Annotated in this window: 205 protein-coding genes, 1 pseudogene and 1 riboswitch (2 of these 207 running past the window's edge); of the genes and pseudogenes, 66 read left to right on the plus strand and 140 right to left on the minus strand. The window is 69.9% G+C overall.

Features of this window, described 5'->3' with window-relative positions:
- Positions 1–581: the 3' portion of an NAD(P)-dependent alcohol dehydrogenase gene (locus OHA61_RS01705; protein ID WP_406301326.1), read on the plus strand. 415 nt of this gene lie to the left of the window's left edge; only the last 581 of its 996 coding nucleotides appear in the window; its start codon lies beyond the left edge, outside the window; the stop codon is at positions 579–581.
- 61 nt (positions 582–642) lie between these two features.
- On the opposite strand, the gene OHA61_RS01710 is transcribed toward OHA61_RS01705, so the two are convergent.
- Together OHA61_RS01710 and OHA61_RS01715 are read right to left on the minus strand one after the other, a co-directional pair.
- Positions 643–1200 carry a hypothetical protein gene (locus OHA61_RS01710; RefSeq protein WP_406301327.1) on the minus strand — a complete coding sequence of 186 codons (558 nt, stop codon included), beginning with the start codon at positions 1198–1200 and terminating at the stop codon, positions 643–645.
- Positions 1201–1318: 118 nt separating this feature from the next.
- Complete coding sequence (locus OHA61_RS01715) at positions 1319–2851, minus strand: S8 family peptidase (RefSeq protein WP_406301328.1); 1533 nt, start codon at positions 2849–2851, stop codon at positions 1319–1321.
- A 614-nt stretch (positions 2852–3465) separates the two neighbouring features.
- Here OHA61_RS01715 and OHA61_RS01720 point away from each other — a divergent pair.
- The 6 genes from OHA61_RS01720 to OHA61_RS01745 all read left to right on the plus strand — a co-directional run bounded on the left by OHA61_RS01720 (position 3466) and on the right by OHA61_RS01745 (position 9652).
- Complete coding sequence (locus OHA61_RS01720) at positions 3466–3645, plus strand: hypothetical protein (protein ID WP_406301329.1); 180 nt, start codon at positions 3466–3468, stop codon at positions 3643–3645.
- Between the two features lie 231 nt (positions 3646–3876).
- Positions 3877–4821 carry a ribose-phosphate pyrophosphokinase gene (locus tag OHA61_RS01725; protein WP_361909832.1) on the plus strand — a complete coding sequence of 315 codons (945 nt, stop codon included), beginning with the start codon at positions 3877–3879 and terminating at the stop codon, positions 4819–4821.
- A gap of 135 nt (positions 4822–4956) precedes the next feature.
- A complete protein-coding gene (locus OHA61_RS01730; protein WP_406301330.1) occupies positions 4957–5580 on the plus strand; it encodes a histidine phosphatase family protein in 624 nt (207 codons plus the stop codon).
- Positions 5581–5743: 163 nt separating this feature from the next.
- On the plus strand, positions 5744–7114 hold the full coding sequence (locus tag OHA61_RS01735; RefSeq protein WP_406301331.1) for an NAD-binding protein: 1371 nt from the start codon (positions 5744–5746) through the stop codon (positions 7112–7114).
- Positions 7115–7501: 387 nt separating this feature from the next.
- Positions 7502–8947, plus strand: a complete 1446-nt coding sequence (locus OHA61_RS01740; protein ID WP_406301332.1) for an amino acid permease — start codon at positions 7502–7504, stop codon at positions 8945–8947.
- 87 nt (positions 8948–9034) lie between these two features.
- Positions 9035–9652, plus strand: coding sequence for an MBL fold metallo-hydrolase (locus OHA61_RS01745; protein WP_406301333.1), 618 nt, complete (start codon positions 9035–9037; stop codon positions 9650–9652).
- A gap of 45 nt (positions 9653–9697) precedes the next feature.
- On the opposite strand, the gene OHA61_RS01750 is transcribed toward OHA61_RS01745, so the two are convergent.
- On the minus strand, positions 9698–10153 hold the full coding sequence (locus tag OHA61_RS01750; protein ID WP_324984166.1) for an Lrp/AsnC family transcriptional regulator: 456 nt from the start codon (positions 10151–10153) through the stop codon (positions 9698–9700).
- 205 nt (positions 10154–10358) lie between these two features.
- Here OHA61_RS01750 and OHA61_RS01755 point away from each other — a divergent pair, with 205 nt between their 5' ends.
- Positions 10359–11381, plus strand: a complete 1023-nt coding sequence (locus OHA61_RS01755) for an asparaginase (protein ID WP_406301334.1) — start codon at positions 10359–10361, stop codon at positions 11379–11381.
- 111 nt (positions 11382–11492) lie between these two features.
- A complete protein-coding gene (aspA, locus tag OHA61_RS01760) occupies positions 11493–12941 on the plus strand; it encodes an aspartate ammonia-lyase (RefSeq protein WP_406301335.1) in 1449 nt (482 codons plus the stop codon).
- A 3-nt stretch (positions 12942–12944) separates the two neighbouring features.
- Here the strand turns inward: aspA and OHA61_RS01765 are convergent, their stop codons facing one another.
- From OHA61_RS01765 to OHA61_RS01810, 10 genes are all read right to left on the minus strand, one after another.
- Positions 12945–13535, minus strand: a complete 591-nt coding sequence (locus tag OHA61_RS01765; protein WP_406301336.1) for a sarcosine oxidase subunit gamma — start codon at positions 13533–13535, stop codon at positions 12945–12947.
- Positions 13528–16740: a sarcosine oxidase subunit delta family protein gene (locus OHA61_RS01770; RefSeq protein ID WP_406301337.1), complete on the minus strand. Its 3213-nt coding sequence runs from the start codon at positions 16738–16740 to the stop codon at positions 13528–13530. The genes OHA61_RS01765 and OHA61_RS01770 overlap by 8 nt, the downstream gene beginning before the upstream one ends.
- Before the next feature lie 12 nt (positions 16741–16752).
- Positions 16753–17985: a sarcosine oxidase subunit beta family protein gene (locus OHA61_RS01775; protein ID WP_324984181.1), complete on the minus strand. Its 1233-nt coding sequence runs from the start codon at positions 17983–17985 to the stop codon at positions 16753–16755.
- Entirely contained in the window at positions 17982–19259 is a 1278-nt protein-coding gene (gene glyA / locus OHA61_RS01780) for a serine hydroxymethyltransferase (protein ID WP_406301338.1), read from the minus strand. The genes OHA61_RS01775 and glyA overlap by 4 nt, the downstream gene beginning before the upstream one ends.
- Entirely contained in the window at positions 19256–20107 is an 852-nt protein-coding gene (locus tag OHA61_RS01785; protein ID WP_361916255.1) for a bifunctional methylenetetrahydrofolate dehydrogenase/methenyltetrahydrofolate cyclohydrolase, read from the minus strand. Before OHA61_RS01785 ends, glyA begins: the two co-directional genes overlap by 4 nt.
- 27 nt (positions 20108–20134) lie before the next feature.
- Positions 20135–22573: an FAD-dependent oxidoreductase gene (locus OHA61_RS01790; protein ID WP_406301339.1), complete on the minus strand. Its 2439-nt coding sequence runs from the start codon at positions 22571–22573 to the stop codon at positions 20135–20137.
- Between the two features lie 198 nt (positions 22574–22771).
- Positions 22772–23773, minus strand: coding sequence for an ABC transporter substrate-binding protein (locus OHA61_RS01795; RefSeq protein ID WP_406301340.1), 1002 nt, complete (start codon positions 23771–23773; stop codon positions 22772–22774).
- A gap of 47 nt (positions 23774–23820) precedes the next feature.
- Positions 23821–25812, minus strand: coding sequence for an ABC transporter permease subunit (locus OHA61_RS01800; RefSeq protein WP_406301341.1), 1992 nt, complete (start codon positions 25810–25812; stop codon positions 23821–23823).
- Complete coding sequence (locus OHA61_RS01805) at positions 25812–26900, minus strand: glycine betaine/L-proline ABC transporter ATP-binding protein (RefSeq protein WP_406301342.1); 1089 nt, start codon at positions 26898–26900, stop codon at positions 25812–25814. The genes OHA61_RS01800 and OHA61_RS01805 overlap by 1 nt, the downstream gene beginning before the upstream one ends.
- A 20-nt stretch (positions 26901–26920) precedes the next feature.
- Positions 26921–28390, minus strand: a complete 1470-nt coding sequence (locus tag OHA61_RS01810; protein WP_406301343.1) for an aldehyde dehydrogenase family protein — start codon at positions 28388–28390, stop codon at positions 26921–26923.
- A 219-nt stretch (positions 28391–28609) separates the two neighbouring features.
- Between OHA61_RS01810 and purU the strand changes: the two genes are divergently transcribed.
- The gene (gene purU, locus OHA61_RS01815) at positions 28610–29482 is read left to right on the plus strand and encodes a formyltetrahydrofolate deformylase (RefSeq protein ID WP_324984205.1); all 873 of its coding nucleotides are present in this window, start codon (positions 28610–28612) and stop codon (positions 29480–29482) included.
- A 200-nt stretch (positions 29483–29682) separates the two neighbouring features.
- Here purU and OHA61_RS01820 read toward each other — a convergent pair whose 3' ends face one another.
- Together OHA61_RS01820 and betA are read right to left on the minus strand one after the other, a co-directional pair.
- Complete coding sequence (locus OHA61_RS01820) at positions 29683–30516, minus strand: methylenetetrahydrofolate reductase (RefSeq protein ID WP_406301345.1); 834 nt, start codon at positions 30514–30516, stop codon at positions 29683–29685.
- Complete coding sequence (gene betA / locus OHA61_RS01825) at positions 30513–32174, minus strand: choline dehydrogenase (RefSeq protein ID WP_406301346.1); 1662 nt, start codon at positions 32172–32174, stop codon at positions 30513–30515. Before betA ends, OHA61_RS01820 begins: the two co-directional genes overlap by 4 nt.
- A gap of 143 nt (positions 32175–32317) precedes the next feature.
- Here betA and OHA61_RS01830 point away from each other — a divergent pair, with 143 nt between their 5' ends.
- Positions 32318–33115, plus strand: coding sequence for an IclR family transcriptional regulator (locus OHA61_RS01830; protein ID WP_406301347.1), 798 nt, complete (start codon positions 32318–32320; stop codon positions 33113–33115).
- Here OHA61_RS01830 and OHA61_RS01835 read toward each other — a convergent pair.
- The 5 genes from OHA61_RS01835 to OHA61_RS01855 all read right to left on the minus strand — a co-directional run bounded on the left by OHA61_RS01835 (position 33103) and on the right by OHA61_RS01855 (position 37957).
- On the minus strand, positions 33103–34248 hold the full coding sequence (locus tag OHA61_RS01835) for an aromatic ring-hydroxylating dioxygenase subunit alpha (protein WP_406301348.1): 1146 nt from the start codon (positions 34246–34248) through the stop codon (positions 33103–33105). The two genes, OHA61_RS01830 and OHA61_RS01835, sit on opposite strands and share 13 nt — an antisense overlap.
- Positions 34249–34374: 126 nt before the next feature.
- Positions 34375–35538 (minus strand): NAD(P)/FAD-dependent oxidoreductase, encoded by a 1164-nt coding sequence (locus tag OHA61_RS01840; RefSeq protein WP_406301349.1) that lies wholly within the window; start codon positions 35536–35538, stop codon positions 34375–34377.
- Entirely contained in the window at positions 35535–35897 is a 363-nt protein-coding gene (locus tag OHA61_RS01845; RefSeq protein WP_324984223.1) for a bifunctional 3-phenylpropionate/cinnamic acid dioxygenase ferredoxin subunit, read from the minus strand. Before OHA61_RS01845 ends, OHA61_RS01840 begins: the two co-directional genes overlap by 4 nt.
- Positions 35898–36242: 345 nt before the next feature.
- Positions 36243–36875: an MBL fold metallo-hydrolase gene (locus tag OHA61_RS01850; RefSeq protein WP_406301350.1), complete on the minus strand. Its 633-nt coding sequence runs from the start codon at positions 36873–36875 to the stop codon at positions 36243–36245.
- Positions 36872–37957 carry an S-(hydroxymethyl)mycothiol dehydrogenase gene (locus OHA61_RS01855; RefSeq protein ID WP_406301351.1) on the minus strand — a complete coding sequence of 362 codons (1086 nt, stop codon included), beginning with the start codon at positions 37955–37957 and terminating at the stop codon, positions 36872–36874. Before OHA61_RS01855 ends, OHA61_RS01850 begins: the two co-directional genes overlap by 4 nt.
- Positions 37958–38309: 352 nt before the next feature.
- Here OHA61_RS01855 and OHA61_RS01860 point away from each other — a divergent pair, with 352 nt between their 5' ends.
- On the plus strand, positions 38310–38999 hold the full coding sequence (locus tag OHA61_RS01860) for a pyridoxamine 5'-phosphate oxidase family protein (RefSeq protein ID WP_406301352.1): 690 nt from the start codon (positions 38310–38312) through the stop codon (positions 38997–38999).
- Here OHA61_RS01860 and OHA61_RS01865 read toward each other — a convergent pair.
- Entirely contained in the window at positions 38996–39586 is a 591-nt protein-coding gene (locus OHA61_RS01865) for a TetR/AcrR family transcriptional regulator (RefSeq protein WP_406301353.1), read from the minus strand. The two genes, OHA61_RS01860 and OHA61_RS01865, sit on opposite strands and share 4 nt — an antisense overlap.
- 154 nt (positions 39587–39740) lie before the next feature.
- Between OHA61_RS01865 and OHA61_RS01870 the strand changes: the two genes are divergently transcribed.
- On the plus strand, positions 39741–40760 hold the full coding sequence (locus OHA61_RS01870; RefSeq protein WP_406301354.1) for an aldo/keto reductase: 1020 nt from the start codon (positions 39741–39743) through the stop codon (positions 40758–40760).
- Positions 40761–40786: 26 nt separating this feature from the next.
- On the opposite strand, the gene OHA61_RS01875 is transcribed toward OHA61_RS01870, so the two are convergent.
- Together OHA61_RS01875 and OHA61_RS01880 are read right to left on the minus strand one after the other, a co-directional pair.
- A complete protein-coding gene (locus OHA61_RS01875) occupies positions 40787–41287 on the minus strand; it encodes a pyridoxamine 5'-phosphate oxidase family protein (protein WP_406301355.1) in 501 nt (166 codons plus the stop codon).
- Positions 41288–41403: 116 nt separating this feature from the next.
- Positions 41404–42504 carry a hypothetical protein gene (locus tag OHA61_RS01880; protein ID WP_406307257.1) on the minus strand — a complete coding sequence of 367 codons (1101 nt, stop codon included), beginning with the start codon at positions 42502–42504 and terminating at the stop codon, positions 41404–41406.
- Positions 42505–42918: 414 nt separating this feature from the next.
- Here OHA61_RS01880 and OHA61_RS01885 point away from each other — a divergent pair, with 414 nt between their 5' ends.
- The 7 genes from OHA61_RS01885 to OHA61_RS01915 are packed head-to-tail and all read left to right on the plus strand — an operon-like array spanning position 42919 to position 51843.
- Positions 42919–43944, plus strand: a complete 1026-nt coding sequence (locus OHA61_RS01885) for a 3-oxoacyl-ACP synthase III family protein (protein WP_406301356.1) — start codon at positions 42919–42921, stop codon at positions 43942–43944.
- Between the two features lie 2 nt (positions 43945–43946).
- Positions 43947–44894, plus strand: coding sequence for a hypothetical protein (locus OHA61_RS01890; protein ID WP_406301357.1), 948 nt, complete (start codon positions 43947–43949; stop codon positions 44892–44894).
- The gene (locus OHA61_RS01895; RefSeq protein ID WP_406301358.1) at positions 44894–46861 is read left to right on the plus strand and encodes a fatty acid CoA ligase family protein; all 1968 of its coding nucleotides are present in this window, start codon (positions 44894–44896) and stop codon (positions 46859–46861) included. The genes OHA61_RS01890 and OHA61_RS01895 overlap by 1 nt, the downstream gene beginning before the upstream one ends.
- A complete protein-coding gene (locus OHA61_RS01900) occupies positions 46858–47892 on the plus strand; it encodes an NAD-dependent epimerase/dehydratase family protein (protein ID WP_406301359.1) in 1035 nt (344 codons plus the stop codon). Before OHA61_RS01895 ends, OHA61_RS01900 begins: the two co-directional genes overlap by 4 nt.
- A gap of 2 nt (positions 47893–47894) precedes the next feature.
- Complete coding sequence (locus OHA61_RS01905) at positions 47895–50990, plus strand: non-ribosomal peptide synthetase (RefSeq protein ID WP_406301360.1); 3096 nt, start codon at positions 47895–47897, stop codon at positions 50988–50990.
- A complete protein-coding gene (locus OHA61_RS01910; RefSeq protein WP_406301361.1) occupies positions 50987–51667 on the plus strand; it encodes a formyltransferase family protein in 681 nt (226 codons plus the stop codon). Before OHA61_RS01905 ends, OHA61_RS01910 begins: the two co-directional genes overlap by 4 nt.
- A 56-nt stretch (positions 51668–51723) precedes the next feature.
- Positions 51724–51843: a hypothetical protein gene (locus OHA61_RS01915; protein WP_406301362.1), complete on the plus strand. Its 120-nt coding sequence runs from the start codon at positions 51724–51726 to the stop codon at positions 51841–51843.
- 63 nt (positions 51844–51906) lie between these two features.
- Here the strand turns inward: OHA61_RS01915 and OHA61_RS01920 are convergent, their stop codons facing one another.
- Positions 51907–52698 (minus strand): SDR family NAD(P)-dependent oxidoreductase, encoded by a 792-nt coding sequence (locus OHA61_RS01920; RefSeq protein WP_406301363.1) that lies wholly within the window; start codon positions 52696–52698, stop codon positions 51907–51909.
- Between the two features lie 195 nt (positions 52699–52893).
- Here OHA61_RS01920 and OHA61_RS01925 point away from each other — a divergent pair, with 195 nt between their 5' ends.
- Positions 52894–53901 (plus strand): sigma-70 family RNA polymerase sigma factor, encoded by a 1008-nt coding sequence (locus OHA61_RS01925; RefSeq protein WP_406301364.1) that lies wholly within the window; start codon positions 52894–52896, stop codon positions 53899–53901.
- A gap of 53 nt (positions 53902–53954) precedes the next feature.
- Here the strand turns inward: OHA61_RS01925 and OHA61_RS01930 are convergent, their stop codons facing one another.
- Positions 53955–54155, minus strand: a complete 201-nt coding sequence (locus OHA61_RS01930) for a hypothetical protein (RefSeq protein WP_406301365.1) — start codon at positions 54153–54155, stop codon at positions 53955–53957.
- A 347-nt stretch (positions 54156–54502) separates the two neighbouring features.
- Here OHA61_RS01930 and OHA61_RS01935 point away from each other — a divergent pair, with 347 nt between their 5' ends.
- Positions 54503–54970: a formylglycine-generating enzyme family protein gene (locus OHA61_RS01935; RefSeq protein WP_406301366.1), complete on the plus strand. Its 468-nt coding sequence runs from the start codon at positions 54503–54505 to the stop codon at positions 54968–54970.
- A gap of 132 nt (positions 54971–55102) precedes the next feature.
- Positions 55103–56746: a GMC oxidoreductase gene (locus tag OHA61_RS01940; protein WP_406301367.1), complete on the plus strand. Its 1644-nt coding sequence runs from the start codon at positions 55103–55105 to the stop codon at positions 56744–56746.
- Positions 56747–56776: 30 nt separating this feature from the next.
- Here the strand turns inward: OHA61_RS01940 and OHA61_RS01945 are convergent, their stop codons facing one another.
- Together OHA61_RS01945 and OHA61_RS01950 are read right to left on the minus strand one after the other, a co-directional pair.
- Positions 56777–57256 carry a carboxymuconolactone decarboxylase family protein gene (locus OHA61_RS01945; RefSeq protein WP_406301368.1) on the minus strand — a complete coding sequence of 160 codons (480 nt, stop codon included), beginning with the start codon at positions 57254–57256 and terminating at the stop codon, positions 56777–56779.
- Positions 57253–58332: a dihydrodipicolinate reductase gene (locus tag OHA61_RS01950; RefSeq protein ID WP_406301369.1), complete on the minus strand. Its 1080-nt coding sequence runs from the start codon at positions 58330–58332 to the stop codon at positions 57253–57255. Before OHA61_RS01950 ends, OHA61_RS01945 begins: the two co-directional genes overlap by 4 nt.
- Positions 58333–58663: 331 nt before the next feature.
- Between OHA61_RS01950 and OHA61_RS01955 the strand changes: the two genes are divergently transcribed.
- Complete coding sequence (locus OHA61_RS01955) at positions 58664–60547, plus strand: amino acid transporter (protein WP_406301370.1); 1884 nt, start codon at positions 58664–58666, stop codon at positions 60545–60547.
- A 63-nt stretch (positions 60548–60610) separates the two neighbouring features.
- Here OHA61_RS01955 and OHA61_RS01960 read toward each other — a convergent pair whose 3' ends face one another.
- The 9 genes from OHA61_RS01960 to OHA61_RS02000 all read right to left on the minus strand — a co-directional run bounded on the left by OHA61_RS01960 (position 60611) and on the right by OHA61_RS02000 (position 72223).
- Positions 60611–63157 (minus strand): ATP-binding protein, encoded by a 2547-nt coding sequence (locus tag OHA61_RS01960; protein ID WP_406301371.1) that lies wholly within the window; start codon positions 63155–63157, stop codon positions 60611–60613.
- Positions 63158–63231: 74 nt separating this feature from the next.
- The gene (locus tag OHA61_RS01965; RefSeq protein ID WP_406301372.1) at positions 63232–63915 is read right to left on the minus strand and encodes a response regulator; all 684 of its coding nucleotides are present in this window, start codon (positions 63913–63915) and stop codon (positions 63232–63234) included.
- Positions 63916–64032: 117 nt separating this feature from the next.
- Complete coding sequence (locus tag OHA61_RS01970) at positions 64033–64758, minus strand: potassium-transporting ATPase subunit C (protein WP_406301373.1); 726 nt, start codon at positions 64756–64758, stop codon at positions 64033–64035.
- A gap of 4 nt (positions 64759–64762) precedes the next feature.
- Positions 64763–66907 carry a potassium-transporting ATPase subunit KdpB gene (kdpB, locus tag OHA61_RS01975; protein WP_406301374.1) on the minus strand — a complete coding sequence of 715 codons (2145 nt, stop codon included), beginning with the start codon at positions 66905–66907 and terminating at the stop codon, positions 64763–64765.
- On the minus strand, positions 66904–68568 hold the full coding sequence (gene kdpA, locus OHA61_RS01980) for a potassium-transporting ATPase subunit KdpA (protein WP_406301375.1): 1665 nt from the start codon (positions 68566–68568) through the stop codon (positions 66904–66906). The genes kdpB (OHA61_RS01975) and kdpA overlap by 4 nt, the downstream gene beginning before the upstream one ends.
- Before the next feature lie 8 nt (positions 68569–68576).
- Positions 68577–68666: a K(+)-transporting ATPase subunit F gene (kdpF, locus tag OHA61_RS01985; RefSeq protein WP_328666081.1), complete on the minus strand. Its 90-nt coding sequence runs from the start codon at positions 68664–68666 to the stop codon at positions 68577–68579.
- Positions 68667–68904: 238 nt separating this feature from the next.
- Positions 68905–69651, minus strand: a complete 747-nt coding sequence (locus OHA61_RS01990; protein WP_406301376.1) for a DUF4118 domain-containing protein — start codon at positions 69649–69651, stop codon at positions 68905–68907.
- Positions 69652–70062: 411 nt separating this feature from the next.
- Positions 70063–70641 (minus strand): hypothetical protein, encoded by a 579-nt coding sequence (locus OHA61_RS01995; RefSeq protein WP_406301377.1) that lies wholly within the window; start codon positions 70639–70641, stop codon positions 70063–70065.
- Positions 70642–70666: 25 nt separating this feature from the next.
- Positions 70667–72223 carry a hypothetical protein gene (locus tag OHA61_RS02000; RefSeq protein WP_406301378.1) on the minus strand — a complete coding sequence of 519 codons (1557 nt, stop codon included), beginning with the start codon at positions 72221–72223 and terminating at the stop codon, positions 70667–70669.
- A 445-nt stretch (positions 72224–72668) separates the two neighbouring features.
- On the opposite strand from OHA61_RS02000, the gene kdpB (OHA61_RS02005) reads away from it, so the two are divergent.
- Positions 72669–74828: a potassium-transporting ATPase subunit KdpB gene (gene kdpB / locus OHA61_RS02005; RefSeq protein WP_406301379.1), complete on the plus strand. Its 2160-nt coding sequence runs from the start codon at positions 72669–72671 to the stop codon at positions 74826–74828.
- Between the two features lie 306 nt (positions 74829–75134).
- A complete protein-coding gene (locus OHA61_RS02010; RefSeq protein ID WP_406301380.1) occupies positions 75135–75944 on the plus strand; it encodes an SDR family NAD(P)-dependent oxidoreductase in 810 nt (269 codons plus the stop codon).
- A gap of 148 nt (positions 75945–76092) precedes the next feature.
- Here OHA61_RS02010 and OHA61_RS02015 read toward each other — a convergent pair whose 3' ends face one another.
- The gene (locus tag OHA61_RS02015) at positions 76093–77943 is read right to left on the minus strand and encodes an APC family permease (RefSeq protein WP_406301381.1); all 1851 of its coding nucleotides are present in this window, start codon (positions 77941–77943) and stop codon (positions 76093–76095) included.
- Positions 77944–78153: 210 nt separating this feature from the next.
- On the opposite strand from OHA61_RS02015, the gene OHA61_RS02020 reads away from it, so the two are divergent.
- Positions 78154–78711: a hypothetical protein gene (locus OHA61_RS02020; protein WP_406301382.1), complete on the plus strand. Its 558-nt coding sequence runs from the start codon at positions 78154–78156 to the stop codon at positions 78709–78711.
- Positions 78712–78805: 94 nt separating this feature from the next.
- On the opposite strand, the gene OHA61_RS02025 is transcribed toward OHA61_RS02020, so the two are convergent.
- Positions 78806–79162 (minus strand): hypothetical protein, encoded by a 357-nt coding sequence (locus OHA61_RS02025; protein ID WP_406301383.1) that lies wholly within the window; start codon positions 79160–79162, stop codon positions 78806–78808.
- Between the two features lie 21 nt (positions 79163–79183).
- Here OHA61_RS02025 and OHA61_RS02030 point away from each other — a divergent pair, with 21 nt between their 5' ends.
- A complete protein-coding gene (locus OHA61_RS02030; protein WP_406301384.1) occupies positions 79184–79912 on the plus strand; it encodes an SDR family oxidoreductase in 729 nt (242 codons plus the stop codon).
- A 27-nt stretch (positions 79913–79939) separates the two neighbouring features.
- Here OHA61_RS02030 and OHA61_RS02035 read toward each other — a convergent pair whose 3' ends face one another.
- The 19 genes from OHA61_RS02035 to OHA61_RS02125 form a co-directional block, all read right to left on the minus strand.
- Positions 79940–80446, minus strand: a complete 507-nt coding sequence (locus tag OHA61_RS02035; protein WP_406301385.1) for a flavin reductase family protein — start codon at positions 80444–80446, stop codon at positions 79940–79942.
- A gap of 5 nt (positions 80447–80451) precedes the next feature.
- Positions 80452–82020, minus strand: coding sequence for an MFS transporter (locus OHA61_RS02040; RefSeq protein WP_406301386.1), 1569 nt, complete (start codon positions 82018–82020; stop codon positions 80452–80454).
- Positions 82017–83567, minus strand: coding sequence for an alpha/beta hydrolase (locus OHA61_RS02045; RefSeq protein ID WP_406301387.1), 1551 nt, complete (start codon positions 83565–83567; stop codon positions 82017–82019). The genes OHA61_RS02040 and OHA61_RS02045 overlap by 4 nt, the downstream gene beginning before the upstream one ends.
- A 33-nt stretch (positions 83568–83600) precedes the next feature.
- Positions 83601–84401, minus strand: a complete 801-nt coding sequence (locus tag OHA61_RS02050) for a class I SAM-dependent methyltransferase (protein WP_406301388.1) — start codon at positions 84399–84401, stop codon at positions 83601–83603.
- Positions 84402–84406: 5 nt separating this feature from the next.
- The gene (locus tag OHA61_RS02055; protein WP_406301389.1) at positions 84407–85309 is read right to left on the minus strand and encodes a hypothetical protein; all 903 of its coding nucleotides are present in this window, start codon (positions 85307–85309) and stop codon (positions 84407–84409) included.
- A 46-nt stretch (positions 85310–85355) separates the two neighbouring features.
- A complete protein-coding gene (locus OHA61_RS02060) occupies positions 85356–86525 on the minus strand; it encodes a hypothetical protein (RefSeq protein WP_406301390.1) in 1170 nt (389 codons plus the stop codon).
- Positions 86525–87604, minus strand: coding sequence for an LLM class flavin-dependent oxidoreductase (locus OHA61_RS02065; RefSeq protein ID WP_406301391.1), 1080 nt, complete (start codon positions 87602–87604; stop codon positions 86525–86527). Before OHA61_RS02065 ends, OHA61_RS02060 begins: the two co-directional genes overlap by 1 nt.
- Positions 87605–87675: 71 nt before the next feature.
- Positions 87676–89130, minus strand: a complete 1455-nt coding sequence (locus OHA61_RS02070) for an aldehyde dehydrogenase family protein (protein WP_406301392.1) — start codon at positions 89128–89130, stop codon at positions 87676–87678.
- 6 nt (positions 89131–89136) lie between these two features.
- Complete coding sequence (locus OHA61_RS02075; protein ID WP_389371048.1) at positions 89137–89838, minus strand: PIG-L deacetylase family protein; 702 nt, start codon at positions 89836–89838, stop codon at positions 89137–89139.
- Entirely contained in the window at positions 89835–90521 is a 687-nt protein-coding gene (locus OHA61_RS02080; protein WP_406301393.1) for a WbqC family protein, read from the minus strand. Before OHA61_RS02080 ends, OHA61_RS02075 begins: the two co-directional genes overlap by 4 nt.
- Positions 90518–91453 (minus strand): GNAT family N-acetyltransferase, encoded by a 936-nt coding sequence (locus tag OHA61_RS02085; protein ID WP_406301394.1) that lies wholly within the window; start codon positions 91451–91453, stop codon positions 90518–90520. Before OHA61_RS02085 ends, OHA61_RS02080 begins: the two co-directional genes overlap by 4 nt.
- On the minus strand, positions 91446–92696 hold the full coding sequence (locus OHA61_RS02090; RefSeq protein ID WP_406301395.1) for a DegT/DnrJ/EryC1/StrS family aminotransferase: 1251 nt from the start codon (positions 92694–92696) through the stop codon (positions 91446–91448). The genes OHA61_RS02085 and OHA61_RS02090 overlap by 8 nt, the downstream gene beginning before the upstream one ends.
- Before the next feature lie 2 nt (positions 92697–92698).
- On the minus strand, positions 92699–93733 hold the full coding sequence (locus OHA61_RS02095; protein WP_406301396.1) for an NAD-dependent epimerase/dehydratase family protein: 1035 nt from the start codon (positions 93731–93733) through the stop codon (positions 92699–92701).
- Entirely contained in the window at positions 93730–94929 is a 1200-nt protein-coding gene (locus tag OHA61_RS02100) for a DegT/DnrJ/EryC1/StrS family aminotransferase (RefSeq protein WP_406301397.1), read from the minus strand. The genes OHA61_RS02095 and OHA61_RS02100 overlap by 4 nt, the downstream gene beginning before the upstream one ends.
- Positions 94916–95869 (minus strand): sugar phosphate isomerase/epimerase family protein, encoded by a 954-nt coding sequence (locus OHA61_RS02105; protein ID WP_406301398.1) that lies wholly within the window; start codon positions 95867–95869, stop codon positions 94916–94918. The genes OHA61_RS02100 and OHA61_RS02105 overlap by 14 nt, the downstream gene beginning before the upstream one ends.
- Positions 95866–97116 carry a nucleotide sugar dehydrogenase gene (locus OHA61_RS02110; protein WP_406301399.1) on the minus strand — a complete coding sequence of 417 codons (1251 nt, stop codon included), beginning with the start codon at positions 97114–97116 and terminating at the stop codon, positions 95866–95868. The genes OHA61_RS02105 and OHA61_RS02110 overlap by 4 nt, the downstream gene beginning before the upstream one ends.
- Positions 97117–97228: 112 nt before the next feature.
- Positions 97229–98167 (minus strand): glycosyltransferase, encoded by a 939-nt coding sequence (locus OHA61_RS02115; RefSeq protein ID WP_406301400.1) that lies wholly within the window; start codon positions 98165–98167, stop codon positions 97229–97231.
- Between the two features lie 50 nt (positions 98168–98217).
- Positions 98218–99153, minus strand: a complete 936-nt coding sequence (locus tag OHA61_RS02120; protein WP_406301401.1) for a class I SAM-dependent methyltransferase — start codon at positions 99151–99153, stop codon at positions 98218–98220.
- Positions 99146–100081, minus strand: coding sequence for a fatty acid desaturase family protein (locus OHA61_RS02125; protein ID WP_406301402.1), 936 nt, complete (start codon positions 100079–100081; stop codon positions 99146–99148). Before OHA61_RS02125 ends, OHA61_RS02120 begins: the two co-directional genes overlap by 8 nt.
- A gap of 602 nt (positions 100082–100683) precedes the next feature.
- Here OHA61_RS02125 and OHA61_RS02130 point away from each other — a divergent pair.
- Complete coding sequence (locus OHA61_RS02130) at positions 100684–101187, plus strand: GNAT family N-acetyltransferase (RefSeq protein ID WP_324984351.1); 504 nt, start codon at positions 100684–100686, stop codon at positions 101185–101187.
- A gap of 160 nt (positions 101188–101347) precedes the next feature.
- On the opposite strand, the gene OHA61_RS02135 is transcribed toward OHA61_RS02130, so the two are convergent.
- The 3 genes from OHA61_RS02135 to OHA61_RS02145 form a co-directional block, all read right to left on the minus strand.
- Positions 101348–102070 (minus strand): hypothetical protein, encoded by a 723-nt coding sequence (locus OHA61_RS02135; protein ID WP_406301403.1) that lies wholly within the window; start codon positions 102068–102070, stop codon positions 101348–101350.
- A 233-nt stretch (positions 102071–102303) separates the two neighbouring features.
- Positions 102304–102867 (minus strand): GNAT family N-acetyltransferase, encoded by a 564-nt coding sequence (locus OHA61_RS02140; RefSeq protein WP_406301404.1) that lies wholly within the window; start codon positions 102865–102867, stop codon positions 102304–102306.
- A gap of 118 nt (positions 102868–102985) precedes the next feature.
- Positions 102986–104146, minus strand: coding sequence for a selina-4(15),7(11)-diene synthase (locus OHA61_RS02145; RefSeq protein ID WP_406301405.1), 1161 nt, complete (start codon positions 104144–104146; stop codon positions 102986–102988).
- 543 nt (positions 104147–104689) lie between these two features.
- Here OHA61_RS02145 and OHA61_RS02150 point away from each other — a divergent pair.
- Both OHA61_RS02150 and OHA61_RS02155 read left to right on the plus strand, forming a co-directional pair.
- A complete protein-coding gene (locus OHA61_RS02150) occupies positions 104690–105217 on the plus strand; it encodes a hypothetical protein (protein WP_406301406.1) in 528 nt (175 codons plus the stop codon).
- Positions 105218–105240: 23 nt separating this feature from the next.
- Positions 105241–105705 (plus strand): GNAT family N-acetyltransferase, encoded by a 465-nt coding sequence (locus OHA61_RS02155; protein WP_406307258.1) that lies wholly within the window; start codon positions 105241–105243, stop codon positions 105703–105705.
- Positions 105706–105774: 69 nt separating this feature from the next.
- On the opposite strand, the gene OHA61_RS02160 is transcribed toward OHA61_RS02155, so the two are convergent.
- The 3 genes from OHA61_RS02160 to OHA61_RS02170 all read right to left on the minus strand — a co-directional run bounded on the left by OHA61_RS02160 (position 105775) and on the right by OHA61_RS02170 (position 107560).
- Positions 105775–106584, minus strand: a complete 810-nt coding sequence (locus tag OHA61_RS02160; RefSeq protein ID WP_324984366.1) for a serine protease — start codon at positions 106582–106584, stop codon at positions 105775–105777.
- A gap of 378 nt (positions 106585–106962) precedes the next feature.
- Entirely contained in the window at positions 106963–107352 is a 390-nt protein-coding gene (locus tag OHA61_RS02165; RefSeq protein WP_406301407.1) for a DUF4267 domain-containing protein, read from the minus strand.
- 67 nt (positions 107353–107419) lie between these two features.
- On the minus strand, positions 107420–107560 hold the full coding sequence (locus tag OHA61_RS02170) for a hypothetical protein (RefSeq protein ID WP_406301408.1): 141 nt from the start codon (positions 107558–107560) through the stop codon (positions 107420–107422).
- 65 nt (positions 107561–107625) lie between these two features.
- Between OHA61_RS02170 and OHA61_RS02175 the strand changes: the two genes are divergently transcribed.
- Complete coding sequence (locus tag OHA61_RS02175) at positions 107626–107994, plus strand: hypothetical protein (RefSeq protein WP_406301409.1); 369 nt, start codon at positions 107626–107628, stop codon at positions 107992–107994.
- Positions 107995–108062: 68 nt separating this feature from the next.
- Entirely contained in the window at positions 108063–109253 is a 1191-nt protein-coding gene (locus OHA61_RS02180; RefSeq protein WP_406301410.1) for an aminotransferase class V-fold PLP-dependent enzyme, read from the plus strand.
- 7 nt (positions 109254–109260) lie between these two features.
- Here the strand turns inward: OHA61_RS02180 and OHA61_RS02185 are convergent, their stop codons facing one another.
- Entirely contained in the window at positions 109261–110037 is a 777-nt protein-coding gene (locus tag OHA61_RS02185; protein WP_406301411.1) for a LysR substrate-binding domain-containing protein, read from the minus strand.
- 58 nt (positions 110038–110095) lie between these two features.
- On the opposite strand from OHA61_RS02185, the gene OHA61_RS02190 reads away from it, so the two are divergent.
- The 4 genes from OHA61_RS02190 to OHA61_RS02205 all read left to right on the plus strand — a co-directional run bounded on the left by OHA61_RS02190 (position 110096) and on the right by OHA61_RS02205 (position 112424).
- Positions 110096–110488: a DUF5997 family protein gene (locus tag OHA61_RS02190; RefSeq protein WP_324984377.1), complete on the plus strand. Its 393-nt coding sequence runs from the start codon at positions 110096–110098 to the stop codon at positions 110486–110488.
- A 258-nt stretch (positions 110489–110746) separates the two neighbouring features.
- Positions 110747–111175 (plus strand): hypothetical protein, encoded by a 429-nt coding sequence (locus tag OHA61_RS02195; protein ID WP_406301412.1) that lies wholly within the window; start codon positions 110747–110749, stop codon positions 111173–111175.
- Entirely contained in the window at positions 111172–111402 is a 231-nt protein-coding gene (locus tag OHA61_RS02200) for a helix-turn-helix transcriptional regulator (RefSeq protein ID WP_406307259.1), read from the plus strand. The genes OHA61_RS02195 and OHA61_RS02200 overlap by 4 nt, the downstream gene beginning before the upstream one ends.
- Positions 111399–112424, plus strand: a complete 1026-nt coding sequence (locus OHA61_RS02205; RefSeq protein ID WP_406301413.1) for an NAD(P)-dependent alcohol dehydrogenase — start codon at positions 111399–111401, stop codon at positions 112422–112424. Before OHA61_RS02200 ends, OHA61_RS02205 begins: the two co-directional genes overlap by 4 nt.
- Positions 112425–112436: 12 nt before the next feature.
- Here OHA61_RS02205 and OHA61_RS02210 read toward each other — a convergent pair whose 3' ends face one another.
- The 3 genes from OHA61_RS02210 to OHA61_RS02220 all read right to left on the minus strand — a co-directional run bounded on the left by OHA61_RS02210 (position 112437) and on the right by OHA61_RS02220 (position 115005).
- Positions 112437–113309, minus strand: a complete 873-nt coding sequence (locus tag OHA61_RS02210; RefSeq protein ID WP_406301414.1) for a hypothetical protein — start codon at positions 113307–113309, stop codon at positions 112437–112439.
- Between the two features lie 257 nt (positions 113310–113566).
- Positions 113567–114304, minus strand: a complete 738-nt coding sequence (locus OHA61_RS02215) for a class I SAM-dependent methyltransferase (RefSeq protein WP_406301415.1) — start codon at positions 114302–114304, stop codon at positions 113567–113569.
- A 191-nt stretch (positions 114305–114495) separates the two neighbouring features.
- Positions 114496–115005, minus strand: a complete 510-nt coding sequence (locus tag OHA61_RS02220; protein WP_406301416.1) for a hypothetical protein — start codon at positions 115003–115005, stop codon at positions 114496–114498.
- 457 nt (positions 115006–115462) lie between these two features.
- On the opposite strand from OHA61_RS02220, the gene OHA61_RS02225 reads away from it, so the two are divergent.
- The 3 genes from OHA61_RS02225 (at position 115463) to OHA61_RS02235 (ending at position 121479) form a co-directional block, all read left to right on the plus strand.
- Positions 115463–116881: an APC family permease gene (locus tag OHA61_RS02225; protein ID WP_406301417.1), complete on the plus strand. Its 1419-nt coding sequence runs from the start codon at positions 115463–115465 to the stop codon at positions 116879–116881.
- Between the two features lie 254 nt (positions 116882–117135).
- Positions 117136–120936 carry a helix-turn-helix domain-containing protein gene (locus OHA61_RS02230; protein ID WP_406307260.1) on the plus strand — a complete coding sequence of 1267 codons (3801 nt, stop codon included), beginning with the start codon at positions 117136–117138 and terminating at the stop codon, positions 120934–120936.
- Between the two features lie 84 nt (positions 120937–121020).
- On the plus strand, positions 121021–121479 hold the full coding sequence (locus OHA61_RS02235; protein WP_406301418.1) for a DUF5709 domain-containing protein: 459 nt from the start codon (positions 121021–121023) through the stop codon (positions 121477–121479).
- A 57-nt stretch (positions 121480–121536) separates the two neighbouring features.
- On the opposite strand, the gene OHA61_RS02240 is transcribed toward OHA61_RS02235, so the two are convergent.
- From OHA61_RS02240 to OHA61_RS02255, 4 genes are all read right to left on the minus strand, one after another.
- Positions 121537–121794 (minus strand): type B 50S ribosomal protein L31, encoded by a 258-nt coding sequence (locus OHA61_RS02240; protein ID WP_406301419.1) that lies wholly within the window; start codon positions 121792–121794, stop codon positions 121537–121539.
- 55 nt (positions 121795–121849) lie between these two features.
- A complete protein-coding gene (rpmG, locus tag OHA61_RS02245) occupies positions 121850–122014 on the minus strand; it encodes a 50S ribosomal protein L33 (RefSeq protein ID WP_361905833.1) in 165 nt (54 codons plus the stop codon).
- 104 nt (positions 122015–122118) lie between these two features.
- Complete coding sequence (locus OHA61_RS02250) at positions 122119–122646, minus strand: SixA phosphatase family protein (RefSeq protein ID WP_406301420.1); 528 nt, start codon at positions 122644–122646, stop codon at positions 122119–122121.
- Positions 122643–123428, minus strand: coding sequence for a hypothetical protein (locus OHA61_RS02255; RefSeq protein ID WP_406301421.1), 786 nt, complete (start codon positions 123426–123428; stop codon positions 122643–122645). Before OHA61_RS02255 ends, OHA61_RS02250 begins: the two co-directional genes overlap by 4 nt.
- Positions 123429–123544: 116 nt before the next feature.
- Between OHA61_RS02255 and OHA61_RS02260 the strand changes: the two genes are divergently transcribed.
- Positions 123545–124126 (plus strand): dihydrofolate reductase family protein, encoded by a 582-nt coding sequence (locus OHA61_RS02260; protein WP_406301422.1) that lies wholly within the window; start codon positions 123545–123547, stop codon positions 124124–124126.
- Positions 124127–124263: 137 nt separating this feature from the next.
- Positions 124264–124809 (plus strand): hypothetical protein, encoded by a 546-nt coding sequence (locus OHA61_RS02265; protein ID WP_406301423.1) that lies wholly within the window; start codon positions 124264–124266, stop codon positions 124807–124809.
- A gap of 44 nt (positions 124810–124853) precedes the next feature.
- Here the strand turns inward: OHA61_RS02265 and OHA61_RS02270 are convergent, their stop codons facing one another.
- Complete coding sequence (locus OHA61_RS02270; protein ID WP_406301424.1) at positions 124854–125402, minus strand: CchlQ; 549 nt, start codon at positions 125400–125402, stop codon at positions 124854–124856.
- 224 nt (positions 125403–125626) lie between these two features.
- On the opposite strand from OHA61_RS02270, the gene OHA61_RS02275 reads away from it, so the two are divergent.
- From OHA61_RS02275 to OHA61_RS02285, 3 genes are all read left to right on the plus strand, one after another.
- Positions 125627–127183: a M4 family metallopeptidase gene (locus tag OHA61_RS02275; RefSeq protein WP_406301425.1), complete on the plus strand. Its 1557-nt coding sequence runs from the start codon at positions 125627–125629 to the stop codon at positions 127181–127183.
- A 194-nt stretch (positions 127184–127377) separates the two neighbouring features.
- The gene (gene nhaA / locus OHA61_RS02280; RefSeq protein WP_406307261.1) at positions 127378–129240 is read left to right on the plus strand and encodes a Na+/H+ antiporter NhaA; all 1863 of its coding nucleotides are present in this window, start codon (positions 127378–127380) and stop codon (positions 129238–129240) included.
- A 68-nt stretch (positions 129241–129308) separates the two neighbouring features.
- Positions 129309–130676 carry a pyridoxal phosphate-dependent decarboxylase family protein gene (locus OHA61_RS02285; protein ID WP_406301427.1) on the plus strand — a complete coding sequence of 456 codons (1368 nt, stop codon included), beginning with the start codon at positions 129309–129311 and terminating at the stop codon, positions 130674–130676.
- Positions 130677–130737: 61 nt separating this feature from the next.
- Here the strand turns inward: OHA61_RS02285 and OHA61_RS02290 are convergent, their stop codons facing one another.
- On the minus strand, positions 130738–132186 hold the full coding sequence (locus OHA61_RS02290) for an FAD-dependent oxidoreductase (RefSeq protein WP_406301428.1): 1449 nt from the start codon (positions 132184–132186) through the stop codon (positions 130738–130740).
- 379 nt (positions 132187–132565) lie between these two features.
- Here OHA61_RS02290 and OHA61_RS02295 point away from each other — a divergent pair, with 379 nt between their 5' ends.
- Entirely contained in the window at positions 132566–134458 is a 1893-nt protein-coding gene (locus OHA61_RS02295) for an ATP-binding cassette domain-containing protein (RefSeq protein ID WP_406301429.1), read from the plus strand.
- 83 nt (positions 134459–134541) lie between these two features.
- Here the strand turns inward: OHA61_RS02295 and OHA61_RS02300 are convergent, their stop codons facing one another.
- The 8 genes from OHA61_RS02300 to dhbC all read right to left on the minus strand — a co-directional run bounded on the left by OHA61_RS02300 (position 134542) and on the right by dhbC (position 145112).
- Positions 134542–135330 (minus strand): transglycosylase SLT domain-containing protein, encoded by a 789-nt coding sequence (locus tag OHA61_RS02300; RefSeq protein ID WP_406301430.1) that lies wholly within the window; start codon positions 135328–135330, stop codon positions 134542–134544.
- Positions 135331–135334: 4 nt separating this feature from the next.
- Positions 135335–135497: riboswitch (cyclic di-AMP (ydaO/yuaA leader) on the minus strand.
- A gap of 453 nt (positions 135498–135950) precedes the next feature.
- Positions 135951–137021, minus strand: coding sequence for a YncE family protein (locus tag OHA61_RS02305; RefSeq protein WP_406301431.1), 1071 nt, complete (start codon positions 137019–137021; stop codon positions 135951–135953).
- A gap of 237 nt (positions 137022–137258) precedes the next feature.
- Entirely contained in the window at positions 137259–137459 is a 201-nt protein-coding gene (locus tag OHA61_RS02310; RefSeq protein WP_406301432.1) for an MbtH family protein, read from the minus strand.
- Positions 137456–141409 carry an amino acid adenylation domain-containing protein gene (locus OHA61_RS02315; RefSeq protein ID WP_406301433.1) on the minus strand — a complete coding sequence of 1318 codons (3954 nt, stop codon included), beginning with the start codon at positions 141407–141409 and terminating at the stop codon, positions 137456–137458. The genes OHA61_RS02310 and OHA61_RS02315 overlap by 4 nt, the downstream gene beginning before the upstream one ends.
- On the minus strand, positions 141406–141636 hold the full coding sequence (locus OHA61_RS02320; RefSeq protein WP_142212278.1) for a phosphopantetheine-binding protein: 231 nt from the start codon (positions 141634–141636) through the stop codon (positions 141406–141408). The genes OHA61_RS02315 and OHA61_RS02320 overlap by 4 nt, the downstream gene beginning before the upstream one ends.
- Before the next feature lie 3 nt (positions 141637–141639).
- The gene (locus tag OHA61_RS02325; protein ID WP_406301434.1) at positions 141640–142272 is read right to left on the minus strand and encodes an isochorismatase family protein; all 633 of its coding nucleotides are present in this window, start codon (positions 142270–142272) and stop codon (positions 141640–141642) included.
- 15 nt (positions 142273–142287) lie between these two features.
- Positions 142288–143916, minus strand: coding sequence for a (2,3-dihydroxybenzoyl)adenylate synthase (locus OHA61_RS02330; protein ID WP_406301436.1), 1629 nt, complete (start codon positions 143914–143916; stop codon positions 142288–142290).
- Positions 143913–145112: an isochorismate synthase DhbC gene (gene dhbC / locus OHA61_RS02335; protein ID WP_406301437.1), complete on the minus strand. Its 1200-nt coding sequence runs from the start codon at positions 145110–145112 to the stop codon at positions 143913–143915. Before dhbC ends, OHA61_RS02330 begins: the two co-directional genes overlap by 4 nt.
- 1213 nt (positions 145113–146325) lie before the next feature.
- Between dhbC and OHA61_RS02340 the strand changes: the two genes are divergently transcribed.
- Entirely contained in the window at positions 146326–148461 is a 2136-nt protein-coding gene (locus tag OHA61_RS02340; protein WP_406301438.1) for a SpoIIE family protein phosphatase, read from the plus strand.
- On the opposite strand, the gene OHA61_RS02345 is transcribed toward OHA61_RS02340, so the two are convergent.
- Genes OHA61_RS02345 through OHA61_RS02355 form a run of 3 tightly spaced genes read right to left on the minus strand, consistent with a single transcriptional unit; the run spans position 148409 to position 151514 of the window.
- Positions 148409–149656, minus strand: coding sequence for an MFS transporter (locus tag OHA61_RS02345; protein WP_406301439.1), 1248 nt, complete (start codon positions 149654–149656; stop codon positions 148409–148411). The genes OHA61_RS02340 and OHA61_RS02345 overlap by 53 nt on opposite strands.
- 7 nt (positions 149657–149663) lie before the next feature.
- Positions 149664–150107: an ArsI/CadI family heavy metal resistance metalloenzyme gene (locus tag OHA61_RS02350; RefSeq protein ID WP_406301440.1), complete on the minus strand. Its 444-nt coding sequence runs from the start codon at positions 150105–150107 to the stop codon at positions 149664–149666.
- A gap of 33 nt (positions 150108–150140) precedes the next feature.
- Positions 150141–151514, minus strand: a complete 1374-nt coding sequence (locus tag OHA61_RS02355) for an NAD(P)-binding domain-containing protein (protein WP_406301441.1) — start codon at positions 151512–151514, stop codon at positions 150141–150143.
- 200 nt (positions 151515–151714) lie between these two features.
- Here OHA61_RS02355 and pstS point away from each other — a divergent pair, with 200 nt between their 5' ends.
- The gene (pstS, locus tag OHA61_RS02360; RefSeq protein WP_406301442.1) at positions 151715–152833 is read left to right on the plus strand and encodes a phosphate ABC transporter substrate-binding protein PstS; all 1119 of its coding nucleotides are present in this window, start codon (positions 151715–151717) and stop codon (positions 152831–152833) included.
- An 18-nt stretch (positions 152834–152851) separates the two neighbouring features.
- Here the strand turns inward: pstS and OHA61_RS02365 are convergent, their stop codons facing one another.
- On the minus strand, positions 152852–153646 hold the full coding sequence (locus OHA61_RS02365; RefSeq protein ID WP_406301443.1) for an aquaporin: 795 nt from the start codon (positions 153644–153646) through the stop codon (positions 152852–152854).
- 47 nt (positions 153647–153693) lie between these two features.
- Positions 153694–154008 (minus strand): metalloregulator ArsR/SmtB family transcription factor, encoded by a 315-nt coding sequence (locus OHA61_RS02370; protein WP_361916747.1) that lies wholly within the window; start codon positions 154006–154008, stop codon positions 153694–153696.
- A gap of 66 nt (positions 154009–154074) precedes the next feature.
- Between OHA61_RS02370 and OHA61_RS02375 the strand changes: the two genes are divergently transcribed.
- Entirely contained in the window at positions 154075–154491 is a 417-nt protein-coding gene (locus OHA61_RS02375) for an arsenate reductase ArsC (RefSeq protein ID WP_406301444.1), read from the plus strand.
- Between the two features lie 42 nt (positions 154492–154533).
- Here OHA61_RS02375 and OHA61_RS02380 read toward each other — a convergent pair whose 3' ends face one another.
- The gene (locus OHA61_RS02380; protein ID WP_406301445.1) at positions 154534–155418 is read right to left on the minus strand and encodes a sigma-70 family RNA polymerase sigma factor; all 885 of its coding nucleotides are present in this window, start codon (positions 155416–155418) and stop codon (positions 154534–154536) included.
- A gap of 105 nt (positions 155419–155523) precedes the next feature.
- On the opposite strand from OHA61_RS02380, the gene OHA61_RS02385 reads away from it, so the two are divergent.
- Complete coding sequence (locus tag OHA61_RS02385; RefSeq protein WP_406301446.1) at positions 155524–156285, plus strand: SDR family oxidoreductase; 762 nt, start codon at positions 155524–155526, stop codon at positions 156283–156285.
- A 213-nt stretch (positions 156286–156498) separates the two neighbouring features.
- Here the strand turns inward: OHA61_RS02385 and OHA61_RS02390 are convergent, their stop codons facing one another.
- From OHA61_RS02390 to OHA61_RS02400, 3 genes are all read right to left on the minus strand, one after another.
- Positions 156499–156828, minus strand: a complete 330-nt coding sequence (locus OHA61_RS02390; RefSeq protein WP_406301447.1) for a TfoX/Sxy family protein — start codon at positions 156826–156828, stop codon at positions 156499–156501.
- Between the two features lie 45 nt (positions 156829–156873).
- Entirely contained in the window at positions 156874–157710 is an 837-nt protein-coding gene (locus OHA61_RS02395; protein WP_406301448.1) for an undecaprenyl-diphosphate phosphatase, read from the minus strand.
- Positions 157711–157865: 155 nt separating this feature from the next.
- Entirely contained in the window at positions 157866–159821 is a 1956-nt protein-coding gene (locus OHA61_RS02400) for a nitrate- and nitrite sensing domain-containing protein (protein WP_406301449.1), read from the minus strand.
- Between the two features lie 213 nt (positions 159822–160034).
- On the opposite strand from OHA61_RS02400, the gene OHA61_RS02405 reads away from it, so the two are divergent.
- Positions 160035–160817, plus strand: a complete 783-nt coding sequence (locus OHA61_RS02405; protein ID WP_406301450.1) for an oxidoreductase — start codon at positions 160035–160037, stop codon at positions 160815–160817.
- Between the two features lie 114 nt (positions 160818–160931).
- Positions 160932–161504, plus strand: coding sequence for a dihydrofolate reductase family protein (locus OHA61_RS02410; RefSeq protein ID WP_406301451.1), 573 nt, complete (start codon positions 160932–160934; stop codon positions 161502–161504).
- 30 nt (positions 161505–161534) lie between these two features.
- Here OHA61_RS02410 and OHA61_RS02415 read toward each other — a convergent pair whose 3' ends face one another.
- From OHA61_RS02415 to OHA61_RS02425, 3 genes are read right to left on the minus strand one after another with little or no spacing between them, the layout of a single operon-like run.
- Entirely contained in the window at positions 161535–162107 is a 573-nt protein-coding gene (locus OHA61_RS02415) for a transcriptional regulator (protein WP_406301453.1), read from the minus strand.
- A 3-nt stretch (positions 162108–162110) separates the two neighbouring features.
- Positions 162111–163643 carry a helix-turn-helix domain-containing protein gene (locus tag OHA61_RS02420; RefSeq protein WP_406301454.1) on the minus strand — a complete coding sequence of 511 codons (1533 nt, stop codon included), beginning with the start codon at positions 163641–163643 and terminating at the stop codon, positions 162111–162113.
- Positions 163640–163963 carry a helix-turn-helix domain-containing protein gene (locus OHA61_RS02425; RefSeq protein WP_406301455.1) on the minus strand — a complete coding sequence of 108 codons (324 nt, stop codon included), beginning with the start codon at positions 163961–163963 and terminating at the stop codon, positions 163640–163642. Before OHA61_RS02425 ends, OHA61_RS02420 begins: the two co-directional genes overlap by 4 nt.
- Before the next feature lie 159 nt (positions 163964–164122).
- On the opposite strand from OHA61_RS02425, the gene OHA61_RS02430 reads away from it, so the two are divergent.
- A complete protein-coding gene (locus tag OHA61_RS02430; protein ID WP_406301456.1) occupies positions 164123–164563 on the plus strand; it encodes a YdeI/OmpD-associated family protein in 441 nt (146 codons plus the stop codon).
- Positions 164564–164588: 25 nt separating this feature from the next.
- On the opposite strand, the gene OHA61_RS02435 is transcribed toward OHA61_RS02430, so the two are convergent.
- Complete coding sequence (locus OHA61_RS02435) at positions 164589–164891, minus strand: hypothetical protein (protein WP_406301457.1); 303 nt, start codon at positions 164889–164891, stop codon at positions 164589–164591.
- Positions 164892–165084: 193 nt separating this feature from the next.
- Here OHA61_RS02435 and OHA61_RS02440 point away from each other — a divergent pair, with 193 nt between their 5' ends.
- Positions 165085–166485 carry an MFS transporter gene (locus OHA61_RS02440; RefSeq protein WP_406301458.1) on the plus strand — a complete coding sequence of 467 codons (1401 nt, stop codon included), beginning with the start codon at positions 165085–165087 and terminating at the stop codon, positions 166483–166485.
- A gap of 50 nt (positions 166486–166535) precedes the next feature.
- On the opposite strand, the gene OHA61_RS02445 is transcribed toward OHA61_RS02440, so the two are convergent.
- The 4 genes from OHA61_RS02445 to OHA61_RS02460 all read right to left on the minus strand — a co-directional run bounded on the left by OHA61_RS02445 (position 166536) and on the right by OHA61_RS02460 (position 170358).
- Positions 166536–168098 (minus strand): MDR family MFS transporter, encoded by a 1563-nt coding sequence (locus OHA61_RS02445; protein ID WP_406301459.1) that lies wholly within the window; start codon positions 168096–168098, stop codon positions 166536–166538.
- Between the two features lie 13 nt (positions 168099–168111).
- Entirely contained in the window at positions 168112–169581 is a 1470-nt protein-coding gene (locus OHA61_RS02450) for a multicopper oxidase family protein (protein ID WP_406301460.1), read from the minus strand.
- Between the two features lie 115 nt (positions 169582–169696).
- Complete coding sequence (locus OHA61_RS02455) at positions 169697–169987, minus strand: hypothetical protein (protein ID WP_406301461.1); 291 nt, start codon at positions 169985–169987, stop codon at positions 169697–169699.
- Positions 169930–170358 carry an SAM-dependent methyltransferase gene (locus OHA61_RS02460; protein ID WP_406301462.1) on the minus strand — a complete coding sequence of 143 codons (429 nt, stop codon included), beginning with the start codon at positions 170356–170358 and terminating at the stop codon, positions 169930–169932. The genes OHA61_RS02455 and OHA61_RS02460 overlap by 58 nt, the downstream gene beginning before the upstream one ends.
- Positions 170359–170530: 172 nt before the next feature.
- Between OHA61_RS02460 and OHA61_RS02465 the strand changes: the two genes are divergently transcribed.
- On the plus strand, positions 170531–171574 hold the full coding sequence (locus OHA61_RS02465; protein WP_406301463.1) for a ParB N-terminal domain-containing protein: 1044 nt from the start codon (positions 170531–170533) through the stop codon (positions 171572–171574).
- Between the two features lie 99 nt (positions 171575–171673).
- On the opposite strand, the gene OHA61_RS02470 is transcribed toward OHA61_RS02465, so the two are convergent.
- The 7 genes from OHA61_RS02470 to OHA61_RS02500 form a co-directional block, all read right to left on the minus strand.
- Positions 171674–172396 carry a response regulator transcription factor gene (locus OHA61_RS02470; RefSeq protein ID WP_406301464.1) on the minus strand — a complete coding sequence of 241 codons (723 nt, stop codon included), beginning with the start codon at positions 172394–172396 and terminating at the stop codon, positions 171674–171676.
- A gap of 13 nt (positions 172397–172409) precedes the next feature.
- Complete coding sequence (locus OHA61_RS02475; RefSeq protein ID WP_406301465.1) at positions 172410–172820, minus strand: GNAT family N-acetyltransferase; 411 nt, start codon at positions 172818–172820, stop codon at positions 172410–172412.
- A complete protein-coding gene (gene purB / locus OHA61_RS02480) occupies positions 172817–174094 on the minus strand; it encodes an adenylosuccinate lyase (RefSeq protein WP_406301466.1) in 1278 nt (425 codons plus the stop codon). Before purB ends, OHA61_RS02475 begins: the two co-directional genes overlap by 4 nt.
- 71 nt (positions 174095–174165) lie before the next feature.
- Positions 174166–175683, minus strand: a complete 1518-nt coding sequence (locus tag OHA61_RS02485; RefSeq protein WP_406301467.1) for a glutamine synthetase family protein — start codon at positions 175681–175683, stop codon at positions 174166–174168.
- Between the two features lie 3 nt (positions 175684–175686).
- Complete coding sequence (locus OHA61_RS02490) at positions 175687–177072, minus strand: amidase (protein ID WP_406301468.1); 1386 nt, start codon at positions 177070–177072, stop codon at positions 175687–175689.
- 10 nt (positions 177073–177082) lie between these two features.
- Positions 177083–179002: a hypothetical protein gene (locus tag OHA61_RS02495; protein WP_406301469.1), complete on the minus strand. Its 1920-nt coding sequence runs from the start codon at positions 179000–179002 to the stop codon at positions 177083–177085.
- Complete coding sequence (locus tag OHA61_RS02500) at positions 178999–179328, minus strand: 4Fe-4S dicluster-binding protein (protein WP_324986661.1); 330 nt, start codon at positions 179326–179328, stop codon at positions 178999–179001. Before OHA61_RS02500 ends, OHA61_RS02495 begins: the two co-directional genes overlap by 4 nt.
- A 233-nt stretch (positions 179329–179561) precedes the next feature.
- Between OHA61_RS02500 and OHA61_RS02505 the strand changes: the two genes are divergently transcribed.
- Both OHA61_RS02505 and OHA61_RS02510 read left to right on the plus strand, forming a co-directional pair.
- The gene (locus tag OHA61_RS02505; protein WP_406301470.1) at positions 179562–180347 is read left to right on the plus strand and encodes a DUF3050 domain-containing protein; all 786 of its coding nucleotides are present in this window, start codon (positions 179562–179564) and stop codon (positions 180345–180347) included.
- A gap of 246 nt (positions 180348–180593) precedes the next feature.
- Positions 180594–181202, plus strand: a pseudogene (locus OHA61_RS02510) (sigma-70 family RNA polymerase sigma factor); the annotation flags it as partial.
- Between the two features lie 104 nt (positions 181203–181306).
- Here the strand turns inward: OHA61_RS02510 and OHA61_RS02515 are convergent.
- On the minus strand, positions 181307–182821 hold the full coding sequence (locus tag OHA61_RS02515) for an FAD-dependent monooxygenase (protein ID WP_406301471.1): 1515 nt from the start codon (positions 182819–182821) through the stop codon (positions 181307–181309).
- Between the two features lie 241 nt (positions 182822–183062).
- On the opposite strand from OHA61_RS02515, the gene OHA61_RS02520 reads away from it, so the two are divergent.
- Genes OHA61_RS02520 through OHA61_RS02530 form a run of 3 tightly spaced genes read left to right on the plus strand, consistent with a single transcriptional unit; the run spans position 183063 to position 185168 of the window.
- Complete coding sequence (locus OHA61_RS02520) at positions 183063–183527, plus strand: VOC family protein (protein WP_324986652.1); 465 nt, start codon at positions 183063–183065, stop codon at positions 183525–183527.
- A 2-nt stretch (positions 183528–183529) separates the two neighbouring features.
- Positions 183530–184369: an NAD(P)H-binding protein gene (locus tag OHA61_RS02525; protein ID WP_406301472.1), complete on the plus strand. Its 840-nt coding sequence runs from the start codon at positions 183530–183532 to the stop codon at positions 184367–184369.
- A gap of 34 nt (positions 184370–184403) precedes the next feature.
- Entirely contained in the window at positions 184404–185168 is a 765-nt protein-coding gene (locus OHA61_RS02530) for a gamma-glutamyl-gamma-aminobutyrate hydrolase family protein (RefSeq protein ID WP_406301473.1), read from the plus strand.
- A gap of 74 nt (positions 185169–185242) precedes the next feature.
- Here OHA61_RS02530 and OHA61_RS02535 read toward each other — a convergent pair whose 3' ends face one another.
- The 3 genes from OHA61_RS02535 to OHA61_RS02545 form a co-directional block, all read right to left on the minus strand.
- On the minus strand, positions 185243–185695 hold the full coding sequence (locus tag OHA61_RS02535; protein ID WP_324986644.1) for a carboxymuconolactone decarboxylase family protein: 453 nt from the start codon (positions 185693–185695) through the stop codon (positions 185243–185245).
- 128 nt (positions 185696–185823) lie between these two features.
- The gene (locus tag OHA61_RS02540) at positions 185824–186585 is read right to left on the minus strand and encodes an NAD(P)H-binding protein (protein ID WP_324986641.1); all 762 of its coding nucleotides are present in this window, start codon (positions 186583–186585) and stop codon (positions 185824–185826) included.
- Between the two features lie 80 nt (positions 186586–186665).
- Positions 186666–188843, minus strand: a complete 2178-nt coding sequence (locus tag OHA61_RS02545; protein WP_406301474.1) for an MMPL family transporter — start codon at positions 188841–188843, stop codon at positions 186666–186668.
- A gap of 308 nt (positions 188844–189151) precedes the next feature.
- On the opposite strand from OHA61_RS02545, the gene OHA61_RS02550 reads away from it, so the two are divergent.
- Positions 189152–190027 (plus strand): sigma-70 family RNA polymerase sigma factor, encoded by an 876-nt coding sequence (locus OHA61_RS02550; RefSeq protein ID WP_406301475.1) that lies wholly within the window; start codon positions 189152–189154, stop codon positions 190025–190027.
- 9 nt (positions 190028–190036) lie between these two features.
- On the opposite strand, the gene OHA61_RS02555 is transcribed toward OHA61_RS02550, so the two are convergent.
- From OHA61_RS02555 to OHA61_RS02565, 3 genes are all read right to left on the minus strand, one after another.
- Positions 190037–190690 carry an EboA domain-containing protein gene (locus OHA61_RS02555; RefSeq protein ID WP_406301476.1) on the minus strand — a complete coding sequence of 218 codons (654 nt, stop codon included), beginning with the start codon at positions 190688–190690 and terminating at the stop codon, positions 190037–190039.
- A 42-nt stretch (positions 190691–190732) separates the two neighbouring features.
- The gene (locus OHA61_RS02560; protein WP_406301477.1) at positions 190733–191896 is read right to left on the minus strand and encodes an inositol-3-phosphate synthase; all 1164 of its coding nucleotides are present in this window, start codon (positions 191894–191896) and stop codon (positions 190733–190735) included.
- 68 nt (positions 191897–191964) lie between these two features.
- Positions 191965–193095, minus strand: coding sequence for a ScyD/ScyE family protein (locus OHA61_RS02565; protein ID WP_406301478.1), 1131 nt, complete (start codon positions 193093–193095; stop codon positions 191965–191967).
- Positions 193096–193516: 421 nt separating this feature from the next.
- Between OHA61_RS02565 and OHA61_RS02570 the strand changes: the two genes are divergently transcribed.
- Positions 193517–194602 (plus strand): methyltransferase, encoded by a 1086-nt coding sequence (locus OHA61_RS02570; RefSeq protein ID WP_406301479.1) that lies wholly within the window; start codon positions 193517–193519, stop codon positions 194600–194602.
- A 78-nt stretch (positions 194603–194680) separates the two neighbouring features.
- Here the strand turns inward: OHA61_RS02570 and OHA61_RS02575 are convergent, their stop codons facing one another.
- From OHA61_RS02575 to OHA61_RS02625, 11 genes are all read right to left on the minus strand, one after another.
- Positions 194681–195502, minus strand: a complete 822-nt coding sequence (locus tag OHA61_RS02575; RefSeq protein ID WP_406307262.1) for an alpha/beta hydrolase — start codon at positions 195500–195502, stop codon at positions 194681–194683.
- A 281-nt stretch (positions 195503–195783) separates the two neighbouring features.
- Positions 195784–197304, minus strand: a complete 1521-nt coding sequence (locus OHA61_RS02580; RefSeq protein ID WP_406301480.1) for an FAD-dependent monooxygenase — start codon at positions 197302–197304, stop codon at positions 195784–195786.
- Positions 197305–197370: 66 nt separating this feature from the next.
- Complete coding sequence (locus OHA61_RS02585; RefSeq protein ID WP_324986620.1) at positions 197371–198852, minus strand: FAD-dependent monooxygenase; 1482 nt, start codon at positions 198850–198852, stop codon at positions 197371–197373.
- Between the two features lie 2 nt (positions 198853–198854).
- Complete coding sequence (locus OHA61_RS02590) at positions 198855–199799, minus strand: aromatase/cyclase (RefSeq protein ID WP_406301481.1); 945 nt, start codon at positions 199797–199799, stop codon at positions 198855–198857.
- Between the two features lie 32 nt (positions 199800–199831).
- Entirely contained in the window at positions 199832–200617 is a 786-nt protein-coding gene (gene fabG / locus OHA61_RS02595) for a 3-oxoacyl-ACP reductase FabG (protein ID WP_328666192.1), read from the minus strand.
- A 12-nt stretch (positions 200618–200629) separates the two neighbouring features.
- Positions 200630–200899: an acyl carrier protein gene (locus tag OHA61_RS02600; protein ID WP_405604677.1), complete on the minus strand. Its 270-nt coding sequence runs from the start codon at positions 200897–200899 to the stop codon at positions 200630–200632.
- A gap of 73 nt (positions 200900–200972) precedes the next feature.
- Entirely contained in the window at positions 200973–202223 is a 1251-nt protein-coding gene (locus OHA61_RS02605; protein WP_324986609.1) for a ketosynthase chain-length factor, read from the minus strand.
- Positions 202220–203491: a beta-ketoacyl-[acyl-carrier-protein] synthase family protein gene (locus OHA61_RS02610; protein ID WP_361914853.1), complete on the minus strand. Its 1272-nt coding sequence runs from the start codon at positions 203489–203491 to the stop codon at positions 202220–202222. Before OHA61_RS02610 ends, OHA61_RS02605 begins: the two co-directional genes overlap by 4 nt.
- A complete protein-coding gene (locus OHA61_RS02615) occupies positions 203488–203817 on the minus strand; it encodes a TcmI family type II polyketide cyclase (protein WP_324986602.1) in 330 nt (109 codons plus the stop codon). The genes OHA61_RS02610 and OHA61_RS02615 overlap by 4 nt, the downstream gene beginning before the upstream one ends.
- A 231-nt stretch (positions 203818–204048) precedes the next feature.
- Positions 204049–204744 carry an antibiotic biosynthesis monooxygenase gene (locus tag OHA61_RS02620; protein ID WP_406301482.1) on the minus strand — a complete coding sequence of 232 codons (696 nt, stop codon included), beginning with the start codon at positions 204742–204744 and terminating at the stop codon, positions 204049–204051.
- A 52-nt stretch (positions 204745–204796) separates the two neighbouring features.
- Positions 204797–206266: an FAD-dependent monooxygenase gene (locus OHA61_RS02625; RefSeq protein WP_389371147.1), complete on the minus strand. Its 1470-nt coding sequence runs from the start codon at positions 206264–206266 to the stop codon at positions 204797–204799.
- Positions 206267–206431: 165 nt separating this feature from the next.
- Between OHA61_RS02625 and OHA61_RS02630 the strand changes: the two genes are divergently transcribed.
- Positions 206432–206881, plus strand: a complete 450-nt coding sequence (locus OHA61_RS02630) for a nuclear transport factor 2 family protein (RefSeq protein ID WP_406301484.1) — start codon at positions 206432–206434, stop codon at positions 206879–206881.
- A gap of 10 nt (positions 206882–206891) precedes the next feature.
- Here the strand turns inward: OHA61_RS02630 and OHA61_RS02635 are convergent, their stop codons facing one another.
- The 9 genes from OHA61_RS02635 to OHA61_RS02675 all read right to left on the minus strand — a co-directional run bounded on the left by OHA61_RS02635 (position 206892) and on the right by OHA61_RS02675 (position 216626).
- Positions 206892–207308, minus strand: a complete 417-nt coding sequence (locus OHA61_RS02635) for a pyridoxamine 5'-phosphate oxidase family protein (protein ID WP_406301485.1) — start codon at positions 207306–207308, stop codon at positions 206892–206894.
- 77 nt (positions 207309–207385) lie between these two features.
- Positions 207386–207514, minus strand: coding sequence for a hypothetical protein (locus OHA61_RS02640; RefSeq protein WP_361914841.1), 129 nt, complete (start codon positions 207512–207514; stop codon positions 207386–207388).
- A gap of 92 nt (positions 207515–207606) precedes the next feature.
- Positions 207607–209037: a condensation domain-containing protein gene (locus OHA61_RS02645; protein WP_406301486.1), complete on the minus strand. Its 1431-nt coding sequence runs from the start codon at positions 209035–209037 to the stop codon at positions 207607–207609.
- Between the two features lie 101 nt (positions 209038–209138).
- Entirely contained in the window at positions 209139–209969 is an 831-nt protein-coding gene (locus OHA61_RS02650) for a 4'-phosphopantetheinyl transferase family protein (RefSeq protein WP_406301487.1), read from the minus strand.
- A 59-nt stretch (positions 209970–210028) separates the two neighbouring features.
- Positions 210029–211795, minus strand: coding sequence for an acyl-CoA dehydrogenase (locus tag OHA61_RS02655; protein ID WP_406301488.1), 1767 nt, complete (start codon positions 211793–211795; stop codon positions 210029–210031).
- A complete protein-coding gene (locus tag OHA61_RS02660; RefSeq protein ID WP_406301489.1) occupies positions 211792–212745 on the minus strand; it encodes an aromatase/cyclase in 954 nt (317 codons plus the stop codon). The genes OHA61_RS02655 and OHA61_RS02660 overlap by 4 nt, the downstream gene beginning before the upstream one ends.
- A 151-nt stretch (positions 212746–212896) precedes the next feature.
- The gene (locus tag OHA61_RS02665; protein ID WP_406301490.1) at positions 212897–214648 is read right to left on the minus strand and encodes an FAD-dependent oxidoreductase; all 1752 of its coding nucleotides are present in this window, start codon (positions 214646–214648) and stop codon (positions 212897–212899) included.
- On the minus strand, positions 214638–214955 hold the full coding sequence (locus OHA61_RS02670) for an antibiotic biosynthesis monooxygenase family protein (RefSeq protein ID WP_361914823.1): 318 nt from the start codon (positions 214953–214955) through the stop codon (positions 214638–214640). Before OHA61_RS02670 ends, OHA61_RS02665 begins: the two co-directional genes overlap by 11 nt.
- A 66-nt stretch (positions 214956–215021) precedes the next feature.
- On the minus strand, positions 215022–216626 hold the full coding sequence (locus OHA61_RS02675) for a class I adenylate-forming enzyme family protein (protein ID WP_406301492.1): 1605 nt from the start codon (positions 216624–216626) through the stop codon (positions 215022–215024).
- A 118-nt stretch (positions 216627–216744) separates the two neighbouring features.
- Between OHA61_RS02675 and OHA61_RS02680 the strand changes: the two genes are divergently transcribed.
- Positions 216745–217200, plus strand: coding sequence for a nuclear transport factor 2 family protein (locus tag OHA61_RS02680; protein ID WP_406301493.1), 456 nt, complete (start codon positions 216745–216747; stop codon positions 217198–217200).
- 57 nt (positions 217201–217257) lie between these two features.
- On the opposite strand, the gene OHA61_RS02685 is transcribed toward OHA61_RS02680, so the two are convergent.
- Together OHA61_RS02685 and OHA61_RS02690 are read right to left on the minus strand one after the other, a co-directional pair.
- A complete protein-coding gene (locus OHA61_RS02685; protein ID WP_406301494.1) occupies positions 217258–218178 on the minus strand; it encodes an MBL fold metallo-hydrolase in 921 nt (306 codons plus the stop codon).
- 447 nt (positions 218179–218625) lie between these two features.
- Complete coding sequence (locus OHA61_RS02690) at positions 218626–220107, minus strand: hypothetical protein (RefSeq protein ID WP_406301495.1); 1482 nt, start codon at positions 220105–220107, stop codon at positions 218626–218628.
- Between the two features lie 151 nt (positions 220108–220258).
- Here OHA61_RS02690 and OHA61_RS02695 point away from each other — a divergent pair, with 151 nt between their 5' ends.
- On the plus strand, positions 220259–220495 hold the full coding sequence (locus OHA61_RS02695) for a DUF6059 family protein (protein ID WP_324976312.1): 237 nt from the start codon (positions 220259–220261) through the stop codon (positions 220493–220495).
- On the opposite strand, the gene OHA61_RS02700 is transcribed toward OHA61_RS02695, so the two are convergent.
- Genes OHA61_RS02700 through OHA61_RS02725 form a run of 6 tightly spaced genes read right to left on the minus strand, consistent with a single transcriptional unit; the run spans position 220471 to position 229745 of the window.
- Positions 220471–221568, minus strand: a complete 1098-nt coding sequence (locus OHA61_RS02700) for a GntG family PLP-dependent aldolase (protein ID WP_406301496.1) — start codon at positions 221566–221568, stop codon at positions 220471–220473. The genes OHA61_RS02695 and OHA61_RS02700 overlap by 25 nt on opposite strands.
- A complete protein-coding gene (locus OHA61_RS02705; RefSeq protein ID WP_406301497.1) occupies positions 221565–223037 on the minus strand; it encodes an aldehyde dehydrogenase family protein in 1473 nt (490 codons plus the stop codon). The genes OHA61_RS02700 and OHA61_RS02705 overlap by 4 nt, the downstream gene beginning before the upstream one ends.
- Entirely contained in the window at positions 223034–225928 is a 2895-nt protein-coding gene (locus OHA61_RS02710; protein ID WP_406301498.1) for an asparagine synthase-related protein, read from the minus strand. Before OHA61_RS02710 ends, OHA61_RS02705 begins: the two co-directional genes overlap by 4 nt.
- Position 225929: 1 nt before the next feature.
- Positions 225930–226946, minus strand: a complete 1017-nt coding sequence (locus tag OHA61_RS02715; RefSeq protein WP_406301499.1) for an alpha/beta hydrolase-fold protein — start codon at positions 226944–226946, stop codon at positions 225930–225932.
- Positions 226939–228378 carry an MBL fold metallo-hydrolase gene (locus OHA61_RS02720; RefSeq protein WP_406301500.1) on the minus strand — a complete coding sequence of 480 codons (1440 nt, stop codon included), beginning with the start codon at positions 228376–228378 and terminating at the stop codon, positions 226939–226941. The genes OHA61_RS02715 and OHA61_RS02720 overlap by 8 nt, the downstream gene beginning before the upstream one ends.
- Positions 228375–229745, minus strand: a complete 1371-nt coding sequence (locus OHA61_RS02725; RefSeq protein ID WP_406301501.1) for a formylglycine-generating enzyme family protein — start codon at positions 229743–229745, stop codon at positions 228375–228377. The genes OHA61_RS02720 and OHA61_RS02725 overlap by 4 nt, the downstream gene beginning before the upstream one ends.
- A gap of 574 nt (positions 229746–230319) precedes the next feature.
- Here OHA61_RS02725 and OHA61_RS02730 point away from each other — a divergent pair.
- Positions 230320–230686: the 5' end (the start) of an acetyl-CoA carboxylase biotin carboxylase subunit family protein gene (locus OHA61_RS02730; protein WP_406301502.1), read on the plus strand. The gene runs 866 nt beyond the window's last position; the window shows 367 of its 1233 coding nt (coding positions 1–367); it begins with the start codon at positions 230320–230322; the stop codon falls past the right edge of the window.

A 230686-nucleotide genomic window follows, 5' to 3' on the forward strand; every position in this document is an offset into this window, starting at 1 on the left:
CGGCCCTCATGGGCCTGCGCGACGTCGGGCGAGTACAACCGGGACAGCACGTCCTGATCAACGGCGCGTCTGGCGGCGTCGGAACGTTCGCCGTACAAATCGCCAAGTCGTTCGGCGCGGAGGTGACCGCCGTGTGCAGCACCAGAAACGTGGACCTTGTCCGGTCGCTGGGCGCGGACCAGGTCATCGACTACACACGGGAGGACTTCGCCCGGGGCGGACGGCGGTACGACGTCGTGTTCGACCTGGTGGGCAACCGTTCACTGAGCGAATTCCGGCGCGCGCTGACACCCACGGGGACGCTCGTCATGTCCGGCGGAGGCGTGTCCGGCGGCGGCAGTCCCGTCGGGCCGATGGGTCTCCTCATCAGGGGGCAGGCACTGTCACCCTTTGTCCGCCACCGGCTGCTCGCACTCACGGAGTCGCCGGGCAAGGAGAACCTGGCGGTACTGAGGGAGCTCGCCGAGTCCGGAAAGGTCACCCCGGTCATCGACCGGACGTACCAGCTGAGCCAGGTACCCGAGGCCATCCGGTACCTCGAAGTGGAGCACGCGCGCGCGAAGGTGGTCATCACCGTGTGAGGCAATGGAGGGGGCTGACCGGCGGATCAAGCCGACGTCACAGCCGGCATCCTCACGGGGCTCAGTGCCTCGCCGCGTGGCGCCCGTACCGGTGCAGGCGCCGATCCAGTATCTCGCGCAGCCGGTCGACTCCGACCGGCGCCGACAGCGCCCGCTTCGGCAGATAGAGCACCACCAGTCTGAGCGGGGCTGGGTTCAGCAGCACGAACCCTGCCGCCGTCTCCACGTACCCGCCGAGGCTGCCCCAGCCCCGGCGGACTTCCATGTCGGTGCCCGCGAACCGTATCCCCTCGCCGGAGTCGACGACGGTCGCGGTCCACGGCCCGAGCGGGGCGCCCGCCCTGGCCTGCCGAGCGGCCATGACGCCTCGCCTGAGCGGCATGCCCAGCAACATGCCGCAGAACACGGCACCTGCGGCCAGGCCGTTGCCGGTGAGGATGAACACCGCCGCCACCAGGATCAGCGGGCCAACGAGCCCGAGCAGCCGGGCTTTCGCTCCTTGCGGCACCTGCGCCCGCCCACGGAACGCGTCCTGCCAGTCCGGCTGCCGCAGCTCGAATCTCAGCTCGACGACGTCGTTGGCATCGATATCGTGCACCACGCCCGAACTCTCGGTCATGGCCCCTCCCAGTCCTCGGTGACAAGCCGTGATCGTAACGGCGGGCGCCCGACGAGGGTGTCTTCAGGCCGGCGCCCCGAGGCCTGCCAGTGCAGCAGGCCCCAGGGCGCGCGGTGGGTCAGTGCTGTGTGACGGCGTCGAGCGCGTTGACGATGCCGTAACCGTAGAAGCCGTTGACCCGCTTGGAGCCCTTGCAGGTCGAGTCCTCGATGCCGTTGCCGTCGGGGTCGTACAGGCCTGTCGGGCAACCCGGGTTGTCCGCCTGGGCCTTGAGCAGTGTCTGCAGAGCCAGCGGGCCGGCCCACGGGTGGGTGCTCTTGAGGAGCGCCGCGACACCGGCCACGTGCGGGCTTGCCATCGAGGTGCCCTGCAGGAAGGCGTACCCGTTGTTGGGCATGGTCGCCAGGATCCGCCCGTTCTTCGACGGGGTGTCCGGAATCTGGTACTTGTCGCCGCCCGGTGCCGCGACGTCGACGACGCCCTGTCCGTAGCTGGAGTAGTACGACTTCAGGTTCTGCACGCCGGTCGCGGAGACCGTGACGACACCCGGCAGCTGGGTCGGGATGTCGAAGCACTCGTGCGGGTCGACGGTCCGCGGCACGGGGGTGGTGTCGTCGGGGCTGGAGTCGTCGACGATCGCGTCGGAGTCCAGGTCGTCGTTGGAGTTGCCCGCGGACGCGACGTGCAGCGTGCCCTTGCTCTGCGCGTACAGGGAGGCCCGGTTCACCGCGTCGACGATGGCTTTCTGGTCCGGGTCGTCCATGCAGTTGTAGAGCCACGGGTCGATGTAATAGCTGTTGTTGGTTATCTCGACACCGTGGTCGGCGGCGAAGACGAACGCGCAGACCACGCTCTCCGGGAAGAAAAGGCTGGTCGTCGGGTCGCTCACCTTGATCGAGGCGACCTTGACGCCCGGGGCGACGCCGGCCACGCCGATGCCGTTACGGGCGGCGGCTATCTCACCCGCGACGTGCGTGCCGTGGTAGTCGTTCGCGGGGTCGTACGGACGCCAGGCGCCCTCGCTCGTGTCCGCGACGCCGCCCACGCAGTTGGCGGACTGGCTCTTGGAGAAGTTCGCGGCGAGGTCGGGGTGGGTGTCGTCGACGCCGGTGTCGATCACGGCGACGGTGACCTTCGCGCTGCCCGGGTTGATCTTGGCGGCCTTGTCCGCGCCGATGGCGCGCAGGTCCCACTGGTCGGCCTCGAGCGGCTCGGCACCATCGGTGGAGGCCGCAGCGGCCTGCGCCTTGGCGCTGTCCACGTACTCCGGGGCGCCGATCTCGGTGGTGCTCGCAGGGGCGAGTGCCGCGGTACGGGTGGCACCCGCGCTCTGTACGCCCTTGACCGTGCGCATCTGCTTGGCGAAGTCGGGGTTCGTCGAGTGGACGACGATGACGCCGATCTTCTCGTGGGTGATGACAATGGTGCCGCCGGCTGCGGCTATGGCCTTCTCAACGGCCTTGATGGTGCCGAGGTTCGCCTTGGTGTTGACCACGTACGAGAGCTTGGGACCCTCCGTGGCCGCCGTGGCAGGGGTGTCCTGAACGGCGGCCTGGGCAGTGCCCGGCAGAAAGCCGAGCGACGCGGTCAGCGCCAGACCGGCCGGCACCGCGAGGGCGGCGCGCAGGCGTCTGGAGCGCAGCTGAGCCATGAAGTACTCCACATCATGAGTGGGACCGCCCGAAGCGTGTACGCAGGGGCGGGGGTACGTGACGAAGAAAGCTAGCGTCGATCAAGTGTGCGTATCAATGGCCAGCGACAACAGGTTTCTTCGTTTACTCCCGTCTCACCCGTAGACATTGCGCCCACGGCCTGATGCCGGAGCCCCCCAACTCTCGTCGGCCCGTGTCACCCCCTCGCCGGACGGGTCAATTTCAACGCATATGACCGGACTTGGGGCAGACTCAACGCCCGTACTGGGCAAATGAGGTGGTGATCACCCAGCCCAACTGCCATGCACGGGAGTCCCGTCCGGCGCGGGGTCGACGCCTGGCGCCGTGTGCTCGCCCGCGAACCACCGCGTGCGGAGTCGGGCGACCCTCCGCCCCGGCGCCGACCGGCTCGCCGAGCCATGCCGGCAGTGCCCTCCCGGCGGGTGCCCGCGCTGCCTGCCGGGTAGTGCGCAGGGGTGGCCACACTCCCCCGGAACCTCTGTCGCGGTCGGCGCCTGGACGGGGGCGAGCCCGGCGCCTGTCCGAAATGCACGCTTCGTGCCCGCGTGAAAGCCTGATAGCGGCCCATCGTCCGACATCCGCGCCAGGAGGCATGATCATGGGCAAGAAACAGAGTCGGCAGAATCGCGGCGCCCGCAGCGGCGGCCATGAGCGCACCACCGTCGTGCAGGCGAAGGAGCAGCAACCGAAAACCTCGGCTCCCCGTGATCCGGAGCACCGGATCTCGGAACCGGTCACCCGTAAGCATGAGCGGAAGTTCGGCCACAACTGATCCTTCGCGCAGCGTCGGACCGCCGACCGTCCATTCGGCGATCGTCCCCGGTGAAGGCCCTGGAAATACGGTCCGGGCCGGCCGGGGATCAGATCTGCCCCGGCGCGGACCGACGGGCGCCGACAGGGTGGTCGGTATCTCGGCGGATGCTCTGATTCGGCGATAATCCCCGGGGGTGAGGGCCAGTAGCCTGTCGGTGGCATCCCGACTCGATCACGCCAGGAGCAGTTCGTGCGAGACATCGCCGTATTCAGCGGTAGCGCCCATCCCGAGCTGGCAGCCGAGGTCTGTGCCCATCTGGGTGTACCGCTCAGTCCCGCACGGGTCAGCCGGTTCGCGAATGACTGCCTTGGGGTCCAGCTGCAGGCCAACTGCCGTGAGCGGGACGTCTTTCTGGTCCAGCCGCTGGTCACTCCCGTACAGGAGAACCTCGTTGAGCTGCTGCTGATGTGCGACGCGGCCCGCGGGGCTTCAGCGAGTCGCGTCACCGTGGTGATGTCGCACTACGCCTATGCGCGTTCGGACAAGAAGGATGCGCCGAGAATCTCGATCGGCGGGCGGCTGGTGGCTGATCTGCTGGTGGCTTCGGGCGCCGACCGTGTCCTGGCGCTGACGTTGCATTCGCCGCAGGTGCACGGCTTCTTCTCGGTGCCCGTGGATCACCTCCACGCACTGCGTGAACTGGCCGAGCACTTTCGCGGCTACGACCTGTCGAACACGACGGTCGTGTCTCCGGATCTGGGTAACGCCAAGGAGGCGGCTGCCTTCGCGCGGCTGCTGGGGGCGAGGGTGGCGGCCGGGGCCAAGCAGCGCTTCGCGGACGACCGGGTGAGCATCAGCTCGGTCATCGGGGACGTCGCCGGCCGTGATGTGATCGTGCTCGACGACGAGATCGCGAAAGGCAGCACCGTCCTCGAACTCCTCGACCGGCTCAGGGAGTTGGGAGCCCGGTCGATCCGGGTCGCCTGCACCCATGGTCTGTTCGCCGCCGGCGCGCTGAAGCGTCTGTCGGAACAGCCCGACGTGCTGGAGATCGTCTGTACGAACACCGTGCCCATCCCTGCCGAGCAGCGCACGGACAAGCTGACGGTCCTGTCGATCGCCCCGGCGCTGGCCGAGGCCATGCGGCGTATCCACAACGGCGAGTCGGTCAGCGCGCTGTTCGACGCCCCGTGACCGGCTGGAGGCCAGTGCCGTCGAAGGAGGCGGTGCCTCTGCGTCCTGCGTTCGTCTGACCGCGGAACCACCCGGCGCTCGTCGACGTCCATCCCAGCGTTCGCAAGATCATGAACGCTGACGGAGGACTCGCCCATGGCTGGAACAGCCGACCGCTACCTCTACCTCGCCCGGCACGGTGAGGCTTCACCGGATGAGAGCAAGCTGACGGACAACGGCCGCCGACAAGCCGTACTGCTTGGGGAGCGGCTTCGCGGCAGCCCTCTCAAGGCCGTCCACCACGGCCCGCTCCCCCGAGCCGAGCAGACTGCCCGGCTGGTCTGCGACCAGCTCGACGGCGTTCCCTCGCAGGTGTCGGAACCGGCCGGGGACTACATCCCCTACCTGCCGCAGCGAGGTGAGCTGCCTCCGGAATCGGCCGACGCCATGCTTGCCCGCCTGTCCGAGTTCCCGGCCGAAGAGCGCGAACAGGGCCCGGAGTTGGCTCAGGCAGCACTCGCGCAGTTCACTGGACCGGTCGACGGTGACGAGCCTCGCCACGAACTGATCGTCACCCACAACTTCCTCATCGGCTGGCTCGTCCGAGCCGCCCTCGACGCTCCGAAGTGGCGCTGGATGGGCCTGCTCCACGCCAACGCCGCGCTGACCGTTATCCGATACGCGCCCAGCCGGCCCGCTTCCGTGCTCTTCTACAACGACACGGGACACCTGCCCACAGAGCTTCGCTGGACCGGCTTCCCGCCCGACCTCTGCATCTGAGGGCGAACGCGAATCGTGGACACGAGGCGACAGAAGTGGGCCGCTTCGGGCTTGTGCAGTCGTACAGGCAATGGCTCCGCCATCTCAGACACAGGGACGAGCACATACGCGGACCACGCCCCTAACGTTCTCACCACCTGAGAGGCGAGGGAGTGCATACGCGATGCCCGAGAACGCAGCGCCACAGCAGTACTTCGTGGTGATCGGCAGCGACATGGCGCGCAGAGTCTGCGGTCTGCTGCTGTCGGCCGGGCACGTCGTGCGCCACCTCGACCGTCCCACGGACGAGGATCTGCGCCGGGCGCTGCGCCGGGAGGTGGCGGGCGTCGCGGTGCTGCTCGACGACGACGTCGAGTCGCTGCGCTACGCGCTCGCCGTCGAGCACATCCGTCCCGGCCTCAAGCTGGTCGTGACGGTCTTCGACCGGACGGTCGGCGAGCAACTCCTGCGCGTACTCCCGAACTGCCAGGTCACCTCGCCGGCCGATGTCGCCGCACCCGTGCTCCTGGCCGCCTGCCTCCAGCCGGGTCTGCTGAGCCTCAACCGGACACCCGCGGGCCACACAGGCGCCCGCTGGCAGGACGACACCGTGCACGAGGAGCCCTGGCAGCCACCTCGCTCGCTGCGGTGCCGAGCCTTGCTGGGCAGGGTCCGCGGGCAGCTGCGGCCGCACGACGGCAGTTCACGGATCATGCTGACGGGTCTGGCCGGGCTGGCCACGGTGCTGCTGGCCGACTGGGCCTGGGCCGTGGCCTTCCACCACCGCCCGCCGGTCCAGGCGCTGTTCGAAGCGGCGCGCACCGTGTCCGCCGTCGGCCCGGCAGCCGCCCATGGTTCGGACACCTATCTGGCTTTCTCCGCCGTCGCGATGCTCGTCACCATTGTCTTCACCGCGGTCTTCACCGCGGGCATGGTCGATCGTCTGCTGGGACCGCGCGCGGTCGGCATCGTGGGGTCCCGGGCCCTGCCGCGGGCGGGGCATGTGGTGGTCGTCGGGCTCGGACAGGTCGGCCTGCGTCTGTGCACCCAGCTGCAGGCTCTGGGCATCGGCGTGATCGCTGTCGAGCGGAATCCGGCGGCGCCGAACCTGCGGCTGGCCAGGGCACTTGGAGTGCCCGTGGTCGTAGCCGATGCGACCGACCGGTTCGTGCTCAGCACGCTCGGTCTGCGACAGGCGCAGGCGCTGGCCGCCGTGGCCTCCGACGACCTGGACAACATCGCCGTATCGGTGACGGCCCTGGCGGTCGCGCCCGAGTTGCGTGTGGTCATGCGCGCGGGCGAGCACGAGGCCATCGCGGAGACCCGCTCCCTGTTCCGGATCGGCGACGTCCACGACCTCAACAGCCTGACCGCCGCATATACGACCGCGAGTCTGAGCGGGCTGCGGCCGCGGGGCGTCGTGGCACACGGCAAGCGGCTGCTGGTGCAGTGCGGGGACGGGGCTTTCGTACCGTGGCCCGTGGCGGACCGCTGCGATCACCCGCAGGCAGGCGACGCCCGCGCGGAGAGCGCCGCCGCGCATCTCCCGGGCTGACTCCGCTGCACCCCTACGACCGCGTTTGAGCATTTGTACGAACAGGGCTGCGGCACGCGTGACATCTGTCCATGGTGGCCCGGTCGCGTTCGCTCCTACCTTCTGCGTACCCCGATTCCGTGCGCCGGGTCACCCCCCGGCGTTCCATACCGTCACGTGTCCTTGCCCCCGGCGGCTCGCAGTACGCGAGCCCGATGCGCCGAGAGGCCCCTCACCGGCACGTGGGCACCGGCAACGGCGAGCAGGCCGCGAACAGGCAGACCTGCTCCGGCGGATCGGCATTCCGGCCTCCCCCCTGTGGTCGTACACACCGTCGTCCCACCCGTGCTCGGCATGTGGACGACCCACAGGCCGGTCTGACCCCCATTCCCCCTGTAAGGACTGAGCATGAGCGCGCAACCCTCGAACACCGACGTGGCTTCGCCACCCCGTGAGAGCGGGCAGACGCCTTCCGCGGACGGCCTGCAGGCCGGGCTCAAGAACCGTCATCTGTCGATGATCGCGATCGGAGGTGTGATCGGTGCCGGCCTGTTCGTCGGCTCCGCCTCCGGTATCGCCGCCGCCGGCCCCGGCATCCTGGTCTCGTACGCCCTGGTCGGCGCGATGGTCGTCTTCGTCATGCGGATGCTCGGCGAGATGGCCGCGGCCCACCCCACCTCCGGCTCCTTCTCCGCCTACGCCGACCGGGCACTCGGCCGCTGGGCCGGCTTCTCCATCGGCTGGCTGTACTGGTTCTTCTGGGTCGTGGTCCTGGCCGTCGAGGCCACCGCCGGCGCGAAGATCCTCGAGGGATGGGTCCCGGCAGTCCCGCAGTGGGGCTGGGCCCTCATCGTCATGGTGGTGCTCACGGCGACCAACCTGGTCTCGGTCGGCTCGTACGGCGAGTTCGAGTTCTGGTTCGCCGGGATCAAGGTCGTCGCCATCGCCGCGTTCATCGTGATCGGCGGACTCGCGGTGTTCGGCGTACTGCCCGGCTCCGGCCATGAGGCCGTGGGCCTGGCCAATCTCACCGGCCACGGTGGGTTCCTGCCCAACGGGCCCGGAGCGATCCTTACCGGCATCCTGATGGTCGTCTTCTCCTTCATGGGAAGCGAGATCGTCACTCTCGCCGCCGGCGAGTCCGAGGACCCGCGACGTGCCGTCACCAAGGCCACCAACAGCGTGATCTGGCGGATCGGTGTCTTCTATCTCGGCTCGATCCTGGTCGTGGTGTCCCTGCTCGAGTGGGACGATCCGGCGATCCAGGAGAGTGGTTCGTACGTGGCGGCGCTGGAGGCGATCGGTATCCCGCACGCCGGCCAGATCATGAACGTCATCGTCCTCACCGCGGTGCTCTCCTGCCTCAACTCCGGCCTGTACACCGCCTCTCGTATGGCCTTCTCGCTCGGCGAGCGGGGCGACGCGCCCAAGGCATTCGCCCGCACGAACAGCCGCGGCGTGCCTCAGGCCGCCATTCTGGGGTCGGTCGTCTTCGGCTTCGTCGCGGTCTTCTTCAACTACCAGTGGCCCGACACGGTGTTCCTCTTCCTGCTGAACTCCTCCGGTGCGGTTGCCCTGTTCGTCTGGCTGGTCATCTGCTTCACCCAGCTGAAGATGCGCGCCATCCTGCTGCGCGAGTCGCCGGACAAGCTCGTCGTACGGATGTGGCTCTTCCCGTACTTGACATGGGCGACGATCGCGATGATCTCGTTCGTCCTGGTCTACATGCTGACCGATGACGCCGGACGGGATCAGGTGATCCTCTCCGTACTCGTGGCAGCGCTCGTCGTGGCGATCTCGGTGGTCCGGGACCGACTGCGCGCGGACACCGGGGACGCGTTCACGAGGCGGTAGTTCGCCCTCTGCACCGCTCGGGCTGGTGCAAACCGGACCGGCCCGAGCGGTATGCGGACTGCGGTCGCCTGCCGGTAAGTTGATCAGATGCGTTTGACAAAGTACGGCCACGCCTGTGTGCGTCTCGAAGACGGCGACCGAGTGCTCGTGATCGACCCGGGCACCTATTCCGAGATGGAATCACTGTCCGGCGCCACCGCCGTGCTCATCAGCCATGAGCACGAGGATCACATCGACCTCGACAAACTCAAAGCGGCCCGCGAAAGCAACCCCGCGCTGACCGTCCACACCCATCCCGCGCTGGCCGCAGCCCTCGGCGAGGGCGTGACCGCCGTGGAACCGGGTGACACCTTCACCGCCGCCGGCTTCACCGTGCGCGCCGTCGGAGGCGAGCACGCCGAGATCATCGACGGCCTGCCCGGCTGCCCCAACATCGGCTTCATCGTCGACGGCATCTACCACCCGGGGGATTCGCTGTTCGTCCCCGCCGAGGCGGTCGACACACTGCTTGTCCCGGCAGCCGGCCCGTGGCTGAAACTCCGTGAGGTCATCGAGTTCGTGCGAACGGTTGGCCCCGCTCGCGCGTTCCCCATCCACGACGTCCAACTCAGCGATGTCGGACTGGACCACTTCGACCAGTGGCTCGACGGGCAGGGCGGGGCCGACTACTCCCGTATCCCGCTGGGCGAGTTTGTCGATCTCTAGGTCGGCTGTCGCCCGGCGGGCGCTGCGAGGGCGGATCAGTCGGGCTCAGCCGTCCACCGGCAGACCGCGAGGCTCCTTGATCCGCTTCATGATGATCTGAGAGTTGACCTCGGTGACGCCGGACAGCGAGGTCAGCTTCTCGATCCACAGCCGCTCGTACGCACGCAGGTCCTCGACCGCGATACGCAGCAGGCATCCCGGGCTGCCGAAGAGCCGGTACGCCTCGATGACGTCGGGGATGTCCTGAAGACCGGCCTCAAAGGCCTCGACCACCTCGCGGTCCCGCTTCACCTCGATGGAGACGAGGACTTCGAAGCTCCTGCCGACCGCCTCCGGGTCGATCACCGCGCGATAGCCCTGGATCACCCCGTCCTGCTCCAGTTGCCGGACGCGGCGCATGCACGGTGAGGGGGTCAGGCCCACTCGCTGTGCCAGGTCCTGATTGCTCAGCCGCCCGTCATTCTGAAGCTCACGCAAGATATCCCGGTCGATCTCATCCATGGCGCAATTATTCACCAAGCAGAAGCCGAATGTTAGCCAGAATTGGCGATCAAATTGCGAGCCCAAGACTCTATCATTGCGTCCGACTGGTCCGGCATCCCCGGGTCAGCCATGGGGCGCAGCCCGGCCGGGGCCACGAGCCAAGCCGGGCCGCGTGCCCCGTCGGATTCGCCGCAACCGGCGACACGAGCGAGGAGTGGGCACTGTGGGACGCGTCGTCGTCATCAGTACCGGCGGGACGATAGCCAGCCGCTGGCAGGGTTCGGGATTCGCCGCCGACGCACACGGCGAGGAGGTGATGGCCACCGCGGCCGTGCCCGACGGTGTCACCGTCGAGGTCGTCGATCTGTTCAGCGTGAACAGCCCCCGGCTCACCACCGCCCACCAGCTCACCCTGCTCCGCACGGTGCACGAGGTGCTCGCCGACCCCGGCGTCGACGGCATCGTCGTCACCCACGGGACCGACACCCTGGAGGAGTCTGCGTTCCTGGTCGACCTCCACCACGACGACCCCCGCCCGGTCGTCTTCACCGGCGCCCAGCTTCCGCTCGACGCGGCGGACGGCGACGGACCCGACAACCTCCACGACGCGCTGCTGACCGCCGCGACGACGCGTGGCCTTGGGGTCCTGGTCGCGTTCCACGGCAAGGTGCACTCCGCCCGGGGCACCGTCAAGACGCAGACGCTCGCCGCCGACGCCTTCGCCGACCCGTCCGGTGCCCGCATAGGGAACATCGGCTTCGGCCGCGTCTCCGTACTGCGCCACCCTCCGCGCCCTGCGGCGCTGGCCCTGCCCGGCATGCCGGACGCCCTGCCCCGCGTCGACATGGTGATGCACCACTGCGACGCCGACCCGCTCCTGCTGGACGCGGCCGTGAACGCAGGGGCCCAGGGAATCGTCCTCGTGGCCACCGGCGCCGGCAACGCCACACCCGACTTCGTCGAAGCCGTCGCCTCAGCGACCTCCCGCGGCGTGCTCGTCGCCCTGACCACCCGCGTCCAGGCCGGTCCTGTCACCGAGATCTACACCCACGGCGGCGCTGTCGACCTCGTGGCCGCGGGCGCCGTCAAGACCGGCACGCTGCGGGCCGGCCAGGCCCGGATCGCCGTGCTCACCGCACTGCTCGCCGCCACCGACCCGCGGGAGCGGGAACGGGTGCTGCGCCACGCGCTCGGTGAGGCCATGTCCGCCGACGCCGACCCACCGTCCGAGCTCGTCCCCGCATAGACCGGGGCCGCTCGGTCTACTTCCCCCCTCCCCCGGACCGAGCGGCTCCCACCACTTCGAGCCTCGTCCCACTCCTCCCCGTACGCACCCGACAGGAGAGTCCGCACCTCTATGGCCACGCACGACCACGTCCACCCCGAGGTCCGCGCCGAGCACGATCTGCTCGGTGACCGGGACGTCCCCGCCGACGCCTACTACGGCATCCACACCCTGCGGGCGGTGGAGAACTTCCCCATCACCGGCATCCCCGTCTCGGCCTACCCGGACCTGGTGACCGCCCTGGCCTGCGTCAAGCAGGCAGCGGCCCTCGCCAACCGCGACCTCGGTCTGCTGGACGGACGCAAGGCGGACGCGATCGTGAGCGCCTGCGAAGAAATCCGTGCCGGGAAGCTCCACGGCGAGTTCGTCGTCGACGTGATCCAGGGCGGCGCGGGCACCTCGACGAACATGAACGCCAACGAGGTCGTCGCCAACCGGGCCCTTGAACTCCTCGGCCACCGCAAGGGCGCGTACGGCAACCTGCACCCGCTGGAGGACGTCAACGCGGGACAGAGCACCAACGACGTCTACCCGACCGCCGTCAAGATCGCCCTCGACTTCACCGCTCAGCGTCTGCTGGACGCCATGGAGGTCCTCCGCTGTGCCTTCGCCGCGAAGGCGGAGGAGTTCGCGGACGTCCTGAAGATGGGCCGTACGCAGTTGCAGGACGCGGTGCCCATGACCCTGGGCCAGGAGTTCGCGACGTACGCCGTGATGCTGGGAGAGGACCACAAGCGCCTCACCGAGGCATGCGAGTTGATCCGGGAGATCAACCTGGGCGGCACCGCCATCGGCACCGGACTCAACGCCCACCCCGAGTACGCGGCACTGGCTTCGGCGCATCTGCGTACCATCACCGGACTTCCGCTGACGGTCGCACACGACCTCGTCGAAGCCACCCAGGACGCCGGCGCGTTCGTCCAGCTGTCGGGAGTGCTGAAGCGGATCGCCGTCAAGCTCTCCAAGACGTGCAACGACCTGCGGCTGCTTTCCTGCGGGCCGCGGGCAGGCTTCGCCGAGATCAATCTGCCGCCGGTGCAGGCCGGTTCCAGCATCATGCCGGGCAAGGTGAATCCTGTCGTCCCCGAGGTGGTCAACCAGATCGCCTTCGAGGTCATCGGCAACGACATGACGGTGACCATGGCCGCCGAGGCGGGCCAGCTCCAGCTGAACGCCTTCGAACCGGTCATCGCCCACAGCCTGCTGAAGAGTCTGACGCATCTGCGGGCCGGCTGTCTGACCCTCGCCGAGCGCTGTGTCACCGGCATCACCGCCAACCGGGAGCACCTCGCCGGCATCGTCGCCCAGTCCATCGGCCTGGCGACCGCGCTGAACCCGCACATCGGCTACGAGCAGGCCACCGCGGTCGCCCAGGAAGCGCTGCAGACCGGCCGCAGCGTTCATGAACTCGTCCTCGACAAGGGCCTGTTGACCAAGGAAGAGCTTCAGTTCATCCTGCGCCCGGACAATCTCGCCCGTCCGCACGTCCAGACCGCGGCGGCGGGCGCGATCGGCGGCTGAGCGTCAGTACTCCGACGCCGCGTCCAGCAGCCAGTCCGCCAGATACCCGGCGAAGGACGAACGGACCAGCAGCCAGAACCCCGCCCTCGGCTCGTCCCGTGCCACGAGCACGACCTGTGCGCGGGCCAGGGTGGTCTGGGCGCAGCGGCCGGGGCCGAGGGCACGCGGGTGCAGGTCCAGTGGGCAGCCGTGGGCCAACAGGTCGCGGGCACGGGAGCCGCTGACGAGCAGGGTGGTGCGCTGGGCGGAGACGTCCGTAACCGCCGCCGGCTCGTCGCCCGCTGCCGCCCGGATCCGGTTCTCCAGACCCGGCCCGCTGCCGGGCGGGGCGACGACGAGCCATTCGTCGGGGCCGAGCCACAGTGCATGCAGGTCACCGGCGCGTACGACGGAGTTGGGTTCGATGGGCAGTTGAAGGCCCAGGGCGAGCCCCACGGCGTCGGCTGCCGGGCCCTTGGCGTCGAGCCGGACGGTGAGCTGGGTGAGGAAGGGAAGTTCGTCCAGGCGCAGGTCGCCGCCCGAGGCGCGGGTGACGGCGGCGAGGCGGCCGGCGGCGTGTGCCAGGGGGCTGTGGCGGATTGCGGTGTCAGCCATCGCGGCGGGCTCCCTCGGAGTCGTAAAGGACGGGACTTGCGACGGTCACCGGGACCAGACGGTCGCCGACCGGCGCGTACAGCCGCTCGCCGATGCGGTCCCGGCCGCCCTTGATCAGGGCGAGCGCGAAGGTACGGCCGAGCGCAGCGCTGTGGTAGCTGGAAGTGACGTGGCCGAGCATGGGCACGGGAGGCGCGGGCAGCACGCTGTCGGCGACCAGATGGGTGCCTTCGGGGAGGAAGGAGTCCGGGTCTTCGGGGAGCAGGCCGACGAGGTGCTTGCGGTCGGGCCGTGTGGTGTCGGCGCGTGCGTGGGAGCGCTTGCCGATGAAGTCGGGCTTCTTCTTGGACACCACCCAGCTCATGCCGAGGTCCTGCGGGGTGACCGTGCCGTCGCTGTCCTGACCGATGATCGGGTAGCCCTTCTCGGCGCGCAGGACGTGCATGGTCTCGGTGCCGTACGGGGTGATGCCGTACGGGCTCCCGGCTGCGTACAGCGCCTCCCACAGCGCGCGGGCGTCCCACGGCGACACGTTGATCTCGTAGGCCAGTTCGCCGGAGAAGCTGATCCGGCAGACCCGGGCCGGGATGTCCGCGACCGAGGACTCGCGCCACGCCATGAACGGGAAGTCGTCGTTCGCGACGGCCAGTTCGGGGGCGAGGGCGCCCAGTACGTCGCGGGAGCGGGGGCCGACGAGGGCGACGGTGGCCCACTGTTCGGTGACGGAGGTGCAGTGGACCCGCAGCTCGGGCCACTCGGTCTGCAGCCATTCCTCCATCCAGTCCAGGACGGCGGCCGCGTTGCCGGTCGTGGTGGTGACGAGGAAACGGTCCTGGGCGAGGCGGATGACGGTGCCGTCGTCGAAGATCATGCCGTCGAGGCGGCACATGACGCCGTAGCGGATCATGCCGACTTTGAGGGTGCTCATCATGTTGGTGTAGAGCCGGTCGAGAAAGACGGCGGCGTCAGGACCCTGCACGTCGATCTTGCCGAGTGTGGAGGCATCCATGAAGGCGACGCCCTCACGGGCGGCGCGGCACTCACGGAGCACGGCGGCCTTCATGTCCTCGCCGTCCTGGGGGTAGTACCAGGGCCGCTTCCACTGACCGACGTTCTCGAAGAGCGCGCCCTGGCCGACATGCCAGTCGTGCAGGGCGGTCACGCGCACGGGGTCGTGGAGCGCGCCGCGGTCGCGGCCCGCGAGGGTGGCGAAGGAGACGGGAGTGTACGGAGGGCGGAACGTCGTCGTGCCCAGGGCTGAAACGTCCACGCCCAGGAGTTGGGCCACGGTGCCGCTGGCCAGGACGCCTGACGTCTTGCCCTGGTCGTTGGCGGTGCCGGCGGTGGTGTACCGCTTGGTGTGCTCGACCGAGCGCATACCGGCGCCGGTCGCGCGGGCGAGGTCGTCGACGGTGACATCACGCTGGAGGTCTACGAAGCGGGGCGCACCGGCGGGACCGGGGACGACGAAGACCTGCATGGGCGGGGACTGCGGTTCGTCCGCCACCACGGGGAGCTCTGGCGCACCGGCCACATAGCCCTCGGCCTCGATCGCACGGGCGCCCGCCGCGGCGCCCTGAGCGAGTACGGCCGACAGATCGAATTCGCCGGCCGCGGAGCCTGCGACCTCGACCGCCTGACGGCAGGTGTCGGGGACGAAGGTGCCGAGCGTGTCGTCGTACCGGAGCTTTCCGCCCGCCTGGCTGAACAGATGCGCGACGGGGTTCCAGCCGCCGGAGACCAGCAGCAGGTCGGCGCTGAACTCGCGCTGCCTCGCCGGCTCTGAGTAAGGAGCGACGGTAACCGCCGACAGCCGCTGGTCGCCCTCGGTACCGACCACGGCATGCCCGGCCAATACCTCGATCCCGGCGTCCTGGGCGCGGCGCGCCCACTGGCCCGGTTCGGGGCGGGTGTCGACGACGGCCGCGATCTCCACGCCCGCCGCCGCCAGGTCGAGCGCGGCCGCGTAGGCGCTGTCGTTGGTGGTGAAGACGACGGCGCGGCGGCCGGGCAGGACGCCGTAGCGGTTGGCATACGTGCGGGCCGAGGCCGCCAGCATGACGCCGGGGCGGTCGTTGTCGGCGAAAGCCAGCGAGCGCTCGTGGGCTCCGGTGGCCAGGACGACCCGGCGGGCGCGGATGCGCCAGACACGCTCGCGGGAGACGTTCTCGGGGGCTGCGCCGCCGAGGTGGTTGGTCCGGCGTTCGACGGCGAGGAGGTGGTTGTCGTCGTAGTAGCCGAAGACGGTGGTGCGCCGTAGGACGCGGGTTTCCGGTGCGGCTTCGAGCAGCGCCTCGATCTCGGCTGCCCAGGTGAGGAGTTGGCCCGTGCCGAGGAGACTGCCGCCCGGCTCGGGCTGGTCGTCGGCGAGGATGACGCGCGCGCCGCTGCGGGCGGCGGCGGACGCGGCCGCGAGTCCGGCCGGGCCTGCGCCGACGACCAGCAGGTCGCAGTGGGCGTGGACGGCGTCGTAGCGTGCGGGGTCGGGCTCGGTGGCGAGCCGTCCCTGCCCGGGGAGGCTGCTCGCGACGAGGCCGTCGTACAACTCCACGGCCGTCGCGGGCAGCATGGGCTCGGGGAACGGCTCCTCGATCTGGACGACGGCGTTGGGCTCCTCGACTCCGGCGGAGAAGATGCCGCGGGGGCGGCCGAGTTTGATGCTGGTGCCGGTCTGGATGATGCCGTTGGCGAGGAGGGCGGAGGCGAGGGTGTCGCCGCCGAAGCCCTCGTAGGTTGTGCCGTCGAAGGTGAAGGTGAGGCGGTCGGCGCGGGATACGCGGCCGGTGGTGGGGAGCCGGAACGGTTGGGTCGAGCCGTGGGGCGCGGGGGCGGGGGTTTCCTGCCCCACCCCGCCCCTTCCCAGAACCGGGGCTCCGCCCCGGACCCCGCTCCTCAAACGCCGGAGGGGCTGGAGTTCCGCCGGAGGGGCTGGATGCTCCGGGCGCGGCTCGCCCGCCCGGTACACCGAAAGGATCTCGTTCGTCGCCGTGTCACGTACGGCGTTGAACCAGCGGCGGCATCCCGACGCGTGGGTCCAGCGCTCCGCGAACGGGCCCTTGGGGTTGTCGCGGAAGAACAGGTAGCGGGCCCACTCCTGGTCGGTCAGGGCGGCGGGGTCATCGGGATACGGCACGTGTGCCTGGCCGCCGTAGTGGAATTCGGCCTCGTCACGGGGCCCGCACCAGGGGCATGGGATGAGCAGCATCGATTCGGCTCCCTAGTGGGCCACCGCGGCCGCGCCGTGCTCGTCCACGAGCGCGCCGGTGGTGAATCGGTCGAGCGAGAAGGGGGCGTTGAGGTGGTGAGGGGTGTCGTGGGCGATGGTGTGGGCGTAGACCCAGCCGACGCCCGGGGTGGCCTTGAAGCCGCCCGTGCCCCAGCCGCAGTTGAGGTAGAGGTTGTCCACCGGGCTGAGCCCCACGATGGGCGAGGCGTCGGGGCTGACGTCGACGATGCCGCCCCAGGTCCGCAGCACATGGGCGCGGGCGAAGACCGGGAAGAGCTCCAGTGCCGCTGACATCTGATGCTCGATGATGTGGAAGGCGCCGCGCTGTGTGTAGGCGTTGTACGCGTCGATGCCGGCGCCCATCACCAGTTCGCCCTTGTGGGCCTGGCTGACGTACACATGCACCGCGTTGGACATCACGACCGTGGGGTGCACCGGCTCGAGGAGCTCGGAGACCAGCGCCTGCAGCGGATGGCTCTGCAGCGGCAGCTCGAAGCCCGCCATGGCGGCGAGCACCGAGGTGTGACCGGCCGAGCAGAGCGCCACCTTGCCCGCGGCGATCGGGCCGAGTGTCGTCTGTACTCCGGTGACCCGGCCGCCCTGGATGTCGATGCCGGTGACTTCGCAGTTCTGGATGATGTCGATACCGGCGGCGTCGGCGGAGCGTGCGAGCCCCCAGGCGACATGGTCGTGCTTGGCGATGCCGGCCCTCGGCTGGTAGGTGCCGCCCATCACCGGATAACGCACGTCGGGCGAGATGTTGACGATGGGGCAGACGTCCTTGACCTGCTGCGGGTCGAGCCATTCGGCATCGACGCCGTTGAGCCGGTTGGCCTCGACGCGGCGGACGCTGTCGCGGACGTCCTGCAGGCTGTGGGCGAGGTTCAGCACACCGCGCTGGGAGAAGAGGATCGGGTAGTCGAGTTCGTCGGCCAGCCCTTCCCACAGTTTGAGAGCGTGCTCGTAGATTCCGGCGCTCTCGTCCCACAGGTAGTTGGAGCGGATGATGGTGGTGTTGCGGGCCATGTTGCCGCCCGCGAGCCAGCCCTTCTCCAGCACGGCCACCTTGGTGATGCCGTGGTTCTTCGCCAGATAGTGGGCGGTCGCGAGACCGTGTCCGCCGCCCCCCACGATCACCACGTCGTACGACCGCTTCGGCTCGGGCGTGCGCCACAGCCAGTCGGGGTGCTCGGGGAGGTCGGCGCCCGGGGTGCGGGGGCTCATCGGGCGTCTCCGATCAGGTGCGGGTACAGCGGGTGCTTGGCTGCCAGCGCTTCGGTGCGGGCGCGCAGCGCCGCGACATCGGGGGCGGGCTGGAGGGCGAGCGCGATCACGTCGGCGACCTCGGCGAAGTCCTCTTCGGTGAAGCCGCGGGTGGCCAGTGCGGGGGTGCCGATACGCAGGCCCGAGGTGACCATGGGCGGGCGGGGGTCGAAGGGGACGGCGTTGCGGTTGACCGTGATGCCGATCTCGTGAAGCCGGTCTTCGGCCTGTTGTCCGTCCAGCTCCGATTCCCTGAGGTCGACCAGGACCAGATGGACGTCCGTGCCGCCGGTCAGCACGCTGACTCCGGCCGCGGCCGCGTCCGGCCTGGTGAGCCGCTCGGCAAGGATGTGGGCGCCGGCGAGGGTGCGGGCCTGCCGTTCGGCGAACTCTGGCGATGCGGCGAGCTTGAACGACACCGCCTTGGCTGCGATGACATGCTCCAGCGGTCCGCCCTGCATACCGGGGAACACCGCCGAGTTGATCTTCTTGGCGAGGTCGGCCTCATTGGTCAGAATGACGCCGCCGCGCGGGCCTCCGAGTGTCTTGTGGGTGGTCGTGGTGGTGACATGGGCGTGCGGTACCGGATTGGGGTGCAGCCCGGCGGCCACGAGGCCCGCGAAGTGGGCCATGTCGACCATCAGATACGCGCCCACCTCGTCGGCGATCCGCCTGAAGGCCGCGAAGTCCAGCTGCCGGGGATACGCCGACCAGCCCGCGATGATCATCTTGGGATTGTGTTCCTTGGCGAGGCGCTCCACCTCGTCCATGTCGACCAGGTTGTCGGTCTGGTCCACGTGGTAGGGCACGACATTGAGCATCTTGCCGCTGTAGTTGATCCGCATGCCGTGGGTGAGGTGCCCGCCGTGCGCGAGGTCGAGACCGAGGACGGTGTCACCGGGCTTCAGCAGGCCGAAGAAGACGGCGGTGTTGGCCTGGGCTCCCGAGTGCGGCTGCACATTGGCGAATCCGGCGCCGAAGAGGGACTTGACGCGTTCGACGGCCAGGCGCTCGGTCACGTCGACGTGTTCACAGCCGCCGTAGTAGCGGCGGCCGGGGTAGCCCTCGGCGTACTTGTTCGTCAGGACCGAACCCTGTGCCTCCATGACCGCCGAGGGGGCGAAGTTCTCCGATGCGATCATTTCGAGGGTGGACTGCTGGCGGTTCAGCTCCGCGGAGACTGCGGCATGGACCTCGGGGTCCAGCTCGGCGAGCGGCGCGTTGAGCGGGTTCATGCGGCGTTCCTCTCGGCGGCTTCAACGACATTGGCGAGCAGCATCGCCCGCGTCATGGGACCTACGCCGCCGGGCATGGGCGCGACCCATCCGGCGACCCTGGCGGCATCGGGGTGAACGTCGCCGACCAGCCCCTCGTCGGTGCGGGTGATGCCGACGTCGAGGACGACGGCGCCGGGCCGGAGCATGTCGGGGGTGATCAGTCCGGGCGACCCGGCAGCGGCGATGACGATGTCCGCCTCCCGTACATGCCAGGCGAGTCCTTTGGTCCCGGTGTGGCACAGGGTCACGGTGGCGTTCTCGGACCTGCGCGTGAGCAGCAGTCCGATGGGCCGCCCGACGGTGATGCCCCGCCCGATGACGCACACCCGCGCTCCGGCGAGGGGCACGTCGTGGCGGCGCAGTAGTTCCACGATGCCGCGCGGGGTGCAGGGCAGCGGGGCTTCGACGCCGAGCGCGAGGCGGCCGAGGCTGACGGGGTGCAGGCCGTCGGCGTCCTTGGCCGGGTCCATGCGCTCCAGTACGGCGTGGGCGTCGAGGCCGCGCGGCAGCGGCAGTTGGACGATGTAGCCGGTGCAGCCGGGGTCGGCGTTGAGCTCGTCGATGACGGCCTCGACCTGTGCCTGCGTTGCGTCGGCGGGCAGTTCGCGCCGGATGGAGGCGACGCCGATCTGCGCGCAGTCGCGGTGCTTGCCGGCGACGTACGCGTTGCTGCCGGGGTCGTCGCCGACCAGTACGGTTCCGAGGCCGGGTGTGATTCCCCGCGCGGCCAGCTTGGCGACGCGCTCGGCGAGTTCGGTGCGGATCGCGGCGGCTGTACGGCGTCCGTCGAGGACCTGTGCGCTCACGGTGCTCCTCTTCCTACAGCTGGGGGCTCAGCCGCGAAGGCGGGACATGGACGGGTCGAACAGCGGCTCGTCGGCGACGACCGCCTCCACGCGCCGGTCGAAGTAGCCGATCTGCAGGGCGGTGCCGGTCGTGGCGAGTTCGGCGGGCAGCCACGCGTAGGCGATGCCCTTGCCGATCGTGTAGCCGTACGCGGCACTGGTGACGTAGCCGACGGCGCGCTCGCCGTCGTACACCGGCTCCTTGCCCATGACCACGGCCCGCGGGTCGTCGATGGTCAGACAGGTCAGGCGGCGCCGTACCTCCGCCTTGCGCCGCTCCAGCGCGGCCTTGCCGATGAAGTCGCCCTTGTCGAGCTTGACGGCGAAGCCGACCCCCGCCTCGTACGGGTCGTGCTCATAGGTCATGTCGGTGCCGAAGGAGCGGTAACCCTTCTCCAGCCTCAGGCTGTTGAAGGCGCCGCGGCCGGCGGCGATGCCGCCGAGGGGCTGTGCGGCCTGCCACAGCGTGTCCCACAGCTTCTGGCCCATGTCGGCGGTGGTGTACAGCTCCCAGCCGCGTTCGCCGACGTACGAAAGGCGCATCGCCGTGACCGGGACGGAGCCGATGTGGGCGCGCTTGGCGCGGAAGTACTTCAGACCGTCGTTGGAGAAGTCCGAGTCGGCGAGCGGCTGGAGGACCTCGCGAGCCAGCGGGCCCCACAGGCCGATGCAGCAGGTGCCTGCGGTGATGTCGCGCACCTGGACCGAGCCGTCCGCCGGCAGGTGACGGGCAAACCAGTCGAGGTCCAGGTTGCCGTTGGCGCCGACCTGGAAGTGGTCGCGGCCGAGGCGGGCGACCGTGATGTCGCTGCGGATGCCGCCGTCTTCGTCCAGGAGCAGGGTGTACGTCACCGACCCGACCGACTTGTCGACGTTGCCGGTGGACAGCCGCTGGAGGAAGGCGGCCGCGCCGCGGCCGGTGACGTCCAGGCGCTTGAGCGCCGTCATGTCGTACATCGCGACCGTCTCGCGGGTGGTCTGGGCCTCCGCGCCGACGATGGGCGACCAGTAGCGCGCCGCCCAGTCGTTGGGGGTCGGGATGGACCGGCCCGCGACGAGCGGGGCGTTGGCTTCGTACCACTGGGGCCGCTCCCAGCCGGTGGCCTCCAGGAAGAAGGCCCCGAGTTCCTGCTGGCGGGCGTAGAAGGGGCTGGTGCGCAGGGGCCGTGGGGCGCCTGCGGGCTGGAGGGGGTGGAGGATGTCGTAGACCTCGACGAAGTTCTGGCAGTCGCGGGCCAGGACGTACTCCGGGGAGAGCTGGTGCGGCTCGAAGCGGTTGACGTCGCACTCGTGCAGATCGAAGGACGAGCAGTGGCCGCCCACGAGCCATTCGGCCACCGCGCGGGCGACTCCGGCGGAGTGGGTGACCCACACGGCCTCGGCGACCCAGAAGCCCTTGACGTCGGGTGATTCGCCGAGCAGCGGCAGTCCGTCGGTGGTGAAGGAGAAGAGGCCGTTGATGCCCTCTTCGATCTTGGCTTCGCGCGTCGCGGGCAGCAGGGCCTGAGTCTCGGCCCAGGCGTCCGCGAAGTCGTCCTCGGTGAACTTCAGGACGGAGGGCATCTGCTCGGCCTCGTCGACCGAGGCGATGTCTTCCGGATCGATGGGCATGGGCCGGTGGCCGTAGTAGCCGATGCCGATGCGGTCGAAGCGGTCGCGGTAGTACAGGTCCGCGTCCTGGTGGCGCAGGATCGGCCGGACGGCTTCCTCGGCCTGCCCCTCCAGCGCGGGAACGGGGCCGGTCCAGGCGAGTTGGTGGGCGAGCGGGGTCAGCGGCAGGTTCATGCCGACCATGCGGGCGATCTTCGGGCCCCAGATGCCGGCGCAGCACACGACGATGTCGGCGGGGATCTCTCCCTGGTCGGTGACGACCGCGCTGACCTTGCCCTCGCCGTGCACGACGTCGAGGACTTCGTGGCGGGCGAGGAAGCGTACGCCGCGCTCGGTGGCCCGCAGGATCTGGGCCTCGACGGCGAGCACCGCCTTGGCCAGGCCGTCGGTGGGCACCAGGAGCCCGCCGAGGACGCGCTCGGGGTCCACCAGCGGGTGCAGTTCGATGCAGGCCTCGGGGCTCAGCAGCCGGGACTCGATGCCCCAGGCGGTGACCCAGCCGTGGCGGCGGTGCAGTTCGGTCAGCCGCTCGGGGGTCGTGGCCACCTCGAGTCCCCCGACCTGGAGGAAGCAGGGCTGCCCGTCGACGTCCAGGCTGCAGAACTTCTCGACGGTGTAGCGGGCGAGCTCGGTCATGGTCTTCGAGGAGTTCGTCTGGAAGACCAGCCCCGGCGCGTGGGACGAGGACCCGCCGGTGGCGGGCAGGGGCCCCTGGTCGACGACCGTGATGTCGGTCCAGCCCGCGAAGGACAGTTCGTCGGCGAGCGCCGCTCCCACGACGCCCGCTCCGATGATGACCACTCGGGGTCCCGCCATCGCCGCACCTCCGCCTTTAAGCGTTTGAGTTGCTGTCAGCGCAACATGCTTCAGGTTGCGCAACTCACGATGCCGGTCGCCGAGGAGGGTGTCAAGGGGCGTTCACGGCCGTAACCGGGGCAAAAAAACAGCCGTGCCCGGCGGGCTGTCACGGCAGCCCGCCGGGCACGGTCAGCACTTCCCGGACCCTCTTGTGGATCAGCCCTTCTTGAGCCAGAAATCGACCTTGTCGCGGTTGGCGTCAACCCACTTCTTGGCCGCCGCCTCCGGCGTCAACTTGTCCTCGGCGATGTATTTGGCCACGAGGTTCTGGTCGGAGTTGGTCCAGGTGAAGTTCTTGACGAGGTCATAGGCGGGACTGCCCGAGTCGGCGAACTTCTTGCTGACGATCTTGTCCAGCTCGTACTCGGGATAGTCGCAGGCGACCTTGGCCGCGTCCGCGTCACAGCCCGCCTTGTACGGCGGCAGATTCACCTTCGCGAGCTCGACCTCCGACAGGAACCACTGCGGCGCGTAGAAGTAGCCGATCACCCAGCTCTTCTTGGCCTCGGCCTGCCTGAACGCCTGGATCAGCGCGGCCTCGCTGCCGCCGTAGACGACCTTGTAGTCAAGTTTCAGATTCTTCACCAGTGCGGCGTCGTTCGTGACGAACGACGGATCGCCGTCGAGGAACTGGCCCTTGGCACCCGACTCGGAGGTCTTGAAATTGGCGGCGTACTTATTGAGGTTCTTCCAGTCGGTGATGTCCGGGTGCTCCTTGGCCAGCCACGGCGGCACGAACCAGCCGATGACTCCCTTGTTGCCGGTCGCCCCGGCCGCCACGGCGGTCTTCTGGTCGGTGATGTACTTCTTCTTCAGGTCGTCGTGGCCCCAGTTCTCGACAACGGCGTCCACCTCGCCGGTGCCGAAGCCCTGCCAGGCGACCTCTTCCTTGAGGTCCTTCTTGGTCACCTGACACTTGAGGTCGTTCTCGGCGACATACGCGATGACCGCCGCATTGGCCTCGTAGCCGACCCAGGGGTTGACCGCGAGGTTGAACGTGCCGCACTTGCCGGCGCCGCCCCCCGCCTTGTCCGACCCCGACTCGCCGACCTTGGCGCCGCCGCAGGCGGCGAGCGTGGTCAGGCTCAGCGCCGCCAGCCCGGCCACCGCTGCCCTGCGTCTCGCGGGCCGCGACTGGGTAATGAAGTTCCCGATCATGTACTGCCTCCTGTGCTGTTTCCAGTGGCCGCTGAGGTGTGGCCCACCTAGCGAGCGCCGGGCGCTCTCGTAGTGCGCCGTGCCGCTGCCTGGGATATCCGGTCGAACATGACCCCGAGCAGAACGATGGCCAGGCCCGCCGCGAGGCCCTTGCCGTACAACTGGCCCTGGGAGAAACCGGCTACGACGTCGTAGCCCAGGGCGCCCGCACCGACGAGACCGCCCACGACCACCATGGACAGGACATAGATCAGTCCCTGGTTGGTCGCGAGAGTCAGAGCGCTGCGTGACATGGGGAGCTGGACCTTGGTGATGATCTGCCAGGTGCTGGAACCCGCCGCCGTGGCGGCCTCCACCGTGGTTTCCGGCACCGCGCGCACACCGTCCGCGATGATCTTGATCGTCACGGGGGCGGCGAAGACCACCGCGGCGATGATCGCCGTGAAACGCGTGGCCCCGAACAGCGCCAGGAACGGCACCAGATACACGAACGAGGGCATGGTCTGGCCCGCGTCGAGACTGGGTCTGATCAGCCGGTCGACCAGCTGACTGCGGCCCATCCAGACACCGACCACGACGCCCAGCAGCATCACGATCAACGTCGCCACCGCCGTGGAGGCCAGCGTCGTCATGCTGTCCGACCACACCCCGGTTCCGACGAGCAGGGCCACGCAGACCACCGCCGTCGCACCCGCGCGCCACCCGCCGAGCACGACACCGACGGCGACGATCACCACGCCCACCAGCCACCAGGGCGACTCGGTGAGCAGCGTCTCGAAGGGGTTGAGCAACGCGGTGGTGATCAGGTCCCTGAATCCGTTGGTCAGTCCGCCGAAGGTGTCCTGCGTCCACAGCGTGACCTCGTCCGCCGAGCGGGCGATCGCGCTCCCGACCCCGGCGTCGCCGGGGAACTGGGCTGCCCACACGTAGGTGTGGGACAGCCACACGCACACCGCGGCCACTGCGCCGCCGGCCAGCAGCAGGGGACGGCGCCACTTCGTGAAGCGGCCGGCGCCGCGCCTCCTGGCGGTCTCTACGCGGTCACCTGCCGCGGTCGTGACCCGGTCCAGCACGATGGCCATGACGACGATGGCGAGCCCCGCGTTGAAGGCGACGCCGACGTCGAGGGTCTGCAGTGCCTTGACGACGGTCTTGCCGAGGCCGGGCGCGTCGATCAGGGCGGCGATCGTGACCATGGACAGCGCGGCCATGATGGTCTGGTTCACGCCCATGACGACGGTCCGCTTGGACATGGGCAGCAGCACCTTGGTGAGTGTCTGCCGCCGGGTGGATCCCAGCGACTCGGCGGCCTCGACCGTGGTGGCGGGCACCGAGCGGATGGCATGCGCGGTGATGCGGATGGCGGGGGGCGCCGCGTAGATGAGCGTGGCGATCGTCGCGGACGCCGGGCCGATGAGGAAGAACAGCGTCAGCGGAGCCAGATAGACGAACGTGGGCATCGTCTGCATGAAGTCCAGGAACGGCGTGATGGCACGGTTCACCCGGTCCGAGAGCCCGGCCCAGATGCCGAGCGGGATCCCGATGAGCAGGGAGACGAACACCGCCGACAGGGTCAGGGCGAGGGTGTCCATGCTCTCCTGCCACAGCCCCTGCAGCCCGAGGAAGACGAACCCGGCCACGGCCAGGGCCGCGACACGGATGTTGCCGAAGGCCCACGAGACGTAACCGGCGAGGGCGACGACACCCAGCCAGCCGATGACGGGTACCGGACGCCCGGCCCCCGGCTGGGAGATCAGCGACTGGACGAAGGTCACGAGATTGTCGATGACCAGCCGGATCTCGTTGAAGAAGTAGAGGAAGAGCGGGTTGCTGTTGCGGTTGGCACCGATGCTGTCGTTGACCGAGTTGAACCAGCGGTGCAGGTCGGTCAGATCGGCCGCCGCAAGGCCCAGTGTCTGCCGCCCGCGCAGGGCGGCGAAGAGCACCAGCCAGGCGATCAGGATCGCGGCCACCACCGTGCGGCGGCTGACCCTGCGTACGGATGCGACCGGCGCGGCCGTTTTGGCGATGACGGCCATCACGCGCCGCCTTCCTGCCCCGCCACGACCGCGAGGATCTCCTCGTCGCCGACGATGCCCAGAAGCTTGCCGTCCTGGACGACCTTGACCGGCCTGTCGGCGGCGAGCACCGCACGCGTCGCCTCGCGCACCACGACGTCCGGGCCCAACTCCGGCCCGTCGAGGGCGTCGTGGGGCCCGGGGGCCCGCATGATCCAGCGCAGGGTGAGGACTTCGGCGCGGGACACGTCCTTGACGAACTCGCGCACATAGTCGTCGGCGGGCGCGCCGACCAGTTCATCACCCGTGCCGCACTGGACCATCTTGCCGTCGCGCATGATGAGGATGCGGTCGCCGAGCTTGAGCGCCTCGGACAGGTCGTGGGTGATGAAGACCATCGTCTTGCCGACCTCGTGGTGCAGACGGATGACCTCGTTCTGCATGTCCCGGCGGATCAGCGGATCGAGTGCGGAGAACGGCTCGTCGAAGAAGAGCACATCCGGGTCGCCGGCGAGCGCCCGGGCGAGACCGACGCGCTGCTGCATGCCGCCGGACAGCTGGTCGGGGTAGGAGTGCTCGTACCCGGACAGGCCGACCAGTTCGACGACCTCCAGGGCACGCTTGTTGCGCTCGGCCCTGCCCATGCCGCGGATCTCCAGGCCGTACGACACGTTGTCGACGACCCGGCGGTGCGGCAGCAGCCCGAAGTGCTGGAAGACCATGGAGAACTTGCGGCGCCGGAGCTCACGCAGCCGCCGGCTGTCCGCGCCGCGGATGTCCTCGCCCTCGAAGTTGACTTCGCCGGCGGTGGGTTCGATCAGCCGGGTGAGACATCGCACCAGTGTGGACTTGCCGGAGCCGGACAGACCCATCACGACGAAGACCTCGCCGGGCGACACGTCGAAGTTCACGTCCCGTACGGCGGCGGTGCATCCGGTGCGGTCCATGAGCTCGCGGCGCGTGAGCCCGCACAGCTCATCGGAATCCGGCACCTGGTCGGCCTTGGGCCCGAACACCTTCCACAGCCCGCGCACGGAGATGACCGGGGCTGCGTCCTGGTCCTGGGACGTGCCGCGCCGCTGCGGCACTTCAGTCTGCGTTGGGGTCACGATCGACCTCTCTTCGGCGTTCAGCCGCGGAACCAGTGCTGCGGCCGGGGTTGGATGTTCTGCCAGATGTGCTTGGGCTCGCGGTATTCCTCCAGGCCTGTCGGGCCCAGTTCGCGGCCCACGCCCGAGTGCCCGAAGCCACCCCACTCCGCCTGCGGCACATAGGGGTGGTAGTCGTTGATCCAGACGGTGCCGTGGCGCAGCCGCCGCGCGACCCGCTGGGCCTTGCCGGCGTCCTGCGTCCACACGGCCCCGGCGAGTCCGTACTCGGTGTCATTGGCGATGCGTACGGCGTCGTCCTCGTCGCTGAAGCGCTCGACGGTCAGTACGGGTCCGAATGACTCCTCGTGCACCACGCGCATGTCCTGACGGCACTCGTCGAGCACGGTCGGCGGGTAGTAGTGGCCGCCTTTGAGCGCGGGGTCCACCGGACGGCTGCCGCCGCAGCGCAGTACGGCGCCCTCGGCGATGCCCGCGGTGACATAGGCCTCGACCTTCTCGCGGTGCTGCGCGGAGATCAGCGGCCCCGTGTCGGCCTGGGGATCGAAGGGGCCGCCCAGCCGGATGCCTCCGGCGCGGCGCACGACCTCGTCGACGAAGGCGTCGTGGATGCGGTCCTCGACGATGAGCCGGGCGCCGGCCGAGCAGACCTGCCCCGAATGCAGGAAGACGGCCGTGAGAGCGAAGTCCACCGCGGTCTCGAAGTCGGCGTCGGCGAAGACGACATTGGGGTTCTTGCCGCCCAGTTCGAGAGCGACCTTCTTCACGGTCGCGGCGGCCGTGGCCATGATCCTCCGGCCGGTGTCCAGGCCCCCGGTGAAGGAGATCATGTCGACGGCCGGGTCTTCTGCCAGCGGTGCGCCCACCTCGGGGCCGGAGCCGAGCACGAGGTTGGCCGCGCCGGGCGGCAGTCCGGCCTCCTCAAGTGCCCGCATCAGCAGGATGGTTGTGGAGGGGGTGAGCTCACTCGGCTTCACCACGATCGTGTTGCCTGCCAGCAGGGCTGGGGCGACCTTCCACGACGCCTGGAGCAGTGGGTAGTTCCAGGGGGTGATGAGCCCGCACACACCGACCGGCTCGTACGTGACGCGGCTGACGGCGTCGTCCCGTCCGGTGTCGATCACCCGGCCTGCGCTGGTGCCCGCGATCCCGCCGTAGTAGCGGAAGCAGGCGACCACATCGGCGATGTCGTACTCGCTCTCCACGAGCCGCTTGCCGGTGTCGAGCGATTCGGCCCGGGCGAAGTCCTTGACGTCGCGTTCGATCAGATCGGCGGTCCGCAGCAGCAGCGCGCCGCGCTCGCGTTCGGGGGTCCGCGGCCAGGGGCCCTGGTCGAAAGCCCGGCGGGCCGTTGCGATCGCTGCCTCGCTGTCGGCTCGCGTCCCTTCGGACACGACCGCCGCAAGCGTGCCGTCTGCGGGGCAGAGAATCTCCCGGCGGCCACCGGCCACCGCGTCGCGCCATTCTCCGTCCAGATACAGGTCTGCCACGAGCGGAGCCCTTCGACCGAAGTTCGTTGCGCATCATGCACTGCATTGCTTGTGGTGGAACACCCTGGCCGAACGTGTGACCCACGTCAAGGGGGCGAGACAGGCCGATTCCTCCCCGAGACCCAGTTGCCCCGACTCTCTTGACCGCGGTCGACGAGAGGCTGACCATGTTGCGTATCACTCACCGCGTTGTGCAATACGCACCAACGGAGGCCGCGTATGTCCCCTCGACCGCAACCAGGCCGCGAATACGTCCTCACCCTCTCGTGCCCGGACCAGGCCGGACTGGTGCATGCCGTGAGCGGCTACCTGGTCAGGAACTCCGGCAACATCCTGGAGAGCCAGCAGTTCGACGACCGGCTCCAGGACCGCTTCTTCATGAGGGTCCACTTCGCTGTGTCGGACCCCGACACCGACGTGAAACATCTGCGTGACCGATTCGGCCCCGTGGCCGAGGCGTACCGGATCTCGTGGACCCTGCGGGACGCCTCGACCCCGACGCGCACCCTGATCATGGTGTCGAAGTTCGGCCACTGCCTCAACGACCTGCTCTTCCGCCGGCGCACCGGCGCGCTCAACATCGAGATCCCGGCCATCGTCTCCAACCACGAGGAGTTCGAGGAGCTGGCCGGGACCTACGGCATCCCCTTCCACCACATCCCGGTGACCAAGGAAACCAAGGCCGATGCCGAGGCACGCCTTCTGGAACTCGTGCGCGAGCTGGACATCGACCTGGTGGTGCTCGCCCGCTACATGCAGATCCTCTCGGACGACCTGTGCAAGCAGCTCGAGGGCCGCGCCATCAACATCCACCACTCCTTCCTGCCCAGTTTCAAGGGCGCACGCCCGTACGGGCAGGCGTACGACCGGGGCGTGAAGCTGGTCGGCGCCACGGCGCACTATGTGACGCCCGACCTGGACGAGGGACAGATCATCGAACAGGACGTGGTCCGTGTGGATCACTCCCTCGATCCGGACGAACTGGTAACGGTGGGACGGGACGTGGAGGCGCAGGTGCTGGCGCACGCGGTGAAGTGGCACAGCGAAAGCCGGGTCATGGTGGACGGAAGCCGGACGGTGGTCTTCCGCTGAGCGGTACGGGGTGCGCCGACAGGGCTGGATGTGCGGCAGGGCCGCGCATCCAGCCCGTTGGGGGTCCCCCCGGACGAAGTCTGGGGGAGTTTGAGGACATGCGGCCGAAGGTCGCATACGGGGTCTGGGGGCTTGCCCCCAGTTCGGGATGGGGGTACCTCCCACGGCCGCCAGGCCGTAGGGGGAGGGCGGGGTCGGGGCTAACCCCCCTCCACGCGCTCCAGCATCGCCCGCCGCCAGCGCTCCGTCTCGGCGATCTGGTTGAACGTGAACACGTGCAGCCCCGCCACCGCCGCCGAGGGCGCCGTCAGCGCCGGCGCACTGCGCCGCAGCAGCCGTTCCGGCGCATAGCCGCCCGGCGCCACGAAGCGCACGAACCAGGAGGCATGCCGGGCCAGGAAGCGCGTCGACTCCCCCACACCGATCTTCGCCGCCATCGCCAGCAGCTTCGTACGTTCCACGGGCCCTGCCACGCCCACATGCACCGGCAGCGTGACATCGCGCCGCCGCACCCGCGCCACCCACTCCCCCAGCACCCGCGAGTCGAAGCACAAGTTGCTGACGATGTACGTCGCATGGGCGTGCTTGTCCCACATCGCCTGGATGGTGATGTCGTCGTCGATGAGCGGATGGCTCTCCGGGTAGCCGGTGATGCCGACCCTGGCGAAGGGGCTGCCCAGCTCCGCGAGGTGCCGTAGCAGGGGCAGCGCGCCCTCGTACGGGCCGGCGGGCGGATCGGCGTCCCCGGCAGGTACGAAGACATCGTCCACGCCCGCCTCGCGCAGCCGGTGGACGACCTCCGCCACATGCGCGCCGTCCCGCAGCAGCCGCGCGGGCACATGCGGCACGGTGCGGTAGCCGTGCGCCGCCAGCCGGGTGGCAAGGTCGAGCGTCGGCTCAAGACCCTTGACCGGCGAGGCGGTGACCGTGACCACCACGTCGCGCGGCACATGGGCGAGCACCTTGTCCTGCGTCGTCTTTGCGGGGATCACCTCGTAGCGGACGCGGTGCAGCAGCGGGCGGAGCGCGATCATCTCGCGGCGTCGCGGTGCCGGTAGTAGGCGGCCTTGGAGGGCGGCAGGGGGTCCTTGCCGAGAATGAGGTCGGCGGCCTTCTCGGCGATCATCATCACCGGCGCGTAGATGTTGCCGTTGGTGACGTAGGGCATCACCGAGGCATCCACGACGCGCAGTCCCTCAAGGCCGTGCACACGCAGGCTGGCGGGGTCGACGACGGCCATCTCGTCGGTGCCCATCTTGCAGGTGCAGGACGGGTGCAGGGCCGTCTCGCCCTCCTTCGCGACCCAGGCGAGGATCTCCTCCTCGCTCTCGACCGACGGTCCCGGTGAGATCTCCCCGCCGTTGTACGGGGCGAGCGCGGGCTGGTTGAGGAGCTTGCGGGCCACCCGGATCGCCTCGACCCACTCGCGGCGGTCCTGTTCGGTGGACAGGTAGTTGAAGCGCAGGGCCGGGTGCTCCCGCGGGTCCTTGCTCTTGATCTTCACGGAGCCGAGGGCGTCGGAGTACATGGGGCCGACGTGCACCTGGTATCCGTGGCCGCCCGACGGTGAGGAGCCGTCGTAGCGGACCGCGACGGGCAGGAAGTGGAACATCAGGTTCGGGTATTCGACGTCCTCATTGCTGCGGGCGAAGCCGCCGGCCTCGAAGTGGTTGGTCGCGGCCGGGCCCTTGCGGAAGAGCCACTGCAGTCCGATGAACGGGGCGCGCCACTTGGCCATGTACGGCTGCATGGAGACCGGCTGCTTGCAGGCGTACTGGATGTAGACCTCCAGGTGGTCCTGCAGGTTCTCGCCGACCCCGGGCAGATCGTGTACGACGTCGATGCCGAGCGCGCTCAGTTCGCCGGCGTTCCCGACGCCGGAGAGTTGCAGCAGCTGCGGGGAGTTGATCGCGCCGCCGCAGAGGATGACCTCGCGGGCGCGGACCTGCTGGGGCTTGCCCCGGCCGCGCCGGTACTCGACGCCGACGGCGCGCTTCCCCTCGAAGAGAACGCGAGTGACCAGCGCACGGGTCTTGATGTCAAGGTTCGGCCGCCTGCGCACGGGCTTGAGGTACGCCTTCGAGGCCGACAGACGGCGCCCGCGGTGGACGTTGCGGTCGAAGGGGGCGAAACCTTCCTGCCGGTATCCGTTGACGTCGTCGGTGCGGGGGTAGCCGGCTTCCTGGGTGGCCTCGAGGAAGGCGGGGAAGAGGGGACTGGAGGCCGGGCCGCGTTCCAGGACGAGCGGGCCGTCGTGGCCGCGGAACTCGTCGTCGGGGTCGGCCGCCAGGCAGTTCTCCATGCGCTGGAAGTACGGCAGACAGTGCGCGTAGTCCCAGGTCTCCATGCCCGGGTCGGCCGCCCACCGCTCGTAGTCCATGGGGTTGCCGCGCTGGAAGATCATGCCGTTGATGCTGCTGGAACCGCCGAGCACCTTGCCGCGGGCATGGTAGACGCGTCGGCCGCCCATGTGGGGCTCGGGCTCGGACTCGTACTTCCAGTCGTAGAAGCGGCTGCCGATCGGGTAGGTCAGCGCCGCGGGCATGTGGATGAACACGTCCCAGGGGTAGTCGGGCCGGCCGGCCTCCAGCACCAGCACGCGGTTGCCCGGGTCGGCGGAGAGCCGGTTCGCCAGTGCGCTGCCGGCCGATCCGCCGCCGACGATGACGAAGTCGTACTGCTGGGGAGCCATGGCTGCCTCGTCTCGGTCGCGCCGTTCGATACGCCGGGCATGCTAGTACGAGTAGCGCGATACGCACCAGGTTGCGAGCAACGCAACTTAATTGTCGTGCACCCCTTCACACGATCGTTGTTTACTGCGCGTATAGTTTCGCTGTGAGCAACTACAGTCCAGATACCGAAACGTCCGGTTCGCAGCCCGGCGGGGTCCAGTCCGTCGACCGCGCCATCAGCGTGCTGGAAATCCTTGCCCAACAAGGTGAAGCGGGCGTCAGTGACGTGGCGGCCGAGATCGACGTCCACAAATCAACGGCATTCCGCCTGCTCGGGGCGCTGGAGTCGCGCGGTCTGGTGGAGCAGGCGGGCGAGCGCGGCAAATACCGCCTCGGCTTCGGCATCGTGCGCCTGGCCGGTGCGGTCACCGGCCGCATCGACATCACACAGCAGGGCCGACCGGTCTGCGAGCGCCTCGCGGAGGAGATCGGCGAGACCGTCAATATCGCGGTCATGCAGGAGCACTATGCGATCAACCTCTTCCAGGTGCGCGGTCCCGCGGCCGTCGCGGCGCACAACTGGGTCGGCCAGCTGACCCCGCTGCACGCCACCTCCAGCGGCAAGATTCTGCTGGCCCACATGCCCGCCAAGGAGCGCACCGAGCTGCTGGCGCAGACGGGTCTGAAGAAGGTGACCCCGCGCACCCTCACGGCGAAGACGAAGCTCGAGAAGAACCTCGCCGATGCCCGCGAACACGGCTACTCCTGGACGCTTGAGGAGCTTGAGCTCGGGCTGCACGCCATGGCCGCGCCGATCCGCTCCCGTGACGGAGAGGTCATCGCGGCGCTGAGCGCGTCCGGGCCCTCGTACCGGTTCACCGAAGAGCGCATGCGCGAGCTCTCCCCGATGCTCATCCAGGGCGCGGACGAGATCAGTCACCGCATGGGCTACCTGGGCTGACCCTGGGGCTGCCCGCTGCCGAGGCGCTCGTGGATCCAGTCGTGGAAGGCACCGATGTGGTGCTCACTGGGCACGAGAACGCCGCCCTTGGCGTACAGGCGTGAGCTCATCGCGGGCTGGCAGCGCTCACAGGCGTCGAAGTCCTGCCGGTTGACCCGGTCGAAGAGCTCCACGGACCGGCTCACGTCCCTGCCGCTGTCCACGACGTCCTTGAGGTAGAGCCAGTCGCACTCGACGATCGTGCGGTCGACGGCGACCGGGTACATCCGGTGGAAGATCACATGGTCGGGGACGAGGTTGATGAACACCTGCGGTCTGACGGTGATCGCGTAGTAGCGGCGGTCCTGGTCCTCTGAGACACCGGGGATACGGTCCAGGCCTTCGGAGCCGTCCACGGTGAAGCCCTTGATCTCGGCGCCGAATTCGGCGCCGTGGCCGACGTAGTACTGCGCGGCATAGCCGTCGGCGAACTCCGGCAGCACCTCGGTGAGTTCGGGGTGGATCGTGGCGCAGTGGTAGCACTCCATGAAGTTCTCGATGATGAGCTTCCAGTTGGCCTTCACGTCATAGACGATCCGCCTGCCGACCTCGAGGCTGTCCATGTCGTAGCGCTCGATCGATTCCACGTCGCCGAGCCGTGCCACGACCTCTCCGACGACCTGTTCCTCGAAGGAGGGCGGAGTCTCCGCCAGACAGACCCACACATAGCCCAGCCACTCGCGAGTGGCCACACTCGCCAGGCCGAATTCGGTGCGGCCGACGTCGGGCATCTTCGTGAGGTTGGGCGCGGCGACGAGCTTGCCCGTCAGGTCGTACGTCCACGCGTGATACGGGCACTGGAAGGCACGCTTGACCTCGCCGGACTCCTCCGTGCAGAGCTTGGCGCCGCGGTGCCGGCAGACATTGAAGAAGGCGCGGACGGAGTTGTCGCGGGCCCGGGTGAGGAGGATGCTCTCGCGGCCGACGTCGACGGTCCGGAAGGCGCCGGGCGCGGCCAGGTCTGAGGAGCGCGCGGCGCAGAACCACATCGCCTCGAAGATGTGCTCCTGCTCCTGGGCGAAGATCCCGGGATCGGTGTAGTAGGAGCCGGGGAGGGTGGCGATCAGGCTGTCCGGCAGGCTGGTCGAGGTCACTGGGCACTCCTCGCGGGTGACATCGTCGATGGGTCGTCGCGCCGGGACGGGGAGGTCCGGGCGCCGCTGTGCGGTGGGCAATGAACGGCGTGCTGAGCAGGAGCGCGTGACGCCGCACGTGTGGCGTCAGAGCGTGGCGGCGGCGAGCTGCTTGCGCCAGCGGGTGAACAGCCGCGGCTGGTTCATCCCGAGGACCGCCACCGGATGCCCCGACCGCCGGTACACGGCCAGGAAGCTGCGGTCGTCGGGGAGTCCCTCCTCGACCGTCACACTGTCGGCGCCGGCGGAATGTCCGGCGAACTGGATCTTTACGCCGTACTGGTCCGACCAGAAGTAGGGCGGCTTGGGCACCCCCGTTGTTGCCGCACCTCCGGAGAGCAGCGCGGCCACGGCCGCCTCGGGCCTCTCCCGCGCCCCGGTCCAGTGCTCGACGCGACGGTGGATCCCGGCGGCGGGGTCGTACCAGGAGGCACAGTCCCCGACCGCGACCACACCGGCCACGCTGGTGCGGCCGTCCGTCCCGCACTTGACGCCGTCCTCCAGGACGACACCGCTGCCGGCCAGCCACTCGACGCAGGGACGGGCACCGACGCCGACGACGACGGTGTCGGCCGGGATGCTGCGGCCGTCCTCGAGCAGGACCGCCTCGACGCGGGCCCGCCCGCTCAGCCCCTTGACCCCGACGCCGCACAGCAGGCGTACGCCGTGGTCCGCGTGGAGCGTGGAGACGATGCCTCCCATGACCTCGCCGAGCGGTCCGGCCAACGGAGTCGGCGCGGCCTCGACGACCGTCACGTCAAGTCCCAGTCCGTACGCGGTCGAGGCGACCTCGGCGCCGATGAACCCGCCGCCGATCACCACCAGCCGCCCGCCGAGGGCCAGATCGGCCCGCAGAGCCCTGGCGTCGTCCAGGGTCCGCAGCGTGTGCACCCCTTCGAGGCCGTCACTGCCCGGCAGCAGGCGCGCGGTCGCACCCGTGGCGACGACGATCCCGTCGGCCCGGACGGACCGGCCGTCGGCCAGCCGCACGGCGTGGTCACCGGGGTCGAATCCCGCGGCCCGCACGCCGAGCAGCCACTCCGCCTGCAGGTCCTCGCCGTCCGTCTCCAGAGCGAGATCCGTTTCGCCGACCGTGCCGGCGAGGAACTCCTTGGACAACGGCGGCCTGTCGTACGGACGGTGCGGCTCGTCACCGATCACGACGAGCCGTCCGTCGTAGCCCTGCTTCCGCAGGGAGCGTGCGGCCGAGAGTCCGGCGAGCGAGGCGCCGACCACGGCCACGGTCCTCACGCGGGACCTCCGGCGAGCCTCGCTGCGATGCACGGCGGCAGGTTCGGGGCAGCCGTGGAGGGCTGGACGTAGACCATGCCGTCGACGATCAGGACCTCGTGCGTACGGACGGGGAGCTTGGCCGGCGGTGAGTCGACGGCCCCCGTCCTGAGGTCGAACTTCGAGGCATGCAGCGGGCATTCGACCTCACAGCCCTCCAGCCAGCCGTCGGCGAGCGACGCATCCTGGTGGGTGCATGTGTCGTCGATGGCGAAGACCTCGCCGTCGTCGGTGTGGAACACCGACACGGGCGGGTCCATGTCGAGCCGTATGGCCTCGCCTCGCGGCAGATCCGCGAGACGGCACGCGGGAATCATCATGACACCTCGGGTGCTCGGGTGCATATAACGAAACAGATTGCGGTAAGCGCAACGCCAGTTTGAAGTCCCCCAAAGCCGGTGTCAAGGCATCCTCCGGACAGGCCGACCCCTTGTTCCATGTTTCTTTTCACGCAACGCTGTGCGTAGTACACAACTTGCGATCCAGAGTGAACGCGGCGGCCATCAGCATCTTCGGCCTGTTCAAAGGGGGTATATGGCCGCCAGGAGACAGACCGCGGCGGCCTCGCGGTCAGCGTCATCGACGTGTTGACCGGAGGCCGCCGCGAGGCACCCTCAAAACGCGCGGCCGGGGGCCGCGGTCAGAACCTGCTTCCAGAACCGCTGTCAGAACCCGCGGTCGATCCACTCCTGCAGATGCGGGGCTTCCGCCGCGATGGTGGTCGTGTCCCCGTGACCGGTGTGCACGACCGTGTCGTCGGGCAGCGCCAGAAGCCGGTTCCTGATCGACTCGATGATGGTGCCGAAGTGGCTGTACGAACGCCCCGTCGCCCCGGGCCCGCCCGCGAAGAGCGTGTCACCGCTGAAAAGGGCGTTCAGGGCCGGCGCGTACAGGCAGACCGCGCCGGGGGCGTGGCCGGGGGTGTGCAGCACCGTCAGATCGGCACCGGCCACCGTGACGATCTGGCCGTGGGCCAGTTCGGCGTCGGGCAGCCGCTCGGGATGGGTCTGCTTCCACAGCGGCAGGTCGTCCGGGTGCAGCAGAATCGGAGCGCCGGTCCGGTCGGCGAGCGCCGGGGCGGCGTCGATGTGGTCGTTGTGGGCGTGCGTGCACAGGATCGCGCGCAGCGTCCGACCGCCGAGCGCGGCCGTGATGGCCTCCACGTCGTGCGCGGCGTCGATGACGACCGCTTCGGTGTCGTCGCCGACGATCCACACGTTGTTGTCGACCTCCCAGGTGCCGCCGTCCAGGGAGAAGGTGCCGGAGGTGACAAGTCGGTCGATTTTCGCGGATGTCACAGGACCACCACCGAGCGCAGTACGTCACCGTGGTGCATCCGCTCGAAGGCCTTCTCGACATCGTCGAGCGCGATCGTCTCGGTCACGAACGCGTCCAGATCCAGGCGCCCCTGCAGATGGAGGTCGATCAGCATCGGGAAGTCGCGGCTCGGCAGGCAGTCCCCGTACCAGGACGACTTGAGCGCTCCGCCGCGGCCGAACACGTCCAGCAGCGGCAGCTCCAGCTTCATCTGCGGGGTCGGCACCCCGACCAGGACGACAGTCCCGGCCAGGTCGCGGGCGTAGAAGGCCTGCTTGTACGTCTCGGGGCGGCCGACGGCCTCGATGACGACGTCCGCGCCGAAGCCGCCGGTCAGTTCGCGGATCGCCTCGACCGGGTCGGTCTCCTTGGAGTTGACGGTGTGGGTGGCACCGATCTTCTTCGCGGTGGCCAGCTTCCGCTCGTCGATGTCCACCGCGATGATCTTCGCCGCCCCTGCGAGCCGGGACCCTGCGATCGCGGCGTCGCCCACGCCGCCGCAGCCGATGACGGCCACGGAATCGCCGCGTCCGACGGCACCGGTGTTGATCGCCGCACCGATGCCCGCCATCACACCGCAGCCCAGGAGCCCGGCGACCGCGGCCGACGCCCGCTCGTCGACCTTCGTGCACTGCCCGGCCGCCACCAGCGTCTTCTCGGCGAAGGCGCCGATGCCCAGGGCCGGCGACAGCTCGGTGCCGTCGGTGAGGGTCATCTTCTGCTTGGCGTTGTGAGTGTTGAAGCAGTACCAGGGCCGCCCCCGCAGACAGGCGCGGCACTGGCCGCAGACCGCACGCCAGTTGAGGATGACGAAGTCGCCCGGTGCGATCTCCGTGACGCCCTCGCCGACCGCCTCGACCCGGCCCGCCGCCTCATGGCCGAGCAGGAAGGGGAAGTCGTCGTTGATGCCACCCTCGCGATAGTGCAGGTCGGTGTGGCAGACCCCGCAGGCCTCGATGTTCACCAGCGCCTCACCCGGGCCGGGGTCAGGGACGATGATCGTTTCCAGGCTGACCGGGGCGCCCTTCCCCCTCGCGACAACAGCACGGACCTGGTGAGTCATGGCCACTCCTCGACTGATGCGAACCCATGGGATGCGTTGCTTATTACGGCACACATCGCAAGTGCCGCAACAACAGCATCACGGAGGCCCGACCTGCGGTCAAGGATCCCGCGCGCAGCAGCCGCGGCTGGATTGCGCGGCTCGTCAGGGCGTTCGGTCAGCTGGGGAACATCCCTGCGGTCGCGTTTACCTCACAGGCTAGGGCGGTGATCAAGACAGCGAGGGATTCAGCGACCTTCTCACCCTAGGACAACTGATTTCGTCGATCCACGGCCGGTCAAGTGTCGATATCGTTAGTCTACGGGTCGCCCCCGTGACTACCTCGGCAACAGCAAACAGTTGAGAGACCGACGTGAACAACAGCCCGCTTCCGGCCGCCCTGCCACAGACAGAACTCACTCGCCACCGGCGCCTGCGCGAGCAGGGAAGCCCCGATCGCGCGGTCCTCGACGCCATCCTGAAGGCGGGCTTCATGTGCCACCTCGGTGTGGTCGTCGACGGACAGACCATGGTCGTTCCGACCGTCTATGGGGCCGACGGGCGGAACCTGTACTTCCACGGCTCGGTTGCGAGCCGCAGCCTCCTCGCCTCGCCCCGGGCCACGATATGCGTCACCGTCACGCACGTGGACGGCCTGGTCCTCGCACGATCGGTGTTCGAACACGGCGTCAACTACCGCAGCGCGATGATCTACGGCATACCCCGCCCTGTCACCGACCCCGAGGAGAAACTCGCCGGACTGCGCTGCCTTACCGAACAAGCCGCACCCGGACAGTGGGACTACGCACGGCAGCCGAACCGCAAGGAACTGGCGGCGACGGCTCTGCTCGCGCTTTCCCTGGAAGAGGCTTCCGTCAAGGTACGCACAGGCGCCCCCGACGACGGCGACGGGCCGGACGCCGCACTCGGGATATGGGCCGGCGTCCTGCCCATGGCGACCACCTTCGGGCAACCGGAGGCCGACCCCGCACTTCCCGATGGCATTGCCCCACCGCCCCACATCACCGCCCGCGCCCTCGCACCCAAACGTGCTGACGGCTAGTGCGGTTGACGCAGTCCTGCGATGAGGAGCTCGACCAGTCGACGTGCGTCGTAGCGGGGATCGCTCTCCGCGCCGATGCAGAGGTTCCCGACACCGCGCATGAGTTCGTAGGCCTGCAGGTCGGACCGGATCTCGCCGGAGGCGACCGCGGCGTCTAGCAGCCCGGTGCACACGGGCAGGAGGCGGTCGATGAAGTAGGCGTGCAGGGTCTCGAAGCCGGCGTTGTCGGACTGCAGCACGGCGGCAAGTCCGTGCTTGGTGACCAGGAAGTCGACGAAGAGATTCATCCATCGCCCTAGTGCGGCGTGAGGAGTTGGGCCGGCCGCCAGCAGGGCTGGGCCGGCCTCGGCGCAGGCATCGACCTGGTGCCGGTAGACGGCGATGATGAGATCCGCTCGCGTCGGGAAGTGGCGGTAGATCGTCGCCGTCCCGACGCCGGCCTTGGCCGCGATGTCGCGGATCGGCGCTTCCACGCCCGACGTGACGAAGATCGCGGCGGCCGCGTCGAGCAGGGTCTCCTTGTTGCGCCGGGCGTCCGCCCGTTTGGGCCGGGCCGTCTGACCCGTGCCCTGGTCGCCTTCGTTCACCGCGCCATCCTCTCCGTCACCGAGCTTGCTAAACGGGACACTGTCCCATATCGTCAAACGGGACAGGGTCCCGTTTGCTCATGATGCCAGAGCAGGGGCCGACAACCAAGCCACGCACTGTCACCACACTCATCCGCAATGGAGGAACACGGTCATGCAGTACCGCACCTTGGGCCGCACCGGTGTGCAGGTCAGCTCCCTCGCGCTCGGCGCGATGAACTTCGGCAGGATCGGGCGCACCACCCAGGACGAGGCCACCGCCATCGTCGACGCCGCTCTCGAGGCGGGGATCAACCTCATCGACACCGCGGACATGTACAGCGCCGGCGAGTCGGAAGAGATGGTCGGCAAAGCCATCGCCGGCCGCCGCGACGACATCGTGCTGGCCACGAAGGCGAGCATGCCCATGGGTGACGAGCGCAACCACCGGGGCGGTTCGCGCCGCTGGCTGGTCACCGAGCTGGACAACAGCTTGCGCCGTCTCGGTGTCGACCACGTCGATCTCTACCAGATCCACCGCTGGGACCCGAGCACCAGCGACGAAGAGACGCTGTCGGCGTTGACCGACCTGCAGCGCGCGGGAAAGATCCGCTACTTCGGCTCCTCGACCTTCCCGGCGTACCGCATCGTGCAAGCCCAGTGGGCCGCCCGCGAGTATCACCTGAGCCGCTACGTCACCGAACAGCCCAGCTACTCGATCCTGCAGCGCGGGATCGAGACCCACGTCCTGCCCGTGACCGAGCAGTACGGGCTCGGTGTACTGGTGTGGAGCCCGTTGGCCGCGGGCTGGCTGTCGGGCGCGGTCCGCGAGGGCAAGGAAATCACCACCAGCCGCTCAGCGTTCATGCCGCAACGCTTCGACACCGCCATCCCCTCCAACCGGGCCAGGCTCGACGCAGTCGAGCAGCTGGCCAAGCTCGCCGACGAAGCCGGCCTGACCATGATCCAGCTCGCGCTCGGATTCGTGACCGCGCACCCCGCCGTGACCAGCGCGCTCATCGGCCCCCGCACGCTGGACCACCTGCACTCGCAACTCGCCGCCGCGCACATCGTGCTCTCCGCCGACGTGCTCGACGCGATCGACGCGATTGTCGCTCCCGGCACCGACCTTGCCGCACACGAGAAGCACGACACTCCACCCTCGCTGCTCGACCCGTCACTGCGGCGCCGCTGATCAGGTCGAGTCCGCTACTGCGCCCCTCAGTCCCGCTGCTCTCGGGTACGCTCACGCACCAACCGCTCCACGGCGCTCGGGATCGTGGTCTCGAAGTCCAGGAGCTTTGCCCACTCGGGCGTGATCGCGATGCGGACCATCTGCTTGTAGAGGGATCGCACCTCCGCCTCGAACGTCGACCGCTGTTCCTCGGGGATGTACTTCTTCCCCCCTTGGAGGTATTCGTCGGGGATGCCTTCGACCAGTTCGGCGACCGCCGTGCCACGGACGAGCAGCACATGCGGTGGATGCCGACCGGTCGTGTCGATGGTCAGCGCCACCTTCGGGTCGGCCGCCAGGGCGCGGACCTTGTAGGAGCCCGGCACGGTACAGATGATGATCTCCGTGCCGGACCAGTGGAAGCCGATGGGCACGACCCTCGGTGCTCCGTCGAGCCCGGTGTACGCCACGCGGGCCGGGATGTCCGAGGACATCAGCTCGAGCGCGAGCGGCTTGTTCAGGACGTCAGCGACTTCTTTCCGATGCATTTCGGCCTCCTGCGGGAGCCTTGGCCTGCCGACAGTACGTCGACAGGGGTCCGACGAGCAGCGGCGACGCGCCCGGCTGATTACCGCCGTGGCCTTGCGTGCGTCTCGGCCTCAGGTCACCAGTCCCCGTCCTTGACCGGGGTCCCGGGCGGAGGGACGTCGCCGAGCGGCTGGACCTGGTGTGCGCCGGGCGGGGCCCACGGGGTGTGGTCGTCGCCGAGCCACTCGCCGACCGGCTTGACCTGGCTCAGGGTCCCGGTCGGCGCCAGGTCGGTGCCGTCCTCGTCGTAGTAGTCGAACCACGGGAGCCCGGCCCGGGTGTAGGCGGCGCGATCGACGGGCGAGGGCGGCGCCTCCTCACCGGTGATGCGTCGCCAGTCGGGCGGGGTGACCAGGTGGACGAACACCCGGCCGGCGGGGTCCTCGGCCCAGTCGGACAGGGGCCGGTCGTCCTGATAGACCTCTTGCCGCATGGAACCGCCCGCACCCAGGCCCATCGCGGCGGCCTGCGGGGGCGGACCGCCCGGAGCCGGGGGCGCGGCCATGGCAGCGGGGAACGCCGCGCCGTAGCCGCCGCCCGGCGCGCCGGCCGGTGCACACGGCGCGGCCGCCAGTCCCCCGGACCATGGCGGTGCGGCAGCCGAGCGCGCCCGTGCCGCCAACTCCGCCTGCACGCGCTGCTCTGCGCGCCAGGCTCCGAGCGCAGCCCGGGACAGAGGGAACGCCTGGAGCTGAACCCCTCCCGTCGTCTCCTCGCCGGTGACCTGTCCCTCCACCGTGGCCCCCAGTCCGAGCGGCACGGCGACGAACTGACGCACCGTCCCCCGGCCGGAGTTGATGCCGTCCAGCCACGGCTGCCGCGGCAGGACCACATAGTTCTGCGGCTCTCGCGCAAGCCGGCCGGTCCACCGCTCGCCGGAAACGGCACAGACCTTGCCCACACCTATCTGGAGCGCCGCGGGCTCCCTGCTGCCCGCGAAGCTCAGCCACAGGGCCTCCCGCAGGTACACCGGCAGCATCACCCCGCCCCGAGCCAGCCACGGGCGCGGCACGGTGCCGGGAAAGTCTTCGACGCGCCGCAGCGGGAACTCGCCAAGCCCCGGCGGCAACGGATGCGTCCCCGACTCGGGCAGACGCAGCGTACGGATGAAACGGATCTGCACCCCGCCGCCCAGCAGCAGAGTGTTGCCCTCGATACGCACATCACCGGTGACCACGGCGACCTCCCCATGTCTCAACGCCTCTTCCGCTGTTATCACGACCTGCGGTCCGTCACGGTTCCGGGGTGAGGGAAGACGTGTAACACAGCATTCGCGTGACCGAGACCGGGAGGATACGCCGCGCGGATTGTTCACAACGACGACTCGAAACGCCACCGACATCGTGTCGCAATATCGGCTGCCACTTTTTGGCCAGCACCCTGGGGAATGCTAAATAACCGTCAAGTGGTGATCGTCACAGGCTCACTGCGGCCAGACGCCCTGCACAGTGCGCTAACGTCGTCGTGCGGCGCACTGAAGTCGGGGGAAAACATGACCCGTTGACATTCATTGAGGCTTTGACCATGCCGGTGCGCAGCATGAACAAGGAACCACCTGGAGGGGTTTATGAATAAGAGTCGCTTAGAGTCCATGGGGGCCTATCTCCCCTCGACCGTGATGAGCACTCCGGAACTCCTCGCCCGTATGGAGAAGGTTCCGGAATTCGACCTCTTCAAAATCACCGGCATGGCCGAACGCCGCGTCGCGGACGATACGGGCGACATTCCCGAGGACTGCCTCACGATGGCAGTCTCGGCAGCCCGCGCATGCCTGGCTCGCTCGCGGTACGCCCCGGACGAGATCGACGTCGTGATCTCCTGCTCCATCAGCCGCACGACGGACGGCCGTCGCCACCAGTTCGAGCCGTCGTTCGCCCACCGCATCGCCAAGGAGATCGGCGCGCTCTCCGCCCTGCACTTCGATGTCTCCAACGCCTGCGCGGGCATGATGACCGGCGTCTACCTGCTGGACCGGATGATCCGCTCCGGTGAAGTGCGCAACGGCCTGGTGCTCAGCGGGGAGCACATCACCCCGATCGCCTTCACCGCCGCGCGGGAGATGGAGCACAGCCGGGACCCGCAGTTCGCGTCCCTCTCCGTGGGCGACTCGGCCGTCGCCGTGCTGGTCGATCGCGCCACCGACGAAGCGGACGTGATCCACGAGGTCGAGCTGATGACCTGCTCGGAGTACTCGCATCTGTGCCTGGGCATGCCCAGCGACGACACCGGCGATCTGGCCATGTACACGAACAACAAAGAGATGCACGCCGAGGACAGGCTCTCGCTGTGGCCGACGTTCCACCGCGACAAGCTGGCCGAAGACGGTCGCCAATTCGCCGACGAGGGATACGACTTCGTCGTCCAGCACCAGGTCGGCAGCCGGTTCGTCGACTTCATGAACCAGGTCGGCGAGAGCATCTTCGGGACACCGATGCCGCAGACCCTGTCGGTCGTCGAGAAGTTCTCCAACACCGCGACCACCTCCCACTACCTGGTACTGCATCAGGCACTGGCGGAAGGCCGCATACCCAAGGGGTCCAAAGTCCTCCTGGTGCCCGCCGCATCCGGCGTGGTGACCGGTTTCCTGTCCGCGACCGTCTCCTCCCTGGAGGTGTGAAGATGGCAACTGTCATAACCTCCACCGCGCTCAGCCCTGCCGACGAGACGGGCAGCGCCATCGGGTACGCGGCATCGGCCGGCAGCGCCTGCCTGGAACAGGCAGGGCTCACGGCCGAGGACGTCGACGTCCTCATCAACGTCGGCGTCTACCGCGACTCCAACATCTCCGAGCCCTCCGTCGCCGCACTCATCCAGAAGCGCATCGGCATCAACCTGGAGTATCTGCACGCCCCGGACAGGCGTCCCGCGTTCTCCTTCGACCTCATGAACGGCGCCTGCGGCGTACTCAACGCCGTCCAGGCGGCAGGTGCGCTGCTGGCAACCGGCAGTGCCCGCCGGGTACTTGTGGTCTCCGCCGACACGCACCCCTCGATGGACCCGTCGAAGGCGGGCACCGCAGAGTTCCCGTACGCGAGCACCGGCGCGGCACTGCTGCTGGAACGCACCGGCGACGCCCGCGGCTTCGGGCGGGTGCACCACCGGTCGGCGCCGGGCGGCCACGGAGTCAACGGGTATCTGCCGCTGTACGAGGCCGGCTCGGCCGGTCGTCAGACCATCGTCGTCGATCGCGACGGCGGCGTCCTGGAGCGCATGCTCGATCTGGCCGTCGACTCGGTACGCGGCTGCCTCGCGGCCGAGTACGGCACCGACACCGATGAAGCGGCAGCGGTCCTCGACCGCACTCTGCTGATCACCTCGCAGCCGTCGTCCGACTTCCCCGCCCAGCTCGCCAAACGCCTGGGCATGGCATCCGATGCCGCCGTCACCGTCGAAGGCGTGCAGGGCGACCCGCACACCTCGGCACTCACCCACGGCTTCCGGCAGGCACAAGACGCGGGCAGGTTCGCCGGATTCGACAGGATCCTCTTCCTCGCCGTCGGCGCCGGGCTGAGTTCGGCGGCCTGCCTCTACCGTCTGGCCGACCACAGCGACGGAGCCGCGCACTGATGCCCGGTACCACAACCGCCCTGCGCCAGGACGCGTTCCTGGCCGAACTACTCGCCTGGCACGCCGTCCGTACGCCCGGAAAGCCGGCCGTCATCCACCCGGACGGCGACCGGATGGAGTCGGCCGGCCGACCGGCCTACACGTCGGTCGGCTACGGCGAACTCGCCGAACGCGTCACCGCCTGCGCCGCCGCACTGGAAGCTCATGGCATCCGCCGCGGTACCCGTACGGCCCTGCTGGTGACTCCGGGCGTCGACCTGCTGACCCTGGTCTTCGCCCTGATGCACGTCGGAGCGGTTCCGGTCGTGGTCGATCCCGGCATGGGGCTGGGCCGCATGCTGGACTGCATCCACCGCGTGGGGGTCCAGGCATTCATCGGCGTACCGTCCGCACACATCCTGCGGCGGCTGCGCCCGCGTGCCTTCGCCGGAGTGCAGAGCCTGATCAAGGTCGGCCGCGGGAGCGGCACGGCACTCGAGGAGCTGACCGCCCTCGGTGCGGGCCTTCCGCAGCAGCGTCCGCTGGAGTCCGGGCCGGACGACCTCGCACTGATCGGCTACACCACCGGTAGCACCGGCCCGGCCAAGCCGGTCGAGATCACCGTCGGCATGCTGCGGGGAATGGCGTACGGCGTCGAAGAGGGCCATTTCACCAGCGACATGACAAGCACCCTGGTCACCCTGCCCCTGATGGGCGTGTTCGATCTCGCGGCGGGTCGCACGGCGGTGGTGCCGAAGATGAACATGGGCCGGGTAGGCGCCGCCGATCCGGGTCTGCTGACCGACGCGATCCAGCGCTTCTGCGTCAACGCCATGTTCGCCTCACCCGCGTTGCTGGATCCGCTCTCGGCTCATCTGGCGCAGTCCGGCGCCCAGGTGCCGTCGCTGCGGATGATCGTCTCCGGTGGTGCACCGGTGAGCCCCGAGCTGATGACCGCGCTGCGGGCCGTACTGCCCGGCGAGGCACGGGTGTTCAGCACGTACGGGTCGACCGAGGCGCTGCCGATGGCGCTGCTGGAGAGCAGAGAAGCGCTGGCCGGGCCGGCCGCCGGCCCTGCCGAAGGCCTGGGTGTCTGTGTCGGCCGACCGGCGCCCGGCACAACGGTGCGGACCATCAAGGTCAGCGACCGACCGGTCCCCCGGTGGACACCCGGACTACCGGTGGCAGCCGGTGAGATGGGCGAGATCGTGGTCAGCGGTCAGGCGGTCAGCCCTCGCTACTTCCAAACGCCCCAGGCCGACGCCGAGCACAAGATCGAGGACGGCGGACGTCGCTGGCACCGCACCGGTGACGTCGGATGGATCGACGGTGAGGGTCGGATCTGGTTCTGCGGTCGCAAGAGCCACCGGGTCCGGGCAGCCGACGGCGATCTGCACACGGTGCGCTGCGAGAGTGTCTTCAACACGCACCCCGACGTGAAACGCACGGCGCTGGTGGGCTTCGGCCCGGACGCCGAACAGCGGCCGGTGCTGTGTGTGGAGCTGGCACCGGGCATCGACCACAAGCAGTGGCCCCACATCGAGGGCGAGTTGCGCGAACTGGGCGCGAACAACCCGATGACCAAGGCGATCGCGGACTTCCTTCCGCACCCCGCGTTCCCGGTCGACATCCGCCACAACGCCAAGATCCGCCGGGAGCTGCTGGCCGGCTGGGCCGAGGACCGGCTGACCGGAAGCCGCCGCCCGACGGCGGCCGACCACGCGCTGCGCACGATACCGCTGCTCGGGTGGGCGTACCTGGCTGCCTGGCCGCTGCTGCCCCTGGACCATGTGGCCCTGACCGCTCTGTGGTGGCTCGACGCCTTCCTGAGCGTCGTCGTCCACGCCGTCCAGATACCGTCCGCGCTGCGCGCGGAGCAGGAACTCGCCACCGGTCGCAAACCATGGGCGACGGCCGCGCTCACGATGCTCTTCGGAGCCACCTGGTGGCGGACCGGTCGCCGCAAGACGAAGGGCGCTTCGAGATGAAGGTACTGGTGACCGGCGCGTCCGGGTTTCTCGGCAGCCATATCGTCGACGCCTGCCTCCGCGCGGGCGACGACGTGCGGGTGCTGGTGCGCGAAGAGAGCGACCTGAGCCATCTGCGCACCGTCGCAGGCATCGAGTTCGCCTACGGGGACCTGCGCGACGCCGCCTCGATACGCCGGGCCATGGACGGCATCGACGCGGTGCACCACAGCGCCGCCCGCGTCACCGACAGGGGTACCCGCGCCCAGTTCTGGGACGAGAACGTCTCGGGCACGGAGCGCCTCATGTCGGCGGCCCGGGAGGCGGGAGCGAGGCGCTTCGTCTTCATCAGCAGCCCCAGCGCGCTCATGAGCATCCGCGGCGGCGACCGGCTCGACATCGACGAGAGCGAGCCCTACCCGACGCGCCACCTCAATCTCTACTCGGAGACCAAGGCCGCCGCGGAGCGCCGAGTCCTGGCCGCGGACAGCGCGGACTTCACCACCGTCGCCCTGCGCCCGCGCGCCGTGTGGGGCCCGCGCGACCACTCCGGTTTCATGCCGCGGCTGCTCGCGAAGATGATGACGGGCAGCCTTCCCGATCTGTCCGGGGGAAGGCGGGTGTACGCGTCACTGTGCTACTGCGAGAACGCCGCCGACGCCTGCGTACGAGCGGCGCGTGCCGAAGGTGTCGGCGGCAGGGCCTACTTCATAGCCGACGAAGAGCCGGTGGAGATCTGGAGCACCCTCGCAGGCCTCGCCGAACGGTTCGGCGGCCGGCCTCCGGCCAAGCGGGTCCCCCACAGCCTGCTGCGCGCACTCGCCTTCACGGCGGACATGGTCTGGAAACTGCCGCCGCTGGCCAAGAACTCCTCACCTCCCCTCTCCCGTTACTCACTGGCCCTGCTGACCCGTTCCGCGACGTACGACATCTCGGCGGCACGGCGGGATCTGACGGCGCCACACGTGTCCCACGAGGCCGGGATGGCCCAGCTGGAGGCCTGGATCGACAGCATCGGCGGCGTCGACCAATTCATCCGGAAGGTGAAGTAGCCATGTCTGCGCAGCATGCCGTCACGGGCATCGGTCCTGGGGCCCGTCCGGGCCGTACCGCTTTCCGGCGGCCCGTATCCCCCACCGAGTGGTCCTATCTGGCCGCCGCCCGCCTGGGTGAGCTGCTGGTGCTCCAGCTGGTGATCGAGGGAACAGGACCGATCGACGCGCTGGACCTGAGCCGCGCCGTGGCACGGGCCTCGGCGTCCTGCCCGGGCTCGCGGCTGGTGCGCCGAGGCAGGATGTGGATCGACAGTGGGCTTCCGGCCCGGGTCGTCGTCGCCGATGGAGTGGGCTTCGACCGCCGTACGCTCACCGGCCTGCCCGAGTTGACCGGGCCGGTGGCCGAGGCCGAAGGCCGCTCGGGCTGTGAGGTCCTGCTTCTCACCGGCGAACCGAGCACCGTGGTGTTCCGCGTGTCCCATGCCGTGATGGACCTCAAGGGCGCGGCGATGTGGGCCGCCGAGGTCTTCCGCGCTCTGCGGGGTGAACCGCTGCACGGCGCCGCCGGCTCCCTGGCCGACTATCAACTGCTGGACGCGCTCGGCCGGACCGGGCAGCGGCCCCGCCTCGGGCTCGACCAGCGCTCGCCGTTGGCCGGCCGAGCGGGCAGCAGCTCGGTGTGGCGGCGGCGTACGGTACCCGGCCGGCACGCGGCGCTGGCCGCGAAGGTGGCCGCCGCGGTTGCCGGGTCCGTCGGCGGTTCCTCGGCCCGGATCATGGTCCCGGTGGATCTGCGGCGTCACGCCCCGACGGTGTCGTCGACGGCCAACCTGGCGCTGCCGGTGTTTCTCGACGTGCCGCCCGGCCAGGATGCGGATGCGGTGCACCGACGGTTGCTCAACGCCCTTGCCGCGCGGCAGGAGTTGGCAGCCGGCACGGAAGCCGCGCTGGCCCGGCTGCCACTGCCCGTGGCCGCAGGGCTGGTCGGCGCCTCGCGCACCGCCTCATCCGCACGCCACCGCTATCTTGCGTCGGCCATCGTGTCCAACGCCGGCCGACTGGCGCTCGGGGATTTCAGCACCGGTCAGTTCACGGCGGCGACCGTGTACGCCCTGCCGGTGCATGCGCCGCTGGTTCCCGTCAGCATCGCCCTGCTCGAACTGCCCGAGCACACCGAGCTGGTGGTCTCCGCCCGTGGGGCCGCGGACGCCGGCGAGCACTGCGAGGCGCTGCTGGACCGGATCGAGACCGCGCTGGCCTCGGCAGTACCGGCCTCGGCCGCGCCGCCGCCGGCCGAGCCTCGAAAGCCCGGTGCAGCTGACCTGCTCCTTGAACCCGGAGCTGACGGGCTACCGCCACTGGACACCACCGTGGTGCAGCTGTTCCGGGCGCAGGCCGCCGGGCGGCCGGACGCACCCGCCGTGATCGGCGACGGTCTCCCCTGGACGTACGGGGATCTGGACCGCCGCTCGGACGCCGTCGCGGCTTCGCTGCTGGCCCGAGGGGTCGAGCGCGGCGAGGTGGTCGGTGTGCTGGCGGACCGCTCGGCGCTCGGACTGGCCGGGGTCTTCGGTGTCCTCAAGGCGGGCGCCGCGTTCCTGCCGATGGACATGCGCAATCCGGCGCAGCGGGTCAAGGAACTGCTGCACGACGCACAGGTCCGCTTCTGTCTGACGGACGCGGCCTCGGCCGACCGTATGGAGGGAGCCGGCTGCACGACGATCCTCCTCGAGGACGTCACGAGCGACGACGCCACCGTGGACGCCCGGGCGGCGATCGCCGCCGCCGCTCCCGGACCGGACGATCTGGCGTACGTCATCTACACCTCGGGTTCCACCGGCAAGCCCAAGGGTGTGCAGATCGAGCACCGGAGCCTGGTCAACGTGGTCGGCTGGATAGCCCCGTTCCTGCGGTGCGACGAGCAGACCCGGGCCGCCTACTCCTTCTCGCCCGGCTTCGACCTGTCGATGATGCAGATCTTCCCGCCGCTGCTGCACGGTGGCGCCGTCGTACCGGTGCCCGGTGAGCTCGACCACGTCAAACTGCGGGAGATGTTCTCGGGGCGGCACGCCAACACCCTGGCCCTGACCCCGACCCACCTCGACCTTGCCGGGCGCCTCGGCCTGCGCCCGGCAGGAATCCGCGCGCTCCATCTCGGCGGCGAGAACCTCACCACGGCCACCAGCATGTGGGCACGCGACTCGTTCGGGGCCGACTGCCTGATCGTCAATATCTACGGCCCCACCGAGGCGACGGTGGCCTGTACCGTCGCCGTCGTCGGGGACGACGCCTCACGCGCGTCCACGCCGATCGGAGTGCCGGTGCACCGCACCTCTGTGGCGGTGCTCGACGAGCAGCGGCACGAAGTCGGTGACGGCGAGCTGGGCGAGCTGTATGTGACGGGTGTTCAACTGGCCCGTGGCTACCTCGGCCGTCCCGATCTGACGGCTGACCGCTTCCTCTACCTCCCCGACGGGCGGCGCGCCTACCGGACCGGCGATCTGGTGCAGCGACTGCCGGACGGGCAGCTCGAATACGCGGGCCGGATCGACGCACAGGTCAAGATCCGCGGTCACCGGGTCGAGCCGGCCGAGGTCGAGGCGGCGCTCACCGCGCTGCCGGACATCGCACAGGCCGCCGTGGTCGCCCGCCGCAGGCACCACACCGGCCCGCAGACGCTGTGTGCCTACGTGGTTCCCGCCGAGGGCTCGGTCATCCTCGACGAGGCAGCCGTACGTGCCGAGTTGGAGCGTTCGCTGCCCTCCCACCTTGTGCCCTCGGTGGTGTGTGCGGTGTCCGCGCTTCCGGAAACCGCCAGCGGCAAGACCGACCGCAACGCGCTGCCGAACCCTTTCGACGAGGCAGCCGCAGAGCCGACGACGGCACCTGATCCCGGGCCCGGCACAGCCGACGTGATTGCCGGGATCTGGTCGCGCGTCCTGCACTGCGACGCCGGCCGCCTCGACGCCTCCTCCGACTTCCACGCGCTGGGCGGCGACTCTCTCGCCGTACTGGAGATGCTGTCCGCACTCGGCGACGAACTGCTGGGACGGGCTGCCGAGCAGCAGTTCCTGACCCGGCTCGGGTCCCTGAGCGAGAATCTGACGCTCGGCCGCGTCGTCGAGACCGTCGAAGCGCTGAGGAGCACGTCGTGATCTTCGTCGGTGAGGGTGCGCTGCTCTGGCGCGCCGTACAGCACACGCTGGACAGCGGCCTGGCCGTCGACCTGGTCTGCAGCCCTGCCGTCGCGGGCGCGTCTCCGCCCGACGTGCCCTTCCTGAAGGTCGAGGACGTCAACACGGTCGCTGCCGAACTGGCAGACGCCGGCACGGACGGCCTCCTCTGGTCGGTCAACAACCGGATGATCTTCCGCGCTCCGGTCCTCTCCACCGGGCTGCGCATCCTTAACATCCACCATGGCCCGCTGCCTGCCTATCGAGGGCTGCCCGAGGTGGCTCTGGTGTACGCGATGCTGCGCGGCGAGCGCGAGTTCGCCGCGACACTCCACGAGGTTGACGCGGGCATCGACACGGGCCGCACCCTGGCCGCCGAGGCCTATCCGATCGGCCCGAACGACCCCTACCACGTGGTGCTGCGCCGGGGACTGCAAGCCTGCCACCACCTCTTCGAACGCTGCCTGCCCCTCGCCGCGGCCGACCCCGGCTGGACGGGCGAGCCCACCCGGCCCACGGGGACCGACGGTGGCGGCTACTTCGGCCGCAAGGCACTGGTTCGTCTGCCCGAGCACCGCAGCCACCCGGACTTCGGGCGCGCCACCGACCTGGGCTTCCTGGCCGGCTACCTCCCGGAGCTCGCTGCGGCACTGGCATGAGGCGGGGCGGCCGGCGACGGACACAGAATCGAGCATGAGGAAACACTCCTCACCGGATGGTCGTCGCCGCGGTCGAAGGCACCGTCGCCATGTGCCGCGCCAAGCGCAGCACCCAGCCGCTCGACCGCACCGCCGAACAACTCCAGGCGCTCGTCCTCAACGCGATCAACAACTGAAGTCCCGGCGGCGAAGACGGTCGCTCACCGCCTCACATCCCCGGTGGAAGATGCTCGGCCTTCCTAGTCGTCAAGGCTGCCCATGGTCAGGTTGACGATGGTTCCCGTCATCCCACTTGCCTTGTCGGAAGCCATGAAGACCGCCATGTTCGCCATCTCCTCGAGCGTCATGAGCCGTCGTGCGTGGGTCTTGCCGGCAAGGAACTCTTGCCACTGTTCCCAGGTCATTCCCGATGCCTCGGCGCGCGGTTCGAAGGCTTCCCTGATCGTGCGGGTCTCCGGCATGGCCTGTGGTCGCAGACCGACCACGCGAATGCCGTGCGGTGCGAGCTCGGCGGACAGATCTCGAGTGAGTGCCTCCTTGGCGGCCATCGCCGGACCGTAACCTCCCACCAACGCGATGCCCGTCCGGGAGTGAAGTGCGGTGACGGTCATGATCACCCCCGATCTCTGCGGAATCATGTGCCTTGCAGCCAGGCGCGCGGTCAGAAGGTAGGACCTCGTGTAGGTCGTGATCGGCAGGGAGAACTGCTCGACGTCCATCTCGACCAGAGGCACGCCCAGAATGGTCGTGTTCGGGATCCCGACCGCGTTGAACGAGATATCGACGCGTCCCGCCTTCTCGACGACGGACCGCAGATGCCTCTCCACAGCCTGCTCGTCGAGAGCGTCCACTTCCGCCGCCTCGGCGGATCCGCCGGCGGAAACGACCTCTTTGGCGACAACTTCGACAGGTGCCAGGTGGCGCCCGGCGAGAAAGAGACTGGCTCCCTCAGCCGCGAAGGCGCATGCGACAGCGCTGCCGATCGCACCTCCGGCTCCGTAGATCACCGCAACCTTGTCCTTCAGCATCATCTCGGGTTCCTTTCTGCCCCCGGGTGGTCACACCCTCCGCCCCGACATCCGGATCGTCCGAGCGGTCGAAGATGCAGACACCGCGATCTCGGGAAAGTGGGCGCCCACCAACCGCCCGGTTCGCCCCTCGGCCGGTGTCTGTACAGGATGGAAGTGCGACACGGTGCGGGAGCGACGTGAGGCGAGGGTGGAGTGGTGACAACCGAGCTGATCACCAGGGCGCGGGCCGGGGACGGCGAGGCGTTCCGGGAGCTGACCGAGCCGTACCGTCGGGAGCTGCTGGTGCACTGCTACCGCATGCTCGGCTCCCTGCAGGACGCCGAGGACGCCCTCCAGGACACGCTGGTGGCCGCCTGGCAGGGCCTTGGCGGGTTCGAGGGACGCGCCTCGATCCGCTCATGGCTGTACCGCATCGCCACCAACAGGTGCCTCAACGCACGTCGGTCGGCGAGCCGACGCCGGGCGCGGGAGTGGGACATGCCCCAGGTTGAACCCCCCGAGCCGACCCGGCTGGGCGAGATCGTATGGCTCGAGCCATTTCCCGACGCCCTCCTCGAGGGTGCGATCGACGTGCCGCTCGGTCCCGAGGCCCGGTATGAGCAGACCGAAACCATCTCCCTGGCCTTCGTGACTGCTCTTCAGGTCCTGCCGCCTCGCCAGCTCGCCGTGCTCATCCTGCGCGACGTCCTCGGATTCCACGCGAACGAGGTGGCCGACATGCTCGACTCGACCGTCGAGTCGGTCAACAGCGCCCTCAAACGGGCCCGCGCCGGCCTGCATCGCCGGCAGCCGTCGGCCGACGGGCGCGAACCGGCTCCCACCCCCGACGGGGCGGGCGAGCAGGCGCTCGTGTCGGAGTTCGTACGCGCCTACGAGTCCGGGGATCTGGAGGCGCTGATCGCCTTGCTCACCGACGACGTCTTCATCTCCATGCCACCGATTCCCCTCGAGTACGAGGGCCGCGACATCGTGTCCCGTCTCTTCGCCGGCATCTTCCACTCGGGCAGGAGGGTTGACCTCGTGCCGACGCGAGCCAATGGCCAGCCGGCGTTCGGGGCCTACCTCCGCGCCTCCACCGGCATACGCCATGGAACCGGCCTCTTCGTCCTCACCCTCACCGGCGACCGGATCTGCGCCTTCACGCGGTTCGACAACAGCGTGCTCCCATCGTTCGGGCTGCCGCGATCGCTTCCCAGCCGATAGGCATCCGCGTGCGCTCGGCGGCGCGGAAACCGCCCCAGCCCGACCACCAGGGCTCAGGACGACCGCATCGGCTGTCCTCGCAGGATCTCTCTGACGACCTGGGCAAGATGCGCGACGGCATGGGAAAGCGCCCCCACGGCAAGGGTTACTCCGGCGATGAGGACCCAGCCCGCCACCTCGTACGGCAGGCGTTCGGCGGCCACGGGAGGCGACTCGCTCTGCTCGGGCCCGTGGGACGGCTCCGCTTGCAACATGTCCCTCACGATCCTCAAAAGACCGGTGACGGCATGAGACAGCACTCCCACCGCCATGGTTGTGACACCGATCAGGATCCAGCCGCCTCGTGTGAACCCCCCTTGAGTCTGCAGCGGAGCCGTCGTCCCCCGATGACGGATATGGGGCATGCGGTTCGCCTCCTTCAGCGGGCACCGTCTTCACATCCGCGACGGCAGACGGAGACACCTACATCTCAGGATCGCGGTGAGGGGGGTTCGCGAAATCGCCCGCAGCGGGTGATCCTGCGGGGTGGCCGCCGCCCCCTGGTGGCGGGAGGTACCCGGCGCCGACTGGCGACGCGGCCGCGTACTGCGCCTGGGCCGGGGTGCGGCTGCCCACCGAGACGGAGTGGGAATACGCGGCCCGGGGCGGGCTGGAGGGCGAGCCGTACCCCTGGGGCGCCGAACTCCGGCCCGGCGGACGACATGCCATGAACGTCTGGAACGGCTCCTTCCCCGACCACAACACCCTGGACGACGGCTACCTGGGCACCTGCCCGGTCGGCACCTTCGCCCCCAACGGCCATGGCCTGCACAACATGACCGGCAACGTCTGGGAATGGACTGCCGACTGGTTCCATCCCGCGTGGCACGCCTCCGGCCCGCGCGAGGACCCCGCAGGTCCGGCTTCGGGCACGGCCCGCGCCCTGCGCGGCGGCTCCTATCTGTGCCACGCCTCCTACTGCCGCCGCTACCGGGTCTCGGCCCGGATGCCGAACACCCCGGAGTCCTCTACCGGCAACATCGGCTTCCGCTGCGCCGGCCCCGCCCCTGACAGCAACCTGTCGAAATGACGGCCTGCTGTCGCGTTGGAGCCGCCCCGACCCGTGCGTGATCGGCCACAAGTTACCCAAAGGTATGTAGTGACTTCATGCACAAGCAGCAGTAGAACGTGTTCCCATTCGTCAAAGAGTGAGGAACATCACATGAGTGAAACTACCGTGCATCGTACGGGTTCCAACGACGTTTCGCGCCGCCGATTCATCGCTGGAACCAGTTCTATTCTTGGCGCCGTGGTGCTCGCCGGTCACGCCACCGGAGCCCAGGCGCAGGCCGCCTCCGCAGCCGCCACGATCGACACCGGAGCCCACGTCCCCGTCCTCGTGATCGGTACCGGATACGGCGGTTCCGTAGCCGCTCTGCGGCTCGCCCAGGGCGGCGTCGACGTGCACATGGTCGAGATGGGGATGTCCTGGGACACCCCGGGTTCCGACGGCAAGATCTTCGCCAACACGACCAAACCTGATAAACGCTCATACTGGCTCCGCACCAGAACGAAGCAACCCATCAGCAACTTCCTCGGCTTCCCGCTCGACAAGGACGTCCCCCGCTACACCGGGATCCTGGACGCCGAGGAGATGGGCGGCATCATCGTCTACCAGGGCCGCGGCGTCGGCGGCGGTTCGCTGGTCAATGGCGGTATGGCGGTGACGCCCAGGCGCGAGAACTTCCCTGCCGTCCTGCCCTCGGTGAACGCCGACGAGATGTACGGCACCTACTACCCGCGCGCCAACGCGGGGCTCGGGGTCAGCGTCGTCGACCCGGCCTGGTTCGAGACCGCCGAGTGCTACCAGTACGCCCGGGTGGGCCGTAGGCACGCCCAGCGCTCGGGCTTCCCGTTCGTGTTCGTGCCCGACGTGTACGACTGGGACTACATGAAGCAGGAAGCCGCCGGGACCGTCCCCAAGTCGGCCCTGATCGGCGAGATCCTGTACGGCAACAACTACGGCAAGAAGTCGCTGGAGAAGACCTATCTCGCTCAGGCCAGAGCGACCGGCAGAGTCACCATCTCGCCGCTGCACAAGGTCACTTCGGTCGCCCCCGCCGCCGGCGGCGGCTACACGGTCGTCATCGAGGAGATCAACACCACCGGAGACACCACGGCCACCAAGACCGTGACCGCGGACAGGGTGTTCTTCGCGGCCGGCAGTGTCGGCACGAGCAAGCTGCTGACCAAGCTCAAGGCAACCGGCCTACTGCCGAACCTGAACAGCGAGATCGGCAAAGGCTGGGGCGACAACGGAAACGTCATGTGCGGCCGCGCCAACCACCTGTGGGATCCGACCGGCAAGCTCCAGTCGTCCATTCCCTGTTCCGGCATCGACAACTGGGCCGCCGGCGGGGCGTTCGCCGAGGTCGCGCCGCTGCCGACCGGGATCGAGACCTACGCCTCCTTCTATCTGTCGATCACCAAGAACCCGAACCGAGCCCAGTTCTCCTGGAACCCCGCGACAGGGAAGGTCGACCTGAACTGGCAGACCGCCTGGAAGCAGCCGTCCATCGACATGGCCAAGACGATCTTCGACAAGATCAACGCGAGGGAAGGGACGATCTACCGGACCGACCTGTTCGGCACCTACAAGATCTGGGGCGACCACCTCACGTACCACCCCCTCGGCGGCGCGGTGCTGAACAAGGCCACCGACAACTACGGGCGCCTCCACGGCTATCAGGGCCTGTACGTCATCGACGGCTCGCTGATCCCCGGCAACACCAGCGTCAACCCGTTCGTCACCATCACGGCGCTCGCCGAACGGAACATCGAGACGATCATCGCCAACGACCTGTAACGACTGCCTGGTGACGGCGAGTTCACGGCCTCAGTGCCCGGGCAGTACGCACACGGCGTCAAGACCCAGCACATGGTTGAGCCGGCCGAACGCCAGCCAGGAGCCGATGCTCATGCTCAGCTCCACGATCTCCCGCTGGCTGTAGTGCGCGGTCATCCGCGTCCAGAACTCCTCGTCGAGGCCGTGGTGATCCAGGGCGTACCGTTCGGCGTACTCCGCGGCCAGCCGGGTGCGGTCGTCGAAAGCGCCGGTCGTACGCCACTGGGTCACCGCGTCCGCGAACTCCTCCTCGACCTTCTGTCCGTCCCGGTCGGTCCGCCAGTCGAGGCAGAACAGGCACCCGTTGATCTGGGCGATCCGCAGCCGCGCGGCCTCGAACTCACGCAGTCCCAGGGTCGTGTGCTCGTACACCGAGAGCGAGAAGTTCGCGGCGGCCAGTCCTATGCTGGGGACCATCTCGCCCCACACGTATCCGATCGGCTCCTGGCCCTCGGGGATGTCGATGTTCATCGTGGTCTCCTTCCGAGCTTGCCGACAGCGGGGAGCAGCGGGACGTCGAGCGCGTCGTAGAGTCCGGGTTCCGCGGCCACGAGCCAGTCGATGGCGCTCACCAGCCGGCCGACCGCGGTGGCGTTGCCTCCCGCGGACCTGTTCTCGCCCTCGTCGGTGGCCTCGATCGTGACCTCGATGCGCGGGCGGCCCTCGATGATCACCCGGTGCGCCCCGGTGCCGTCGGGCGGCATCGGCCAGTCCGGGGCGCAGGAGGGGTGGATACGGGTGACGTGCTCGATGACGATGCGGGGTTCGCCCCCGACGATGCCCTGCACCTCGAAGCGCACCGCACCCTGGGTGCCTGCCTCGAACTCCCCCATCGTCCTGGTGCTCACGGTTGCGTCGAGCGCGCGGCGGTCCAAGGTCTCGCGGATGTCGTCGAGTTCGACGCCGAGGGCCCTGGCCATCAGCCGTATCTGCCCGCCCCACACCATGGTCGGGATGCTCGGCGCGAGCATCATCGGCTGGTAGTCCATCGGCTGGCCCATCCCGACCAGGTACCGGACCGAATCTTCCTGCTCGTACGTGGAGTAGTCGAAGATCTCCTGGCAGCGGATGACGTCCACGGTGGAGCCGAGCCCGCTGATGAGCAACGGCAGTACGTCGTTGCCCCAGCCGGGGTCGACACCGGAGACGAACAGCGAGCCGCCGCCGTCCGCCACGGCGGCGAGCAATGGTTCCCTCAGCTCCGCCGGAGCGTTGCGCTGGTCGTAGAGCCCGTACATCGCCGGGGTGACGACGACGGCTCCGGCCCGGATCGCTCGGAGGATGTCCGCGAGCGCGTCGTCGGGGCGGATGTCGCCGGACGCCGCGTACACCACCGCGCCGGGACCGGCGGCCAGCACCCCGTCGCTGTCGTCGGTGGCGGCAACCCCCAACTCATGGGTGAGCCCGCCGAGTTCGCCCGCGTCCCTGCCGACCTTGTCGGGGTTGCGGACGAGTACGGCCGCGAGTTTCAGTGCCGGATGGGCATCGACAGCACGGATGGCCGCACGTCCGACATTGCCGGTACCCCAGACAACCGTGGAAATCATGCGCGGAGGGTAGCGAGGGGGCCTGTCAGTTCATAGTGCCGTGACCGGAAAAGCCGGCATCGCCGGTGTCGGCGGCCCTGCTGGGAGGACCGGCCTGCCACCCCCCGCTCGTACGGAGGGCCCGATCCGAGGGCCGCGCATGGGCGAGCTAACCTGACCAGCCGAAACCCTTACGGCCACGATGCATTCGCTGACCGGGCCGTCCCATCGATGGCTGTCCTTTTGCTTACGACAGGAGTACCAGGTGGCCACCCCCACCCCTGCGGCTTCAGATTCCGCTTCCACCCCACGTCGGCGCCTGCGCGCATGGATGCTGGAGGGCCTGTCGGACATGGCCAGGCACCAGCAGGGAACGCAGGCCAAGACGGAGCCCGAGCACAAGGGGCAGCGGTGGTGGCGGGTGATGTGCCTGACCGGCGTCGACTACTTCTCCACGCTGGGCTATCAGCCGGGCATCGCCGCGCTCGCGGCCGGGCTGTTGTCGCCGGTGGCCACGATCGTGCTGGTGATCGTGACCCTGGCGGGCGCGCTGCCGGTGTACCGGCGGGTGGCGCAGGAGAGTCCGCACGGTGAGGGCTCGATCGCCATGCTGGAGCGCCTGCTGTCGTTCTGGAAGGGCAAGCTTTTCGTTCTGACCCTGCTCGGCTTCGCGGCCACCGACTTCCTGATCACCATCACCCTGTCGGCGGCGGACGCCTCCACGCACCTGGTGGAGAATCCGCATGTGCCCAGCCTGCTGCATGGACAGCAGTTGGTCGTCACCCTGGTCCTGGTCGCCCTGCTGGGGGCGGTGTTCCTCAAGGGCTTCCTGGAGGCGATCGGCGTAGCCGTCGCCCTGGTCGGCGTGTACTTGGCCCTCAACGCGGTCGTCGTGGTGGTGGGCCTGTGGCACGTCGCCACCGCCTCGCACGTGGTCACCGACTGGTCCAGCGCCCTGACCGCCGAACACGGCAACGTGGTGGCCATGGTCGGCGTGTCGCTGCTGGTCTTTCCCAAGCTGGCGCTCGGCCTGTCCGGCTTCGAGACCGGCGTGGCGGTCATGCCGCACGTCGAGGGCGAGGCCGGCGAAACCGAGGAGAAGCCCGCAGGGCGTATCCGCGGCACGAAGACGCTGCTCACCACCGCCGCCCTGATCATGAGCGTGTTCCTCATCGCCACCAGCTTCATCACCACCCTGCTCATCCCGGAGAAGGACTTCGAGCCGGGCGGCGAGGCCAACGGGCGCGCGCTCGCGTATCTGGCGCACAAATACCTCGGAGACGGGTTCGGCACCGTCTACGACGTCGCGACCATCGCCATCCTGTGGTTCGCCGGTGCCTCCGCCATGGCCGGCCTGCTGAACCTGATGCCGCGCTATCTGCCCCGCTACGGCATGGCCCCGCACTGGGCGCGCGCCGTACGCCCCATGGTGATCGTCTTCATTCTCGTGGCGTTCCTCGTCACCTGGATCTTCGACGCCGATGTCGACGCCCAGGGCGGCGCCTACGCGACCGGCGTGCTCGTGTTGATCTGCTCCGCGGCAATCGCGGTGACCATCGCCGCCCGCCGCGCCGGCCAGCGCAACTGGACCATCGGCTTCGCCGTGATCTCGGCGGTCTTCCTCTACACCACCGTGGTCAACGTCATCGAGCGGCCCGACGGTGTGAAGATCGGCGCCTGCTTCATCGCGGGCATCATCATCGTCTCGCTGATGTCCCGGCTCGCCCGCGCCTTCGAACTGCGCGTCACGCACGTCGCTCTGGACAACATGGCCGAGCGCTTCGTGCGCGACATCGCCAACCGCCGGATCCGGTTCATCGCCAATGAGCCCGACCGCCGCGATGTCGCCGAGTACCGCGACAAGATCAACCAGATCCGGGCCGACAACGACGTCCCGGCCCAGGACGACTTCATCTTCGTCGAGGTCACCGTCCTCGACCCCTCGGAGTTCGAGGCCGGTCTGAACGTACGCGGTGAGGTGCTGCACGACCGCTACCGCATCCTGACCCTGGAAAGCTCCTCCATCCCCAACGCACTGGCCGCACTGCTCCTGTACGTACGCGACGCCACAGGACAGCGCCCGCACATCTACTTCGAGTGGACCGAGGGCAACCCCTTCGCCAACTTCCTCCGCTTCTTCCTCTTCGGCCAGGGCGAGGTCGCCCCGGTCACTCGCGAAGTCCTGCGCGAGGCCGAACCCGACCGGTCGAGACGGCCCCGCGTCCACGTCGGCTGAGGCGAGGACGAAACGGCAGGTCGTAGCCGGAGGACGAACTCTCCGTCTGCGGGGCGGAACCCTTCAAGACGTGGCTTTCGCCGAGAGGTTGGGGCGGACCCTCGGACGGACGGCCGCGGCGGGCAGCGACAGGACCATGGTCATGCCGCCGCCGGGGGTGTCCTCTGCGGTGAGCGTGCCGCCGATCGTCTCGGCGAAGCCGCGGGCGACCGCAAGACCGAGGCCGACTCCGGCGCCGCGCGGGGCGTCGCCGTAGCGCTGGAAGGGCGCGAAGATACGGTCCTTCGCCTCATCGGGGACGCCGGGGCCGCGGTCCGTCACCCGGACTTCCACGCGGTCGGCGATCGCGCTGGCCGACACCACCACGGCCTCGCCGTCGGGGGCGTACTTGACGGCGTTCTCGACGATGTTGGCGACCGTGCGCTCCAGCAGGCCCGGGTCGATCGCGACCATCGGCAGGTCCTCGGGGATGTCGAGGACGACGCTGTCCTCCGGTACGCCGAGGAGTGCCATCGGGACGACTTCGTCGAGGTCGATCTCCCGGATGAGCGGGGTGACGGTGCCGGTCTGGAGGCGGGACATGTCGAGGAGGTTGCCGACCAGGTGGTCGAGCCGGTCAGCGCCTTCCTCGATGCCTTGGAGGAGCTCGGCGCGGTCCTCCTCGGACCACTCCACGTCGTCGGACCTGAGCGAGGAGACGGCGGCCTTGATGCCGGCCAGCGGTGTCCGCAGGTCATGGCTGACGGAGGCGAGCAGGGCGGTGCGGATGCGGTTGCCCTCGGCGAGTTCGCGGGCCTGTTCGGCCACACCGAGCAGGCGCTGGCGGTCGAGTACGACGGCGGCCTGGGCGGCGAAGGCGGAGAGCACGCGGCGGTCCTCGGCGGGCAGGACCCGGCCGAAGAGCGCGAGCGCCATGTGGTCGCCGACGGGCATGTCGACGTCCGCGTCCTCGGGGCGCGCGAGCGGGCGGCTCGTGCCGACGCTGCCGGTGCAGGTCCAGGGTTCGACGTCGCTCTCGCGCTCCAGCAGGGCCACGGATTCCATGTTGAAGGTCTCGCGGACCTGCTCCAGGAGCGATTCCAGGCTCGACTCACCGCGCAGCACGTTGCCCGCGAGGAAGGAGAGGATCTCGGACTCGGCGCGCAGCCGGGCGGCCTGATGGGTGCGGCGGGCGGCCAGGTCCACGACGGAGGCGACCGAGACGGCCACCGCGATGAAGATCACGATGGCGACGATGTTCTTGGGGTCCGCGATGGTGAGCTTGTGCAGCGGAGGCGTGAAGTAGTAGTTCAGCAGCAGCGAACCCCAGGCGACGGAGGCCAGTGCCGGGAGGAGCCCGCCGACCATGGCCGTGGCCACCGTCAGCGTCAGGAACAGCAGCATGTCGTTGGCAAGGCCGACGTCGGGGGCGATGCCGTCGAGCAGGAGAGTCAGCAGTACGGGGCCGATGACGCCGACGAGCCAGCCCCAGATGATCCGGGCGCGGCCGAGGCGGGCGCCGCGGGCTACGGGCAGGCCCCGGCCCTTGGCCGCCTCTTCGTGGGTGACGATGTGGACGTCGAGGTCGGGTCCCGATTCGCGGGCGACGGTCGCGCTCACGCCGGGGCCGAAGGCGTACTGCCAGGTCCTGCGGCGGCTGACGCCGAGCACGATCTGGGTGGCGTTCACCCCGCGCGCGAAGTCGAGCAGTGCGGAGGGGACGTCGTCGCCGATGACGTGGTGGAAGGTGCCGCCAAGGTCCTCGATCAGCGTTCGCTGGACGGCGAGTTCCTTGGGGGATGCGGAGCTGAGCCCGTCGCTGCGGGCGATGTAGACCGCCAGCACCTCGCCTCCGGCGCCCTTCTCGGCCAGGCGGGCGGCGCGGCGGATGAGGGTGCGGCCCTCGGGTCCGCCGGTGAGGCCGACGACGATGCGTTCTCGGGAGCCCCAGATCTTGGAGACCCGGTGTTCGGTGCGGTACTCCTGCAGGTATTCGTCGACCCGGTCTGCCGTCCAGAGCAGTGCCAGCTCGCGCAGCGCGGTGAGGTTGCCGGGCCGGAAGTAGTTGGACAGGGCAGCGTCGACCTTGTCCGGCTTGTAGATGTTGCCGTGGGCCATGCGGCGGCGCAGCGCCTGGGGCGACATGTCGACCAGCTCTATCTGGTCGGCGCGGCGTACGACTTCGTCGGGCACGGTCTCCCGCTGGCGTACGCCCGTGATCGACTCCACCACGTCACCGAGCGATTCGAGGTGCTGGATGTTGACCGTGGAGACGACGTCGATACCGGCGTGGAGCAGCTCTTCCACGTCCTGCCAGCGCTTGGCGTTGCGGGAGCCCGGCACATTGGTGTGGGCGAGTTCGTCCACGAGCGCGACGGCCGGACGGCGCTCCAGCACCGCGTCGACGTCCATCTCGGTGAAGACGGTGTCCCGGTACTCGATCTCGCGGCGCTGAATCTGCTCGAGGCCGTGCAGCATCACTTCGGTGCGGGGCCGGTTGTGGTGTTCCACGAACGCGACCACACAGTCGGTGCCCCGCTCGATCCGGCGGTGCGCCTCGGAAAGCATCGCGTACGTCTTGCCCACGCCCGGCGCCGCGCCGAGGTAGATCCGGAGCTTGCCGCGTCCCATGGTTCCGATCTTTGCAGTCGAATGGCTGGTTTACAGGTCCACGTTCACAGCTGCCTGCCGGCCCGCGGAGTGCCTCACATCTCGAAGCGGTAGCCCATACCGGGGGCGGTGATGAGATACCGGGGATGTGAAGGGTCAGGTTCGAGTTTGCGCCTCAGCTGTGCCATGTAGACACGCAGATAGTTGGCCTGCGTGCCATAGGTGGGGCCCCACACCTCCTGCAGCAGTTGCTTCTGGCTGACGAGCCGCCCGCGATGCTGGATCAGTACTTCCAGCAGGTGCCACTCGGTCGGGGTGAGGCGGACGTCGCGCCCCTCCCGCGTGACCTTCTTCGCCGGCAGATCGACCGTGAAGTCCTCGGTCGCAACCATCACCGAATCGCCGGACGGAGCTACCGGCGAGGTCCGGCGGGATGCGGCCCGAAGCCGGGCCAGCATTTCGTCCATGCTGAAGGGCTTGGTGATGTAGTCGTCGGCGCCGGCGTCCAGCGCCACGACCTTCTCGTCGGAGGTCCGCCGGGCGGAGACCACGAGGATCGGCACCCGGCTCCACCCGCGGATCCCTTTGATCACGTCGATGCCGTCCATGTCGGGCAGCCCGAGATCCAGCAGTACGACGTCCGGGTGGCGCGAGGCGGCCAGCCGAAGGGCAGTCCCTCCGTCGGGCGCCGAGTCCACCTCGTACTTGCGTGCCTTGAGATTGATCTCGAGAGCCCGTACGAGCTGTGGCTCGTCCTCCACCACCAGCACCCGGGTCATCGGTTGCCGCCTTTCTGTTGTCCGCGAGGAGCGTCTCGTCATGGGCTGGGGAGGGAGCCGAGGCCCGAGGAGGCTCCTCGGGCCTCGGACTCCCGCCCGCCCGCCGACGTAAGACGATCACTTCCCGGTGAGTGCCTTGAGTGCGATGTTGAGCTTGAGGACGTTCACCGTCGGCTCGCCCATGAAGCCGAGGATCCGGCCGTTGGTGTTGTCCGCGACGAGCTTCTCGACCTGGGCGACGGAGAGGTGGTTTTTCTCCGCGACACGGTGGATCTGGAGCTCGGCGTACTCCGGGGAGATGTCCGGGTCCAGGCCGGAGCCGGAGGAGGTGACGGCGTCGGCCGGCACATCCGAGGGCTTGACCTTGTAGCCCGGCACCGAGTTGTCCTTGACCACGGCGGCCTTGGCCTCGACGACCCACTTGCAGAGGGTGCCGTCCTCCGCGTCCTTCGGGTCGGTCGGGCAGCGACCGTCCTTCCCGACCCCGTTGTCGCCGGACCGGTTGGTCGCGCCGGACAGGATCAGCGAGTACTGGGTGTTCACGCTGTTGGATCCGAGGCCGTTGGACGGGCGCGGCTGGAACCACTTCAGGTCCGGGGCCGCCGCCTCCTCCGCGTCGTTGGGGTCCTTCTTCGGCAGGTTGTAGGTCTGGCCGATCAGTTCCGAACCGACGACCTTGCCGTTCGACTTGATCTCGGAGCCGTTGGCCTTGTCGCTGAACAGGGCCTGCGCCACCCCGGTGACGGCGAGCGGGTAGATGACGCCGCAGATGACGGTCAGGACGAGGAGGGCGCGCAGCCCTGCCCCGATGAGCCGTGCGGTGCTGCTGAGAGAGTTGTTCATGACGTCACCCGATGCCAGGGATGAGGGAGATGAGCAGGTCGATGAGCTTGATGCCGATGAACGGGGCGATCAGGCCGCCCAGGCCGTAGATCCCGATGTTGCGGCGGAGCATCTTGTCGGCGCTGGTCGGCCGGTACTGCACGCCCTTCAGGGCGAGCGGCACCAGCGCGATGATGATCAGTGCGTTGAAGATGACGGCCGAAAGGATCGCCGACTCCGGGCTGGTCAGGTTCATGATGTTGAGCTTGTCCAGGCCCGGGTAGACCACCGCGAACATCGCCGGGATGATCGCGAAGTACTTCGCGACGTCGTTGGCGATCGAGAAGGTCGTCAACGCTCCCCGGGTGATGAGGAGTTGCTTGCCGATCTCGACGATCTCGATGAGCTTGGTCGGGTTGGAGTCCAGGTCCACCATGTTCCCGGCCTCCTTGGCGGCCGAGGTACCGGTGTTCATGGCCACACCGACGTCCGCCTGAGCGAGCGCGGGCGCATCGTTCGTACCGTCACCGGTCATCGCGACGAGTTTGCCGCCGGCCTGCTCGCGCTTGATCAGCGCCATCTTGTCCTCGGGAGTGGCCTCGGCGAGGAAGTCGTCCACGCCCGCCTCTTCCGCGATCGCCTTGGCGGTCAGCGGGTTGTCACCCGTGATCATGACGGTCTTGATGCCCATGCGGCGCAGCTCGTCGAACCGCTCGCGCATGCCCTCCTTGACGACGTCCTTGAGGTGGATGACACCCAGGACCCGGGCGCCCTTGTCGTCCTCGACCGCGACCAGCAGCGGCGTACCGCCCGCTTCGGAGATCTTGTTCGCGGCCTGGTCGGCGTCGTCGGCCACCTGACCGCCGCGCTCCTTGACCCAGGCGAGCACCGAGCCCGTCGCGCCCTTGCGGACCTTGCGCGCCTCGCCGTTCTCGGAGAGGTCGACGCCGGACATGCGGGTCTGGGCGGTGAAGGGCACCCACTCGGCCTGCGACAGCTCGCCCTGGTGGCGCTCGCGCAGCCCGTACTTCTCCTTCGCCAGGACGACGATGGAGCGGCCCTCGGGAGTCTCGTCAGCGAGCGAGGAGAGCTGGGCGGCGTCCGCCAGCTCGGCCTCCGTGACGCCCTTGACCGGGACGAACTCGGCGGCCTGGCGGTTGCCGAGGGTGATGGTGCCGGTCTTGTCGAGCAGCAGCGTGGACACATCGCCCGCCGCCTCGACGGCGCGTCCGGACATCGCCAGTACGTTGCGCTGCACCAGCCGGTCCATGCCCGCGATGCCGATCGCGGAGAGGAGGGCGCCGATGGTGGTCGGGATCAGGCAGACCAGCAGCGCGGTCAGCACGATCAGCGACTGCTCGGCGTGCGCGTACTTCGCGAACGGCTGCAGCGTGACGACCGCGAGCAGGAAGACGATCGTCAGCGACGCGAGCAGGATGTTCAGCGCGATCTCGTTGGGCGTCTTCTGGCGGGCAGCGCCCTCGACCAGGTTGATCATCCGGTCGATGAAGGTCTCGCCGGGCTTCGTCGTGATCTTGATGACGATCCGGTCGGACAGGACCTTCGTGCCGCCCGTGACCGCGGACCGGTCACCGCCGGACTCACGGATGACCGGAGCCGACTCGCCGGTGATGGCCGACTCGTCGACGCTCGCGACACCCTCGACCACGTCACCGTCGCCGGGAATGATGTCGCCGGCCTCGCAGACGACCAGGTCGCCGATGCGCAGATCGGTGCCGGGCACCAGCTCCTCGGTGGTGCCGGTCAGGCGGCGGGCGACGGTGTCGGTCTTGGCCTTGCGCAGGGTGTCGGCCTGCGCCTTGCCGCGGCCCTCGGCCACCGCCTCCGCCAGGTTGGCGAAGATCGTGGTCAGCCACAGCCACGCCGCGATCGCCCAGCCGAACCAGTCGGTCGGGTCCTTGAGCGCCAGCACGGTGGTGACCACCGAGCCGATCAGCACCACGAACATCACGGGCGACTTGATCATCACCCGCGGGTCGAGCTTGCGGACGGCGTCCGGGAAGGACTTGAGCAGCTGCTTGGGGTCGAAGAGACCCCCGCCGACGCGGCCGGGTTCGGTCTTGTGACCGGTCGGCACATCGGAGTGCGGTGCGCGCGTGGGCGTTGTAGTGGGCATGGAGTCGTCTTGCTTCTTTACGTTGGTGGTCATGACGCCAGCCCCTCGGCGAGCGGACCCAGCGCCAGGGCCGGGAAGTAGGTCAGACCGGTGATGATCAGGATCGTTCCGACCAGCAGCCCGGTGAACAGCGGCTTGTTGGTGCGCAGGGTTCCTGCGGTCTCCGGGATGGGCTTCTGCTCGGCGAGCGAGCCGGCCAGCGCCAGCACGAACACCATCGGCAGGAACCGGCCGAGCAGCATCGCGAGACCGATGGTGGTGTTGAACCACTGCGTGTCCGCGTTCAGGCCCGCGAAGGCGGAGCCGTTGTTGTTGGCGCCCGAGGTGTAGGCGTAGAGGATCTCGGAGAAGCCGTGCGCATCGCTGTTGGTCAGCGAGTTCACCGGGGTGGGCAGCGCCATCGCGGCGGCGGTGAAGCAGAGCACCAGCGCCGGGGTGATGAGGATGTAGCAGGCCGCGAGCTTGATCTCGCGGGTGCCGATCTTCTTGCCCAGGTACTCGGGCGTACGGCCCACCATCAGGCCCGCGATGAACACCGCGATGATCGCCATGATCAGCATCCCGTAGAGGCCCGAGCCGACACCACCGGGAGCGATCTCACCCAGCTGCATACCCAGCAGGTTGAGGCCACCGCCCAGACCGGTGTTCGACGAGTGGAAGGAGTTGACCGCGCCGGTGGAGGTCAGCGTGGTGGAGATCGAGAAGATCGCCGACGTGCTGATGCCGAAGCGGACCTCCTTGCCCTCCATCGCGCCGCCCGCGGCCTCGAAGGCCGGACCGTTGCCCGCGAACTCCGTCCACATCATGAGCAGGACGAAGCCCAGCCAGATGGTGGCCATCGTGGCGAGGATCGCGTAGCCCTGCTTGATACTGCCGACCATCTTGCCGAAGGTGCGGGTCAGCGAGAACGGGATCAGCAGGATCAGGAAGATCTCGAAGAGGTTCGAGAGCGGGTTGGGGTTCTCGAAGGGGTGGGAGGAGTTGGCGTTGAAGTAACCGCCGCCGTTGGTGCCGATCTCCTTGATGGCCTCCTGCGAGGCGACCGCGCCGCCGTTCCATTGCTGCGAGCCGCCCATGAACTGGCCGACCTCGTGGATGCCGGCGAAGTTCTGGATCGCACCGCACGCGACCAGCACGATCGCGCCGATCACCGAGAGCGGGATCAGGATACGGACAGTGCCGCGGACCAGGTCGGCCCAGAAGTTGCCCAGCTCACCGGTGCGGGAGCGGGCAAAACCCCGTACAAGGGCCACCGCCACCGCGATACCCACCGCGGCGGAGACGAAGTTCTGCACCGCCAGGCCGCCGGTCTGTACGACGTGGCCCATGGCCTGCTCGCCGTAGTACGACTGCCAGTTGGTGTTCGACACGAACGACGCGGCGGTGTTGAACGCCTGGTCCGCATCGATCGAGGAGAAGCCGAGCGAGCCGGGCAGGCTGCCCTGGATCCGCTGCAGCAGGTAGAGGAACAGGACGCTGACCGCCGAGAAGGCGAGGACGCCGCGCAGGTAGGCGGGCCAGCGCATCTCGGCGTTGGGGTTGGCGCCAATCGCCTTGTAGATCCACTTCTCGACCCTGAGATGCTTGGTCGAGGAGTAGACCCGGGCCATGTAGTCGCCGAGCGGACGGTACGCCAGAGCCAGCGCCGCGATGAGCGCAAGCAGCTGGAGCATGCCGGCGAGGAAGGGGCTCATATCTGTGCTCAGAACCTCTCCGGGTACACAAGGGCGACGACGAGGTAACCCAGCAGGGCGACGGCCACGACCAGGCCGACGATGTTCTCGGCAGTCACAGCTTTGCCACCCCCTTGGCGATGACAGCCACCAGCGCGAAGACCGCGATCGTGGTGACGACGAAGGCCAGGTCAGCCATCGTGAGCTCCTGAAGAGGTTCGGAAAATTATCGGACGTCTAGAGGAAAGCCTGTTTCCGGCCAGTCATGAGCGCCGTTGACGGCTCTCTTACGGCTATGAGCACGCTCTTGACGGCTCTCTTACGCCGACCCGTCCGACCTGCGAAGACACCGGGTGATCAGCCGTCGAGAACCGGGCCCGCGGTGTCGAGTGCGGCCCCGGCATGGTCGGCGAGGGTCACCGCCACCAGCCGTGCCAGCAGCGGGGGGACGACTCCGGGGGTGGGCCGGAGCATGAACCGTCCGCCGTAGTGGCCGCTGCCGACGGCTCGCAGTTCGATCTCGCCCTCCGGCCAGCCAAACCGGTCGATGTCCCAGCGGCCGCGCCCCACGACCACGGCTCCGTCCTGCTCCAGGCGCGGCGGACGCCCGAGCAGGCTGCCGTACTCGAAGCGGCATCCGCGCAGCTGCAGTACGTCGACGAGCTGCCGCCTGACCTGGTCGACCACGGCATCGGGCGAGGCGGTGGCCTGGACGAGCTGCGCGGTGTCATGGATCCGGGCGAGATGACCGGCGTCGGTCAAGGTGATCACCTGCAGGCGCCGCGCGCGGGCGGCCAGCTGCGACACGGCCAGGCCCACGGCCAGCAGGAGGGCAGCCGTCTCGATGTCCTTGGAGTCATCGATGGTGAACTGCTGGTACGGCTGCGTGAGGAAGAAGTCGAACCATGCCGCGGACGACAGCGCCGTGAGCGCGCCGGCGTAGCGGTTCCCATTGGCGGAGACCGCCACCACGACGACGACCAGGATCAGGGCCAGGTTCGTGTTCGACAGACTCGTGCGGAAGGGCACCAGCAGCAGCGCCGCCAGGAAGGGCCCAGCCAGCGCGGCGACCAGCGCGATGCGGTCACGAAGCGGGTAGCTCATGATCCACCTCGCCTTCTCCAGAACCGACAAGGCAAGGGTCCGCCCCGGTACCAATTCCGGCCGCGAAAGGCACGAGCCTTGACGGATCCCTGGCGCCGATGAGCCGGACCTTGACACGTCCTTGACTCCGGCCGCGGCAGCAACTGGACCGGCCTCCTCCTTGAACTCGTCCGCTCCGAACTGCACGCGCGGCGGGCCGGAATCAGGTGACCTACCGCAGGGCCTCCGTGGCCGACTGGATGAGCACGGCCGCGCCCGCCAGGAGGAACACCCCTCCGATTGCACGGCACGTTCTCACGCCGGTCGGCCATCCTCTGCGCTGATACGACATCAGCTGGAGCCACTCTGCGGCTCGAAACACATTGGTGACCAGCACCAAGCCTGCGAGGAACGCCCCGACGCCCCAGCCCGTCATGTCCACTCCCGTACGTACCAGTTGTGCGCCCGGCGCGGCAGCCTCGCCGCCAGCCGGTCCCTCGCTCCAGCCGGAAGGGCGACGAATGAGCAGATCACAGCCCCGAGCCCCACCCCCGAAGTCAGCCCCATCAGCATCAGCGCGTCCCTCGGGCCCTGCTCCTGGCAGCCGCCCAGAGCCAACGTCCTGACCCGCTTCCGGTCGCCCTGAGCTCCGCCGTCCCATATGAGACCCGCGTCGGGGTCGACGGTCCGCTCATCGTCCGAGACGAACGTACCTGAACAGGACTGATGCGTACCGCCTTTGGTTTCCTTCTCTTCATGGCACTCCCGTGCCGTCATCACTCCCGGAGTTCCGGTCCAGCCCAGCGCGGCGGTCGTCAGCGTGCCGGTCATCACAGCTGCGGACAGCATCACCACGGCTCCGCACCACCAGCCGAACCGGCGCAGGCGCCCGCGAGCCGAGGGCCGCGGGTTGTTTGTGCTGCCCGCCATACCGGAAGGTCTGCCCGCGATTCCCGCGTGGCGGCGTCGCGCATCGCGCCCGCTTGCCCGTATGCGCTTCGCCTTCGCCATGCGAGCCTCCTGCCCATGGAAAGGCCTATGCCCGGAACTCGGCCAGTCGCGGTCGCAGGCCGACCACAGTAAGCACCGCGGCCGCCACCAGCGCACCGCCCGTCGCGGGCAGCCTTTCGGAGACGGTGCCGCGGCCGTGGCGGACCGATGCGGCGAAGTGGGTGCGGTTGATCTCGGTGACCTGGTCGAGTGCGGCCATCCAGGCGCCGAAGTGGTCGTTGGACTTGCCCGGCTCCCAGCTGATGCAGAAGGCGACGGCTTCCCGCTCCCTGCCCTGCGCGACCAGGCGGCGGATCGTGCGGTCGTCGCGCTGGTAGGTGGCGTACGCCTCGACGGTCCGCTCGGCGGCCGCGCGCTCGCCGGGGAAGGTGATGTTGTCGAGTTCGCGACGGAATTCGCCGGTGAAGCGCAGGTCGTCGTGGTCGGCGCGGTAGCTGCTCCAGGTGTAGGCCAGTTGGCCGTTGTACGTGTCCAGACGCGCGCCCTCGATGCCGTACAGCTGCTGGGACTTGTCGAGGAATGCCTGCTCGTAGGCGGTGCGTTGGTCCCTGAAGAGCAGGTAGCGGCTCTCGTCGGCGTTCGCTTCGTACGCGATGGCGCGGGCGCGGGACAGGGCAACGACGGAGTCGAACGCGTCGCGGCGGGCGCCACGCAGGTCCTCGGAGGAGCCCGCGAGCATCTGGCCCCCGACGGCGAAGGCGATGAACGCGCAGAGTGTGGCGGCCAGCAGGCCCGGGTTGAGGATCCGGTGGAAGTGGCGTGCGAGGTACCACTGCACAGCGACGAGGACCCCCAGGAGCAGCAGACCGATGACAACTGCCGCAATCAGCTGGGCGGTGAGCCGGGAGCCGGCGGCGTCGTACTCGGCCTCAAAGGCGGCGTTATTGGCTTCGATCAAGGTCCGTGATTCGGGGAGGAGTTGGTGCTCCAAGAGGATTGTGGCGGAGCGGTAGTCCTCCAGTGCCGCAGGCTTGCCACCCGCCCGGGTGTCGTTCTCCAGGGCGCGGCCGATCAGCTCCTGGTAGCGGGCGAAGTTCTCGGTGAGGGTTTCCACCGTGTGTTCGGCGTCCCGGTCGCCCTCGGCGGCGACCGCGAGGGTGCGCAGTTCACGGCTGACGGTGTGCCGTGCGTCGTCGTAGAAGCCGACGGCCTTGTCGTACGGGACGGACATGCGCCCCTCGCCCGCATTGCCGCTGGACAGCAGGATGTTGGCGGACTGCGCGTCCATGTCGTTCAGGGCGAGGTTGAGGCCCGCGGCGCTGGTCGTGCGAGGGGCTTCGCGGTCGGCGACGGCGTCCCAGGTGCCGGACGCGGCGAGACCTGCCGTCAGAAGCAGCAGCGTGAGCGCGGCGACGAGTGACAGGCTCGCTGCACGCAGCAGGCGCAGCCGGGCCGGGGTTGTCGCCCAGCTGCCGCTGAGCCAGGCCCATACAGCCGGAAGGAGCGGGCGGCCCGGTCGCTGCCTCCCTCGTGGCTGCGGGCCGGGCCGCCCCTCCTGTCGTACGACCGGAATGCGACGAGTTTCGGCCTGAGTACGGGCTTTCGCCTCCGGACTCTGCGCGGTACCGGCGGTGATGGTCACGCGCCCTCCAACCTCACGCCACGGACCGGTCGTCCGTGCCCCCGTGCCGGTCAGTCTCAGCCGCTTTTCGGCCATGGAAGGCGGCCCTTGATGTCTCCCTGACGCCCCTTCAGTACTTCTTGACGTGCACTTGACGCCAAGCCCCGAGAGCTGTCAGAGGACCGTAAATTCCGCGGGGCTTAGGCGAATTGGCAGCATCGCGGCCTCTAGATTTTCCGGTGGCCGCTCAAGGTCGCGGGCGTCAGTGGCATGACAGAACCCCGGGGGTCCTCCCCCGGTCGCGTCTTCGGCGGCGGGTACGCGGCAGCGTCTCCCCCGTTGCCGCGTCCGCACACGGCCCTGCAGGCGCCGGGACTCCGGCGCCTGCAGGGCTCGAGCGGCTCCCCCTGTGTCGGCCCGCCCGGCCCCGTCATGGCGAGGGCCGTCCCATCAGAAGGTCTCAGTGATGCTTCCCCCCGCCCCTCAGCAGGCTCCGTCGGCTCCGCGAAGCCGGAATCCGGAGAGCGGGCCGGTCAACCGGCCACCCCGACGACGCACCAGACAGGGCGGGCTCTTCGATCCCGTACAGCTGGTGAAGTCCTTCCCGGAGGCCGTCCGCAAACTGCACCCGCGGGCCCTGGCCAGAAACCCCGTGCTGTTCGTGGTCGCGGCGGGATCGGTGCTGACGACCCTTTCCGCCCTGTTCCACCCGTCCGTCTTCACCTGGGTAATCAGCGTCTGGCTCTGGCTGACGGTGATCTTCGCCAACCTCGCCGAGGCCGTCGCCGAGGGCCGCGGAAAGGCCCAGGCGGAGTCGCTGCGTCGGGCGCGTACCGACACGGTCGCCCTTCGGCTGCGGGCTTGGCGCGTCGGCATGGACTTAAATCGTGCCGAGACCGAAGCCGTCGCCGCCACCGACCTGTGCCTCTTCGACTTCGTCCTGGTCGAGGCGGGCGAGCTGATCCCGGCGGACGGCGATGTCGTCGACGGTGTCGCCGCGGTCGACGAGTCCGCCGTCACCGGTGAATCCGCCCCCGTCATCCGGGAGTCGGGCGGCGACCGCAGCGGCGTCACCGGCGGCACGACGGTCCTCTCCGACCGCATCGTCGTACGGGTCACGTCCCGCCCCGGCCATTCCTTCCTGGACCGGATGATCGCCCTGGTCGAGGGCGCGTCCCGGCAGAAGACCCCGAACGAGATCGCCCTCAACATCCTGCTGGCGGCGCTCACCATCGTCTTCGTCCTGGTGGTCGTGGGGCTCCAGCCGATGGCCGCCTACGCGAACGCCGCCCCGTCGACGACCGTGCTGGTCGCCCTTCTGGTCACCCTGATCCCGACCACCATCGGCGCGTTGCTCTCGGCCATCGGCATCGCCGGGATGGACCGGCTCGTCCAGCGCAATGTGCTCGCGATGTCCGGCCGCGCGGTCGAAGCAGCCGGTGACGTCAACACGCTCCTGCTCGACAAGACCGGCACCATCACCCTCGGCAACCGCGAAGCCGCCGGATTCGTGCCGCTGCCCGGCATCGACGAGCTGATCCTGGCGGATGCGGCACAGCTCTCCTCGCTGGCCGACGAGACGCCGGAGGGCCGATCGGTCGTCGTGCTGGCGAAGCGGAAGTACGGGCTGCGGGAGCCGGCGGAGGGTGAGTTGAGCCATGCGCAGTTCGTGTCCTTCTCCGCACTGACCCGGATGTCGGGCGTGGACCTGTTCTCGGACAACGGCGCGGCATGCCACATCCGCAAGGGTGCCGCGTCCGCGGTGACCGACTGGGTGCGGATGCGCGGCGGAACCGTACCGGCGGAGGCGGGCATGTACGCCGACTCGATCGCGGCCTCCGGCGGCACTCCCCTGCTCGTGGCGGTGCACGACTGGGACGGGCCGCGCGTCCTCGGGGTCATTCACCTCAAGGACGTGGTCAAGGACGGCATCCGGGAACGCTTCGCCGAGCTGCGCCGCATGGGTATCCGTACGGTCATGATCACCGGCGACAACCCGCTGACCGCACGCGCGATCGCCCAGGAGGCGGGCGTGGACGACTTCCTTGCCGAGGCCACCCCGGAGGACAAACTCGCCCTCATCAAGCAGGAGCAGGCGGGCGGCAAGCTCGTCGCAATGACCGGCGACGGTACGAACGACGCGCCCGCGCTCGCCCAGGCCGACGTCGGCGTCGCGATGAACACCGGCACCTCCGCCGCCAAGGAGGCCGGGAACATGGTCGACCTCGACTCCAACCCCACCAAGCTCATCGAGATCGTCCAGATCGGCAAACAACTCCTCATCACCCGCGGGGCGTTGACCACCTTCTCCATCACCAACGACGTCGCCAAGTACTTCGCGATCATCCCCGCGATGTTCACGGGCGCGTATCCAGGTCTCAAGGCCCTGAACGTCATGGGCCTGCACAGCCCCACCTCCGCGATCACCTCGGCGATCATCTTCAACGCCCTGATCATCGTGACGCTGATCCCGCTCGCCCTGCGCGGTGTGCGCTACACCCCGTCGTCCGCACACGACCTGCTGCGCCGCAACCTCGCTGTCTACGGCCTCGGCGGTCTCGTGCTGCCCTTCGCCGGCATCAAGCTGATCGACCTGTTCGTCTCCACGATCCCCGGTCTGGGCTGACGCATCAGAGCCCCGTCAAGGACCGCCCGGGGCTCTTGAGCCCGTGCCCGCAAGCCAGTTGTATGGACGATGTGAACAGCCATCTGCGCCATGACGACCGGCCACCGAATCAGGTGCCGCCGGCCGTGCGCGCTGATCACCCGCCGGTGCGCTGACGCACCGTTCGCGCGGCCGCATGACGACGGCCGCTTCTTGTCCCGTACGCCCCGCTCTCTGACGGGTCGTACGTACCCACATCCCTCGCACGTCGCCTGCTCTCGCCCCGCGGCGAGGGCATCGGCGCGTGCTCTTCTCCAGGAACTGATCATGTCTTCTGCAACCCTGTCCGGACGGACCGTGCTGGTCACCGGTGCCACCTCCGGCATCGGCTACGAGACGGCGCGACAGCTCGCCGAGCGCGGCGCCACAGTCCTCGTCCACGGCCGCACCGCCGAAGAGGCGCGAGCCGCGACCGACTGGCTGATCGCCGCCGACGGCATCGACGCGAACCGCCTGTGCGCATTCGCCGCCGACTTCACACACCTGGACGATGTGGAAGCCATGGCTGCCCGCGTCGTCCAGGGGCACCCGCACCTGGACGTCCTCGTGAACAACGCGGCCATGGCCGCCCCGGAGCGGCACACCGTGACCGCCGACGGCAACGAGATCGCCTTCCAGGTCAACTTCCTCGCCCACTACCTGCTCACCGGCCTGCTGGAACAGGCCCTCACCAGCAGGCCCGGCGGCCGGGTCGTGAACGTCTCGTCCTCGCTGCACCGCACCGGCTCCATCCAGTGGAGCGATCCCAACCGGGCCCGCCGCTATTCACGTCTGGGCGCGTACGCCCAGTCGCAGCTTGCGCTCACCGTCTTCGCCGCCGACCTTCGGGTGACGGCCGTCTCCGTTCACCCGGGCATCTGCGAGACCGCGCTGCTGCCGCTGTACGCCCACACCGGGGCCACGGCCGCCGACGGTGCCTCCCACGTCGTACGGCTCTGCGACCCGGCGGTCGAGATCGTCAACGGCGCCTACTACGACCGCGACGAGCGCGTCGAGCCCGCGCCCGCCGCGACCGAAGAGCGCACGGTCAAACGCCTCAACAAGCTCGCCGACGTCCTCGTCGGCCACACCGCCTGAAGGGGCCCCGGAAACACACGTCCAAGCGCGCACGCAAGAAGAAGGCCCGCCGCAAGAAGAAGGCCAACCACGGCCGCAGGGCCTGTCAGCGCTGACCACGAAGGGGGCGGCCCTGCCGGGCCGCCCCCGAACCCGACGGGCGTAACCGTCAGGGCAGATCCGACAGCCGGAAGCGCAGTCGGCAGATGACGGCGTTCGTGTCGCGGCGGACGGCGTGTGCGACGACCGCGCCGCGCTGGTTCTGCAGCAGCCGCTGCCAGAGCCGGGCCGGTTCGACCTCGGGGATGAGCACGGTAATCCGTGTGCCCGGTTCGGCGGCCGCCACCTCCCGTACATATGCGGCGACCGGGCGGCCGACGGTGCGGCGCGACGAGGCGATGCGCACCAGCGGGGCGCCCGGATTCCACAGCGCCCAGTCCCGTTCCAGGGCCTCGGTCTGCGCACGGTCCTCGGGATCGGTGTGGCAGACCGTCACCGCGCGCACCTCGTCGCCGAGTGACACGGCCGCGGTCAGGGCCTCGCTGGTGAGCCGGGTCAGGGAGGAGACCGGGACCAGGACCAACGAGCGGTCGCGGTGCGGGGATTCGGGGATGCGGCCGAGGCCGAGCCGCTCGCCGATCCGGTCGTACGCACGGTGGACGCACTCGAACCCGGCGACCAGCACGGGCAGGGCGACCACGATCAACCAGGCGCCGTCGTGGAACTTGGTGGCAGTGACGACGACCGCGCTGACGCCCGTGAGCAGCGCGCCCAGACCGTTGAGTACCGCCTTGCCGGTCCACTGGGGGCCGCGCACCTGGCGCCAGTGCAGGACCATGCCGCTCTGGGCGATGGTGAATCCGACGAAGACGCCGATGGCGAAGAGAGGTACGAGGGTGTTGGTGTCGCCACCGGAGAAGACCAGCAGTGCGGCAGAGACGGCCGCGAGGGTGAGTACCCCGTGGCGGTGGACCTGCCGGTCGGCCTTCAGACCGAAGACGTGCGGCAGGTAGTTGTCGCGGGCCAGCAGCTTGAGCAGGACCGGCAGCCCGCCGAAGGACGTGTTCGCAGACAGCGCCAGCAACACCATCGTGGCGAACTGGACGACGTAGAAGGCCCAGTTGTGGCCGAAGGACGCGTCGGCGAGCTGCGCGAGGACAGTGACTCCCTCGACGGGCTGCAGTCCGAACCGGGAGATCAGGACGGACAGGCCGATGAGCATCACGCCAAGCAGGGCCCCGAGCGCGACCTCCGCACGCTGAGCGCGGCGGGCAGCCGGGGCGCGGAAGGACGGGACGGCGTTGGCTATGGCCTCGACACCCGTCAGCGCCGAGCAGCCCGAGGCGAAGGCCTTGAGCAGCAGGAGGGCTCCGACGCTGGTGGCATTGTCGGCGAGGACGGAGGCATGGCCCGCGGCTGCCTCGGTGCTCACCGGGGCGTCACGGAACAGGCCGACGGCGATGAGTAGGAGGATCGAGCCGATGAAGACGATCGTGGGCACGATGAACGCGCGGGCGGAGTCGACGATCCCGCGCAGGTTCACCGCGGTGATCAGGACGAGGACGACGAGGCACAGCCACAGCCGCTCGCCGTACAGCCCGGGGAAGGCCGAGGTCAGCGCGGCCACTCCCGCCGTGACCGCGACGGCCACATTGAGGACGTAGTCCAGGACCAGGGAGGCGGCGGCGACCAGGCTGGTCCGGCGGCCCAGATGCGCCTTGGCGACCGCGTAGCTCCCGCCGCCGTCCGGGAAGGCCGCGATCACCTGTCGGTACGAGGCGACGAGGACGGCCAGCAGCGCGGCGATCGCCACGGTGACGGGGAGTGTGAAGCCGAGCCCGTAGCCGCCCGCTGCGGCCAGGACCAGGACGATCGCCTCCGGCCCGTACGCGACCGAGGCCATCGCATCGAGCGAGAGCGCGGCCAGGCCGGTCAGGGCGGTGAGCTTGTGGCGTGCGCCGGTATCCGGGGGTTCCTCTGCGCTGGGCGCGGCTCCGGTCTCGGTGGACAGGACGGACATGCGGGTGGGCTCCTTCGTTCCGGGTCCGCTCAGGGTGTGCCCCCATCCGACCGGCCATGGCCGTCGCTGGCGCGTTCTTGGCGCGAAACGGCGATGCCTTCACGCGTTCTTGACGAGGGCCGTCAAGAAGACGTCAAAGTTGACCGGCGCCGCGCCAGCGGTTCATCAATGAACCAGGAGCGAGCCCTGAGCGCGCCTAGCGTCGGTGGCATGGGACGGAGTACGAGACCGGTTCCGGGGCGCGACGCCGACCGTGCGGAACCCCCCGGAACGCACGCTTCCAACACCGGGTGGGCCGGTGAGCTACGAGCCGCAGTCTGCTGCGCCGTACTGCTCCTCGCGCTGCTGCTGGTCATCGACACCGCTGCCGGCAGCCTCACCGCCCCGCGCGGCATCCTGTGGGCCGGCCTCTCCCTCCTGCTGTTCGTGGTCCTGCACCCGGCGAAGGTCACGGCCGGCGAGGGCTGGCTCGCCTCGCGCGGGCTATGGCGGGAACGGAGAGTGCGCACGGACCGCCTGGTGGCGGTGCGCTGGTCCGACGGTGTCGCACAACGGCTGGTCCTGCGCGACGTGGACGGCGGAGGGGTCGAGCTGGACCCGCATGTCCTCATCGACAATCCAGAGCTGTGGCGTCTGGTGGACGCGGGCGCCCGCGCCTCCCTGGGGCGGGGGACGCTACTGTGCGGCGCCACGGCCCTGAAGCAGCTGTCGCGGCGGATCGACGGCGAGACGGCCCAGAGCGTCTTCAAGGTCTCCGGCCTGGACTAGGGCGAATATTGCCTGACACGGCACCAGCGACGAGCCGCGCAGGGCGCGGGACTTGGCTCAGCCTGCCCGGGGCGGACCGCTGCGCGAACCCACATCAGCACCGCGGCGATGAACGCCGGCACGACACCGGCACCCACGCCGACGAGCCGGGCATCCGGCCCCGCCTGCACACCGAAGGGGGGATCGCGACACTGCGCAGCGCTTCTCGCCAGGCCGCGGCCGCCCCGGTCATCGCGTGGGCGATCGGGCAAGGTGCCGCGCACGACTCGGCCGGGGTGGCCGGCGGTACCCGCCGGCGGTCCCCGTGCAGGTGAACGTGCTCGATGTGGTCGCAGCGGTCGACGGTGCCACGGCCAGGCGAGCGCACAAGCCCGGCCCGGGAGAGCGCCTGCAGCTGTTTGGCCAGATAGCTCGCCGAGACGTCGAGCTTCATATGCCATATTTCGGACACACTCCCGACGAAAGGCATGTCATGAAGTTCGCAGTCATCGGCGGTACCGGGCTGATCGGGTCTCAGGTCGTCAAGAATCTCAACGCCGCCGGGCACGAGGCGGTACCGCACGCGCAGTCCACCGGAGTCGATGTCATCAGTGGCCAGGGACTGGATGAGGCGGTGGCGGGAGCCGACGTCGTCGTCAACCTGACGAACTCCCCGACCTTCGACGAAGCCTCCCCGGCCTTCTTCCAGACCTCGATGGACAACCTTCTGGCCGCGGCCCGGAAGGGCGGCGTCGGCCACTTCGTCATCCTCTCGATCGTCGGCGCGGACCAGGTGCCGGAGCTGGACTACTACCGGGCCAAGGTGCTCCAGGAAGACGTCCTCGCGGCCGGGCCGATCCCCTACTCGATCGTCCGCGCGACGCAGTTCATGGAGTTCATGGACGCCGTCATGTCCTGGACCGCCGACGGCGACACCGTCCGGCTGCCCGCCACGCCGATCCAGCCGATCGCCTCCAAGGACGTGGCCGCCGCGGTGGCAGAAGTAGCCGCGGGCGCCCCGCTGCGGGGCATTCGCAACATCGCCGGCCCCGAGATCTTCTCCCTGGACGAGCTGGGCCGGATCACCCTGTCCCACAAGGGCGACAGCCGGACCGTCGTCACGGACCCCACCGCCGGCATGTTCGCGGTCGTCAAGGGTGACGTTCTCACCGACAAGGACGCCCACCTCGCTGCCACCCGCTACGCCGACTGGCTCTCCTGACTCGCTCGCGGCCTGGCCGGACAGGACCTAGTCGACGCTCGCCCTGGTGAGAGCGACGGAGGCGACCGGCTGCAGCTCCCCATGCAGATGGACCAGGCTGTCCCCGCCCACGCCGGCCTCCGCGTGGGCCACCGCGCCGACGACCAAGTGGTGGTCGCCGAGCCTGATCCGGTCGTAGCGGGAGCAGACCAGCCAGGACAGGCAGCCGTCGAGGAGGGGGATGCCGTGGGGTCCGGTGTGCCAGCGGGTGGGTGGGGCGAACCGGTCGGCGCCCGGGGTGGCGAAGCGCCTGGCCAGGTCCATCTGGTCGCCGGACAGGATCTGGATCCCGAACCACTGGTTGTCCTTGATCCGGCGCCAGGTGGATGAGGTGTCGGCCAGGGCGAAGGAGACCAGTGCGGGTTCCGTGCTGATCGAGGTCAGCGAGGTGATGGTCACTCCTGCGGGGCCCGCGGCATCCGCCGCGGTGAGGACCGCGATCCCCGAGGCGTACGGCCGCAGGGCCGTGCGCAGGGCCGCCCCTTCGATGGTCACGGCTGTCACTCCCCCATCTGGTGCACGTCGATACGTACCGGCCGCAGCGCGATCGCCGCAGCGGCGGCGACGATCAGCAGGATCGCCGACCCGGTGAGCACCGCGACCTGCAACCCTTCGGTGAACGCCTCGATGCTGCCCTGCCTGAGCGCGGCGCCCGCCGGGTCCGGCAGGGACTTGGCGACCTCCGTCGCCGCCTGGAGCGTGCCGCGGGTGGCTTCGCCCGCCGAGGCCGGAAGACCGGGTGGGATGACGTCCTCCACCTCGCGCCGGTAAACCGTCAGCGCGATGCTCCCGAGCATCGCGATGCCGATGGCGCCGCCGAACTCGTTGCTGGTCTCCGACAGCGCCGACGCCGACCCCGCACGTTCCGGCGGAGCGGTCGCGACCACGACGTCGGTGGCCAGCAGAACCACCATGCCCACACCGGAGGTCATGATGCTGCTGCCGACCACGATGATGGCCAGCCCGCTGTCCGCGGTCACCAGGCTCATCACCGCGAAGCCCACGGCGGCGACGGTGAGCCCGGTGCAGACGATGAACGCGGGCCGGACTCGCTTGGCCAGCAGGCCCGCCAGCGTGAGTCCGAGGAACAGCGTGGCGATCGCGGGCAGTTGCCACATCGAGGCGACGAACGGCCGCAGGCCCAGCACCGACAGCGCGTACTGCGAGCTGAGCATCATCATGCCGAGCATCGCGAACTGCACCACCGTGGTGGTGACGATGGCGGTGCCGAACGCGCGGTCACGGAACAGCTTGGTGTCGATGAGCGGGTCGCGCGAGCGGCGCTGCCGCCGGACGAACAGCGCGCCGACCGCGAGTCCGGCGAGGACGGCCACGACCGACTTCCAGTCGAGGTGGCCCTCGGCGAACCTCTTGGCTCCGTAGACGACCGGCAGCACCGCCGCCAGCGACAGTGCCGCGCTGAACAGGTCGAACCGTTCCGGGCTGGGGCTGCGGAACTCCGGCAGCAGGATCGGGCCGAGCACGATCACCAGGATCATCACCGGCACGTTGATGAGGAAGACCGAGCCCCACCAGAATCGCTCCAGCAGCAGCCCCGCCGTGATGGGGCCGAGCATCGCGCCCGCGGCGAAGCCCGCCGTCCACAGTCCGATCGCCGCGCGGCGCTGCCCCTCGTCGTGGAACATGTTGCGGATCAGCGACAGCGTCGAGGGCGCCAGCGTCGCGCCCGCGACCCCCAGCAGCGCCCGGCTCGCGATGAGCAGCCCGGGACTGCTGGAGTAGGCCGCGAGGACCGAGGCTACGCCGAAGCCCACCGCGCCGAACAGCAGCAGCCTGCGCCGCCCGATCCGGTCCCCCAGCGCTCCCATCGTGATCAGCAGGCCCGCCAGCAGGAATCCGTAGATGTCCATCACCCACAGCATCTGGGAGGTGCTGGGGGTGAGATCGGCCGCGACGAAGGGAACGGCGTAGAACAGCACGCTGATGTCCATCGCCACGAGGACGCAGCACAGCACGATCACCACCAGGCCGAGCCACTCCTCATACGTGGCCTTGACCGGACTGGCCTTCGTATCCTGCGCGGACGGAGCGCCGGCGGTCCCGCTCACCGTAGTCCGCCGCTGGTGACGGCCTTGGCGACTGCGGCGGACCGCGAGGCCGCGCAGGTCGCGCCCGCCGGCGGCGTCCTTCCGGTCACCAGATACTGGGCCTCGTGGCCGCGCGCGCAGGCGGAGTTGAGGATGCCGGTGTGGCCGTCGCCCTCGACGGTGAGCAGCCGGCTGCCGTCGATCTTCGCCGCGAGCCGCTGGGCCCACCGGTAGGGAGTCGCCGCGTCGTAGCGGGTGTTGACCAGCAGAACGGGCGGCGCGCCGTGGACCGCCAGCGGGGCGGGCCGGTTGGCAGCAGGCACCGACCAGCCCACACAGCCGCTGGTCCAGTCCCAGAACTCCGAGTAGCGCCAGGTGTGCGGGGCCACCGACCGCACGCGGGCGGACTGCACCGCCATGTCGACGAATCCGCGGGTGTCCGGCGCGAAGTCGTGGCAGCCCACGGTCCGGTACGCCTTGTACTCCGGCTGCAGGAACGAGGCGGGGGTGATCAGGCCCGTGGCGTCGGCGTCCCCGGCCAGGCCCGCGGCGGCCGCGAGCGCGCCGGCCAGGAGCGGCCACGCGGAGGGCTGGGTCAGGTAGGTGTACGCGCCGTTGGCGAGTTCCTCGGCGTTGGCCTTGCGCCCGAGGTTCGACGCGGGGATGCCCGAGGTCCGCGCCGCGGTCATGACGCCGTCGTACGTGGCGATCACATCGGCACCGTGCAGGGCGCACTGTTCGTCGGTGCGGCACCAGTCGGCGAAGCGTCGCAGTGCCTTCTCCGTGGCCCGGGCCTCGTCGATCGCGGCCGTGCGGGTCGGCAGACTGTGGTCGACGACACCGTCGAGCACCATCGTCCGCACCCGGTCCGGGTGGCGCTGGGCGTAGAGCGAGCCGATCTCGGTGCCGTAGGACAGGCCGAGCCACGAGATCTTCTGCGCGCCGAGTGCCTTGCGCAGGGCTTCGACGTCGGAGACGACACTGGCGGTGTCGACGTGGTCGATCAGCGGACCTGTCGCCTCGCGGCAGGCCTGCCCGGCCGTCCTGTTGAACCGCTTGAGCTGCTCATAGGCGGCCGGGGTGCGCGGGAACGTACTGACCGCGGGGTCGTGCAGCGGCTTCGGGCAGGCGATCGGCGTGCTCTGGCCGACACCGCGCGGGTCGAACCCGATCAGGTCGAACCGCTGGCGCAGCGGCGCGAATTCGGGCGCGATGGCGAGCAGGTCGCTGTAGGCCACGGCCCCCATGCCGGAGCCGCCGGGGCCGCCCGGGTTGAACAGCAGCGGGCCGATCCGGTTCTCCTTGTCCAGTGCGGGCAGCTTCGACAGGGCCAGGGTGATCTTCTTCCCGCCCGGCTTCGTCCAGTCCAGCGGCACCTCCATCTGCGCACACTGGGCCCCGGGCACCGAGCCCTCACCGCAGTCGGCCCAGGCGATCTCCGCCGCGGATTCGACACTCGCCTCGTGGGCATCGGCCAGAGTGGGCATGACCACCGCGAGGGCCAGAGTGCTGCCCGCGGCGATCAGCCCCAGGACGCGGCGGGAGGCCCGCGCACGATGTTCCGACATGTCACATTCCTTAAGGGTGTTGGTTCGGGCCCGTCAGGGTGTCCTTGAGACCACCGCGATGAGGGAGCTGCCGGCGGGCGCGGGCAGCCGGCGGGTGAGCCAGTGATCGATGCGGCTCAGTTGGTACATCAGCCGGTTGACCGGCCGCGCGGGCGCCTTCACGAAGTGGCTGTGCTCCGAGGCGTCCGCCTTGAAGAGCAGTCGGCGCAGGAACAGCGGCAGCACCGTCCACGCGTAGTAGTAACGCACCTCCAGCACCCTCAGCCCCGCGCCCTCCAGCGCCGCACGCAGGGACTTGCGGGTGTAGCGCCGGAAGTGGCCGCTGAGTTCGTCGAACTCGCTCCACAGCGCCATGAGCGCGGGGACCGTGATCACGCCCCGGCCGTCGGGGCCGAGCAGGGATGCCACCCGGCGCAGCGCCGCGCCCTGGTCGTCGATGTGTTCGAGCACATCGAGCATCAGCACCAGGTCGTGGTCGGCGCCGCGCGGCCGTCCCTGCACGAAGTCCGCGACCTCGATGCGGTCGCGCACCGGCGAATCGGGCGCCACGAGCACCCGGTCCGGCTCGATCCCCTCGACATCTGCGAAGGGTTCGAGCCGGCGCCAGATGAACCCGTCGCCGCAGCCGATGTCGAGGACCTTCGCCCGGCGGCCTGCCCACCGGCCGTGCTTGCCGACGTAGTGCAGCACCTGGTGCTCGCGGGCCCGCCACCACCAGTGCGTGCGGTAGATCTCGCCGTAGACGCCGCTGTACGTGGCGTCCATGAGCGTCGAGTCCGCTGTCGGGTCGGCCGCCGTCTCGCCCTGGCCGTGAGTTGCCGGTTCCACGCTCATCGCACCTACTCCGTGGGTTCTGCCCGGCCGCCCGCGCGGGTGGCCACATGGTGGCGTTCGAGCTCGCGCTCCGAGCCGCGCAGCGCGACGATCTCCTCGAAGCTCGGCATGACCGGCTCGTCGTCACCGCCGATCAGGCTGCGGGTCACGTCCATCAGCAGTTGCTTGAGCGCGACCGGGTTGCGCAGCAGCGCGTGCCCGGACACCGCGACCTCGATCACATTGCTCTGGTCGAGGTCGGCGGCCCCGAAGGCCGTGCGTACGTCGGCGATGTCCACCCAGTCGTCGTCGGCGGCGACGAAGTTGCGCACCGGGATGTTGAGCTGGGACAGCGCGTCGATCGTGGCCGAAAGCTCCCACCAGTTGACCTCGCGGGTCTCACTGACGATCGGGCGCGGGTCCACCGAGTGCTTGTCGATGTGCACCCGCTCGGGCAGAGCGTCCAGCTCCCAGTCCAGGTAGTCGACGTCGAGCACCTTGAGCAGGGTCTTGCGGCCGCTGACCACGCCCAGCATCAGGGCGATGTTGTCCGCGCACTTGTTGGCGGCCGCGAACTGCAGCACCGGCAGGGCGGAGAGGCTGGTGGCGACCATCGAGACGGTCTCCACCCCCTCGCGCTTGCGGACGTTGTCGACCACCGCCGTCAGGGCCTGCATCAGCTCGGTGACGGAGTAGTCGACGATCTCGCCGTCGCTGATTCCGACATGGTCGAGCGCGTCGAACCGGTACACCGTGGCGCCGTTGTAGACCAGCATCAGCGCGAGCACCCCGGAGCTGCGCATCCGCTGGCCGAATCCCGGCGCCATGACGACGATCGGCCCGGTGCCGGCGTTGTCCGACGGGCTGTCTCGCCATACCGCCACGGTCCGGCCGTTGTTCGTTGTCACGTCGAAACACTCTGTCGACATGGCTCCCCCTCCTGTGTGTTCCGTTGCTTGTCTGTCCTGATGCTCGTCAGTCGGTCCGCACCGTCTCGGCGAGGCGCAGGGCGCAGCCGTGGTGGCTGGACGTGCGCATCCTGCGGTCGATGTGAACCGTGGTGCCGGCCCGCCCGCACGGGCAGTTGTCGGTCTCGGCGGACCCGAAGTCCTCCGCCAGCAGGAAGCACGGGTAGCTGCGCGCCGTCGGGTCCAGGTACGACATCAGGCCGACCTGCCCAGCCGGGACCGGGGACAGGTCGCGCGGGTCGCGCACGATCACCTCCACCCACGGCGGCACATGCTTGCGGTGGTGCTCGCACTCGATGAACGCCGTGTTCAGCTCGACCTGGTTGAACACGTCGCGCACCTGCTGCGCGGATGCCAGGCCGAAGGTGTCCATGGCCAGTGACCGCAGCCGGTCCGGGTCGAGTTTGGTGGACTCGTTCTTCTTCCAGCCACCGCCCGTGATCACCGCCATCCGGTCGCCCGCCGACAGCTTGATGCTGTTGTCCGACATGTGGCGCAGAAGTTCCGCCATGAACACCGGCGGACCTGCCACACACACGAACTTGCCGTCGGCCAGGGCGCCTTCCAGGTCCCGCACGACATCCCTCAGGCGCAGCACACCGTCGGCGACATAGGAGCGTGTGGCGGCGAACATCTCGACCAGCGTCATGATGTAGCTGATCCATACGCCGTCCGCCTCCCGCCGGTTGGGGCCGAGGTGGACCATCTGGCCGTCGTCGTCGAGATCGACGTCGCCGTAGAGGGTGCGCCAGATGTCGCCCTCGGGGCGCAGCGAGCCGGCCAGCCGCTCCAGCGAGGGTTCGTCTCGCCAGACCATGCTCTGAGTGCCGCTGGTACCGCTGGACTTGAACACGTCGCAGTCCGCCGCGGGAACGCTGCGGACCTCTACGCGCTTGAACATCCGGGTCGGGAACTGAGGCACCCGCACCAGGCTCCCGGGGGCGCCGAGGTCGGCGAGCGTGAACCCGCTCGACTCGGCGAAGGTCCGGAAGTCCGCGTTGTGCTCCAGATGGTGCGCCACCGCCGCCGTGATGAACCGGTGCCGCAGCGCCGCCTGGTCGGCGCTCGGCATCGCCCACCAGTCGTCGTCCTCGAAGATCAGCCGGTCGAGTTCGGCGAACTCGGTACCGGTGAGGGCGATGGACGAGCGCGGCCCGGCATCGATGTGCGTCGTCATCACGAGACCGCGCTCGGCTTCCAGCCGATACGGGGCAGGACTTCCTCGGCGAACATGTGCATGTTCTCCAGGATCCGGTCGCGGTTGAGGGTGGCCTCGACCCCGAGCTGGAAGTTGCTCACCCCGGTGACCTCCATGGTCTTGCCGATGCGGTCGACGCACTCCTCCACGCTGCCGACGATGCTGTTCTCCAGCATGTAGTTGGTGAAGTCGGCGTTGGTACGGTCACCGCGCAGCGCGGCTGCCTGCCATTCGCCGTACTGGAAGCGGTAGTTCGGCAGCTTCTGCAGCTGCTCCATGGTGAAGGCGGCGTCGTCGTGCTCCTGCTCCCACCAGCACATGTGCTTCCAGATCTCGTCGTGCGCCTTCTGGGTGGTCTCGGCGACATGGGCGACGGTGCACAGGGCGTGCGGCACGGTGGTCGGGTCGATGCCGTGGCTCTCGGCGGTCTCGTTGTAGAGGTCGATGATCGAGCGCATCGCCTCGTAGGCGCCGATGGCCGGCATGATCAGCGGAATGCCGCGCGAGGCAGCCCACTCGATCGTCGACGGCGACTGACCCACGCCGTACATCGGCGGGTTCGGCTTGGTGAACTGGGTGGGGAACGGCGTCACGTCGGGCAGCTTTATCTCCTCGCCGTCCCACTTGGCGCTGCCGGTCTCCCAGATGCTGCGGATGACGTCGACGTACTCGGTCTGCAGGATGTGCGACTTGGCCGGGTCGACGCCGAAGGCCTCGAAGTCCTTCGGGAAGTACCCGCGGCCCACACCCAGGATGAACCGGCCGTGGCTGAGCTGGTCGAGCATGTTGGTCTGCTCGGCGATACGGATCGGGTGGTCCAGCGGCAGGATGACCACCGCGGTGCCGACCTTGATCTGCTTGGTCTTGCCCAGCACATAGCCCGCCATGGTGAGCGTGTTCGGGCACAGGCCGTAGCGGGTGAAGTGGTGCTCCAGCAGCCACGCCGACTGGTAGCCGATCGTGTCGGCCTCGACGGCGAAGTCCATCGAGTAGTCGAAGACCTCGGTCTCCGACCAGTGGTCGGGGTGGGCCGTCGTCAGCATCACGCCTACGTCCATCAGTTTTCTCCTCTGTGTTGTGCGGCTGGGGTCATTCGGTCGGGAAACTTCTGGCGTTGGCCGTTGGGCCGTCACATGAGCAGGTCGCGCAGGCGGCGGTGCTCCAGGAACTCGGACTGGTCGATCGGCACGACCATTCCCTTGCCGTAGTTGAGCCGCGGGGCCTCCACCGAGACCATCCGGGTCATCATCTGCAGCGGCTGGAGGCCGTCGTGGGAGCCGCCGAGCCGGAAGAACGGCGAGAGGCCGGCCTCGACGAACCGGCACGCGCCGCGCCGGGCCAGCTCGTGCCGCAGCTGTTCGTGTAGCGACCACGGCGCCAGGCCGATGGTCTGCACCGTCGGGTCGACCCACTGCGCCACCTCGGCCAGGTCGGCGACCTGATGCACGAACACCGTGCGGGCGCTGGGCAGTTCGCTGACCGTGGCCGGATCGGTGATCAGGATCGACCCCCAGGAGCCGGTACGGACCCGCTGCCCGAGGTACTGCTGGGCGGCGACCTCCATCGACGCCTGCGCGGCCTCGTCGGCGGTGACCGATGTGCGCGGCAGCATCTCCTCGTAGCGCACCAGCTCGGCCTGCAGCCGGTCGGCGAACTCCTCGGGGTCGGCGTCGGTGAACACCTGGTGGGTGGAGAAGCAGGCGCGCTGCTCGTACATCGACGCGTCGTGCGCGATGCCGCGCGTCGCCCGCGCCATGTCGGCGTCCTTGCCGACGACGGTGAAGCTGCGCCGGGGGCCGTAGGGGACCACGATCGCCTCGGACGAGCAGTTCCGGTATGCGGCGTGCACCGCCTCGGCACCGCCCCAGGCGCAGATCACGTCGGCACTGCCGAGGATCTCCTTGCCCAGGTCGCTGTCACGCTCCCAGAACACCGCGCTCACCGACCTGGACACCGGGTGGTCGGGATCGATGTCGGTGAAGCTCTGCGCGAGCACGACCGCGGTGGCGGGCTCGCCCGCGGCGTACTTGAGCACCGAGGTGTTCTTGGTCAGCAGCGCGCGGACCAGCGAAACCGTGGTCGAGTACGGGACGTTGCCCGGCAGGATGTGCACGCTGCGGCCACGCGGATACGCGCGCACCTCGGCGTCCTCCCGCGGGATCCAGCGGTCCATGATCTGCCGGTGGCCCAGCTCGACGGCCACCATGTCGTGAAGCTGCGCGTGCGCGCGCAGCGTCGCCGAGATCAGGTCGGCCTCGGCGTCGGCCATCTGCTGGGAGTAGCCGTGCATCCGCTTCAGCTCACGGACGTAGAGCCTGCGGCGCGCGTACTCCTCGTTGTTCCACAGGTGCCCGATCCGGTTGAGATAGGCGACGATCTCCTGCAGCGGGGTCTCGGCGAGGTCGGTCGGCGGGTTGTGCAGCCGATCGACGAGCGCCCGGGTCAGCCGCGGGACCGCAACCTTGGCGCCGTTGGGGAACTCCAGTACGCGGGGGTCGCCGTCGGGCTCGACGCGCTCCCCCCACACCATGAACGGATGGGTCTTCACCTTTGTCGGCGCCGGCAGCACCACGTGACCGGTCACGAGCGGTCACACCTCCTTCGACTGGCTGATGTGTGTGTCCCAGGTCCCGCGCAGCACGCTGAACGCCTCCGCCGCGGCGGTGTTCGCGTGCGCGCCGAACAGTTCGGCCTGCAGGCCGATGGCCTTGAGTGAGCGCGGGTGCGGGAAGTCCCGCAGTTCCGACGCGTAGCAGCGCATCGCGTCGAGCTTGTACGCCAGCGTGTCGGTGATGTCGCTGTACACGGCCGGCACGAACGGTTCGCGGCCCGCGTAGCCCGCGTCGGTGGCCGACAGGGTGGAGAAGCCGAGCAGCCAGCGCACCGGGCTCGCGTGCGGCCGGCACGCGATCATGCAGGCGCGGGCGGTCAGTTCGTGGTCGATGTTGAGGTCGCCGCTGTGGTGGGTGTAGACGGTGTGCGGGGCGAGCCGTTCGACGACGGCGCCGACCTGCTGGGCGAGAGTGAGCAGCGGGTAGGTGTCGAGCTGGTTGTCGGCGAGGTCGAGCCGGTGCACCGCGGTACTCCCCAGCACCGCGCAGGACGCTTCCGTCTCGTGTGCCGACAGGGCCGCGCTGGCCTCGGGATCGGGGTCGTCCGCCCGTGACGTCTTGCCCTCGGCGAGGATCAGTACGTGTACCTCGTCGCCTGCCTTGGCGTGCTTGGCCAGCGTGCCGCCCGGGCCGATCACCTCGTCGTCGGGATGCGCGACGACGGCGAGCACCGTGCTCATGATGGGGTCCCCCTGACGATGTCGGCGCTCTCCGGCCCGCAGTGCATCAACAGGTCAAGCACCGACAGGTGCGACTGGAAGCCGTCGCGCGCCTGCGGGTACACCGGGTGCGCGTAGTGGAAGTACTCGATGCGGATGCCGTCCACGCCCGTGGTGTCCAGGTAGTTGGTCGCCTGCGGCCCCGCGATGAACGCGTCGGCGCCGTACGTCTCGCACAGCAGCGGGATGATCGTCTGGCGGTCGAACTCGGGCAGCTCCAGCTTCGAGATCCGGTGCACCGGGCAGTCGATCTTGAGCTGTTCGAGGCAGTAGTCGATGAACGGCAGACACACCTCGTTGAGCGTGCTGAACTCGGTGGCGTAGTAGGTCTCCAGGAACTCGGCGTGCAGCCTGAAGTGGGGCGCCCGGCGGTAGGCCATCTGAATGGCCTTCCAGTGCCTGCGCCGCCAGCCGTCGTCGACCAGCCGCACTTCGTCGATCGGCCGCTCGGCCCGCAGGTCCTCGTGCGACAGCGGAATGGTCAGCAGCTGTTCGCCGCCCGGGCCGCCGATCTTGTTGCGGTTGAGCATGTTCCGCCGGCCGATCCGGCTGCGGTCGTGCAGCACGAACAGGTCCGAGGCAGCGATTTTGGCGAAGTAGCCAAGCCACGGCAGGTACGCGGGCTGGTGCGCGCTGATGATCACCGCGCCTCCCCGTACTGCCAGTGGACGACACGGGTGGCGGCGGCGAACGCGCCCCAGCCCGCCTTGAACTTCTCCTGCCCGTCGCCCACCGCCGCGCCGAGGTCGACCGTGCCGATGCCGCGGTCGGCCAGCGTCGTGAGGGCGGACCAGAAGGCCAGATGCCCCGCGTTGGCCTTTCGCCCGCGCTCGCAGGTCAGTTGCATGAGGTGGTACGCGCCCGCCGTGCCCACGGCGAACACCGACGCGGCAAGGACCGTGTCGCCGTCGGCGACGACGGTGGTGACCGCCTGGTCGCCGTCGAGGAGGAACGCGATGTCCGATCCGCTGTAGGCGGATGCGACGCCGTTGCGTCCAAGGGTCTGACGGTGCAGCCGCAGCAGGTCGACCCGGTGCGCGGGCAGCGCGGCCGACGCGACCAGGCCGAGCGTGCCCGCCCGCCGGACGGCGGTGCGGGAGCTGCCCTTGGCCGCCTTCCACACCGCGTCCGCGCCCTCGGTGAGGTCGAGGAGGTGGGTGTTCCTGCCGGGCCGGGTGGGCCAGTGCCCCAACTGCCGTTCCAGGCCGGCTGAAGCGTCGGCCGGAGGGATCAGTGTGGACAGTTCCGCGAGACCGTGGTCCCGGCACACGACCTCGGCAAGGTCGGCGAAGCCCGGCAGTTCGCCCCGCCAGTCGGCGGACACGGCCACCGATCCGTAGCCGTAACAGCCGATCTGCGCCCGCCGGCCGGACACGCACAGCGGCAACAGCACCTCGCCCGCGTGCCCCCACCGCACCGCCGTCGGCACGAACCGCAGGTCCGGCGAGTCCGCAAGGCCGAGGGTGAGCCAGCACCGCCGCGCGAAGGGCAGTTCGGCGCGTGCGGCTTCCAGCCGCGCGTCCCATGCGGACTCCGACAGCGCCGAAGCGGAGTTCTTCTCACGGAGATCAGTCACGACCTGCCTCCTGCTCCCGCACCGAACGGTCGGCAGCGACCATCGCCTCCGCCAGGAGCCGTGCCGTGAGCCGCGGCTGCGGCTGCTTGGCCACGGTCAGCACCCGCGGCCACAGCGCATCCGCTCCCGGCATGGGTCCCGCCGCGAAGGCGGCGTACGGGGCCAGCCTGTGCAGCGGGTAGTAGTTCCAGGTGCTCGGAACGCCGCGTTCGGCAAGCGCCCATGCGAAGAGAAACCGCTGCCCGGGCCGCCGGAACACGAGCTCGATACCCGGCCCGAAGTCGGGGTCGGCGGCCACCGGCTGACAGGTCGTCAACTCGGCGGCGACCGCGGAGCGGACCCGCTCATGGGTGAGCGCGGCCTCGTCCGCGACGGAGGAAGCGGTCCGCAGCAGGGCGGCCACCGACGCGACCTCCCAGCGGGACGGCTCGCCCTGGGTGACCTGACCCGCCTCGGTCGGCAGATGGTCGGCCTTGGTGTACGACCAGCCGGGCGTGCGCGACTGTCCGCGCTGGACAGCGGCCCGTACGACACCCGGAGCGTGCGCCACGATCCGCTCCACCACAGCCCGCCGCAGGGGAGCCGAATCACCGCCGCGCCGCAGCCCGCCGGCGCCGACGAGGGGCGCCGAGGTGTGCTGCGCCGAGGTGAGCAAGGCGCCGCCGCCGAGTCCGCCGAGCTGCTTGCCCTCGCCGAAGCTGAGCACGATGGGGCAGGCCGCGTCCCGGAACCGGCGCAGCACCCTGGGCGCGACGCTCGCCTGTGCCAGGTCGAGCACCACCCTGCCCCCAGTCTCTTCGATCCGCTCGGCGTGTGCCCGCCACTCGTCCAGGCCGAGTGCGTTGGTCAGCACGACCGCGCGACCGTCGAGGTCCACCGAGGTGAACGCCGGACCTTCTACGTGGTCGAGGTCGACCAGCACCGGTCGCGCACCCGCCGCGAGCACGGCGTCCGCCACGGCGGGGCAGTTGAACGTGGACATCACGACCTCGGCGGCACCGGTCTGCCGCACCGCGAGTTCGAGCGCGGCGCGCCCGCTCGCGGTGAGGACACACCGGTTCCGTCCCGCATGCTCGCGCAGCCGGGCGGCGAGGCCCGTCCGCGCGTGCCACGGCCGGGCCGCCGCGCACGCTGTCGCGGCGAAGCGGCCCGCCGTCATACGGGACGGGTGGAGGTAGCCGACCGGACGACGCGGCACAGGCGCGTACCACAGGTCGGACATCTCTGCCTGGTCATGGATCACGGCTACCGGACACCCACTCCGTCGGCAGCCCACTGCGGCCAGTCGGTCCGCTCGAGGCGCAGCGGCAGTTCACCGGAGCCGCCGCGGACCCACTCGATCGTCTCCCGCAGTCCCGCCTCCAGGTCGCGCACCGGCTCGTAGCCCAGCAGCTTGCGGGCCTTGGTCAGGTCGGGCTTGCGCGACTGGATGTCGGGGCCGGTGTGCGGGATCTGCTGGATCCGGGCCTTGGTTCCGCTCAGATCGCTGGTCAGCCTGGCCAGTTCGGCCACCGTCAGATCGTTGGTGTCGTCACCGATGTTGAAGGCCTCACCGATGGCCTCGGGCGCGTGCAGGCAGCGGATCAGGCCGGCGGCGAAGTCCTCGGCGTGGCACCAGGCCCGCGACTGCGAGCCGTCGCCGTGCACGGTGATCGGCTGTCCGGCCACCGCCTGCGCGGCCAGGATTCCGACCGCGTACGCGCCGGTCCTGAGCGGGCCGTAGACATTGAACGGCCGCACGATCGCGAACGGCAGCTTGTCCTCGGTGCCGTAGGCCGCGGTCATCGACTCCGCGGTGACCTTGCTGACCGCGTAGCCCCAGCGCGGGTCGCCGGTCCGCACCGACAGCCACTCGCTCTCCTCGGCGCCCTTGGCGTCGCTGCCGTACACCTCGCTGGTGCTCAGCAGCAGGAAGCGGCGCAGCCCCGGCATGCGTGCGGCGTAGTCCAGGGCGACCGCGGTGCCGTCGATGTTGACCCGAAGGGTTTCCCGGGGCGCGCTGCGCACCTTGTTCACCCCGAGCAGTGCCGCGGCGTGTACGACGTATTCGACCTCGCCGAACCGGTCGAGCGACCCGCGCTCGGTGATGTCGGCCCTGCCGGTCTCCACCGCGGGGTCGTCCAGCAGACCGGACAGCCAGATCGGCGTGCCCTCCGGCTCCCGGTTGTCGACGAGGACCACCCGGTGGCCCGACCGGATCAGACCGGCGGCGACCCAGGTCGCCAGGAAGCCGAATCCTCCGGTGATCAAAGTGCGCGGCCCAGTGTGCTGTTCGCTCATGACCTTCCCAATGCTCGAGTCGATCGGTGCACGATCTCGGTGACGACGCCGATGACTCGGTCGCAGTCGCCGTCGGTCATCCCGCGCCACAGCGGCAGCGAGACCAGTCCGGGAAAGGCGGCGTCCATGGCGGTGAACGACGTCCTCAGCCGGGGCGCGATGCCGGCGAAGGCCGGCAGCCGGTGCAGGGGCGTGTAGTGCACCTGGCAGCGGATCCCCCGGGAGAAGAAGGTGCACAGCAGGTCCTTCTTCGACATGCCGAGGCCCTCGACGTCGAACACGACGGGGAACAAGTGGTGTGCGGACCCGGCGTGTTGCCGTCGTGGTACGGCGCGTACGAACGGCAGTGCGTGCAGCCTCTCCTGGTAGCACGCCACCAGCCGGGCCCGCTCCAGCCGGGACTCCTCGGCTCTTCCTGCCTGCACCGCTCCGACGGCCGCGTTGAACTCCGACAGGCGCAGGTTCATTCCGGGCACCGTGATCGAGTACGGCCATGGACCGTGGTCGTCGGTGTGCGCGTCGACGGGCGACATGTTGTGGTTGCGCACCAGGCGCAGCTCGTCGAGAAGGTCCGGGTCCGCCGTGCTCACCGCGCCGCCCTCGCCCGCGGCGATCGGCTTGGTCGGGTGGAAGCTGAAGTACGCGGCGACCGAGGTCGGCCACGATCCCACCGGCAGTACGCCGTCGTAGGAACCGCCGACCGCGTGGCAGGCGTCCTCGACCAGGTCGGCGCCGTAGCGCTCGCACTGCGCGGACAGTGCGGCCATGTCGGCGCTGTGGCCCGCGTAGTGCACCGGCAGCACCACGATCTTGGCGTAGTCGCCGTGTACGCGCTCCAGCAGGTCACCGAGGCTTGCCGGGCAGAGCGTGAGGTCGTCGGCGGCCACATCGCACAGGGCGATGTCCCAGCCGAGCAGCTTGGCCGACGCCGCGCCCGCGGCGAAGTTCAGTGTCGGCGACACCAGCAGCTTCGGCCCGGACACCGAGCGTCCCAGCGTGTGCAGCAGGGCGAAGATCGCGCTGGTCCCGCTGGCCATGGTGACCGTGGGCGCGCCGGTGATCCGCTTCAGTTCCTCCTCGAACCGCACGACCTGGCTGCCGTTGGTCCAGAACCCGGACTCCAGCGCCGCCATGAGGGCGACGGCTTCCTCGGCGTCCCAGTGGGGACGGGCGTACGGAAGATCAGGCTCGGTCATCGCCCCTCCTCGTACAGTCGACGCGCGCGGCCAGTTCGGGGACGGATGCCAGCCATTCGTAGGTCGCCCAGCAGTTCTTGCGGTCCTCGTAGTCGTCCTCCTGCACCTCGAAGACGACTCCGACCTCGCCGCCCTGGGCGGCTGCCGCGTCGAGCGCGGCCGCGAGCATGCCCGCGAGCAGCTGGGGCGCGATGTCGCCGTGCTGCGGCGGTACGCCTTCGAGGCACTGGTCCGGCCAGGTCGGCATGGCGTGCCCGGAGAAGGACGCGAAGTGCAGATGCTTGACCGGCAGGGCCGGCAGCTCGAACGGCCCTACCGGCTCGGCGCGTTGTTCCAGCCGCGCCATCGCGCTCAGCGTCGAGTACGACACGGCCCAGTGGCAGACGTCCCAGGTGACCCCGACCCGCTGCGAGCCGAGCTCGGCGAGCGGCGCGAAGTCCGCCGGCCGCACGAAGACCGAGTCGAAGTCGATGCCCTGTGCGCCGATGACGGGCATGTTCTCGATGCCGATCCAGATCGGCGAGTCGCCCAGATACGCATCGAGCTCGGCGACCTTCTCCACCACCCGCGCCCGCGTTCCCGGCAGATCGAACGTGGGCCAGTCGGCCAGCGACACGAACTGGTTCGCGTGCAGTACGACGCCCAGGGCACCCACCTCGGCGGCCAGGTCGCAGAACCGGCGCAGCCGGTCGTATACGCCCGGGTCGGCGACCCAGTTGGCGTTCTCGGTCGGGAAGTGCATCGTCAGCCGCCGCGCGCCGACATCGAAGGCGTGGCGCAGGTTCTTCTCCAGCAGCCGCCACTGGTCCTCGCATGCGATGTCGCCGCCGTCGAAGACGTACGCCTCGAGGCCGCCGAGTTCGCGGGCCCAGCGCGTCTCGATCTGGCTGCGGCGCAGGCCGTCGAACGTCAGCCGCAGGGTCGCCGGTGCGCCGCTCACAGCTGCTCGACCTCCGCGGCGTTGAGCATGCCCCGGCAGTCGAAGATCAGGTTCGACGAGGCGAGCACCGTCTCGTAGTCGATCTCCTCATGGTCGGTCACGAGCACCACGGCGTCGGCGTCGCGGCACTCGGCAGCGGTCAACTCCACGGCCTTGAACGTGTCGGAGCCCATGTCGATGCCCAGCCACGGGTCGGTGACCTTGACCGTGGTGCCCATGCTGACCAGTTCGGCGCCGATGGCGAACGCGGGCGAGTTGCGCGAGTCCGACACCCCTGACTTGAACGCGACGCCGAGAATGAGCACGGTCGCGCCCTGCAGGCTCTTGCCCTGCAGCTGCAGCGACGCGGCCAGCCGCTGCATCACATGCCGCGGCATCGACTCGTTGATCTCGGCTGCCGCGTTGAGCAGATCGCTCTTGTGCCCCGCCGAACTCAGCGCGTGGTTGAGGTAGTGCACGTTGTTGGGCAGGCAGTGCCCGCCGACGCCTGGCCCGTGGTGGAACGGCATGAACCCGAACGGCTTGGTGGACGCGGCGGAGATCACCTCGCGCAGGCTGATGTTCATCTCCGACGTCGCCTTGCTCAGCTCGTTGACGAAGGCGATGTTCAGATAACGGAAGGTGTTCTCAAGCAACTTGGTGAACTCGGCCACCTCGCAGCTGGAGACCGGTACGACCTCCTTGAAGACCGACCCGTAGAAGGTGCGGATCGCTTCGAGGGCCTGGTCGTCGAGGCCGGAGACCAGCTTGGGCACATCAACGAGCACCGCGTCGCGGCCGGGGTCGACCCGGTCCGGGCTGTAGGCGAAGAACACGTCCACACCCGACTTCAGGCCGGAGAGCTGCTCGAAGAGCGGCGCGACGTGCTGGCGTATCGCGCCGGGGTAGACCGTCGACTCGACCACGATCAGCGCACCCGGCCCGGCGACCGCGGCGACCTGCGCCAACGCCCGGTCGACGTAGGTGAGATCAGGCCGCTTGTCCTCGGTCAGCGGAGTGGGCGTGGAGATCAGATAGACATCGACCTCCGGCACCTCGGCCAGGTTCGCCACCGGCACATAGCGCTCGTTCTCGGTCTCCCTGCGCAGTTCCTCGTCGGTGACGTCGACGATGTACGACCGGCACGCCCGCAGTGATTCGAACCGGACCGGATCGATCTCGACCGCGTACAAGGTGTGGCCGGAGGACGCTATGGCGATGGAAAGCGGCAAACCCACGTATCCCTGCCCGATAGCCGCGACTCGCACGTTCCCCTCCTTTCGTCGTAATCCGTTGTGGCAGCATTCGGCTCAGGACGTGCCGAAGGCACTGTCCGACCTGGACGGGCTGGTGTTCAGACCTGCATCGGCAGGCCGGTGTTCAGACCTGCTCCGCGATCGCGGCTTCGCCTTCGAAGATCGGCAGTTCTGTAGTGGCGACCTGCAGTGAGCGCCTGTTGAACCGTTCGGCGGCGGCCACCGAGCCGAGCGACGTCGCCGCCGTCACCGCTGCGGCCACCCGGAACCATCGCGAGCGGGACCTGACACCCGCCAGCGCGGCGAGCGCCCCGCCCACCACGCCGAACCGGGTCAGCACCCCGGTGAGCGCGAGCGATCCCACCGCCTCCTCGACATGGCCCTTCAGACCCAGCCGGGAGTCGTCGCGGTAGCTCTTGGGCTTGACGTAGGTGACCGTCTGCATGTCGAGCCCGAGCGCCGCCATGATCGCGCCCACATTGCCCTTGGTGAACGTCAGGTTGCCCAGCCTGCGGGCGACGTCCTGGCGCATCACGAAGAACGAGCTGGCGCCGTGCGGGATCGGGTGCCGGCCGAACCGGGTCTCCAGGAAGTAGAAGACCGCCTGCCCGACCAGCAGCCGCGTCGGGTCGTCGCGCTTGCGGGTGGACGTCACGCCGAACACCGCGGCGACCTCGGGGCCGGTCTGCTCCAGCGCGGCGACCAGTTGCGCCACGATCTCGGGCGGCGTCTGCATGTCGGCGTCGAGTACGCACACCATCGCGCCGCGCGCGGCGATCATGCCCGCCTTGCTGGAGGCAGGCTGCCCGCAGTTGGGGCGCAGCTGCACCCAGCGGAACTCCGGTGTCGTGGCCCGCAGTTCGGCGAGGACGCGCGGGGTGGAGTCGGTGCTGCCGTCATCGACCGCGAGCACCTCGAAGGAACGGCCCCAGTTCTTGCCGACCTTCACCGCCCGCTCCACGGCCTCCCTGGCAATGTCCTCCTCGTTGTACATGGGGATGACGAAGCTGAGGTCCACACCGTCGGCCGCGTCGGTCGGGTGCTCGTCGAGTTTCCGGCTCATGTCTTCCCTACGGTCCCTGTGGTCGTGGTCATGTCTGACGGTCCGAGCCATCAGCGGGCTCGTTTGAAACTGATCATCATCTGCGCGGTGGGGGCGAACCTGGCGCGCAGGAAGTCGACGCCGGCGAAGAACGCGGTGAGCGGCTCGTACACCCAGTTCATATAGGCGGGCTTCTGCGGGGTGACCTTGATCCAGCCGCGGTCGCTGAGCCACGCCATCACACTGATCGCCCACTGGGGGGCGCCCTGGGTGTAGTAGCTGTCCGACTTGGCGAGCCCCACCTGGGAACCGAGCCTGTCGAGCCCGGGCTCGGTGAACAGCACGAAGTGCCGGGGGCAGTGCAGTCCGCCCCAGTTGCGGTGCCGGAAGATGCGGGCGTCGACGGTGGCGGTGTTGGGGGTCTTCATCAGCAGCACACCGTTCTCCGACAGGAGGCCTGCCATCCCTGCCATGACCTTCCGCGGGTCGGGCACGTGCTCGATGATGCTCATCATCAGGATCAGGTCGAACGGCTCGTCCGAGGTGAACTCCTCGATGGGCATGCAGTGGTAGACATGGCCCGCCGCCTCGGCCGGCGGCGCGGCAGCGGCCTGGAGGTCGACCTCATGGGTCTCCACCACCCGCCGATCCACCTTGCGCACAGTGCTGAGCAGCCAGCCGGATCCGCCGCCGACATCGAGCACCCGCAGCTTTTCGCCGGGAATTGACTTCAGTACCTTCGCGAGCATGCGACCGTCGAGCCGTTCCTTGATGCACTCGGTGAAAGTGGTCGACTCCCCGATCCCGCCATAGGAATAGTAATTGGTGGGGTAGATCTCGTCGAGACGGTCCGCCGGTGGAGAATCCAGATAAACGGCCGAGCAGGACGGGCAGAGCGCGTAGCGGTATTCCTCGTCGCTGGTGAAGTATTCCTTGTCGTACGCCTTGGCGAACAACTCGACAGCGGTTTCCCCGCAAATGGGGCAAGCCATCAATGTCTCAGCCACGACGGGCCTCCAATATCAGCGTCCTGACGGCCGCGCCGTAACCGGTGCGGCTGGCCTCCATATCCGCGGCAAGCGGGGTACGGGAAAAGAACTGCTCCATCTCCTCGAAACAGGTGTAGGAGATGGCCGGGTCCCAGTGATGCAACAGGTGCTGGTTGAAACCGGCAGAGCCGAAGGTGCGCGAGACCAGTCCCGTCCCGAACAGCCGGTTCACCGGCCCGTGGAGCTCGACGGAGAAGTCGACGTCGCAGGATGCCTCGAGGTGCCGGTGCTCGACGATCGTCCGCACGGTCGCCAGCAGCGGGAACACCGCTCCGACGGCGACGACCCACGCGAGCGCGGCGAGGTGGAAGCCGGTGAGGAACAGCCCGGCGACGATCGCGGCGTGCACGATGAAGGAGCGCAGCGAGGCCAGCAGTCCGCTGGACGTACGGCTGGACTTCCTCCGGGTCTCACCGAGCCGCTGCTTGCGGAGCAGCACCTCCAGCACATGGATTCCCGTGACCGCCTTGAGCATGTTCAGCACGGACAGACACAGGTGGTACGTGGTTTCCGTGTCGTCGTGGTCGCCGAGGTGCGCATGGTGGGCCATATGCGTGTGGCGGTAGTTGACGGTGGTGGAGCCGTAGAGGAGCCATACGAACCAGTCCCCCAGCCGGTCGTTGGTCCTGCGGCGCGGGGCCAGGTTGGCGTGCGCGGCCTCGTGGCCGAACAGGAACAGCGAGTGGAGCCAGAACCCGGTCCAGCAGGCTGCCGGCCCGACGAGCGCGCCTGCGGCCCATGTGGGCCACACCTGCGACGCGACGGCAACAGCGAGGACGCCGACGGCCAGGAACAGATAGCAGAGACCGATATCGCGCCAGACGATCCCGTAGCGCGGCCGCAACGTCTTACGGAAATCGACCCATCGCACGCCGTCGTCGGACACGATCGACGGTAAGTGCGGAGACCCCGGATTCCCTCTGCCCCGAGTCTCGCCCTTTGCTGACTCCATGACCTTTCCCCGTGTTTATGGTAGGCCCGACCGGCGGATCGCCAAAACGACCCGCTCGCGCGCCAACAATGTTTGATGGAGATCTGTGCCCCGCGGCAATCGCACGGGTCCCGCTTACATCAGGGCACCACAGTTGCGATCCAAAAACACGAAAAGCCCCCCTGAACATCCCCCGACCCACTGCTTTTGAGCCCCGCTTTGGTCCCCGCTTTAGGTCTGGGCGCCAGTCAAGCACACCCGCATCCCACCGGCACAGGCTTGGCATGGATTTTTTATGCACCGTCTAAAAGGTTTCTGCACAAGGCTGCCCGACTCCGGTTCCGCTTCCCACCGCCGTGTGCCCGGTGCAGCAGGGCAGATACGCCACCGCGTCCCGATCGGGCTCCTCCGAACACCTCCCCCGAAGCTCTCCACGCCCCTGACACGGCGTTCCCCCGGCTGACAGAACGCTGACGTCCGGTTTCCAAGTCCTCTGAGGAACCACCACGTTGGATACCCTGCCTTTCACCAACATGTGGACTGGACGAAGGAGAGCCGTGATCCGGTTAGCCAGAGCGGCGGACCTGCCGAATCTGCAAGACATCGAGCGTGCTGCCGGAAAGGTCTTCGCCGATATCGACATGGTCGCGGTCGCGGAGGACGAGCCACCGTCGCTGGAGGTCCTTGGCGCGTATCAGGAGGACGGCCGGGCCTGGGTGTGGGCGAACGACGACGACTTCCCCGTCGCGTACCTGATCGCGGACCTGGTCGACGGCAACGGGCATGTCGAGCAGGTGTCCGTACACCCCGACCACGCCGGGAAAAGGATCGGCAAGGCCCTCATCGACCATGCCTCGGAATGGGCCAGGGCGCAGGGAGCGCCGGCACTGACGCTCACCACGTTCACCGAGGTGGTCTGGAACGGGCCGTACTACGAGAAGCTCGGTTTCCGGCTCCTGCCCGAGGCGGAGCTGACGCCGGGACTCCGTGAGATCCGGGCAGCGGAGGCCGCACACGGACTGGACAGGTGGCCGCGGGCCTGTATGCGCAAAGAGATCTGACGGGGCGTCCGCGTCGTCCGGAGCGGGGCCGTCGGCGAGTGTCACCAGCAACAACTCGTCGCGGGCCCGTCCCTCTTCCCGGACCGGCCGAGACCGTCTTCTCTCTGCTGCGGGCCGATGGACGATGAGCGGACGCTCGCTGCGGGGTGGCAGGGGCCGGTCAGCGGGTGCGTACCGCCGTGACGGTGAAGCGTTCGACCTCGGCGACGTGCCCGCCGGTGGACGCGACGATGGTGAGCACCCGGTCGCGGGCTCCGGCGAATGACACCGACTGCTTCCAGAGCTGGTTGTCGCCGCCCGCCGGGGTGCAGCACGAGGAACCCAGCGGCGCGGCGGACGACAGCTGGCGCACCTGGACCCGGATGCCCTCGTCCACGCCGCTGATCCGCCCACCGGTCACCACCGGGGAACGCACGGCCGATCCGTACCGGGGAGCGGTCAGGGAGAACGTCGTGTCGTCGGTGCCCACGACCTCCCACGGGGCGTTCGTGCCCGTCCCGTACCGCACCAGGTGCACGATCGCGGCGGTGCCGCCCTCGGGTCCGCTCCCCGCCACGCCGATGCGGGCGTGCGCACCGCTTACCCTGCGCGAGGAGACCCGGTCGATCTCCCGGAAGCCCAAGTAGCCCCGGGTGAAGGACAGTGCGGTCTGGCCCGGGTCGAGGTGCCAGGGCTGGTGTCCACCGGAGGCATACTCGCGTTCCCACGCCTGCGCTTGGGCGAGCGTGGCGAACGGCCACAGCGGCTGGTAACCCCCGAGGCTGAACGCCGGCGCGCTGCCGCCGGGTGCGGGCGTGGTCGGCGCCGCCGTGCTCGGCGGTGTGGTCGTCGACGGGGCAGAGGGGCCGGGTGTTGTGGGCGACGGGGACGGCGCGGACGTCACCGTTGCGGTGGGCGACGATGCCGACGCGCTCGGCGAACCTCCGGATCCATTGCAGGAGGTGAGCAGTAGGCCAGTCATGGCCGCTGCGGCGAAGACTCGCAGAGGGAGCCGGAAGTTCATGAGTGCCCCAGGTACGTGTACCGACCGCCGATACGGTCTGGTGCGCCTATGGTGCCACCACTGCGGCCCACGTCACAGGGCCCGGCGGCCTGAGACACCCGTTCCAGCTACGTCTACCGCTTGCCCGCTCCCGGTGGCCGGAGCTGAGCGTCGAAATCGCCGGGGCGAAGCCGGAACACCTGAAGACGCATGTCGTAGTACTTCTCGGTTTCCCCGACCCACTCCATACCGATCCGGCGAGCGGTGCCGGACGCGCGGGTGTTGGCGGGCCGGACCACGGCGAGAACTTCGTCGGCCCCCTGGTCGAAGGCCCAGCGTGCCAGCGCGCCGCCCGCCTCGGTCGCGTATCCCTGTCCCCACACTTCAGGGTGCAGCTGCCATCCCATCTCCAGGTCGTCCCCGCGAGGAGGCAGCGGCAGCAGGATCCCGCCGCCGACGACGCGGTGATCCTCCCGCAGCTCGATCGCCCAGCGTCCCGCCGGCGGAACGAGCCGGGCAGCCTCGCCGATCCACTGCTGCAGAACCAGCCGCATGGCATTGACGTCCCCGACCCGGTCCATGGCGGGGCTCAGCCACCGCGCGACACCGGGAGCACCGAAGATCCCGAGGGCGGCTTCCGCGTCCTCGATCCGCCAGGGCCGCAGCACCAACCGCTCGGTGTCCAACTGTCCAACCATCGGTCCTCCTCCGCGCCAGACCCCCGTGACCTGCATGCCGAGGACTCAAGGGTAGGCATGCTCAAGGAGCGAGCGCCGCGACGCGCGGACCGCACCTGCGGCGGATTGCGGTCCCGGCTCAACCGGCGACCGGCGAATCCTTTCGTCCGGGGTGGGATTCGCCCTCGCGGGACACGGAAGAACGCGATACGGCCGGCTGCGTACGGGCCGCGAAGTATGCCTCGGTCCGGAGCAGGTCCAGGTCCCACCACCAGGCGACGGCCGGGATGTCCACCGGTTCATCACTCGTGTCCGTGGGCGTCTCGCTGAATGCCGTGGGAAGGTTCGCCGGATCGTCGGGGGTCGTGTAGCGCACGGAACTCGTGCCCCAGTCCTGGGCGCCCCGTATGAACGTGCCCAGGTTGTGCAGGTACTGCCGCAGCTGCGGGCTCGCCGCGGGCAGCAGGAGCTCCTGCACACGCATGAAAAGGCGCATCACTCTGTCCCGTTGGGAGATCGCCAGATCGAGGGCCTGGCTGGGGGTGAGGCGGTAATGGTCCTCCAGAACCCGGATCACGTTCAGGTAGTAGCCCGTGCTCCGGCTCTCCTTGCTGTGGGAGAAGATGTCGTTGTCCCACGTGATGATGAACGAGGCCATCTCCGCCGCGGCCCGTACCGGCTTCTGGTCCCTCTCCTGCGGCTGGAGTTCGTAGCCGTGACCCATCTCCAGGAGCGGCAGCACGACCGTCGTCGCGCCGTCCGCGAGGCGCATCAGGGTGTAGTCGTTCAGGTCGGGAACAGAGTCCGCACGGCGGTGCTCCGCTTCCCACACCACCGTGGAGAAGTATTCGCGGAGCGCGTTGACCCACAGGGCCGTCTGGCCCACGGTTCCGTGCTCGGAGATTCTGCGCCGCAGGTCACGCAGCCCGCCCGCGATCGGGTCGTCCAGCAGCATGGGGACTTCCGGATTCTGCGCGACGCGCAGCAACCGCTGGAGTGCGGCCATCAACTCCCCTGGCCGGCGCCCCAGTTCGCCCTCCTCGCAGTACCCGTCGTCCACACCGAACAGCCACAGCACGAAGTCCGACAGGATGCCGATCACGGCCTCGCGGCCATCGGGCAGGACCCGCGCGGCGAAGGTCCCGATGTCGTGCTGGATGAGCCGGCCGCGCAGCTCGTCGGACCCGATGCCGATGGCCTGGGCCCAGGCGGTGGTCTGGGCGTCGATGGCCGGATGACTCGGGTGTATGGCCGGTGGTATCGGAGAGTAGATCGGCGGAACTGTCAGCTCCGGTCCCACGTGATCACCTCTCTGCGAAGCGGTCGTCAGCGGCGCAAATCACGCCACGCGATTGATCAACTACGCCGCATAGTACCCAGCAGTCACTCCCGTTCCAATAGGGCGTTCCCGCCACAGGACGCGGCGCCGAGGAGGCCCGCACCAGGGAGAACAGCGTTCCCGTCGGCGGCAGGCAGGAGCCCCAACCGGCCACTTGAGTAACCACCTTTAAGAAAGACCCCCAGGTGACGCGGGCGAGCCGCTGCTGGCTTGATCACGACGCGCCGACAGCTCCGTGAGGCTCGTGACGGCGGAGGTCGAGTAGTCGGTTCGCCGTGCCGAGGGAAGGAAGACATCCATCACGGACTGCCGCCCGGAGCGCAGGTTTCCGGACACATGACGCATCCAGGCGGAATTGAAGACACCGTCACGAGCCAGTCCTCGGTGCGTCGGGTGGAAGCGAGAGCTGCAACACCGCGAGGAGTGGCTGAAACAGGGTGAGCTGCGCCCGATCCCCCGACGTTGGCGTCATCGGAATGACCATGCCGGGGAACACTCACCGGCATGACTGACTCCGCCCTGTGGATCTCGTCGTTGACCGCCGGCACGGCTGTGCTTGCCAGTTGGGTCACCAGCCGGGGGACACCCCGCGCCGCTCAGATCCAGGCCGACGCGGCCGAGAAGACTCAGCGCATCGTTCGAGTGAGTGAGGCACGACGGTCGGCCTACGTGAGCCTCATCGAACAGGCGCACAGGATGGCCGAGTTGTACTGGAAGGTTTCGGACATCTATGGCTCGGGTGGAACACGCACGGAGCAGCTGCCCGCGCTCAAGGAGGTCCGGGCCGGCCTCCGGGAGGAGTACAGCAAGCTCCGCCACTTCATATGGGTGATCAACCTGGAAGGGCCCAACGACGTCGCCGAGGCCGCCGAGAACGTCAGGCTCTCAACCAGGCCTCCGTACCAGGCACTTGAGGCGTCGATCGCGGGCGACTCGAACGCCCCCGCAGCCTTTGACCGGTGCTACGACCCCTTCTGGCAGTCCGTCCTGGCGTTCGTCTCCACCGCCCGAGCTGCGGTGCATGACCTGTAGGTACCGTGGTCGCCGTGACTGCCGTGAACAGTGTTGGTCTTGCCTTCCGGCGTGCGGACGATTCCGATGCGGCCGCCGTCGCCGACGTGTGGCTGCGCTCCTTCGCGGCCGCCCTGCCGACCGTGCGCCGCGCGCACGACGACGACGCGGTGCGTGCTTGGTTCTCCCATGTGGTCGTCCCGCAGTACGAGACATGGATTGCCGTCGCCAAGGGATCGGTCGTGGGGCTCCTCGTCCTTGACGGCGAGGAGCTGGAGCAGCTCTACCTCGATCCGTCGTGGCGCGGCCGGGGTGTCGGGGACCGGTTCGTCGACCTGGCCAAGCAGCAGCGGCCCGCCGGGCTGCGCCTGTGGACGTTCCAGGTCAACGAACCGGCGCGACGGTTCTACGAGCGGCACGGCTTCATCGAGGTTGAGCGCACCGACGGGCAGCGCAACGAGGAACGTGAACCGGATGTCCGATACGTCTGGCAGCCCGAGGCGCCCTGATCGGCCGACGGGCCGCGTCCCGGCGCCGTACGGCCAGAGGCCGGGCACCGGGACGCGGTGGTCAACCACTCAGCCGCCGAGCCCCTCCGCGGCCTTCTTGATGTCTGCCGCGAACGTGCTCACCTCGGTGTAGATACCGGGCTTGCCCGGGCGAGCGCAGCCCTCGCCCCAGCTGACGATGCCGACCTGGATCCAGGCGCCCGCTTCGTCCTTGCGGAACATGGGGCCGCCGGAGTCGCCCTGGCAGGTGTCGACGCCGCCGGTGTCCAGGATCCCGGCGCAGAGCTCTTCGCCGGGGGTCAGCTGGTCGCCGTACGCCTTCTGGCAGGTGGCGTCGTCGACGAACGGGACCTTGGCTTTGAGCAGGTGGCGCTGCTGGTCGCCGCCTTCCTTGTCGGCGCCCCAGCCGGCGATGTCGAAGTCGCCGTTGTTGAGCTTGTCGTCGCCGGCTATCGCCAGGGTCGGAAGGTCGATCGGCTTCTCGAGCTTGATCAGCGCCCAGTCCTTGCCCTTGCCGTTGTAGCCGGGCGCCTGGAGGACCTCGGTGGACTTGACGCTGATCGCGTTGGAGTCCTCCAGGTCGACGACGCCCGCCGTAGCGGTGATGCCGGTGTTCGGGCCGCTGCCGTCGACGCAGTGGGCGGCGGTCAGAACGATGTCCTTGGCGTACAGCGCGCCGCCACAGCCCATGGACAGGCGGACCATGAACGGGAATTCACCCTGATCGGCCTTGGTCCCGCCGACGACCTTCGTGCCTACGTCACCGCGTGGGGTCGGTGCGGAGGCGGCGTTGGCCGCGCCGGGCTGGAGACTGAACGCGGCGAGGGCGACGGCACCGATCGCGGTGGGCACCCTCAGGTGCTTCAGGTAGCTCTTCAACGGACTTCCTCTCGTGGGGGGTACGCCTCAACGGCGAACTCATCCCAACCCCGGGAACCGGAAGTCACCACCGAATGACGTGCGCCGAAAAACGGCAGCACGCAATAAGGCGTCCGAACCCAGTGGGGGATGAGTCCGCAAGCGCCCTGCGATTATGTGGAATCGAACACCGGAGTGACAAGGGTGCGCAATCGCTCAACTCGCCTCGGCGTATCGTCTGTTGGGTCCATACCGGCCGAACCCGGCAGCTAATGCCAGCGGCTGTTACACGAGTGCAACCCAATCTCCGGACAGCTGTGTGGTTGGCGAAATCCGCGCTGAAAGCAGCGGTGAGAGCGGGGAAATCCGAAGGGCAATCCCGCACCCATGAGGGTCCTGTCATCCCAGCGGGCGTTCACGCAGGAGCAGACCGGCCGTCACCCCCACCGCGACGGCAGTGACGCCGTGAACCCCGTACGCGGTGCCGGGCGAACCGTCATTGCTCAGGACTATCACCAGGTCTCCGACGGGAACGAACGAGATCGCCAGCATCGCCCAGCCCAGCGCCCTGCGGTGCCCGGACAGCAGAAGTGCGAAGACGACCAGTCCGGTCGCGATGTCGCGGACGCCCTTGACGGCGAGGAATGCAGTGCCGTCGTGCCGGGGCCAGGTCGGGAGGCCGAAGTCGGCCGCGGTCGTCTGGGGGGTGAGCAGATAGCTGAGCCCGACGTAGATGATGAATGCGCCGCCCAGGGCAGCAAGGACGGTGGCGAGGCGTTTCATGGTCATGGGATCTCTCTCCGGAGAAGGAAGCGTGTCGGCCTGGGGAGTTCGCGGGGCAGGCAATGGCGTGCCGTCAGCGGCGGATCCGCCGGACACGCCGGATCCTGCGCGCGTATTGAGGACGGCCGACGGCATACCAGAGCAGGCGGGCGGGCAGTGGCAGCGCGCTGAGGATCGTCGAGCGCTCGCTGTCGTCTGCGTCTTCGAGGAGCACGCCGAGGAAGAACAGCAGCTTGGTTCCTGCCGCAGGCCCGGAAGCTGTTCGACGGCTACGGCCCGGTGGCCGCGGACCTGCTTGCCGCATCGCTTGCCGCCGCCGGACAGGCCGACGAGGCCCGACGGGTCCTGGCCCAGGCCTTGCCGATACGGCCCGACTACTTCTTCAAGGTCTTCGCCACCTTCCGCACGATGGCGATGGTGGCGCTGGCCGAGACGAAGGGCGCGGAGGAGCTGTACGCGTCACTGCTTCCCTACCGCGACGGGTTGCCGCCGTCCTCGGGCTTCACCGTGGCCCTCCGACCGGTCGCCTACACGCTCGGCGAACTCGCCGCACTCCTCGGCCGCGACGACGAGGCCGCCGCCCACTTCGCCCGTGCGGCCACCATCGCCCAACGGTGGAACAGCCCGTTGACCGGACGTCATGAGTAGAAGCGGCGCCGGTCCGGCTCCTGCGCGTTCTGGGGAGCCAGAATGCGAGGACTACCGAGATGGAGCCGATGATGCGAATCGATGTCGAGCAGGTACGTCAGGACACAGCGGGCTGTGCGCGGGTCACCCACCTCAACAACGCCGGGGCCGCGCTGCAGCCGCGGCCCGTGGTCGACGCGGTGGTGGAACACCTGCGGCTGGAGGAGGAGATCGGGGGCTACGAGGCCGCGGCCGCACGGGCCGACCGCATCGAGCACACCTATGACGCGCTGGCCCGCCTGGTGGGCGCGGCCCGCGAGGACATCGCGGTGGTGGAAAACGCCACCCGCGCCTGGGACATGGCCTTCTACTCGCTTCCCTGGGCTCCGGGTGACCGGATCCTGACGGCCCGCGCCGAGTACGCGAGCAACGCCATCGCCTTCCTGCAGACGGCCCGACGCCACGGTGTGCAGGTCGATGTCGTGCCCGACGACGACAGCGGACAGCTCGACGTCGGTGCCTTGCGGGAGATGATCGACGAGCGGGTCAAGCTGATTGCCGTTACCCATGTCCCCACCCAGGGCGGTCTGGTCAACCCGGCGGCCGAGATCGGCGAGGCAGCGCGGGAAGCCGGGGTGACCTACCTCCTTGACGCCTGCCAGTCCGTCGGGCAGATGCCCGTGGACGTGAACGAGACCGGCTGCGACCTCCTCACCGCGACCGGCCGCAAATTCCTGCGCGGCCCGCGCGGCACCGGCTTCCTCTACTGCTCTCCACGCATCCGCGCGCGTCTGGAACCGCCGTTCCTGGACCTGCACGCCGCGACCTGGACATCTCCGGACAGCTATCGCGTCCGGGACGACGCCCGCCGGTTCGAGAACTGGGAAACGTACTACGCAGGCAAGATCGGCCTCGGCGTCGCCGTCGACTACGCCCTCGACCTGGGCCTGGACGCCATCGAGGAGCGTGTCACGCTCCTCGCCGGGAATCTGCGCCGGCGTCTGCGCTCCCTTCCCGGGGTGCAAGTCCACGACCGGGGATCCCGGCAGTGCGGCATCGTGACCTTCACCGTCGACGGCCACGACAGCGATCACATCGCCCGGGACCTCCAGGCGAAAAGGATCAACGTTTCGGTCTCGGTCGCCGACTACGCACGCTGGGACCTCGAACCACGGGGCCTGACCTCCCTGGTCCGCGCGTCGGTGCACTACTACAACACGGACGACGAAGTCGACCGGCTGTGCGCCGCGCTGCCCCGCGCTCAGGCCGCACCGCACTGAGCCGGCGCTACGAGCGGCCGCGAGGCTTGCCGCGCCGGCCGCCCTTGGAGCCGCCCTTGGGGCCGCCGGAACCGCTCCGGGGGCTCTTGCCGGTGGGCTTCCCGGCCGCGGGCTTCTGCCGTGTGCCGCCGCCCGTATCGGGGCGTTTGCGCTTTTGCTGTGCCGGGGGCGGTGTGCGGCCCCGTGAGCTGTTGACGGTCCGCCCGCGGACGATACCGATGAAGTCCTCCACCAGGTCGGTGGTCGCGTCCTGCGGCCAGGACAGCGCGACGCGCGACTCGGGAGCGTCCGTGACCGGCCGATACGTGAGGTCCTTACGGTGGTGCAGGCGGGCGAGTGACTGGGGCACTACAAGCAGTCCCACCCCGGCCGCCACCAGTTCGACGGCGTCCGCCGTCGTGGCGGGACGCTCGTTCGCGGGCCGTCCCGGCGGACGCTCCCAGTCGAGGGTGTCGTCGAGGGGGTGCAGCACGATGTCGTCGGCCAGGTCCTCGGCGGACACCGCGTCGACCGCGGCCACGACGTGGTCCTTCGGGACCACGACCACCGTCGTCTCGGTGTAGAGCGGGATCGCGCTGAGGTCCGTCCGGTCGACCGGCAGCCGCACGAAACCCGCGTCGGCGCCGCCGCCCCGCAGCACGTCGAACGCTTCGGCGGCGGACACCGCGATGAGGGTCAGGGGGACGTCGGGCAGCCGCTCGTTCCAGATCCGCACCCACTTGGTGGGCGTCACTCCCGGGACATACGCGAGCCGGAACGAAGGGGATACTTCCGAACCTGTCACCCCGCAAGGCTATCGGTCGTGGTCAGAGGTGGCGCACACGCTCGATACTCTTGACAGCATGACGTCGCACCAGACCACCCAGACGATGAAGCCCGCCACGGCGGCGAAGAAGCTGGGTGTGTACCTCGAGGCCACCCCCGCCGAGTTCCAGGAGGGCGTCGTCTCGCGCGCCGAGCTGAGTGCACTGCAGGCAGATCCGCCCCAGTGGCTGCAGGAGCTGCGACGCAACGGCCCGCACCCCCGGCCCGTGGTCGCATCGAAGCTGGGCATCTCCATCTCGGGTCTCGCGCGAGGCGGCATCACCGAAGCCCTCACCACCGAGCAGATCGAGGCGCTGAAGGCGGAAAGTCCCGAGTGGCTGCAGAAGGAGCGCGCCACCCAGGCCGAGGTCCGGAAAGAAGCCGTCCGCATCAAGGAGAAGAACGCGGAGCGTGGCGACCAGCACCGCTGACCGCCGCCATGATCGTCAACAGCCGCCCTGATCGTCTGGAAGCACCGCTCCTGGACGCTGTCTCTCCCGTGACTCCATAAGCCCTTGCCGCCGCAGGCCGGGCGCAGCTGCGCCTGCGCGCAAAGACCCCGCCGTCCCGTTCGACGAGCCCCGTAGCGCCTGCTCGGACCCCGCTCGCCGATGTTAAGAACCCTTGACATGATGTCAAGGGTTCCCTACATTCATCCATGTCAAGTTTCTTTAACATGGGGAGCGGGAGTGTCGTTCGAAGAGAAGCGCACATGGATCATGGCGGTGGTCACGGTCGGCGCCTATGCGACCTACCTCGCCATCATCCTGGGGCGGGCGCAGGGCACCCCCCTCACCGAGGTGTCGTACGTCTCGACACTGCTGTACACGATCGGAGCCGCGATCGTCGCATCGATCGTGCTCAGCATCGTGGTCGCCACCACCTCACCCAAGGACGGCGGCAAGAAGGACCAACGCGACAGGGAGATCGGCCGGTTCGGTGAGCACGTGGGCCAGTCGTTCGTCGCCATCGGCGGCGTCGCGGCGCTCGGCATGTCGATGGCCGAGCTGGACTACTTCTGGATCGCCAATGCCGTCTACCTGGCATTCGTCCTGTCCTCGCTCCTCGGCTGCGCGGCAAAGCTCGCCGCCTACCGCCGAGGCTTTCAGCCGTGGTGAAGCCGACCCGAGTCACGAACTCGATCCGAGCCCTCCGGTTCGCGCACGGAGAGATGACGCAGGCGCAGCTGGCCGATCTCATCGGCGTGACCCGCCAGACCGTCATCGCCATCGAGAAGGGCCGCTATTCGCCTTCCCTCGAGATGGCTTTTCAGATCGCCAGGGTGTTCAAGGTCCCGCTCGACGCCGTGTTCCAGTACACGCAAACTGATGGAGAGACACCATGAAGGCCATTGTCCAGGACGCGTACGGCTCAACCGATGTGCTCAAGCTCAGGGACATCGATCCGCCCGCCGTCGGGGACGGTGATGTGCTCGTCCAGGTGCACGCGGCCGGCGTCGAGGCGGGCGTGTGGCACCTCATGACGGGCATGCCCTATCTGCTGCGCCTCATGGGTTTCGGGCTTCGTGCACCCAAGAACCCTGTGCGAGGCCTGGATGTCGCGGGTCGCGTCGAGGCGGTCGGCAGAAAAGTGACCCGATTCAAGGTCGGTGATGAGGTCTTCGGTGCGTGCGACGGCTCATTCGCCGAGTTCGCGTGCGCCCGGGAGAACAGGCTCGCCCCGAAGCCCGCGAATCTGACCTTCGAACAGGCGGCGGCCGTCCCCATTTCGGCTTACACCGCCCTTCACGCTGTCCGGGACAAGGGACGGGTCCGGACAGGACAGAAGGTCCTCGTCATCGGTGCGTCGGGCGGTGTGGGGACGTTCACGGTGCAGCTCGCCAAGATGTACGGAGCCGACGTCACCGGCGTGTGCAGTACGGCGAAGGCAGACCTTGTCCGGTCGATCGGCGCGGATGAGGTCATCGACTACACCCGCGAGGACTTCGCGAACGGGACTCGCCGCTATGACGTCATTCTCGACATCGCCGGCAACCGCTCGTTGTCGCACCTGCGGCGCGCACTCACTCCGAAGGGAATTCTCGTCATCGTCGGCGGCGAGGAGGGAGGACCGTGGCTCGGGGGCACGGAGCGCCTGCTCCGAGCGGCGCTGCTGTCACCGTTCGTGGGCCAGAAGCTGCTCGGGCTGGTCTCGGCGGAGCGCCAGAAGGATCTGGAGTTCCTCAAGGAACTCCTCGAGGCAGGAAAGATCACGCCGGTCGTCGAGCGAGCGTACCCCCTGAGCGAGGTCCCCGAGGCGATCCGGCATCTGCACAACGGCCTCGTACGCGGCAAGGTCGTCATCACCGTGCCGGGTACGACCGAGGAGAACAGCCCTCCGACCGGACGCAGCACCGAACATCTCTAGACCGGACACCCTCTAGTCGGCGGGCTCCTCGGATCGTTCGGTCCCGCGCCCCTTGCCGACGGGTTCGAACGCCACCCAACGGCCTTTGCCGGTAGGGCTTTCGGCGTCCCTTCGTGGCTCCGGCACCGAAGGCGATCCCCAACCGCGGTTCAGCAACCGCCATCTCAACCGGCCACCGTCCGCCAGCGCACCCTCATCCCCCGACGCACGCGCCCGGAAGCGTCCGTGGCACAGCCCCAGGACGATCGCGGCGGCGATCGCGATCAGGTGCTCACGAGCTGCCAGATTGGGTTTGATGACGGACTCCAGCACCATCGAGCCACCGGTGAACGCGAAGAGGACGGGCGCCCGCCGTACGACCGCGAGGTAGGTGAACAGACCCACGACGGCGGCAGAGGGTCCCGTGTCGAGTACCTGCCCGATCTCGGGCGGCAGTCCAAGCCCCCACCAGCCCGGGCCGATGGCGATCATCACCCGGACGCTGAGCGTGCCGGCCAGAGTCGTGGCGTACGCGACCATCAGCGTCCGGGCACGGCCCAGCGACAGTTCGGCAAGGGCGAACGCCAGGAACAACTGCGTAATGCCTGCCCACACCGGCAGGTCGAGCGCGGGGACGAACAAGGACACAGGCGTACGCAACAGGGCGATAGGGAGCGGCAAGTCGGCCCGCACCTCGCCGAGCAGCCGCACGACCACCGCACCGCGCGGCGTCACGTGAATCGCATGGAAGAAGATGACCGCGAACGTGGCCAGAAACGCCAGAGAGAGCCCGGTCACCCGTCGGCGTACCAGCAGTTCCCGCAGGGGAGCGACGACAATGCCACGCCACTCGCCTACGAGGGTGCTCCAGACGAAACGTACGAGCCAGCCCAGCGCGGCGCGCACTTGTCCTGCGGCTCCCCCACGCGCCGCGCCCGGCCCGTCGTCGCCGACAGCCTCGCCCTCACCGGTTCGGTCCCCCTCAAGAACGTCATGCCGACCACCGGCCACACGGGACATCTGCCGACCAACCCCCTCACTCTCACGGCGCCGGGCAATCATCATGCCTCTCGGCGCATCGGTGTGCCCACGCACCACCAGATCGTGCACCAGACCGAACAATGCCTGTACATGGGGGTCTTGGACGAGACGACTCACCCTGTTTACGGCTGGGCATCACGGCGGAACAGGGCTGTCCAGAGGAACGGTTCGCCGAAGCAGGGGGACTCGGGTGCCTCGTCGCGCATACGGCGCAGCTCGACCTCCGCCAGGTCGGAGAAGATCCAGCGCAGAGACTCCGGCGTGTAGGCGAGTCCGCCGTGCAGACGGGACTGGCGGTAGAAGTCGGAGTCGGGGAGTTCTGAGCCCATCTCGCCGGCCGCGAAGCAGGTGAGGGCGAGATGACCGCCGGGCACCAGGCACCGCTCCAGGAGGGAGAGGTAGCTGATGCGGCGGTGCGGCGGCAGGTGGTGGAAACAGCCGGAGTCGTAGATCAGGTCGTACGGGCCGCCGAGTTCGGTGCCCGCGAGGCTGAAGGCGTCACCGCAGTGGAACCGGACCTCGGCACCCGCCGCACGGGCGCGGTCCCCGGCCCAGGCGATGGCCGCCGGGGAGAGATCGACCGCGTCCACCTCGAAGCCCAGCGAGGCGAGGTGGAGCGCGTTGCGGCCGGGGCCGCAGCCCAGGTCGAGGGCGCGGCCCCGGGTGATCAGGCCGCGGTCGAGGTACGAGACCAGGTTCTCGTCCGGTTTGCTCACGAAGAACGGCACCGGTTTGGTGCGGTCCGCGTAGAACCCGTCCCACCAGGATGCCGCGCCGGCCGTCCAGCGGTCGGCCTCTGGCGCGAACAGGCTGTCCAGGAGCCTGAGTACATCGTCCACGGTGCGTATGTTCCGGTCCATCCGGTCCCCCTTCCCGATCAGGCGAGGGTAGATCGGACTGACACGAAAGACCAGGTCAGACCCGGTGCCCGGACGCTGCCGTCGGTCGCGTGAGGGACGCAGCATCGGCGATGGACGACAAACCTCCCGGCCGTGGCGACCGGGAGGCGGACGTGTCGAATGGCGCATGCGACAGACACGCTGACTGTCCGTCAGGCATCCTCGAAGTAGGCGTCCAGGACCGCGTCGAGTTCCGCCGTCCACTCCTTGAGCTGACTCCTGACCGGGGCCTCGACCTCGGCGTCGAACCAGCGGCGGGTCGACAGGTGGACGGTGACGGTGAACCGGCGGCCGAATCGCGCGGGCTTGATCTCGACGGCGCCGAGTTCGTCCCAGCGGAACTCGGCCTCCTGGTCGTCGAGCCGGAACCGGATACCGTCGCGGTCCGCCCTGATCGAACCACGGCGGTCCGCGACTTCGAAGACGGGACCGCTCGCCTCCTCCTCCGCCTCAGTGGCGGCGCCCTCCTCCTGGGGTGTGGGCGCATCCTCCTGAGCGGCCGCGTCGGGCTCCGCCTCCACGGACTGCTCCGGGACCTGCTCCTTCACCTCCTCGACCTCTGCCGTCTCGGCAGAGCGGGGGGCCGTGAGGCCTGGGATGTACGCCGGGTCGGTCCCAACGGCGGACTCGAGTGGGATGTTTGGATCTACGCGCTGTTCCACGACGGGCAGTATGGTCGATGAACCTGTGCGCGACCACTCCGCGTCCGAGGTTGTCGGCCATCGGCGCGCCACAACGCAAAGACTGCGAAACCGCATGGGCCACGCGACTGCGATTCCCGCAGGGCCACCGTCACCGTCCGTGGCCGGATCTGGCCCGCAACCGCGCTTCTCACATCGAAGCCAATCGCGCCCGATTCCCTGTGTTTCGAAGGTCATCGACTCATCAAGGAGCCGGATTCAGTCGCCCGTCGGATCGCGGTCACTACCGCGACCTGCTTCGGAAACCGCCGTACGGGACCTCGTCAGCAACGAATTCCGAAGGCAAACAAGGGTTGACGTTCCGGATTCGGCGGGTTTCCATAACGCGCCGGGAGTGGATGAACCACAGCCAGTCCAGCCACGGAGGCGATAGCACTCCCGCCGTCACTCGTCACGCCCAGTCGATCGGAACCGCTCCATGACCGACATGCTCAGCCAGCCGCTCACAGCCGCCCCAGCACCTGCGGCGCCGGACTCCAGCGGCCAGGACGGGCCGCACACCCTCAAGCGTTCCATCGGCGTCGTCGGCGGGACACTGCTGACCCTCTCGTGCGTGACACCCGCCTCCACACTGTTCGTTGTCGTGCCCGATCTGTTCGCGAGCCTCGGCACCGCCACCGCTCTCACCATCGCGATCGGCTCGCTCCTCTGTATCGCTGTCGCGTTCTGCTACTCGGAACTGGGCACCCTGATTCCCAGCGCGGGTGGCGAGTACGCCATCGTCACCACGCTGACCGGGCGACTGGCCGGTTGGCTGGTGTTCGTCCTGTCCCTGCTGGTCGTGATGATCGTGCCGCCGGTCATCGCCATGGGCACGGCGGACTACCTCGCCCCGCTGGTCCATGTACCGGCGGAGGCCGCGGGCGCCGGAGTCATGCTGCTGGCCACCCTCGCCGGACTCCTCGACCTGCGCGCCAACGCCTGGATCACCGGAGTCTTTCTGGTCCTCGAAGTCATCGCGGCCGCCGTCGTGGCCGTCCTCGGCTTCGCCCACACCGAGCGCGGCGCCGGCAGCCTCGTCCACGGCGTGGTCGCAGGCGACAGCGGCTCACCCGGCCCGGTCAACGCCATGCTGATCGTCTCGGGCCTGGCCATCGCCCTCTTCGTCACTCAGGGCTTCTCCACCGCCGTCTACCTCTCCGAGGAGATGGAGAACCCGCGGCGCAACGTGGCGCGTACCGTCCTTGCCACCCTGGCCATCTCGGCGGCAGTCATCCTCGTCCCGGTGGTCGCGATCACCATGGGCGCCCCCGACCTCGCGGCCCTCACCTCCGGTGACATCAGCACGATGGTCACCGCCTGGAGCAATTCGGCGGTCGGCACGTTCGTGAGCCTCTGTGTCGCGCTCGCCATCATCAACGCGGGCATCGTCATGGTCATCCAGAACTCCCGCGTGCTGTTCGCCTCCGCCCGTGACAAGGCATGGCCCGAGCCGGTCAACAACGCCCTGTCCCGGCTGGGCCGGTTCGGCTCCCCGTGGGTCGCCACGCTCGTGGTCGGAGTCCCCGGCGCTGCCCTGTGCTTCGTCAACCTCGACACCCTGTACGGCGTGACCGGTGTCTCGGTGACGGGGATGTACCTGCTCGTCGCGATCGCCGCGCTCGCTGCCCGGCGCGCCTCGCACAGGGAACTGCCCGCCTGGCGGATGCCGCTCTGGCCCGCCATGCCCCTCGTGCTGATCGCCGTACTCGTCTACATCCTCAGTCAGCAGGAAACGCAGTACCTGCTGTGGACCGGCGGCATCATGGCGACGGCCACCGTGTACTGGGCCCTCTACCTCCGCCCCCGGCAGGACACCCGCTGGCTGGTCACGCTCCCCAAGGACATGCGCACCTGACACAACAGGGCCGGTGAACTCGAGCCGCGTGGCGGGGCACCCGTACTGACGTCTACGGGGTCCCGCCCACGGGTGCAGTCCCGTCCGAGTGAGGGCCATCGGCCGAAAGTCACCGGATCACGGTCCGACCCCCGCTGTAGCCTGGGCACCAGCCGTACCGTGGCCTGCGCACGAATGCCAAGGGGTGCTCTTTGTGGGAGCAGCAGGATGGACAGGAACCCATCGACCAGGGCGAGTTACCTGACGGCGCGACGGTGTCGTTCCCCGCACAACTGCGGCGCCTCCGGGGGCAGCGAGGCCTGTCACTGGCCGATCTGGCACGTCAGACGCACTACAGCAAAGGCTACTTGAGCAAGATCGAGACAGGTTCGAAGCCTGCGACCTTCGACGTCGCGCGGCGCTGTGACCAGGTGCTGCAAGCAGACGGCGAGCTGCTGCGCCTGTTGCCCGAAGCCGTCTCACCGGACTCCGGCAGGGGTACGGGTGCCGCGGCGGGGCCGGAGTCCGGTGGCGAGTGTCCGTACCAGGGCCTGTCGGCGTTCACGTCGCACGATGCCGGATGGTTCTTCGGACGCGAGCGCGTCACCGCCTCCCTCGTCGACCGGGTCTTCGAACGGATCGGCGGCGGACCGCTGTTGCTTGTCGCACCCTCCGGAGGGGGCAAGTCCTCGCTGCTCAACGCCGGCCTCGTGCCCGCCCTGCGCCGCAGGGGCGCCTTCCCGATGCCGGGTGCGGACGCGTGGCCCGTGGTGATGTTCACCCCCACGGCACATCCGCTGGACGAACTCCTGGACTGCACCGGGAAGGTCCTCGGCACCTCGCTCGGCATCTCCGCCCAGGAGTTGCAGGACCGCCCGCATGTGCTGCTGGACGCCGTCCGCACGATGTCGGCCCCACCACCCGGGGGCCCCGGGCACCGCGAACCTCCTCCCAACCGGCTGGTGTTACTGGTCGATCAGTTCGAGGAGCTCTTCACCCTGTGCGCCGACGAGGCCGAGCGACGCGCGTTCGTATCCGTGCTCTCGGCGGTGGCAACCTCCGGCCCGGCGGCAGGCGAACAGAGTCCCGCAGTCGTGGTCCTCGGTGTGCGGGCCGACTTCTCCGGGCACTGCCTCGACGTTCCCGAACTGGCCTCCGTCTTCACGGACGCGCTGTTCGTGCTGCCCCCGATGTCCATGGAGGAACTGCAGGATTCGATCACCCGTCCCGCGGAGCTGGCCGGTCTGACACTCGAACCGGGCCTGGTCCAACTCCTTCTCCGTGACGCGGGGTTACGCGACGAGCCGGGCAGGCCGCCCCACCACACGCCGCCCGGGGCACTGCCGCTCCTGTCCCACACGCTGAGAGCCACCTGGCAGCAGCGCGACGGCTCCACACTGACGGTCGCCGGATACGAGCGCACCGGCGGCATCCAGGGCGCGATCGCGCGGACCGCCGAGGACGTGTTCGCGCGCCTCTACCCCGTCGAGCAGAAGACGATCCGCCGCATCCTGGTACGGCTGGTCCATGTCGCCGACGGCGCCGGGCCCACCCGGCGCCGGATGAGCCGTACCTCCCTGATGGAACAGCTGATGGGCACGGACGGGGCGGCCGCGGCGCTCGACGCCTTCGTACGGGCCCGGCTCATCACCCTCGACCGGGACACCGTGGAGATCACCCACGAGGCCCTCCTGCACGCCTGGCCACGACTGCACGGCTGGATCAACGCCGACCGGGCGGGACTTCTGATCCATCAGCAACTGGCCCACGACGCCGGCGAATGGGAGCGCGAGGGGCGCGACCCTTCCCATCTCTACCGCGGCAGCCGGCTCGCCGCCGTCCGCGGCTGGGCCGACGATCTCGACGGCCGGACTCACCTCACCCCACTGGAGGGGCAGTTCCTTCAGTCCAGCCAGTCGGAGCAACGCAGCGCGGAAGAGCGCGCCAGGCGCCAGGTCCGGCAGCAGCGCAGGCTCATGGCCACACTCGCCGTGCTGCTCCTCCTGGCCGTCACCGCCGGCGCCCTCGCCTATCACCAGCGCGCCGGCGCACTTTCCCAGGGACGCGTCGCCCGATCACAGGCTCTTGCCGCACAGTCCACCTCCCTGGCGGCGGGACAGCCGGAGGCGTCGCTGCTGCTGGCCGAGCAGGCCTATCGCACCTCGCCGACGACGCAGGCGCGCGGAGCCCTGCTGAGCACGCAGGCGCAGTACTTCTCCGCCCGGCTCACCGGGCACAGTGGTCCGGTCAATTGCGTGGTCTTCGCCCCGGACAACAGGTCGCTGGCAACGGCCAGTTCCGACGGCACGGTGAAGCTGTGGCGAGTGGCCGACCGCCGGCAGACCGCGACGTTCACCGTCCCCGGGCGGGTGCGCGCGGTCGCCTTCAGCCCCGACGGGCGCACTCTCGCCGCGACCTCCACCGAGGGCCCCGTGCGGCTCTGGGACACCACGAGCCACCGTACGAAAGCCGTTCTTCCCCCCGCCACCAGAGCCGGCCGGGCACTGGCCTTCGACCCCCGCGGGACGGCGCTCGCCACCGCCGGTCCCGACGGAAGGATCAGACTGTGGCAGGCCTCGGGGGACCACAGGGCCATGGCGACCCTCGCCGGCCATGACGGAGACGTCAACACCCTTGCCTACGCCCCGGACGGCCGGACACTGGTGTCCGCGGGCGCGGATCGCACCGTACGGCTGTGGGACGCGGCCCATGCCCGCCCGATGGCCGTGCTCCGGGGCCATACCGACGAGGTACTGGGAGTTGCGTTCGCTCCGGACGGGCGAAGTGTCGTCAGCGGCGGCGTCGACCGGACCGTGCGGCTGTGGGACCTGGCGGGCCGCAGGACGACATCGACCCTGACGGGGCACAGCGACGACATCAACGCCGTGGCCTACACCCCGGACGGCACCACGGTGATCAGCGCGGGCGGCGACGGCTCCACGCGTCTGTGGGACGTGCGCAGCGGCCGCCTGACCAGCACCCTGTCCGGCCACACCGACTATGTACAGGGCGTGGCCGTCGACTCCGGCGGCTCGGTGGTGGCCACGGCCGGGTTCGACGACTCCGTTGTGCTGTGGGACCTGCGCAGATCGGTTCTGACGGCGCGTCCGTTCACCGAGATCTGGAAGGCCGCCTACAGCCCGGACGGCGGGCGGCTGGCGACAGCGGACGCAGATCACACGGTTCGGCTGTGGGACGTGCCGGGGCGGCGACTGCTCGCCACACTCACCGGCCACAGCGGAACCGTGTTCTCGGTGGCCTTCAGCCCCGACGGCCGCACCCTGGCCTCCGCCGGATCCGACCGCACCATCCGCCTGTGGGACCTCGCGCAGCGGCGACTGCTCGCCACACTCACCAGCCACACCGGAGCCGTGTTCTCCGTGGCCTTCAGCCCCGACGGCCGCACCCTGGCCTCCGCCGGATCCGACCGCACCATCCGCCTGTGGGACCTCGCGCAGCGGCGACTGCTCGCCACACTCACCGGCCACACCGACTTCGCCAACGATGTCGCCTTCAGCCCCGACGGCCGGACCCTGGCAAGCGCGGGCGACGACCTGACCGTGCGGCTGTGGGACGTGCCGGGTCGCCGCGCGCTGGCCTCGCTCACCGGGCACACCGGCGCGGTGCGGGGTGTGGACTTCGGTCCGGACGGGCTGACCCTCGCGAGCAGCAGCAACGACGGCACCGTACGGCTGTGGGACACCTCGCGGCGCCGCACGGTGGCGATACTGACCGGCCACACCGGCTCCGTACGGGGGGTCGCCTTCTCCGCCGACGGCCGCACCCTGGCGAGCAGCGGCAATGACCGGACCGTGCGGTTGTGGGACGTTGCCGGGCGCCGTTTGGTGGCGGCTCTGGCCGGTCACAGCAACGCGGTGTGGGGCGTCGCCTTCGCGCCCGACGGGCGGACGGTGGCCAGCAGCAGCAACGACGGCACCGTACGGCTCTGGAATCTGGACACCGCTGCCCGGCTGGCGGAGATCTGCCGGCTGAGAGCCACCATCAGCCCCGATGAGCAGGACAAGCTCATGCCCGGCCTTGCCCTCTCCCCCGGCTCCGCCTGCCGCCGTCCGTGATCGAGCCGGCCGAAATGCGCTCCACGAGGAGCCTGGCGCCCCAACCTGGCGGAAACTGAAAACACAGGGCCGTGAGGAGGAGACATGAGCGAGAGCTCCATGGGCGACGAGGTCTACCAGCCGGACGGGTCCGAGGTAGGGGACGACGCCGGGCTGCTGGACGCCGAAGACACGCTCGAGGATCCCGCGCTGCAGATCCTCTCCGACGGATACTCCCCACCGGAGCGGCCGTGGGCCGTGGACCGGGTGGGCACCACCGCGGAGGAGCAGCACCGCGGCGAGAGCCTGGACGAGCGGCTGGCCGAGGAAACACCCGACGTCACCGTTCCCGTCGGTGACGGGCTGGGAGACGCCTGGGACACGGACGGGGAGCTGATCGACGACGAGGTCGGGGAGGAGCGAGCAGGCCGGCTCGTGGCCCCTGACGAGGGGGCGCACTCCGGCCTGGAGAAGGACATGATCGCTACCGACGTCGGTATCGACGGTGCCGCCTCGGCGGAGGAGGCGGCGATGCATCTGATCCCGGAGTCCGAGCAGTTCTGACCCGCACATGACTGCGGTGGGCGCCCTTCTGAGCGCCCACCGCGTGACGTGGGGTGGTCAGCCCCGGGAGGCCGCGGATGCGTAGCGGCGCTCGAACCGTTCGATACGGCCGGCGGTGTCCACGACCCGCGAGGTTCCGGTGTAGAACGAATGGCTGGCAGAGGAGATCTCCACGTCGATGACGGGGTAGGTGTTGCCGTCCTCCCACTCCACGCCCTGGGCGGAGTCCGCGGTCGAGGTCGTCAGGAACGCGGTGCCCGCCGCACGGTCACGGAAGACGACCGGCCGGGATATGGGGTGGATACGAGACTTCATGCGCGGATCCTTCGCTTGAGACGGGCGTTTGGCCAGTGCCGAGTGTGTGAGCCGGTCAGCGTTCCTCGCGGAACACGACATGCCGGCCGAAGGTGGGGTCGTACTTGCGCAGGAGCAGGCGGTCGGGGTTGTTGCGCCGGTTCTTGCGGGTGACGTAGGTGTGACCGGTTCCGGCAGTCGACCGGAGCGTGATGACCGGTCGGGTGTCGCTTCGTGCCATGCGGTGCCTCCAGATGGCATCGTTACCAGTAGCTTGCTGATGGTGGTAACGCGCCGAGGTCCTGTCGCATTCCCGGCCCCTCAGGCGCACACCGGTGCCACGGGTCAGGGCTTCGCGCCCCGGGGCACGACCATCTCGGTCAGCCGGGCTGTCCCCTCGTAGAGATCCGCCCAGGCGCCGGGCACCCGCAGGACAGCGATGGCGGACGTCGGGAATTTCGTACGCGTCCGCTCCAGCGCCACGCCGTCCGCCTCGCCGGCCAGCATCAGGACCAGATCCTGCATGCCGGGGTTGTGCCCGACCAGCATCAGCGTGCGTACATGCGCGGGAGCCTCTCGTACGACGTCGAGCAGTTCCGCCTCGGTCGCGCCGTAGAGGCGCACGTCGTGGATCACCGGCGTCGTGACGCCGAACTCCGCCGAGGCGAGGTCCCACGTCCGGCGCGTGCGGCGGGCGGTGGAGCAGAGAGCGAGGTCAGGGACGCAGTCGGCCTCGCGCAGCCATCGGCCCGCGGCCGGGGCGTCGCGCCGGCCGCGCGGGGCCAGGGGCCGCTCGTGGTCGGCCACATCGTCGGGCCAGGCGGACTTGGCGTGCCGCAGCACGACCAGGCGCCGGAGGGTTGCAGCTGTCATGGCGTCTCCTGGTGCTGGTGGCCGACCTCGCGTGCCAGGTCGAGTCCGAGGACACGGTCGAGATGGGCGAAGGTCTCGAACTTCGCTCCGGCCGGGATGTCCGGGTCCCGTTCCAGGCCGGCCAGCAGGTCCAGGACGGCGGGGACACCGAGATTGTCGTCGAGCGAGGCATACGCCTGTCGCCGCAGGTCGGCGGGGATCGGCCGGGACGGCTCCTGTGCCCAGTCGGCCACCTGTTGTCGCCAGTGCCGCAATGCCCTCCCGGCTTCGGCGAGCCCGGCGGGGGTGACGGTGACCGGCACGCTGTGGGCGTGGCCGAGAAGAAGCATCCTGACAGCGAGGGGATCCTCGCTGCCCACGTCGTCCGCAGGTCCGGGGCCGACGCCGCCCACGTCGATCCGTGCCCCGTCGGCGGCGTCGCTGTCGGTGCCGTGAGCGAACAGGTGCACGTCGGCAGGGGCGCCGCGTGACCCGGTCGCATCGTGGGTGTCGACGGCGGCGGGCGGATGGATGCCGAGTGCGCCCATGGCTCGGTCGAGCGCCCGGGCCCGCTCGTACGGCAGGTCCGGTGCGGTGAGGACCATGACGGCCTGCAGGCCGTGCAGCTCCGCCGCGCGCGCGAGTACGTCGCCGACCAGTGGCGCCCGCAGATCCGCCGCGCCGATCGGGGTGTCGGTCGTCGTGTCGATGACCGGCAGGTGGACGCAGATGCGCAGCAGATGGCGGTGGCCGGGGGGAATCTCCACGAGGTGACCGGTGCGGGTGTCGGCGATACGCAGCATGCTGTGGAGGCTAGGCCCTGTCCGGTCGATCAGGCCGGATCAGCGAGCGGGTTCTGGCGTGGCGCATCGCGGGCCGGAGGATGGGGGTCCCCCCGCCGAAGGCAGAGGAGAGCCCCGTGGGCAAGGTGGTCATGTACAGCTCGGTGTCGGTGGACGGCTTCGTCGCGGACGAGAATGACCAGCCCGGACCGCTGTTCGACTGGTTGACCAGCGGTGACGTTCCGTTGGACGAGAGCGGCGAGCTGAAGGTGTCGCAGACGTCCTACGACTACACCCGGCCGTACTGGGACCAGATCGGAGTCACGATCGTCGGCCGCCACGTCTTCGACCTGACGGACGGCTGGGACGGGAAGCCTCCGGGCGGGATCGACCACGTGGTCGTCGTGACGCACCGGCCGGAGCCCGAGGGCTGGGACCCCGAGGCGCCGTTTCACTTCGTCAACGGCGTCGAGGCAGCCCTGGCCAAGGCGCAGGAGCTTGCGGGTGACCGCCTGGTCGAGGTCGCCGCTGGCGACGTCGGTGGCCAGGTGCTTGCCGCGGGCCTGATCGACGAGGTGCGCATGGACGTCGTACCCGTCGTGTTCGGGTCCGGCAAGCGCTACTTCGGGTCGGTCCACGCGCAGCACCTGTTGGAGGATCCTGACGTGGTGATTCAGGGCAACCGGGTGCTTCACCTGCGCTATCGGGTGCGCCGTTGACATCGGAGCAGTGCCACCGGGCGATGGACGGCGCACACTGAAGGTGCGCGCACAGCGTGCCGGACAGGACCTAAGGGGTTCACCGCACCTGTTGATCTTCCACCGTCGAGCTGGTCGGGCTGTGACCAGGAGGAGCCATGGCCGTACATGCCGCTCACGACCCTCCGTCCCGCATATCCCATCTCACACAGGATCTGCTGCACCGCGCGGCCCGCATGCTCGGGCGCCTGCGGCCCGCCGGGCATACGACTCCCCAGCGGCCCGCTCGGTCCGAGCAGCTCAGGACCCTGGCGGACGTGCTCGACGCGGCGGTCGCCGCGCAGCCGCGGGCCGACCAGGTCGTCGCCGCGTGCGGAGAGCCGGAGCCGGTACCGGGTGCGGTAGCCAAAGCGGCCGGGGAGCAGGTGGTGGTCTACCACCGCCTGCGGGGCATGGTGCGCGCCCTGCCCGCGGACGGCGACGTCGCCGAGGTGCGCGAACGCGCCGCACGGCTGCTGTCCTACCACCAGTGGATGCTGCACCAGTCGCTCGTCTTCGCCTTCAGTACGAACCCGGACTCCCGTGTGGAGGCCGCGCGGCTCGGGCTGAACGGACTCGGGGCGCCTGCCGACGCTCTCCGCGAGCTGCGTGACCAGGTCCGAGCCGCCGCGGACGGCGTTCCGGACGAGACGAGCAGGTCCTGAAGGTCAGGTCATGAGCGGCAGGATGCGTGTCGACCGGACAGGACCTACGTCCCGCTGACGACGGCGGCCTGGCAGATCGGACATCGGTCCCTGCCGTCCCACCCGTCCCATCCGAAATCCTCGGGCGCAAGCGGCTTGCCTTCCAACTCTCCACGCACAGCCACCCGATAGGTCCAGACCGCGCCGATGTAGGGGTGGTAGGCATCGTGGAAGGCGGGTGACGTCAGCGACTCGCCTGCCGCGACCGTACGTTGCAGAGCGCGCAGCTGCTGGAACATCGACTGTCCGGCAGCGGCGACCTCGGTGGTCGCGTCGATGAACAGCCGTTCCCGTACTTCATGGATCGCCGCATCGCTCAGCGCCTCGCGGGCCGCCGTGTCCACGTCGGCTTCGGCGCCCGGGTCCTGGGCGATCTGGCGCAGCCGCGCGTGGCAGGCTCCGGCGGCGGTGATGAACTCGATGTACACATCCCGTCGCCGCTCCCCCACGCCGCGGTCCTGTTCATGGCGATGGCGAAGGTAGTCGGCCAGAACGGTACCGGAAATGGCGATGGAGCCACCGCTGACCGCCGCGACGAGCGTCCCCCAGTCCACGTCTCCCCCAGAAGTGATCAATCGTCAAAGCCAGGAATCTACGCGTGCCTTGGCGCTCGGAACAGAGCGGGGTCGCTCGCCGGGTAACGGACAGCATTGACTTCCATTCGGACAAGAACTGGTCAAAAAGTTGTGAGGTAATTGTTGACACTCTGTCAATTTCGGTCGGTCGGTGGCACGTTCGATAGCGATCTACCCCCCACAGACCGAACGACGGAGATCACATGACCCCCCACAAGAACACCCGGCGGGCCGCTGCCCTCGTGGCCACGGCCGCCATGGTGGTCGTCGGCGTACAGACCGCTTCCGCCGCTACGGCACCCGACCGCGCGGGCGACCCCACCCCCGCGCCGACGAGCGTGTCCGCGCGCGCCGCCGCCATCAAGTCCGCGCAGGCCGACGCCACTTCGGCCGCCGCAGAGCTCGGTCTCGGCGCCAAGGAGAAGCTGGTCGTCCGCGACGTCATCAAGGACGCCGACGGCACCGTGCACACCCGCTACGAGCGCACGTACGCCTCGCTGCCCGTCCTCGGCGGTGACCTCGTCACACACACCGCCAAGGACGGCAGTCTCAAGAGCGTGGACAAGGCGAACGACGCCCGGATATCGGTGGCGACCACCGATGCCGTACGCAAGGCCGCGGCCGGCGCCCGCAAGGTGATCTGGGCGCGCGACGGCAAGCCCGTCCTCGCCTTCGAGACCGTCAGGACCGGTGTGCAGAAGGACGGTACGCCGAGCAGGCTGCACATCGTCACGGACGCCACCACGGGCAAGAAGCTGCACCAGTACGAGGCCATCGAGACGGGCACCGGCGCCAGCCAGTACAGCGGCGAGGTCCCCCTCACCACCACGAAGAACGGCTCCGGATTCGAGCTCACCGACGGTGAGCGCGGAGGCCACAAGACGTACGACCTCAACCAGGGCCAGAGCGGCACCGGCAAGCTGCTCACGGACGACGACGACAAGTGGGGCAGCGGCAGCAACGACAACCGGCAGACCGCCGGCGTCGACGCCGCCTACGGCGCCGCCATGACATGGGACTTCTACAAGGCCGAACTCGGCCGCAGCGGCATCGCGGGCGACGGAAAGGCCGCGTACTCCCGGGTCCACTACGGCCAGTCCTACGTCAACGCCTTCTGGGACGACAGCTGCTTCTGCATGACGTACGGCGACGGCGAGGGCGACAAGAAGTCCCTCACCGAGCTCGACGTGGCCGGGCACGAGATGAGCCACGGCCTGACCTCCCGGACCGCGGGCCTCGAGTACAGCGGTGAGTCGGGCGGTCTCAACGAGGCGACCAGCGACATCTTCGGCACCTCGGTGGAGTTCTTCGCCAACAACAAGGAGGACATCGGCGACTACCTCATCGGCGAAGAGATCGACATCAACGGTGACGGCACGCCGCTGCGTTACATGGACAAGCCCAGCAAGGACGGGAAGTCCCTGGACGCCTGGAAGGCAGGCGCCGGGGATGTGGACGTCCACTTCTCCTCCGGCATCGCGAACCACTTCTTCTACCTGCTGTCCGAGGGCAGCGGCAAGAAGACGATCAACGGGGTCGACTACGACTCACCGACCTCGGACGGCTCGACGGTCACCGGGATCGGCCGGGAGAAGGCCTACAAGATCTGGTACAAGGCGCTCACCACGTACATGACCTCCACGACCGACTACAAGGCCGCCCGTGAGGCGACCGTGAAGGCGGCGGGCGACCTGTACGGCGCGGACGGCACCGAGGCGAAGACGGTCGCCGCCGCCTGGGGCGCGGTCAACGTGAAGTAACCGGCGTCCGTCCGGACGCCGAGCCGTGGCGGTGGGTGCTGTTTCAGCCTTGGACGATGCCGTACCGGGCGTCGTCGCCCACCGCTTCGGGGCCCGGGGCACCACGGGTGACACGGCGATCCGCGCGACAGCAGGCTCGAGGGCCGGGTACGGGAGAGAATCACCGGGTGACCGAACCCTCCGCGGCCGGAAGCATGTCCGGGCAGACCGTGTGCGGCGACGACGCGCGGACGCCGTGGCGGCACTTTCTGCGGACCGAGACGGGCAGTGCCACGTTCCTGCTGGCCGCGGTGGTGGCGGCGCTCGTCTGGACAAATATCTGGCCCGGCTCCTACGACACCTTCTGGGGCACGCACCTGTCGCTGGAGCTGGGTTCCCATGGTGTGTCGCTCGACCTGCGCGATTGGGTCAACAACGGGCTGATGACCCTGTTCTTCTTCGTCGTCGGACTCGAAGCCCGGCGGGAGTTCGACATGGGCGAACTGCGCGAACGGCGACGGGTCACGCTGCCGCTGCTCGTCGGCATCGCCGGCATGGTCGTCCCGGTGGCCATCTTTCTCGGCATCAACGGCGGCCACGCCTCGGTGCACGGCTGGGGCGTCGCGATGTCCACGGACACCGCCTTCGCCCTGGGCATGCTCGCCCTGCTCGGCTCGCGCCTCCCGGCCGGCCTGCGGGTCTTCATCCTCACGGTCACCGTCGTCGACGACTTCGTCGCGCTCGGCGTCATCGCTGTCGCCTACAGTGACCGCATCGTGGTCCCGGCCCTCCTGGTGGCGCTGGGCATTTTCGGCGGGATCCTGGGGCTGCGGGCCGCAGGGGTTCGCCAGGGTCCGGTGTACGCGCTGCTCGGGATCGCGATCTGGACGGCGCTGCTGAAGTCCGGCGTCGACCCGGTGGTCACCGGTCTGGCCGTCGGGCTGATCACGTACGCGTATCCCGCGGCCCGGAGCGACCTGGAGCGGGCGAGCGGGCTGTTCCGGCTGTTCCGCGAGCAGCCGACACCGGACCTCGAGCGCTCGGTACGGCAGGGGCTGGCATCGGCCATCTCGCCGAACGAGCGGCTGCAGCGGATGTTCCACCCGTGGACGAGCTATGTGATCGTGCCGCTGTTCGCGCTGGCCAATACGGGCATCCCGATCAGCGCCGAACAGCTGTCGCGCGCCGCGGACTCACCGATCACGCTCGGCGTCCTGCTCGGCTTCGTCCTGGGCAAGCCGATCGCGGTTCTCGGGACGTCGTGGCTGGCGTTCCGCTTCAGCCACGGGCAGCTGCGCCCGCCGGTCGGCTGGGGCGCGACGGCGGCCGGCGGCACCATCGCGGGCGTCGGGTTCACCGTGTCCCTGCTGATCGCGACCCTCGCCTTCAGCGGCGACCAGCTGGAACAGGCGAAGATCGGCATCCTCAGCGCGGTGATCTGCGCCTTCGCCCTCACCTGGGCGGTCACGGCCGTGATCCGGCTGCTCCCGCGCCGTACACAGATTCGTGCACTGCTGGGCGCGACAGAGGGCATCGTCGACCTCGCCGCGCCTGTCGACCCCGAACGCGACCACATCCGCGGGCGCCCGGACGCTGTCGTGACCATGGTCGAGTACGGCGACTTCGAATGCCCCTACTGCGGCCAGGCGGAACCCGTCGTCCGCGCTCTCCTCGCCGACTTCGGAGATGTCCGCTACGTCTGGCGGCACCTGCCCCTTACCGACGTCCACCCCCGCGCCCAACTCGCCGCGGAAGCGTCCGAGGCCGCGGCCGTGCAGGACGCCTTCTGGCGGATGCACGACGTCCTCATGGAACACCAGGACGCGCTGAAGCCCACGGACCTGGTCCGCTACGCGGAGCAGATCGGCCTGGACGTCCAGCGTTTCGTGCGCGATCTGCGCAACCGGATGGGCGCGGAACGGGTGGCCGAGGACGTGGAATCCGCCGACCTCAGCGGCGTGTCCGGGACACCGACCTTCTTCATCAACGGGATCCGCCACCACGGCGCCTACGACATCGGTCACCTCTCCGCCGCCGTACGAACGGCCCGCCAGCGGGCAGCCGTCCGCCAGAGTTAGCCGTCCGGTTCCGCCCCGGGTTCCGCCTCCGGTTGCGTGGCGGCCGCACCTGTCTCATAGTCCGAGGCATGGACGCGCGCGAGGCAGCGCTGCACCAGGCGTACGACCACGCCGTCCGCTGGCTGGCGAGCCTGTCCGATCGCCCCGTTCCGGCTCGCGCCTCGGTCGACGAGATCGTGCGCGCGCTCGGGACCGAGCTGCCGGAGGATCCGAGTACTCCCGCCGACGTCGTCGAGCTGCTGGCCGGCGCCTGCGAGCCGGGACTCACCGCGTTTCCCAGCGGCCGCTTCTACGGGTTCGTCGTCGGCGGCAGTGAACCGGCCGCCCTGGCCACCGACTGGCTGGTCAGCGCCTGGGACCAGAACAGCGTCATGCGCGCCGTCTCGCCCGCGCACGCGGCGGCGGAGGACATCGCAGGCGCGTGGCTGCTCGACCTGCTGGGTCTGCCTGCCGACAGCGCCGTCGGCTTCACCACCGGCGCCACGATGTCGAGCTTCACCTGCCTCGCCGCCGGCCGCGACGCGGTGCTGCGGCGCGCAGGCTGGAACGTCGCCCGCGACGGGCTCGCGGGCGGACCGCCCGTACATGTCATCGCGGGCGCGGACCGCCACATGGCCATCGACCTGGGCCTGCGCTACCTGGGGCTCGGCGAACCCGAACTGGTGAAGGCGGACGATCAGGGACGCATCGAGCCCGAGGCGCTGCGGCACGCCCTGGCCGCCGGCGGACAGCGCCCCACGATCGTGATCCTCCAGGCGGGAGACATCCACTCCGGTGCCTTCGACCCCTTCACCGAGACGGTCGGTGCCGCTCACGAGGCGGACGCGTGGGTGCACGTCGACGGCGCGTTCGGACTGTGGGCGGCCGCCTCACCCGCGTACGCGCATCTGATGGCGGGCTGCGCCGGCGCCGACTCGTGGGCGACGGATGCCCACAAGACCCTGAACGTTCCGTACGACTGCGGTCTCGCCATAGTGCGCGACCCGTCCGCACTCCGGGCGGCGATGGGCCTCCAAGGCGACTACCTCATCCAGGACGAACAGGGGGACCCGATCGACAAGGTCCCCGAACTCTCCCGACGGGGCAGGGCCTTCACCGTGTGGGCCGCGCTCAGGTCGCTCGGCCGGTCCGGTGTGGCCGACCTGGTCGACCGGCTGTGCCGGCACGCCTCCGCGTTCGCGACCGGTATCTCCGGGATCGACGGGGCCACGGTGCTCAACGACGTGGAGTTCACCCAGGTCTGTGCCGAGTTCGGCGACGAGGAACGCACGGAACGGGTACTGACCCGGCTGCTCGCCGACGGCACGGCGTGGATCAGCGGCTCCATCTGGCACGGCCGCCGCGTCATGCGGATCTCGGTGAGCAACTGGTCGACGACGGACGAGGACGTGGAGCGCACGCTGGACGCGATCCGGCGCGCGGCCGCCGGCGCCTGATGCGACGGCCGTCACCCTCGACGACGCTCTGGCCCGTCCCGTCGCCGGGGCCGACGGGCCCTCAGCCGCTCCCTGGTTCCCGCGTCATCGGGGGCTCCAACGGCGTCTCCGGAACCGGCCCGAAGAGCACCGCCCTCGCCACCTTCGGTGCGAACAGCGTGGTGAGCGGTGAGGTCAGGGTCAGTACTGAGCGGAAGGCCGGGCCCACAACCGGGTCGCCCGGATAGCGTTGCTGGACGCGGGCCAGGTACCAGCCCGCCACACGGTCCGCCGCCCGGGTGCTGACCGCGTTGCCCACCGCGCCCGGCATCTTCCTGTCCGCGCCCGCCGAGATGTCCCAGGCCTGGCGCGACGCCTCGAACAGCGCCTGCTGGACATGGCGTGTCGTCGGCGTACGCCGCGGGTGGGTCAGCGCGCCACGCAGCGCCACCGCACTCATCGCGGCGACCGCCATGCCCTGGCCGTAGATCGGGTTGAACGTGCACACCGCGTCGCCCGTCGCGAGGAATCCGGCGGGGCGGCGGCCCGGGCGGTCGTAGCGGCGGCGGAGGTTCGACGTCTGGCGGAAGCCGAAGGGCGGTGTGTCCGGTTCGGCCTCGCGCATCCAGTCATGGATGAAGGGATGCGGGAAACGGGCCGCGAACGCCTCGAACCCCTCCTCGTCCGTGGGCGGTTCGTCGCCGCGCACGCCGGACAGAATCACCAGATGGCGGCCGTCCTCCAGCGGCAGCACTCCGCCGCCGCACACCTGCGAGGGGTTGGGGAAGACGAAATAACCGAGAGAATCGGAGCCGAGGTTGTCGCTCTTGTTGCGGTAGATGCGGGAGGCGTAGGCGAGACCCGTGTCGATGCTCTCCTCCTCCGGGGGCTCGGCGCCGATCGCCGACAGCCACTGCGAGGCGTGCGAACCGCGTCCCGAGGCGTCGAGCACCAGGTCGGCTTCGAGCACTTGCGGCTCCTGTCCGACGGCACGGGCGCCCTCGCCGCGCGGGCGCAGCAGCACGCCCCGCACCCGGGAGGCGTCGCCGAGGAGCCCGACTGCCTCCGTCGATGTGACCGTCGTGATCGCCGGGTTGGCCAGCACGCGCTCGCGCACCAGGTGCTCGATCTGTCCGCGGGAGCCGGTGTAGATGTACGAGGTCGGCTCCGTACGCCTGAACCAGCGGCCGCTCTGCCACTGCACCATGTCCGAAGGCTGACCGAGCCTGGGTGCCCCCGAGGCCCTCAACTCGTCCATGAACCCCGGCAGTAGGGCCTCGAGGGCGAGCTGTCCGCCTTCGAGCAGCACATGAGCGTGGCGCCCCTGCGGCACGCCGGGACGCGGCTCGGGCCTCTGGGGAAGTCGGTCGCGCTCGACGATCGTCACCGTGTCGGCGTGCTCGGCGAGTACGTGCGCCGCCAGCAGCCCGGCCAGGCTGCCCCCGATGACAGCGACGTGGCGCCCGCGCCCGCGCGCGCCCGCGCCCGCGCCCCGTCGCCAACTGCCCTTGTTCTGCCCGTCGTCCGCCATGTGTCAGTCCCTCGTGGTCAGCGAAGTCGATCCAGGTCCGACCAGTATCCCGGCGCGGGAGGAACCACATCGGACGCTCACCGGGCAATCCCCGGAACGGGTACCGATTCCCGCGCGGGTGATTCGAACTATGGATCACGACCCCTCTGCCCAGTCCTGACAGGCACCGGGCGGAGCGGTCGAACTTCCGATCGACGACTCGACCGTTACGCGCCGCTGATCAGCAACGTTGTTCAAGCGCTGACCCAGTCACCGACATCCGAGGAGCCTTTATGCATCCATGTGCCAACGTCATCGGAGTTCACCTGGTGTTCGAGCGGACCGTCAGGGCTCACCTCGGCCTGCGCGCGTCCACGTCCACACGTGTGGAGGTCGGCAGGTGACCGACACCAACTCCGCCGCCGCAGCGAACGAGGCAACGCCGCCGCCTCCCCCGCCCGCGGAGATCACCTTCGAGGGCCACTACGGCAAGAACCCCCTCGGCGAGGTCTCGTTCACCGCACTGTGCTCCCGCCTGCCGGCGGTGCTGGGGCAGACCTCACGGATGGCCTGGCGTATCGACCGCGCGGCTGTGATTCTTCTGCTGGCCTGCCAGGTCCTCACAGGTGTCGCAGCCGCCGTACTGCTTGCTTTCACCGCCCGCGCGATGCATCCCCTCCTCGGCAGCGGCGAGGTCTCCGCCCGTCTCCACGCGGCGTTCCCCGCGCTGCTGGTCGTCGGGACGGCGGCCGCCGCGGGACGGATCGCCGGAGCCTTCGCCTCCTATGCGGACGGCCGGATCACGCCCACGCTGACCACGGCGGCCGACACCGCACTCGTCGAAGCGGTCTGCCGGGTCGAGGCGTCCGCCTACAGCAAGGACGGGTTCGCCGACCGGCAGGAAGCCGCGGAGATGGGCGTGCTCCGCACGACGCTGATGGTGAAGGACGCGCAGCGCTTCATGGCAGCGCTGGTGCGCATGGTCGCCGCCGGCGGTGTCCTGACGCTGATGCACCCGCTGATGCTGCCGCTGCTGTTGCTCGCCGTGCTCCCGGCCGGTATCGGCGCCGTACTCTCGGCCAAGGTGGACTACGAGACCCACTACGCCAATGTCGCCGACCGCAACATCCGCGGAATGATGCGCTGGTGGGCGACGACGTCCAAGTACGGCGACGAGGTCCGTGCGAACGGCATGACCGACTACCTGCTGTTCTGGTACCGCACGCTGTCCGACCGTATCGACCGGCGCACCCTCACGATCGCGCCCCGGATGCTGCGCATCGTCCTGACCACCTCCGCTCTCGGCGGGCTGTTCCTCCTCTGCACGTGGGCCACCCTGGCCTGGCTCGCGATGACCGGCCGAGTCGGCATCGCCATCGCCGCGACCGCCGTTGTCGCCGTTCAGACCACGCTGGCCGCGCTCTCGCAGCTCGTCATCAACGGCGCGGCGATGTTCCACACCAGCCTGTACCTCGCCGACATGCGGTCCTTCCTCGACCTGGCCGAGCAACTGGCCCCCAAACGCGGCGCGTTGACCGCCCCCGGGAGCGTGGAGGAGATCCGGCTCGATGAGGTGGTCTACCAGTACCCCGGCAAGGAGGCTCCGGCCGTCGACCATGTCTCCCTCACGCTCCGCCGTGGCGAGATCGTCGCGATCGTCGGGGAGAACGGCTCGGGCAAGTCCACCCTGACGCGGCTGATCACCGGGATCTTCCTGGCCGACAAGGGCCGAGTGACCTGGGGTGACATCGATCTCGCCGCCGCCCACCCCGACTCCGTGTGGGCGGGGACCGGGCTGGTCCCGCAGATCTTCGCCCAATGGCCCCTGCGCGCAAGGGAGAACGTGACGCTGGGGCAGCCCCGCACCTTCGACGACGGGCCGGTGTGGGACGCCGTCGACGCCGTGGGGATGCGCGCGGCGATCGACGACCTGCCCAAGGGACTCGACACGCTGCTGGCGCGCGAACTGTACGGCGGATCCGAGCTGTCAGGTGGGCAGTGGCAGCGTCTGGTCTGCTCACGCGCTCTGTACCGGCGGCCTTCCCTGCTGATCCTGGACGAGCCGACGTCGCAGATGGACGCGCGCGGTGAACACGGCATCCTCGAGGCCATCAAGGCGATCTCCGCCGACCGCATCACGGTCGTGGTGACGCATCAGCTGGAGAACACCCGGCTGGCGGACCGCATCATCGTCATGGAGCAGGGCCGGATCACCGAACAGGGCCGGTACGAGGACCTGGTCCACGCCGGGGGTCTGTTCGCCGAACTGCTCGCGCTCTCGAAGGACCGGTAGGCAAAAGGACCCGCACGGCCCGGCCGCTCGTCGCGGCGGTTCTCGCCCTTCTCGCCGTGAACCGCCGCGACCTGTGAGGTCGGTCAGTACGCGCCGTTCACGTTGTCGATCGAGCCGTACTTGTCGGCGGCGTAGTTGCACGCGGCGGTGATGTTGGCGACCGGGTCGTAGCTGTCCATCGACGTGCCGGGCACGTGGTAGGCGAAGAACGTGGGGTCGATGACCTGGAGGAGGCCCTTGGACGGCGTTCCGGCCGCGGCGTTGGAGTCCCAGTTGTTGATGGCCAGCGGGTTGCCGGAGGACTCGCGCATGATGTTGCGGTGGATGCCGTCGTAGCTGCCGGGGATGCCGTGCTTGGCCATCACGTCCAGCGACTCCTTGATCCAGCCGTCGAGGTCGTTGGAGTACGTCTTCTTCGGCTTCGCGGCGGGGGCACTCTTCGCCGGGGTCAGCTTCGTCGTGCGCTTGGAGCGGTCGGCCCGGTCAGCCCGGTCGGAGGCGGCGGCAGCCTTGGCCTTCTTGCCGATCGTCAGCTTGAGGCCCGGGTGAATCAGCCGCGGGTCGTCACCGACGACCTTGCGGTTGTCCTTGTAGAGCTTCTTCCAGCCGCCGGTGACGTTGAGCTGGTCCGCGATCTTGGAAAGGGAGTCCCCCGCGACGACGGAGTAGGTCGTGGTGCCGGCCTTCTTCGCGAGGGCCGGAGCTGCGGCCGAGGTCTTGGCGGCGGGGGTGGACTGCGGTGCCGTCTGCGCGGAGGCGGCGGTCGTGGCGATCACCGGCAGGACGAGTGCGGCGCCACCGGTGCCCGCGACGGCGAGACCGCGGCTGAATGCACTGGACTTGGGACGGCGATGCTTACCCTTTGCGGGCATGACGAATTCCTCTCCGTCGCCTGCGAGGTGAGCTGTCGGGTTCGGGCTGGAGATGCCCGGCCGCATTGTGACGGCGACTTCACCCCAAGCCGTTCCGTATTCCGGATCGGCGGCTTACCTGGGTCCCCCGCTCCTGCCGTACGTCCGTGAGTGGGTGGGTGCGGTTTCCGGACGGCGGCAGGATTCGGCGGTCCATCCGGGTTGTCGTGACCGTAAGCGAGGCAGACCGGGCGAAACAAGTCCCGAATTCACATTTCAATTCGCGAGGGGGATTAATCGCGAGAAATTCCCGCCGGTCGGCAAGATCGAGAATCTCAACTTTCTTTCTGCAGAACGGGACTGGGCGCCACGCCGCCGTGCGCGGGCACTGCCGAACGTGACCCATTTCACTGGAGGAGAAGGCAACCGAGTCCGGTTTGCGGCGGTGCGCTCCGGATAAATGGAATTCGCCCGGGTTTCTCTTATGGGGGCATCGAATAACAATAAAGATGAACCGCCCTTGTGGGCTTTTTCGGACATCAAGGCGCTTTTAGGTCGGGTGCACGGGACCGGGCCGTGACAGAGCAGAGCGCCCCGGACGGCGGAGCCCGCCGTCCGGGGCGCTCGGGCGCGGCAGCCGGTCAGCCGGTCGCGCGAATGCGGTGGATGGAGTCCATCGCCTCGGCTCCGACCGCCGCCTTGTCGACGACATAGGCCGTGCCACGCGTGATGACCACATGGTCCGTGTTCGCGCCGGTCGCGAGGTTCGCGAGAACGAGTCCCTTGCGGGGGTCGACCACCGAGGTCGTACCGGATTCCCTGTTGGCCACGAAGACGTTGCCCGTGCACGCGTCGGTCGCGACCGCGAGGGCGCCCGCTCCCGTCGCGATCTCCTTCTGCACCACTCCCGCGCGCAGGTCGATGACGGCGAGGGAACCGCTCGCCTGGTTGGCGGCGTAGGCGGTCCTGCCGTCGCCGGACAGCGCCACGTCGATCGTGCCCTTGCCGGCCGGGATGAGCCTGGGCGTGCTGGATGCCGGGGAGACCTCGATGAGCTGACCGTTGGTCAGATCGGCTGCGTAAACGGTGCCGGTGCGCTCGTCGACGGTCACGCCCGCGGGCGTCGCGCCCGTGACCGTGACGCGCTTCTTCTCCTGGTATGTACGGGTGTCGAAGGCGACGATGCTGCCGTCCTCGAGCCCGGCGGTCCAGGCTAGGTTGCGCTGCTGGTCGACGACGACGTCCCGGGCGTGCTTCACGCCGGGCAGCGTGGCCAGGTGCTCGCCGGTCCGCTGGCTGTAGACGGCAAGGGAGTTGTCGAGCGTGTTGGTGGTCCACACGGTGTTGTGCACGTCGTCGACGGCCACTCCGTAGACGGCCTCCCGCGCACCGGTGGCCTCGTCCTTGAGGGGCGGCGTGTAGGCGGCCTTCACCTTCAGGGTCGCCGGGTCCACCTTGAGCAGCTGGGTCTTGGTGACCGGGGGGTATCCGACCGAGCTGGTTACCCACAGGACATTGTTCCGCGCGGAGTAGGCGGACTGGTAGAGCCCCTGGCCCAGTTGGGCGGAGTCGACCGTGTAGGACGCCTGGAGCGTGTGAACCTGGGCCGGGGCAGCGGCCATGGCAATACCGGCCGGGCCGAGCGCGCAGGTGGCGGTTATGGCGGCGGCGAGTAGGACCCGGCGGCGAATGGTGCTTCGGGTGCGGGACATGCTTGTTCCTCCAGAACAATGAGAAGTGGATGCCGGTTTGTGGCACCGTGGATATGCGCCCCTGCTGGGCCCCTGCCTCACTATGAAGGCAGGGCTTGTCAGTTGTCGGTCGTTCCCCCTCGTCTGACATATCGCTGACACGTTCCGGCCGGGAATCGGAAATGCGGTCGCCGAATTCGTCCGCAAGGGCGCCGCAAGTTCGTCGGAATTCGTGTCCCGGCCTTCTGTTCGGCCGGATCAGCCGGGCGGGGCCGGCGGCGCGGGCTGTGCGGGCGTCAGTGCCCGCAGACAGTCCTCGTGTGATGCGGGGCCGTGTTCCTTGGCCCAGCCCGCCGGCACGGGCAGGAATACCGGCCACAGCGACCGTGCCCCTGCCGTGTTGACGAGGACGAGATGGGTGGGCTCGGAGGTGCCCGTGGGGTCGAAGGGCTGGGTCATGTGTCGAGTTCCTTCAGCCGGGCCATGAGGACGGTGGCGATCTCGTCGAGCTGCCGTGGCTGTGTCATCTCGGGATGCAGGCAGTCCAGCCTGTGCTCGTCGAGCCTGCCGCTCATGTACGGCCGCCAGGCGTGCGGGGTGAGCCAGTCCTCGGCACGGGGCGCGGCTGCCGTGAAGAACAGCAGGTCCCCCTCGAAGGTCTGGTGGCGGTGGGTACGCATGAGGCGGGCGTTGTTGGTGACGATGCCGAGGACGGCGGTCAGCACCCGCTCGGGAAGGGCCGCGAGCGCACTGCCCTCGCGGCGCAACGTGGCGAGGACGCCGTCCCGGGTGAGTGAGTCACCGCCCTCGAAACCGGCCATGCGCAGAAGGGCGTTGAGCGCGTCGGCCTCGGTGGGTCCGGCGAGGTCGCGCCACTGGTCCGAGGGGTAGGCGTCCATGAGTGCCAGCAGGTCGACCTGTTCGCCGCCCTGCTGGAGATGGACGGCGACTGTATGGGCGATGACGCCTCCTACGGACCAGCCGAGGAGCCGGTACGGACCGTGCGGCTGGACGGTGCGGATCTGCGCCACGTAGTCGGCGGCCATCTCGTCCATCGTGGCGGGCAGGGTTTCCTCGTCGTGCATCAGTCCACGGGCCTGGAGGCCGTGGACGGGCTGTCCGCTGCCGAGACCGGAGAGGAGCCCCGAGTAGCACCAGCTGATGCCACCGGCCGGGTGGAAGACGAACAGCGGGATGCGCTCGCCGCTCGCACGCAGCGGCAACAGCACCTCCAGCGCGGTGTCGGGGCCGTTGTCGTCGGTGAGGCGCTCGGCGAGCGCGGCCGGCGTCGGCGCGCGGAACAGGGTCCCGATCGGGGCGCTGATGCCGAGCGTTTCGCGGATACGGGACATGAGGCGGGCGGCCAGCAGGGATGTGCCGCCGAGGTCGAAGAACGCGGCGTCCGTGCCGACCCGTTCGAGGCCGAGGACTTCGGCGAAGAGGCGGGTCAGTGTCTCCTCTGTGGGGTTGCGGGGTGCCCGCCCGCCGGTGTGCGTGTCGGTGGCGGGGGCTGGCAGGGCCCTGCGGTCGAGCTTCCCGTTGGGGCTGAGGGGAAAGTCGTCGAGGCGGACGATCGCCGAGGGCACCATGTACTCGGGCAGCAGCGTGCCTAGGCGTGCGCGCAAAGTCTCCTGGTCGGGTACCGCGTCGCCGCCGGTGATGTAGGCGACGAGCCGCTGGTCACCGGGCCGGTCCTCGCGCACCGTCACACAGGCGCCGGTCACCGCGTCCATCGCCGCCAGATGGGCCTCGATCTCGCCGGGTTCGAGGCGCTGGCCGCGGAGTTTGACCTGCTGGTCGGTGCGCCCCAGGTAGGTGACCTCACCGTCGGCGGTCCACCGGGCGAGGTCGCCCGTGCGGTACATACGCGCGCCGCCCTCGCCGTAGGGGTCGGCGACGAAGCGGGTCGCGGTCAGGCCGGGGCGGCGGAGGTAGCCGTCGGCGAGCTGGACACCGGCGAGGTAGAGCTCGCCCGTGACGCCGGGCGGACAGGGTTTGAGCGCCGCGTCCAGGACGTACAGCCGGGTGTTCCACACGGGACGGCCGATGGGCACGGGCCCGCTCCGACCGGGTGTGCAGGTGTGGTGCGTGACGTCGACGGCTGCTTCCGTGGGGCCGTACAGGTTGTGCAACCGCGCCGTGGGCAAGGTCTGGTGGAAGTCCTGCACGGCGTCCCTGGGCAGAGCCTCACCGCTGCAGAAGACGTCCCGCAGCGAGGAACATCCGGTGGCCTCCGGCTCCGCGAGGAACACTTGGAGCATGGACGGCACGAAGTGGCAGACAGTGATCGCCTGCTCCTGGATGGTCCGGGCCAGATAGACCGGGTCCTTGTGTCCTTCGGGTGCGGCGACGACGAGGGTGGCGCCCTCGCGCAGGGCCCAGAAGAACTCCCACACCGACACGTCGAAGCCGGACGGTGTCTTCTGCAGCACCCGGTCGCCGGGACCGAGCGGGTAGGTGTGCTGCATCCAGCGCAGCCGGTTGTCGATGGCCGCGTGCGGCACCACGACGCCCTTGGGCCTGCCCGTGGACCCCGACGTATAGATGACATACGCCGGGTGCTGCGGCGTGAGCGCGCGCGGCGGGTCGAGCGGGGACAGGGCCGAGAGATCCGTCCGGTCGAGCAGGATGTACGGCAGCTCCGTGTGGGGCAGTCGGGTGCGGGTGGCCGAGTCGGTGACCACGCAGACCGGCGCGGCGTCCTCCAGCATGTCGGCGAGGCGGCCTGCCGGATAGCCCGGATCGAGCGGCAGGTAGGCGCCACCCGCCTTGAGTACGCCCAGCAGGGCGACGATCAGCTCCACCGAGCGCGGCAGGGCGATCGCCACCAGCGAGCCGGGCCGTACACCGTGTCCGGTCAGATGACGGGCGAGACGGCTCGCCTCGGCATTCAGCTCCGCGTACGTCAGCGTCCTGTCCCCGAAGACGAGGGCCGGGGCGTCGGGTGTGCGGCGTGCCTGCGCCTCGACGGGGCCGATCAGGGTGGTCGCGGGCAGCGGCCGGGCGGTGTCGTTGAACTCGGCCAGGACGCGCTGCTGTTCCTCCTCGGTCGCGATGCCGAGCCGTGCGAGCGGTGCCGCCGGATCACAGCCGGCGATCCGGTCGAGCAGGTGCAGGAACCGCCTCTGGTGGGCGAGGAGTTCGTCGTCGGTGTACGCGGCGGGGTTGGCGTCGTGGTCGATGTGCAGGCCACGGCCGTCGGTCCGGTCGTAGACATTGACGGTGAGATCGTCGACCGGGCCCGCGGAGAGGTTGTGCGGGACGGCGCCGCTGCCGCCGAAGGTGAGTGCGTAGTCGAACGGCATGATGTTGACCAGCGGACCGACCAGCGCCCGGCCCTCGCCGAGCAGGCCGAGGTCACGCCTGATGTCCTCGATCCGGTAGCGCTGGTGGCGGCGGGCGGCGCGTACGGCGAGGACGACCTGCCGCGTCAGTCCGGCCAGCGTGGTGTCCGGCGCGACGGTCAGCCGCAGCGGCAGCACGTTCATCACCATGCCGGGAATCCGCAGGGCGACCGAGCCCATACGGCCCATCATCGGCATCCCCAGCACGACGTCAGGGGTGCCGACGGCCCGCGAGACATAGAGGGCCTGGGCCGCGACCAGCAACTCCGGCCAGGTGGCGCGCAGTTCGTCCGCGAGCGTCCGCAGCCGGGCCGTGGTCCCGGCGGGGACCTGGGCGCTGCGCCGCAGGAAGGTACGGGAGGGCAGCACGGTACGTCCGGCGAGCGCGGGCGCCTGCGGACGGTCGGCGAGAGCCTGCGCCCAGTGAGTCCGGTCCTTGTCGAACTGGTCGCCGTCGCGGTAGGCGGCGTCGTCGGCGATCAGTTCGGCCAGGCGGCCGAAGGGGTTCGCGTCCGGCTCCTCCCGCGCGGCGAGGGACGTGTAGACCTCCGCCGTGCGGCGGGCGAGCAGTGAGTAGCCGAAGCCGTCCATGACGATGTGGTGCACGCACTGGTACCACAGCCAGCGCTCGTCGCCGACCCGGAACAGCGCGTGCCGGAACGGCGGCGCGGCCGCGAGGTCGAACGGCCGCGTCAGGTCGTCGTCCATCCAGGCGCGAGCCGCCGCCTGCGGATCCGGCTCCGAGCGCAGATCGGCGGTGTGCAGCGGAAAGCCGTGGCCGGGCGCGCCCGGGTCGAGGGCGAACTGCCGTGGTCCTTCCGGTGTTTCCGCGATCCGTACGCACAGCGCGTCCGCCTCGAGAGCGGTACGGTGCAGCGCCCGGGCCAGCAGCTCCGGCCGCAAGGGACCCTCGATCTCCAGGTATTCGGCCGTGTTGAGCGCGGGGCTCTGAGGGTCCAGTGCCTGCACGTACCACATGCCCGACTGGGCGGCGGTCAGTGGAAGACCCTCTCCGGCCGCCGCTCCCCTCTCCGCGGCGGGTTCGGCTGTCGGCGGGGCCGTCATGCCTCGGCCCCCAGCAGGGGCGACCACGCCTCGATGGCGGGGCGTTCGGCGAGGGCGACGAACGTGATGTCGGCGCCGTGCTCACGCCGCCACCGTTCGACCAGGCTCATCAGCCGGACCGAATCGAGCCCGTAGTCGGCGAGGTTCTCGTCGTCGGGGATGTCCGCGGGGTCCTCCCCCAGCACATCGGCGACGTCCTCACGTATCTGCTGCATGGTCAGCGCCACGAGTCAGTCCCCCTTGAAGAGCGCGTCGGTGGTGGTGACGAAGGCGCAGCGGCCGGCGGCCCAGCGCAGCGCCGATCGGTGTTCGTCCTCGCCGAAGTCGGCGACGGCGTCGGCGACGACGAAAGCCTGGATGTCGCGCATCCACGCGTCGCAGGCGGTCATGATCACGCCGATGTGCGCGTAGACACCCGTGATGACGAGCTGGTCGCGGCCCTGGAGTTCCATCAGCGCGGCGAGGTCGGACCGTACGAAGGCGCTGTACTTCCACTTGGTCAGGACGGTGTCGCCGTCCTCGGGAGCCACGGCCGCGGCGATGGCTTCCGCGTGCGGGTCTGCGGGCAGCCCCGGCCCCCAGAAGTCCTGCTGGAGACCGCGCTGTTCGGGGCTCTGTCCGCCGGGCTGCGCGGAGTAGACGACCGGGATGCGGCGGCTGCGGGCCTGCTTGGTCAGCCGGGCGGTGTTGGCGAGGAGTTCGGTCACGGGTGAGGCATCCGCCTCGAAAGCCGACAGGAAGTGGTTCTGGAGGTCGTGGACGAGCAGAACGGCTCGCGCCGGATCGACGGTCCAGTCGACCCGGTTCTCGGGCAGGCCGGCGACGCCGGGCATGGCGTAGGGGGCGATGGCGGGCAGCGCCATGGAAGGGAGTGCCTTTCAGGGATGGGCGGGGTGGGTGGCCGTCGTGCGCAGGTCCTTCTTGCTGACCTTGCCGACACCCGTGTGCGGGAAGACATCGACGAACTCGACGCGGTCGGGCACCTTGTAGGCCGCCAGACCGCGTTCGCGCACGAACCGTCGCAGGGCGGCGGGGCGCAGCTCGCCCGCCTCGCGGAGGATGACGTAGGCGCAGGTGCGCTCGCCGAGGTAGTCGTCGGGTACGGAGACGACGGACACGTCGTGCACGGCAGGGTGGCCGAGGATGACGTTCTCGACCTCCTCGGCCGCGATCTTCTCGCCGCCGCGGTTGATCTGGTCCTTGGCGCGCCCCTCGACCACGAGGTGGCCGCTCGGGGTGGCACGGGCTATGTCGCCGGTGCGGTAGAAGCCCTCCCGCGTGAACGAGCGCTCGTTGTGCTCGGGAGCACGCCAGTAGCCCCGGATGGTGTAGGGGCCGCGGGTGAGCAGATGGCCCGGCTCCCCCGGTGCGACGTCCTCGTCCTGGTCGTCGACGATGCGGATCTCGTCGTCGGGCGAGATGGGGCGGCCCTGGGTGGTGAGGATGGTCTCCTCGTCGTCGTCCAGCCGGGTGTAGTTGACGAGGCCTTCGGCCATGCCGAAGACCTGCTGGAGCGTGCAGTCGAGCGCGGGACGTACGCGCCGGGCTGCCGCCTCACTGAGCTTGGCGCCGCCCACCAGCAGGACGTCCAGGCTGGACAGGTCGTGCGCTGTGCTGCGGGCGGTTTCGGTCCACACCAGGGCGAGCGGGGGCACGAGGCCGGTGATCGTCACTCCCTCGCCTTCGATGAGCGGGAAGGCGGTCTCGGGAGCCGGGCCGGGGCACAGCACCACCCGTCCGCCCGCGCACAGGGTGCCCAGCGAACCCGGCGAGCTGAGCGGGAAGTTGTGCGCGGCGGGCAGGACGACGAGATACACACTGTCCTCGTCCACGGCGCAGATCTCGTTCGATCCGCGCAGCGAGTACAAGTAGTCGTCGTGCGTACGGGGAATCAGCTTCGGCACTCCCGTGCTGCCGCCGGACAGCTGGAGGAAGGCCAGGTCCGACGCCTGAGGCCCATCAGGATCAAGGGTCCCGGCCGGTTCGCGCGGCACGGCGCTCAGCACGGTGTGCTCGCCCGGCTCCCCCACGACGAAGACATGGCGGAGCGTGGGCGCCTGCTCCTTGACCTTGGTGGCGAGGCCCCGGTAGTCGAAGCCCTCGTGGTGGTCGGCGATGACATACGCGACCGCCTCGGAGAACGAGCAGAAGTACCCGATCTCCACCTCCCGGTGGGCCGGCAGGGCGAAGACCGGCAGCGCGCCGATCCGGAACAGCGCGAAGACCACCTCGAAGAACTCCGCGACGTTCGGCAACTGCACCACGACCCGGTCGCCCCTGCCGATGCCGAAGTCGCGTAAACCGGCGGCGAGCCGGTCGGCCCGGCGGTCAAGCTCGGCGTAGGTCCAGCGCCGCCCGGCCCCGGCCGGGTCCACGACAGCGACCCGGTCCGGGTACTGCACCGCACGGGCCCGCAGCATCTGCCCGAACGTCTCCCCCTGCCAGTAGCCTGCCGCGCGGTAGCGCGCGGCGAAGTCGGCGGGCCAGGTGGGCGCGTCGGCGCTCACAGTTCTGCCCCCACGGCGTCGAGGAAGGTACGGAACTTGGCGCTCGTCTCGGCGGTCTCGGCCGCCGGGTCGGACGAGGCCACCACACCCGCCCCGGCGAACAGTCGCAGACCGCCCCTGGCCGCCTCGGCGCAGCGGATGGTCACCACCCACTCGCCGTCCCCCTGCGCGTCGCCCCAGCCCACGACGCCGGAATACAGCCCGCGGTCGAACGGCTCGAGTTCCCCGATGACCTTGCGGGCCAGCGCGGTCGGCTCCCCGCAGACGGCCGGTGTGGGGTGCAGTGCGAGGGCGAGTTCCAGTGCGGAGACCGGCTGCCCGGCGAGGGATCCGGTGATGGTTGTCGAAAGGTGCCACATGGCGGCGGTCTTCACGAGGGTGGGCCGCTCGGGCACGACGAGGTCGGTGCAGTACGGGGCCAGCGCCTCACGTATGGCGGTCACGACGACGGCGTGCTCATGCAGGTCCTTGGGCGATTCGAGCAGCGCGGCGGCGCGGCGCACGTCCTCGGCCAGGTCGGCAGAGCGGGGTGTGGAACCGGCGAGCGGGTTGGCCAGCAGGCTGCTGCCGCGCCGGGAGACGAGCAGTTCGGGGCTGGCGCCGAGCAGGGTGCGGTCCGTGCCCGTGGGCATCGCGAAGGTGTAGCCGCGGGTGTCACGGCGGGCGAGGCGCTGGAGCATTCCGGGCACGTCGGGTTCCCGGTCGCCGGTCAGGTCGAGTGCGCGTGCGAGGACGACCTTGCGGAACTCGCCCGCCTTCATCCGGCCGACGGCCGAGGCGACAGCGGCCGCGTACTGCTCGGGCAGGGGCACCGGGCGCATCTTCCAGGCGGTCGCGGCCGGTTGGGGCGCCGGCAGCGCGATCAGCGGGTCCTTGCACAGGGCCGGTGCCCGGTGCAGTGTCTCGGGGACGGCGAGCGCGGCGGGCGCGGACGGGTCGAAGGGGATCGCTCCGATGACCACAGGGTCGGGCTGTCCCGAGGCCCGGGCCGCTGTCAGGGCGTCCTGGACACGCTCGGTCAGCGGTCGCGCGTCGTGCGCCACGGAGGCACGCACACCGCGGGCGAGGAGCGTTCGCGTCGGTGAGGCGAAGAAGCGGTCCGTCGCGGGCCGATAGTCATCGAGGAGAGCCGTCGCCGTGCCGACGACTCCGGCTCCGGACTCCTCCGTGGTGAGCGTGTCATGGACCGTGGTCACCTTGGGATCTCCCAGTTTCTCTGCATACCCCGGTACAGGGGTCGACGGTGTCGGGAATGTGTGAAGAGCCAGGCGCCGAGGATCACCCCTTGAAAGTGAGGCAAGGCTCACCTACCATGAGCGGCAGCGGGCCGAGCGGTTCACAACCATCGCCGCACTACTGCGACTTGGCGCCTGCGCGCCGAGGTCCCCCCGGGCGCGACTGACCCGACTGCCCGACAGTAACTTTGAGATGCCTCTGCAGGCTCGTCGCCTGACAGCCCCTGACATGCGAAGAGATCCCTCCTGCACTGTTGGCAAAGAGATGGCAAACCGCTCAACCTGTGGGGACAGTGACGAATCGTCAAATCCACGGAGTCAGGCAGCAGTTGCCACCGGCGCGCGCAGGGTGACCCCGCGCCAGGACCCCCGTCCTGTCCGGGCGTCAGCCGCGGTGAGATGGCCCCGAGCCGTACTCGTCGCCGACATAGACCTGCGCGAGGGCTCCCCGCTGATGATGCCGCTTCGCGGCCGGGAGCTTGCCCCAGTCGACCTTCGACAGGTGATGATCGGCGTGCCCCGCCGCACGGTGCCTCCCGAGCCCCATTTCGGGGTCACGCCGTCGCGGTACTGGAGGCTGTCGTAGACGCCCGGGCGGGCTGCGGCGATCGCGAGGACGACAGGCAGCCTCCTGCGCGCCGGTCCGGCACAGGGGCAAGCCCGCAGACCTGGTCCACGGGCGTCGTCGGCGTACGGGCTGCATCGGCGCATACGGGCCGAAGGCCCCGTCCGTGGCCGGCCGCGTGCGCCGGCCCGCAGGGCGGATGAGCCAGCCCGGCCGGCGCACGTGCCCGCGGATCGCGCGGGCCCTGTGGGCCTGCGCGAGGGCGGAGCTCGCGTCCCCCGCCGCGGGGTCAGGCGGCCGCACCTCGTTGGGCCCGATCGCGGCGGACCGTACACCGCCGGTGGACGCCCTCGCGTGAGCATCCTGTGCAGATTGAGCCCGGCGGAGATCGCGGCGGCGAGCGGCCCGCCAGGCTGGGACTTCGCAGCGGAAAGCCGGGGCCGGCGACGTCTTGTTTTGTTCGGCGTGGGTACGCGGGAGCTGTAGCGGTCGGCAGGGTGCGCCCGCAGGCAGCGCTGAGAGACCATGGAAGTCATCGAGACCGGCGGCGCCCGGGGCCGGAGTCAGCACCGGGCACAAGGATGGCGGCGGGCGGACGGAGGGCTTGGGATGAGCACAACCGAATCCTTCCCTGCCGACCCTGCCCAGCCCACGGGCAGCAGCCCGGCCGACCCTGCCCGGCCCACGGGCAGCAGATCCGAGCCGAGCGGCCTCATGGACGTCCTGAATGTCGCTGCCGTGGTGCTGGACGCGGACGGCCGGATAGTCCTGTGGAGCCCGCAGGCCGAGGGGTTGTTCGGGTACACCGCCAAGGAGGCGCTCGGCCTGTACGCCGCCCGATTGCTCGTCCACGAGCAGCACCGGGCGCTGATAAAGCGGCTGTTTTCTCAGGTCATGGCCGGCGAGGGGACCTGGGCGGGTGTCTTTCCCGTGCGGCACAAGGACGGCGGCACGCGACTGGTCGAGTTCCGCAATATGCGGCTGGAGGACAACCGGAAGGGCTTCTACGCCTTGGGCCTGGCCACGGAACAGGGCACATTGCGGCAGGTGGAGCGAGATCTGGCGCTCTCCACCCGGCTCATCTCCCAGTCCCCGATCGGCCTCGCGGTGGTGGACATCGATCTTCGGTACGTCACCGTCAATCCCGCCCTGGAGCGCATCAACGGCCTGCCCGCCGCCGACCATGTTGGCCGACATGTCCGAGAGGCTCTGCCGTTCTTGGACACCGCGGCCATCGAGACCGCGATGCGCAAGGTCCTCGCCACCGGTATTCCGATCCTGGACCGGGAGTCCGTCGGGCACACACCGGCCGACCCGGACCGGGAGCACGCCTGGTCGGTGTCCTTCTACCGGCTGGAATCCTCGAACGGAAAGGTCCTGGGGCTGGCCACCTCCGTCGTGGACGTCACCGAGCGATATCTGGCCACCAGAGAGGCCGCCCAGGCCCGGCAGCGCCTCGCTCTCGTCGCCGACGCCTCCATACGTATCGGCACCACGCTCGACCTCGAACAGACGGCCCGCGAACTCGCCGAGGTGTCGGTGCCCGAGCTGGCCGACGTGGCGGCGGTGGACGTACTCGACAGCATCCTCAACGGCCAGTCGGGCACCGTGATCCACGAAGGCCCCGCGGTCTTCCGCGCCCTGGCCGTCGCCGCCTCACCCGAGAGTGATGCCGTACGCGCGGCCGACCAGCCCGGCGAGGTCGCCCGGTACGACGCCGACCGGCTGGTCACCCAGTGCGTGAACACCGGCCGCCCGGTCCGCGTGTCCCATGTGGACAGCGATGACCTGAAGTGCATCGCCCGCAGTCCCGAAGCCGCGAAGTTGCTGGCCACAGCCGGAGTGCACTCGTATCTGGCCGTGCCGCTGATCGCGCGGGGTGAAGTACTCGGCGCCCTGGATCTCAAGCGCACCACCAATCCGCACCCGTTCGACGCCGACGACGAGGTCCTGGCCGGTGAGCTGGCGGCGCGGGCTGCGGTGTGCATCGACAACGCCCGCTGGTACCGGCAGTTGCGCAACACGGCTCTCACGCTGCAGCGAAGCCTTCTGCCGCAGCAGCCACCGGAACAGCCCGGCCTGGAGATCGCATACCGCTACCAGCCCGCGCTGGCCGCCAGTGAGGTGGGAGGCGACTGGTTCGACGTCATCCCGCTGTCCGGCGACAAGACGGCGCTGGTCATCGGAGACGTCATGGGCAGCGGCATCACCGCCGCCGCCACGATGGGCCAGCTCCGCACTGCCACCCGCACACTGGCCGAACTCGACCTCGACCCCGCCCAGGTGCTGCGTCACCTCGACCGCATCACCGACCGGATGGGGCAGACCATCACCACCTGCATCTACGCCATCTACGATCCCCGCGACGCGCAGTGCCTCATCTCCAGCGCCGGACACCTCCCACCCGCGCTGGTACGCCCCGGCAGGGCCCCCGAACTGCTCGACCTGCCCACCGGCGCGCCGCTCGGCGTCGGCGACACCACCTTCCACACCACCACGCTCGCCCTGCACCCCGAGGACCAACTCGTCCTCTACACCGATGGCCTGGTCGAAACACGCGACCAGGCCATCGACGAACGTCTGGACGCCTTCCTCGCCCTTCTCGCGCAGCCGCGGCGATCCCTCGAGGACACCTGCGACGCGCTCCTGCGCGAGCTGCGCCAACCGGGAAACCACGACGACGTGGCCCTGCTCATCGCCCGGGCCCGGAAGAGTCCCGGGACCGGGGCGACGCCGCCGGCATGAGACCGGCTCCCGTGGCTACGACAGTCGCCACGGCGGAAGCGAGTGCGAGAACGAGGAAGAGGCCGTCATAGCCGCCCGTCGATCCGGCCAGAGCCGCCCCGGCCCATGGGGCGAGGGCTGCCGCCACGGTGGCGGGAGCGGCGAGAAGGGCTGACAGACGGCCGTAGTGGGCCGTGCCCCAGCGGTCGGTGACGGCCGTGGCGTGGAGCAGGGTGAGATTGCCGCGTACGACTCCCGCGAGTACCGCGAGCAGGATCAGCAGCGGGATCGGGCCGGGGACGAGGGCGAGCGCAGCCGTGGTGGCCCCGCCTGCGGCGATCAGGGTCGCGGTGCGGGTAGTGACGCCGGTGCGGCGTGCGAGGGTGGCGTAGAGCGTACGGCCCAGGGTCTGGCCCGCTCCGCCAAGTCCCAGTGCCCACGCAGCCGTTGACGGGCCGGCGCCGCGTTCGGAGAGAAGGGGAACCAGACCGAAGACGACCGCGTGCATCGCGAAGCCGGAAACGGTGAAGGCCAGCGCGAGCAGGAGGAAGGGACGACTGCGGGCGATCGGCGTGTGGCCGTTCGTAGGTGCGGCCGGTGGCGCGGGCGGCCAGGGGGCGCGCAGGGCGAGGGCGTGGGCGGGGACGGTTACCGCGGCGAGGATGACGGCGAGTACGGCATAGGTGGCGCGCCAGGACAGGTGGTCGGCCAGCGTCGCCGTAAGGGGTGCGAAGACGGTGCTCGCGAGGCCGCCGACGAGGGTGACGACCGTCAGGGCGCGGACACGGTCCGGACCCCACCACCGGGTGACGGCCGCGAAGGCGGGCTGGTAGAAGGTAGCGGCCATGCCGACGCCGGCCATGAGCCAGCCGAGCGTGAAGACGTAGAGGTCGGGGGCCAAGGCGACGGTCAGTACGGCAGCGACCGCGAGCAGGGAGCCGGCGGTCATTACGGCGCGCGGGCCGCGGCGGTCCAGAATGCGCCCTACGGGTATCCCGGCGACGGCCGAGACCAGTAGCGCGGCGGAGAACGCCGCGGTGGCCGCGCTCGTCGACCAGCCGGTGTCCGCTGTCAGATGCGGCAGCAGGACGGGGAAGGCGTAGTAGACGATGCCCCAGCTGGTGATCTGGGTCGCGCACAGGGCGGGCAGGGCGGCGCGGGGCAGCGACCGGTCCCCTGCTCCGGTCGCGGCCCCGTCGGTGCGAAGGTCGGTCATCGACGGATCAGCAGCAGCCGTCGGCGGCCACCGGTTGACCGGCGTCCGCGCAGCACGCGCTGCCCGAGTGCTTGGCCAGGGTTTCGGCGTCGGCCTTGACGACGTACACCTCCCAGGGTTCCCGTCCGGGGCCATGGACCCAGACCTTGTCCTGGAGTGCGTAGCAACAGGTGGTGTCGTTCTCCTCCGCCGTCGCCAGCCCCGCCTCGCTCAGGCGGGCAGTGGCGGCGTGGACGGCGTCGGTGGTTTCGACCTCGACGCCGAGGTGGTCCATGCGGGTTTCCTCGCCCGAGTCGCCTTCAATGAGAACGAGCTTGAGCGGCGGCTCGGCGATGGCGAAGTTGGCATAGCCGTCGCGGAGTTTGGCGGGCCCTGTGCCGAAGAGTTTGGTGTAGAAGGCGATGGAGGCGGCGAGGTCGGGGACGCGGAGGGCGAGTTGTACGCGGGTCATGACGTGCCTCCTGCTGGATGGATGGGTGAGATTTCAGCAGCCGCCGGCGGGCGCCGGGGCGCCGGTGCCGATCTGGAACGTGGTGGGGGCGGCGCAGCAGCCGCCTCCCTCCTCGGAGGTTGCGGCGTCGGCTTCGTCGAACAGGCCTGCACCGCCGCAGACTCCGGTCTCCGGGAGGGTCAACTCCACGCGTTCGGCGGCCTCCTGGTCTCCGGCGAGGGCAGCGGCGATGGAGCGGACCTGCTCGTAACCGGTCATGGCGAGGAACGTCGGGGCGCGGCCGTAACTCTTCATGCCGACGAGGTAGACGTCCTGCTCCGGATGTGAGAGCTCGCGTACGCCGTGGGGGTAGACGGTGCCGCAGGAGTGGACGTTCGGGTCGATCAGCGGCGCCAGTTCGACCGGAGCCTGGAGGCGCTCGTCCAGGCGGAGGCGGAGCTCGTCGAGAAACGAGAGGTCGGGGCGGAAGCCGGTCAGCACGACGACCTCGTCGACCGGGTCGAGGCGGCGGCCGTCCTCGGCCACCAGCACCAGCCGGCCGTCGCTCCTCTCGACGGCGGTTGTACGGAAACCGGTCACGGCGGAGGCATACCCGTCTTCCACCGCGGCCTTGGCCGCGAGGCCCAGCGCGCCGCGGGCGGGGAGCTGGTCCGCCTCTCCGCCACCAAAGGTGGAACCGCCGATGCCGCGCCGCAGGACCCACACCGCGTGCGTGTTCGGCGCGTCCTTGGCGAGGTCCGCGAGGTGGGCGAGGGCGGTGAAGGCGGAGGCGCCTGAGCCGATGACGGCGGTGCGCCTGCCCGCGTAACGGGCGCGTACGACCGGGTCCTTGAGGTCGGGGACGCGGTAGGAGATGCGGTCGGAGGCGGTGCGCTCGCCGAACGCAGGGAGGCCGTCGCCGCCGATCGGGCCGGGAGTGGACCAGGTGCCGGAGGCGTCGATGACGGCGCGGGCGGTGAGCCGCTCCTCGGTGCCGTCGGCGCCCCGGATGTGGACGGTGAACGGCTGCTGATCGCGGTCGGCATCCACCACGCGGTCGCGGCCGAGCCGGGAGACACCGGTGACGCGGGCGCCGAAACGGACCCTGTCGCCCAGCGTGTCCGCCAGCGGCTGAAGGTACTTGTCGACCCAGTCACCCCCGGTGGGGCAGGTCGCCCCGTCGGGCGCGGTCCAGCCGGTGGGGGCCAGCAGCTTCTCGGCGGCCGGGTCCACGAGCTCGGCCCAGGCGGAGAACAGCCGTACGTGACTCCACTCCCGCACGGCGCTGCCCGCACCGTCGCCGGCCTCCAGGACCAGCGGCTGGACGCCCCGCTCGACGAGGTGGGCGGCGGCGGCCAGGCCGATCGGTCCGGCTCCGATCACCACGGCGGGCAGGGCGGTGGGCACCTCGACAGGCGGCACGGTCACGATGACTCCCCATTCTGTTTCGACGTCCGTCAATGACTTGCACGGCCAGCATGACACCTGTTTCGATAAGCGTCAACATAGACATTCATCAAATCATTGTCCGCGTCGGCAGAGCGACGGCCGGTGTTCACCCACGCGTCACCTCGGTCGCTCCCCCATGGCCGAGCATCTATGTCCCCGGCTTCTCGAAGGGACCACAGATGCAGCATCGACCCACGAGCCGCAGGCATCTGCTCGGCGCGGGTGCGGCGGCAGTGACGGGCGTCGTCCTCCTCTCCGGCTGTGGGCTCGGCGCCGCGGACGACCCGCGGCCGACCGCCACGGCGAACAGTCACATCGCGTGCGCGACGAAGGGCCAGCTGGCGGCGTCCGGTTCCTCCGCGCAGCAGAACGCGATGTCGCACTGGATGCGCGAGTACCAGCGGGCCTGCCCGGGCGTGCAGATCCGCTACGTGCCCGTCGGCTCCGGCGCCGGTGTCGCCCAGTTTCTGCGCGGGGCGACCGTGCTCGGCGGGACCGACAGCACGCTGAAGCCGGACGAGATCGACGACTCCCGCGAGGTGTGCAAAGGGGGCAGAGCCATCGATCTGCCGATGGTCGGCGGCCCCATCGCCCTCGGTTACAACCTCTCGGGCGTCGACAACCTCGTCCTCGACGCCCCCACTCTCGCGAAGATCTTCGACTCGGAGATCACCGTGTGGAACGCTCCGGCCATCCAGCGCCTGAACCCGGGCCTGCGGCTGCCTGCCACCCCCATCAGCTCGGTGCACCGCTCCGACGGCTCCGGTACGACCCAGAACTTCAACGCCTACCTCTCCGGGGCCGCGCCCGACGACTGGCCCTATCCGAAGGAGAAGACCTGGCAGGCGAAGGGAGGCAACTCCGCGGCCGGATCCGACGGGGTGGCATCCCAGGTGGCGGGCACGGACGGCGCGATCGGCTACTTCGAGCTGTCCTTCGCGAAGGCCGGCAAGATCCCCACGGTCAGACTCGACACGGGCGCGCCCGAGCCCGTCGCCGTCTCCGCCGAGACGGCATCGGCCGGTATCGCAGCGGGCCATGTGTCGGGAACCGGCAAGGACATGACGGTGAAGTTCGACTACCGGACCAAGGCCGCCGGCGCGTACCCCATCGTCCTCGTCACGTACGAAATCGTCTGCGACAAGGGCACCCCCGCCGACGTACTGCCCGCCCTCAAGTCCTTCCTGACCTACACGGCGGGCGCGGAGGGACAGAAGGACCTCTCACGCATTCACTACGCCCCACTGCCGCAAGAAGTGGCCGACCAGGTCCGCACCATCGTCGGCACGCTGTCCTGACGGCGCGGGGGTCCGGGCTCATCCGGCGGACTGCGAGGAAGCGTCCCGTCCCTGCATGAAGATGAACGCCACCAGGGCCAGACCGACGACGGCACCTGCCAGTTGGGCGCCGATGAAGCCCGGGACCGAGCCGGGTGCGATGCCTGCGAAGGTGTCGGTGAACGCACGGCCGATCGTCACGGCCGGGTTGGCGAACGAGGTCGAGGACGTGAACCAGTAGGCGGCGCCGATGTACGAGGCGACGGCGACCGGCGCGAAGCGCAGGCGGTCGGTGCGCGCCAGGCCGAAGATCAGCAGGATCAGCCCCGCGGTCGCCACGACCTCGCCGAGCAGCAGGTGTCCGGCCGAGCGGTCGTGCGTGGACCACTTGACCAGCGGCTCGGCGAACATCGCGTCGGCCAGCACGGCGCCCGCGATCGCGCCGGCGATCTGGGCGGGGACGTAGACGACCGTCTCGCGGGCGGTGACGCCGGGGCCGCCGCGGCGGGCGGTCCACCACTCGGCCAGCGTGACGGCCGGGTTGAAGTGCGCGCCGGAGACCGGGCCGAGCAGGACGATCAGTACGCCGAGCCCGAAGACGGTGGCGAGGGAGTTGGCCAGCAGCTGGAGGCCGACGTCCTGGGTGAGCTCGGTGGCCTGGATGCCGGAGCCGACCACGACCGCGACCAGAACGGCGGTGCCGACCAGTTCGGCGGCGGCCCTGGCCACGAGCGGCGTGCGCGGCGGTGTGGCGCCCGGCGCGGGCTGCGGTTCGGTGGGGGATATGACGGCCTCCGCGGGGGACTCGGTTCCGGCGGCTCGGGTGGTGCTCAACAGGACTCCTCGGTGCAGAGGCAAGCAGGCGTTACAGGAAAGGGCGTTCAGGGGCAGGAGCGCTTGATGTTCGCCTCGGCGGTGGCGCGCGCGGTCTCCGCCAGGCCGGCGAACTGACCGGCGAGTGCCTCGATGACCTCGGGCCGCAGCCGGTAGTACGTGAACCGTCCGCAGGGCTCGGTCTCCACGACTCCGGCCTCGCGCAGCACCTTCAGGTGGTTCGAGAGATTCGTCTGCCGGGCGCCGGTTTCCTCCACCAGGTGCGTGGTGCACAGGGTCTCGCGGGCGAGCAGGGTCACGATCCGGAGCCTGAGCGGGTCGGCCAGCACCCGGATCAGGTCAGTGTCGACTGACGTCATCATGGGCTGATACTCTCACATCAGCCGAAGCTGACACCAGTCCGGACTGAGCAAAAGGAAGTAGATCCGATGGCCTCGACCCCTGCCGCCTCCGTGCTGTTCGTCTGTGTCCACAACGCCGGGCGCTCGCAGATGGCCGCCGCCTGGCTGACCCACCTTGCCGGTGACCGTATCGAGGTCCGTTCCGCGGGCTCCAACCCCGGCAACGCCGTGAACCCTGCCGCGGTCGAGGCGATGCGCGAGGTCGGGATCGACATCTCCGCCGAGACGCCCAAGGTCCTCACGGTGGACGCGGTCCGCGAGTCCGACGTCTGCATCACCATGGGCTGCGGCGACACCTGCCCGGTCTTCCCCGGCAAGCGGTACCTGGACTGGGAACTGGAGGACCCGGCCGGTCAGGGCGTCGAGGCCGTACGCCCCATCCGCGACGAGATCAAGAAGCTGGTCGAGGGCCTGATCACGGAGATCGACGCCGCCGCCAAGTGAGCGGTGAGTTCCGGAACGCAGCGTCTTCGCCGCGCAGTTGTGTCAGTCGTCGAGTACGGCGATCTCGAGTTGGCCGAGGCGACCCGGGTCCGCGATCACGTCGATCTCGGTGATCCCGGCGTCCGTGATCGTGAAAGCGAGTACCAGGAAGAGCCGACCGCGGGGCGCCATCGCGAGGCCGACTGCTCCGTCGACCAGCGCCAGTCCGGTGAACCGGGCACGTCCCGTCGCGGCCATCGCGCCCTTGGCGACAGTGTGAGCGCCGAGGATGACGAGGGGTTCGGGAGTCGGGACGACCACCTTGTCCGCCCGGAGCACCACGTCCGGATCGAGCAGAGCGACCAGCGCCTCGAAGTCCCCACCACGGGTGGCGGCCAGGAAGGCGTCGACCACTCGGCGCTTGCGGGCCAGATCCGCGTCGGCCACCACGGCGCCCCCCTTGACCCGGCGGCGGGCGCGGCTCGCCAGCTGTCGGGCTGCGGCCGGGGAACGCTCGAGCATCACGCCGATGTCGTCGAAGGACACGGCGAACATGTCGTGCAGTACGAAGGCGAGCCGCTCGGCCGGCGCCAGCGTGTCGAGCACCACCAGCATGGCCACCCCGACCGAGTCGGCCAGCAACGCTTCCTCCTCGGGGTCGCGCCTTTCCTCGTGGCCGGGTGCCGCATCTGGCACCAGTGCGTCAAGGGGCTCCTCGCGCCGGTGCTCGCGCGAGCGCAGCATGTTCAGACACACCCGTGACACCACCGTGGTCAGCCATCCGGTGAAGTTGTGGACATCGCTGGTGTCGGCGCGGCTGACGCGCAGCCAGGCTTCCTGCACGGCGTCATCGGCCTCACTCGCCGAGCCGAGCATCCGGTAGGCCACCGCTCTCAGACGAGTGCGGTCTTCCTCGAAGCGCTCGGCCAGCCCTGCGTTCTCGTCCATCGGTCACATTCCTCGCTCGGCAGGTGTCATAGAAGTAGATCACCGAGAACCTACTGATGGGGCTGGGAGTTCGAGCGCCCGGTCCGGACAAGCTTGGGAGAAGCCATGACGTCAACCATCCTGGTCACCGGCGGCACGGGCACCCTCGGGAGCCGGGTCGTCCCGCTCCTGCTGGAGGCCGGCTGCAAGGTGCGGGTACTCAGCAGGCACGGCCGCGAGTCCCGGGACGGCGTCGAGTACGTGGCCTGTGACCTGCTCAAGGGCGAGGGGATCGAGGCCGCGGTGGACGGGGCGGAGATCGTCCTGCACCTCGCCGGTGGCCCCAAGGGCGACGACGTGGCGACCCGGAACCTGGTGCGGGCCGCGGCGCGAGCCGGGGTGCGGCACCTGGTGTACATCTCGGTCATCGGGGCGGACAAGGTTCCGGTGGGCTGGCTCAGGTCCAAGCTGGCCGCGGAGCAGGCGGTGTCCGAATCCGGCGTGCCGTGGACGACGCTGCGTGCCGCGCAGTTCCACGACCTGGCCCTGACCGTGGTGGAGAAGATGGCAAAGCTGCCGGTGATACCGGTCCCGGGCGGACTCCGGTTCCAGCCGGTCGACTCGCGCGACGTGGCAGCCCGGCTCGTGGAACTGACGCTCGGCGAGCCGGCCGGCCTGGTGCCCGACCTGGCCGGACCGAAGGTGTACGGGATGGGCGACCTGGCCGGCGGATATCTGCGGGCGCGCAGCAAGCGCCGGTTGATGATGCCGGTCCGCATCCCGGGCAAGGCCGGCCGCGCCTACCGGGCGGGCGCGAACCTGTCCCTCGACGGGGCGACGCTGGGGCGGCGGACCTGGGAGGACTTCCTGGCGGCGCGGGTGAGCTGACGGCCTGAGCCGCTGATGCGCCGTCACAACCGAACGCCGGCGCGGGCACGGCGGTCGTCAGGTCAGCGCGCCGACCGGCGACCGCAGGATGCCCTGCACCGCTTCCATCCCCTCGCGGTCGACCGAGACGGACAGGCTTCGATGGGGCGGCCGCGGCAGCCGGTTTCGATGGCCGGCGACGCGGGTCCGCTGGTCGCATCGCCGGTCCGCGGGTCACTTCGGTGGCAGACCGGCCGCGAAGGCACGGCCCTCCTCGATCCATGCGTCAAGGTCACTGTCCTCGGCGATGGCGGTTGCGGCGACGACGACCCAGCCGCGCATCGGGCGTCCGCTGAGGTCGAAGAGACGCGCACCGGTCCGGGCCAGGGCCGCGTCGGTGCCGTCTGGTCCGACGCGGACCATGAGCTCGTCGCCGGTGACGCCGACGGCCATGTTGCCGTGATGCAAGAACGCCAGGCCGCCGAACATGCGCTTCTCGGTGATCGCCGGATCCGCGCCCAGGCGTTCGCGGATCCGCTCGGCCAGTCCTTCGTCGAATGCCATGTCTCAGTGAAACCCGGGTCGTCCTACCGCACCACCGGTCGCGCCTCAGGCGTGGAGCACTCCGGTGCCCAGCAGTGCGAACAGCGCCCCGCCGACCACGATCCGGTAGACGACGAACGCGTTGAAGGAGTGCTGCGCGACGAACTTCAGCAGCCAGGCAATGGAGGCGTAGGCGACGGCGAAGGAGACCACTGTGCCGACGAGGAGCGGGGTGGTGTCCACACCGGTGCCGAGGGCGTCCTTGAGCTCGTACAACCCCGCACCCGTCAGCGCCGGAATGCCCAGGAAGAACGAAAGCCGGGTGGCCGCGACCCGGTCGAGGTCGAGCATGAGGGCGGTGGACATGGTCGCGCCGGAGCGGGAGAAGCCGGGGAAGAGCAGGGCGAGGATCTGCGAACCGCCCACGAGCATGGTGTCCTTGAGGCCGGTGTCGTCCTCGCCGCGCTTGTGACGGCCCATCCGGTCGGCCGCCCACATCACACCACTGCCGGCGATCAGCGATCCGGCCACCACCCACAGCGAGGCCAGCGGGCCCTCGATGAGCGGTTTGGCGGCCAGCCCGACGGCGACGATGGGGACCGTGGCGTAGATGACCCACCAGGCGAACTTGTAGTCGTGGTGGTACCGCTCCTCGCGGTCGGCCAGTCCGCGGCCCCAGGCGGAGACGATCCGCACGATGTCCTTGCGGAAGTACGTCAGCACGGCGGCGATCGCCCCGACCTGGATGACGGCCGTGAAGCCGACGACGGACGTGTCGTCGACGGGGATGCCCATCAGCCCTTCGGTGATCTTCAGATGGCCGGTGGAGGAGATGGGAAGGAATTCCGTCACCCCCTCCACGACACCGAGCACGGCGGCCTGGCTGACGCTGATGGCACTCACAGGAGCCCTCTCCGAAGGGGTGGCCGGGTGTGCGGGCGGCTTGCCTGTCCATCGCCGCCGTAGACGTTCTACACGACCCCCGGCAAGGGCGTCCGGTACGTCGCCCCCCACCCGCACGGACGAGTGACCCGTGCTCCGAGTCCTGGCAGTCCCTTTCAGCCCGCCGTCGCCGACTGTGTCTGAGGCACCTCGACAAGCGCGGACGGCAGGGCGACGTACGCCGTGACTCCGCAGGCACTGCCCTGGCCCTGGGTGGGGCGCAGTTCGACCTGGGCGCCGAGCCGTGCCGCGAGGGTCCCGACGACGTAGTGGCCGAGATAGCGGGTAGGGGCGACCAGGAATGACTCCCGGCCCGCGAGCCGGGCGTTGGAGCGCGCCAGCTCCTCGGCCGTCATTCCGGAACCGCGATCGACGACGGCCATGCAGTACTCGCCGCCGTCGCGCCAGCCGTAGATCTCGACCGGGCACGAGGGAGGTGAGAAGAGCAGGGCATTCTCGATGAGTTCGGCCAGCAGATGCGAGAGCTCGGCGACGGCCCGGCCGCGGATCCGTGCCTCCTGTACGTCGGCCACGGCCACGCGCTGGTACTGCTCGACCTCGGCGATCGCCGACTGCACCACCTCGGCCGCTGTCACAAGACCCGACCAGGTGCGCGGCGGCAGCTCCTCCCCCGCGAGCACGAGCAGCGACTCGGCATTGCGGCGCATACGGGTGGCCAGGTGGTCGAGTTCGAACAGCTCGCCGAGGGCGTCCGGATCTACTTCCTGCCTTTCCAGGGCGGTGATCAGGCCGAGCTGGCGGGAGATCAGCGCCTGGTTGCGACGGCCGAGGCTGGCGAGCGACTCGGAGTTGTTGCGCCGCAGCACGGCCTGCTCGGTCGCGAGACCGATCGCGGTGTGCTCGACATTGTGCAGGGCGTAGGCGAGCCGGGTGAACTCGCGGGCGTTGTCGGGCACTCGGCGGGAGGGCTGGGGGGCGAGTTCTTCGCCCGCTTCGGCCTGCTGGATCCGGGTGACAGCGGCAGGCAGCCCGGCACTGGCGACCATGTCGGCCTCATCAGCGAGTGCGACGAGCGGGCGGGTGATCGAACGGGCGGAGAGCACGGCGAGTGCGGTGGCGACCGCCAGGATCAGCACACCGAGACCGATGAAGCCGCCCAGCTGGCCGGTGGCGCCGTCCCCCATCCGGTCCGCGCGAGCCCGTACCTGGGCACCGATCTGCCCTTGAACGCGATGGAGTTGGTCGACGAGCGCGGTCATCGAGGACCACCAGCGGCCGGGATCCACGGCGAGTCGGCTGCCATCGGCTCCGCCCTCGGCCTGCTTCTCGTAGCCCATGGCGCGCCGGGCGTTGCCGGAGGCGAAGGCCGCGTCGAGCGCGGACTGCTGGGCAGGAGCTGCCAGTTCGGCGTACTGGCGCAGGAAAGCCAGCCGGTCTGCCCGCACTTCGGTGAACTGGAGGAATTCGGCCCCCTTGAAACGCCCGGCTGCGAAAACGCCGTTGAGGAAGCCGCGCTCAAGGGCGATCGCCTCGGTGGCCCGGGTGAGAGCCTGCAGTGCGTCCATCCCGTCGACGAGAGTGCGGTCGCCACGAGCCGGTTGTGCCGCCGAGGCACCGATCAGTCCGTCGATCGCTTCCGTATACGCGGCCAGGGTCGAGGGGCGCTGGGCAGTGCCGCCGTCGACCTGACGGCGTACGGCGACCAGAGCCGAGACCGGCGAGAGCGCGTCCCGTAAGCCGTCGCCCGCGTCCACGCCCGGGCCGCCCTCCCTGACGAGGTCGTCGAATCCGGTACGGGCGGTGTCGGTGCGTGCGCGCTGGGCCTCGACGTCGTCGCGGTACTCCGCGGCGCCACCGAGCAGCCCATTGGTCAGGCCACGCTCACGCTGCAGCTCGCGCACCAGGCCCTGTGCCTTGAGGGCGAGTTCGACCCGGCCCGCGGTCTCGCGCGCCGCGGACCAGTCGGACGCCCTGTCGGCCACGCCGAGGCCGGTCACGACCAACAGCAGACAGGTGGGGACTGCCAGCACGATGGCCACACGGCCGCGAATCGAGCCCCAGCCGGGAAGGGCGGGAAGCGGCGGCAGCAGCCGCCGTAGGTTGAGCATCATGTCCGACGACAATACGAACCGGGATGGCCCGCGCGGTTTCCCGACCGTAAGGGGCTGGTTGCTGCCGCTTCACAGCAGGCCGGGACATGCCGGGCACCGTACGCCACGCGCCCGTAACGCAGCATCAGGGTGACCGGCAGCCTCCGCAGAACGTGCTCGGCGCGCCAGCGGTCGCAGCCACGGGTGAGAAGCCGTCGATGCCACGATGTCCCCATGGACCTGCACCTGGCCGACAAGGTCGCGATTGTCACCGGCGCGAGCAAGGGGATCGGACTGGCCATCACGCGCGCGTTGGCCGACGAGGGGGCTGCGGTCATCGCCGGGGCGCGCAGCCTCACTGACGAGCTGTCACAGCTCGCCGACGGCGGCCGGGTACGGCCGGTGCAGGTGGATCTGGCCACTCCGGACGGCCCCGCGATGCTGGTCGACGCCGTCGGAGCCGGCGGACTGGACATCCTGGTCAACAATGTCGGCGCGGTCCGTCCCCGCACCGGCGGCTTCCTGTCGGTGACCGACGACGAGTGGATCTCCGCCCTGACGATCAACTTCCTCGCCGCGGTCCGCACCACCCGCGCCGCCCTGCCCCACCTCGTCGAGCGTGGCTCGGGCGCTGTGGTCACCGTCAACTCGGTCAATGCCAGGCTTCCCGATCCCCTGGTCATCGACTACAGCGCGGCCAAAGCGGCGCTGGCGAACTTCTCGAAGGCGCTGTCGAAAGAGGTCGGCCCGCAAGGAATCCGGGTCAACACGGTCAGCCCGGGGCCGGTCAGCACCGCCCTGTGGCTCGGTGACGACGGCGTCGCGGCCACCGTCGCCGAAGCCCACGGGATGAAACCGGCAGCGGTCGCCGACCGGGCCGCGAGCGAATCGGTGACCGGCCGGTTCACCCGGCCCGACGAGGTGGCGGACCTGGTCGTCTGGCTGGCCGGCGACCGGTCTTCCAACATCACGGGCGCCGACTTCACGATCGACGGCGGCCTGATCAACACGCTGTGACGACGTGGACCGCAGCCCACCGCGCAACACGGGACGGCGCTCCTTGCCCATCGCCCCATGCGCGCCACAATCAGTGCGTCATGACTCATGCCAACGCGAAAAGGGAGGAACAGCATGGGAAGGATCATCGTCACTGAATTCGTCTCGCTCGACGGTGTCATGGAGGCGCCCGGCGGCGGCGAGGGCTTCAGGTACGACGGCTGGAGCTTCGAGATCGACCGTGGAGAGGAGGGCAACCAGTTCAAGCTCGACGAGACTCGGGACTCCGACGCGCTGCTGCTGGGGCGGAGGACCTACGAAGGGTTCGCCGCCGCCTGGCCCTCGCGGGAGGGCGACTTCGCGGACAAGTTCAACAACATGCCCAAGTACGTGATCTCCAAGACCCTCGACAAGGCCGAGTGGAACAACTCGACTGTTCTCAGCGGCGATGTGACCGAAGAGGCTGCGAACCTCAGGCGGACGCTGGACGGGAACATCGTCGTCCACGGCAGCGCGCAGCTGGTGCAGACCCTCCTCGAACACGATCTGGTCGACGAGCTGCACCTGATGGTCTTCCCCGTGGTCCTCGGGACCGGGAAGCGCCTCTTCGGGTCCACGAGCGACAAGAAGCATCTGCGCCTGGCGGATTCCAAGGTGGTCGGCGACGGCGTCGCCGTCCTCACCTTCGAGCGGGCGGAGAGCCCGTGACAGACCCCCTGAGTGGCCCTGTGGCCTCCGTTACGCGGCGAAGCCGACGTTGGTGACGTACTCGTACTGGCCCCACTGCGAGCCGAGGTCTTCGATCTGGTCGATCCAGGCGTCGTCGAGCCCCTGCTCGTCGCCGACGGCCCAGGCCGCGATGATGCTGTCCCAGCGGCGGACGTTGAGCGTGCGGTACTCCACGACGCGCTGGTGGGGGCGGCTCACCTGGGACTGGTTGAGCGGGTGGATCTCGACGCGGGTGCCGCGGCCGCGGGCGTTGAGCCTGCCGAGCAGATAGCGGGCCACGTTGTGGCGTCGCACCGTGCGGTAGGCGGCGTCGATCCGGTCGAGGTTCCTGCGCGAGGGATTGCGTCTGCCGTCGAGCCAGGCCTTGAGGGTGCGGTCGGTGACGGTCAGGCCCGCATCGCGGGCGGTCGTGCGGGCGTGCTCCGTCCGGGTCAGATAGTGCAGGCGGGCCATCAGACCGCGCTTCTGGGTGATGGGGGTGGCGATGAAGCCGGCGAGGGCGTCGAGCTGACGCGCCACCGCTTCGCTGCCCTTGATGCCCCGAGCGCCGAACGTGCCGAACTCGATGGTGCGCTCGGGCATCCGCTACTCCCCCGTCTCGTCGCTGTCACCGGCGGCGGCCGGGTCGATGTCACGGCCGACGGTGTACACGTCCTTGACCTTGACCTCGGTAACGCCACGGCCCTCAGGGAAGACACTGTGCCAGTCGCCGATGACATGGAGTTCGTCGGTACCCATCGCCCGTACGACGGTGAGACCTTCGTCGTGCGCCTTGAATGCCTTCATCCAGAGGTTGGCGAAGGCCTGGGAGCGGATGAGGTGCATCCAGTCCGGGCGGAACAGCTCCCGGTTGTAGGTCGACTCCCCCATCGTCGACACGAATTTGGAGTACATGGCCTTCACGTACTCCAGGGTCACGTCATCGCCGTCGGCGATGGCCGTGTCGCGGGCGTCCTTGAGCGCGATACGGAACTTCTCCAGCAGGTTCTCCGTGGCGCCGGAGGTGTACGACTCGTGGATCTCGGGGGCCTCGCACAGCCCGTACTTGGGGCCGGCCAGGCGCAGCAGCAGGCGCAGCGTCGGCTCAGTGACCCAGAGGGGTCCGGGCTCGTCGCGGTTGCCGATCGGGTTGGGCAGCACGTCCTCGTGGTCCCAGGCCGGGGGGGTGATCAGATGGACGCCGGCGCGGCGCCGGTCGTGCTCGAAGCCGGTGGAGTGCTCGAGCTGCCCGATCGGCAGATGGGTCTTCAGGGCGGAGAGGTAGGCGCCGTTGACGTCCAGGGCGGTGATCTCGTGCCGGCCGGGCGGGAGTTCGGGGCGCGTCCACTTGGGGCGGGCCTCCCAGATCTCGTCGGCGCCCTTCGAGGTCTTCTTGCGCAGGATGTCGGGGATCCACGGGTGGCCGATGATGTCGTACCGCGCGCCCTTGCGGGTCTCGTCGAGCAGGATCATCGCGTCCGGGATAGCCCGCTTGAGCAAGGCGGCGGTTGCGGCATCGACGTCTCCGCCGTGCTTCTCCAGCGCCTGGGCGACGGCCTGGCCGATCAGATCCGGCGTGTCCGAAGCCGCCGTCTGGACCCGGCGCCCGACAGGCACCACCTTCACGGGTGCGGGCGCGGGTGCGGGCGCGGGCGCGGGTGCGGGCGCGTGTGCGGACGGCCAGGCGGCCGTGCAGTCGGCGGGGTCCAGGTGCTGGGGGAACCCTGCCACCTGGTGGTGGGCGGGGTTGCCGCACAGCACGCAGGGCTGCGGGGACGCGAGCGTGCCGACGTCGTCGGGCTCGGGCTGGGGATCGGGCTCGGGGGCCGCTCCCTCCGTGCCGGAGTCGTCTTCCTCCGGCACGTCCGGTGCCGTCGCGGCACTCTCTTCGCTCCGGGAGTCCAGCTTGGCCCGCGCGCCCTGCAGGAAGTAGGCGTACTTCTCCCGGACTTCGCCGCTGGGGTCGCGGCCCGCCTCCCAGCCGCCGACCGTCGACGGGCTCACTCCCAGCGCACCGGCGACCTGTGTACGGGACAGGCTCAGCCCCTCTCGCAGGGTGCGCCGCTCCTCGGCGGGCGGCAGCGGCACCTCCTGCCGGGCCGAGGCCAGCAGCGCGTCGATGGAGTCGAAGTCCGTCATCGTCCCGCCTCCTCGTGCGAGAGGGACGGCCTGCCGCTCCGCGCGGCCCGCGCCGTCCCGCGCGGCGCCCGGCGCCGGGCCGGTGGAAGCAGTTCGCAGGCCCGGGTCGGACCGGCCAGCAGGTCAAGAACGGGAAGCCCGAAGTGCGCCGCCAGGCCGTCGCAGTCGTCCAGCGTCCAGGCGGTGCGGCCCGCCTGACGGCGCGACACCTGGGTCTGCGTGAGGCCGAGTGCACCGGCGAGCTCGCTCTGCGAGTCGCCCGTGGCGTGCATGAGCGCCGCGACGGTCAACTGCAGCGTCTCCCTCAACGACATCGGCATACGCGAATACTATCGAAATCAGGTGGCCTGCGTCCTAGATATGCGAGGAATGCATCTACGAGTCGTCTGTATGCGGCAGCCGACGCGACACAACCGGCGGCTGGTTGAGACGCTCCCCCGGGCATGACAGCATCCGCACTGCCTGAGGGGAGTGCGGACATGGTGTTCAGAGCCACGGTCGAACCGGCCGGAAACGCCACCGGGGTCGAGGTCCCGGAGGACGTCGTCGACGCGCTGGGCGCGGGGAAGCGTCCGGCGGTCGTCATCACGATCAATGGGCATACGTGGCGCAGCCGCGTCGCGGCCATGGGCGGGCGGTTCATCGTCGGGATCAGCGCGGCGAACCGCGCCGCGAGCAAAATCGCCGAGGGCGACGAGGTGGAGGTCGACCTCCAACTGGACACCGAGCCGCGCGTCGTGGTCGAGCCGCCGGACTTCGCCGAGGCGCTGGATGCCGACCCTCAGCTCCGCGCGGCGTACGACCGTCTCGCGTACACGCACCGGCGCCGCCATGTGCTGGCGATCGAGGGCGCGAAGACAGCCGAGACGCGGCAACGGCGTGTCGCAAAGGCGATCGAGGCGATCCGCGAGGGCGCCTAGCCCCCGAGGGGGCAGGAGCTGGGACTCACCGTGTACGACGCGGCGGTCCCATCATCTGACCGGCGGCCACGAGGATCAGCCCCGAGAACATGAGGGCGTTCGCTCCGAGGAAGCGGATCTCCCACGTCGGGCTCGGCACGACGTGGAGGTAGAACAGGCCCTGTACGACGGAGGTGGTGCTCACCAGCAGCACTCCGAGTCCATGCATACGGGGCCGGGTGACACGGCGGCGCACCCAGGGCAGCGTCCAGCCCGTGCGTATCGACGCCGTGCCCAGGGCGATCCCCAGCAGGCCCAAAGCCATCCCCACTCCAACGACCCATCCCATGGGCCACTCTCCTGTCGCCGGAGGCCCGCATCGCACGCACCGCTCGCGGACCGCACTGCCGATCATCCACCCGGACCAGGATCATCACCAGCCTTCGGGAGCAGCCTCATTGGGGTTCGACGGGCTCTCGAGCGCTTCCGGTCATGGTGTCGAGGCATCGTCCACCGCCCCGCTCCCCGTCTGGAGGCTGCGCATGTCAGCGCAAGTGTCGGTTCAACCAGTGCCGCAGGCGGCCGCCGTGCGCCCGGCGCGCAGGGCGCGTCCCGCCCTCGCGCTGGCAGTCATCGCCTGTTGCAACGCGATGATCCAGCTCGACGACCCGATCGTGAACATCGCGCTGCCCGGCATGCGCGACGGGCTGGGTCTGTCCGCCGTCGGCGCTGCCTGGGTCATCAACGTCTATCTGCTGGCCTTCGGAGGACTGCTGCTGCTCGGCGGCCGCGCCGGTGACATCCTCGGGCGCCGCAAGGTGTTCCTGGCCGGGGTCGGGCTGTTCACCGCGGCCGCGATGCTGCGCGGGGTGGCTCCGTCCGGAGAGTTCCTTGTGGGCGTACGCGCCGTACAGGGAGTCGGTGCCGCGCTGGCCGCGCCCAGCGGACTGGCCCTGGTGCTGAGCATGTTCGCCGAAGGGGCGCCGCGGCGGCGCGCGATCGCCGTGTGCACGGCGGTGGGGGCAGTGAGCACGGCCGGGGGCCTGCTCCTCGCGGGAGCGCTGACCTCACTGAGTTCCTGGCGCTGGGTGCTGCTTCTCAATGTGCCGCTGGGGCTGGCGATTTTGGTGCTGGCTCCGTTCGTCATCGAGGAGACCGCACGCAGCCTGGGCCGCTTCGACCTCGCGGGCGCGCTGGTCTCGGCCCTCGGCGCCGCCTCGCTCGTCTACGGGCTCGCCCAGGCCGCGGAGCGCTCGTGGAGCGATCCGGTGGTCGTGGGCTGCGTCGTGGCCGGTGCTGCGCTGCTCGTCGTCTTCGTCGGCATCGAACGGCATGCCGAGCAACCCATCGTCGCGCTGCGGCTGTTCGCGGACCGCGACCGGGTCTGTGCCTATCTGGGCACGCTCGCCGTTCCGGGCGCGCTGATCGGCACGTACTTCTTCCTGAATCAGTTCTTCCAGCAGGAGGGCGGGTGGGGCCCGCTCACTGCCGCCGCCGCGCTGGTCCCCCTGCCGGTCACAATGGCGGTGACGGCCGTGTTCGCGGCGCGGCTGACCGAGCACATCGGCGCGAAGCAGGTGATGGCGATCGGGGCCGCGCTGCTGCTCAGCGGGAACCTCTGGCTGACCCAGCTGTCCGCAACGAGCGGCTACTGGGATGCCGTGCTGCCCGCGCTGCTGATGCTCGGCGCCGGGATGGCCTTCTGTGTTCTGCCGCCCACTGTGCTGGCCACCTCCGGGCTGCGCCCCGGCGAGGCGGGCGCCGCCGCCGGTGTTCTCAACTCCCTGCAGAGCGTGGGCGGTTCACTGGGTCTGGCGACGCTCGTCACGGTGTCGACGCACAGTGAGGGGATGTCCGCGGCCTTCCTGACCGGTTCCGCCTTTGCCGCGGCCGCGCTGCTGGCCGCGCTGTGTCTGCGCCGGCCGGGCGCCCTCAGGCGCTGATCGCGGCCGGGCCGGGGTGCCGCCGTCGAGCCGGCGCCACCCGGCCCGGCTCAGACAGCCGACGCGGTCGTACGTGTGCGGCCCGGCGCGGCGCCTCCGCCCGCACCACCCCTGAGCGGGACCTCCTTGATGCAGAGCGCCGCGAGGAACGCGATGACCGCGACCGCGGAGCCGAGCAGGAAGGCGGAGTGGGTCCCGGCGGAGACCGCGTACTGGTAGGCCGCGCGCGCGGGGGCGTCCAGTTTCGCCAGGCTCGCCGCGTCCAGTTGGGCGCCGTGCAGTGCGGCTCCGTCGCCGGCCCGCTCGGCCATCACGTCCAGGACCCGGTGGTTGAAGATCGCGCCCATGATCGCGACGCCGAAGGAGCTGCCGAGCGTACGGAACAGCGTGATCGAGGAGGACGCGACGCCCATGTCCGTGATGCCGACACTGTTCTGCGCGATCAGCATGACGATCTGCATCAGAAATCCCATGCCCGCGCCGAGCACCGCCATGGAAAGGCCGGAGGTCAGCCGCGAGGTCCCGGTGTCCATCTGGGCCAGCAGATAGAGCCCGGCGACCATCAGTGCACTGCCCGCGACGGGGAAGATCTTGTACTTTCCGCTGCTGCTCGTCGCCCGGCCGGCGAACAGCGAGACGACCATCATCGACACGAGCATCGGCAGCAGCAGCAGACCGGAGTTGGTCGCGGACGCGCCCTGCACCGACTGCTGGAACAGCGGCAAGAAAAGCACCGCGCCGAACATGACGAACCCGGTCAGGAAACCGGTCACCGACATCAGCGAGAAGTTGCGGCTGCGGAAGATGTGCAGCGGCACGACCGGATCGGCGGCCTTCGTCTCGACGAACAGGAACGCGGCGAGCGAGGCCACGCCGAGCGCGATGAGCCCGGTGATGGTGGCCGAGCCCCAGGCGTACTCCGTACCGCCCCAGGTGGTCACCAGCACGATCGAGGTGATGCCCACGGTCAGCAGCCCCGCGCCGGAGTAGTCGACGCTGGAACGGGAGCGCTTTGCGGGCAGATGCAGGACCGCACTGATCATGGCGAGAGCGATCGCGCCGAGCGGCAGGTTGATGTAGAAGGACCAGCGCCAGCCGAGGTGGTCGGTGATGCTGCCGCCGACGAGCGGCCCGCCGATCATGGCGAGCGCCATCACGCTGGTGATCATGCCCTGGTATTTGCCGCGCTCCCGCGGCGGGATCAGTTCGCCCATGATCGCCATGACGCCGACCATCAGACCGCCCGCCCCCAGGCCCTGGACCGCGCGGAAGCCGATCAACTGGCCCATGTCCTGGGCCATTCCGCTGAGCGCCGACCCAATGAGGAAGATGACGATCGCGGCGAGGAAGGTGCCCTTGCGGCCGTACATGTCGCCGAGCTTCCCCCAGATCGGTGTCGAGGCGGCGGTGGCGAGCGTATAGGCGGTGACCACCCAGGACAGATGCTCCATCCCGCCGAGTTCCCCGACGATCGTCGGCATCGCGGTGCCCACGATCATGGTGTCCAGCATCGACAGCAGCATCGCGATCATGAGCGGGAGCAGCACGACGCGGACACTGCGGGAGCGCGCCGCCTCGTCAACGGCGGCCGGTTTTCCGGCTGTTGCCTCCATCCTTGCCACTCTCCTAAGCGATCTTCATGGTCGCCATCATGCCCATCGCCGAGTGGTCCAGCATGTGGCAGTGATAGACGTAGGCGCCCCGGTAGGTGTCGAACGTCGCCTGGAGCCTGACGGTTTCGCCGGGCATCAGCATCACGGTGTCCTTCAGGCCCACCTCACCGGGATCCGGCTCCTTCCCGTTGCGCTCCAGCACCCGGAACTGCACCAGGTGCATATGGAAGTTGTGGGGCACGATCTTGTTGGGGTTGGTGACGGTCCAGATCTCGCTGGCGCCGTGGCGCACCAGGGAGTCGACGCGATCGGGGTCGTAGGTCTTGCCGTCGATGTACGCCTTGGGCGGCGCGGTGCCGCCCTCGTCCATGCGCAGCTCGATGCTCCGCTCCGCGGTGGCTTCGGGAAGGGGGCGCAGGGTGCGCAGCACCGGCGGGACGAAACTGGGGTCGTGGGCGGTGCGGGTGACGTCGAACCGCAGCACCTGGCCGATCTGGTCGGCCGGTCCCGAGCCGGTGGTGTTCTGCAGCACCAGCTGCGTGCCGACCGGGTAGCGCGAGAAGTCGATGACCACATCGGCGCGTTCACCGGCCGAGAGGTAGACGGAGTCGGTGGTGTGCGGGCCGGGCAGCAGTCCGCCGTCCGAGCCGATCTGGACGATCGGGCCGCCGTCGGCGAGGCGCAGCCGGAAGGAGCGCGTATTGGCCGAGTTCAGCAACCGGAAGCGGTACTTGCGGGCGGCGACGGCGACATACGGGTAGGGCACGCCGTTGGCGAGGAGCGTGGTGCGGTTCCTGTCGCCCATGACGTACACGAGCCGGCCGGACTCGTCGAGGTGCGCGTCGCGTATCGCTATCGGTATGTCGTACGCCCCCGAGGGCAGCGGCAGCCGCCTCTCGGTGTGGTCGGTGAGCAGGTAGGAGCCGGACAGGCCGCGGTAGACGTGCTCGGACTCCATGTGGTGGGCATGGTCGTGGTACCAGAGCGAGGCGTGCGGCTGCCGGTTGGGATAGACGTAGGTGCGTCCGGCACCCGGGGCGATGGTGTCCATCGGGGCGCCGTCGCTGCGGTGCGGTACCGAGGCGCCGTGCAGATGGACCGAGGTGGGCATGTCCAGCTGGTTGCGCTGGCGTACGACGACGGGGCGGCCGGAGCGCGCCTTGATGGTGGGTCCGGGAAAACTGCCGTTGTAGGTCAGCACCTCGGCCGGCTGTCCGGGGACTATCTCTTTGACGGCCCTCCGCATGGTGACGGCATATACGTCGACGCCGCCCACTGTTGAGACGGGTGCGAGCACCGGCGGCACGGGGAGGGCGACGCGGAAGGGCTCCACCGCCATGCCCGCCGCACCGGCCTGTGCCTGCGGGACGGCGGTGCCCGCCGTGGCGTTGTGCGCGGTGATCATCGGGGTGAGTGCGGCACCGGTGAGCCCCGCGCCGATGGCGGCGAGGCCGGCGCCGAGCACATTGCGTCGGGTGACCATGGTTCCTCCAGGAGGCTTGTCAATGGGCGCGCCGGCCGAAGTGCAGCAGGAACCACTCGTGTGCCGCTGGTGCGGTCCGCCCTGCTGGGACCTGGCCCCGTTCGCCCCCGGGCCGTCACCGGGACGCGGTCTGCGTGATGCGCCAGAGGCGACGGGGCAGATCCCCTTCCTCGAAGGCGTGGACCTCGTCGAGAGTCCAGTCGGCGGCGAGCGAGTCGACCAGGCTGCGGGGGAAGAAGTGCACGGCGAAGCCGCCGTGCTCGTAGATGTCGTCGCCGTGGGAGGTGCCCTCGCCGTAGTGGGCGTCACCGGTGTGCCTCACGGTGTAGACGAAGACCCCTCCCGGTCTCAGCACCCGGCGGACCTCACCGACCAGGGCACGGATCTCCTCCGTGGACAGGGCCATGCACAGCAGCATGTGCGCGAAGACCGCGTCCACGGAGGCGTCCGGCAGGGGAACGGGTCCCGGACGTCGTGCTCCACGGTGGTCACCCGTTCGGCGACACCCTGCGCCCGGGCGGCGGCGCGCAACTGGTCGAGGCCGACGGCGCTGAAGTCGCCGGCCTGAACGGTGAAGCCCTCGCGGGCGAAGTACAGGGCGTCCCGGCCGTGCCCGGCACCCAGCTCCAGCACATGCCGCGCCCCGGCCGCCCGGAACACCTCGGCGGCGTGGACCGCGGGATCGGATGGCCGCTCTCCGTACATCCCGGGGTGGGCGGTGTAGGTGTCCTGCCAGTGCGCGCGCTGGGCTTTCGCCAGTTCTCTCTCGTCCGCCACGGATTCCATCTCCTGATGTATGTGCAGGTCAGCCCGCACCCTAGGGAGGCATCAGTCGTCCGTCAGTGCGGCGTCAGCCCCTGCAGGAAGGATCGACTCTGTCAGAAAGTGTCAGAAAAGGACCGCCCGAAGAGGCAGCGACGCAGCCCGTTCGCGCCATTGAGGAGACGCGGTGATTGTCCATCAGCTTGTCCGAGCGCACGAAGGCAGCAGTTCGGACTCCTTGCTCGCCCTGCGGGACAAGGCCCTGCACGACGCTCCGGTGGAGCTGGTGCCGCTCGGCGATCTGCTGGTCTCCTACACACCCCGGGTGGCGGGAGTCGACGGCGAATACGTCCTGGCGCTGGCCGAGTTGGAGGCGGAGCTGCCGCCGATCCTCGTGCACCGCTCGACCATGACGGTCATCGACGGGCTGCACCGTCTGCGCGCCGCCGCGCTGAAGGGGCGTGAGCACATCCGGGTCCGCTTCTTCGACGGAGCCGAGGACGACGCGGCCCTTCTCTCGGTGGCCATGAACGTGGCCCAGGGTCGTCCGCTGTCCATGGCCGACCGTACGGCAGCGGCCGGGCTCATCTTCGCCTCGCGCCCGCACTGGTCGGACCGGGCCGTCGCGGCCGTGGCCGGTCTGTCCGCGAAGAAGGTGTCGGAGATACGCCTGACGGCCGCGGGCACGCTTCACTGCGAGCGCAGGGTCGGTCTGGACGGCCGGGCCCGGCCGCTCAACTCCGCGCACGGGCGAGAGCTGGCGGGCCGGCTGATCAAGGACGACCCCGCTGCCTCACTGCGGACCATCGCCAAGAAGGCCGGGATCTCCCCCGCCACGGTCGCGGATGTGCGGGACCGGCTGCTGCGTGGTGAGGACCCGGTTCCGCCGCGGCAGCGGGGCATCACGGCGGTGGAGCGCCGGCCGCAACGGCAGGCTCCGCGGCCCGCACAGCCGCGGGAGCCGGAGGCCAAGTCGCCCGGCGAGCTGTTCATGATCTTCGACTCGCTCCGGCGGGATCCGTCCCTGCGCCTCAACGAGGTGGGACGCAACGTACTGCGCATGCTGGACGCCTGCTCGCTGGTCGCCAAGGACCGGCAGACGATCATTGCGAACCTGCCTCCGCACTGCAAAGGGCAGATGTCGGAGCTGATGAACGGGTACGCCGAACTCTGGCGGCTGTTCGCGGACGAACTTCAGGGATGCGAGGAGCTCAAGGGCCGCACCTGGTGACCTGCCGCGGCTCGCCCGCGATCCGTGCGCACAGACGAGCCCGCCGCCAGAGGCAGAACTCCCGGCGGCGGGCTGTGCGTTGCCGTGGAACGCCCGGCTTCAGCCGTTCCCGATCTTGAACCCCACTCCCCGGACGGTGGTGATCCAGCCGCTGTCACCGAGCTTGCCGCGCAGGCTGCTGACATGCGTGTCCAGGGTGCGCCGGGACCACGAATCCCCCCACACCTGCTGCAGGAGCAGCCTGCGCGGGATGACGGTGTCCGGATGGGCGGCGAGAAGGCGCAGCAGGTCGAACTCCTTGCGGGTCAGGGCGACGACATGGCCGTCCACGCTGACCTCGCGCGCGGCGGCGTCGATGCACAGCCGGCCGTGCCGGATCTCTCCGGCGGCCGCCGGCTGCCACTGGGCGCGGCGTACGACGGCCTCGATACGGGCCATGAGTTCACGGAACCCGTAGGGCTTGACCACATAGTCGTCGGCGCCCGCCTGAAGGCTGAGCACACAGTCGAGTTCGGACTCGCGGGCGGTGACGATGATGACCGGGACATGGCTCATCGAACGGATGGCCCGGCAGACCTCCAGACCGTCCAGGTCCGGCAGTTCGAGGTCGAGCAGGACCAGATCGGCGTCCTCGTACTCCTTGAGAGCCGCGCCGCCACGCTTCACGCTGACGGGCTGGTGGCCGTGCCGTCTCAGCCGGTTCACCAGCAGCTCCGCGGTGTCGGCGTCGTTGTCGACGACCAGGATCCGCCGCCCGCCGCGGTCGGGCAGCTGATCCTGCTGATCAGGTGTATGCGGCTCCAGCAGCGCTTTCGACGACATCCCCCACGCCTCCCTACGGGTTGAGGACCCAGGCGGAGTGGTGCGGGACGAAGCCGATGTGCGGGTAGTACTCGGCCGCGGCAGGTGCCGAGAGGAGCACGATCTTCGCGTCCGGCGCCTCCTGGCGCAGCGCCTCGATCAGGGCGCGGCCGATCCCGGAGCGCTGGTGCGCGCGGGCGACCGCGATGTCGGAGAGGTAGGTGACATAGCTGAAGTCGGAAACGGCGCGGGCGATGCCGATGAGCTCGCCGTCCACGCGCGCGACCAGCACGAGGTTGGCGCGGCGCACCATCGCCGTGAAGCGCTCCCGGTCCTCGACGGGGCGGCGCTCGCCCAGTCCCGAGGCCCGGTACACCTCCAGGACCTCGTCGATGTCCAGGTCGTTGCCGTCGACGCGTTCGGTCTTCCAGCTCGTGACAGTCATGAAAGGGCCTCCAGACGGGTGCGGATCACATCGTGGTTGACAAGGAAGCGCTGCGGCCCGAGCCCGATCCCCGCGTCGATGCCTTCCTTCGCGAGGGTGTCGCCGAGGTGTTCGCCACAGGCTGCGGTGCGGTTCGCGGCGGCCTGAACCGCCCGGTAGGCCTTCTCCCGCTCCATACCCTCCTGGAGCAGGTCGGCGAGGACGGCCGAGCTGTACACGAGACCGTCCGTTTGCTCGATGTGCGCCCGCATGCGGTCTTCGAAGACCGTGAGTGACTGGACCAGTTCGGCCGCCGCCGTGGCCTGGAAGTGGCCGACGGACAGGCTGTCGGGCAGGATCACCCGCTCGACGGACTGGTGGGCCAGATCCCGCTCGTGCCACAGCGCCACGTTCTCCAGTGCCGTCGTCGCGTATCCGCGCAGCAGCCGTGCCAGTCCGCACAGCCGCTCGCTGGTGGTCGGATTGCGTTTGTGGGGCATGGCGCTGGAGCCCTGGTAGGCGGCGGTGCGCCGTTCCTCCACCTCACGTACTTCGGTGCGCTGCAACAGCCGTAGCTCCAGGGCGATCTGCTCGACGCAGGCGCCCAGCGTCGCGACCGCCTGCACGAGTTGGGCGTGGCGGTCGCGGGAGACGACCTGGCTGGGCGCCGGCTCGATGCCCAGGCCGAGTTCCTGGCAGACGTGGCGTTCGACGTACGGGTCGATCAGCGCGTAGGTGCCCACCGAGCCGGAGACGGTGCCCACCGCGACGGCCTCCCGCGCGGCCGCCAGCCGGGTGAGCGAGCGGTCGACGGCGAACGCGAAGCCGGCGAGTTTGTGGCCGAACGTGGTGGGCTCCGCGTGGATCCCGTGGGTACGGCCGACGATCACCGTGTCCCAGTGTTCGAGCGCCCTGTCCACCAGGACCTTGCGCAGCCGCTGTCCGGCGCCCGTCAACAGATCGGTCGCGCGGGCCAGGGTGTGGCCGAGGGATGTGTCCACCAGGTCGTAGCTCGTCATCCCGAGGTGGACCCAGCGCGCGGACTTCTCCGGCATGTCCTCGCAGTAGGCCGCGAGGAAGGAGAGGACCTCGTGGTCCCGTTCCTTCTCGATCTCGGCCACCCGTGCCGCGAGCGGCACGCGTGCGCGGCGCATGTCCTGGACCGCTTCCTCCGGCACCCGTCCCAGGTGCACCTGTGCCTCGGAGGCGAGGATCTCCACCCGGACCCATGTCTCGTAGCGGGACTGGTCCGAGAAGAGGTCCGCCATCTCGGGCAGTGTGTAGCGAGGAATCATGACGGCCTGCATCCCCTGGGGTCGTGGTGGACCGGCAACTGGGGCCGGGTTCTGCCGGAGTTCGCGCGAGGTCAGTACGTCTCGAAGTACTCGCGCTGCTCCCATTCGGTGACCTCGCCGTCGGCGGGCAGCTCCTGCTCGCACCAGGCCTCGAACCGGGAGACCTCGCTCTCCTTCAGCTTGACCAGGCACTGGGCGAGCGGCGTACCGAGCAGCTCGGCCGCCCGGCCGTCGCGGAAGGCGTCCAGGGCCTCGCGCAGGGACTGGGGCACGGTCCGCTGCGGGTCCGTGTCCTGGGTGGCGGGTGCTGCGGGCCGGGCCGGCTCGGGCTCGCCGGTGATCCCGGTCAGGCCCGCGAACAGCTGAGCGGCGATGGTGAGATACGGGTTCGCGCACGGCTCCCCGACCCGGTTCTCGATGTGGGCGGAGGCGCCGGTTCCCACCACCCGCAGCATGGCGCTGCGGTCCTCGAAGCTCCAGCCGATCCGGGTGGGAGACAGGGAGAAGTCGGCGCTCAGGCGGCGGTAGCCGTTGACGGTAGGCACGGACAGCAGGAGGAAGTCGCGGGCGCGGGCGAGCAGCCCTTCGGCGTAGCCCTTTCCGTCCGGCGACATACCGCCCGAGAAGCCTTCGGCGCAGAACAGGTTGCGACCCGTCCGCTCGTCGCGCACGGACTGGTTGAGGTGCCAGCCGCTCGGGTCGAAGCTGTCGATACGCGGCAGCGACATGAAAGAGGCGTGGTAACCGCGCCGCGCGGTCCACTGCTTGGTGACGGTCCGGAACAGCACCATCGCATCGGCCGTGTCCAGTGCGGTCATCGGGCTGAACGTCGTCTCCACCTGCCCCGGTCCCGATTCGTGCTCCATGGACCGCAGCGGCAGACCGAGCGCGGCCAGGTGCAGGGCGAGCGGGTCGGTGACATGGGCGACGGTGTCGTACATGCCCTCGCCGTTGAACTGGTAGCCGGAGTTCAGCGGCTCCACCAGCGGCGCGGCTCCCTGGGTGCCGAAGCCGTTGCCGCTGTGTCCCGGCGGGCCGCCGAGGCGTCGGGTGAGGTACCACTCGACCTCCAGGCCGAGGACCGGGGTGAGTTCGCGCTCCGCGTACTGGGAGAGCACCCGGCGCAGCACGTTCCTGGCGGAGAGCGGGTGCGGTGTGCCGTCGCGGAGGTATTCGTCGCCCAGGACCCAGGCGGTGCGCGGCTCGCTGCCCGGGAGCAGCTGGAACGTCGTCGGGTCGGGGACGAGGATGAAATTGCCCGCGCCGGCGATCTCGTCGACGCCGATGCCGGGGTCGCCCAGAAAGTCGACGGCGACCGCGTGGCCGGTGTCGAAGAGGAACGGGCCCGGGCTGAAGTTCATGCCATTGCGCAGGACGGTACGGAACGTCTGCGCGCTGAGCGTCTTGGAGCGGGCGAGCCCGTGCGGGTCGCAGAACACGAGGCGGACGAGGTCGACCTCGTCGAGGCCCGCTTCGATCTGCTCGGCCGCCTGAGTCTGCGCGTCGTTCCAGAGGCCGAGTTCGGCGGCGAACGAGGGGCGCCCCACGCTGCCTTCCGCGTACAGGGGGGAGAACGAGCGGGAGTACATGGGCTACAGCATCCTTTCGGTGACGCGGACCGGCGCCGGGGCGAGTGCCCCGAGCTCCGCCTCGATACGTAGAGCGGTGGACAGGACCAGGTCGTCCGCCCCCACCGGCCCGACCAGTTGTAGTCCCACGGGCAGCCCGGACCGGGTGAGCCCGGCCGGCATCGACAGGGCGGGCTGGCCGGTCATGTTGAACGGGTAGGAGGCGGGCGCCCAGGCCAGCCAGAGCAGATCGCCGGGATCGGCGGCCCAGGTGGGGCCGATCGCCTCGGCCTCGAACGGCTCGACCGGGACAGTGGCCATCGCCAGCAGGTCGAAGCGGTCCATCACCGAACGCAGCGTGGTGCGCAGCGAGTGCCGCACTTCCTCGGCCCGCATCACCGTCGCGCCGCTGACGGTGCGTCCGTGCCGTACGACCGCGAGGCGGCCGAAGTCGATCCGCTCCTCGTCCTCGGGTGCGGTGGTGGCGGCCTCCGTCGCGGCGACGATGTCGACGAGGGCCGGGTAGATGTCGCGGCAGCGGACCTCGATCCGCTCCAGCCGGTGGCCCTGTTCGGCGAGGACACTCCACGCCCGCTCGCTGACCCTGCGGACCTCTTCCGAGGTTCCCGCGTACTCGATCCAGCCAACCCTCAGCCTCCTCGCCTCCCGGGGCGCGTCCAGCGAACCGAGACCCGAGTCCGGGTCGCTGCGGTCCGGACCCGCGAGCACCGCCGCGAGCTCCATGACGTCCGGCACGTTCTTCGCGAGCGGCCCCAGATGGGCCAGCCGCTCGGCGCCGGAGGGAACATAGGGGACGCGGCCGAACGAAGGCTTGTATCCCACAACCCCGCAGAACGCCGCTGGAATCCGGATCGAGCCCGCTCCGTCGGTGCCGAGCGACGCGGAGCACAGCCCTGCGGCGAGCGCGGCCGCGGCGCCTCCGCTGGATCCTCCCGCCGTGCGCGCGAGGTTCCAGGGGTTGCGGGTGGCAGGAGCCACCCGGCACACGGTGCTCGCGCTCCAGCCGTACTCCGACGTGGTCGTCTTGCCCACCACGATGGCGCCCGCGGCCCGCAGCCGGGCCACGGCCGGCGCATCGATGTCCGGACGCGGATTGTCCAGCAGGGACCCTCGGGTGGTGGGCAGGCCCTCGGTCTGGATGAGGTCCTTGACCGAGACGGTGATCCCGAGCAGAGGCGTCTGCTGCCAGGCGGCCGGGCCGAGTTGACGGATGCGCGCATCGGCCTGTTCCGCAGCCACGAGAGCCTCGTCTCCCGCCACCGCGATGAAGGCTCCCACGTCGCCGTCCCTGTCGCGGATGTCGCCCAGGACCGACTGGACGTGCTCGGTGACGGAGGTCTCCCCCTGCTGGAGCATCTGTCGTGTCCGGCTGATGCCGGGTGCGCTCATCGGGCTCTCCTCACGGTGCGGCGGCCTCGGCGCCCGCGATGGTCGCCCAGTGCCAGGCCGAGTCGAAGGAGGTGACCTCGATGCCCTCGCCGTCGGCGACCAGGCGGGCCGCGCTGCTCGTCGCCCGGGCGACGAAGGCCGAGGTGCGGTGGGCGGCGAGCACGTCCTGCTCGTCGAACGGCGGACCTTCGCAGCGCAGCAGCCGCAGGTCCATGAATCCGTTGAAGGCCCGGTCCAGGACGTCGACCGCCTGCGGGCTGCGGATGCTGAAGCGCACCCGGTTGGCCACGTGACCGTGATGGTGCTGGTCGGAGTAGAAGGCGATGTCCGGGATCGTGGGCGGCACGAAATGGTCGCGGGCGGTCACTTCGGGGACTTTGGGAAGGTTCCCGGCGATGAAGTGCCAGGAGTTGTACTGCATACGGGAGGACATCGCCCAGGCCGTGTCGGCGAGTTGGGCGGTGGAGCCGGCGAAGTACCGGCGGGCTTCGGGCAGCGCCACGACACAGCAGAAGAAGTCGGTGATGCCCCACTCGGTGATCTCGGCCCAGTCCTGTGCGCGCAGGGCCTGGATCAGCCGGGGCAGCGAGCGGATGCCCCGGCTCATGGCGAAGTCGGCCCGGAATGCCTGCGCCGACGCGGACACGGCCTCGTACACCAGGGATTCGAGTCCGGTGCCGAAGCTGCCATGCGGCTGCGTCAGCCAGCCCGGCGAGGCCTGCACCTCAGCGCCGAGTTCGTCCAACGTAGCGCCGCTGAGCGGAAGTTGCTCGCGAAGACGGGCGCAGAGGGCTTCCTCGCGCAGCCGCGCTCCTTCGCCGTACGGCGCGGCGACCCGCTCGATCTTGTGCATCAGGGCGCCGTGGATCTCCCGGTAGAGCTGAACGCTCTTGGCGACCTGCTGACGCTTCTCACGCAGCGCACCTGCGAGGGCTTCGAGATCCTCGACCCCGGCCGATGCCGCGGGAGCAAGCGCGTGCCCGTCCAGGGCGCTGTTGTAGTTGCGCCGTGTCCGCTCCAGCAGCAGAGCGATGTGATCGAGGCTCAGCTGTGTCCCGTTGGCCTCCTCGATACGCCCGAAACCCGCCGAGCGTACGAGCAGGGTGAGGCAGACGACCATCACCGCGTCGTTGTCCGACCACAGCGGGAGCGGCAGGCCCTGAAGACTGCTCAGCGAGCAGTCCGGATGCCCGGGCCACAGGGTCTTGCCCGTCACCGTGTTGCGGTCCCGGAAGTTCGTGTACTGCTTGTCCTCCTGGTAGAGGACGAACGGGGCGGTGCGCAGAGCAGCCTCCTTGAGCTGCTCCAGAAGCTCGCTCCGGCCCGCCGGGCCGGCCGAGGCCAGCCAGGCGCGGCAGTCCGCCGCCGCCTCGGCGAGCCGCGCCGTCGCCTTCTCCAGCTCGCTGCGGTAGTCCAGCAGGTCCTGGCCCGACCACGGCACGCGCAGGCTGCCGCCGACCAGTTGCTCCCTGCTCGCCAGCGGGCCCTGGGAGGGGACGCGGACCACGATCCGGCCGCTGGTGGCCAGCCCGAGCTCGCCGAGGAACGCCGGCTCCTCACCGGTGCCCGCGGCGGGGCCGTCGTGCTGCTCACCGGGGCGCCAGGACAGGCCGCACAGCACCTTGAGTGCCGCCTCGTCCGCAGTGCGCAGCGCGCGCAGCTGGATGTCGGCGGGGACATGGCCGCCGAGGGTCAGGAGTGTGTCCACCGCGGCTCGCAGATCCGGGGCCTGGACCGCCTGCTGCCAGGCGCGCTTGAGCAGTCCGGCAAAACCCGCGTCCTCCTCGGACACGCGGTCCGGCTTGGGGGTGGCTCCCGCGGGCACGCCGAGACGGCTGGGCCTGCGGCTCTGGCGCTTCATGGCAAGCAGCGCCCGACGGGACGGGCCGCCGCCCGCCGGTGCGGGGCTGTGCTCGGCGGGGGCGCTCATGCCGCACCGCCGGCGGTCAGCTCGATGTGGTTCCACATGTCGTCGTCGGTGGGGGTCCAGTCCTCGTCGACGTAAATGCAGTCGACGGGGCATTCCAAGACGCACACCGGGCAGCCCGAGCACAGTTCGGGAATGATGACGACGTCGAGACCACGGTCGAATATGGCGCCGAACTCGGACGGGCAGCTGCGAAGGCAGGTGTCGCACGTGATGCATTCCGACGTCTCGATACGGCGTGGCGGTTTCTTCCAAGATTCGCCGCGGGCACGGGCGGAAATCCGCTCGTCACGCCCGGGCCGTGCAGCCGGCGAAGCGTTCTCACTCACGTGAATTCACCCTTCTGGAACCAGATGCTTCGATCGTGGCCGAATCTTCTCGACGGCCCCACGAGTGACCCTCGCGGCCCGCTGGAGTCGTCAAAAGGACTCACGGCTTCGACCGTTCAACCGCGGAAACAGCGCAGTTGAACACCAAGTCTCTTTACTGTTGCGGCAATCAGTGAAGGGCATCCATAGTCTCCGCTGAAGGAGAAACGTTCCTTAAACGGAGGAGGCTTTCAGTGTCACGTTACGACTGGGGCAAAGAGAATCCGGAGATCGCCAAGCTGCGTAAGGTGATTGACGACGCGCGCCTGGACGTCATCAAGCACCCGATTTACACCCGGCTGAAGACGCTCCAGGACGTCAACACCTTCAACGAGACCCACGTATTCGCGGTCTGGGACTTCATGTCCCTGCTGAAGAACCTTCAGCGGAACCTGACCTGCGTCCAGGTGCCGTGGGTGCCGCAGGGCTCGTCGGAGAGCCGGCGCCTGATCAACGACATCGTTCTGGTCGAGGAGAGCGACGAGCTCGGCGACGGGTTCATCAGCCACTTCGAGCTCTACGTCAACGGCATGGAGGAGGCCGGGGCCGATGTGAAGCCGATCCATGACTTCCTCGACCGGATCCGGCGTGGTGAAAGCGTCCGCGAGGCGCTGGTGAACGCTCCGGTGCCGCCGGCGGCCGCGACCTTCGTCGCCACCACCTGGGACTTCATCGAGAACGCGGCACTGCACTGCCAGGCGGCCGCGTTCGCGTTCGGCCGCGAGGACCTCATCCCCGAGATGTTCGACCAGGTCATCAAGATCGACGACCAGGGCGGCAGGCTGGCCACGTTCCGTGAGTACCTCGCCCGCCACATCGAGGTGGACGGCGAGCAGCACACCCCGATGGCCATGGCGATGGTGGCCGATCTGTGCGGCGACGACCAGGCCAAGTGGGACGAGTGCGCCGACACCGTCGTGGCGGCGCTGAAGGCCCGAGTGGCGCTGTGGGACGGAATCCTCACCGAACTCGACTCCTGATCCACACCCGCTCGAGATTCGGTACAGAGGCACGCCACCGGACAGCATTCCGGTGGCGTGCCGGGCATTCTACGAAGGCGCCCGCGGCAATTCGGGCGCCGTGCAGTCGATGGGTCATGGATGAGCAGGCACCGGGTTTCCGGCCACGCAGAAAATGCCCGCCGAGCGCCAGCACGAAGAATTCCGGCCACCTCCGAGGAGAGAAAACCGGCCGAGTGCCGACTGAACGCCGAGGTGTCTATCGTGATGTCGACCGTGTACGAGGGCGAATGGCTGGCCGCGCGGTTCGAGGAGAACCGGCCGCGGCTGCGCGCCATGGCCTACCGGATGCTCGGCTCCCGCAGTGAGGCCGAGGACGCGGTCCAGGAGGCGTGGCTGCGGCTCCACCGCTGTGACCCGGGCAGCGTCGAGAACCTGAGCGGCTGGCTCACCACGGTCGTGGGCCGGGTGTGCCTGGACATGCTGCGCTCGCTCGCGGCCCGGCGCGAGGACCCGCTCGAGGAGCTCGCGTGCGAGCCGCTCGTCAGCCTGGTCAAGGGCGCCGACCCGGAGCGCGAAGCACTGCTGGCCGACTCGATCGGCCTGGCCCTGCTGGTGGTTCTGGACACCCTGGACCCCGCCGAGCGCCTCGCGTTCGTCCTGCACGACATGTTCGCCCTGCCCTTCGAGGCCATCGCGCCCATCGTCGACCGCACCCCGTCGGCCGCGCGCCAGCTCGCCAGCCGCGCGCGGCGCCGGGTCTCGGGCACGGCTCCCGTGCGCGACCTGCCGCGCCAGCACCGGGCCGCAGGCGCCTTCCTCGCGGCGGCGCGCGGGGGCGAGTTCGAGGCGCTGCTCACCGTCCTGGCCCCCGACAGCGCTGTCCCGCAGCTGCGGTAGGGCAACATAAAACACCGAGGCCGCGAACCTGGTTCGCGGCCTCGGTTCTTTTCTTCCCGGGGAGGGAATTCCGCCCCGGCTCAGGATGCGGCGGTCACGGCCTCCGGATCCCGGGACTGCGCATTCGCCCCCGCCGCACCGAACCAGCGCCGCAGAGCCTCCTGGAGATCGCCGCCGTCCGGCGCGGCCCAGATGACGTGTCCGTCCGGGCGCACCAGCACCGACTCCGGCGCGGGCTGCCCGGTGGCCCCTTCGGCGGGGATCCAGGTGGCCGCCACCACGTCGACCCGGTCCGACCACGGGGCGGCGAGCTTGCCCGCCTCGCCCGACGGGCCGGCGTCGATGAGCACGCCCCGGCCACGGTGCAGCAGTCGCACGGCCTTGGTGCGGGTGCCGTCGGCGAGCTGCAGTTCGCGGTCGGGCCGCAGGCGCAGCCCGAGCAGCGGGTGCCCCGATGCGCCGACGTCGTAACGGACTTCGAGCCCGCTGACCATTCCGGCCAGGGCGTGCGCCGCCTCCGGGATCTGCGCGAGCTCTCGCATGACGCTGCGCAAGGGCTCCATCTCGTCTCCGGTCAGGTAGAGCTGCGACTGGGCGAGTGTGCTGCGCAGAAGGCGCTGCCCCACCGGGTGCCGTTCGCTGTGGTACGTGTCGAGCAGACCCTCGGGCGCCCAGCCGTTCACCGTGGCGGCAAGCTTCCAGCCGAGGTTCACGGCGTCCTGGACGCCGACGCTCAGGCCCTGCGCACCCGCCGGGACATGGATGTGGGTCGAGTCCCCGGACAGAAGCACCCGGCCTCGCCGGTACTCGGCGGCCTGGCGGGTGGTGTTGGTGAAGGCGCTCACCCAGCGCACGTCGGCATCGTGCACGGACTGGCCGGTCAGGCGCTGCCAGGAGTCGGCGACCTCGGTGAACGTCACCTCGCCGGTCTCGCGCGGGGGCTGTCCGTCGGGGTGGATGATGATCCGGTCCACGCCCTCCTCCAGCCGGATCGCCATCACCATGCCGCCCGGCACCCGTTCGCCGACGGGCCGCGGGCGGATGTCGCGGCCGGCGATGTCCGCGACGTACATGCCCCGGGTGGCGGGGATGCCGGGGAAGTCGATGCCGGCCAGCCGGCGCACCGTGCTGCGTCCGCCGTCGCAGCCGACGAGATACTGGGCCGTGCGCTCGCTGCGGCCCTCCGGTCCCTCGGTCACGACCACGATGCCGTCGTCGCTCTCGCGGAAGTCGACGACCTCGTAGCCGCGCTGCACCGATGCGCCGAGGTCCGTGACCCAGGCTTCGAGCATCGCCTCGATGCGGTACTGGGGGACACCGCGGATGCCGAAGTGGATGTCGTCGAGCTTGTCGAAGTCGACGCGTACGCCGCCGAAATGTCCTTGGTTGCCGATTTCGATCTCGCCCAGGCCCCCCAGCAGCCCGCGCTGGTCGAAGACCTCGTAGGCGCGCCGCGTGAAGCCGACTCCGCGCGATTCCCCGCTGGGGGCGGCTCGCTGCTCGCAGACGACGACATCCACTCCCCAGAGCCGTAGCTCACCGGCAAGCATCAGTCCGACTGGTCCGGCACCGGCAATGATGACACCAGTTCCCATTTCTTTGTCCTCCCGGCTGAGATTACATAACTCCAAGAGTGGCCGTCATCGGATTGTGGAGCAACCAGCCGAATGACCAGAGGTGTTCAACTGCTTCTTTCCCGCACTTGAACACAACGGAGTCCCGGTTACGGTCATGTGCGGGAATTGCATTGCTTGTACGCGTTCCCGACGACGACACCCTGCCGGAATACTCCTCACACAGCCGACCGGTACATCAGCCTGAAAAGGAGCAGCCACGATGTCTGCCGTTCCCCCGCAGAAGCTCACCACGTTCTGGGCGTTCGAGAAGGACGCCGAGGAGGCCGTGACGTTCTACACGTCGGTGTTCGAGGACTCCGAGGTGCTCCACACCATCCGCGCCCGCGCCGACGAGCCCGGCTGGACCGAGGGGACCCTGCAGCACGCCATCTTCTCGCTCGGCGGCCAGCAGTTCATGTGCATCAACATCCCGCCGGCCGGAGCGCGTGGTCACGATCACGCTCCGTGGGACACCTACCGCTTCTCCGGCGCGACGGCGACCTACGTCCAGTGCTCCAGCGACAGCGAGTTCGACCGGCTCTTCGCCGCGCTCTCGGAGAAGGGCGAGGTCGTCATGCCGGTCGGCTCCTACGGGTTCAGCGCCAAGTTCGCCCTGGTCGAGGACCGGTTCGGGATGTCCTGGCGGCTCAACCTGTCCGCGCCCGCATCAGCCGGCCGGTCGTAGGCATGATCCTTGTCACCGGAGCAACCGGCCACGTGGGCAGGCACGTTGTGAGCGGGCTGCTCGAGGCGGGCGAGAAGGTGCGGGCGCTGAGCCGCAATCCCGGCAGCCGCCCCTGGCCGCCCGGAGTGGAGGTCCTGCCCGGCGACCTCACACAGCCCGGGACACTGGCGTCCGCGCTCGGCGGCGTCGACAGCATGTACCTCTTCCCCGTGTTCGGCGCGGTCCCCGGCGCGGTCGAGGCCGCGCGGCAGGCGGGGGTGAAGCATGTGGTGATGCTGTCCTCGCAGGCCATCGAGTACTCGAGCGGAGATCCGCACCTGGCGTGCGAGGAGGCGGTGACCGCCTCCGGGCTGTCCTGGACCTTCGTGCGCACCGGCGCGCTCATGGTCAACGACCTCCACTGGGCAGGGCAGTTCGCGGGAGAAGGGGTCGTGCGCGGCGCGTACGGAAGCTCTCCCCTGGCACCCATCGACGAACGCGACATCGCCGCGGTCGTGGTGAGTTCCTTGCTCACCCCACAATCCGAAACGGTGCACACGGTCACGGGGCCGCAGTCGCTGACCCAGGTCGACCGGGTGCGGATCGCCGGCCAAGTCCTGGGGCGTACGGTGCCGTTCGAGGAGCTGCCCCGCGAGCACGTGCGGAAGCAGATGACCGCCCATTTGCCGGCCGCCCTGGTGGACGAACTGCTCGACCACCGGGCCTCGCTGGTGGGCACCACCGCCGAGGTGCTGCCCACGGTCGAGCAGGTCACGGGGCGCGCACCCTACACCTACGCCGAATGGCTCGCCCACCACGAGGCGGACTTCCGCCGCGCAGGGCAGGCCGCCGCCGGGCACTGACTCTCCCTTCCCCCAGCACTGTGAGGCGTTGACTGTGGATTCATTTGCATACGAGGGCACGGGCGCCCCGGACGGCGCCCGCCGGCCTGTGATCGGCATCAGTGCCGCCACGACATCGATCAAGGTCGCGATCTTCGACATGGAGGCGACCTTCACCCCCCAGCAGTTCATCGACCGGGTGGCCGCCGCGGGCTGTGTACCCGTACTGCTGCCGCCGCTGCCCGGAGTGGAGACGGCCGTTCGCGGTCTCGACGGTCTGCTGCTGCTGGCGGGGCCGGATGTGGACCCGGCCTCCTACTCGGCGCCGCGGCACGAGAAGACCGCGCCCATCGACCCGCGGCGGGACGCGGCCGAGCTGGCGCTGCTCGATGCGGCGCTTCGCTCGGGAGTGCCGTTCCTCGGTATCTGCCGCGGCCTCCAGCTGCTCAATGTGCTGCGCGGCGGCACCCTGCACCAGCATCTGCCCGACATCGTCGGACACACGGGCCACTCCCCCGGACTGCGGGAGTACGGGCAGCAGCCCGTGCGCCTGGAGCCCGGCAGCCGTATCGCCAAGATCCTGGACGCGGAACGGGCCACGGTGCCGTGCCACCACCACCAGGTGATCGACCGGCTCGGCGAGGGGCTCACCATCACCGCCTGGTCCGAGAGCGACGAAACGGTCGAGGCCGTGGAGGTCGCCGACCATCCCTTCGCCGTGGCCGTGCAGTGGCACGCCGAGGAGAGCGACGACGACGGCCCCTTCCTGGCGCTGGCCGAGGCGGCGGCGCACGCTGCGCGTGCCGGCGACAGCCGATAGGGCTCACGCGGGCGGGCACAGCGATGCGGCCCGGACACCACCCTCGCGGGGTGTCCGGGCCGCATGCGTACTTCTCAGCCCCAGGCGCCGGCAACCTGCTTGGTGGTGGCGTTGAGGCGGTTGAAGAGGTTGGTCACCGCAACCATGAGGATCAGGGCCGCAAGCCCCTTCTCGTCATAGTGGTCGGCGGCCTCGTCCCAGATGTCGTCCGGCACCGGGTCGGTGCGGTCGGCCAGCCGGGTGGCGGCCTCGGCGAGCGCAAGGGCGGCCCGCTCGGCGTCGGTGAAGAGGGGCGACTCGCGCCAGGCCGCCACCGCGAAGAGCCGCTCGTCGCTCTCCCCGGCCTTCTTGGCGCTCTTGGCCCCGGAATCGACGCACGCGCTGCAGCCGTTGATCTGGCTCGCGCGCAGATGCACCAGCTCCAGCGTCTTCGGCTCCACACCGCCCGCGTAGACGGACTTGTACAGCGCCTGGATGGGCTGCGTGGCGTCGAGGACCATCGCCGGGTTCTTCATCCGTGCTTCCATGAATCTCTCCTCCAGAGGTCTTGCACGTGGGTCACTGCTATGACGGATCCCGGCGCGCGAATGTGACAGGAGGATGCGCGTGAATCGGCCAACCCCTGGAGACTGCGATGGCCGAAACGGCTCGGGAGTCAGCGCAGCCGGGCGGCCAGGAACTCCTCCCACGTCCGGCGGCCCGCTGCGGGTGAAGTGCCGGACACCAGCAGGGCCCCGGCGCGGACCGGGCCGATGCCCGGCATCCACACCGGAAGAATCCTCCGGCGGCGCTCGACCGCCCGCAGATAACCCTGGACCAGCTCGGCCGCGCTCGAAACCCGCGGCCCGCCCATGTCGGGCACCCGGCCGGCCGGTCGGCCGAGCGCCAGCTCCACGAGCCTGGCCGCCACCTCGTCGGCGTCGACGGGCTGCACCAGGAAGCCGGACGGAACCGGCACCACCGGCAGCTTCGCCGCCTTCTGGGCGCCGGTGAGGATCAGGTCGTAGAACTGGGTGGCACGCAGCACCGTCCACGGCAGCCCCGAGTCGGCCACGATCCGCTCCGAGGCGAGCTTCGCGCCGAAGTAGCCGAACGAGAGGGAGTCGACGCCGACGATCGACACGTACACCAGGTGCGGAGCCCGGTCCTGCGCCGACGCGGCCCGCACCAGGTTGCGGGTCGCCTCTGCGTCGCCCTTCTTCTCGCTCGCCAGGTGCACGATGACCGAAGCCCCCTTGACGGCGGAGGCAATTGACTCGTCCTTGGCCAGGTCGCCGGTGACGTACTCGACACCTGCCCCGGACGCCCGGCTGCGCCGGCTGAGCACCCGTACATCACAGTCGGCGGCCCGCAGGCGCCCGACGACGAGCCGTCCGAGCGTTCCTGTGCCGCCGGTGACCAGCAGGCGCGACGTCATGGTTCCTCCTCTACTACGACAGCCCCCAGGGGCGCGGGACTTCGGTGTGAAGTCCCGCGCCCGCCTTGTGTGGTGTCCGGTCAGCTGCCGACGCGTGCCGGTTCGGCGTGCTCGGTGACCGAGAGATGCGGCTCCGCCTCGGGACGGCCCGGACGCCAGATGCGCGGGCCGATCTCCAGCGAGAGCGCGGGAATCAGCAGACTGCGGATCAGGAAGGTGTCCAGGAGCACCCCGACCGCGACCAGGAGCCCTTGCTGCAGGGCCTGCACGGTCGGAATCGCCGCCAGCACGCAGAACGTCGCCGCCAGCACGACACCCGCCGAGGTGATGACGCCTCCGGTCACCCGCAGACCGCTGAGGATGCCCTCGCGGTGGCCGCGCAGCTGCACCTCTTCCCGGGCGCGGGTCATCAGGAAGATCGTGTAGTCCACCCCGAGCGCGACCAGGAACAGGAAGCCGAACAGCAGCAGCCCTCGGTCGATGCGCGGGTAGCCCAGCGCGTGGAACAGCAGCGACGCGGCTCCCACTGCCGAGGCGTAGGAGAGCACCACGGACACCAGCAGGACCAGTGGCGCGACCAGTGCGCGCAGCAGCACGATCAGCATGATCAGTACGACACCGAGGATGAGCGGGATCAGCAGCATCTCCTCGTCGGCCTGCGCGGTGGAGCTGTCCAGGGCGACGGCGGTCTGGCCGCCGACGACCGCGTCGTGCGCCTGCCCCGGGCTCTTGTCCAGGGCCGTGCGCATGCGCTCGACGGTGTCCCTGGCGGCCTGGGTGTCCGGTGACGCGCTCAGCACCGCGGTGATGTGCGTCCAGCCGTCCTTGGACCCGGCGGTTGCCGCCGACTCCACGCCGGACACGCCCTCGACGGCCGCTCGCGCCGCAGCCGCGCCGCCGGCCGGGACATAGACGTCCGCGGGGGACGACGACCCTGCCGGGAAGTGTTCGGCGAGCAGCTCCTGGCCCGCGACGGAGTCGACGGTGTTGGTGAACTGCTCGGCCTGGGTCTGGCCGGTCTGTACGGAGGTGGCACCGAAGGCGAGAGCCACCAGCACCACAGCGGTGCCGATCCAGATCGGGCGGGGCCTGCGCCCCACGGTCCCCGCAACGCGTGCCCACACCGTGCGCCCCTGCTCTTCGCTCGCGTCGTAGCCGGGCGTGTGGCGCGGGACGAACGGCCAGAACACCCAGCGGCCCAGGATGACCAGGAGCGCGGGCAGCAGGGAGGTCATGGCGAGGAACACCACGGCGACACCGATGGCCACGACCGGACCGAGACCGCGCGTGGAGTTCATACTGCCGAACACCAGGCACAGCGTGGCGATCCCGACGGTCACGGCGGAGGCCGCGATCGCGGGCAGCGAGCGCTGGACGGCCACCACCATCGCCTCGTGCCGGTCCTCGTGGCGGTGCAGCTCCTCGCGGTAGCGGGCGATGAGCAGCAGTGCATAGTCGGTGCCGACCCCGATCGAGAGGACGGCCAGGATGTACGCGCTCATTCCGTTGACCACGAGCCCCGCGTGCTTGGCGAGCAGATACACCACGCCGCTGGCCACCTGGCTGGCAAGTCCCACCGCCAGCAAGGGGATCAGCCACAGGACGGGACTGCGGTAGGTGACCAGCAGAAGCAGTGCGACGACGGCGAGCGCGGCGCCAAGGAGCGCGCCGTCCATACCGGAGTAGACGTCGATGAAGTCGGCGATGTTGCCCGCCTCACCGGCGATCCTGACCTCCAGCCCGTCCGGCGCACCGTCCTTGGTGAGCTTCTTGACGTTGTCCACGCCGTCGCCCAGCACGCTGTTGTCGCTCGGCGAGGTCGCCAGCGGCACGCTGAGGAACGCGGCCTTGTTGTCCTTGGACACCAGGGGCTCGGACACCGGGCCCGCGGTGCCCTTCTGCGCCAGACGGCCCCGGTCACCGTTGATCTTGGCCAGGTCGGCCTCGGTGAGGCCGCTGCCGCGTGCGTAAACGATGACGGCGGTGCTGCTGTCCTTGTCGGCGAAGTGCTCTTCGGCGAGTTTGACCGCCTGCGTCGACTGGGCGTTCGTGGGCAGCCATGTCTCGGGGTCGTTGTCCTGGACGTCGCCGAGCTTGGCGGCCAGCGATCCGCCCACGCCCATGAGCAGCAGCCAGAGCACGAGGACGACCCACTTCGTGCGTCGGCCGGCCACGAGCGAGGCGTATCGGCTGGAGAAGGTGGTTGTGGGGGGCGGCTGCGCGATGGCCGGCTCGGGAGCTGGAGGGTGCGTCGTCATGAATGCTCGCTAAGGGTCAGGAGTCCTGTGCTCAGGGCTCGTTACGAACTCGCGGGGGGAAGGGACGAACCGCGCCAGTCGTCTGCCGGTGGTCGTACGGGGCCGCGAGCACTGCCGGCGATCAGTTGCTCGCTCCCGGCTGCTCCGCTCGGTCACGTCCGATGGGGTGCCAACCGATCGGAAGGGGCCAGTTCTCGTCACATCGGCTGGGTTTCGTTCGTCACTTCTATGACGGACCGCGGCCGGGAGTGGTGACCGTGGACGCGTTCGTCACTTCTATGACGGACCGCGACGGAGGAATGTGACCGATGAATGAGGGCGAATGGCTGGCCGCGCGGTTCGAGGAGAACCGGCCGCGGCTGAAGGCGGTGGCCTACCGGATGCTCGGTTCACGCAGTGAGGCCGAGGACGCGGTCCAGGAGGCATGGCTGCGGCTCCACCGCTCGGACCCCGACACCGTCGAGAACCTGAGCGGCTGGCTCACCACGGTCGTGGGCCGGGTGTGCCTGGACATGCTGCGCTCGCGCACCTCGCGGCGCGAAGACCTGCTCGACGAGCCCCCGTCCGCATCGGTCACCGATCACCGGCACGTGATCGATCCGGAGCAGGAGGTCCTGCTCGCCGACTCGGTCGGCCTGGCGCTGCTGGTGGTCCTGGACACCCTCGACCCCGCGGAGCGCCTCGCGTTCGTCCTGCACGACATGTTCGCCCTGCCGTTCGACGAGATCGCTCCCATCGTCGACCGCACACCCGCGGCCGCCCGCCAGCTCGCCAGCCGCGCCCGGCGCCGGGTGCGCGGCGCGGCCCGGGTGCCCGAGCCCGACGTGCCCCGCCAGCGGGAGATCGTGGACGCGTTCCTCGCGGCCGCGCGCGGCGGCGAGTTCGACGCGCTGCTCACCGTCCTGGACCCCGACGTCGTCCTGCGCGCCGACTCCGCGGCCGTACGCGCCGGCGCCACCGGACTGGTCCGCGGGGCGTCCGCCGTGGCCGACACCTTCTCCGGGCGCGCCCAGCTGGCCCAGACAGCGCTCGTCGACGGAGCCGTCGGCGCCGTATGGGCGCCCCGCGGCCGACCGCTGGTCGTCTTCGGATTCACCATCACCGACGGGAAGATCAGCGCCATCGACCTGGTGGCCGAGCCGGAGCGGCTGCGCCGCCTCGACCTGGCGTTCCTCAACGACTGAGTCCGGCTGTCAGGGCTCCTGCCCCGGGCCGCCCGGCTGCTCGGCGGTAAGAGCGAGCACCCGGTACAGGTCATCGGGCACCTCGCGGCCCGCCGCGTCTCGTTCCCCGGCGTAGTCGCCGAGCATGCGGCCGAGTTCCGCGTCGCCTCTGGCGCGCTCGGCGAGAAAGGCGATCGCGTCGACCGGTACACCGTTGAACAGGCACTTGAGGACGGCGTGGCGCCAGGCGTGCGGATCGAGGTGCTCGGCGGCGTACGGGCCCACCGCGGCGGCGACCAGCCGCGTGTCGTTGGTACGCAGCGCGTCCTCGACGAGCGGCAGCCCCTGGAGGGGATCGAGGCCCAGATAGGGCAGGGCGCGCAGGACCGCACGACGCTCCGCGGCGGAGCCCTGATGGTAAAGACGGGCCACCGCGGGAGCCTTGGTACGGGCGGCATGCAGCAGCAGGACCCGGATGACGTCCGCGGCGTCCTCGCCGCAGTAGCGGCCGGCTTCTGCGAATCGCAACTCCCAGGCGGGCAGGCCGCGTTGGGCGGGTATCGCGGAGTGGTGCCGGTCCGCCTCGGCGGCGGCCAGCGCGCCTTCCAGCCAGTCACGGGCGGGGGGCGCGAGCCGCTCTTCCAGAACGGTGTGCAGATCGGCTGTTTCCGCTTGGGCGTACATCAGGTGCTTCCTCCGTTTCGTAGGACCTGCGCGGACCGCGCGTCACGGTGCCTTACGCAGCCGGCCGGCGAACGAAAGCAGCGCCTCGAACTGCTCTCCCAGCGCCGCCGGACCGCCGTCGGGATCCTTGAAGTAGAAGCCCAGCTCCGGCAGCGGGCCCGCCAGGCCCACCTCGTGTGCGCGGGCCAAGAGCACTGCAAGGTCAAGCACCAGTGGCGCCGCGAGCGCGGAGTCGCAGCCCTGCCAGATCGTCTGGAGGATCATCCGCGAGCCGAGGAAACCCTCGAACGCGATGTGGTCCCAGGCCGTCTTCCAGTCACCGAGTGCCGGGACGTTGTCGATGTGGACCTCTCCCTCGGGCACGATGCCGAGGGTGTCGTTGAGCACCCGGTTCTTGCCCGCGTTCTTGGCGGCCGCGGCCCGGGAGTCGGCCAGTGCCGCTCCGTCCCCGCCGCCCAGCAGGTTGGTGCCCGACCATGCCCGCACCGTCAGGGCGCGCTGCACGAACATCGGGGCGAGTACGGAACGGAGCAGCGTCTGGCCTGTCTTGCCGTCACGGCCCGCGTAGGGCAGTCCGCAGACGGTCGCCGACGCCGCGAGCGCGGGATGACGCAGCCCGGCCGAGGGGGTGAAGTTCACATAGGGGCAGCCCGCGCGCAGCGCCGCCGCGGCGTAGAGCGAGCTCGCTGGAAGGCGGGCGTCGCCCGCCGCGGTGGCGGGTTCGGTGGAGGCGACGTTCACCACAACCGCGCGGGCCAGTCCGCGGCGGCGTACGAAGTCCGTGATGTCGGCGGTGAAGGCGGCGATCAGTTCCTCGTCGGTCCTCATGTCGCCGGACTGCGGCCCACCGGGACGTATCTCCGCGTCCGCGTCGGCCAGTTCGCTCCGTACGGCGGCGGCCAGCCCGTGCGGAATCACTCCCCCGTCGGCCAGGGCTTCCGCCCGCTTGGGCAGCGGGGCGCTCTGCGTGTCGTGGCCGCCGAAGACCAATGAGTCGAGCGGCACAAGGCCCGAGTCGGCGAAGGGCGGTGTCCCGGTGACCATGCCGGTGGGCGGGGTCAGTCCGGCGGCCACTGCGGCGCACCCGGCGACGGCCGTGGTGGCGAGCGAACCGCGGGCTCCGAGGAACCACACTCCGGTCCTGGGCCGGGGATCGAGGGTGTCGGGGGTGTCAGGGGTGCCGGGGGTGTCGGCGGGAAGGGACACGGCTGCCTCCTGGGTCGTGGGCGCGGACGGTCCCGCCGGAGGTGCAGGGCCGGCGGGACCGTCGGGCCTCACTGGGTGATGCGCACCAACTCGCCGCTGGTGCCGACCGACTTGTTGGTCACATAGATCTCGTCGTGCGGCCCGATCCCCAGGCCGGTCGACATCGACAGCTTGTCGCCGGTCGGGACCTCGGTGACTTCCTTGGACAGCGTGTCGATCTTGTGGACCTTGCCGGGCAGCGGACCGGTCTGCGTGTAACCGCCGGTCAGTGACAGCGCGACCAGATTGCCCTTGCTGTCCAGGGCGAGGTCGCTGAGCGCGGTCAGGCCGTTGACGAAGACCTGCGGCTTGTGGCCCGGCACGATCTTCCAGATCCGCGACGCGCCCGGCTTCAGGGCGCCCATGTCGCAGACGTAGATGGTGCCGTCGCCGGCCACGACGACGCCGCTGGGCACTGCCTGAACCGGCTTCCCGTCGGCCGACTTGCTGTCGGGGAAGATCGTTTCGGTCGAAGGGCGTCCCCAGCCGGGGACCTTCACCAGGTCGTTGCCGCCCGCGTCGGTCACCAGCCAGCCGGTGCGGGTCTGCGCGAAGCGCCAGGCGTTGCTGTGCGCCGTCGTGGGTTCCTGCGGTGTCGGCGCGTGGCCGAGGACCCAGTCGGGGTCGGCCTCGGTCTCGTACTTCACGAGGTCGCCGAGCACCCGGCCGGAGCGGGACTGGTAGAGGGTGCCCGTGTACTTGCCGTCCTCGCCGAGCGTGGCGCGGTGCTCGAGGTTGCCGCCACCGCCGTTGAGGACGACGAAGCCGCCACGGGGTCCGGGCGCCACGTCATTCGGACCGGTGGCGGAGACCGGCTCCTGCGGGCTCTTGGGGCCGACGCCCACCGACTGCAGGCCGGTGACGATGCGGCCGCTGCTCCTGCCGCCGCCGACGCGGTAGACCGAACCTGTGGCACCGACACACTCCGTGCCGGCCGCGCAGCCGGGCTTGCCGGTGCCCGACTCGGCGATCAGGACCGTGCCGTCCCTCAGTACGGCGATGCCGCGCGGGTTGTTGAGCCCGCTCGCTATGACCTCGTAACCGGGTGTCGTCTCGTTCTGCGCGGCTTGCGCGGCACTCGGCCCCATGGCCGCCGTGACGCTGCCCACGGCAGCGGTCGCCAGGACGGCGCCCGTCCATGACCTGCCCAATCTCGACATCTCTCTCCCTCGTCGTGAGCCTGCCCCCTGTCGTGGGAGCGGTTGGGAAACCCGCGTCACGATAGGCATGCATTTCACGCCGGTCTTGCGTGTCCAATCGGCGGCGATCAGTGGTGCATTGTGGTTCGCCCGGCCTGTGACCAGGGTTTTGGGGCTATGACGCGACGGCGGCCGCGGTGTTCAACTGCGGTGATTCCGCGCTTGAACACAGGCCGCCGCCCTAGGAGTTCTCGAGAATAGGAGCCGCTTTCCTGAGCAGTTGTCCGGCTCTGCGCGGCAGCTCTACAGTCGGCCGGGCGAAGCCCATGGTTTCCGGAAATCGATGTATCCCGTACGGCCGCCGGAATACACGTAATGCGCTGAACACGCGCCGCCACGCGGGAAGTCCGACACAGCTGAGCCACTGCAACGGAGGAAACTCATGCCCGCTCTGCCACCCGCCCCAGTCGTCCGCGCCGTCGAAGGTGTCCGAGCGCGTCTGCAGCACCTCACCCGGAAGCTGGCGCCCGCACCGTTCGCCCTGCTCGAGCTGGCTCAGGGCTCCATGGTCACCCAGGCGATCTACGTCGCCGCCGAACTCCGCGTGGCCGACGCGCTGGAGGACGGGCCGCTCACCGTGCAGGAGCTCGCGCGCGAGGTCGACGCCGACCCCGAAGCGCTGCACCGTCTGCTCCGCATGCTCGCCGGCCACTCGATATTCGCGGAGCAGGGCGACGGCCGGTTCCGGCTCACACCGATGGCCGACGCGCTGCGCGAGAACGCACCGGTTTCGATGCGCAATATCGCCGTCCTCATGGGCCACCCCACCCACTGGGAGGACTGGGGCCATCTGCTGGATTCGGTCCGCACGGGCGAGCCGAGCATGCCGAAGCTGCGCGGCATGGGCGCATTCGAATATCTGGAGGCGAATCCCGACTACGGCAAGGTGTTCATCGGTGGCATGGGCGCCATGTCGGACACCGAAACGCTGCCCATTGTGGCGGCGTACGACTTCTCGCGGTTCGGCACGATCGTCGACTTCTGCGGCGGACGCGGAACCCTCCTCGCGGGGATTCTGCAGCGCGCGGCCGGTGCGCGCGGAATTCTCTACGACCCCCGCGTGGACAACAACGGCGCCGCGGACTTCCTAAAGGAGGAAGGTGTCGCCGACCGGTGCACCATTGTGGGCGGGGGCCTGTTCGACGCGCCTCCCGCGGGTCACGACGCCTACATCCTCAAGCACATCGTGCACGACTGGCCCCAGTCCCAGGCGCTGGAGATCCTCAAGAGGGTGCGGGAGGCGATCAGTCCGGACGGCCGGCTGCTTCTCATGGAGATGGTGCCGCCGTCCTCGGGGAACGCGCCGCATGCGGCAAAGCTCGTGGACCTGTGGCTGATGCTGCTGGTCGGCGGCAAGGAGCGCACCCAGGAGCAGTACGCCGAACTGCTCGCCGCCGCCGGGTTCCGGCTGGAGCGGGTGGTGCAGACCGCGGCGGCGATCTCGATCGTCGAGGCCCGGCCCTGCTGATCGGGCGGCGCGGCCGCTGACGCTGCCCGGACGACGTTTGTGGCCCAGGACCGATGCGGTCCTGGGCCACGAGTTTCGTCACTTGGCGGTGAGGCAGTCCTCCAGGAACGCCAGGGCCCGCAGATGGTAGGCGCGGGCCGCCCAGCCCAGGCTGATGTTGTGGCCCGCGTCCGGCTGCCGGTCGATCTGGACCCGGGGGGCGGCGCTCAGCCGTGCCCGCAGATCGGCGAGGTCCTCCTCGCCGTGGTGCCACCAGCGCTCGTGCTCCGCGAACGTCAGCCGGACCGGGACGCGGACCCTGGGTGCGATGCCGGGGAAGAGCTCGGGCCAGCGGCCGAGTTCCGAGGCTTCGCGCAGCGGCATCGGGGCCACGACTGTGGCGCAGAAGCGGAAGGTGTCCGGCGGATACAGGCTCAGCGGGCCCCAGTGCCGCCGGGTGTCCTTGCCGTCGCCGTTCGCGGCGGGGACCGCCGCATAGCGGTGGCCGCAGCCGGAGATGTCCATACCCAGCAGCCGCGGTGTCTCTGCGGGGTCCGCGGCCGTGCACAGGGCGAGCTTCCCGCCGAATGAGTGGGCGAGCAGGAACAGTCCCGCGCCGGTCGGATACCGGGAGGCGAAGTCGGCGAGCGCGGCACGCAGCAGCACGGTCTGCTCGGCCAGCGTCTGTCCCTCGGGCAGAGCCGCGGCGGACCGCCCGTAGCCGGGGCGGTCCACGGCCAGGACCGTGTAGCCGAGGCTCGCGCCGAGGAGGAGCAGGGACTGGTCGGGATGGGCCGTTCCGTCGAAGTAGCCGGCGGTCATGCCGCCGCCGTGGACGGCGACCACGACCGCGCGGGGGGCCGTGTGCTCCGGCTCGATGAGCAGGGCGGACAGGGCGACGCCCGCCGCGTCCAGGGTGATCCGGCGTACCGGACGGGACGGGGCGGGCGTCGGCGGGGCGGGCGGGGGCGGGGCGGGCGGGGGCTGGGGCTGGGCGGCATCGGGCTCCGCGGTGGCCACCGCGGGCGCGGGCCCTGCCGGTGGCAGGGCCGTCCCCGGCGCCCCCGCCGGGGATGCCCCGGCCGGGGATGCCCCGGCCGGGGATGCGCCCGTCAGGGAGACACCGGCAAGCGGGGTTCCGTTCAGCGGATCGGACAATGCGCTCCCCATCAGCGTCCCCCACAGACCGGGCCAGTCCTGGATCATGTGCCGGACCCGTCCCGCGAGTCCGGGCCGAACCAGCGGTGCAGGGCCTTGGTCAGGCCGTCCAACTCGTCCCCGCCCCAGGCCACATGGCCGTCGGGCCGGATGAGCAGCGCGGCCGTGCCGGCCAGCGGGTCGGCGCCGTCCACCGGCTTGGGCACGGCGGTGGTGACGCTCACGCGGTCGTGCCGGCCGGCTGCCGTCTGTCGGATACGAGCGTCGTCGGCGAGGTCGAGCAGTACACCGCGCGCCGGGTGCAGCAGTTCGGTGGTGCTCATCTCGCCCTCGGAACCGATTAGTTGACGGCGCGGAAGGCGGCGGCCGAGGAGCGGATGGTCGCCGTCGCCGAAGTCGTAGCGGATGTCGAGGCCGCTGACGATTCCGGCCAGATGCCGTTTCACGTCGTCGTACTCGATGAGTTCCGAGAACAGTTCGCGCAGCGGGTCCGACTCCGGGCCGCCGAGGAAGACCATGCCCTGGGCACGGGTGTTCATCAGCAGCCGCCTGCCCACCGGGTGCCGTTCGCCGTGGTAAGTGTCGAGCAGACCGTTCGGTGCGCCGCCCCTGATCACGGCGGCCAGCTTCCAGCCGAGGTTGGCGGCGTCCTGGACTCCGCTGCTCAGCCCCTGCCCGCCGGCCGGGAGGTGGATGTGTGCCGCGTCCCCGGCGAGCAGGACCCGGCCGCGGCGGTACTCGGAGGCCTGGCGGGAGGCGTCGGTGAAGTAGCTCACCCATTCGGCCCCGCCGCCGTGGATGTCCTCGCCGGTGATGTGCTGCCAGGCGTCGGCGACTTCCGTGAAGGTCACCGGCATCTCATCACGGCCGCGCGCCGGCGTGCCGTTCGGGCAGACGATGATGCGGTCCACGCCCTCGGCCAGCGGAGCCGCCATCACCATGCCGTTGGGCAGGCGTTCGCCCAGGAAGCGAGGGCGCAGCCGGCAGCCGGTCACATCGGCGAGGAACATCGCGCGGGTCGCCGATGTGCCGGGGAAGTCGAAGCCGGCGGCCTTGCGGACGTTGCTGTGTCCGCCGTCGCAGCCCACGAGGTAGGCGGCGCTCAGCCGCTTGACCCCGTCCGGGGTCTGCACGGTGACCGTCACGCCGTCGCCGTCCAGGAAGCCGTCCGCCAGCTCGAGGAACTGCCAGCCGCGGCGGATGTCCGCGCCCAGCCGCGAGGCCCACTCCTCCAGTACGGCCTCGGTCTGGTTCTGCGGGATTCCGCGGGCTCCGAAGTGGGCGCCCTCCAAGGTGGTGTAGTCGAACTGCACCCCGCCGAAGTGGCCCATCGGGCTGATCTCCAGCGTCTCGCCCTGGCCGAACCGGGGCAGGAGTCCGCGCTGGTCGAACACCTCCATGGCGCGGGCTGTGAAACCCAGGCCCCGTGACTGGCCGGTGGGCCGGGTCAGCTGTTCGGTGACGATGACGCGTGCCCCGCCCAGACGCAGCTCGGCGGCGAGCATCAGTCCGGTCGGACCTGCGCCGACGATGATGACGTCGGTGTCCACGGCTGTCCCTTCCATGGTTGTCCTTTCCTCGAGATGGAGTTGTGGTGCCGCGGGTGGAGGGTTGGGGCGGGGCTTCGGGGCTCAGCGCGGCGGGCCGAACCAGCGTTCCAGCGCCTGGCGCAGTCCGGCGGTCCCGTCTCCCGCCCAGGCGACATGGCCGTCCGGTCGCACCAGGACACAACCGGTGCCGTCCAGTGCACTGCCCGCTCGCGGGAGCGCCGCCAGCAGGCTGACGCGGTCGGACCAGCCGTTGTACGGGGACAACGGTGCTCCGGCCCCGCCGCTCAGATCGACGAGTATGCCGCGAGCGGGGTGCAACAGCTGGGAGGTGGTGAGGTGTCCTTCACCGGAGAGCAGAACGGTGTGCGGCAGCCGGGCGCCGAGCAGCGGATGGCCGGCCGGATCGGCGTCGTAGCGGATGTCCAGGCCGCTGATCATTCCGGCGAGATGCTCGCGCACCGGGGCGTACGCGATGAGCTCCGACAGGACGGCGCGTACGGGCTCGACTTCGCTCCCGCCGAGCAGCAGCCGGGCCTGGGCCTCGATGTTGGCCAGGACCCGCCGGCCGACGGCGTGCCGCTCCTGGTGGTAGGTGTCGAGCAGACCGTCTCCGGCCCGGCCGGACACCGTCGCCGCCAGTTTCCAGCCCAGATTGAAGGCGTCCTGCAGACCGAGGTTGAGGGCCTGGCCGCCGATGGGCATCTGGCGGTGGGCCGCGTCCCCGGCGAACAGGATCCGGCCGTGGCGGTAGCTGACCAGCTGGCGGTTGGCGTCGCCGAAGGAGTTCACCCACAGCGGCTTTCCGCCGCTGATGTCCTCGCCGGTGACCCGCTTCCAGATGGTGGCGATCTCCTCGAACTGCGCTTCCTCGGCGCGCGGCCGCGCGGTGCTGCCGAACTCGTGCACCATCACGCGGGTCACGCCGTCGTTGCGGCGGGCCGCGATGGCCAGCCCCTGCGGCAGCCGGTTGAAGCGCCGGTCGGGGACGGTGATGCCCTCGACGTCTGCGCGCAGCAGTTCGCGGCGGGCGTCGTGGCCCGGAAACTGGGCGCCGATGAGCCGGCGGACCGTACTGTCCTCGCCGTCACAGGCGACGAGGTACTGGCCGCGTACGTGCACGATGCCGTCGCGGCCCGCGGCCTCGGCCCGTACGCAATGCCCCTCCCCGGCCCGGTCCTGGGACAGGGCGCGCAGCTCGTGACCGCAGCGGATGTCGGCGCCCAGCGAGAGCGCCCACTCCTCCAGCACCGCCTCGGTCCTGGTCTGCGGCACCTTCCACTGGCCCGGGTAGGGGCTCGGCAGGGTGAGGTCGAGCGGGATGCCGCCGAAGTGGCCGCGTGTCTCGTTCGGCGGTGTGCCGAACTGGGTGAGGAGACCGCGGCTGTCAAGGATCTCCATGGTGCGGGCGTGCAGGGTCGAGGCCCTCGACTCGTCCGTGTGGACGTGCCGCTTCTCCAGGACGACCACGTCGAGGCCGCCCAGTCTCAGCTCACCGGCGAGCATGAGCCCGACGGGGCCGGCGCCGACAACGATGACCTGAGTGTCCAGGCGGTCCGCGGCCACGGTCAGCTCTTCTGTTCGGCGTAGCTCTTGGCGTGGTCCAGGGTGGCGCGGCTGTTCGTACTGAGCGCCGTGTGGACGTATGCGCGGGCGTCGGCGACGGTGGCGTCCGGGCCGAGGATCTTCGCGATGTTGGCGGCGTTGAGGGTGACGGTGTGCTGGGAGGAGGCGTCGGTGCCGCCGCCGGCCGGCTCGTCGAAGGTCCAGACGCCGGTGTGCAGGGTCATCAGCGCGGGCAGCGTGACCTGCTTGTAGGCGATCTTGTGGTGCGGGAACGTCACCCGGTACGACTTGGTGGTGTGCACCGAGCCGTCCTTGGCACGGGTGTCCATTTCGAGGGTCTGCAGGCCGGGCGTCTCCTCCGTGAGCCGCACGGTTGCCACATGGGGCAGCCGCTCGGACCACAGGTCCGCCTCGTTGATGAAGTCGAACACGTCCTTCGCGGCGCCCGCGATGTGCACGGAGTCGGTGAAGGAGAAGGTCACCTCCTCGGCGGCGTGCGCCAGTTCGACGTTCTCCTTGAGCGCCGCCAGCTCGGCGGTGCTGTTCTTGTCGACGGCCCGCTCGATCCAGAGCAGATCGTGCGCGTCGTCGTCGACGGCCCGGTAGTCGTGCAGCAGCCGGACCCGGGACTCCGTCTCGCCGAGTGGCTCGATGATCCAGGTGCCGCCCATGGCGGCGACCGGCGGGGCGGTGATCTCCTGCCGGAAGGTGATACGCAGGGCGCCGGGATCGAGCGTGCGGCGCGATGCCCAGTTCTTCGCCTCGCCGTTGGCGGTCGCCCAGATGCGGATCCGCTCCCGGGTCCCGTCCGCGTCCGCCTCCAGCTGGTCGACGTGGATCGTCGGCGGGAAGATGCGCGGCCAGTTGGTGACCTCCGCCAGCAGCCGGTAGACCTCCGCCGCCGGGGCACCGACCGTGATCTCGTGCTCGACTTCACGGGTCGTCATGACCACTCCTCCTTCACATGCTTTGGACGGGATCAGAAGTTGCCGAGGCCGCCGCAGACGTTGAATGCCTGCGCGGTGATGGAGGCGGCCGTGTCCGACGCGAGATAGCCGACGAGTCCGGCGACCTCTTCGGGGGTGGAATAGCGGCCGAGGGGGATCTTCGCCTGGAACTTCTCGAGGATCGCCTCCTCCGAGGTGTCGTACGCGGCGGCATATCCCTGCCGCACCCGCTGCGCCATCGGTGTCTCGACGTAGCCGGGGCAAACGGCGTTGACCGTGATGCCGGTGGGTGCCAGCTCGTTGCCGAGCGCCTTGGTGAAGCCGACGACACCGTGCTTGGACGCCGAGTACGGCGCGCCGAGCACGACGCCCTGCTTGCCCGCGGTGGAAGCGATGTTGATGATCCGGCCGCGGTCCTTGTGCCGCATGGCGCCGGTGTTGAGGACCGCCTTGGTGAGCCGGAAGACGCTGTTGAGGTTGGTGTCGATCACCTCGTCCCACAGCTCGTCGGCAATGTCGGCGGTCACTCCGCCGCCCGACCGGCCGGCGTTGTTGACCAGCACGTCGATCGGGCCGAACCGGTCGACGGCGGCCTGGACGAACGCCGCCACGGCCCCGCCGTCGGTCACGTCGACGACCGAGCCGTCGACGTCGAGCCCCTCGGCCTGCAGCTCCTTGACTGTGGCGGTGACGTTCTCGGCGCTGCGCGCGCCGATGTACACCTGGTGGCCCTGCGTGGCCAGCAGCCTGGCCGTCGCGAGACCGATCCCGCTGGTCGCACCCGTCACCAGGGCGACGCGTGCCGTCTTCTGTGTCATGTCGGACTCCCCTCAGGCTGCCTGGACGGGCGCCAGCTGCGCGTTGACGGCTTCGATGAGGGCGCGCGGAGTCTCGGCGTCGGCGACATCGTCGTCATCGAGCGAGATGTCGTACTCCCGCTCGATGAAGCCCCCGGTCTCCAGGAGCGCCAGTGACTCGTAGCCGAGGACGGCGAAGGGCGTGTCCAGGATGTCGCCGTCCAGGTCGACGCCCTCCTCCGCGCCCGCGGCCTGGAGCAGGATGCGCTTGAGGTCTTCGATGGTGAAAAGCTTGGTGGCCATGTGAATCCCTTCATCGATACGGCATGTGGTGGTACGTGTGCCTCGGGGTACGAGGCGGTTTCCTCAGGGGTTGCTACGAGGTGCTGCCGGGGGCGCGCACGACCATGGCGGAGTTGAATCCGCCATGGCCCCGGGCCAGGACCAGCGCGGTCCGCACCTCGGCGGTGCGCGGCTGGTTCAGGACCAGGTCCAGGACGTACTCGGGGCAGGGGTCGATGTGCACGGTCGGCGGGATGACGCCTTCCTCCATGGCGAGGAAGGCCGTTGCCAGGTCCAGCGGCGCGGCGCCCGAGTACAGGCGTCCGGTCATCGTCTTGGGCGCCGTGACCGGGACCCCGCGGACCCCGAAGACGGCGGTGATCGCCTCGGCCTCGATACGGTCGAGCGCGGGGACGCCCGCCCCGTCGGCGAAGACCACGTCCACGTCGCCCGGGGCGATTGACGCGTCGGCGAGGGCGATGTCGATGGCCTTGCGCAGACCCGGCTCGCGTCCGGGACCGTCTTGTTCGCTGGGCCGTCCCGTGCTCGGCCTGGGGTCGATGGTCGCCCCGTAGCCGGCGATCTCGCCATAGACGCGGGTGCCCCGGGCGCCTGCGGACTCCGCGTCCTCGAGGATGAGGATCGCGCCTCCCTCGCCCGGCACATATCCGCGCGCGTCGCGGTCGAAGGGCAGGTACGCCCTTGTCGGTTCGTCGCTGGTGCTGAGCTTGCCGCCCGCGAGCTGGGCCACCCAGCCCCAGGGGCAGAGCGACGCGTCGACGGCGCCGGACACGACCAGGCTGGTCCCCTTGCGGATCTGCCGGCGGGCGTGAGCCACCGCGTCGAGGCCGCCGGCCTGGTCGCTGACGACGACGCCGCTGGGGCCCTTGATGCCGTTGCGGATGGATATCTGGCCGCTGTTGACGGCGTAGAACCAGGCGAAGGACTGGTACGCGGAGACGAACTGGCTGCCCTGGCTCCACAGCTTCTGCAGTTCGCCCTGGCCGAACGCGAATCCGCCCGAGGCACTCGCGGTGACGACGCCCATGTCGAACTCGGGGAGGTCTTCGGGACGTACCCCGGCGTCGGCGAGTGCCCAGTCGGCCGCCACCAGCGCGATACGCGTCATTCGGTCGGTCTGCGGGATGAGACGACTGGGCAGATACTGCTCCGCCTCGAATCCGGGGATCTCCCCGGCCAGCCGGGACGGATAGCCGGACGGGTCGAAGCGGGTGATGCGGCCGATGCCGCTCTTGCCGCTCAGGGTCGCCGCCCAGTAGTCCTGAGCGCCCAGCCCGTTGGGAGAGGCGATGCCCAGGCCGGTGACCACTACCGACGAGGTCATATGAGGCTCCTTTCGTGACTGGCCAGAACCATGGCGCTCTGGAATCCCCCGAAGCCGCTGCCGACGGTGAGGACCGCGTCGACGAGCTGGTCGCGCGCCGTGAGGGGTACGTAGTCGAGGTCGCACTCCGGGTCGGGGGTGTGCAGATTGGCTGTCGGCGGCACCACGTCGTACTCCATCGCCAGCGCGGAGGCGGCGATCTCGATCGAGCCGATGGCGCCCAGCGAGTGCCCGACCATGGACTTGATGGAGCTGACGGGGGTGCGGTAGGCGTGGTCGCCGAGGCTCTTCTTGAACGCCGCGGTCTCGTGCCGGTCGTTCTGCTTGGTGCCCGAGCCGTGCGCGTTGATGTAGTCGATCGCGTCGCCGTTCATCCGCGCCTCGTCCAGCGCGACCCGGATCGCCTCCGCCATCTCCGCGCCGTCCGGGCGCAGTCCGGTCATGTGGTACGCGTTGCTGCGGGTGGCGTAGCCGGCGATCTCCGCGTAGATGTGGGCGCCCCGCTTGCGGGCGCTCTCCAGCTCCTCCAGGACGAAGAAGGCGCTGCCTTCGCCGAGCACGAAACCGTTGCGGGTGCCGTCGAAGGGACGTGAGGCGCGCTGCGGGTCGTCGTAGCGCGGGGTTGTGGCCTTGATGGCGTCGAAGCAGGCCATGGTGATCGGCGAGATCGGGGCGTCGGAGGCGCCGGCGATCATGATGTCGACGGAGCCTTCCCGCAGCAGTTCGACGCCGTAGCCGACCGCGTCGATGCCGGAGGTGCAGCCCGTGGAGACGACGGTGCTCGGCCCCTGCGCGCCGACGGCCCAGGCGACCTCGGCCGCGAACGAGCTGGGAACGAGATGGTTGTACAGGTGCGGGGCCGCGTACCGGTGGTCCACGAGGTCCAGCCGGCCGCCGTCGCTGACGACCCGGTACTCCTCGTCGAGCCCCATCGTGGCACCCACGGCGCTGCCCACGGTGACGCCGATGCGGTACGGGTCGAGGCCGCCCAGGTCGAGTCCGCTGTCGCCGACCGCGCCGCGCGAGGCGACCACGGCGAACTGCGCGGCCCGGTCCATGCGCCGGACCTCCTGCGGGCTCAGCCCGTGGCCGTAGGGGCAGAAGTCGATCTCGGCGGCCACCCGGGAGCGGAAGGGCGCGGGGTCGAAGAAGGTGATCCCGCGGGTCGCGGTGCGTCCGTCGCTGAGGAGGTCCCAGAAGTTCTTGGCCCCCACCCCGCCCGGGGCGATGACCTCGAGACCGGTGATGACCACCCGGCGCCCGCTCACGCCGACGCCTTCCAGGTGTAGAAGCGGGTGGCCATGGCGTCGGACGGCGAGCGCCAGGTGGCCGGGTCGTATGCCTCGATGAACGGCTTCAGGTCATCGCTGATCCCGACGAAGCGCGGGTCGCTCTTGGCCTGTTCGATCAGCTCGCCGCCGTTGTCCTCGTCGAAGTCCTGCAGGTGGAAGTACAGGCCCCGGTAGGAGAACAGCTGGCGGCGGCGTGTTCCCATGATCCGGGGCATGTCCGTCGCGTCGAAGTCGGCAAACAGCCTGGCCACCTCAGCACTGGAACCGGGTGCCATCCGGGCGACGATCAGCGTGCTGTTCATACGTGTTCGCTCCTTGGCGGTCGCGGTTTGAGCTCGCAGGGCCGACGGTGAGGCCTCGCGATCGTGCCCGGCACGGGGGAAGCCAGAATTCCGCCAGAGTCGGAATGGCCTGATCTCTCTCAGCACCGGCCGGGCACATCAGGACGCCCGGCTCGCCGAAGGAGCCGGGCGTCCTGTCGCTTCGGTCGTGCCGTGCCTAGGTCCTGTCCGGTCGATCAGGCCGGATCAGTGTCACTGGCCGGCCGAGCGCGTGTGGACGACGCGGTAGGTGTTCCAGTCGCTGCTGGTCGCCAGGGACTCGACGCGGGCGTGCGACTTCTGCCGGGCCGGGGACTGCTCGCCGTGCGGCAGTGCGCGGAACGCGTCGTAGGAGTCCTTGTCGGCCCACTGGGAGTAGACGACGACGAAGGAGCCCTCCAGGCCCCTGGCGGCCAGGCCGCGCAGGACGCTGTGCGAGCGGTAGCCCGGGACGTCGAGCAGCCAGTCCTGGGACGGGCCGAGCGCGTCGACCAGGTCGCCCTGGTCGCTTTCCGCGACCCCGAAGACCTCGATCACGGTGAGGTCGTCGCGGGTGGGCGAGATCTCGATCGTGTCGCCGGCTGACGGGTGGCGCTGGGTGAACGCGATCTCGTTCTGCAGCAGCCGGATCGATGTCGTGATCTCGCCGAAGACCGGGAGCGTGCGGTGCTTGAACTCCTCACCGGCGTACCGCGCCTGAAGGTCCTCCCCGCTGCGCCACTGGATGAAGTTCGCGGTGCCCGGCTTGTCCTGGCCGGCGTGCACGGTGCTGGAGATCCAGCCCTCGTACGTCGCGGCGTCGACGATCTTCCGCATCTCCGCCAGGAGCTTGTCCTGCTTCTCGGGGGCGTCGGTCGTGAACAGGTTGAGGACGGTCAGATGCTGGTCCTCGGTGGAGATGATGGGCATTTCTTCCTTCGCTTCCTTGAGGGTGGCGGGTGTAAGAGCCGTCGTTCCAGGCTCAGTCGGGCAGGCCGAACCAGCGGCCGAGCGCGTCGGCCAGGCCGTCGGTGCGTGAGCCGGAGGGCGAGGCCCAGGCGACGTAGCCGTCGGGGCGCACGAGGATTCCGTCCATGGGGGCCTCGCAGTCGGGGTCGTCGGCGGTGACCGTGTCGACCCGGCCGGCCCAGCCGGCGGCGATCTCGCGCAGCTGCGGGTCGCCCTTCAGGTCGAGGAGCACGCCGCGGCCGGGGTGCAGAAGCTCCGAACTGCTGGTCTTCCTGCCGCCGATGACCACTTCCTTGTCCGGAAGGCGCCGGCCGAGCAGCGGGTGGTCGCCGGGGCCGACGTCATGGCGGATGTCGAGGCCGGTGACCATGCCGACGAGGTGGCGCTGGACCGACTCGTGCTGGGTCAGCTCGGCGAGGACGCCGAGCAGCGGCGTCATCTCGTCCCCGCTGAGGTAGAGGATGCGCTGGGCAAGGGTGTTGGTCAGGATGCGGGCCCCGACCGGGTGGCGCTCGCTGTGGTACGTGTCGAGCAGGCCGTCGGGCGCCTTGCCCTGGATGTCCAGGGCCAGCTTCCAGCCGAGGTTGACGGCGTCCTGCACTCCCGCGCTCATCCCCTGGGCCCCGATGGGCAGATGGATGTGCGCCGCGTCGCCGGCCAGGAACACGCGTCCGCGCCGGTACTCGGCGGCCTGACGGCTGACGTCGGTGGTGGAGCTGACCCAGAGCGGCGTGGCGCCGCTGATGTCCTCGCCCGACAGCCGCTGGAAGGCGGCGGCCACCTCCTCGAAGGAGATCGGCTCGGGGCCGGTGCGCAGCGGTTCGTCCCGGTCGAAGTAGATGATCCGGCTGCGGTCGGGGCCGATCGGCAGCACCATGACCATGCCGCCAGGCACCCGTTCGCCGCTGAAGCGCGGCCGCAACCGGATGCCCGCGACATCGGCGAAGCGCAGCTCGACGGCGGGGTCGGTGCCGGGAAAGTCGATTCCGGCCAGTCGGCGGACGGTGCTGCGCGCGCCGTCGCAGCCCACCACGTACCGGGCGCGCAGCGCGCTGGTGCCCTCGGGCCCGCTGAGCTGCACACTCACGCCGTCGTCGTCCGTGTCGAGGCCGACGACCTCCAGCGACCGGCGTATCGTCACGCCCTGTTCGCCGGCCCAGGCGCCCAGCATGGCCTCGGTGCGCGACTGGGGTATTCCGCGGGCCCCGTACGAACCTCCGCCGACCACACGGTAGTCGAGAGGCACGCCGCCGAAGTGACCGGCCGGAATAACGTCGACATCGCCGAGACGGGACAACAGGCCCCGTTGATTGAATTCTTCGATCGTGCGCGCCGAGAAACCGAGAGCCCGCGATTCCCTGATCGGTTCGGCGAGCCGCTCGACGACGGTGACCGACACTCCCTTGAGACCCAGCTCGCCCGCGAGCATGAGTCCGGTGGGGCCGGCCCCTACAATGATCACGTCCGCGTCAAAGGTGTCCATCTGCCCTCTTCCAACTGGTGTTTCTCGAGTATCGCGAGGGGCTCGGCGAGCCGTAAATAGCCGCCGGTACAGGCCTTTTACAAGCCGGTACAGATTTCTGCCGTGAATGTCAGATCTCGTACAGGAAGGCTTGGTCCGCGAGAAGAACTGCGGTCATGCTCAGGCATGACCTCAACTCGATCCACCGCCGAAATAGGCTCACTTCTTCACCGTTATCTGGTCGGTCTCGACGACGAGAAACTCGACGACGACTGGGCGAAAAGGCTGTTCACCGACGATGCGGTCGTCGAGTTCCCGATGAGCCGGCACGAAGGGATCGACGGGCTCGCCGCCTATCACCGCAGCGCGCTTGCGGCCTTCGAGCGGACGCAGCACCTGGGCTCGCCGGCCGTCGTCGAAGTCGACGGTGAGCGGGCCCGGCTGCGGGCCAACCTCATCTCGACCCATGTCCATCTGCCGGACCAGGCGCTGCCGGACGGCGAGCTGCCGCCGCTGTTCGCCACCGGCACGTTCGTGACCGGCGAAGCCCGCCGTACGAGCGAGGGCTGGCGGCTGAGCCTGCTGTCGTTCCGCCTGATCTGGGCCACCGGGAACCCGCCCGCACCGCGTACGTGAGACGGCGGCCTCACAGATTGAGGCTCAGCACCCGGTCGACCGCGATCTCGACGACCACGCGGTCGGCCGGGCTGGGCGGCGAGGACCAGTAGCGCCTGGCGTAGCGCCGCACACCTTCGGCCACGCGGCGGGGGTCCTCACTGACGGTGGCAGTGCCTTCGAGCGTGACCCAGCTGAAGCCGTCCACCTGGCACAGCGCGACCCGGCTGCCCGGGGCGGCGATCAGATTCCTGGCCTTGCGCGAGGAGGCGACCGTCAGGACCCGGGCGAGCCCGGTCCCGGCGTCCCAGGTGAACCGTACGGGCGCGGCATGGAGGGATCCGTCGGGCCGCAGTGTGGTCAGCGTGCCGACGTGCGGCGCGGCCAGGAATTCCTCGGCCTGGCGCGGCATCGCCGGGATGTCCGTACGTGCTCCGGAGCGCGGCATGGCGTCTTCCCCCTCGTGATTCGACTGCCGGGCAGTGTGCCGGGGCGCGCTCGAATCGCGGTGTACCGGCGGGGCGTTCAGTCGATGCCCCGGACGATGTGCGGCTCGGGCGGTTCGTCCTCGTCGACGCCGGCGAGCCGGGGCGCCGGAGCCAGGGACACCAGGTCGCGTGCGGGGCGTTCGCGCTCTTGCCTGTCGTCGTGCATGAGCTCCTCCTGGGGATCGCTCGGACCACTCCTCCGGTTCGATCGGACCAGGGTGTCAAGATCTGCTCGAGAGCGGCTGGAGCCGCCGGGACTCAGTCCACGGGGGGTTGTTCCGCGAGCAGATGAAGGACGTCGCCGACGGTCGTGTCGTCGGCTGTCCGGGGCAGCTCTCGCAGCAATCGCGCGCACTCGCAAAGGAGTTGGTCGGCATCGGCGTCGGCGATTTTGGCGCGGTCGTGCACGGCGGTGAGGGAGAGGCCGCCGTCCGCGTCACGGCGGGCGAGCAGGACGACGGGGTACGCGGCGGGCGCGCCGACGGCGCCGGGCGGCGAGACACGGATGTCCTGGGCGGCGAGAGCCGTCTCGAGGCCGTCGGCCATCCGCGGATAGTGCGCGAAGACGAGGACGCTGTCGAGGAGTTGCCCGGCGGCCGGACGGCCGCTCCATGCGTGGATCTGCTCCAGCGACACCCATTCGTACGCGGCCATGTCCAGTGTCAGGTCGCGCAGTTGGGCCAGCAGCAGCGCCACGCCCTGCGCCGGGTCGACCTGGATGGTCATCGGCAGCACGTTCATGAGCAGTCCGGGAAGCCGTTCGGCGACGTCCAGGGGGATGCCGCGGCCGGACACGGCCACGCCGAAGCCCACCGGCACCGGGCCGCGGGCGCCACCGGCCCAGTACAGGAGGATCGCCCAGACGGCCTGCAGAGCTCCGGCCTCGGTGGCGGCGTGGCCCGCCGCCCAGGTGCGCAACCGTTCGGCCTCGTCGGCGCCGAGCCGTGCCGCGGCGCGGCCCCGGCCGCTGTGGCCGGTGGCCGGACCCGGCCGGACCGGGGTGAGCGCCGGCGCGATGCCGGTCAGTGCCCGGGACCAGAACTCCCGGGCCGGGCCGGTGTCCTGAGCCGCCAGCCAGCGGGTGTAGTCACGGATGTCGGGGCGGCGCTCGCCGCCGGGCAGCTCGCCCCCGGCGAGGTAGGCGCGGTAGAACTCCTGCAGGAGGACGACGACGCTCCAGCCGTCCAGCAGGACGTGGTGATGGGTGAGCAGGACCCTAGTGGTGGCGGAGCCGTGGCCCGCCGGGACCGGGGGCTCGTCGACGAGCGTGATCCGCAGCAGGCCCGGGCGGCCGAGGTCGAAGCCGCGCACCCGGTCGCGTTCGACGAGCTCGTCCCAGGCGACGGTGCCCGCGGTGTGCCGGACGACCTCGGCACTGGCGTTCTCGTACAGGACGATACGGGGCTCGCCCCGCAGGTCGAATGCCGCGCGCAGCACGCTCTCGCGGTCGAAGACGGCCTGCCAGGCGCTGGTGAACCTGCGGGTGTCCAGCGGGCCGTGCCAGCGCCAGACAAGCTGCTCGACGTAGCGGCCGGTGCCAGGGTGGGCGATCGCGTCCCGCAGCAGGCTGTGCTGCTGCGGGGTGAGGGGGACCGAGTCGGGCCCATCGGGAGCGCCGGCCGACCGCACGGTGCCGTCCGGGGTGTCGTCGGGCAGTAGCGGGCCGTCGCCATGGGGCTCCTTCGTCATGGGACGTCTCCTGGTTCCTCGGCCGGACGGATACGGTGCTCCCGGGCTGAGGATGCCCCGCACCGCTGCCGCGGGGCTGATACGCCGCTGACGCGGGGTCATCACCCCGCTGCGTCGCCCTCCCTGGTGCTCTGCGTCATCGCCGCCAGGAACCCCTCGTCCAGCATGGTGCGCACCGAGGTGTCGCCCGCCGGGTCGAGGCCGGCGTCGTGGCAGGCGATGCTGATCAGATAGCGGCCGAGCGCCAGATGCGTGGCAAAGCCCCATTCGCCGCGGGAGCCCGCGCTGCCGTCGGGGGCGCGCAGCCGTCCGCCGCGCAGACCGAAGCCGAATTCGGTGAACCCCAGCCGCATGCCCTGGCCCAGCGCCTTGGTGTAGGCCTCCTTCAAGGTCCACAACCGCAGGGCCTGTGCGCTCTGTTCGTCCTGCGGGAAGGAGTCGAGCTCGGCCGCCTCGGCCGGGGTGCACATCTGGGACCTCAGCAGGTCCAGCCGCAGCGGGCGGCCCACCGGTTCCGCGTCCACGCCGATGCGGCCGATCCGGCTCAGCGCGACCACGATGAGCTCGCCGGTGTGCGTCAGGCTCACCTCGATCTGGTCGAAGCCGCGCAGATACGGGCGGCCACCGAGCCGGTAGGCCAGGTCGAGGGACGCGGGCGGCGTGCACAGCGCCGCGCCCGCCGCGTACTTGATCAGCAGGCGGGCGGCCGCGAAGCGATAGCGCACCGTGGCATCGGTCGTGCGGCGGTAGCGGGTCCAGTCGTGGCCGAGCAGCCGGCGCAGCCCTGGTGTGGTGAGTACGGCGGGCAGCCACTCCCCCCATGTCGTGTACACCACCGCGCTGCCTGTCTCCGTCAGGTTCCGGTGCACGGCGTGCCACGGCCCTTCGGGCTGCGGCACATGGACCGGTGCGGCGATCGTCGGCTCGTCCATGGTCGTCCTCCCCTCGTCCCCAAAGTCCCCTGTGTGGCGGCGAGTTGCCTCGGCAGGGGTCATCCGGCGAGCTGCGTGGCGTACAGGTCGAAACTGAGGCCGTCCCGGTAGCGCTCCAGCACCTCGGCTACGACGGTGCCGGTGACCTGGTCGGGCAGTTCGGGCACCGGCAGGCCCAGCCTGCGGCCGATCCGGCTCAGGGCGAGCACCGCCCAGGACGGGTCGTCGAGGAAGGAGCCGGTGCCGTCCTGGCCCTGCCGGACACCCAGGCAGGACGCGGCGGCGAGCAGGAGTGCGTAGCGGTCGGCCAGGACGCACGCCTTCGGGTCGGCGAACAGCGCCCGGCCGCGGCCGGGCAGCGCTGCGCATTCCTCGCGCAGCGCGCGCACCTCCTGGACGAACGATTCGGCAAGATCCGACAGTGCCGCCCAGACCGGTCCGGCCGAGCGCAGCGGGCCGAGACGTTCGGCGACGGCGACCAGCGCCGCGGTGATCCGGTCCTCGGTTCCCAAGACCGTCAGCCTGCGGTAGTCGAACGGCGGCAACGGGGCCCCGGGCCGGAACAGCTCGGCGGGCGGCTCGGGCGAGTGGAACCAGGAGGTGCGTGCCAGAGCGCGCAGTTGGGGCACCAGGACCGCCTGGCAGGCGGCGGTGCCCGCATGTCCGAGACCGGCCACCGGCAGGTCCCGCACCAGTTTCTGGAATCCGCCGTAGCGCGGTCCGCGATCGTAGCCGCGGGCACCGAGCGCGGTGGCCAGTTCCTCCAGGTCCTCGCGGAGCAGGTCGGGCATCGTGTACTTGACGGCCGCCGCGAGCAGATGGGCACTGTCGGGCAGCAGGCTCAGGGAGCGCAGCCCGGTGACGGCCATGCTGTCGCAGGCCAGCAGATCCGCGAACACCCCCGCGAGCACCCGGTGCCAGCGACGGGCCGGCAGTCCCTTCGGGCGGTTCTCGGTGGCTGCCCGCACGGCGTGCCGCAGGACGCTGTCCACCCCTGCGATCACCACGCCGGGGATCAGGCAGCGGTTGACCTGGAAGGTGCGCAGGGCGAGCAGAACACCCTCGCCGAGGCCGCCAACGAGACTGTCCTGCGGCACGGGGCAGTCGGCGAACGCGATTCCGGAGAAGCGGCTGCCGCGCATGCCTGCGGTGTCGACGCGCGCGAGGCGCCGCAAACCGCCGGGCGGAAGCCGCTGTGGATCGAGCAGCAGCACGGAATGGCTGCCCGGGCCGGTGGTCGGCGCGGTGCGGGCGTACATGACGAAGACGTCGGCCCGGTCGGCGTTGATGACGACGTCCTTGCGGCCACCGAGCGTGAAGCCGCCGCCGGGGGCGGGGCGTGCGGTGAACTCGTCGCGCAGGATGGCGTTCGCGTGCGCGAGTTCCCGGTGCAGGATGGAGGCGCGGCCGCCGTCGAGCAGCAGCCGTGCGGTGTCCGTGCGCTGGCGGGCATCGCCCTCGGCCCACACGGCGGATGCCGCGAACAGCGACGTGATGCCGAAACCGAAGCCGAGGGCGGCATCGCGCCGGAAGACCGGGCGCAGGATGCGGGCCAGGTCGTCCGCTCGGGCCAGCCTGCCGCCGAGGTCCCGGGGCACGAACTCGGCGGCGAGGTGGGCATCGGCCAGCAACTGCTCGGTGGCTTCGGGCACCTCACGCCGTTCGTCCGCCCTCAGCAGTGCCGTGTGGCCGTGCGGGTTGGCGGGATCGAACGGGTCGCCGAGCAGTGCTTCCAGGCGCGCGGCCCGCTCAGGAGCGTTGGCCGGGGGGCCGGCAGCACTGGGCTGCCGGCCGGCAGTCGTGCCGAAAGGGGCGATTTTGGTCACAGGACCCGGACCGCACTCTCCGCATGCTGCTTGGCCAGCGCCAGCATGAGGGTGCCGGCCCGGCCGAGGTCCTCGCGCACCCGGCGGCGGGCCGCGGCCAGGCCGGCGCCCTCGCCGAGCACCGGCTCGACGTCCGCCTCGTTCAGGACGACTTGATGCTGCGCGGTGACCGTCACACCCGTCGCGTCGGGTTCGACCGACCACTCCCCGGTGTGGGCCGCCATCAGGGCGGGTGGCGCCGTCTGCTTGTAGACGATGCGCCCGGCGTGCGGGAAGCAGATCCGCACCGATTCGGTGGTGTGGATCGCGCCGTCGGCGCCGGACGCGTCCATGGACATCACCTGCACGCCCGGCGCCTGTTCGGTCAGCTCGACGCGGCGCACATGCGGGGCGAGCTCCGGCCAGTCGCCGGCCCGGTAGAGGAAGTCGTAGACGAGCTCGGCAGGACCGTTGACCCGTACGGAGTCCTCGAAGAGGAGCACCAGGTCGTCCAGGCGCGTCCACTTCTCGGCCATGCCCTTGAGACTGTCCAGCTGGGCACGGCTGTTGGTGTCGGTCGCCCGCTGCACCCAGGCCACCGTCTCGGCCGCGTCCCCGGGGACGACGAAGTCGTGCAGCAGGGTCAGCTGCGAGCCGCCGCCGCGCGCCTCGACGATCCAGGTTCCGCCCATGGCCTCGACGGACGAGGCGGGTACCTGCTGACGGAAGTCCACCCGGCGCAGCTCCGGGTCGAGCGACCGGACCGAGGTCCATGACGTGACCGAGCCGTTGGCGGTGGCCCAGATGCGCAGGCGCTCGTGGGTTCCGTCGAATTCGAGCTGCTCGACATGGATGCTGGGCGGGAAGAACACCGGCCACCGTACGGTGTCGGCGATCAGCCCGTACAGCACTCCGGCCGGAGCGGCCACCTCGACCCGGTGGCTCGTACGGTGCACGCGCGTGTCCGACATGTGCAACACCCCTCTCGCGTCGGATGAGTTCGCCGGAGCGGGGGCGGGCGTCACCGAGCCCGCCGGGGACGTCCGGCTCGTCCCGGCCGGTGCGCGGGGCGGCGCCCGGCCGGGTTCGCGGCCTGTGCGCACCCCGGTTGCAGTCGGCTCGTCAACGGGTGTCTCTGTCCGCGAAGGCCACGGTTTTTACCTTGCCATTGACCATGTCTCGACCGGGTCGAAGAACGGACGAGGACGGCTCAAGCACCAGTGGAGGGCCACCGGCGGGCGTCAGCGAAACCCGCTGGGAGCGATCCAGCCGCAGCGCGGTGAGCGCTTCGTCGAGGGTCCTACGGCTCAACAGGGCGCCGTGCGCGGCGAGATAGCCGTCGGGCCTGATGAGCGCCCAGCCGCCCGGCACGAGGCCCAGCGCGGCGCACAGGGCTCCGTCCGGATCGGGCAGCGGGGCCGGGCCGGCCCAGCCGTACCCGCCCACTGTGCGCACGGACAGCCAGGCGCCGTGCCGGGCGGCCGCGTCGGCGGCCGCCTGTGCGGGTTCACCGGTCCGGCCGCGGCCGTCGGCTGCGGCCAGCAGGGTCCAGCGCACGTCGCGCAGTTCCTCGCTCAGGGCGCGCCCTCCCGCGGTCTGCGGATCCCCGGCGGTGGCGAAGGCGACGCGGTGTCCGGGGCGGCAGTGCGGGAGGGGCCCCGGCCGGCCGGAGGGCTGGAGGCTCAGGGAACTGCGCGCATAGTGCAGGCGCAGCCCCGACATGGAGCCGAGCACCTGGCGCTGGATGGCTCGGCGCAGCGCCGGGACCCTGCGTACGACGGCGAAGACGGCGGGCAGCGCCACCGAGGCGAGGATGTTCTTGAACTGGACGAGGAACGTGGCCGTGCGGGTGGAGCCGAGCAGTTCACGCCCGACGGGAACCCGCTCCTGGCTGTAGGTGTCCAGCAACTCCCGTCCGGCATGGCCCTGTTCGACCATGGCGAGCTTCCAGGCGAGGTTGTACGCCTCCTGGATGCCGGTGTTCATTCCCTGGCCGGAGGCCGGGCTGTGCACATGTGCGGCGTCGCCGGCGACGAAGACACGGCCTTCGTGCATGCGCGGGACCATGCGCTGCTGGAAGGTGAATACCGACGTCCACTCGGGTTCGCCGACCCGCACCTCATGGCCGAGCCCGCGGGAGAGACGGGCGGAGAAGCGCTCGGCCGCGTCCCGCTCACCGTGTTGGCCGGGTGCCGTCTCCAGCAGGCGCCAGCGCCCCTGGCTCGCGTAGGGCACCATCATCATGGCCCCGGTGGCGGTGTGCACCCAGTAGATGCTGTCGGGCGGCAGGTCCGTGGTGACCGGTGCGTCGGCGAGCATCCAGGTGTCGCGGCTCTCGCCGATCAGCGGCAGCCCGAGCCCTTTGCGTACCGTGCTGTGCCCGCCGTCGCAGCCGATGAGCCAGGGCACCTCGCACAGCTCCTCGGCGCCGTCGGACCGCCGCAGAACGGCTCGTACCGACGTCTCGTCCTGCTCGAAGGACACCAGACGAACCCCCCACTCGACCTCGACGCCGAGCCGGGCGGCAGCCGCGCGCAGCACGGCCTCCGTGCGGGTCTGCTCGATGATGACGGTGTACGGGTACCGCGTGGGCATCGAGGCGTAGTCGGCGTCGAGCCTGACCAGGCGGCGGCCCTTTGCGTACATGGTGAACGCCTCGTTGCGGCGCCCCTGTTCGAGGATCGGGCCGACCGTGCCCATCTGGTCGAAGGTCTCCAGGGTGCGCGGGTGGACGGCAACGGCCCGGCTGGTGCGGGCCGGGCCCGCCGCGGCGTCGACCAGGCGCACGCGCAGACCGCGACGGGCGAGTTCGTGGGCCGCGCTCAGGCCGACGGGACCGGCGCCGACGACCAGGACCTGAACGTCACCGGACACCGGCTGCCTCCGGACCGGCCTGGTCCTGCGCGTCCACCGGCTCGTACATGCCGGGCTCGGCACTCACCAGCGGCCTCAGCTCGGCCAGCAGCTGCTGGAAGCCTTCGGTGGCGAAGGCCGTGCGGTGGGCCGCGGCGTCCTGCCAGGTCGCGATCTCCAGGTAGACATGTCCTTCGCCGAGCCGGCGCAGGTGCTGGTGGCCGACATAGCCGGGCTGGGCCGCCATGTAGGCCGTGAGCCGGTTCCTGACGGCCAGGAAGGTCTCGTGGTCGCCGTGCACGGTCAGCTTGTTGACGAAGGTCGCCATGTCCTGCCTCCTGCGGGTCGGTGGTGCGCGATGGGTGGGCGTACGAGGCTCATGCACCGGGCGGGCTCAGGCGGCGCTTTCGGCGGCGGCCCGGGCGCGCAACTCTTGTCTCAGCTCCAGCCGCCGGGGTTTGCCGACGGGAGTGCGCGGGACGGCGTCGAGCGTCTCGACGCGGCGGATCTGCTCGAAGGACGCCAGCTGGGCGTTGGCCTTCTCGGTGATCGAGTCCAGGATGTCGAGCACGGAGCACCAGCGCTGTCCGGCATCCTCGTGCAGCACGATGCCCGCCCAGACGACGGCGCCGTGCACAGGGTCGGGCCAGCCGGAGACGACGCAGTCGGCCACGCGCGGGTCCTCGGCGAGGATCCGCTCGACGGCGGTCGGCGAGACGAGCTCGTTGTCGTACTTGAACACGTCCCCGAGCCGGTCCACCAGGAACAGCGCACCGTCCTCGTTGAGGTAGCCGACGTCGCCGGTGGCGAACCAGCCGTCCGCGTCCGTCCGGGAGGGCTCGTTCTCGTCCAGGTATCCGGCCATCAGCTGCGGCCCGCGCACGTGCACCTCGCCGGTCGCGTACACGCCGACGTCTTCCCCCGTCCCGAGGTCCACGATGCGGCATTCGGTGCCGGGCACGGCAGGCCCGACGCAGCCCCTGCGCGATCCGTCCCCGGGCCGCTGGCTGTGGGACAGCGGGGAGAGTTCGGCCAGGCCGTAGCCCTGGATGACGGGGACGCCGAGCAGATCGCGCAGTCGCCGGGCGGTGGCGTCGGCGAGCGCGTTGCCGCCGGAGAGCACGGCGGTCAGTCTCGGTCCGGCGGGCACGCCTTCCGGGCGCCCCTCAAGGCGCGGGTCGTCGGCCAGCCGGTGCAGTCGTGCGGGCAGCCCGTAGTAGTGGGTGGCGCCCGTGCGGGCGGCCAGCGCCAGCGAGGCCACCGGGTCGGGATCGCGGCACAGGATCTGCGTGGCGCCCGCGTACAGCGCCGAGTTGAGGTGCATCACGTGATAGAGCGGCAGATGGTTGAGGGTCACGGACTGGGGGCCCAGGGCGTGGGCATGGACGGTCTGTGCCGCGTTCGCCACCAGGTTGCGGTGGGTCAGGCGCACCCCCTTGGGCCGGCCCGTGGTGCCGGTGGTGAACTGCACACAGGCGATGGCGCCGGGGGCCGCGGCGCCCCGGCGGCGCCCGCCCGGACCTTCGGGCACCGCGTCGAGGGCTGCCTGCAGCGGCACCGCGTCGGCCGGGACCACACCGTCCTCGGCGTCGGTGACCACGATCGTGCGCAGCTTCGGCAGTGACTCCCGCAGTTTCACCAGGAGTTCGGCCGTCGCCGTCGGTACGAAGGCCACCTCGATGCCCGCCGCTGCGAAGACGTGGTGCAACACCGCTTCTCTGATCAGCGGGTTGACGAGCACGGCGACACTGCCGCCGCGCACGGTGCCGTAGAAGGCGGCGGGGAAGGCGGGGTCGAGGACGTTGGCCACACCGACCGCCGCCTCGCGCCGGCCGACCGTGTGCTCCAGGTAGCGGGCGATGCGGTCGGCTCGGTCGTCGAGTTCGGCGTGGTCGACGGTGCCCGACTCGGTGACCAGGGCGGCTCTGCCGGGGTGGCGGATGGCGGCCCGGCGCAGCAGCCCGTCCAGCGGCAGTTCTGGATAGGTGAACGACGGCATGGGACCTCCTGCTCCCGACGGCTGGGCCCTCACGGTCGGCCGGGGTGCTTGAGGAATCTTCGAAGGCGGCTCGATCGGCGTCCTGGACAGTGGCGCCAACCGACGGAACGGAGACGCCATGACTGTGCGGAGCGAGGCCAAGGCCCTGCGGCCCACCGACGCGTTCGCAGCCCTCTATGCGCAGGTGCAGCAGTTCTACGCACACCAGATGCAGTTGCTGGACGCCGGCGAGGCCGAGCGGTGGGCGGCCACCTTCACCGAGGACGCCCGCTTCGACGTACCGACGCTGCCTAAGCCGGTGCACGGCCGCCCCGGTCTGGTCACCGCCGCGCAACGCAGCGCCGACGCTCTCGCCGAGGCGGGTGAGCGGCACCGCCACTTCATCGGCATGCTCGATCTCACCGAGCGCCCGGACGGGGTGCTGGACGTACGTGCCTACACGATCGTGTACGCCTCCAGGATCGGCGGCGGCTGCCGGGTGCACCGGGTGTGTGTCTGCACCGATGTGCTGGTGCGCAGCGGCGACGAGCTGCATGTGCGCACGCGCATGGTCACCCGCGACGATTTCCCGTAAGCGGTCATGAATCGGCACCCCGGGCCGTGGTGCTCGGGGTGCCGGTCGGGCGGGCAGTCAGGCGTGGCAGTCGGGCAGCCGGCCGTGGTAGTCGATCATTTCCCCGAACAGGGCGCCCACGTCCAGCGGGGAGCCGGGAGCCGCGCCCCGCACCTCGGCATAGGCCCGGGCCAGATTGGGCACCAGGCGCTCCGGGTCGATCAGTTCGGCGTACGGTCCCAGGTCGGTCTCACGCGCGAGCTGCAGCGGGGTCAGACCGGCCCCGATTCCCCGCTCGGCCAGCCGCTGGATCCAGCGGAAGTACGCCTCGTTGGCGTCGAACAGGCCGGGGCCGCCGACCGGTCCGTGTCCCGGCACCACCACCTCGGCTCCGAGGGCGCGCAGCCGGTCCAGGGCGTCGAGCGACCCGGAGACCGAGCCCATGACGCAGAAGGGCGTGACGCCCGCCATCAGCACGTCGCCGGTGAACAGCACCCGCTGTTCGGGCAGCCAGACGACCGTGTCGTTGGTGGTGTGCGCGGCCGGGCCGATGTGCAGCAGCTCGACGCGTACGCCGCCGATGTGCAGGGTCAGCGCGTCGCGGTAGGTCACCTGGGGCAGCGCCAGTTCGAGATCGCCCCAGCACACGTCCGGCCACAGCCCGGCCAGGTGCAGTCCGTGTTCCGCCATGTCGCTGCGGGTGCCTTCGTGGGCGACGATCAGGGCTTCGGGGAAGACGAAGTTGCCGAAGACGTGATCGCCGTGGAAGTGGGTGTTGACCAGGGTGCGCGGCGGCGTGGGCACGCGGCGCAGCACCGCCTCGCGCAGCCGCCGGGCGCGGCGCTCGGTCGCCACGGTGTCGATGAGCACGCTCTGTCCGTCGTCGCCGACGATGAGGCCCGCGTTGTTCAGGCACCAGCCGCCGGGCGGCTGCAGGTAGGCGAAGACCCCGTCTGCGACCTCCTGCGTCCGCAGGGCGCCGGTGACTGTCGCGGTCATCGCGGCCTCACCCCCACGCCGGGGACAGCGGGCCGATCGGCCTCTCCCGCACTTGTGTAGGTCACCACACCCGTCACGGCGCCAACTCCCGTCGCCTCGGCCCGGAATGCGGCCCGGAACGCCGCGGCCCGGGCCTGCTGGCCTGCAGCGTGACCGCCCAGCCTGGGAGCCGCCTCGAAGACAACTGGACCCGAGTGATGTCACCGCCGCCTCCAGCAGTGCTCCAGCCGGTGCGGGAAAGCTGATCCCGGAGGATCTCGTCGTGGGATACGGCGAGCTGCGGCCGGAAAGCCGCCCGTGACCGGCGTTCCTGACGGAGCGCCAGGCGCGTGGCACCGGGGAGCGTCCCCCCTTCCCGACGCCGCGTGCCACCACCCGGCCGCCCCCGTGGCTCCTGACGACCACGCGGGCGGCCGGATCTGTGCACCGCGCCGTCGCCCGCGCCGTTCATGCCGCAGCCCCCACCGGTACGAGGAAACCCGGACGCCGCCCGCCACGGCCCGTACGACCCGGCGCCGCCAGCGCTCCCAGAAACGCGGCGGCCGTATCGGTGCTCGTCAGGGCGTTCAGCAGCAGCGCCCATGCCTCTTCCCGCTGGGCCCAGCCGTTGCCGAAACGGCCGGTGAGAGCGTCGCGTACAGCTCCGTGCCAGGGCCCGGCCGCCAGGTGGGAACGCCGGTTCAGGATGCGGGGCTGGCGCAGCAGCAGCAGCTCGGGCGCCATCCGCAGCCCCGTCCGCTCGGCGACCGATGCCGCAGCGTCGAGTGCGCCGTCCGCGCTGCGGCATTCGCCGATGGCCGCGTCCAGAGCCAGGTCCACCGCCGACAGCCCACGGCAGAAGCGCTCGTGCTCGGCGAGGAACCGGGCCGCGGACACCGCGGTGTGCTCCTCCAGGCCGAGCCCGACGAGCAGCTCGGGCGAGTGGACCCGGTGCACGAGCAGCTGGGCCCAGCCCGCGGAGCGCAGGGGGTCGAGGGTCCACCGTTCGGCCAGAGGCGCGTGCTTGGGGCGTAACGCGTGTTCCGTCAGGGCGGCTATGTGCCGCTGCAGTTGCCGCACCGTGGCGGGGGTGACATGTGTGGGCGCGGACAGCAGCGAGAAGCCCGGCATGCGGACGGGCGTGGCCCGCGGCACGGTGCCGGGCCTCCGGATCAGCTTGACCTTGTGGGTGGGCGGCAGCAGTCCGTGGCCACGGGCCTCTGCGACGAGGCCGGCGAGCAGTTCGTTCAGCCGGGGCAGCCCGTGCCCCGCCGGTGCGGCGGATCGGCACAACGGCTCACCGTGCATCAGCCAGCGCCAGTTGTGCTCAGCGGCGCCGTCGCGTACTCCCGCCGTACGCGCCCAGGATTGGGCGATCGGAGCCAAGTCCGGTACGGGTTCTGACACTTCGGCCAGCAGGCGCAGTGTGCCGGGCGGCAGCGGGCGGAGCCGGCCGGTGGACCACCAGGGCTGTCCGTCGGCGGCGCGACGGCGAGCTGACAGCCACTGCCAGGTGGCCTCCACGAGCTCACCGGCCTCAGCGCGCTGTCGTGCGCAGGAAGCCAGGCGGGTGTCCTCGTCGGCCTCCAGGGCGAATACCGCGGAAGCGGTCGGCGGTGCGGTGTCGCCGGTCAGTTCGGCGACCAGCCGGGTCAGCCCCAGAAAGGCGATCTCGTCGCCGAGCCGACGGGCACGCCGCACGGCGGGCTCGGGGTCGCACCCGGCCAGCCCGGCGCCTTCCAGCTGCAGATCGGCCAGCAGATCCTCGATGTCTTCGACCGTGGCGCCCTCGTCGCCACCCGGGACGGACAGCTCGGCGAAGGCTCCGAAGTTCTCGTCCTCGGGATGCACGACGGCTTCGTCGAAGCCGTCGATCCCCAGGCCCGCCCGGGCGTGCGCGGTCGAAACCCTGCGCCCCTGCGGCCACTTCCTGCTCTGGTCACGGGTCATCGTCGTCCCTCCTCCCGCCCCGGCGCCGGGCCCGGCGGGTGCTCAGAAGTGTGTGGCGGTGTGTTCGAGCCGGGCTCGACCCCGTCTCGAAGCTGTGCCGAGCGGCGGGCCGGACAGTGACGGGAACCGGCCGGTCCGCGACGAGGGAGTGATGTCAGACGTGAAAGCCTCCTTCATCCGCCGCATGCTCACCGCTCTGTGCCGCGGTCTGGTGGCTCTGGGCATGCAGCACACGGGCGGGGAGCCGCGGCACCCGTACCCTCCGCTGCCGCCCGAGCGGGCCCCCGAGCTCAAGGGCCCGCCCGAGCGCCACCCGGAGATGCTCCGCCCGGACATTCCGCTGAGCCCGCTGGAGCAGGCGCTTCAGCGGGAGCTCGAAGCGGGCTGAACAACGCTCGCGGAGGCGGTCCGCGCTCCGGCCAGTGCGTGGACCACGTGCGGCACCGCCGCGGCCTCGTGCTCGTGGTGCACGACGAAGCGGACCCGGCCGTGGTCGAGGGGCAGCACCAGTACCCCTCGTGCCGCCAGCCGCCGCCGCAACTCGGCGGCGTCGAGCCCCGCCAGTCGGACCGTCACGATGTTCGTCCGCCGGGGCGGCATGTCAACGTCCGCACCCCGCACCGAAGCAAGTCCGGCCGCCAGCACGCCAGCCAGCGCGTGGTCGTCTGCCAGCCGGGGCACCCGGCGCAGGGCCACAAGCCCCGCGGCTGCCACAACGCCCGCCTGGTGCATGGTGCCGCCGAGCTGCAGGCGCAGCTCACGCGAGCGGTCCACGAAGGCGGCGCTCCCGCACAGCAGCGAGCCGACCGGTGCGCCCAGGCCTTTGGCCAGGCAGAAGGTGACACTGTCCGCGGCGGCCGCCAGAGTCTGTACGGATACCTGCCGGGCGACCGCCGCGTTGGCGAGGCGTGCACCGTCGAGGTGGACATGCGCCCCGTACCGCCGGGCGAGGGCGGCCAGGCTCCAGGTCGTCGCCGCGTCCAGGGCGTTGCCCGTCTGGAGCATGCAGGTGTTCTCCAGGGAGACGATCAGCGACTGCCCTCGTCCGTCGTCGAGTGCCCGGGTGAACGCGGCCGGCTCGGGGCTCCCGTCGTCGCACTGCGCCACCCCGACGAGCCGTACGCCGCCGAAACGGCGCATGGCCACGCTCTCGAAGCGGGCGATGTGGGTGTCCTCGCCGGTGACGAGGCGCGTGTGCGCGGCATGTACAACCGGCGGGTCGGGCGGGTCGGGTGCGGCGGCCAGGACCGCGACGACGTTGGCCATGGTGCTGCTCGGCAGGAACAGCGCCGCTTGTTTGCCGGTGAGCCGGGCGCCGTCCGCCTCCAGCTCCAGAACGGTCGGGTCGTCCCCGTACGCGTCGTCTCCCACCTCGGCCTCGGCCATGGCGGCCCGCATCGCCGCGTCGGGACGCGTGCGGGTGTCGCTGCGGAAGTCGAGGCACAGTGGCTGGTCGTTCACCGGCCCGCCTCCGGCAGGTGCGGCTGCCCGGCGTGGGCGATCCACACAGCGCGGGTGTGGGTGTACTGGTCGGCGGCGTGCACGCCGAGTTCGCGGCCGTAGCCGCTGTGGCCCATACCCCCGACGCTGATGGTCTCGTCCGTGTCGCCCCAGGTGTTGAACCAGAGCAGTCCGGCCCGCAGTTGCCGGGCCAGCCGCTCGGTACGGCCGCTGTCCGCGGTCCACACAGAGGCGGACAGGCCGTAGTCGGTGTCGTGGGCCAGGCTCAGCGCTTCGTCCTCGGTGCGGAAGGTCCTTACCGCGAGCACCGGGCCGAACAGCTCCTCGCGCCAGGCCTGCCCGGTCGTGGCCACCTGGTCGAGGACGACCGGACGGACGTAGAAGCCCTGACCGCACGCATCCGTAAGACTCGGCTGCAGCTCGCTGCGGCCGGGCGGGAGGAGCGCGGTAGCGCCCTGTGCCACGGCCTCGTCGACGGCCGCGGCTACCCGGTCCACGGCCTGCCGGGTGATCAGCGGCCCGAGCTGCGTGCCGGGGTCGTCGGTCGGGCCCAGGGTCCGTGAGCCCGCCCGGGCGGCGATCTCCCGTACGAAGTCGGTGTGCACGGACTCATGGACGACGAGCCGGGAGGCGGCGACGCACATCTGGCCGGAGTTGCCGGTGAATGCCTCCACGGCCGCCTCGGCGGCCGCGTCCAGATCTGCGTCGGGGAAGACCACGAGCGGGTTCTTGCCGCCGAGTTCGAGCGAGACGCGCTTGACTCCGGCCGCGCAGCGCCGTGCCACATCCCGCCCGGCGGCCGTGGAGCCGGTGAAGGAGACCGCGGCGATGCCGGGCAGTTCACACAACAGCTGCCCGACCTCGCTGCCGCCGTAGACGGCGCCGAGCACATGGGGCGGCAGGACTTCCTCGGCCGTCTCGACCAACAGGCGTACGGACAGCGGGGTTTCGGGCGCGGGCTTGACGACCACGGCGTTGCCGTACGCCAGGGCGGCGGCGGCTTTCCAGGAGGCCATGAGCAGCGGGTAGTTGGCGGGGCAGATGGCGGCGCACACGCCCAGCGGCACCCGGTCCGTATAGGCGCGCAGGCCCGGCGCGGACGGGTGCACCTCGCCCGCGGGGTGCAGCGCCGCATGGGCGAACCAGCGGAACGCGCGGACGGCGAAGTCCACTTCCCCGCCCACACGTCCGACGGGCTTGCCCGCGCCCCGGCGCTCCAACTCGATGAATTCCTCCCGTCGCTCCTGGACGAGATCCGCGAGCCGGTGCAGGCGCTCGGAGCGGTGGCGGGGTCCGGCCGTGTTCCAGGCGACCTGGGCTGTGGCGGCGCGCCGTACCGTCCGGGTGCACTCGTCCGCCGCGCTGTCGGGCAGGACGTCGAAGCACTCCCCGGTGGACGGGTCGTACAGCGGTCGCCCGTGGCGATTGCCCGGCGGGGCGGCGATCAGCGAGTCGGCCGGGGAGCTCACAGCGCGGCCCCCCGACCCGCAAGTGGGGAGCAGGACAGCAGGGTGTCCAGGCAGCCGAGGGCGAACTCCTTGTCCATGCCCTGCCCGGCGCTGCTCAGTAGTTTGCCCTCCACCCCCAGGGCCGGGTCCTGCCAGACGGCGTCGAACGGGCCGACCGCCGGATCCACGAAGGCGATATGCACGGACCGGCCCCGGACCCGGGTCTCCTGCGTACGGGCCGGGTGCTTCTCGCGCTCCGGCGGGTAGGGCATCCGTCCGGCGCCCAAGCGCAGCAGGACCAGCCGCAGCTCGCCTCCGCCCGCCTGATTCGTGTAGATCACTTCGAGTTCCCGCGCGCCCTCCCCGCCGGTGAAGACCGCCGCGCTGTCCGCTGCGAAGCCGCCCAGTTCGCCGGGAAGGAACTGAGCCGCGAGAAAGGTGGGGAGTTCCGCGGTGGGCACCCAGTCCCCCTCGTGCGGGCGATCGCGCCGGTGGAAGTAGTACAGCCCGGTCGGCACCGAAATCATGTCGGTGGCGTGCCTGGCCCAGTACGAGAGTTCACTGAACGGCGTACGCACGATGCGCGCCGGGGCCTCCGCGTCGGCCGGCCGCAGCGCCCGGTACAGCTCCACCAGCTCCTCGTCGGTGAACTCACCTTCCAGCACGGACAGTTCGACCGTCGTACGGCTCATGCGCGCGGAGGCGGCGCGGTGCCCGAGGTAGTCGGTGCCCAGCCAGACCACACGCCCCGCACCGATCGGGAAGGCACGGGTCTCACTGCCCCACAGGCAGGGGTGGTCGGCGGCGGGGAAGGCCCAGTCGTACAGGAACTGCTTGAGCCGCAGCCGGCGCCCGCCGCCGCTGATCTCGGTGCGGTACGCGGCCGGGTTGGCGTCGGACCACGGGGTGCGGCCGGCGCTCGCGTCGGTGCGGCCCGGAGGGGCCTCCTTGCGCAGGGTGCCGACAGCTGCGTCGCAGCCGCCGGGCAGCTCGGCGGGGTGCCACAGCGTGAAGTTGCACCACGGCTGGGCCTGTTGGGGTGCCGTCCGTGGCGGCGCGTCCTCCAGTTCGGCCGCCTCGGCGACCGTGCTCCATTGCCAGATATGGGTCGACGCCATGGGTGTTTCTCCTTCTACAGGGGGGGTGGGCTCCGGCGTCCGCAGCCGCTCCAGCCACGCGGAGCTGGAGGCCAGGAACATCAACTCCCCTGCCCCCAGGGCATCGTGCAGGTGTCCGGGCAAGCCGGTGAGTCCGAACGGCAGTCCCTGCTCGGCTGCCAGGTTCCGCAACGCCTGCTCGTAGACGGGGTCGGTGGGCGAGGGGAAACCCTGCTTGCGGCGCTGGACGACGGCGGGCGGCAGCAGGGTGCCGAGCGCGGTCTTCAGCAGTTCCTTGTGGCGGCCGGGCACCCAGGGGCTCTTGAGATGTTCCGGGCAGCGGAAGGCGAGTTCGGCCAGGGTGACGTCCTGGAAGACGGGCCGGTCCTCGAGTGTGTACGTCGAGGAGGTGAGGTCCACCATGTCGTTGACGTAGACGAGGAAGCGGCGCATCAGATGGTGTCTGCCGCGCTTGAGCGGGTCGAGGGTGTCCAAAGCCCGGTACTCCCTGAGCACTCTGTCCCACACCCGCTGCCTGATGTCGTCCATGTCGACGCCGAGTTCGCGTGCCAGCCACTCGATCAGTTCGCCCCACAGCGGGCGTTCGTCGCGGTGGAGGCGGTGGGTGAGGTAGTGGCGGCCGTGTACATGGGTCGCGGCCGCCGGGTCGACGACGGGGAAGTAGCCGCCGTCCTGGTAGCCCCACATCTCGTCGGCCCCGTGGCCGGAGTAGACAACGACCTGGCCCTCGGCGGAGATGCGCCGGTAGAGCTGGTACATGGCGAGTTCGGCGCCGTGCAGAAGCGGCCGATTGAGCCGGTGCGCGACCTCCGGGACGAGGGTGACCGCGTCGCGGCGGGACAGCTCGCACACGGTGAGCGGGACGCCGTGGGCACCGGAAACCAGACGGGCGTGGTCGACGTCGCTGCCGGAGCCGCCGATGCCGTCCTCGTAGTGGGCGACATAGGGGGCCACCTCGACTCCCTTGCTGTGCAGCGCCGAGAAGATCGCCGAGCTGTCGACTCCGCCGCTGAGCACCGCGGCCCGGGGCACGTCGGCCACCGAACGCAGGGCGACGGCACGGTCGAAGGCGGCGCGGATCTCCTCGGCGCCCACCACCTCGTCGGACGGCTCGGGCTGCCAGTAGCGGCGAAGGCGCACCCGGGGCGCATCCACGACCAGGTACTCGGCGGGCTGGAGCGCGCGGATGCCGGACAGCCAGGTGTGTTCGTCCGCCGCGTCCATCCGCACCCAGGAGCGCAGCACGAACTCGGCGGGGTCGACCTTGGGCCGGATCAGCCCGGTGGCGAGCAGGGCCTGGGCCTCGGAGGCGAAGAGCAGCCCGTCGTCGGTGTAGCAGTAGTGGAGCGGCTTGACGCCGAAGTGGTCGCGGGCCAGGACGGTGCGCCGGGTGCGGGTGTCGTGCCAGGCGAGCGCGAACATGCCGTCCAGGCTGCTCAGTACGGCCGCTTCGTCGGTGGCCCGGCTGACCTGTTGCAGGACGAATTCGGTGTCGCAGTGGGTGCGCCGTGGCCACGGCGCGGCCAGCGGTGCGCGGGAGGCGTACACCTCGCCGTTGTTGACCAGGACGAACCGCCCGTCGGGGTCTGCCATGGGCTGGTCTCCGGCGCCGGTCCTGTCCTGGACGGCGAGCCGGACGCAGGCGAGCATCGCCGCGCCCGACGGTGCCACCCAGGGGGCGGCCGCGGATTCGCCGCGGTGGGCCATCGCCTCGGTCATGGTGGTGCCGAGTGCCGTGAGCCACTGCCGCTCGCGCGGCGCTCCGAGCGGGATGAACCCTGCGATGCCGCACATGTCAGCGCCCTCCCGTGGTGACCGCCGCGGTGTTCCATACCCGGCCGAGGCGGGCCAGGGAGGTGGTGAAGCGATGCTCGATGCCGTGGTGTCCGCCGTCGTGCTCCTGGTATTCGTGTGCGACGCCGAGCTCCTGCAGGGTGGCGTGCAGTGCCCTGACGCCCCAGTGCATGTGGTAGTCGTCGCGGCTGCCGGTCTCCAGGTAGAGCAGTCGCAGCGCCCGCAGCCGTTCGGTGTGCGCGGCGGCGGTGCGTACGGGATCGTGCCGCAGCCAGCGCTCCCACACCTTGGGGCGGAAGAGCCCGGTGCGCGGATCGCAGGGCAGGGTCTGCGCGGCCGGAACACCTGGCTCGGGTGCGTAGCACATGCCCATGGCCAGCAGACTCATCGCGACCATGAACGCCACGTCGTGCGGCCCGCTGTACCGGCGGGCCAGGAACTCCTTGACGCCGCCCGCTGCTTCGATCGTGTCCAGTACGCCCGGGAGCAGCGGCAGATAGCAGTGCTCGAAGCCCGCGTCGGGGGTGTGGGCGAGTACCGCGCCGAAAAGGTCGGTTTGCATGGCGGCGATCAGGGCGCCGTAGCCGCCGCTCGACTTGCCCGCGACAGCGCGCCAGGCGGGCTCGGCCCGGGTGGCGAAGCGCCGGTCCACCTCGGCGACGATCTCGGTGAGGTGGGTGAGGTAGCGGCCGCAGCCCGGGGAGTCGATGTACTGCGAACCGCCGTACGCGGTCGTGCAGTCAGGCACCACCAGGAGCGCCGCGGGGATCTCGCCCCGCGCCATGGCCGCCTGGAGCCGGCCGGCCACCGAGTCGCCGAACGCCAGCGGGCGGTTGGTCAGGGTGGGGGCGGCGCCGAAGCCGGGCAGCCAGTAGACGACGGGGTGGCGCATGTCCTCCCGGTATCCCGGCGGCAGCAGCACCTCGATCCGCCGGGTGTACGGGTCCCCCAGCGGGTTGTCCCGCAGGCAGGTGCTGTGGTGGTCGACGACGACGCGCCGCCCGGGCATCTCACCCATCGCCGGGCCTGCCCAGGACCTGGTCCACATGCCGGGTGTAGTGGACGGGCTGGTGAAAGACGGCCGAGAGCAGATTGCTGTTGCTGGCCCACAGGCCGTACGAGCTGCCGTAGAGCAACTCGCTGTCCAGCAGGGCCTGCAGGGTGCTCGCGGCGATCTCTGTGTAGCCGGTGTCCTGGGTGAGGTGCTGTCGGGCGGGTCCGGGTCCCAGACGGACGACGCGGCCGGTCACCGGGTCCAGGAGGTGGCTGCGGGTGGCGCCGCTGCCCTCGCCGCCGTCCTCGTCGCCGCACTCGTCGCGGACCTCGTGCAGCGAGATGGTGTGGGTCGCGCCGCTGTCGATGGCGCGGTACCAGAAGTCGGTGCCGACGAGGCGTTCCATCAGGTCCGCGAGCAGGTCTTCGGCGCTGCGCGTCTGGCGGCCGTGGCGGTCGCGTTCGGGGGTGAACGGCGGGACGCCGGTGGCCTCGTCCAGACTCACCTCTGCGTAGACGGCCTCGAAGTCGTACCCCTTGGGCGCATGGGGGCCGTTGTGCAGTTCGGCACGGCCGTCGGCGACCTCGATGATCTGTCCGGGCCCCCACAGCAGACCGTCCTTGCTCAACTCGCGCAGGCGGCCGAGGGCTTGGTAGGGGGTGAGGGGAAAGATGGTGCGGTTGCACCAGGAGTAGTCCCGGTCACCGTCGCCGCTGACCTTCCAGCCGAAGGACGACGGGACGGTCAGGCCCGCGTTCAAGGTGGTCACGTAGCGGTCGAAGTTCGCAACCGCGCGGGCACGCACGGACTCGGTGTCGGCGAGCGGGCGGCGCTCGGTCAGCACACCGGGCGGCGACATGCTGTGCGCGGGCACGAAGGCAACGTCGATCCGGGGGGCGTCGGGGCGGGCGAAGTGCCGCACGGTCGACTCGTGCAGGATCGCGTCCCCGCACAGCATCACGGATGCCTCGCCGCTCTGCACCAGGATGCTCATCTCGGGGAAGGTGACGTCGGAGACGAAGGTGTGCAGGACTGTGTCGCCCACGCGCAGGGTGCTGCCGGGGGTGACGGGGGTCAGCCGTTCGAAGCCGAGGCGGCGCAGGGTCCATTCGATCGCCTGGTGGCCGAGTCCTGATCCGGTGAACCGGGGCGGGACGGGGCCGACGGGAAAGACGCAGTCCGTGTCCGGCGCGCGGTGCGGGCTGTCGTCGAAGTCGACCTCACTGTCCTCAAGGATCCGGGCCAGGGAGGGGAAGTGGTGGTGGTCGAAGTGGTGGTGGCTGAAGACTATGTGGTCCACGCCGCCGTCCAGGACGTCGAGCAGACCGTCGGGCAGGGCGGGATGGTGCTCCCAGAAGCGGTCCAGGCGCTGCGTGAGCCAGGGGTCGACCAGGATGCGCCGCTCGCCGGTCTCGATCAGGACGGCGGCATGCCCCAGGGATGTCAGCCGCATCATTGCGCCTCGTACACGCAGCGGAATCCGACCTCGTTGTGCAGGTCGGTGATCAGGTCCTTGCCCCGGTAGAAGGTGGTCAGGCACACCGGCGGCGAGGTCCAGGTGCCGCCGCGCAGCACATGGAAGGCTTCCTTGCGGTTCATGAACTCCATGGGGTGGCGCCCCTTGAAGAAGGGGTCCATGTCCTCGCCGGTGTAGTAGTTGGTGCGGGTCAGCTCCCATACGTTGCCGGACATCTGGAGCACGCCGTAGGGGCTGGCGCCCGCGGGCAGGCTGTCGGAGGCGAGCACCGGGTGGGGCGGGGTGTCGTCGGGGGTCGTGGTGACCAGCAGCGCTTCCAGCTCGTCCAGGTCGGCGACCGGCCGCCCGTAGGAGCGCTCGACGTAGTTCACCCGGTCCGGCTCGAAGCCGTCCCCCCACGGGTAGGCGCGGCCGTCGGTGCCGCGGGCCGCCTTCTCCCACTGCAGCTCGCTGGGCAGCGTGCCGCCTGCCCAGTTGGCGAAGGCCCAGGCGTCGTACCAGTCGAGGCCGACCACCGGCATGCCGGGCTCGTTGAAGCGGGCGTCGTGCCAGTGGGCCGGCTGGTGGTGGCGGCGCTCCTCGGGCTGGTCCGGGTGGTCGTACTCCCCCGTGTCCGAGGCCTTGTCCAGGAACTCGGCGTAGCGGGCGTTGGTGACGGTCGTCCGGTCGATGTGGAAGGCGGTCAGGGTCTCTGCGCGCAGCGGGTTGTCGCCCTGCTTCATACGGAAGGGCCCGCCGGCGGACGAGGCGGTACCGGCCAGGAAGGGGCCGGCGGGCACCAGCACGACGTCGTCGTTCAGGCGCGGACGGCGGGCGTGCGCGGCGACACGGGCCCGCATGTCCGTGAAGTACTCGTCCTCCAGGCGGCGCAGCTCCTGAGGGTCCCGGGTCCCGAAGATGGCGAGCAGGGCACGCTTGGTGAACGCGGCCCCGCAGCCGACCGGTTTACGGGCGTAGTCGTCGCGGGCGAAGTTGCTCGGCCATCCCGAGATACGGATCATGTCCGGCACGGCCGCGCGGATGCGATGTTCGGTCACCACCTTGAGCGCGGTGAACGCCACCCAGTCCACGGGGTCGTGGGTGGCGGCGGCGACCGCTTCGGCCGCGGTGGCGTCGTCGTGGTGGTGGGCGGCGAGAAGGCGTACGGCAGCGGCGCGCACCGGCCACTGCGGGTGCTTGACCGCGAGGCCGATGAGCAGGGGGATGCCGGCCCGGTCCCGGCCGCGACGGTCGGCGAGATCCACGACGGCTTCGACCGACGCCCAGTAGCGCGCGTCGTCCGAGTGGTCCACCTCGAGAAACTCCGGCGACAGCTCCACTGTCGCCGACGGAAGGTTGCCAACCACCAGATCTCTCCCTCAAGACGTTGTGAAGCCGCCCGCACTGTCGTACATGCGGGCGGCTTTTTAGGTATTTCGGGGTGCGTGGAACGGGTGGAGCGGAATTACCACTTCTCGATGCCCTGGCCGTTGTCACGCGACCCGATGAAGTCCTTCTCCATGAGAACCATCTCCTTCCACAAGGGGTAAGTCCAGCGACCTCAATCAGTCGCCGAGCGGAATCAGAGTGAATCCCGAGTCACCGGATCGTCAATAGCGAATTCACGGAGACCGTGCGGATGCTGGCCGATTTACATGCTTCGATCTTGTGTTCACGCCAACCGCGAGCAATATTCTCCCTGTTGAGAGTAGAGATCAGCCATATCGCAACGCGCTTGCACCTGGCCGGAAATATGCACTGAGGCAATGACAAGTTTCGGATAGCAATGACAAATCTCGGCGGGGAGCTACAAATCTTCCCCTGCCCGACGATTCGAGCGGGCATTGGGCGCTAGCTTCCCAGCGGCGGGCAGTTCAGCCGCAGCCGCACAATTGCTCTCCTTCACGAGAGCCGCGTAGTGAGAGGTACGGGGTGAACTCAGTGGCCGGTACTGGAGATCTTCCGCTGGTCCTTCTGGTGCACAGTGGCGTGCGGCAGTTCCGCGAATATCTCCTGTCGATGGCCGCCACGCATGCCCGTATCTGGCTGTTCCTGGACACCGAGCCCACGTGGGAGCTGCCGTTTCTGTGCGGCCACACCGTGGTCGACCTCCATGACGCCGGCGCCCTGAAGACCGCGGCCCATTCGGTGGCGGCCCGGCACACCGTGGCCGGGGTGCTGTGCTGGAACGAGCTGCTGGTGGAGCAGAGCGCCCGGCTGCAGCAGGAGTTGGGCCTTCCTGGCTCCCCGCCCGGGGCCGTGGCGCTGTGCCGCGACAAGCACGGCACCCGCCGGGCCCTCGATGCCG

The sequence above is a fragment of the Streptomyces sp. NBC_00885 genome (assembly GCF_045207475.1).
GTDB lineage: Bacteria > Actinomycetota > Actinomycetes > Streptomycetales > Streptomycetaceae > Streptomyces.

Coding starts and splice junctions, on each gene's coding strand:
- OHA61_RS01710 (WP_406301327.1), bottom strand. CDS start 1,200: ATGACCGAGAGTTCGGGCGTGGTGCACGATATCGATGCCAACGACGTC.
- OHA61_RS01715 (WP_406301328.1), bottom strand. CDS start 2,851: ATGGCTCAGCTGCGCTCCAGACGCCTGCGCGCCGCCCTCGCGGTGCCG.
- OHA61_RS01720 (WP_406301329.1), top strand. CDS start 3,466: ATGATCATGGGCAAGAAACAGAGTCGGCAGAATCGCGGCGCCCGCAGC.
- OHA61_RS01730 (WP_406301330.1), top strand. CDS start 4,957: ATGGCTGGAACAGCCGACCGCTACCTCTACCTCGCCCGGCACGGTGAG.
- OHA61_RS01735 (WP_406301331.1), top strand. CDS start 5,744: ATGCCCGAGAACGCAGCGCCACAGCAGTACTTCGTGGTGATCGGCAGC.
- OHA61_RS01740 (WP_406301332.1), top strand. CDS start 7,502: ATGAGCGCGCAACCCTCGAACACCGACGTGGCTTCGCCACCCCGTGAG.
- OHA61_RS01745 (WP_406301333.1), top strand. CDS start 9,035: ATGCGTTTGACAAAGTACGGCCACGCCTGTGTGCGTCTCGAAGACGGC.
- OHA61_RS01750 (WP_324984166.1), bottom strand. CDS start 10,153: ATGGATGAGATCGACCGGGATATCTTGCGTGAGCTTCAGAATGACGGG.
- aspA (WP_406301335.1), top strand. CDS start 11,493: ATGGCCACGCACGACCACGTCCACCCCGAGGTCCGCGCCGAGCACGAT.
- OHA61_RS01765 (WP_406301336.1), bottom strand. CDS start 13,535: ATGGCTGACACCGCAATCCGCCACAGCCCCCTGGCACACGCCGCCGGC.
- OHA61_RS01770 (WP_406301337.1), bottom strand. CDS start 16,740: ATGCTGCTCATCCCATGCCCCTGGTGCGGGCCCCGTGACGAGGCCGAA.
- OHA61_RS01775 (WP_324984181.1), bottom strand. CDS start 17,985: ATGAGCCCCCGCACCCCGGGCGCCGACCTCCCCGAGCACCCCGACTGG.
- glyA (WP_406301338.1), bottom strand. CDS start 19,259: ATGAACCCGCTCAACGCGCCGCTCGCCGAGCTGGACCCCGAGGTCCAT.
- OHA61_RS01790 (WP_406301339.1), bottom strand. CDS start 22,573: ATGGCGGGACCCCGAGTGGTCATCATCGGAGCGGGCGTCGTGGGAGCG.
- OHA61_RS01795 (WP_406301340.1), bottom strand. CDS start 23,773: ATGATCGGGAACTTCATTACCCAGTCGCGGCCCGCGAGACGCAGGGCA.
- OHA61_RS01800 (WP_406301341.1), bottom strand. CDS start 25,812: ATGGCCGTCATCGCCAAAACGGCCGCGCCGGTCGCATCCGTACGCAGG.
- purU (WP_324984205.1), top strand. CDS start 28,610: ATGTCCCCTCGACCGCAACCAGGCCGCGAATACGTCCTCACCCTCTCG.
- OHA61_RS01820 (WP_406301345.1), bottom strand. CDS start 30,516: ATGATCGCGCTCCGCCCGCTGCTGCACCGCGTCCGCTACGAGGTGATC.
- betA (WP_406301346.1), bottom strand. CDS start 32,174: ATGGCTCCCCAGCAGTACGACTTCGTCATCGTCGGCGGCGGATCGGCC.
- OHA61_RS01845 (WP_324984223.1), bottom strand. CDS start 35,897: ATGATGATTCCCGCGTGCCGTCTCGCGGATCTGCCGCGAGGCGAGGCC.
- OHA61_RS01855 (WP_406301351.1), bottom strand. CDS start 37,957: ATGACTCACCAGGTCCGTGCTGTTGTCGCGAGGGGGAAGGGCGCCCCG.
- OHA61_RS01870 (WP_406301354.1), top strand. CDS start 39,741: ATGCAGTACCGCACCTTGGGCCGCACCGGTGTGCAGGTCAGCTCCCTC.
- OHA61_RS01875 (WP_406301355.1), bottom strand. CDS start 41,287: ATGCATCGGAAAGAAGTCGCTGACGTCCTGAACAAGCCGCTCGCGCTC.
- OHA61_RS01885 (WP_406301356.1), top strand. CDS start 42,919: ATGGGGGCCTATCTCCCCTCGACCGTGATGAGCACTCCGGAACTCCTC.
- OHA61_RS01890 (WP_406301357.1), top strand. CDS start 43,947: ATGGCAACTGTCATAACCTCCACCGCGCTCAGCCCTGCCGACGAGACG.
- OHA61_RS01895 (WP_406301358.1), top strand. CDS start 44,894: ATGCCCGGTACCACAACCGCCCTGCGCCAGGACGCGTTCCTGGCCGAA.
- OHA61_RS01900 (WP_406301359.1), top strand. CDS start 46,858: ATGAAGGTACTGGTGACCGGCGCGTCCGGGTTTCTCGGCAGCCATATC.
- OHA61_RS01905 (WP_406301360.1), top strand. CDS start 47,895: ATGTCTGCGCAGCATGCCGTCACGGGCATCGGTCCTGGGGCCCGTCCG.
- OHA61_RS01915 (WP_406301362.1), top strand. CDS start 51,724: ATGGTCGTCGCCGCGGTCGAAGGCACCGTCGCCATGTGCCGCGCCAAG.
- OHA61_RS01920 (WP_406301363.1), bottom strand. CDS start 52,698: ATGATGCTGAAGGACAAGGTTGCGGTGATCTACGGAGCCGGAGGTGCG.
- OHA61_RS01930 (WP_406301365.1), bottom strand. CDS start 54,155: ATGTTGCAAGCGGAGCCGTCCCACGGGCCCGAGCAGAGCGAGTCGCCT.
- OHA61_RS01940 (WP_406301367.1), top strand. CDS start 55,103: ATGAGTGAAACTACCGTGCATCGTACGGGTTCCAACGACGTTTCGCGC.
- OHA61_RS01945 (WP_406301368.1), bottom strand. CDS start 57,256: ATGAACATCGACATCCCCGAGGGCCAGGAGCCGATCGGATACGTGTGG.
- OHA61_RS01950 (WP_406301369.1), bottom strand. CDS start 58,332: ATGATTTCCACGGTTGTCTGGGGTACCGGCAATGTCGGACGTGCGGCC.
- OHA61_RS01955 (WP_406301370.1), top strand. CDS start 58,664: ATGGCCAGGCACCAGCAGGGAACGCAGGCCAAGACGGAGCCCGAGCAC.
- OHA61_RS01960 (WP_406301371.1), bottom strand. CDS start 63,157: ATGGGACGCGGCAAGCTCCGGATCTACCTCGGCGCGGCGCCGGGCGTG.
- OHA61_RS01965 (WP_406301372.1), bottom strand. CDS start 63,915: ATGACCCGGGTGCTGGTGGTGGAGGACGAGCCACAGCTCGTACGGGCT.
- OHA61_RS01970 (WP_406301373.1), bottom strand. CDS start 64,758: ATGAACAACTCTCTCAGCAGCACCGCACGGCTCATCGGGGCAGGGCTG.
- kdpB (WP_406301374.1), bottom strand. CDS start 66,907: ATGACCACCAACGTAAAGAAGCAAGACGACTCCATGCCCACTACAACG.
- kdpA (WP_406301375.1), bottom strand. CDS start 68,568: ATGAGCCCCTTCCTCGCCGGCATGCTCCAGCTGCTTGCGCTCATCGCG.
- OHA61_RS01990 (WP_406301376.1), bottom strand. CDS start 69,651: ATGAGCTACCCGCTTCGTGACCGCATCGCGCTGGTCGCCGCGCTGGCT.
- OHA61_RS01995 (WP_406301377.1), bottom strand. CDS start 70,641: ATGGCGAAGGCGAAGCGCATACGGGCAAGCGGGCGCGATGCGCGACGC.
- kdpB (WP_406301379.1), top strand. CDS start 72,669: ATGCTTCCCCCCGCCCCTCAGCAGGCTCCGTCGGCTCCGCGAAGCCGG.
- OHA61_RS02010 (WP_406301380.1), top strand. CDS start 75,135: ATGTCTTCTGCAACCCTGTCCGGACGGACCGTGCTGGTCACCGGTGCC.
- OHA61_RS02015 (WP_406301381.1), bottom strand. CDS start 77,943: ATGTCCGTCCTGTCCACCGAGACCGGAGCCGCGCCCAGCGCAGAGGAA.
- OHA61_RS02020 (WP_406301382.1), top strand. CDS start 78,154: ATGGGACGGAGTACGAGACCGGTTCCGGGGCGCGACGCCGACCGTGCG.
- OHA61_RS02030 (WP_406301384.1), top strand. CDS start 79,184: ATGAAGTTCGCAGTCATCGGCGGTACCGGGCTGATCGGGTCTCAGGTC.
- OHA61_RS02045 (WP_406301387.1), bottom strand. CDS start 83,567: ATGTCGGAACATCGTGCGCGGGCCTCCCGCCGCGTCCTGGGGCTGATC.
- OHA61_RS02050 (WP_406301388.1), bottom strand. CDS start 84,401: ATGAGCGTGGAACCGGCAACTCACGGCCAGGGCGAGACGGCGGCCGAC.
- OHA61_RS02055 (WP_406301389.1), bottom strand. CDS start 85,309: ATGTCGACAGAGTGTTTCGACGTGACAACGAACAACGGCCGGACCGTG.
- OHA61_RS02060 (WP_406301390.1), bottom strand. CDS start 86,525: ATGACGACGCACATCGATGCCGGGCCGCGCTCGTCCATCGCCCTCACC.
- OHA61_RS02065 (WP_406301391.1), bottom strand. CDS start 87,604: ATGGACGTAGGCGTGATGCTGACGACGGCCCACCCCGACCACTGGTCG.
- OHA61_RS02075 (WP_389371048.1), bottom strand. CDS start 89,838: ATGAGCACGGTGCTCGCCGTCGTCGCGCATCCCGACGACGAGGTGATC.
- OHA61_RS02095 (WP_406301396.1), bottom strand. CDS start 93,733: ATGAGCGAACAGCACACTGGGCCGCGCACTTTGATCACCGGAGGATTC.
- OHA61_RS02100 (WP_406301397.1), bottom strand. CDS start 94,929: ATGACCGAGCCTGATCTTCCGTACGCCCGTCCCCACTGGGACGCCGAG.
- OHA61_RS02115 (WP_406301400.1), bottom strand. CDS start 98,167: ATGAGCCGGAAACTCGACGAGCACCCGACCGACGCGGCCGACGGTGTG.
- OHA61_RS02140 (WP_406301404.1), bottom strand. CDS start 102,867: ATGGTTGGACAGTTGGACACCGAGCGGTTGGTGCTGCGGCCCTGGCGG.
- OHA61_RS02150 (WP_406301406.1), top strand. CDS start 104,690: ATGACTGACTCCGCCCTGTGGATCTCGTCGTTGACCGCCGGCACGGCT.
- OHA61_RS02165 (WP_406301407.1), bottom strand. CDS start 107,352: ATGACCATGAAACGCCTCGCCACCGTCCTTGCTGCCCTGGGCGGCGCA.
- OHA61_RS02180 (WP_406301410.1), top strand. CDS start 108,063: ATGATGCGAATCGATGTCGAGCAGGTACGTCAGGACACAGCGGGCTGT.
- OHA61_RS02190 (WP_324984377.1), top strand. CDS start 110,096: ATGACGTCGCACCAGACCACCCAGACGATGAAGCCCGCCACGGCGGCG.
- OHA61_RS02205 (WP_406301413.1), top strand. CDS start 111,399: ATGAAGGCCATTGTCCAGGACGCGTACGGCTCAACCGATGTGCTCAAG.
- OHA61_RS02215 (WP_406301415.1), bottom strand. CDS start 114,304: ATGGACCGGAACATACGCACCGTGGACGATGTACTCAGGCTCCTGGAC.
- OHA61_RS02225 (WP_406301417.1), top strand. CDS start 115,463: ATGACCGACATGCTCAGCCAGCCGCTCACAGCCGCCCCAGCACCTGCG.
- OHA61_RS02235 (WP_406301418.1), top strand. CDS start 121,021: ATGAGCGAGAGCTCCATGGGCGACGAGGTCTACCAGCCGGACGGGTCC.
- OHA61_RS02240 (WP_406301419.1), bottom strand. CDS start 121,794: ATGAAGTCTCGTATCCACCCCATATCCCGGCCGGTCGTCTTCCGTGAC.
- rpmG (WP_361905833.1), bottom strand. CDS start 122,014: ATGGCACGAAGCGACACCCGACCGGTCATCACGCTCCGGTCGACTGCC.
- OHA61_RS02250 (WP_406301420.1), bottom strand. CDS start 122,646: ATGACAGCTGCAACCCTCCGGCGCCTGGTCGTGCTGCGGCACGCCAAG.
- OHA61_RS02255 (WP_406301421.1), bottom strand. CDS start 123,428: ATGCTGCGTATCGCCGACACCCGCACCGGTCACCTCGTGGAGATTCCC.
- OHA61_RS02265 (WP_406301423.1), top strand. CDS start 124,264: ATGGCCGTACATGCCGCTCACGACCCTCCGTCCCGCATATCCCATCTC.
- OHA61_RS02275 (WP_406301425.1), top strand. CDS start 125,627: ATGACCCCCCACAAGAACACCCGGCGGGCCGCTGCCCTCGTGGCCACG.
- nhaA (WP_406307261.1), top strand. CDS start 127,378: ATGTCCGGGCAGACCGTGTGCGGCGACGACGCGCGGACGCCGTGGCGG.
- OHA61_RS02285 (WP_406301427.1), top strand. CDS start 129,309: ATGGACGCGCGCGAGGCAGCGCTGCACCAGGCGTACGACCACGCCGTC.
- OHA61_RS02290 (WP_406301428.1), bottom strand. CDS start 132,186: ATGGCGGACGACGGGCAGAACAAGGGCAGTTGGCGACGGGGCGCGGGC.
- OHA61_RS02300 (WP_406301430.1), bottom strand. CDS start 135,330: ATGCCCGCAAAGGGTAAGCATCGCCGTCCCAAGTCCAGTGCATTCAGC.
- OHA61_RS02305 (WP_406301431.1), bottom strand. CDS start 137,021: ATGTCCCGCACCCGAAGCACCATTCGCCGCCGGGTCCTACTCGCCGCC.
- OHA61_RS02310 (WP_406301432.1), bottom strand. CDS start 137,459: ATGACCCAGCCCTTCGACCCCACGGGCACCTCCGAGCCCACCCATCTC.
- OHA61_RS02315 (WP_406301433.1), bottom strand. CDS start 141,409: ATGACGGCCCCGCCGACAGCCGAACCCGCCGCGGAGAGGGGAGCGGCG.
- OHA61_RS02325 (WP_406301434.1), bottom strand. CDS start 142,272: ATGGCGCTGCCCGCCATCGCCCCCTACGCCATGCCCGGCGTCGCCGGC.
- OHA61_RS02340 (WP_406301438.1), top strand. CDS start 146,326: ATGAGCACAACCGAATCCTTCCCTGCCGACCCTGCCCAGCCCACGGGC.
- OHA61_RS02345 (WP_406301439.1), bottom strand. CDS start 149,656: ATGACCGACCTTCGCACCGACGGGGCCGCGACCGGAGCAGGGGACCGG.
- OHA61_RS02350 (WP_406301440.1), bottom strand. CDS start 150,107: ATGACCCGCGTACAACTCGCCCTCCGCGTCCCCGACCTCGCCGCCTCC.
- pstS (WP_406301442.1), top strand. CDS start 151,715: ATGCAGCATCGACCCACGAGCCGCAGGCATCTGCTCGGCGCGGGTGCG.
- OHA61_RS02370 (WP_361916747.1), bottom strand. CDS start 154,008: ATGATGACGTCAGTCGACACTGACCTGATCCGGGTGCTGGCCGACCCG.
- OHA61_RS02375 (WP_406301444.1), top strand. CDS start 154,075: ATGGCCTCGACCCCTGCCGCCTCCGTGCTGTTCGTCTGTGTCCACAAC.
- OHA61_RS02380 (WP_406301445.1), bottom strand. CDS start 155,418: ATGGACGAGAACGCAGGGCTGGCCGAGCGCTTCGAGGAAGACCGCACT.
- OHA61_RS02385 (WP_406301446.1), top strand. CDS start 155,524: ATGACGTCAACCATCCTGGTCACCGGCGGCACGGGCACCCTCGGGAGC.
- OHA61_RS02390 (WP_406301447.1), bottom strand. CDS start 156,828: ATGGCATTCGACGAAGGACTGGCCGAGCGGATCCGCGAACGCCTGGGC.
- OHA61_RS02400 (WP_406301449.1), bottom strand. CDS start 159,821: ATGATGCTCAACCTACGGCGGCTGCTGCCGCCGCTTCCCGCCCTTCCC.
- OHA61_RS02405 (WP_406301450.1), top strand. CDS start 160,035: ATGGACCTGCACCTGGCCGACAAGGTCGCGATTGTCACCGGCGCGAGC.
- OHA61_RS02410 (WP_406301451.1), top strand. CDS start 160,932: ATGGGAAGGATCATCGTCACTGAATTCGTCTCGCTCGACGGTGTCATG.
- OHA61_RS02415 (WP_406301453.1), bottom strand. CDS start 162,107: ATGCCCGAGCGCACCATCGAGTTCGGCACGTTCGGCGCTCGGGGCATC.
- OHA61_RS02420 (WP_406301454.1), bottom strand. CDS start 163,643: ATGACGGACTTCGACTCCATCGACGCGCTGCTGGCCTCGGCCCGGCAG.
- OHA61_RS02425 (WP_406301455.1), bottom strand. CDS start 163,963: ATGCCGATGTCGTTGAGGGAGACGCTGCAGTTGACCGTCGCGGCGCTC.
- OHA61_RS02430 (WP_406301456.1), top strand. CDS start 164,123: ATGGTGTTCAGAGCCACGGTCGAACCGGCCGGAAACGCCACCGGGGTC.
- OHA61_RS02435 (WP_406301457.1), bottom strand. CDS start 164,891: ATGGGATGGGTCGTTGGAGTGGGGATGGCTTTGGGCCTGCTGGGGATC.
- OHA61_RS02440 (WP_406301458.1), top strand. CDS start 165,085: ATGTCAGCGCAAGTGTCGGTTCAACCAGTGCCGCAGGCGGCCGCCGTG.
- OHA61_RS02445 (WP_406301459.1), bottom strand. CDS start 168,098: ATGGAGGCAACAGCCGGAAAACCGGCCGCCGTTGACGAGGCGGCGCGC.
- OHA61_RS02450 (WP_406301460.1), bottom strand. CDS start 169,581: ATGGTCACCCGACGCAATGTGCTCGGCGCCGGCCTCGCCGCCATCGGC.
- OHA61_RS02455 (WP_406301461.1), bottom strand. CDS start 169,987: ATGGCCCTGTCCACGGAGGAGATCCGTGCCCTGGTCGGTGAGGTCCGC.
- OHA61_RS02470 (WP_406301464.1), bottom strand. CDS start 172,396: ATGTCGTCGAAAGCGCTGCTGGAGCCGCATACACCTGATCAGCAGGAT.
- OHA61_RS02475 (WP_406301465.1), bottom strand. CDS start 172,820: ATGACTGTCACGAGCTGGAAGACCGAACGCGTCGACGGCAACGACCTG.
- purB (WP_406301466.1), bottom strand. CDS start 174,094: ATGATTCCTCGCTACACACTGCCCGAGATGGCGGACCTCTTCTCGGAC.
- OHA61_RS02485 (WP_406301467.1), bottom strand. CDS start 175,683: ATGTACTCCCGCTCGTTCTCCCCCCTGTACGCGGAAGGCAGCGTGGGG.
- OHA61_RS02490 (WP_406301468.1), bottom strand. CDS start 177,072: ATGAGCGCACCCGGCATCAGCCGGACACGACAGATGCTCCAGCAGGGG.
- OHA61_RS02495 (WP_406301469.1), bottom strand. CDS start 179,002: ATGAGCGCCCCCGCCGAGCACAGCCCCGCACCGGCGGGCGGCGGCCCG.
- OHA61_RS02515 (WP_406301471.1), bottom strand. CDS start 182,821: ATGGGAACTGGTGTCATCATTGCCGGTGCCGGACCAGTCGGACTGATG.
- OHA61_RS02520 (WP_324986652.1), top strand. CDS start 183,063: ATGTCTGCCGTTCCCCCGCAGAAGCTCACCACGTTCTGGGCGTTCGAG.
- OHA61_RS02525 (WP_406301472.1), top strand. CDS start 183,530: ATGATCCTTGTCACCGGAGCAACCGGCCACGTGGGCAGGCACGTTGTG.
- OHA61_RS02535 (WP_324986644.1), bottom strand. CDS start 185,695: ATGGAAGCACGGATGAAGAACCCGGCGATGGTCCTCGACGCCACGCAG.
- OHA61_RS02540 (WP_324986641.1), bottom strand. CDS start 186,585: ATGACGTCGCGCCTGCTGGTCACCGGCGGCACAGGAACGCTCGGACGG.
- OHA61_RS02545 (WP_406301474.1), bottom strand. CDS start 188,843: ATGACGACGCACCCTCCAGCTCCCGAGCCGGCCATCGCGCAGCCGCCC.
- OHA61_RS02550 (WP_406301475.1), top strand. CDS start 189,152: ATGAATGAGGGCGAATGGCTGGCCGCGCGGTTCGAGGAGAACCGGCCG.
- OHA61_RS02555 (WP_406301476.1), bottom strand. CDS start 190,690: ATGTACGCCCAAGCGGAAACAGCCGATCTGCACACCGTTCTGGAAGAG.
- OHA61_RS02565 (WP_406301478.1), bottom strand. CDS start 193,095: ATGTCGAGATTGGGCAGGTCATGGACGGGCGCCGTCCTGGCGACCGCT.
- OHA61_RS02570 (WP_406301479.1), top strand. CDS start 193,517: ATGCCCGCTCTGCCACCCGCCCCAGTCGTCCGCGCCGTCGAAGGTGTC.
- OHA61_RS02580 (WP_406301480.1), bottom strand. CDS start 197,304: ATGGAAGGGACAGCCGTGGACACCGACGTCATCATCGTCGGCGCAGGT.
- OHA61_RS02590 (WP_406301481.1), bottom strand. CDS start 199,799: ATGACGACCCGTGAAGTCGAGCACGAGATCACGGTCGGTGCCCCGGCG.
- fabG (WP_328666192.1), bottom strand. CDS start 200,617: ATGACACAGAAGACGGCACGCGTCGCCCTGGTGACGGGTGCGACCAGC.
- OHA61_RS02600 (WP_405604677.1), bottom strand. CDS start 200,899: ATGGCCACCAAGCTTTTCACCATCGAAGACCTCAAGCGCATCCTGCTC.
- OHA61_RS02605 (WP_324986609.1), bottom strand. CDS start 202,223: ATGACCTCGTCGGTAGTGGTCACCGGCCTGGGCATCGCCTCTCCCAAC.
- OHA61_RS02615 (WP_324986602.1), bottom strand. CDS start 203,817: ATGAACAGCACGCTGATCGTCGCCCGGATGGCACCCGGTTCCAGTGCT.
- OHA61_RS02620 (WP_406301482.1), bottom strand. CDS start 204,744: ATGCCCATCATCTCCACCGAGGACCAGCATCTGACCGTCCTCAACCTG.
- OHA61_RS02625 (WP_389371147.1), bottom strand. CDS start 206,266: ATGGACACCTTTGACGCGGACGTGATCATTGTAGGGGCCGGCCCCACC.
- OHA61_RS02630 (WP_406301484.1), top strand. CDS start 206,432: ATGACCTCAACTCGATCCACCGCCGAAATAGGCTCACTTCTTCACCGT.
- OHA61_RS02635 (WP_406301485.1), bottom strand. CDS start 207,308: ATGCCGCGCTCCGGAGCACGTACGGACATCCCGGCGATGCCGCGCCAG.
- OHA61_RS02640 (WP_361914841.1), bottom strand. CDS start 207,514: ATGCACGACGACAGGCAAGAGCGCGAACGCCCCGCACGCGACCTGGTG.
- OHA61_RS02645 (WP_406301486.1), bottom strand. CDS start 209,037: ATGACGAAGGAGCCCCATGGCGACGGCCCGCTACTGCCCGACGACACC.
- OHA61_RS02650 (WP_406301487.1), bottom strand. CDS start 209,969: ATGGACGAGCCGACGATCGCCGCACCGGTCCATGTGCCGCAGCCCGAA.
- OHA61_RS02660 (WP_406301489.1), bottom strand. CDS start 212,745: ATGTCGGACACGCGCGTGCACCGTACGAGCCACCGGGTCGAGGTGGCC.
- OHA61_RS02670 (WP_361914823.1), bottom strand. CDS start 214,955: ATGGCGACCTTCGTCAACAAGCTGACCGTGCACGGCGACCACGAGACC.
- OHA61_RS02675 (WP_406301492.1), bottom strand. CDS start 216,626: ATGCCGTCGTTCACCTATCCAGAACTGCCGCTGGACGGGCTGCTGCGC.
- OHA61_RS02680 (WP_406301493.1), top strand. CDS start 216,745: ATGACTGTGCGGAGCGAGGCCAAGGCCCTGCGGCCCACCGACGCGTTC.
- OHA61_RS02685 (WP_406301494.1), bottom strand. CDS start 218,178: ATGACCGCGACAGTCACCGGCGCCCTGCGGACGCAGGAGGTCGCAGAC.
- OHA61_RS02690 (WP_406301495.1), bottom strand. CDS start 220,107: ATGACCCGTGACCAGAGCAGGAAGTGGCCGCAGGGGCGCAGGGTTTCG.
- OHA61_RS02695 (WP_324976312.1), top strand. CDS start 220,259: ATGTCAGACGTGAAAGCCTCCTTCATCCGCCGCATGCTCACCGCTCTG.
- OHA61_RS02710 (WP_406301498.1), bottom strand. CDS start 225,928: ATGTGCGGCATCGCAGGGTTCATCCCGCTCGGAGCGCCGCGCGAGCGG.
- OHA61_RS02715 (WP_406301499.1), bottom strand. CDS start 226,946: ATGGGTGAGATGCCCGGGCGGCGCGTCGTCGTCGACCACCACAGCACC.
- OHA61_RS02720 (WP_406301500.1), bottom strand. CDS start 228,378: ATGATGCGGCTGACATCCCTGGGGCATGCCGCCGTCCTGATCGAGACC.